This window comes from Bacteroides sp. CACC 737 (assembly GCF_013874375.1).
In the GTDB taxonomy this organism is placed as follows: Bacteria; Bacteroidota; Bacteroidia; order Bacteroidales; family Bacteroidaceae; genus Bacteroides; species Bacteroides uniformis.
Genome location: NZ_CP059408.1, coordinates 689,451 through 920,136 on the forward strand (window position 1 = coordinate 689,451; position 230,686 = coordinate 920,136).

184 protein-coding genes, 1 tRNA gene, 1 pseudogene and 1 riboswitch (2 of these 187 only partly in view) are annotated in these 230,686 nt (G+C 45.4%); of the genes and pseudogenes, 88 read left to right on the plus strand and 98 right to left on the minus strand.

Annotated features, from left to right (window positions below; genetic code table 11):
• Nucleotides 1-673, minus strand: partial view of a restriction endonuclease subunit S gene (locus H1A11_RS03005; protein WP_181757695.1) — the 5' portion only. It extends 407 nt beyond the left edge of the window; only the first 673 of its 1,080 coding nucleotides appear in the window; it begins with the start codon at nt 671-673; its stop codon lies beyond the left edge, outside the window.
• Between the two features lie 125 nt (nt 674-798).
• Here H1A11_RS03005 and H1A11_RS03010 point away from each other — a divergent pair, with 125 nt between their 5' ends.
• Together H1A11_RS03010 and H1A11_RS03015 are read left to right on the plus strand one after the other, a co-directional pair.
• The gene (locus H1A11_RS03010; protein WP_008768525.1) at nt 799-1,725 is read left to right on the plus strand and encodes a site-specific integrase; all 927 of its coding nucleotides are present in this window, start codon (nt 799-801) and stop codon (nt 1,723-1,725) included.
• Between the two features lie 502 nt (nt 1,726-2,227).
• On the plus strand, nt 2,228-2,503 hold the full coding sequence (locus H1A11_RS03015; protein WP_181757696.1) for a hypothetical protein: 276 nt from the start codon (nt 2,228-2,230) through the stop codon (nt 2,501-2,503).
• Nucleotides 2,504-2,553: 50 nt separating this feature from the next.
• Here H1A11_RS03015 and H1A11_RS03020 read toward each other — a convergent pair whose 3' ends face one another.
• From H1A11_RS03020 to H1A11_RS03065, 10 genes are all read right to left on the minus strand, one after another.
• Nucleotides 2,554-3,627, minus strand: coding sequence for an AAA family ATPase (locus H1A11_RS03020; RefSeq protein ID WP_181757697.1), 1,074 nt, complete (start codon nt 3,625-3,627; stop codon nt 2,554-2,556).
• A 2-nt stretch (nt 3,628-3,629) separates the two neighbouring features.
• A complete protein-coding gene (locus tag H1A11_RS03025; RefSeq protein ID WP_176931795.1) occupies nt 3,630-4,004 on the minus strand; it encodes a helix-turn-helix domain-containing protein in 375 nt (124 codons plus the stop codon).
• A gap of 100 nt (nt 4,005-4,104) precedes the next feature.
• Complete coding sequence (locus H1A11_RS03030) at nt 4,105-4,857, minus strand: hypothetical protein (protein WP_181757698.1); 753 nt, start codon at nt 4,855-4,857, stop codon at nt 4,105-4,107.
• A 167-nt stretch (nt 4,858-5,024) separates the two neighbouring features.
• Complete coding sequence (locus H1A11_RS03035) at nt 5,025-6,143, minus strand: site-specific integrase (protein WP_181757699.1); 1,119 nt, start codon at nt 6,141-6,143, stop codon at nt 5,025-5,027.
• 108 nt (nt 6,144-6,251) lie between these two features.
• Nucleotides 6,252-7,712: a helix-turn-helix domain-containing protein gene (locus H1A11_RS03040; protein WP_181757700.1), complete on the minus strand. Its 1,461-nt coding sequence runs from the start codon at nt 7,710-7,712 to the stop codon at nt 6,252-6,254.
• Between the two features lie 306 nt (nt 7,713-8,018).
• Nucleotides 8,019-9,413, minus strand: a complete 1,395-nt coding sequence (gene mnmE / locus H1A11_RS03045) for a tRNA uridine-5-carboxymethylaminomethyl(34) synthesis GTPase MnmE (RefSeq protein ID WP_117967084.1) — start codon at nt 9,411-9,413, stop codon at nt 8,019-8,021.
• Between the two features lie 262 nt (nt 9,414-9,675).
• Nucleotides 9,676-10,554: a nucleoside phosphorylase gene (locus H1A11_RS03050; protein WP_117600718.1), complete on the minus strand. Its 879-nt coding sequence runs from the start codon at nt 10,552-10,554 to the stop codon at nt 9,676-9,678.
• A 94-nt stretch (nt 10,555-10,648) separates the two neighbouring features.
• The gene (floA, locus tag H1A11_RS03055; protein ID WP_005826863.1) at nt 10,649-11,650 is read right to left on the minus strand and encodes a flotillin-like protein FloA; all 1,002 of its coding nucleotides are present in this window, start codon (nt 11,648-11,650) and stop codon (nt 10,649-10,651) included.
• A 48-nt stretch (nt 11,651-11,698) separates the two neighbouring features.
• Nucleotides 11,699-12,169 carry an NfeD family protein gene (locus H1A11_RS03060; protein ID WP_181757701.1) on the minus strand — a complete coding sequence of 157 codons (471 nt, stop codon included), beginning with the start codon at nt 12,167-12,169 and terminating at the stop codon, nt 11,699-11,701.
• An 8-nt stretch (nt 12,170-12,177) separates the two neighbouring features.
• Nucleotides 12,178-13,608, minus strand: coding sequence for a M48 family metallopeptidase (locus tag H1A11_RS03065; RefSeq protein ID WP_181757702.1), 1,431 nt, complete (start codon nt 13,606-13,608; stop codon nt 12,178-12,180).
• Between the two features lie 166 nt (nt 13,609-13,774).
• Between H1A11_RS03065 and H1A11_RS03070 the strand changes: the two genes are divergently transcribed.
• Nucleotides 13,775-14,524: an ATP-binding protein gene (locus H1A11_RS03070; RefSeq protein WP_057256378.1), complete on the plus strand. Its 750-nt coding sequence runs from the start codon at nt 13,775-13,777 to the stop codon at nt 14,522-14,524.
• Nucleotides 14,525-14,545: 21 nt separating this feature from the next.
• On the plus strand, nt 14,546-14,914 hold the full coding sequence (locus tag H1A11_RS03075) for a DMT family protein (RefSeq protein WP_005826856.1): 369 nt from the start codon (nt 14,546-14,548) through the stop codon (nt 14,912-14,914).
• Between the two features lie 21 nt (nt 14,915-14,935).
• Here H1A11_RS03075 and H1A11_RS03080 read toward each other — a convergent pair whose 3' ends face one another.
• The 7 genes from H1A11_RS03080 to H1A11_RS03110 form a co-directional block, all read right to left on the minus strand.
• Nucleotides 14,936-15,952 carry an FAD:protein FMN transferase gene (locus tag H1A11_RS03080; RefSeq protein ID WP_181757703.1) on the minus strand — a complete coding sequence of 339 codons (1,017 nt, stop codon included), beginning with the start codon at nt 15,950-15,952 and terminating at the stop codon, nt 14,936-14,938.
• Between the two features lie 26 nt (nt 15,953-15,978).
• Nucleotides 15,979-16,557, minus strand: a complete 579-nt coding sequence (locus tag H1A11_RS03085; RefSeq protein WP_005826852.1) for a manganese efflux pump MntP family protein — start codon at nt 16,555-16,557, stop codon at nt 15,979-15,981.
• Nucleotides 16,558-16,564: 7 nt separating this feature from the next.
• Nucleotides 16,565-17,332 (minus strand): DUF6048 family protein, encoded by a 768-nt coding sequence (locus H1A11_RS03090; RefSeq protein WP_117887531.1) that lies wholly within the window; start codon nt 17,330-17,332, stop codon nt 16,565-16,567.
• Nucleotides 17,301-17,786 (minus strand): DUF6452 family protein, encoded by a 486-nt coding sequence (locus tag H1A11_RS03095; protein ID WP_151875479.1) that lies wholly within the window; start codon nt 17,784-17,786, stop codon nt 17,301-17,303. The genes H1A11_RS03090 and H1A11_RS03095 overlap by 32 nt, the downstream gene beginning before the upstream one ends.
• Before the next feature lie 2 nt (nt 17,787-17,788).
• On the minus strand, nt 17,789-18,742 hold the full coding sequence (locus H1A11_RS03100; protein WP_120141409.1) for a glycosyltransferase family 2 protein: 954 nt from the start codon (nt 18,740-18,742) through the stop codon (nt 17,789-17,791).
• Between the two features lie 55 nt (nt 18,743-18,797).
• Nucleotides 18,798-19,343 (minus strand): DUF4199 domain-containing protein, encoded by a 546-nt coding sequence (locus H1A11_RS03105; RefSeq protein ID WP_181757704.1) that lies wholly within the window; start codon nt 19,341-19,343, stop codon nt 18,798-18,800.
• Nucleotides 19,344-19,488: 145 nt separating this feature from the next.
• Nucleotides 19,489-19,562: transfer RNA gene (locus tag H1A11_RS03110), tRNA-Thr, on the minus strand.
• Between the two features lie 538 nt (nt 19,563-20,100).
• Here H1A11_RS03110 and H1A11_RS03115 point away from each other — a divergent pair.
• From H1A11_RS03115 to bglX, 7 genes are all read left to right on the plus strand, one after another.
• Entirely contained in the window at nt 20,101-22,992 is a 2,892-nt protein-coding gene (locus H1A11_RS03115) for a triple tyrosine motif-containing protein (RefSeq protein WP_181757705.1), read from the plus strand.
• A 291-nt stretch (nt 22,993-23,283) separates the two neighbouring features.
• The gene (locus H1A11_RS03120) at nt 23,284-26,487 is read left to right on the plus strand and encodes a TonB-dependent receptor (RefSeq protein WP_117600725.1); all 3,204 of its coding nucleotides are present in this window, start codon (nt 23,284-23,286) and stop codon (nt 26,485-26,487) included.
• Between the two features lie 20 nt (nt 26,488-26,507).
• Nucleotides 26,508-28,097, plus strand: coding sequence for a RagB/SusD family nutrient uptake outer membrane protein (locus tag H1A11_RS03125; protein WP_181757706.1), 1,590 nt, complete (start codon nt 26,508-26,510; stop codon nt 28,095-28,097).
• A gap of 31 nt (nt 28,098-28,128) precedes the next feature.
• Nucleotides 28,129-29,502, plus strand: a complete 1,374-nt coding sequence (locus H1A11_RS03130; protein ID WP_181757707.1) for a hypothetical protein — start codon at nt 28,129-28,131, stop codon at nt 29,500-29,502.
• Between the two features lie 137 nt (nt 29,503-29,639).
• Entirely contained in the window at nt 29,640-31,001 is a 1,362-nt protein-coding gene (locus H1A11_RS03135; RefSeq protein ID WP_117600728.1) for a family 16 glycosylhydrolase, read from the plus strand.
• Nucleotides 31,002-31,089: 88 nt separating this feature from the next.
• On the plus strand, nt 31,090-32,379 hold the full coding sequence (locus tag H1A11_RS03140; protein WP_117965511.1) for a glycoside hydrolase family 2 TIM barrel-domain containing protein: 1,290 nt from the start codon (nt 31,090-31,092) through the stop codon (nt 32,377-32,379).
• A 2-nt stretch (nt 32,380-32,381) separates the two neighbouring features.
• Nucleotides 32,382-34,634: a beta-glucosidase BglX gene (bglX, locus tag H1A11_RS03145; protein ID WP_117600730.1), complete on the plus strand. Its 2,253-nt coding sequence runs from the start codon at nt 32,382-32,384 to the stop codon at nt 34,632-34,634.
• A gap of 119 nt (nt 34,635-34,753) precedes the next feature.
• Here the strand turns inward: bglX and eno are convergent, their stop codons facing one another.
• Together eno and crcB are read right to left on the minus strand one after the other, a co-directional pair.
• Nucleotides 34,754-36,043, minus strand: coding sequence for a phosphopyruvate hydratase (eno, locus tag H1A11_RS03150; RefSeq protein WP_117600731.1), 1,290 nt, complete (start codon nt 36,041-36,043; stop codon nt 34,754-34,756).
• Nucleotides 36,044-36,331: 288 nt separating this feature from the next.
• Nucleotides 36,332-36,709 carry a fluoride efflux transporter CrcB gene (gene crcB, locus H1A11_RS03155; RefSeq protein WP_117600732.1) on the minus strand — a complete coding sequence of 126 codons (378 nt, stop codon included), beginning with the start codon at nt 36,707-36,709 and terminating at the stop codon, nt 36,332-36,334.
• A gap of 340 nt (nt 36,710-37,049) precedes the next feature.
• On the opposite strand from crcB, the gene H1A11_RS03160 reads away from it, so the two are divergent.
• Entirely contained in the window at nt 37,050-39,212 is a 2,163-nt protein-coding gene (locus H1A11_RS03160) for a glycoside hydrolase family 97 protein (RefSeq protein WP_181757708.1), read from the plus strand.
• 205 nt (nt 39,213-39,417) lie between these two features.
• Nucleotides 39,418-40,365: an EFR1 family ferrodoxin gene (locus tag H1A11_RS03165; RefSeq protein ID WP_181757709.1), complete on the plus strand. Its 948-nt coding sequence runs from the start codon at nt 39,418-39,420 to the stop codon at nt 40,363-40,365.
• On the opposite strand, the gene H1A11_RS03170 is transcribed toward H1A11_RS03165, so the two are convergent.
• A complete protein-coding gene (locus H1A11_RS03170) occupies nt 40,362-41,168 on the minus strand; it encodes a helix-turn-helix domain-containing protein (RefSeq protein ID WP_138344816.1) in 807 nt (268 codons plus the stop codon). The two genes, H1A11_RS03165 and H1A11_RS03170, sit on opposite strands and share 4 nt — an antisense overlap.
• A gap of 158 nt (nt 41,169-41,326) precedes the next feature.
• Here H1A11_RS03170 and H1A11_RS03175 point away from each other — a divergent pair, with 158 nt between their 5' ends.
• The 3 genes from H1A11_RS03175 to gcvT all read left to right on the plus strand — a co-directional run bounded on the left by H1A11_RS03175 (nt 41,327) and on the right by gcvT (nt 45,279).
• Complete coding sequence (locus tag H1A11_RS03175) at nt 41,327-42,739, plus strand: amidophosphoribosyltransferase (RefSeq protein WP_138344818.1); 1,413 nt, start codon at nt 41,327-41,329, stop codon at nt 42,737-42,739.
• A 196-nt stretch (nt 42,740-42,935) separates the two neighbouring features.
• The gene (gene pepT, locus H1A11_RS03180) at nt 42,936-44,159 is read left to right on the plus strand and encodes a peptidase T (protein WP_181757710.1); all 1,224 of its coding nucleotides are present in this window, start codon (nt 42,936-42,938) and stop codon (nt 44,157-44,159) included.
• Between the two features lie 31 nt (nt 44,160-44,190).
• On the plus strand, nt 44,191-45,279 hold the full coding sequence (gcvT, locus tag H1A11_RS03185; protein ID WP_181757711.1) for a glycine cleavage system aminomethyltransferase GcvT: 1,089 nt from the start codon (nt 44,191-44,193) through the stop codon (nt 45,277-45,279).
• A 90-nt stretch (nt 45,280-45,369) separates the two neighbouring features.
• On the opposite strand, the gene H1A11_RS03190 is transcribed toward gcvT, so the two are convergent.
• Both H1A11_RS03190 and H1A11_RS03195 read right to left on the minus strand, forming a co-directional pair.
• Nucleotides 45,370-46,893 (minus strand): M48 family metallopeptidase, encoded by a 1,524-nt coding sequence (locus H1A11_RS03190; RefSeq protein WP_181757712.1) that lies wholly within the window; start codon nt 46,891-46,893, stop codon nt 45,370-45,372.
• Nucleotides 46,894-47,070: 177 nt separating this feature from the next.
• Complete coding sequence (locus tag H1A11_RS03195; RefSeq protein ID WP_005835945.1) at nt 47,071-47,322, minus strand: type B 50S ribosomal protein L31; 252 nt, start codon at nt 47,320-47,322, stop codon at nt 47,071-47,073.
• 188 nt (nt 47,323-47,510) lie between these two features.
• Between H1A11_RS03195 and H1A11_RS03200 the strand changes: the two genes are divergently transcribed.
• Complete coding sequence (locus H1A11_RS03200) at nt 47,511-48,518, plus strand: endonuclease (RefSeq protein WP_005835947.1); 1,008 nt, start codon at nt 47,511-47,513, stop codon at nt 48,516-48,518.
• Nucleotides 48,519-48,800: 282 nt separating this feature from the next.
• Nucleotides 48,801-49,811 carry a class II fructose-bisphosphate aldolase gene (locus tag H1A11_RS03205; protein ID WP_005826798.1) on the plus strand — a complete coding sequence of 337 codons (1,011 nt, stop codon included), beginning with the start codon at nt 48,801-48,803 and terminating at the stop codon, nt 49,809-49,811.
• Between the two features lie 470 nt (nt 49,812-50,281).
• On the opposite strand, the gene H1A11_RS03210 is transcribed toward H1A11_RS03205, so the two are convergent.
• From H1A11_RS03210 to mce, 8 genes are all read right to left on the minus strand, one after another.
• The gene (locus tag H1A11_RS03210; protein WP_181757713.1) at nt 50,282-52,132 is read right to left on the minus strand and encodes a glycoside hydrolase family 13 protein; all 1,851 of its coding nucleotides are present in this window, start codon (nt 52,130-52,132) and stop codon (nt 50,282-50,284) included.
• Nucleotides 52,133-52,242: 110 nt separating this feature from the next.
• Entirely contained in the window at nt 52,243-53,595 is a 1,353-nt protein-coding gene (locus tag H1A11_RS03215) for a lipopolysaccharide assembly protein LapB (protein WP_181757714.1), read from the minus strand.
• Between the two features lie 164 nt (nt 53,596-53,759).
• Complete coding sequence (locus H1A11_RS03220; protein ID WP_061411457.1) at nt 53,760-55,421, minus strand: IS1182 family transposase; 1,662 nt, start codon at nt 55,419-55,421, stop codon at nt 53,760-53,762.
• 165 nt (nt 55,422-55,586) lie between these two features.
• Entirely contained in the window at nt 55,587-56,747 is a 1,161-nt protein-coding gene (locus tag H1A11_RS03225) for a sodium ion-translocating decarboxylase subunit beta (RefSeq protein WP_005826789.1), read from the minus strand.
• A 1-nt stretch (nt 56,748) separates the two neighbouring features.
• Nucleotides 56,749-57,183: a biotin/lipoyl-containing protein gene (locus H1A11_RS03230; protein ID WP_005826788.1), complete on the minus strand. Its 435-nt coding sequence runs from the start codon at nt 57,181-57,183 to the stop codon at nt 56,749-56,751.
• Nucleotides 57,184-57,206: 23 nt separating this feature from the next.
• The gene (locus tag H1A11_RS03235) at nt 57,207-58,139 is read right to left on the minus strand and encodes an OadG family transporter subunit (protein ID WP_008663742.1); all 933 of its coding nucleotides are present in this window, start codon (nt 58,137-58,139) and stop codon (nt 57,207-57,209) included.
• Nucleotides 58,140-58,170: 31 nt separating this feature from the next.
• Nucleotides 58,171-59,724 carry an acyl-CoA carboxylase subunit beta gene (locus H1A11_RS03240; protein ID WP_005826784.1) on the minus strand — a complete coding sequence of 518 codons (1,554 nt, stop codon included), beginning with the start codon at nt 59,722-59,724 and terminating at the stop codon, nt 58,171-58,173.
• A gap of 58 nt (nt 59,725-59,782) precedes the next feature.
• Nucleotides 59,783-60,199, minus strand: coding sequence for a methylmalonyl-CoA epimerase (gene mce, locus H1A11_RS03245; protein ID WP_009036790.1), 417 nt, complete (start codon nt 60,197-60,199; stop codon nt 59,783-59,785).
• Between the two features lie 288 nt (nt 60,200-60,487).
• Between mce and H1A11_RS03250 the strand changes: the two genes are divergently transcribed.
• The 3 genes from H1A11_RS03250 to H1A11_RS03260 all read left to right on the plus strand — a co-directional run bounded on the left by H1A11_RS03250 (nt 60,488) and on the right by H1A11_RS03260 (nt 64,783).
• Nucleotides 60,488-61,975 carry a TolC family protein gene (locus H1A11_RS03250; RefSeq protein ID WP_005826781.1) on the plus strand — a complete coding sequence of 496 codons (1,488 nt, stop codon included), beginning with the start codon at nt 60,488-60,490 and terminating at the stop codon, nt 61,973-61,975.
• 142 nt (nt 61,976-62,117) lie between these two features.
• Nucleotides 62,118-63,479: a sigma-54 dependent transcriptional regulator gene (locus tag H1A11_RS03255; RefSeq protein WP_181757715.1), complete on the plus strand. Its 1,362-nt coding sequence runs from the start codon at nt 62,118-62,120 to the stop codon at nt 63,477-63,479.
• Nucleotides 63,470-64,783 carry a PAS domain-containing sensor histidine kinase gene (locus tag H1A11_RS03260; protein WP_181757716.1) on the plus strand — a complete coding sequence of 438 codons (1,314 nt, stop codon included), beginning with the start codon at nt 63,470-63,472 and terminating at the stop codon, nt 64,781-64,783. The genes H1A11_RS03255 and H1A11_RS03260 overlap by 10 nt, the downstream gene beginning before the upstream one ends.
• A gap of 33 nt (nt 64,784-64,816) precedes the next feature.
• Here H1A11_RS03260 and aspD read toward each other — a convergent pair whose 3' ends face one another.
• On the minus strand, nt 64,817-66,451 hold the full coding sequence (gene aspD / locus H1A11_RS03265) for an aspartate 4-decarboxylase (protein ID WP_181757717.1): 1,635 nt from the start codon (nt 66,449-66,451) through the stop codon (nt 64,817-64,819).
• A gap of 276 nt (nt 66,452-66,727) precedes the next feature.
• Nucleotides 66,728-68,422, minus strand: coding sequence for an aspartate-alanine antiporter (gene aspT, locus H1A11_RS03270; RefSeq protein ID WP_009036794.1), 1,695 nt, complete (start codon nt 68,420-68,422; stop codon nt 66,728-66,730).
• A gap of 188 nt (nt 68,423-68,610) precedes the next feature.
• Here aspT and H1A11_RS03275 point away from each other — a divergent pair, with 188 nt between their 5' ends.
• The 7 genes from H1A11_RS03275 (at nt 68,611) to H1A11_RS03305 (ending at nt 76,422) form a co-directional block, all read left to right on the plus strand.
• A complete protein-coding gene (locus H1A11_RS03275; protein ID WP_181757718.1) occupies nt 68,611-71,148 on the plus strand; it encodes a DUF5686 and carboxypeptidase-like regulatory domain-containing protein in 2,538 nt (845 codons plus the stop codon).
• Nucleotides 71,149-71,255: 107 nt separating this feature from the next.
• Nucleotides 71,256-72,545 (plus strand): inositol-3-phosphate synthase, encoded by a 1,290-nt coding sequence (locus H1A11_RS03280; RefSeq protein ID WP_117965522.1) that lies wholly within the window; start codon nt 71,256-71,258, stop codon nt 72,543-72,545.
• A 138-nt stretch (nt 72,546-72,683) separates the two neighbouring features.
• Nucleotides 72,684-73,157 (plus strand): phosphatidylglycerophosphatase A, encoded by a 474-nt coding sequence (locus tag H1A11_RS03285; RefSeq protein WP_138344839.1) that lies wholly within the window; start codon nt 72,684-72,686, stop codon nt 73,155-73,157.
• Complete coding sequence (locus H1A11_RS03290) at nt 73,142-73,669, plus strand: GtrA family protein (RefSeq protein ID WP_181757719.1); 528 nt, start codon at nt 73,142-73,144, stop codon at nt 73,667-73,669. The genes H1A11_RS03285 and H1A11_RS03290 overlap by 16 nt, the downstream gene beginning before the upstream one ends.
• The gene (locus H1A11_RS03295) at nt 73,659-74,312 is read left to right on the plus strand and encodes a CDP-alcohol phosphatidyltransferase family protein (protein WP_005826758.1); all 654 of its coding nucleotides are present in this window, start codon (nt 73,659-73,661) and stop codon (nt 74,310-74,312) included. The genes H1A11_RS03290 and H1A11_RS03295 overlap by 11 nt, the downstream gene beginning before the upstream one ends.
• A complete protein-coding gene (locus H1A11_RS03300) occupies nt 74,309-75,241 on the plus strand; it encodes a phosphatase PAP2 family protein (protein ID WP_009036795.1) in 933 nt (310 codons plus the stop codon). The genes H1A11_RS03295 and H1A11_RS03300 overlap by 4 nt, the downstream gene beginning before the upstream one ends.
• A gap of 8 nt (nt 75,242-75,249) precedes the next feature.
• Nucleotides 75,250-76,422: an iron-containing alcohol dehydrogenase gene (locus H1A11_RS03305; RefSeq protein WP_181757720.1), complete on the plus strand. Its 1,173-nt coding sequence runs from the start codon at nt 75,250-75,252 to the stop codon at nt 76,420-76,422.
• Nucleotides 76,423-76,502: 80 nt separating this feature from the next.
• Here H1A11_RS03305 and H1A11_RS03310 read toward each other — a convergent pair whose 3' ends face one another.
• Nucleotides 76,503-78,077, minus strand: coding sequence for an Rne/Rng family ribonuclease (locus tag H1A11_RS03310; RefSeq protein ID WP_005826752.1), 1,575 nt, complete (start codon nt 78,075-78,077; stop codon nt 76,503-76,505).
• Nucleotides 78,078-78,312: 235 nt separating this feature from the next.
• Complete coding sequence (locus H1A11_RS03315) at nt 78,313-78,588, minus strand: HU family DNA-binding protein (protein WP_005826750.1); 276 nt, start codon at nt 78,586-78,588, stop codon at nt 78,313-78,315.
• A 157-nt stretch (nt 78,589-78,745) separates the two neighbouring features.
• On the opposite strand from H1A11_RS03315, the gene mutY reads away from it, so the two are divergent.
• The 4 genes from mutY to H1A11_RS03335 all read left to right on the plus strand — a co-directional run bounded on the left by mutY (nt 78,746) and on the right by H1A11_RS03335 (nt 82,327).
• Nucleotides 78,746-79,786 carry an A/G-specific adenine glycosylase gene (gene mutY / locus H1A11_RS03320; RefSeq protein ID WP_117867022.1) on the plus strand — a complete coding sequence of 347 codons (1,041 nt, stop codon included), beginning with the start codon at nt 78,746-78,748 and terminating at the stop codon, nt 79,784-79,786.
• A gap of 72 nt (nt 79,787-79,858) precedes the next feature.
• The gene (locus tag H1A11_RS03325) at nt 79,859-80,317 is read left to right on the plus strand and encodes a single-stranded DNA-binding protein (RefSeq protein WP_117867008.1); all 459 of its coding nucleotides are present in this window, start codon (nt 79,859-79,861) and stop codon (nt 80,315-80,317) included.
• Nucleotides 80,318-80,340: 23 nt separating this feature from the next.
• Entirely contained in the window at nt 80,341-81,687 is a 1,347-nt protein-coding gene (gene gldE / locus H1A11_RS03330; protein ID WP_117962591.1) for a gliding motility-associated protein GldE, read from the plus strand.
• A 10-nt stretch (nt 81,688-81,697) separates the two neighbouring features.
• Nucleotides 81,698-82,327, plus strand: coding sequence for a 4'-phosphopantetheinyl transferase superfamily protein (locus tag H1A11_RS03335; protein ID WP_117962593.1), 630 nt, complete (start codon nt 81,698-81,700; stop codon nt 82,325-82,327).
• A gap of 5 nt (nt 82,328-82,332) precedes the next feature.
• On the opposite strand, the gene H1A11_RS03340 is transcribed toward H1A11_RS03335, so the two are convergent.
• The 3 genes from H1A11_RS03340 to H1A11_RS03350 all read right to left on the minus strand — a co-directional run bounded on the left by H1A11_RS03340 (nt 82,333) and on the right by H1A11_RS03350 (nt 86,965).
• Complete coding sequence (locus H1A11_RS03340) at nt 82,333-83,706, minus strand: tryptophanase (protein WP_117962595.1); 1,374 nt, start codon at nt 83,704-83,706, stop codon at nt 82,333-82,335.
• 272 nt (nt 83,707-83,978) lie between these two features.
• Nucleotides 83,979-84,180: riboswitch (cobalamin riboswitch) on the minus strand.
• A 327-nt stretch (nt 84,181-84,507) separates the two neighbouring features.
• Entirely contained in the window at nt 84,508-86,301 is a 1,794-nt protein-coding gene (locus H1A11_RS03345; RefSeq protein WP_117965482.1) for an ATP-binding protein, read from the minus strand.
• Nucleotides 86,276-86,965, minus strand: a complete 690-nt coding sequence (locus H1A11_RS03350; RefSeq protein ID WP_005826729.1) for a response regulator transcription factor — start codon at nt 86,963-86,965, stop codon at nt 86,276-86,278. Before H1A11_RS03350 ends, H1A11_RS03345 begins: the two co-directional genes overlap by 26 nt.
• A 287-nt stretch (nt 86,966-87,252) precedes the next feature.
• Here H1A11_RS03350 and H1A11_RS03355 point away from each other — a divergent pair, with 287 nt between their 5' ends.
• The 6 genes from H1A11_RS03355 (at nt 87,253) to H1A11_RS03380 (ending at nt 98,679) form a co-directional block, all read left to right on the plus strand.
• A complete protein-coding gene (locus tag H1A11_RS03355) occupies nt 87,253-88,449 on the plus strand; it encodes a hypothetical protein (protein WP_131225972.1) in 1,197 nt (398 codons plus the stop codon).
• Nucleotides 88,450-89,530: 1,081 nt separating this feature from the next.
• The gene (locus H1A11_RS03360) at nt 89,531-92,719 is read left to right on the plus strand and encodes a SusC/RagA family TonB-linked outer membrane protein (protein ID WP_181757721.1); all 3,189 of its coding nucleotides are present in this window, start codon (nt 89,531-89,533) and stop codon (nt 92,717-92,719) included.
• A gap of 31 nt (nt 92,720-92,750) precedes the next feature.
• Nucleotides 92,751-94,601, plus strand: a complete 1,851-nt coding sequence (locus H1A11_RS03365; RefSeq protein ID WP_119962029.1) for a SusD/RagB family nutrient-binding outer membrane lipoprotein — start codon at nt 92,751-92,753, stop codon at nt 94,599-94,601.
• A 430-nt stretch (nt 94,602-95,031) separates the two neighbouring features.
• Nucleotides 95,032-95,838: a DUF3805 domain-containing protein gene (locus H1A11_RS03370; RefSeq protein ID WP_117600746.1), complete on the plus strand. Its 807-nt coding sequence runs from the start codon at nt 95,032-95,034 to the stop codon at nt 95,836-95,838.
• A gap of 63 nt (nt 95,839-95,901) precedes the next feature.
• Nucleotides 95,902-97,791 carry an ABC-F family ATP-binding cassette domain-containing protein gene (locus H1A11_RS03375; protein WP_181757722.1) on the plus strand — a complete coding sequence of 630 codons (1,890 nt, stop codon included), beginning with the start codon at nt 95,902-95,904 and terminating at the stop codon, nt 97,789-97,791.
• A 45-nt stretch (nt 97,792-97,836) separates the two neighbouring features.
• The gene (locus H1A11_RS03380; protein ID WP_181757723.1) at nt 97,837-98,679 is read left to right on the plus strand and encodes a histidinol-phosphatase; all 843 of its coding nucleotides are present in this window, start codon (nt 97,837-97,839) and stop codon (nt 98,677-98,679) included.
• 72 nt (nt 98,680-98,751) lie between these two features.
• Here H1A11_RS03380 and H1A11_RS03385 read toward each other — a convergent pair whose 3' ends face one another.
• The 5 genes from H1A11_RS03385 to H1A11_RS03405 all read right to left on the minus strand — a co-directional run bounded on the left by H1A11_RS03385 (nt 98,752) and on the right by H1A11_RS03405 (nt 105,310).
• Nucleotides 98,752-99,180: a co-chaperone YbbN gene (locus H1A11_RS03385; protein ID WP_117965476.1), complete on the minus strand. Its 429-nt coding sequence runs from the start codon at nt 99,178-99,180 to the stop codon at nt 98,752-98,754.
• Between the two features lie 9 nt (nt 99,181-99,189).
• Complete coding sequence (gene trxA / locus H1A11_RS03390; RefSeq protein WP_131225980.1) at nt 99,190-99,486, minus strand: thioredoxin; 297 nt, start codon at nt 99,484-99,486, stop codon at nt 99,190-99,192.
• A 71-nt stretch (nt 99,487-99,557) separates the two neighbouring features.
• Nucleotides 99,558-101,717, minus strand: coding sequence for a S46 family peptidase (locus H1A11_RS03395; protein WP_117965474.1), 2,160 nt, complete (start codon nt 101,715-101,717; stop codon nt 99,558-99,560).
• A 139-nt stretch (nt 101,718-101,856) separates the two neighbouring features.
• Complete coding sequence (locus H1A11_RS03400) at nt 101,857-104,022, minus strand: S46 family peptidase (protein WP_117965472.1); 2,166 nt, start codon at nt 104,020-104,022, stop codon at nt 101,857-101,859.
• Between the two features lie 52 nt (nt 104,023-104,074).
• On the minus strand, nt 104,075-105,310 hold the full coding sequence (locus tag H1A11_RS03405; protein WP_117965517.1) for an anaerobic sulfatase-maturation protein: 1,236 nt from the start codon (nt 105,308-105,310) through the stop codon (nt 104,075-104,077).
• A 133-nt stretch (nt 105,311-105,443) separates the two neighbouring features.
• On the opposite strand from H1A11_RS03405, the gene H1A11_RS03410 reads away from it, so the two are divergent.
• Entirely contained in the window at nt 105,444-106,193 is a 750-nt protein-coding gene (locus H1A11_RS03410) for a DUF4369 domain-containing protein (protein WP_117600751.1), read from the plus strand.
• A gap of 83 nt (nt 106,194-106,276) precedes the next feature.
• Here the strand turns inward: H1A11_RS03410 and H1A11_RS03415 are convergent, their stop codons facing one another.
• From H1A11_RS03415 to H1A11_RS03450, 8 genes are all read right to left on the minus strand, one after another.
• Nucleotides 106,277-107,035 (minus strand): 1-acyl-sn-glycerol-3-phosphate acyltransferase, encoded by a 759-nt coding sequence (locus H1A11_RS03415; RefSeq protein ID WP_009036804.1) that lies wholly within the window; start codon nt 107,033-107,035, stop codon nt 106,277-106,279.
• 49 nt (nt 107,036-107,084) lie between these two features.
• Entirely contained in the window at nt 107,085-108,260 is a 1,176-nt protein-coding gene (locus H1A11_RS03420) for a metallophosphoesterase (RefSeq protein WP_181757724.1), read from the minus strand.
• The gene (locus tag H1A11_RS03425) at nt 108,248-108,874 is read right to left on the minus strand and encodes a hypothetical protein (RefSeq protein ID WP_005836003.1); all 627 of its coding nucleotides are present in this window, start codon (nt 108,872-108,874) and stop codon (nt 108,248-108,250) included. The genes H1A11_RS03420 and H1A11_RS03425 overlap by 13 nt, the downstream gene beginning before the upstream one ends.
• A gap of 4 nt (nt 108,875-108,878) precedes the next feature.
• Complete coding sequence (locus H1A11_RS03430; RefSeq protein ID WP_057088092.1) at nt 108,879-109,364, minus strand: RNA polymerase sigma factor; 486 nt, start codon at nt 109,362-109,364, stop codon at nt 108,879-108,881.
• A 213-nt stretch (nt 109,365-109,577) separates the two neighbouring features.
• Complete coding sequence (locus tag H1A11_RS03435) at nt 109,578-110,504, minus strand: vitamin B12 dependent-methionine synthase activation domain-containing protein (protein ID WP_117887543.1); 927 nt, start codon at nt 110,502-110,504, stop codon at nt 109,578-109,580.
• 33 nt (nt 110,505-110,537) lie between these two features.
• On the minus strand, nt 110,538-111,884 hold the full coding sequence (locus tag H1A11_RS03440; protein WP_117887544.1) for a dihydroorotase: 1,347 nt from the start codon (nt 111,882-111,884) through the stop codon (nt 110,538-110,540).
• Between the two features lie 44 nt (nt 111,885-111,928).
• A complete protein-coding gene (locus H1A11_RS03445; protein WP_138345741.1) occupies nt 111,929-112,684 on the minus strand; it encodes a polyprenol monophosphomannose synthase in 756 nt (251 codons plus the stop codon).
• A 226-nt stretch (nt 112,685-112,910) separates the two neighbouring features.
• Nucleotides 112,911-114,113, minus strand: coding sequence for an ROK family transcriptional regulator (locus H1A11_RS03450; RefSeq protein WP_117866658.1), 1,203 nt, complete (start codon nt 114,111-114,113; stop codon nt 112,911-112,913).
• Between the two features lie 323 nt (nt 114,114-114,436).
• Between H1A11_RS03450 and H1A11_RS03455 the strand changes: the two genes are divergently transcribed.
• The 16 genes from H1A11_RS03455 (at nt 114,437) to H1A11_RS03530 (ending at nt 138,890) form a co-directional block, all read left to right on the plus strand.
• On the plus strand, nt 114,437-115,516 hold the full coding sequence (locus tag H1A11_RS03455; RefSeq protein ID WP_131225988.1) for a DUF4434 domain-containing protein: 1,080 nt from the start codon (nt 114,437-114,439) through the stop codon (nt 115,514-115,516).
• A 1-nt stretch (nt 115,517) separates the two neighbouring features.
• The gene (locus H1A11_RS03460) at nt 115,518-116,939 is read left to right on the plus strand and encodes a calcineurin-like phosphoesterase family protein (RefSeq protein WP_131225990.1); all 1,422 of its coding nucleotides are present in this window, start codon (nt 115,518-115,520) and stop codon (nt 116,937-116,939) included.
• Between the two features lie 6 nt (nt 116,940-116,945).
• On the plus strand, nt 116,946-118,349 hold the full coding sequence (locus H1A11_RS03465) for a sugar porter family MFS transporter (protein WP_181758072.1): 1,404 nt from the start codon (nt 116,946-116,948) through the stop codon (nt 118,347-118,349).
• A 31-nt stretch (nt 118,350-118,380) separates the two neighbouring features.
• Nucleotides 118,381-119,553 carry an AGE family epimerase/isomerase gene (locus tag H1A11_RS03470; protein WP_117600975.1) on the plus strand — a complete coding sequence of 391 codons (1,173 nt, stop codon included), beginning with the start codon at nt 118,381-118,383 and terminating at the stop codon, nt 119,551-119,553.
• An 11-nt stretch (nt 119,554-119,564) separates the two neighbouring features.
• Nucleotides 119,565-120,479, plus strand: coding sequence for a ribokinase (rbsK, locus tag H1A11_RS03475; RefSeq protein ID WP_117600974.1), 915 nt, complete (start codon nt 119,565-119,567; stop codon nt 120,477-120,479).
• 20 nt (nt 120,480-120,499) lie between these two features.
• Nucleotides 120,500-121,564 carry a DUF4434 domain-containing protein gene (locus H1A11_RS03480; RefSeq protein WP_117600973.1) on the plus strand — a complete coding sequence of 355 codons (1,065 nt, stop codon included), beginning with the start codon at nt 120,500-120,502 and terminating at the stop codon, nt 121,562-121,564.
• Nucleotides 121,565-121,571: 7 nt separating this feature from the next.
• Complete coding sequence (locus H1A11_RS03485) at nt 121,572-122,981, plus strand: sialate O-acetylesterase (protein WP_119961987.1); 1,410 nt, start codon at nt 121,572-121,574, stop codon at nt 122,979-122,981.
• The gene (locus tag H1A11_RS03490; RefSeq protein WP_119961986.1) at nt 122,978-125,158 is read left to right on the plus strand and encodes a DUF4434 domain-containing protein; all 2,181 of its coding nucleotides are present in this window, start codon (nt 122,978-122,980) and stop codon (nt 125,156-125,158) included. The genes H1A11_RS03485 and H1A11_RS03490 overlap by 4 nt, the downstream gene beginning before the upstream one ends.
• Nucleotides 125,159-125,178: 20 nt before the next feature.
• Entirely contained in the window at nt 125,179-126,723 is a 1,545-nt protein-coding gene (locus H1A11_RS03495) for an ADP-ribosylglycohydrolase family protein (protein WP_117600983.1), read from the plus strand.
• A gap of 9 nt (nt 126,724-126,732) precedes the next feature.
• Nucleotides 126,733-127,743: a GRP family sugar transporter gene (locus H1A11_RS03500; RefSeq protein ID WP_181757725.1), complete on the plus strand. Its 1,011-nt coding sequence runs from the start codon at nt 126,733-126,735 to the stop codon at nt 127,741-127,743.
• 25 nt (nt 127,744-127,768) lie between these two features.
• A complete protein-coding gene (locus H1A11_RS03505) occupies nt 127,769-129,325 on the plus strand; it encodes a DUF4434 domain-containing protein (RefSeq protein WP_165491394.1) in 1,557 nt (518 codons plus the stop codon).
• Between the two features lie 214 nt (nt 129,326-129,539).
• On the plus strand, nt 129,540-132,782 hold the full coding sequence (locus tag H1A11_RS03510; protein WP_117600969.1) for a TonB-dependent receptor: 3,243 nt from the start codon (nt 129,540-129,542) through the stop codon (nt 132,780-132,782).
• 15 nt (nt 132,783-132,797) lie between these two features.
• Nucleotides 132,798-134,510 carry a RagB/SusD family nutrient uptake outer membrane protein gene (locus H1A11_RS03515; RefSeq protein ID WP_117600968.1) on the plus strand — a complete coding sequence of 571 codons (1,713 nt, stop codon included), beginning with the start codon at nt 132,798-132,800 and terminating at the stop codon, nt 134,508-134,510.
• 26 nt (nt 134,511-134,536) lie between these two features.
• The gene (locus H1A11_RS03520; RefSeq protein ID WP_117600981.1) at nt 134,537-135,685 is read left to right on the plus strand and encodes a glycan-binding surface protein; all 1,149 of its coding nucleotides are present in this window, start codon (nt 134,537-134,539) and stop codon (nt 135,683-135,685) included.
• A 108-nt stretch (nt 135,686-135,793) separates the two neighbouring features.
• Entirely contained in the window at nt 135,794-137,788 is a 1,995-nt protein-coding gene (locus H1A11_RS03525; RefSeq protein WP_117600967.1) for an NPCBM/NEW2 domain-containing protein, read from the plus strand.
• 22 nt (nt 137,789-137,810) lie between these two features.
• A complete protein-coding gene (locus tag H1A11_RS03530) occupies nt 137,811-138,890 on the plus strand; it encodes a CehA/McbA family metallohydrolase (RefSeq protein WP_117600966.1) in 1,080 nt (359 codons plus the stop codon).
• A 769-nt stretch (nt 138,891-139,659) separates the two neighbouring features.
• Here H1A11_RS03530 and H1A11_RS03535 read toward each other — a convergent pair.
• Nucleotides 139,660-139,899, minus strand: coding sequence for a hypothetical protein (locus tag H1A11_RS03535; RefSeq protein ID WP_119961984.1), 240 nt, complete (start codon nt 139,897-139,899; stop codon nt 139,660-139,662).
• Nucleotides 139,900-140,408: 509 nt separating this feature from the next.
• Here H1A11_RS03535 and H1A11_RS03540 point away from each other — a divergent pair.
• The 11 genes from H1A11_RS03540 (at nt 140,409) to mfd (ending at nt 156,215) form a co-directional block, all read left to right on the plus strand.
• Nucleotides 140,409-141,617 carry a glycoside hydrolase family 27 protein gene (locus tag H1A11_RS03540; protein WP_181757726.1) on the plus strand — a complete coding sequence of 403 codons (1,209 nt, stop codon included), beginning with the start codon at nt 140,409-140,411 and terminating at the stop codon, nt 141,615-141,617.
• Between the two features lie 9 nt (nt 141,618-141,626).
• The gene (locus H1A11_RS03545; protein ID WP_117600964.1) at nt 141,627-142,799 is read left to right on the plus strand and encodes an FN3 domain-containing metallophosphoesterase family protein; all 1,173 of its coding nucleotides are present in this window, start codon (nt 141,627-141,629) and stop codon (nt 142,797-142,799) included.
• Nucleotides 142,800-142,853: 54 nt separating this feature from the next.
• Complete coding sequence (locus H1A11_RS03550; protein ID WP_131225997.1) at nt 142,854-145,016, plus strand: glycoside hydrolase family 97 protein; 2,163 nt, start codon at nt 142,854-142,856, stop codon at nt 145,014-145,016.
• A 49-nt stretch (nt 145,017-145,065) separates the two neighbouring features.
• Entirely contained in the window at nt 145,066-145,995 is a 930-nt protein-coding gene (locus H1A11_RS03555) for a hypothetical protein (protein ID WP_181757727.1), read from the plus strand.
• A 29-nt stretch (nt 145,996-146,024) separates the two neighbouring features.
• The gene (locus H1A11_RS03560; RefSeq protein WP_181757728.1) at nt 146,025-146,534 is read left to right on the plus strand and encodes a hypothetical protein; all 510 of its coding nucleotides are present in this window, start codon (nt 146,025-146,027) and stop codon (nt 146,532-146,534) included.
• Nucleotides 146,535-146,542: 8 nt separating this feature from the next.
• Nucleotides 146,543-146,995 (plus strand): hypothetical protein, encoded by a 453-nt coding sequence (locus H1A11_RS03565; RefSeq protein ID WP_181757729.1) that lies wholly within the window; start codon nt 146,543-146,545, stop codon nt 146,993-146,995.
• Between the two features lie 220 nt (nt 146,996-147,215).
• Nucleotides 147,216-147,668, plus strand: coding sequence for a hypothetical protein (locus tag H1A11_RS03570; RefSeq protein WP_131226000.1), 453 nt, complete (start codon nt 147,216-147,218; stop codon nt 147,666-147,668).
• A gap of 302 nt (nt 147,669-147,970) precedes the next feature.
• Nucleotides 147,971-148,423, plus strand: a complete 453-nt coding sequence (locus tag H1A11_RS03575) for a hypothetical protein (protein WP_181757730.1) — start codon at nt 147,971-147,973, stop codon at nt 148,421-148,423.
• Between the two features lie 30 nt (nt 148,424-148,453).
• Nucleotides 148,454-150,067: an O-antigen ligase family protein gene (locus H1A11_RS03580; RefSeq protein ID WP_131226002.1), complete on the plus strand. Its 1,614-nt coding sequence runs from the start codon at nt 148,454-148,456 to the stop codon at nt 150,065-150,067.
• Nucleotides 150,068-150,069: 2 nt separating this feature from the next.
• Nucleotides 150,070-152,073 carry a hypothetical protein gene (locus H1A11_RS03585; protein WP_181757731.1) on the plus strand — a complete coding sequence of 668 codons (2,004 nt, stop codon included), beginning with the start codon at nt 150,070-150,072 and terminating at the stop codon, nt 152,071-152,073.
• A gap of 752 nt (nt 152,074-152,825) precedes the next feature.
• Nucleotides 152,826-156,215 carry a transcription-repair coupling factor gene (gene mfd / locus H1A11_RS03590; RefSeq protein WP_117600980.1) on the plus strand — a complete coding sequence of 1,130 codons (3,390 nt, stop codon included), beginning with the start codon at nt 152,826-152,828 and terminating at the stop codon, nt 156,213-156,215.
• Nucleotides 156,216-156,233: 18 nt separating this feature from the next.
• Here the strand turns inward: mfd and H1A11_RS03595 are convergent, their stop codons facing one another.
• From H1A11_RS03595 to H1A11_RS03615, 5 genes are all read right to left on the minus strand, one after another.
• Entirely contained in the window at nt 156,234-156,878 is a 645-nt protein-coding gene (locus tag H1A11_RS03595; RefSeq protein WP_119961977.1) for a hypothetical protein, read from the minus strand.
• Between the two features lie 35 nt (nt 156,879-156,913).
• The gene (locus H1A11_RS03600; RefSeq protein WP_138345731.1) at nt 156,914-158,749 is read right to left on the minus strand and encodes a YgiQ family radical SAM protein; all 1,836 of its coding nucleotides are present in this window, start codon (nt 158,747-158,749) and stop codon (nt 156,914-156,916) included.
• Entirely contained in the window at nt 158,749-158,964 is a 216-nt protein-coding gene (locus tag H1A11_RS03605) for a sulfurtransferase TusA family protein (RefSeq protein ID WP_117600952.1), read from the minus strand. The genes H1A11_RS03600 and H1A11_RS03605 overlap by 1 nt, the downstream gene beginning before the upstream one ends.
• Nucleotides 158,965-159,285, minus strand: coding sequence for a hypothetical protein (locus H1A11_RS03610; protein WP_117600951.1), 321 nt, complete (start codon nt 159,283-159,285; stop codon nt 158,965-158,967).
• Nucleotides 159,286-159,404: 119 nt separating this feature from the next.
• Nucleotides 159,405-162,326 (minus strand): xanthan lyase, encoded by a 2,922-nt coding sequence (locus tag H1A11_RS03615; RefSeq protein WP_181757732.1) that lies wholly within the window; start codon nt 162,324-162,326, stop codon nt 159,405-159,407.
• Between the two features lie 140 nt (nt 162,327-162,466).
• Here H1A11_RS03615 and H1A11_RS19000 point away from each other — a divergent pair, with 140 nt between their 5' ends.
• Both H1A11_RS19000 and H1A11_RS03620 read left to right on the plus strand, forming a co-directional pair.
• Entirely contained in the window at nt 162,467-162,688 is a 222-nt protein-coding gene (locus H1A11_RS19000) for a hypothetical protein (RefSeq protein WP_255461519.1), read from the plus strand.
• Nucleotides 162,663-164,276, plus strand: a complete 1,614-nt coding sequence (locus tag H1A11_RS03620) for a glycoside hydrolase family 2 protein (protein WP_255461520.1) — start codon at nt 162,663-162,665, stop codon at nt 164,274-164,276. The genes H1A11_RS19000 and H1A11_RS03620 overlap by 26 nt, the downstream gene beginning before the upstream one ends.
• 89 nt (nt 164,277-164,365) lie before the next feature.
• On the opposite strand, the gene H1A11_RS03625 is transcribed toward H1A11_RS03620, so the two are convergent.
• The gene (locus tag H1A11_RS03625; RefSeq protein ID WP_117600948.1) at nt 164,366-166,357 is read right to left on the minus strand and encodes a glucosamine-6-phosphate deaminase; all 1,992 of its coding nucleotides are present in this window, start codon (nt 166,355-166,357) and stop codon (nt 164,366-164,368) included.
• Nucleotides 166,358-166,855: 498 nt separating this feature from the next.
• Here H1A11_RS03625 and H1A11_RS03630 point away from each other — a divergent pair, with 498 nt between their 5' ends.
• Nucleotides 166,856-167,557 carry an SIMPL domain-containing protein gene (locus tag H1A11_RS03630; RefSeq protein ID WP_117600947.1) on the plus strand — a complete coding sequence of 234 codons (702 nt, stop codon included), beginning with the start codon at nt 166,856-166,858 and terminating at the stop codon, nt 167,555-167,557.
• Here the strand turns inward: H1A11_RS03630 and H1A11_RS03635 are convergent.
• From H1A11_RS03635 to H1A11_RS03645, 3 genes are read right to left on the minus strand one after another with little or no spacing between them, the layout of a single operon-like run.
• Nucleotides 167,529-168,335: an amidohydrolase gene (locus tag H1A11_RS03635; protein WP_117600946.1), complete on the minus strand. Its 807-nt coding sequence runs from the start codon at nt 168,333-168,335 to the stop codon at nt 167,529-167,531. The genes H1A11_RS03630 and H1A11_RS03635 overlap by 29 nt on opposite strands.
• A gap of 22 nt (nt 168,336-168,357) precedes the next feature.
• The gene (locus tag H1A11_RS03640; RefSeq protein WP_117965468.1) at nt 168,358-168,912 is read right to left on the minus strand and encodes a 1-acyl-sn-glycerol-3-phosphate acyltransferase; all 555 of its coding nucleotides are present in this window, start codon (nt 168,910-168,912) and stop codon (nt 168,358-168,360) included.
• Between the two features lie 4 nt (nt 168,913-168,916).
• A complete protein-coding gene (locus H1A11_RS03645; protein ID WP_117600944.1) occupies nt 168,917-169,186 on the minus strand; it encodes a hypothetical protein in 270 nt (89 codons plus the stop codon).
• A 303-nt stretch (nt 169,187-169,489) separates the two neighbouring features.
• Here H1A11_RS03645 and H1A11_RS03650 point away from each other — a divergent pair, with 303 nt between their 5' ends.
• From H1A11_RS03650 to H1A11_RS03660, 3 genes are read left to right on the plus strand one after another with little or no spacing between them, the layout of a single operon-like run.
• Nucleotides 169,490-170,764, plus strand: coding sequence for an efflux RND transporter periplasmic adaptor subunit (locus tag H1A11_RS03650; protein ID WP_117600943.1), 1,275 nt, complete (start codon nt 169,490-169,492; stop codon nt 170,762-170,764).
• Between the two features lie 7 nt (nt 170,765-170,771).
• Nucleotides 170,772-173,882, plus strand: coding sequence for an efflux RND transporter permease subunit (locus tag H1A11_RS03655; protein ID WP_181757733.1), 3,111 nt, complete (start codon nt 170,772-170,774; stop codon nt 173,880-173,882).
• A gap of 17 nt (nt 173,883-173,899) precedes the next feature.
• Complete coding sequence (locus H1A11_RS03660; RefSeq protein ID WP_117600941.1) at nt 173,900-175,276, plus strand: efflux transporter outer membrane subunit; 1,377 nt, start codon at nt 173,900-173,902, stop codon at nt 175,274-175,276.
• 81 nt (nt 175,277-175,357) lie between these two features.
• Here H1A11_RS03660 and H1A11_RS03665 read toward each other — a convergent pair whose 3' ends face one another.
• Both H1A11_RS03665 and H1A11_RS03670 read right to left on the minus strand, forming a co-directional pair.
• A complete protein-coding gene (locus H1A11_RS03665) occupies nt 175,358-175,864 on the minus strand; it encodes a cold-shock protein (protein ID WP_119961975.1) in 507 nt (168 codons plus the stop codon).
• 79 nt (nt 175,865-175,943) lie between these two features.
• Nucleotides 175,944-176,249 (minus strand): RNA-binding protein, encoded by a 306-nt coding sequence (locus H1A11_RS03670; RefSeq protein ID WP_117600939.1) that lies wholly within the window; start codon nt 176,247-176,249, stop codon nt 175,944-175,946.
• Between the two features lie 307 nt (nt 176,250-176,556).
• Here H1A11_RS03670 and H1A11_RS03675 point away from each other — a divergent pair, with 307 nt between their 5' ends.
• Together H1A11_RS03675 and H1A11_RS03680 are read left to right on the plus strand one after the other, a co-directional pair.
• Nucleotides 176,557-178,203, plus strand: coding sequence for a diphosphate--fructose-6-phosphate 1-phosphotransferase (locus H1A11_RS03675; protein ID WP_174646139.1), 1,647 nt, complete (start codon nt 176,557-176,559; stop codon nt 178,201-178,203).
• 69 nt (nt 178,204-178,272) lie between these two features.
• Nucleotides 178,273-179,145, plus strand: a complete 873-nt coding sequence (locus tag H1A11_RS03680) for a glycoside hydrolase family 25 protein (protein WP_181757734.1) — start codon at nt 178,273-178,275, stop codon at nt 179,143-179,145.
• Nucleotides 179,146-179,199: 54 nt separating this feature from the next.
• Here H1A11_RS03680 and prmA read toward each other — a convergent pair whose 3' ends face one another.
• Nucleotides 179,200-180,042 carry a 50S ribosomal protein L11 methyltransferase gene (gene prmA, locus H1A11_RS03685; protein WP_181757735.1) on the minus strand — a complete coding sequence of 281 codons (843 nt, stop codon included), beginning with the start codon at nt 180,040-180,042 and terminating at the stop codon, nt 179,200-179,202.
• Nucleotides 180,043-180,323: 281 nt separating this feature from the next.
• Here prmA and H1A11_RS03690 point away from each other — a divergent pair, with 281 nt between their 5' ends.
• Together H1A11_RS03690 and H1A11_RS03695 are read left to right on the plus strand one after the other, a co-directional pair.
• Complete coding sequence (locus H1A11_RS03690; RefSeq protein ID WP_181757736.1) at nt 180,324-181,700, plus strand: hypothetical protein; 1,377 nt, start codon at nt 180,324-180,326, stop codon at nt 181,698-181,700.
• Nucleotides 181,701-181,736: 36 nt separating this feature from the next.
• On the plus strand, nt 181,737-183,398 hold the full coding sequence (locus H1A11_RS03695) for an OmpP1/FadL family transporter (protein ID WP_181757737.1): 1,662 nt from the start codon (nt 181,737-181,739) through the stop codon (nt 183,396-183,398).
• 111 nt (nt 183,399-183,509) lie between these two features.
• On the opposite strand, the gene H1A11_RS03700 is transcribed toward H1A11_RS03695, so the two are convergent.
• The 6 genes from H1A11_RS03700 to H1A11_RS03725 form a co-directional block, all read right to left on the minus strand.
• Nucleotides 183,510-184,415 (minus strand): outer membrane beta-barrel protein, encoded by a 906-nt coding sequence (locus H1A11_RS03700; protein ID WP_181757738.1) that lies wholly within the window; start codon nt 184,413-184,415, stop codon nt 183,510-183,512.
• A 20-nt stretch (nt 184,416-184,435) separates the two neighbouring features.
• Nucleotides 184,436-184,906: a DUF4252 domain-containing protein gene (locus tag H1A11_RS03705; RefSeq protein WP_181757739.1), complete on the minus strand. Its 471-nt coding sequence runs from the start codon at nt 184,904-184,906 to the stop codon at nt 184,436-184,438.
• Nucleotides 184,907-184,918: 12 nt separating this feature from the next.
• On the minus strand, nt 184,919-185,377 hold the full coding sequence (locus H1A11_RS03710) for a hypothetical protein (RefSeq protein ID WP_181757740.1): 459 nt from the start codon (nt 185,375-185,377) through the stop codon (nt 184,919-184,921).
• Complete coding sequence (locus H1A11_RS03715; protein WP_181757741.1) at nt 185,374-185,898, minus strand: RNA polymerase sigma factor; 525 nt, start codon at nt 185,896-185,898, stop codon at nt 185,374-185,376. The genes H1A11_RS03710 and H1A11_RS03715 overlap by 4 nt, the downstream gene beginning before the upstream one ends.
• Before the next feature lie 124 nt (nt 185,899-186,022).
• Complete coding sequence (locus H1A11_RS03720) at nt 186,023-186,580, minus strand: NADH peroxidase (RefSeq protein WP_005826622.1); 558 nt, start codon at nt 186,578-186,580, stop codon at nt 186,023-186,025.
• 13 nt (nt 186,581-186,593) lie between these two features.
• The gene (locus H1A11_RS03725) at nt 186,594-187,031 is read right to left on the minus strand and encodes a Fur family transcriptional regulator (protein ID WP_117965455.1); all 438 of its coding nucleotides are present in this window, start codon (nt 187,029-187,031) and stop codon (nt 186,594-186,596) included.
• A 296-nt stretch (nt 187,032-187,327) separates the two neighbouring features.
• On the opposite strand from H1A11_RS03725, the gene H1A11_RS03730 reads away from it, so the two are divergent.
• Entirely contained in the window at nt 187,328-189,253 is a 1,926-nt protein-coding gene (locus tag H1A11_RS03730; RefSeq protein WP_174646133.1) for an NAD(+) synthase, read from the plus strand.
• Between the two features lie 273 nt (nt 189,254-189,526).
• Here H1A11_RS03730 and H1A11_RS03735 read toward each other — a convergent pair whose 3' ends face one another.
• The 20 genes from H1A11_RS03735 to H1A11_RS03830 all read right to left on the minus strand — a co-directional run bounded on the left by H1A11_RS03735 (nt 189,527) and on the right by H1A11_RS03830 (nt 211,944).
• Nucleotides 189,527-190,357, minus strand: coding sequence for a transporter substrate-binding domain-containing protein (locus H1A11_RS03735; RefSeq protein ID WP_174646132.1), 831 nt, complete (start codon nt 190,355-190,357; stop codon nt 189,527-189,529).
• Between the two features lie 11 nt (nt 190,358-190,368).
• Nucleotides 190,369-192,579: a putative porin gene (locus tag H1A11_RS03740; RefSeq protein WP_117878056.1), complete on the minus strand. Its 2,211-nt coding sequence runs from the start codon at nt 192,577-192,579 to the stop codon at nt 190,369-190,371.
• Between the two features lie 253 nt (nt 192,580-192,832).
• Nucleotides 192,833-193,378, minus strand: coding sequence for a 2-oxoacid:acceptor oxidoreductase family protein (locus tag H1A11_RS03745; RefSeq protein WP_005826606.1), 546 nt, complete (start codon nt 193,376-193,378; stop codon nt 192,833-192,835).
• A 22-nt stretch (nt 193,379-193,400) separates the two neighbouring features.
• Nucleotides 193,401-194,162: a thiamine pyrophosphate-dependent enzyme gene (locus H1A11_RS03750; protein ID WP_005826605.1), complete on the minus strand. Its 762-nt coding sequence runs from the start codon at nt 194,160-194,162 to the stop codon at nt 193,401-193,403.
• An 11-nt stretch (nt 194,163-194,173) separates the two neighbouring features.
• Nucleotides 194,174-194,347, minus strand: coding sequence for a hypothetical protein (locus tag H1A11_RS03755; RefSeq protein ID WP_005826603.1), 174 nt, complete (start codon nt 194,345-194,347; stop codon nt 194,174-194,176).
• Nucleotides 194,344-195,429 (minus strand): 3-methyl-2-oxobutanoate dehydrogenase subunit VorB, encoded by a 1,086-nt coding sequence (locus H1A11_RS03760; RefSeq protein ID WP_005826601.1) that lies wholly within the window; start codon nt 195,427-195,429, stop codon nt 194,344-194,346. The genes H1A11_RS03755 and H1A11_RS03760 overlap by 4 nt, the downstream gene beginning before the upstream one ends.
• Before the next feature lie 19 nt (nt 195,430-195,448).
• A complete protein-coding gene (locus tag H1A11_RS03765) occupies nt 195,449-195,676 on the minus strand; it encodes a ferredoxin family protein (RefSeq protein WP_005826600.1) in 228 nt (75 codons plus the stop codon).
• A gap of 16 nt (nt 195,677-195,692) precedes the next feature.
• Nucleotides 195,693-195,968, minus strand: a complete 276-nt coding sequence (locus H1A11_RS03770; protein ID WP_005826598.1) for a tetratricopeptide repeat protein — start codon at nt 195,966-195,968, stop codon at nt 195,693-195,695.
• A 175-nt stretch (nt 195,969-196,143) separates the two neighbouring features.
• On the minus strand, nt 196,144-196,581 hold the full coding sequence (rpiB, locus tag H1A11_RS03775; protein WP_117600925.1) for a ribose 5-phosphate isomerase B: 438 nt from the start codon (nt 196,579-196,581) through the stop codon (nt 196,144-196,146).
• A 90-nt stretch (nt 196,582-196,671) separates the two neighbouring features.
• The gene (locus tag H1A11_RS03780) at nt 196,672-198,681 is read right to left on the minus strand and encodes a transketolase (RefSeq protein ID WP_181757742.1); all 2,010 of its coding nucleotides are present in this window, start codon (nt 198,679-198,681) and stop codon (nt 196,672-196,674) included.
• A 190-nt stretch (nt 198,682-198,871) separates the two neighbouring features.
• Nucleotides 198,872-200,416 (minus strand): alpha-N-arabinofuranosidase, encoded by a 1,545-nt coding sequence (locus tag H1A11_RS03785; RefSeq protein WP_181757743.1) that lies wholly within the window; start codon nt 200,414-200,416, stop codon nt 198,872-198,874.
• A gap of 23 nt (nt 200,417-200,439) precedes the next feature.
• Nucleotides 200,440-202,038, minus strand: a complete 1,599-nt coding sequence (locus H1A11_RS03790; protein WP_119961967.1) for a xylulokinase — start codon at nt 202,036-202,038, stop codon at nt 200,440-200,442.
• Nucleotides 202,039-202,148: 110 nt separating this feature from the next.
• Nucleotides 202,149-203,657: an L-arabinose isomerase gene (gene araA / locus H1A11_RS03795; protein ID WP_117965442.1), complete on the minus strand. Its 1,509-nt coding sequence runs from the start codon at nt 203,655-203,657 to the stop codon at nt 202,149-202,151.
• A gap of 38 nt (nt 203,658-203,695) precedes the next feature.
• Nucleotides 203,696-204,382, minus strand: coding sequence for an L-ribulose-5-phosphate 4-epimerase (locus tag H1A11_RS03800; protein ID WP_005826585.1), 687 nt, complete (start codon nt 204,380-204,382; stop codon nt 203,696-203,698).
• A gap of 42 nt (nt 204,383-204,424) precedes the next feature.
• Complete coding sequence (locus H1A11_RS03805; RefSeq protein ID WP_117600921.1) at nt 204,425-205,102, minus strand: NUDIX domain-containing protein; 678 nt, start codon at nt 205,100-205,102, stop codon at nt 204,425-204,427.
• A 59-nt stretch (nt 205,103-205,161) separates the two neighbouring features.
• Nucleotides 205,162-206,856 (minus strand): sodium:solute symporter, encoded by a 1,695-nt coding sequence (locus H1A11_RS03810; RefSeq protein ID WP_119961965.1) that lies wholly within the window; start codon nt 206,854-206,856, stop codon nt 205,162-205,164.
• A 27-nt stretch (nt 206,857-206,883) separates the two neighbouring features.
• Nucleotides 206,884-208,023: an aldose epimerase family protein gene (locus tag H1A11_RS03815; protein ID WP_181757744.1), complete on the minus strand. Its 1,140-nt coding sequence runs from the start codon at nt 208,021-208,023 to the stop codon at nt 206,884-206,886.
• 266 nt (nt 208,024-208,289) lie between these two features.
• The gene (gene galK, locus H1A11_RS03820; protein ID WP_117600918.1) at nt 208,290-209,444 is read right to left on the minus strand and encodes a galactokinase; all 1,155 of its coding nucleotides are present in this window, start codon (nt 209,442-209,444) and stop codon (nt 208,290-208,292) included.
• 49 nt (nt 209,445-209,493) lie between these two features.
• Nucleotides 209,494-210,804 (minus strand): sugar MFS transporter, encoded by a 1,311-nt coding sequence (locus H1A11_RS03825; protein WP_005826573.1) that lies wholly within the window; start codon nt 210,802-210,804, stop codon nt 209,494-209,496.
• A 42-nt stretch (nt 210,805-210,846) separates the two neighbouring features.
• Nucleotides 210,847-211,944 carry an aldose epimerase family protein gene (locus tag H1A11_RS03830; RefSeq protein WP_117965515.1) on the minus strand — a complete coding sequence of 366 codons (1,098 nt, stop codon included), beginning with the start codon at nt 211,942-211,944 and terminating at the stop codon, nt 210,847-210,849.
• Nucleotides 211,945-212,141: 197 nt separating this feature from the next.
• Here H1A11_RS03830 and H1A11_RS03835 point away from each other — a divergent pair, with 197 nt between their 5' ends.
• On the plus strand, nt 212,142-213,113 hold the full coding sequence (locus tag H1A11_RS03835; protein ID WP_117600917.1) for a type I phosphomannose isomerase catalytic subunit: 972 nt from the start codon (nt 212,142-212,144) through the stop codon (nt 213,111-213,113).
• 75 nt (nt 213,114-213,188) lie between these two features.
• Here H1A11_RS03835 and H1A11_RS03840 read toward each other — a convergent pair whose 3' ends face one another.
• From H1A11_RS03840 to H1A11_RS03855, 4 genes are all read right to left on the minus strand, one after another.
• Nucleotides 213,189-213,449 (minus strand): hypothetical protein, encoded by a 261-nt coding sequence (locus H1A11_RS03840; protein ID WP_005826570.1) that lies wholly within the window; start codon nt 213,447-213,449, stop codon nt 213,189-213,191.
• Nucleotides 213,450-213,461: 12 nt separating this feature from the next.
• Entirely contained in the window at nt 213,462-213,815 is a 354-nt protein-coding gene (locus H1A11_RS03845; protein WP_005826569.1) for a phage holin family protein, read from the minus strand.
• Nucleotides 213,816-213,834: 19 nt separating this feature from the next.
• Complete coding sequence (locus H1A11_RS03850) at nt 213,835-214,044, minus strand: YtxH domain-containing protein (RefSeq protein ID WP_005826568.1); 210 nt, start codon at nt 214,042-214,044, stop codon at nt 213,835-213,837.
• 93 nt (nt 214,045-214,137) lie between these two features.
• Nucleotides 214,138-215,415, minus strand: coding sequence for a DEAD/DEAH box helicase (locus H1A11_RS03855; RefSeq protein ID WP_117600916.1), 1,278 nt, complete (start codon nt 215,413-215,415; stop codon nt 214,138-214,140).
• Nucleotides 215,416-215,589: 174 nt separating this feature from the next.
• Between H1A11_RS03855 and H1A11_RS03860 the strand changes: the two genes are divergently transcribed.
• The 9 genes from H1A11_RS03860 (at nt 215,590) to H1A11_RS03900 (ending at nt 224,664) form a co-directional block, all read left to right on the plus strand.
• Nucleotides 215,590-215,994: a lipocalin-like domain-containing protein gene (locus H1A11_RS03860; RefSeq protein WP_171030443.1), complete on the plus strand. Its 405-nt coding sequence runs from the start codon at nt 215,590-215,592 to the stop codon at nt 215,992-215,994.
• A 47-nt stretch (nt 215,995-216,041) separates the two neighbouring features.
• Nucleotides 216,042-216,542, plus strand: a complete 501-nt coding sequence (locus H1A11_RS03865) for an SPOR domain-containing protein (protein ID WP_117600914.1) — start codon at nt 216,042-216,044, stop codon at nt 216,540-216,542.
• 535 nt (nt 216,543-217,077) lie between these two features.
• Entirely contained in the window at nt 217,078-217,902 is an 825-nt protein-coding gene (gene cysQ, locus H1A11_RS03870) for a 3'(2'),5'-bisphosphate nucleotidase CysQ (RefSeq protein ID WP_117600913.1), read from the plus strand.
• A gap of 7 nt (nt 217,903-217,909) precedes the next feature.
• Nucleotides 217,910-219,463: an SLC13 family permease gene (locus tag H1A11_RS03875; RefSeq protein ID WP_117600912.1), complete on the plus strand. Its 1,554-nt coding sequence runs from the start codon at nt 217,910-217,912 to the stop codon at nt 219,461-219,463.
• 20 nt (nt 219,464-219,483) lie between these two features.
• Nucleotides 219,484-220,089 (plus strand): adenylyl-sulfate kinase, encoded by a 606-nt coding sequence (cysC, locus tag H1A11_RS03880; protein ID WP_117600911.1) that lies wholly within the window; start codon nt 219,484-219,486, stop codon nt 220,087-220,089.
• Between the two features lie 6 nt (nt 220,090-220,095).
• Nucleotides 220,096-221,007, plus strand: coding sequence for a sulfate adenylyltransferase subunit CysD (cysD, locus tag H1A11_RS03885; RefSeq protein WP_005826557.1), 912 nt, complete (start codon nt 220,096-220,098; stop codon nt 221,005-221,007).
• A 40-nt stretch (nt 221,008-221,047) separates the two neighbouring features.
• Complete coding sequence (gene cysN / locus H1A11_RS03890) at nt 221,048-222,511, plus strand: sulfate adenylyltransferase subunit CysN (RefSeq protein WP_117600910.1); 1,464 nt, start codon at nt 221,048-221,050, stop codon at nt 222,509-222,511.
• A 55-nt stretch (nt 222,512-222,566) separates the two neighbouring features.
• Nucleotides 222,567-223,673: a sulfotransferase gene (locus H1A11_RS03895; RefSeq protein WP_005826550.1), complete on the plus strand. Its 1,107-nt coding sequence runs from the start codon at nt 222,567-222,569 to the stop codon at nt 223,671-223,673.
• Nucleotides 223,674-223,698: 25 nt separating this feature from the next.
• On the plus strand, nt 223,699-224,664 hold the full coding sequence (locus H1A11_RS03900) for a PCMD domain-containing protein (protein ID WP_181757745.1): 966 nt from the start codon (nt 223,699-223,701) through the stop codon (nt 224,662-224,664).
• A gap of 74 nt (nt 224,665-224,738) precedes the next feature.
• On the opposite strand, the gene H1A11_RS03905 is transcribed toward H1A11_RS03900, so the two are convergent.
• From H1A11_RS03905 to H1A11_RS03920, 4 genes and pseudogenes are all read right to left on the minus strand, one after another.
• Nucleotides 224,739-225,491 carry a YjbH domain-containing protein gene (locus H1A11_RS03905; RefSeq protein ID WP_057256766.1) on the minus strand — a complete coding sequence of 251 codons (753 nt, stop codon included), beginning with the start codon at nt 225,489-225,491 and terminating at the stop codon, nt 224,739-224,741.
• 127 nt (nt 225,492-225,618) lie between these two features.
• Nucleotides 225,619-226,743 (minus strand): OmpA family protein, encoded by a 1,125-nt coding sequence (locus H1A11_RS03910; RefSeq protein ID WP_117589371.1) that lies wholly within the window; start codon nt 226,741-226,743, stop codon nt 225,619-225,621.
• 42 nt (nt 226,744-226,785) lie between these two features.
• Nucleotides 226,786-227,703 carry a DUF3869 domain-containing protein gene (locus H1A11_RS03915; RefSeq protein ID WP_005827850.1) on the minus strand — a complete coding sequence of 306 codons (918 nt, stop codon included), beginning with the start codon at nt 227,701-227,703 and terminating at the stop codon, nt 226,786-226,788.
• Nucleotides 227,704-227,716: 13 nt separating this feature from the next.
• Nucleotides 227,717-228,700 (minus strand): annotated as a pseudogene (locus H1A11_RS03920) (hypothetical protein); the annotation flags it as partial.
• A gap of 864 nt (nt 228,701-229,564) precedes the next feature.
• Between H1A11_RS03920 and H1A11_RS03925 the strand changes: the two are divergent.
• A protein-coding gene (locus tag H1A11_RS03925; RefSeq protein WP_005827858.1) for a site-specific integrase crosses the window boundary here: on the plus strand, nt 229,565-230,686 show its 5' portion. The gene runs 18 nt beyond the window's last position; the window shows 1,122 of its 1,140 coding nt (coding positions 1-1,122); the start codon lies at nt 229,565-229,567; the stop codon falls past the right edge of the window.

Here is a 230,686-nt window from a genome sequence, read left to right on the forward strand (position 1 = left end):
TTTTGTTGGTATGGCTTTCTATTTGAGATATGGTTTCTCCATAGGTCGTAAACAGCTCTCCATAAATAATACAGGGATTACCAGTTTCGGATAAATCATCCTTTGACAAATTACCAACATTGAAAGGTTCACCCAAATCCGCAATAAAGACTGTCTGTTTTTCGGTTTGGTTATAATGCCTTTCAATAATCGCAGACTTTAGTTTCTTCAAATCCTCAATGATTTTGTTTTGGGTGGTAATACGCTCATCAAGAAGCGACAGTAAATGACTTATCTTTTGCTGTTCTTCTTTTTGTGGATAACTCATTTTCAAGTTGCGCAAATCATCATTGTAAATTCTGATTATTGTTGTAGAATTTAATTTTCGCCAATCTACTTTACTCAAAAGATGAAATAAGAATCCATTGCTTATGTTTTGTGTAGGATTATCAATCCACACAATATTTGAATCTTGGAAATACGCATCTTCCCCATCATAGACGACACATTTCCCTACTGTTCCTGCACAAGTTATCATAACCTCTCCTTTGTGAGGATAGCTATACTTCACCTTATAGTCGTCAAATAATTCTTTCGATATATAGGCATCTGGAGTACTACCAATTGTTCCAATCTTATAAAAAGGAACGCCATCCTCTGTGTTTGTTTGAGAAGCTAAAATACGCTTGCACATTAATACATTACACAAATCCCCCAACTTGCACTTCTTCCACTCCTCCTGAAATTCCGGAAATCTCAAATGGGGAACATCAGTGATTTATTATTCTCTAATTATATGTACAATATAAATATACGATTATGGGACAAAAAACAATTAGAGAAATCTCGGTTGCATGGAAAGAGTACAAACAACCTTATGTGAAGCAGTCCACAATGGCTGCTTATGTGCTTATCTTGGAGAATCACATTCTTCCAAATTTTGGAGAAAGTTATGCACTCCATGAACAGGCTGTGCAAGACTTTGTTTTGCGGAAAATTGAGAATGGAATGAGTGTGAAATCCGTCAAGGACATTCTGATTGTCCTTAAAATGGTAATGAAATTCGGAGTTAAAAATGAATGGATGGACTATCAGGAGTGGGACATCAAATATCCGTCTCCTTCAATAACCAAAGAATTGGAAGTATTGTCAGTCGCTAATCACAAGAAAATACTCAGTCATATTCAAAGCCATTTCTCCTTTGCCGGGCTGGGTATCTACATCAGTCTTTGTACGGGACTGCGCATAGGGGAAGTCTGTGCTTTAAAGTGGAGTGACATCAATGTTTCTGAGGGCACGATTACTGTTAATCGTACAATTGAACGTATTTACATTATTAATGGGATGGAGAAACATACCGAATTAGTTATCAATACTCCCAAGACTCAAAACTCATGTCGGGAAATTCCCATTACAAAGGAGCTTCTTGCAATGGTAAAACCACTAAAGAAGGTCGTCAATGAAGAGTTCTATGTCTTGACTAATGATGAATATCCAACCGAACCTCGTACCTACCGTAATTATTACGGCAAATTAATGGCGAAGTTGGGTATTCCCAAATTAAAATACCATGGGCTTCGTCATAGTTTTGCCACTCGTTGTATAGAAGCTGGTTGTGACTACAAAACCGTTAGTGTATTGTTAGGGCATTCTAATATTTCAACAACTTTGGATTTATATGTTCATCCAAATATGGAACAGAAAAAGCGGTGTATTGCAAAAGTATTCAAGTCTCTTGGTAAATGACGAATAAAGAGTGGGAGGATGTTCAAATGCAATTCTCTCACTCTCTGTTCCAAAGTGATTGGCAATTTTTGAGTTCGTAACAGAACCATCTGAGGTTGGCAAAATCGACCTAAAGAATCTGGCAGATTCGTTTCGACTGATAGGCAAGAGTTCGGACAATAGTTCTGTGTTCATTATCGAGTATCGCATTTATGGTGGCTGACATTACTCTGGAATATCAACCTAACACCAGGAAAAGAGTTCACATAAGAGTTCATAAAAGAACCAGTAGGGTTCATAAAAGAGTTCGTAAAAGCATTATTGAAATGCGCTTATCCCTGCCAGCTATCAAACAGAGGATAGCCCAACCAAAACATGATTGCGTGGAGAGTTAAGGTATTCTATAATCGCAATAAAGCCATATTCTACTTGCCTTGGATTGACAACTTCTCACGAGCGCTTTATCGCTTGGAATATTGAGTTACCCTAACTCAATGGAGGTCGTATAATGAGCAGGCCCAGGGTGCAATTAAGTGTGCAAATTTCGCTTTTTGTCGAGAAAGATGAGGAAGAGGCTGGTGAAAAGAAAAAGTGCTTAAATAACGCTATTTTTCATCCAATCAGCTTGCTGGAAAATTGGCACTCTCAAACGACCGCTTGGTCGCTTGGGGTATTAGGCTCCCCATACAAGATAATGTCTGTACAACGGGCAAGCCCTTGGCTTAAAAAGATAGGTTTGGGAGATAAGACGGCAACGACCAGTTTCAAGAATTATCATGAAACCAGTCGTTGTACTTAACTTTGGCTTATACAAGAATATACGCTTTGAGAATAAAGTCAAGTGGAGAGTCAATAGTGGTAATCGGGCATGAAACGATAAATGCCGCGGTTTTCCTGAACCACCATCCGTTTGTTCGTGAGAAACTTAATTGTTTCCACAATCTTGTTGTGATTCAATTTTGTTCCTGCCAGTTCGTAGGCAGTGGTCAGTTCTTCTTCCAAAGCTTTATATCCCGAAATAGTCTCTTTCCCCTCAAAAGCCAGTTCGAGAGCCTTGCGATGGGTGGATTCGTGAATGTTCTTACCTGGGGAGAATGGTTCTTGCTTGGGACGACCAGCACTTTTCTTGGTCGGCACATAGTCCGGCAGAAGTTCGGGAAGCGATTGGTCATTGATGTAGAAAGCGAATGGCAGGAAGTCCTTTGAGCGGGTATGCACACTTTCCACTTTGCTGATTTTGCTGTCGTCCTTGTCTTTCTCGATTTGGATGACCGTTTCCGCTTTGTTGTTGATTTCCGTGCCAATGTGTCCACGGGCATTTTCATCACTTTTGTTCTGATGAAGAATGGTGTGAAGATGAATCTGGTATTCGTCAGTCCACTGCATAAGTTTGGATATTACACATGTGGCTTCACTCGGTGAATTGATGTCATAAACCAAGTCGCGGATTCCGTCAATCACGACAAAACCAAGCCCTTCAATCTGACTGATGGCATCGTCTATGATAGCCAAACGCTCCTTCGGATTGAACTTGCGTAGAGCGAGAAAATAGAAACGGGCGCAATCTTCATTAGCCGGCAACTCTGCCAGTTTCATGATACGTTGCATTACAATCATGCAATGATTCTGACTCTGTTCTGTGTCAATGTAAAGGATGCGGTTTTTCCCATCAGGAAAATCCGTTGTGTAGTTAAGGACTTTCTTTCCGGACAAAGCTGCTGCCACCATAGCCGACACGTTGAAGGTCTTTTTGCTTTTTGCCTTGCCAATGGATGCACTGAAATTTCCCAATGTCCCGATAGCCACTCCGCCTATACTCAGGACTTCCGGCTCCTGTTCGTACACCTTTTCCAGACTGAGCATAGTATCTTGCCATCTCGTAGTGATTTGAGCAAGCTCCTCAATGGGTGTTGCCGTTTCCATATTCACCAGTTTTTAGGATTAGGCTTGCGACGGTGTGAGGCATACATCGCTTCGTTTTCTTCCTCATAGGTGAGAGGTGCTGAAGTTTTGCGAGATGCCTCTAGCCATTTGTCGAGCTCGTCACGATAGATATAAAGGTGCTTTCCTTGTTTGATAACCGGAATGTTGTCCTTCTTTATCTTGTAATAAAAGGTGGAGACTGGCATTTTCAGATAGGCACAGGCTTCCTGCACTGTCATTGGTACGTGCAAATTCTCTTTTGGTTCGCTTTGGCGGTTAAGAGTGTCCCTAAGTAAATTTTCCATTCCTGCGATTTTCTCGCACAGTTCGCCTACCACTTTGGGCAGGTCGTTAAAAGTCAAATCTGTTGTGTTCATACCTTCAATAATTAGAATTAATATGCTGCAAACCAACAGAATGAAATTTTGCAGAAATCTGTCAGCCGGAACAATGATTACCGTCTGCACGATTTAATTTTCAAGTATTGTTGTGAAAGTGGAAATCTCCTTTGTCCGGCACGTCAATAGGAATGTCGCATGGGACATTGACGCGCAAATTGGCTTCCAGATATTCAATATCGGCGTTGCGCAATTCGTATGGGAAAGAAGATTTAATGAATATCGCTCTGTCGCGACGGGAGACTCCAAGCCGTTCACCGATATTCCAAGCTAAGTGTCTTAAAGAGGGAGAACTGATTTTTGCTTCTTTAGTTGAATGGATTGGCTGACAATCATTAACCCGGTTTTCGGCAATACACTCTATATTCTGGAATAGTGTGCTGATATTCTCTTTTGAGAGATATTTCGAGGTCTTTTCCACTACATATTCGCGGATAGCTATCATGATGTCCCTTTTCCGTTTCACCTCCTTCAGTTGCTCTTCCACAAGAATGCTCTCATATCTCTCCAAACTATCAGGTATCTGTTCCTCTTCGACTGGATCTTGATTAGCATTTTGATGGCTGCTTTCTTGCGAACATTCGCTTTGTACTTGCTTATTTGTAGTACTACTTGAGATTGTTGTAAAAAGCCCTGCCATTACTTTGCGGAATATGGCAAAGGTCAAAATAAGCATTACCAAAGAGATAATAAAAATGGTGGCATCAAACAGGATGTTGTGATTGAACTTTTCACCGATATTGTATGCGGTGAGTGCCGAGAGTGAAACGATGACCACTCCAGCCAAACTGCTGATATCAGCTGCTTTCTGAACTTGTATATTATTCTCCATATAGTTGTGATTGTTTACTGTTTTATGGCGTAAAGTTCAGCACTAATTTCCATATAACCATAAATACTAATGGTTATTGGACTGATATTTACAAATAATTTATGGTTAGAATATGAATCATACTCGAAAATCATACTCTAACCATATAAAAGAGGCAAAAATGACCGTTAATACTTACGGATCAAGGAAATTTTGTTGCTGGCTTTTCGCTTGTTGCTATCCACCACTTTCATGTATCGTTGGGTTGTGGTGATGCTCTTGTGTGCCATGATGCTTTGGATGGTTCGGATGTCTGTTCCGGCAGCAGCCTGTAAAGTGGCGAATGTCCTTCGATATGAATGGAAGGTGATGTTTTTGGTGATACCTGCGGCTCGAATCCACTCTTTCATGGGGTATTGCGTCCAGCATCTTTTCAATCCTTTGAATACCAGCCCTGTCTTTTCGGGAGAATAACCAATCAATTGCAAGGCTTCGTCACTAATGGGGATGATGTCTTCTGTTTTTGTCTTTTGAGTGACGGTGTGGACGCATTTTCCTCCGGCAGCAAAGTCCACGATTTCTTCCCATCGCAAAGTGAGAATATCGCTGATTCTCAGACTTGTAAGGCAAGAGAATAACGAGGCTGTTTTCAGAACCGGTATCTTGCAAGGTGTTTCTGCCAATCTGTACAGTTCATCTATGCTCAGGTAGTCTTTCACTACATCTTCCGGCTCTATCTTCTCCAAGAAATCATTTACATTGGAGTGAATCAACTTGTTGCGATAGAGTATTTTGAGAAATCCTCTGAATGTGGACCAGTAGCCCACAGCCGAATTGCGTGATATGGGACGCTCAGGACGTCTAAGTTGTTTTGCATTAAGCAGATACTCTCTGAACTTGTTGCATAAGTCCACATCAATTTCCTCGAACGAACATTTTCCACCCACGAAATTGAAGAAATGCAGATATACGAACTCCCATTTCTGGTCGTGCCTGCGGAGTGTCTTCTTATAATAGGCAAGAAAATCTCCTTTCATCTTGCTCTTGTCAAAGAAATCGTACCGCTCATTTACGATGGATTCAAAACGTCGGCATCGGATGGCTTCCGCTTTTTCCGACATGACGGCATTAAAGTTCTGTTCCCGTTGGTTCTTTGGTTCGGCGTAGATGTAGATACCCAAAGATTCATGACGGATTACCTTCATACTTTCTTTGTCGCGATAACCGGGATAATAATCCAGATAGAACGACAACATGTTTTTCTTTAGAGGTCTTGTCCTCAATGTTACAGTTTTACATTCGTGCATAATGATATGTTTTTATAATTGGTGATTAATTTGTTGCAAACCAATACAATGAAACAATGCTGATGACTGCCATTGCTGAAAATGATTCTTGTCTGTGCGGAATAATTCTCAGATACCGGATTTTTCAGCCATCACCTTGTCAAAATCCTCTTTCAACAGGAACATGGACTTTCCGTGATGCATCTTCCGTATCTTGTTATACCTCGCATAATTGTAGACATCATCCCTACGCAGGCTATATTTTTCCATTGCTTCGGTTACGCTGTAATACATTTCCCGTTGGTCGAAACCTCCGCTTTTGATGATGTCGATATGGTCTTTTGAATATTGGACTTTGCCATAAACAACACGGGACGGGATTTTATGGCGATGTACAAATGAGCATCTGGCATCTTTGCTCATACCATAGATTTCCTCCATTTGCTCCGCACTAATCCATTCCTTTATATTGTCTGCAGCCTTGTATTTGGCAAAGAATCTGTCAACTGACAGTTGCACGTAATAATTGAACCCACCATGACTGATTTTAGGAATGTCGTTTTCACGGCATAGCTTGCAAATGGTTTTTCTGTTCATCTGATAGGTTGCCGCAATTTGCTCGGATGAGTAATAACCTTCAGGGATTACAAAGGTCTCTTTCGGCAGGTCGCTTTTCTTTTCCCGTTTCTTGGGTGTATATGTTCCATCACAATGCTCTATATAGACTTTGTCAAACTCGGAACGTAGCACCATTGTTCGGCTTCCTTGCTTGAAGCGTTTGATGTCGTATTTGTTGACATAGTAGCTGATATTAATTTTGGTAAGTCCGTATTTCTCGGTGATTTCATCGTAGGTATAATAGTCAGGATTCAGCTTCTCCTGCTTTTCCTTAATCGCGTCTATATGGGCACGGGAATAATACACCTCGTGGTGGCGGTTGATTCGGGGGATATTGTGCCGCAGGGCAAAGGTGACAACGGCATTACGGCTCATACCGTACTTTTCCATGACCTGCTCCGGGGTATAATAACAGTCCGGATTAATTTCTTCGGCAAGGTCGGCAAAGTATTTGTCTATAAGGGTGCGGTTGTAGAACACACGATTGCCTTCTTCTACTTTTGGGATGTTGTATAATTTGCATCGACGATACAGTGTTTTCTTCTGAATTTGGTATTTCTCCAGAATCTCATTCGTGGTGTAATAGAGAACGGTCTGTTTCCGTCCATAGCTGCGTTTCTTGTAGTCGGGTGCATTGTCGAACATTTTTTCAATGTCGGCTTTGCGTATAATGGTGCGCCCGCGAAGTTGCAACGCCCGAATGATACCAGCAGCCATGTGTCGGTATATGGTGGCGCGACTGATGCCTAAAAGGGTTGCGGTTTCGGCAGGGGAGAGATACAGCTTGCTTCCTACGATACCGACTTCCTGCATGGGCTGCTCATTTTGCCGTTCCTCGTATTCCTGTAACCTCTGCTTCCGCTTCTTCTCTTTGTACGCTTTTTCATTGCACGATTTGCTGCAATAGCGTGTTACCATCGTGTGTGCTATAAATGGTTTGCCGCACCACTGGCATTTTCTTTGGATTTCCATATATTGGTCGCCTTTAATTTCGCCTATTCTGTCTCAATGCGTCTCACAATTTCTCACAGCGTCTCACACTGTGTCTTCTATAGCGGTTCCGCTCATTTTCATAGCGTCTCACATCGTGTCCAAGATGTCGCTATGATGAGTGCGAAGTGTCCGCTTAATTGTTCAGCGGTAGAATTATGGTACAAAATAATGCTGGAAATCCGCAACCAGTCAGATTTGACTGAAAACCATATAAAAAGAAAAGCCGCTGGTTATCAGCGACTTTCTTTTAATTGGCTATGGTTGCTTATGGCAGTTTCTAAGCTATCATTTGCCGATGCAAAAATGTTCAAAAATATTCCCAAGTACCATGTCGTTCGTAACTTCCCCCGCAATATCGCTTAGATGGAAAATACATTCGCGGATATCTTGTGAAACAAAATCTCCGGATAGATTTTCTGCTATCCCTTGTTGGACCCGGTGGATGGCTTCCAAGGCATGGGTCAAAGCCTCGTAGTGGCGTATATTCGTGACAATGACATCGTTTTGGGTAACCGTGGGCAGGTTAGCGGCAGAGATTAGCATTTGCTGAAGCTTGTCGAGGTTGGTACGCCCTTTGGCAGAGATGGAGATGCATTGCACATTAGTAGCGGCCAGGGTGAAACTGGGGGTGAGGATGGTTGAGGCATCCTGCACCAGATCGGCCTTGTTGAATACGAGAATGAGCCGTTTCCCTTCGCAACGGGGAAGTATCTGGGCAGTTAGTTGTGGTATCCGTGAGACGGCATTCGTGGCATCAACTACCCAGAGCACGATTTCCGCCTGCTCCAATTTCTGGAAGGTTCGCTCAATTCCTAGGCTCTCGATGGTGTCGCTCGTTTCGCGTATGCCTGCCGTATCAATAAACCGGAAAGTTATCCCGCCAAGATTGACTGTGTCTTCTATCACATCTCGGGTTGTCCCGTGTATGTCGCTTACAATGGCTCGTTCCTCGTTTAGTAGTGCATTCAGCAGGGTGGATTTACCAGCATTCGTTTCGCCGATGATGGCTACGGGCACACCGTTCTTGATGGCATTGCCTACACTGAAGGATTGCACTAGACGGGAAATTACCTGCTCTATGCCGTCTGCCAGGAGACATAGCTCGGAGCGGTCGGCAAATTCCAGTTCTTCATGGTCGCTGAAGTCCAGTTCCAGTTCTATAAGTGATGTGAAGTGCAACAATTGGTTGCGTAGTGAGGTCAGCTCTTTACTGAACCCGCCGCGCATCTGGCTCATGGCGAGGCGGTGAGTGGCGGCAGAGGTGGAGGCGATGAGGTCGGCCACGGCTTCGGCTTGGCTTAGGTCCATTTTGCCACCCAAGAAGGCTCGTTGCGTGTACTCACCGGGAGCGGCCAGGCGGCAACCATTGCCGATGAGCAGTTGCAACACCTTCTGAAGAATATAGCTCGAACCGTGGCACATGATTTCTGTGCTATCCTCGCCTGTATACGAGTGGGGGGCACGGAATAAGCTGACAAGTACTTCGTCTATGATGTTTTCTTCTTCATGGATATGACCGAAGGTAAGTGTATATGGCTTGGCATCCTTCAGCTTCTTCCCCTTCCGGGCAGGGGTAAATATGCGGGATGTTATCTCTATGGCATCCGGTCCGGAGACACGGATGCATCCTATGGCTCCCCCTTGGGCGGTGGCTATGGCACAAATGGTATCTTGGTTCATTTTATCCGGCTTATTTTTATTCAGCAAAGATAATGGTTTCTTTACAAAAAAGAGAGATGACGATTCAACTTATGGGCTTTTATTGTAACTTTGTACAAATCGATAATGGATAGATGCTTATAAAGCCTAATCCGTCTCTGTGCCCATTGTGGTCATAGCAGAACATTGCTGCTATACAGACCAGCAACGGGCACGTCAAGCAGGATGTGATGAAGTCTTTACTAAACCTTACTCCCTGGACTGGCTGAAAGAGAGGGTGAACTTAGATACGGTCGAGTACTGTTTTGATAAGAGTATCTATCGTATTCTTGTATCCCGTGTTCGCTTCTTTTATCAGGCGGTTGGCAATGACCATGCATACTGTCATGGCCTTGTGCCCCATCAGACGGCTCAAGCCTGCCAGGGCAGAACTTTCCATCTCGAAGTTGGTGATGCGGTAGCTGTTGTATTCAAATTTTTCAATCTTTTCATTCTGATGCGGGTCGGCAAGCGGCACGCGTAACTCGCGTCCTTGAGGTCCGAAGAAGCCCCCGGCGGCAATCGTTACGCCACGTACCATGTCGTCTTGTGCGATGCGGTCTATCAGTTCAGCACTTGCATCAATGACGTAGGGGGCAGGGGCACACATGTTGCCGGACCATCCCATATGGTTGAGGAAGGCACGTTCCATGGGCAGGTCGCACACGGAGTTGCGTCCTGCATAGAAGTTGAGCAGACCGTCGAAACCAATGGATTTTTCAGAACATACGAATGTACCCACCGGAGTGTAGGGTTGCAAGCCTCCGCAGGTGCCGATACGTACCAGCTCAAGGCTACGTAGGCAGGGCTTTTCTTCGCGCGTCTCGAAGTCGATGTTTGCCAGGGCATCCAGTTCATTCATCACGATATCGATGTTGTCACATCCGATACCGGTGGAAACCACCGTAATACGTTTCCCTCGGTAAGTACCGGTGATAGTCTTGAACTCGCGGCTTTCCACTTCACATTCCTTGTTCTCGAAATGGGAGGCAACCAGTGCCACCCGTCCGGGGTCGCCTACCAAGATGACTTTGTCTGCCAGCCATTCGGGCTTTACGTGAAGATGAAATACAGAACCGTCTTCATTGATGATCAGTTCGGAAGAGGCGAAATATTTTTTCATTTGATAGAGTTTTTAATCTTTTGTTTATAAATAGAAACGCCGGGAGCCGATTCTTGTTCACCGGTTTCGGCGTTTCTGTCAGTTACTTTTCGAGTTATTTGCTCAACGGCTGGCTGGTATTGCCCGTCGTCGGTTTGGCAATGTTTTCGCGCATGGAAGTGTCAGCTTCTATATTCTTCATCCGGTAATAGTCCATGATACCCAGATTGCCGTTGCGGAATGCTTCGGCCATGGCTTTGGGTACTTCCGCTTCTGCCTCGATAACTTTGGCACGGGCTTCCTGGGCCTTTGCCTTCATTTCCTGCTCTGTGGCTACGGCCATGGCGCGGCGTTCCTCTGCCTTGGCTTGAGCAATGTTCTTGTCGGCATTGGCTTGGTCTATCTGCAGGGCAGCACCGATATTCTTACCTATGTCAATATCAGCAATGTCAATGGACAGAATTTCGAATGCCGTTCCGGCATCCAACCCCTTGCGTAATACCAGTTTGGAGATAGAATCCGGATTCTCTAATACAGACTTATGGTTCTCTGACGAACCGATGGAGGAGACAATGCCTTCGCCTACACGGGCCAGAATCGTGTCTTCTCCGGCACCTCCCACCAATTGGCGGATATTGGCGCGCACCGTTACACGGGCTTTGGCAATCAGCTGGATACCGTCTTTGGCAACAGCTGTCACAGGAGGGGTGTCGATTACTTTGGGGTTAACGGACATCTGTACGGCTTCGAATACGTCACGACCGGCAAGGTCGATGGCGGTTGCCATCTGGAACGGCAACTCGATATTGGCTTTAGAGGCAGATACCAATGCGTGTACCACCCGTTCTACGTGGCCTCCGGCAAGGTAGTGCGCTTCCAGTTCGTCACGTGTGATGTTTTGCAATCCTGCTTTGTGAGCTTCAATCATGCCGGGCACAATGATATAAGGAGGAACATTACGGATGCGCATCAGGAAAAGTTGTACCAGCGAGATATTTACTCCCGATACTTTGGCGGACAGCCACAAGAAGAACGGTACATAATGGAAGAAAAGTACCAGGAAGATAATGCCTCCTATAATGAGGAAGGCGGTTAAATACATTGTGCTTGGATCCATGAGATTAAATATTAATTGTTAGTTATAAATAGGTTGATTTCAGAAATTTCACTGCTTGAGCCGCTCCACTAAGAGGACTCCGTCGGCAATACGCTCTACGATAATCGGAGTCTTTTCGTTCATGAAGCCATCTGATGACTTCACTTCCACGATGTCTCCGTTGATTTCGGCATAGCCGATAAGAGCCAGGCGAGTAGTGGTTACGCCTACATCGCCTACCTTGACTTTGTCCTCGGCACTACGGTCTACTTTGGAGGTGATGTTTTTTTTCAATGCAATTTTGTCGAGTGTCCTGGAGCGCATGAACCATACCAACGAGCCGATACAAGCCAGGGCAGATATGATAAGCGTAATGACACCTGCCGTGGTGCCCATATAGGCAAAGGCATAGTAGTTGGCAAAGATGATGCAACCTCCTGCCAGAAAACCGGCAACGCTGATGCCCGGAATTACGAATAATTCCACTAAGAACAAGATTACTGCTCCTATAATCAATGAGGCGATAATGAGTATATCCATAGTTGTCTTTATTTGGTGGCTTGTTTTTCCAGGTTGCGCACTTGAATGGCAGTTTGCTCCATCTCAGTGGACAATTGCCGTACACGTTGCTCCAGGTCGAGGATGGCGGCGGACATCTTGTCCTTTTCCTGCTTGTTGGCTCGGGAGTATTCCGAACGCATATCTTCCAGTTTCTCCTGCAGTTGCTTGTAGCTCTGCTCCAGCTGATTGTATTTGCCATACAAGGCTTTGGCCTGCGGGGAACGGAAATCGTCCAGCTGGTAGTAGGTGGAGTGGTCGTCAATGATGAATTGGAAATCGTGCTTCTTGGTGGTCCGCGGCTTTGCGTTGGCAGCGGTCCGTAGCCTTTCTCGGGCGGCCTCTACCGCATCGGTGTCCGTCCATGTGTCCTTGATAGAGTGAAGTTGCGCCAATGATATCATCTTGTCCGGGTCCATCCCTTCGTAGTTGTACACTTGCTTGGATGAGTTGGGAATGAATACATAGATGCACACTTTGCCTTCGGGCTGGTAGCGGTCGGAGGCAAACCATCCCAAGTCGTTGAATTCGTCAATGACGTACATATAGTCGTTGTAGGGCGAATTGAACGGCATGCCCACATTTTCCGGCATCAGATAAGAGTCGGTATTCGTATTATAACGGGTGACGAAAATGTCATATTCTCCCATCGAGCCAGGGCCATCCGAGGCATAGTAAATAGTGATACCGTCCGTAAGTACATAGGGATAGTCTGCATTCATGGCCTCGTTGATGCTTCCGGGCAACAAGCTGCCATCACTCCATTTGTCCAGCAACTTGTTGCGCGAAAGGATACTGAGGGTGCTGTCCGGTTGCATTTCGCTATAATATAGCTTATTGCCCAGCTCCGTTTCGTATACCGTTCCGCCTTCCTTACCGGAATCATTGAAGTAGGTGTCGTACATGAACAGCTTGCCCGATTCGGGGCTGATTTTGTATGCATCCAGGAATTTTTCCTTGTCTACCACAAAGCTGTCGATGAAGCAGACCTCTTCCACGCCTTTCAGCATGCGCAAGTTGGATTTGCTTTTTTCCAATAATTGTTCGGCCTCTTCGGTGGAGCGTTTTCTCTTTCTCAGGTCGGAAATGTAGGTCTCATAAGTCTCGATGGCTTCTTCGAACCGATATAAATCATTGTATGCCCGGGCCAAATAGAGTTGCCCGCTGGGGACGCGTCTCTTGACGGCGCTTTCCAGGTGTTTCAAGGCTTCTGCGGGTTCGCCGGTTTCCAGGCAACATACACCGTACCATAGGTTGTAATTTCCATTGCCAGATTGTGTCTTGACGAGTTTTTTGAAGGCGGGCTTGGCTTCTTCGTATTCTCCCTTCTCGTACAAGGCTTTGGCTTCTGCCAGGCTTTGTGCGGAAATTGTTATGCTCAAAAGGCCGAATAGAAAGAAAAGGATATATTTTTTATTCATATTGATACATGCTGATTTGTTCAGAAGGTCAAAAATACAAATTTATCGTGAATAAAGCTGGTTTCCGTAATTCTATTTTGTTAATTCTTCTTTAAATCGTTCTTTTGCCTTACTTTTGCAACCGGAAGAGCTATAATTCATAACTTATAACTCATAACTCGTATCAATGGCACAATTTACTGAAGAAGAAAAGATGTTGCGCCGCATAGACAAGCGGTTTAGCAAAGGTGTGGTGGAATATGGGCTGATAGAGGACGGCGATAAGATTCTTATCGGGCTTTCGGGAGGCAAGGACTCTTTGGCGCTGGTGGAATTGTTGGCACGGCGTGCCCGTGTCTATAAACCCCGTTTTTCCGTTGTCGCCGTACATGTAGTGATGAAGAATATACCTTATCAAAGCGATGTGGACTATCTGAGGGAGTACGTAGAGTCGTGGGGAGTGCCTTTTGTTCTCTTTGAAACGGAGTTTGATGCCACGACAGATACCCGCAAGTCTCCTTGTTTTCTTTGCTCTTGGAATAGGCGGAAGGCATTGTTTACCGTAGCCAAGGAGCAGGGATGCAATAAAATCGCGTTAGGCCATCACATGGATGATATTCTGGAGACCTTGCTGATGAATATCACCTATCAGGGAGCGTTCAGCTCTATGCCCCCCCGGCTGGTAATGAAGAAGTTTGATATGACGATTATCCGTCCGATGTGTCTGGTACATGAGGCGGATTTGATGGAGTTGGCGCAAGTGAGGGGGTATCGTAAGCAGGTGAAGAATTGTCCGTATGAGTCACAATCCAGCCGTAGTGCAATGAAAGGCATTCTGAAACAATTGGAGGAAATGAATCCTGAGGCACGCTATAGTCTATGGGGGAGTATGACGAATGTGCAAGAGGAATTGCTGCCTGCAATCATTAATCATTAATCACTAATCATTAATCACTATATGAAAGCATTTTATACCATTTTGCTATTGATTGTATCTAATATTTTCATGACGTTTGCCTGGTATGGGCATCTGAAGCTACAAGAGACAAAAGTCATCTCCAACTGGCCGTTGTATGCCGTGGTGCTGTTTTCCTGGGTAATAGCTTTGGCAGAGTATTCTTGCCAGGTTCCGGCCAATCGGATAGGCTTTTTAGGCAATGGAGGCCCGTTCTCATTGATGCAACTCAAAGTGATTCAGGAAGTAATCACTTTGATTATCTTTACGGTGTTCACAACGGTTCTTTTCAAGGGGGAAACGCTGCATTGGAATCATTTTGCCGCTTTTGTATGTCTGGTACTGGCGGTATATTTTGTATTTTATAAATGATGGGTTAATCGCATTTGCACATTATTTCATATACTTCTCCATTCCTCTTGTTAAGAACGTTTGAAGCTTTCCTTCTTCATCCGTATAAATGAAACAGGCGTCGATATCCGGATGTGCATCCGCCACGCGTTCTGCTTCTTCCAGCCCCATCACCATGAATGCCGTGGCATAGGCGTCTGCACTCATGCAATCTTTGGCGATGACGGTGGCTGACAAGATGCTGTGCTGTACCGGATAGCCGGTACGCGGGTCGATGGTATGCGCATATTTCTTTCCGTCTTTATAGTAGTAGTTGCGATAATTGCCCGATGTAGCCATGCCTAAATCCGTGACTAGCAGCACTGCTTGCAGTTCCTGGTTCACTGCCAGTGAGTCGTCTATCGGCTTGTTCAAACCGATGCGCCAAGGTCCATTTTGAGGGTTTTGCCCGTGAACAACCACTTCTCCGCCTATATCGACCATAAAGTTGCGGATACCCTTCTTCTTCAGAAGTTGGGCTATGACATCTACTGCATATCCTTTTGCCACAGCGCTGCACGAGAGCATTATACGCGGGTCTGTTTTCACCACTTTCCCTTCATCGGACAATTTTACTTTTTCGTATCCTGTCATTTCCAGCAGGCTGTCTATCATGGCAGAGTCGGGGAAGTTACCCTTCTTGAACCCAAATCCCCAGGCATTGGCAAGAGGGGCAACGGTGATATCGAAGGCACCATCGGTCTCCCGGGAGATTTCCATGCTACGTCGGAAGACGTTGGTAAAGAATGTGTCGGGCACAATGTCCTCGTTGCGGTTGATGCGCGTAATGGTCGCCGTGTCATTGAAAGGGGACAAGGAACCGTCGAAACGTTTGAGTTCCGCTTCTATCTCCGCCTTCAGATTCTGGTCACATTGATAAGTCACTTTATATACTGTACCGAATATCAGTCCGTTATCCGTCTGATAAGGAGTGACTTGGTTGTGGCGGGCAAGTATCCAGATGGTGCCCAGTACCAGTAGGGCAATCCATAAAAAATTCCGTTGTACTTTCTTTTCCATATCCTATCTGATTTTTTACTTTTTAATTAAAAGAAGAGATGCTCTACCAATATCTTGGTACCGATGATAACGAGGATAATCCCTCCCCAAAGTTCGGCGCGCAGTCTGCGGGCTATGCCACATCCGAAACGGATGCCGAACATCAGGCCGACCATCGACAAGGCGAATGATACAAAACCGATAATGCCGATGGGGGAAAGAATAGCCGAGAATTGCTTGATACCGAGGAATGCAAACGAAACACCTACCGCCAATGCATCGATGCTGGTTGCCACGGCCAGAGCGAGCACCACCTTCAGGCTGGTAGGGTCATACTCGTGCTTGCAATCTTCGTCCTTGAAGGATTCCATTATCATGCGTCCGCCCAGGAAGGCAAGGATACCGAATGCAATCCAATGGTCAATACTTTCTATCAGGTGGCTGAAAAAACTGGCGCCTATCCATCCCAGCAGAGGCATCAAAGCCTGGAAAAAGCCGAAGCTGATGGCCATCACCAGCATAGGGCGCAGCCGGGCGCGTTTCAATATAATTCCGCTGGCTATAGAAACGGCGAAACAATCCATCGCAAGTCCTACGGCCAGTAGCCAAATCTCTAACCCTGTCATAAGTCGCTTAAAGAGGTAGTTTATAAGTTATCGTATAGGTTACTCCCATCGTGTTGGAGCCATATTTCCCGAAACCGGGCACATACCACGGGTCACCGTATTCATCGGCCGAGGCAGACAATTTGAACTTGAAGCGTAGTGACCAGCCCATGTACAATGCCTTCCAGACGTGCGCCCGGATACCGACACAAAATTCCGCCCATTGCATGGAGCCTTTCATTCCTTTATGGTTATAGGGCAGGCTGCCTCCCCATATCTCGTCGTCCAGATTCGGATTGCCTACGATGCCACCATATATCGGGTCGTCCAGTCCCAAGGCGTCTACATCGTACTTGAAGCTGCTTACACCGTAACGCAAGCCTACGAGTAGCATGTGTCCGTGCTGCTTCTTGTATAGCGTGTTATAGTCCATTCCTATGCGGAAGTAGGGGGCGTTGCTTTTGTAGTGTATGCCTTTGTCACTCCAGGTGTCCGTGGAGCCATATCCCAGTTCGGCAATAGGGAAGAAGCGGTTCTTGAGGTTTACATCCACGGCCACTTCGGAACTCAGGAAATCTCCTCCAAATACGGAACTTCCGATTCCCCACAAGTCCAAGCCGACGGACATGCCGTTGTATAACGGATAGTGCACTTCTTCTTTCGCGTCCTTCTTCTCCTTCTTGGGAGGTGCTCCCTGGGGGGGAGCGGTAGGATTCCCGTTCTGCGCCCGTAGGGGGAGGAACATCAGCAGGCAGAGTGCCAGACTAATAGAATAACTTAAGATTTTCCTTTCCATAGATGCCTGCTTCATTGTCTTTGATGTATATCGAGTCCAGAGAGATGCGGGTGCACGTTACGTCTGTGATGGCCTGCTTCATCTGATAGCCGCAATCCATTGATAGGAAATAGGGGGTGTTGGTGTGGCGTATCACCATCGTGTCACTCTTGGTCCGGCTGTACTTGAATATCAGCTTGGTGGAATCCTCCGTATAGCGCAGTGGCAGGGAGATGTCGTGTACCTTCTTCTGGTTGTTGATGATGATGGAGTCGGTGCCGTATGCTGTCACGGTGAGCGAGTCGAGCGTGTCGTTCTCCACATATTGGGTTTCGGGGTCTACTCTATAAAGAATGCAATTCACCATGGGGCGTGCCGTCATGGAGCAATCTGCCTCCTCCGAGCAGGAGATAGCTATGCTTATTATCGGGCAAAGGATAGCTCCGAATATGACAAGTCTGACTAATTTTTTCATCGTTAAATGGTTTTCTCTATTTGATATTTGTTTCGTTCCGGGGCATTACGTGAAATCAGCTCTCCGAGGAATCCTGCCACGAACAGTTGCGTGCCGATAATCATGGAGGTCAACGAGAGGTAGAAGTAGGGAGAGTCCGTCACAAGGCGGTAAGGCATGCCATGGTGCATGTAGTACAACTTGCTGACACCCACTATGACCACGGCTATGAAGCCGAAGATGAACATCAGCGAACCCAGCAATCCGAAAAAATGCATGGGCTTGATGCCGAACCGGGAAAGGAACCAAAGGGAAAGCAAGTCCAGATACCCGTTTACAAAACGGTTCAGCCCGAACTTGGTCTTTCCATATTTGCGTGCCTGGTGGTGCACCACTTTCTCGCCGATTTTCTTGAAGCCGGCGTTCTTGGCCAGGTAGGGGATGTAGCGGTGCATTTCGCCGTATACCTCTATATTCTTGACCACCTCTTTGCGATATGCCTTCAGTCCGCAATTAAAGTCGTGCAGGTTTTTGATGCCCGATACTTTGCGGGCGGTGGCATTGAACAATTTGGTGGGGAGGGTCTTCGACAACGGGTCGTAACGTTTCTGCTTCCAGCCCGATACGAGGTCGTAGCCCTCTTTGGTAATCATGCGGTAGAGTTCGGGTATTTCGTCGGGACTGTCCTGCAGGTCGGCGTCCATGGTTATCACGACGTCGCCTTGTGCTTGTTCGAAACCACAGAACAATGCCGGCGACTTCCCGTAGTTGCGGCGGAACTTAATGCCCCGTACCTTGTCCGGAGCTTGTGCCTGCAATTGCTCGATTACCTGCCAGGAACGGTCGGTACTTCCGTCGTTAACGAAAATCACTTCGTATGAAAAGCCGTTGGCATTCATCACCCGCTCAATCCATGCGAACAATTCGGGGAGTGATTCTTCTTCATTATATAGTGGTACGACAACTGAAATATCCATTGATGTATGATTTTTCTATTTTACAATTGAAATAACATTTCTTTTTGCTGTTCCGTCACTTTGCCGGAGCGTCGTCTTTCTTGCGTCTCATCACGAACAAGGCGGTGGGGAAAGCCAGTATCGAACCCCAAAACACATTGGACGATATCATCTGTAGCGTAATGTCGATAGGGCTGAGCAGTCGGGCTGTTTCCAGAGCTTCCTGATAGGTGGCGATGTACGAATCCATTCCCGGCATGTTGCTTTGGGCAAGCGTGTCTACCATCGTTTCGCACGTGTTTATCACATATCCGTGGTCTATGAATCTGAAGTAGATGTAGTGTGCCACGGCGGCAAGCAGCGCGGCAAACATATACATGAAAACGGTGAATACCCATGCATGCAGGAAGCTGATGCCGCCTCCGCATACCTGATTACGATACATCCGTGCATAATAATATCCCATAAAAGGTACGCATAGCGTGAGTCCCATGAAAAGGAAAAGTAAAAAAGGAACCGACAGCCCCACAGGAAAGAGTATGAACTTCAATATCCAAAAACCTCCCATATAGGTACCGAACAGCATTGCGTATCGTTGCATGTAACCTCTATTTTCTGCCATCTTTCTTAGAAATAATATGCAAAGGTACAAATATAGTTGGATTCAAGGGCAAGCCGATGTGTAGATTTTAAATAAATTAGAGGATTCTTTGCGGGGCAAAAAGAAAAAAGCAGGTAACACTTTCGTATCATCTGCTTTTCTTTCGAGCCTCTTGTCGGATTCGAACCAACGACCCCGAGATTACAAATCACGTGCTCTGGCCAACTGAGCTAAAGAGGCGGGTGGGTAAGCTTGCTATATCGCGCCGCTACAACCAACTACCTTTGCTGCGATCAAGCCCTGGAGGATTCGAAGGGAGCTGGCCGTATAGGACTTACCCGTTTTCGTTTTGCGGTTGCAAAGGTAGGCATTATTTTGAAATCTGCAATAGCTTGCGGCGATTTTTTTATTTGTTTTTTTAGATTCTCTATTCTATCCCTCTTCACGGCCTCCTTATACAGACACTTTGGAGGGGAGGTACGGATTCTTTCCGGCATTACGATGGACAAATATTCCTTTTACTAAAAAGTATTCGTCCGACATATGTAACCTTATCGTCCGACAGTTGTTGAATTATCGTCCGACAGCTGTCGGACGATAATTCAACAACTGTCGGACGAATACTTCTTAGTATACCGGAATCTAAAGTATAGTGATGCAAAAGATTGCCATTCGAGAAGAAAATAATAGTCGGGGACGAAAAAACTGATAGGCTATTGTGCGCTACCTTGAAAATAAGCATTATTTTTGTACAACTAACTATATAGTCATTATACGCATGAACAAACACATATTGTCATTTTACCTTTTTTTCTGCCTTTTTCTTTTTCTCCCTTTGGTCGAAGCAATTGCCGGCTGGAATAGCTTTATCGTCAATTTTGATAAAAGTGTTTATGGCAAGGGGACCCAGACTTGGCAGATAGCACCCTATGATGACAAGTGGGTATATTTCGCCAACAAGAACGGTATGGTGCAATTTGATGGTAATGTCTGGAATGTGTTTCCATTGAACAATGCTTCCGATGTGCGTTCCGTTCTGGCTTCTGCTACCCAAAAAAGAATTTATGTGGGGGGCATCAATGAGTTCGGCTATTATGAACCGGATGCGGACGGTTCTTTGGCCTATCATTGCATGTCCGATACTTTGGAGAGTTCCGTTCGTTTTCTTGGAAACGTGTGGGGCATCCATGAGACTGACAATATCTTGTATTTCCAAGGGGACGGGTGCGTGGTGAAGTACCTGAACGGAAAATATACCGCCATTGAAATGAATGCCAAGATAGACTGTTCCAATATGGTCAATGGTATTCTTTACATCGGTACGGACAGAGGCGTATGGCTTTTGGTTGGAAACACTTTTTTCCCTCTTCAGGGTGCCGATGCGTTAGCTTCCAAGCGTATTCGTGGCATTATACCTTATAAGAAAGGTGTTCTGGTGGTGACTGCATACAACGGACTTTACTATTGTGACGGGCGTACGATGGAACCGTTTATCACCGGTGCCGAAGAGTTTATGCGTGAGAATGAAGTCTTTTGCGTGGCCAAAAAGGATGATAAGATTGCCTTGGGAACCATTCATAAAGGATTGGTACTGGTGGATTGCAGCACCATGCAACTAAAATATTTCAATGAGAACAACGGCTTGCGTAACAATACGGTGCTTTCTGTCTCCTTCGATACGACCGGAAACCTCTGGGCCGGTCTGGATAGCGGCATTGACTACGTCTGTCTGAGTTCTCCTTTTACGAATCTCTATTCCTATCCCTATTCCTACGGCACGGGATATACGGCGGCTGTAGAAGGCGGCTATCTTTATTTAGGTACCAATCGGGGTTTGTATTACACCTCTTATCCGGTACAGATGAACGGTGATTTGCCGGATATCCGTCCGATGCCCCAATCCAGCGGACAGGTCTGGAACCTTTGCCGTATAGGTGATGAACTCTTCTGTCTGCACGACCGTGGTATTTTCCTTATCAATGGCACTTCCGTAAAACGCGTGACGGATATTGCCGGCGCCTGGTGTTGCCAACTTGTGGCAGGACGTACGGACCTTATGTATGTCGGGGTATATAACGGTATTTATTTGGTTGGGAAAAAGAATGGAGAATGGCAGGTGGTTGGCAAGATTGAGGGTATGAACGATTCTTGCCGTCTTTTTGAGCAGGAAAGCGATAAGGTGATTTGGGTGTACAATACAGATCATGTTACCCGTGTGGATTTGGATAATGATTTGACAAAAGCTGTTCGTATAAAGGAATATAGCGCGAAGGATGGTTTTCCGGTAGGACGTGATATGTATATAGCGAAGATAGAAGACCGGGTGTATTTTGCCACTCCCCGGGGAATCTATAAGCATAATCCTCATAAAGATGTCATGGAGCCTTGTCCGGATATGAACAACCTTTTGAATGGCACCGCGGCCTATTCGCGTATCTTGGAGTATCACGATAAGTTGATTAGTTTGAGCTCTCACGAAATCTGTATTGCCAATCTGGGTACCTATAAGCGGGGGGCGAATACAAGCATTAATCCCATCCAGCAATCGCTGATTGAACTGGTACCCGGTTTTGAAACGATTATTCCTCTTTCAGATTCGCTGATGGTGGTTCCTAATGAAGGAGGTTTCGCTTTATTCAGCATCCCGGCCGTAAGAGAGCGTCAAGATCGTAGCCACTCCTTATATATAAGGAACATGTATCTGTCTTATCCCAAGGATTCATTGGTATATACCGCAAACTTTTTAGGAGAGAAGCCGGTTCCGGTGATAGCTTATTCCATGAATTCCGTTCGTTTTGACTATGCCCTTTCTTTTTTTTCGGTAGGGGATGATATCCATTTTCAATATCGTTTGAATAAGGGAGGCTGGTCCGATTTCACAACGGTACGCACCAAGGAGTATAGCAGCTTGTCGGAAGGGGAATATACGTTTGAAGTCAAGGCGGTCTTTCCTGACGGTACGACATCATCGGATACAATCGCCTTCCGTATACTTCCACCGTGGTATCGCAGTGCTGCTGCATACGTTTGTTATATCATCTTGGCTTTGCTTGCCTTATGGTATGTCTATCGCTGGGATGATGTCCGTGTGAAGCGGAAGAAACAGCAGGCGGTGGTCGAGAAGGACAAAGAGTTGCACGATATGGAAAGGGAGTACGAAGAGGAGAAAGCTCGTCAGGAAAAGCAGATTATGCAGCTGGAGAAAGAAAAATTGGAATACGATTTGCAACATAAGAGCCAGGAAATGGCCAATCTGATGATAAACTTTGTCCGTAAGAATGAAATGCTGACTGAAATCAAGTCGGAGATACTTAAAGTATCCGCCTTGCTGAAGGGTGAGGGGGCTCGTGAAGGGAAACAGCAACTTATACTTATCAATAATAAAATAGACGGTAATATACAGAGTGATGAGGTCTTGAAGCGTATTGAAGACCAGTTTGACTTGATACATAACAATTTTATGAAACGTCTTCATGCCAAGCATCCGGAACTTTCCCACAACGAACGCATGATGTGCGCTTATCTAAAGATGAATCTTTCCACGAAAGAAATAGCTCCTCTGTTGAATATTTCGGTTCGTGGAGTTGAAACAATCCGTTATCGTCTTCGTAAGAAGTTCGCTTTAGAGAGAGAGGATAGTTTGACGGATTATTTAAGCAATAAACTGTAGCCTTTAGATATTAACTTCCTTTAAAAGAAGGAAGTGCATGGAAGGGAGGAATGTTAAATTTCTCCCTTTTGTGTTCTATAACATGTTGTGACGTAATACTTGAAAGTATATATTAACTATTGATTATTAATAAGTTATTTATTAATGACGTATTGATAACGTATTTGAATTTTGTATTTGACGTATTTAAGAATGATTGTTTCTTGTTTGTTTTATTGCCTTTTACTCTATGTTTGCACTGTTCGATTGAGGACAAAACCGAGAAACGTTAATCTTAATTTAGTAAAACTTATGAAAAAGTTATTATCAGTTTTATTTCTGTTAAGCTTTACCTTGGCTTCTGTATATGCCCAAAATATACAGGTAAAAGGTACAGTGGTAAGCGGTTCGGATAATGAACCGTTGCCTGGAGTAAATGTGGTAGTTAAAGGTACTACCAATGGTGGAATTACTGATTTGGACGGTAATTTTACATTGTCGGTTCCTGCCGACGCAACACTTTCTATTACTTATATTGGTTTTAAGTCACAAGAAGTTGCGATAAATGGAAAAACTTCCTTGAAAATAGTTCTTCAGGAAGATTCAGAAACGCTGGACGAAGTAGTAGTGGTGGGATATGGTGTTCAGAAAAAAAGTGTGGTAACAGCATCTATTGCCAAAGTTAGTAGTGAGGATTTGGAAAACAAATCTCCGGTGCGTATGGATAATGCATTGAAAGGTTTGGCTGCAGGTGTGGATGTAACTTCTGCTTCTGGTCAGCCGGGTGATTCTCCTCGTGTACGTGTACGTGGTATTGGTACTATTAACAATAGTGATCCCCTTTACATTGTAGACGGTATGCCTATTGGTGGTGGTCTTGATTTTGTAAATCCTAATGATATCGAGTCTATCGAAGTCTTGAAAGATGCTGCTTCTGGTGCTATTTATGGTGCACGTGCTGCTAATGGCGTTATTCTAGTAACTACCAAGAAAGGTAAGATGGGTAAGGCACAGATTAATTACAATTTTTCTTATGGTTGGCAGAGCGCATGGAAGAAACGTGATGTAACTAGTGCGACAGACTATGCTATCCTTCAGAATGAAGCCAATGTGAATGGTGGTCAGGCTCCAATTTATGCAGATCCTTATAATTTGATTGATGCTAATGGAAATTCTATCAAAGGGTTTGGCACTGATTGGCAAGATCTTGTTTTCTATGACAATGCTCCGGTAGTGAATCATGATGTGACAGTTAGTGGTGCATCAGAAAAAGTAAATTATTATTTATCTTTGGGGTATTATTCACAAGATGGTATTGTTGGTGGTAATCACGGACATTCTAATTATGACCGTTTGACTGTTCGTTCCAATACTCAATATAATCTAATTGATGCATCTAAAGAACGCGGTTTCCTTAATAAATTGGATTTAGGTGTAAATTTGGCTTATATGCGTACGCATTCAACAGGTGTTGGCACTAACTCTGAATTCGGTTCAATTTTGGGTTCGGCTCTTTATCTGTCTCCTATTTTGACCCCTACATTGACTGGTGATGCAGCTGAAAAGATGATTGAAACTTATAAAGATTTTGATTTGCCTCGTGATGCAAATGGTGATCCTTATACAGTACCTGGCTACGGAGGAGCTTATCAAGAAATGAATAATCCGCTGGCTATGATGACGTTGACTCCTACAAAGAATTGGTCACATAAGTTTGTTCCAAAGTTTTCTATTGATCTCCAATTGTGGGATAATTTGAAGTATCACTTCAATTATAGTGCTGATATGGGATTTTGGGGTAATGAAGGGGCTACCAAGAGTAAGTATTATCTCTCTGCTAATAATAAGGCAACACATACTAGTGCATCTTCATTCAAGGCACAGAATGTGACATGGCAGATTGAAAATACATTGACTTATGATAAAACTATTGGCAAACATACATTTGGTGTTGTATTGGGACAGTCTGCCCTTAAATATAAAGGAGACCAACTTGGTGGTAACCGCTGGAATCTGGTGAATCCTAATAAACCTTCTATTGATTATGCTACAGGGAATGTTGAATATACAAAGGATGAAAATGGTAATATTACTGGTGCTACAGTTCAGTATGGCGTTTATGGAGGTCCTTATACAGAACATAGAATGTCATCTATGTTTGCTCGTTTGAGTTATAACTATAATGAACGCTATATGATTCAGGCTACAATCCGTCGTGATGGTTCAAGTCGTTTTGGTATTAATAATAAATATGGTACATTCCCTTCAGTATCTGTGGGATGGAATGTGACAAATGAAGAATTTATGGCTGATACGCGAGAATGGTTGTCTAACTTAAAGGTTCGTGCTAGTTGGGGTAAGAATGGTAATGATAACATAGCCGAATTTGGTTATACTTCATTGACAGCCATGGGTAATAATGTTCTTTTGGGTAAAGATGCCATCAAATGGAATGGTTCTAAAGCACAACGTTTGGCAAATCCTGATTTGAAATGGGAAGAGAGTGAGCAAACTGACTTAGGTATTGATTTGGGATTCTTTAATAATGCTTTAACGTTCAGTGCCGACTATTACATAAAGAAAACCAATGGTATGATTATTACGATGCCTATCCCGAGTTATGTAGGTGAAACTAAACCTCTTGGTAACGTAGGTGATATGGAAAATAGTGGCTTTGAGTTTGAACTTGGCTATAAATGGAATATTGCTGATGCTAAATTTGCAGTAAAGGGAAATGCTACTTATCTTAAAAATGAATTGAAGAATTTGGGTAATGATACTGGCTATATGGATTTAGATGGTATTCAAGGATTCTCTGGCGGCGGTACACGCGGCTCTAACGGACAACCTTTCCCCTATTTCTATGGTTACAAGACTGACGGTGTTTTCCAGAATATGGATGAAGTTCGTGCTTATGTCAATAAAGATGGTAAAATGATTATGCCGGATGCGGTTCCTGGTGATACACGTTTTGTGGATGTAAATGGTGATGGCAGCATCTCGGCAGATGACCGTACTAACATTGGTAATGGTACTCCGGATTGGACTTATGGTTTGAATCTCAATGCTGATTGGAAAGGCTTTGATTTTAATATTTTCTTCCAAGGTGTGGCTGGTGCTGATGTGTTTGATGGCACTTATCGTACAGATGTTGCTTCTGGTAACTATCCTTCTTGGATGTTGGGACGTTGGACTGGTGAAGGTACTTCTAATAAGTATCCTCGTCTGGCTGTCGGTAATGCAACGAACTGGATGGTATCTGATCTTTATGTTTGTGATGGTTCATATCTTCGTCTTAAGAATATTACTTTGGGATATACATTGCCTAAGACTCTTACTCGCAAACTCACTATTGAACGTCTGCGCGTATATGTACAAGCTGAAAATCTTGTGACTTGGACCAAATATTGGGGATTTGACCCTGAAATTTCTTCAGGTGCAACTTCTCTTGGTGTTGACCGTGGTATTTATCCGCAGGCTCGTACATATACAGTAGGTGTAAATGTTTCTTTCTAATTTAAAAACATAAGAATTATATGAAAACAAATAAAATATTAGCAATAGGCTTACTTGCTGCCGCTACAGTGTTGATTACCAGTTGCAGTGACAGTTTTCTTGAGGTGGAAAATCCGACAGGTGAACCATTGGAAGATTATTATACTACGGACGAGCATATTCAGGAAGCTCTGATTGCCGCCTATGACCCTCTCCATTGGCCAGATTGGGGATTGGGACAGTACAATGCCTTGAATATTGACGGTGAAATTATGGGCGATAATTTTTGGGTAGGTGGTGCAACCAAGACCGATATGCAGAATTGGCATATGTTATTTAATTATGAAGCTAATGAAAATAATACACTTGGCTCTCTTTGGACTGTGGATTATTCTGGCATCAAACGTTGTAATGACTTACTGAAATATCTTGATTGGGGTACTGATGTTACTGAGGCCAATCGTAAACTCTATGAGATGCAAGCCCGTTTACTACGTGTTTTCTATTATAATATGTTGTGGCATTATTTTGGTAATGTACCTTTCTATTTGGAGAATCTTTCCGAACCTCCTTATACGGCTCCGCAATATACTGCCGATCAGGTTTATGCTGAGTTGATTGTGGAACTTGAAGCTGTAATTGACTCTAAGGTGCTACCTTTGAAATATTATAAAACAATCAAAGATGGTAAAGAAGTTGATGACGAAGGTCAGTTGGGACGTGTCACTCAAGCTATGGCTTATATGATATATGCTGAAATGGTAATGTATCAGAATGATGAAAGTCGTTTTTCAAAAGCTTTAGGTTATATGAAGGAGCTTATTGATAGTCCTAGCTTTAGATTGAATCCTAGTTTTGCCAACATCTGGGAAACGGAAGGTGAATGGTGTGACGAATCTATCTGGGAAATTAATTATGAGCAAACTAATAACGAACGTGGCTGGGGAAGTCCGTTAGCTGTTGGTGGCACAGTGCTTCCTACTTTGATTTCTCCTAACTCTTTCCCTGGTGATGATGGTTGGTCAAAGGGTAATGATGGTTGGGGATTTATGCCCATGCGTCTTGAAACTTATCAAATGTTTAGTGAACAAGACAAACGTCGTGATGCAACTTGCTGGGTGATTGCCGAAGATGTAGAATATACGAAACGTTATCAAGATACTCATATTTGGTTGCAAAAATATCGTCCGTATGATAAGAACTTCAAGCAGTCTTCCGGTGACCAGAATTTGAACTATAATAACAACTATCGTTATTATCGTTATGCTGAAACATTGCTCAATGCTGCAGAACTTTCTCTTCGTACAGGTGGAAGTAGTACTGGGGAGGCTAAGACATGGTTGAACGAAGTTCGTACCCGTGCCGGTTTGGCTGAACTTGCGAGTGTCACAGTTGACGATGTCCTCACAGAGCGTCATTTGGAATTTGTTGGCGAAGGTAAACGCTATTTTGATTTGGTACGTGCTGAAGGAATTAGTGGAGCATCATCTAAAAACAAGGCTACTACTGCACTTGTCCCAGATGAATATGGCTACCGTACCAATTCTTGGACTGCCAAGAAGAAATACATTCCTATTGCACAAAGTGAGTTGGATTCTGACCCTGCTTTGGTTCAGAATGCTTATAAATAGTTTACCATAACTCCATTAACAAATAATTGATATGAAAAATATATTTAAATATATAGCAGGCGTGTTGGTTGCTGGTTTTGCAATGACTTCATGTTCGCCTGAAGATTTTACGGGAGCCAATGGCAATATCCCACAAGCATCGGATTATACTGATAACTTTAAAGTTACTGTAGATCAGACAACCAATTATGCAAACTTTGAATTTACTTCTGCTCCTGGAGTGTCTCCGATTTGGATAATTGACGGCGCTTATCAAGCCTCATATGGCTTTTCTAAATATTATCGTAAAAAAGGTTCATATACAGTAGAATGTAAAGTAAAGAACGCAAATGGCATCAGTGATGGTTCGATAACTAAAACCTTTGAAATAGAGAAGACTATTATGAACGGTTTTGGTGGTTTTGTGGAAGATAGTGAATTTAACATGTTTAAGGGAGTAACTTTCAATGTGGCATCTTTCTACTATGCTCCAGGATGGGGGCAGATTGCAGATCCAAAATATACTTATCAGAATGGTGCATTTGTTGTTTCCTTACCGGAAGCTACTACCGATCAGTGGCAAGCTCAGATGCATGTGGAATTGGATAAGGCAATTGCTTTGTCTGTGGATAAAACCTATGATTTTTCAGTGATAATTACTTCTACTACCAAACATCCGGGCGTGACGGTTAAAGTACAGCAGAAGGGGGATGACAATACGTTTATCAATATGCAGCGTGTGGCTTTAGATGCTAATGAGCCCAAATGTATATGGTTCAGTAACGTACCCGGTGTGAATATTACCGACTTGAAGTTTGCACTTGATTTTGGTGGTAATGAAGCTAATACGGATATTACTTTGGAAAGCTTTGTCTTGAAAGACCATGCTAATGATGACGGTACGGAAATTCCTGAAGTACAAGAGCCTGAACCTTCTTGGGTAAAGGTGGATAGTGAAGACAATCTTTGGAACGGGGCAACCTTTACCAATACTTTCTTCTATGTAAACCCGGATTGGAGTGCTAGACCTAATCCTGATTTGGTGGTGGATGGAAATGCTTATACACTCACTTTCCCTGATGCTACTGAAGCACAATGGCAGAACCAGTTCTCGTTTGTTACAGATTTGTCAGCCGATACAGAAACTGCCTATGATTTCTGTGTCACTCTAAATCCTAGTACTGATTTGAAGGGAGTGACAGTAAAACTGGTTCAGACTGATGAACCTGATGTCAAACATGATGACAATTTCTTCTTTGCAGAACAGACGGATTTGTTGGGTAATGAAGATAATAAATTTTGGGTTGCAAATAAAAAGGCGCCTAAAGATATGCATGCTATATCTTTAGTCTTGGATTTTGGTGGAAATCCTGTTGACACAAAAGTGACTATTAAGGATATTATTTTCCAGACTCATAGAGATTGAAGACTAGTATTGGATAGGATATTGGTCTACTAAAAAACAGTGAATTATAAAAGGGGGGGAAGGATGTGTGTTATCTTGGCAATTGCTGGAATTTCATCCTTTCCCTTTTTCTCTACTTATGTTATAAAGAAATATATATGAAATACTATTGTCTATTATCTATTCTTTTGTTTTCGTTGATTGCTTGTGGCAGTAACGATGACAAGGAACCGCAATCCGAGGATGTTACCATTAAATGTTCTCCTGAAAAGATAGAGGCTGTTGCACAAGCTAGCCAATATGTGGTGAATGTGGTTTGTTCCGGTAAAGAGTGGACAGCTTTTGCCTCTGATGATTGCAGTTCATGGGTCAAAGTAAATGTAATAGGTTCTTCTTCTAGCCAAGGCACAGCGACAGTTATAGTCAGTGCTCATACGGGTACTACTTCTCGTACTGGTACAGTGGTGGTTAAATCTGGTGCTACTCGTGTATCTATTCCTCTTACGCAAGCGGCTCCTTTATCAGTGTCACAGACTGAGTTGTATTCTAATTCTGTAGGAGAAAATTTTGTCTTATCTGTTATTGCTTCTGGCGAATGGAATGTGAAATCCAATGATAGTTGGATTAGCGCAGAAAAAAACGGTGAGGAGATTGTTGTGACCACTTTAGCTAATGATGCAAAGATTTCCCGTACGGGTACAGTTGAGGTTGTGGCTGGTGCAGAGAAAGTAACGGTAACAGTTATTCAAGAATCGGCTGAAGATCTGGATATCAATATTCCTGAGGGGTATCGGTTAGTTTGGCATGATGAATTTAATGAGGGTATATCTCTCGGCAATGACTGGACACACGAAGTTCAAGGAGCAGGGTGGGTAAACAATGAACTTCAGAATTACGTTAATGGTTCCGCTGACGGAAAGCGTGTGACAGAACTTGTGGACGGTAAGTTGAATATAAATTGTTTCAAAGGCTCCGATGGTAAAATTTACTCTGGTCGTGTGTATGCTAAAGTGAATACTGGTTGGAAATACGGTTACTTTGAAGCACGTATCATGTTGCCTGAAGGCAAGGGGACGTGGCCGGCTTTTTGGATGATGCCAGTTGATAATGACTGGAATACTAATCCATGGCCCATGTGTGGTGAAATAGACATTATGGAGGAAGTGGGAGTCGTGCCCAACGAAGTCTCTTCGTCTATCCATACGCAAGATTATAATCATACTATAGGTACGCAGAAAACACATGCCATGACTATAGAACAGGCAGAAGGAGAATTTCATCTCTATGCTTTAGAGTGGACAGAAGATGCCATCACTACATACGTGGATGGCAAGGTACAGTTGGCTGTTACCAAGCAACAATTGGGAGCTGGTCATAATCAATGGCCTTTCCATTATGCTTTCTATCCCATTCTGAATCTGGCTTGGGGCGGTGATTGGGGTGGAATGAACGGTGTGGATGAGTCTGCTCTTCCTGTAACGATGAAGGTGGATTATGTACGTGTATTTCAGAAGAAGTAGAACTGTTTTTTTATGAAGTTTGAAAATGAAGGTTAAATGCTTTTTTTATTTATAACATAGCATACCTTATGCTTTAGAACAATTGATAATGAAAAAAGAAAAAATATTTATTTTTATCTGTTTAGTTTTGTTGTCTGCCTGTTCTTCTTCTTCTTTAGACGGCATTGTAATAGAGAAAGCGGCAGACGGTTATAAACTTTCCATTGACGGAAGAGAAACCTATATTAAAGGCGTAGGCGGCACATATCGGTTAGACATTGCCGCCCAGAGTGGTGCCAATGCCTTCAGAACCTGGGGAGGTAATGTGGAGGAGATAAAGAAAAACCTGGCATTGGCTTCAGAGCACAACATGTACGTAATGCAGGGAATAGGCATGACCAAAGACTCCATACGCTATTACGATGATGAATATAAGAACAAGATGCGCGAAGAAGTCCGCTTGTTGGCAGAAACGTTCAAGAATGATACGAGTTTGCTGGCTTGGGGTATTGGCAATGAAATTGAGTTGGGAAATGCCAATATAGCTGCCGCATGGAATTTTGTGGAAGAACTGGCACAGCTGATTAAGTCGATAGACAAGCGTCATCTGGTTTCGACAGTGATTTCCTACAATCCGTCGGCATTGGACTCTGTGGCAAAGTATGCTCCGTCTCTCGATTATGTGGGCATCAATGTATATGGTCCGATGGGAGAGGTGCAGGCTGTTGTTGACCGGTCGGACTACAAGGGTGCATTTATGATTACCGAGTGGGGACCGACCGGTTGGTGGGAAACAGCGTCAACCGAGTGGAAGGCACCCATAGAGCAGACCAGTGAAGAAAAACGACAGGTATACGAAGAGCGTTATACGCAATATATTTCTGCCAATACCCGTTGCTTGGGCTCTTTTGTATTCTTGTGGGGACAAAAAGAAGAACGTACGCCTACTTGGTTCAGTATGTTTGTAGAAGACACGGTGGATATGCTGCCTCTGAAAGGAGAAAAGACTCCTATGGTGGAGGCTATGCAAAGAGTGTGGACCGGCAAGGAATTGGATGAAACGGCTCCGATAGTTCGGGGCATGACTATCAATGGTAAAAGTGCCATTGATAATGTCCGTATCAAAGCAGGTACTTTATTTAAAGCGGAGGTTTCCGTCACAGATAAGGAGAATGATTCTTTGACTTATGTGTGGGAAGTACTGAAAGAGGCTACAGTCTTGGGTTTTGGAGGTTCTTATGAACCACGTCCGGAAAGAATGGGTGACGTGGCCGTGTCAGACAAGAATGTGTATGAGACTATGATTAAAGTTCCCGGGGAATATCGTTTGTACGTATATATACTTGATAATACGGGTTTTGTCTCTACAGCAAATGTTCCATTTCAAGTAATAGATTAAAGATGAAAACAATGAAAATGCTCTCTGCTTGTTTATTGCTGCTTCCTTTTATATCTTGTACTCAAGTGCAGGATACAAAAAATGACGCAGTCATCGAGCAGAAAATAGAAGCGCTGTTGTCCCGTATGACATTGGAAGAAAAAATTGGGCAGATGAACCAGATTTCTTCTTATGGTAACATAGAGGATATGAGCGGATTGATAAAGAAAGGTGAAGTCGGGTCTATCCTGAATGAAGTAGATCCGGTGCGTGTCAATGCCTTGCAGCGTGTGGCAATGGAGGAGTCCCGCTTGGGCATCCCCTTGCTGATGGCGCGTGATGTGATCCATGGTTTCAAGACCATATTTCCTATTCCCTTGGGACAAGCGGCATCTTTCAACCCGCAGGTGGCTAAGGATGGTGCACGGGTAGCGGCTGTGGAGGCTTCTGCCGTGGGTATCCGCTGGACATTTGCACCGATGATAGATGTGGCTCGCGATCCCCGTTGGGGGCGTATGGCCGAAGGATGTGGCGAAGATACTTATTTGACTTCAGTGATGGGTGTTGCTATGGTCGAAGGTTTCCAGGGAGATTCGCTGAACAGTCCGACTTCCATAGCCGCATGTCCTAAACATTTTGTAGGTTATGGTGCTGCCGAGGGCGGGCGTGATTATAATTCCACTTTCATTCCGGAGCGTCGTTTGAGGGATGTATACCTTCCTCCTTTTGAAGCTGTAGCCAAGGCAGGAGCAGCTACTTTCATGACTTCGTTCAATGACAATGATGGAGCACCGTCTACCGGAAACACTTTTATTTTGAAAGATGTGCTTCGTGGTGAATGGGGATTTGATGGAATAGTAGTGTCAGACTGGGCTTCGGTAGCCGAAATGATGGCACATGGCTTTGCTGCCGATTTTAAAGAGGCAGCAATGAAGGCGGTGAATGCCGGTGTGGATATGGAGATGGTCAGCTATACGTTTGTCAAGGAACTGCCGGAGTTGATAAAAGAAGGAAAAGTCAAGGAATCTGCTATAGATGATGCAGTGCGGAATATTCTGCGCGTCAAGTACCGTTTAGGATTGTTTGATAACCCTTATGTAGATGAGAAACGTATAGAGGAACTTTATGCTCCTTCTCATCTGGAGGCTGCCAAGAAAGCTGCTGTGGAATCGGCCATCTTGCTGAAGAACGAAAAGGAGACATTGCCTCTGCAATCTTCGGTAAAGACGGTTGCTGTGGTAGGTCCGATGGCAAATGCACCTTATGACCAATTGGGTACCTGGATATTTGATGGTGACAAGACAAAAACCGTGACACCGTTGAAGGCTATCAAGGAACTGGTGGGGGACAAAGTGCAGGTGATATACGAGCCCGGTCTGACTTATAGCCGTGACAAGAATATGGCAGGTGTTGCCAAAGCCGCTGCTGCCGCTGCACGTGCTGATGTTATTTTGGCGTTTGTAGGCGAAGAGGCTATTCTTTCAGGAGAGGCGCATTGTCTGGCCGACTTGAACCTGCAAGGTGCGCAAAGCGAACTGATTGCCGCTTTGGCGAAAACAGGAAAACCGGTGGTTACTGTCGTAATGGCAGGGCGTCCGTTGACCATAGGAAAGGAAGTCGAACTCTCGTCTGCTGTACTTTATTCGTTCCATCCCGGAACTATGGGAGGACCGGCATTGGCCGACTTGTTGTGGGGCAAGGCTGTGCCAAGTGGCAAGACTCCGGTGACGTTCCCGAAGATGGTAGGACAAATACCGGTTTATTATGCTCATAACAGTTCCGGACGTCCGGCTACGCGGAATGAGGTTTTGCTGAATGACATTCCGTTGGAAGCGGGGCAGACTTCGTTGGGATGTACCTCTTTCTATATGGATGCTGGTTTCGATCCGCTGTATCCTTTTGGCTACGGTCTGTCGTATACGACGTTCAAATATGATAATGTGAAACTCTCGTCAGCCAATCTGAAGAAGGAAGATGTGCTGACTGTGACTTTCGACCTTGAGAATACCGGAAAGTATGAAGGTACTGAGGTAGCCCAGCTTTACGTGCAGGACAAGTTCGCTTCGGTGACCCGTCCGGTGAGGGAGCTGAAACGCTTTGCTCGCATCACATTGAAGCCGGGCGAGAAGAAAAATGTATCGTTTGAACTTCCGATAAGTGAACTTGCTTTCTGGAATATAGATATGGTGAAGACGGTGGAAGTCGGAGACTTTGCTCTTTGGGTGGCACCGGATAGCCAAAGTGGAGAAGCAGTTTTCTTTAAGGTAGTAGATTGATTGTTGATTTAAGGTTAAAAAGAGAAGGGGCGGACTGTGACGGTTCGCCCCTTCTTACATTTAATAAATGCTTTTTTCTTTATAAGCTCTGTCTTCCGGTAAAGAAAGACACCGGCAAATCACTCATCACCTATCACTTTCTTATATCCATACACCGCATTGCTTCCCAGCTCTTCTTCGATACGAAGAAGTTGGTTGTATTTTGCCATACGGTCTGAACGGCTCAGTGAACCGGTCTTGATTTGTCCACTGTTGGTAGCTACGGCTATGTCTGCGATAGTCGAATCTTCCGTTTCACCGGAACGATGGGAAGTTACGGTAGTATATCCGTGGCGGTGTGCCATTTCGATGGCGTTCAGTGTTTCGGTCAACGAACCTATCTGGTTTACTTTAATCAATATGGAGTTGGCGCAACCTTTTTCGATACCCATTGCAAGGAAGTCCACATTGGTGACGAACAAATCGTCTCCTACCAACTGGCAACGGTTACCGATACGGTCGGTCAGTTTTTTCCAGCCGTCCCAGTCGTTTTCGCTCATGCCGTCTTCGATAGAGTCGATGGGATACTTGTTGATTAACTCTTCCAGATAGTCAATCTGTTCGTCGGCTGTACGCTTCTTTCCTTTTTCGCCTTCGAATTTAGTATAATCGTAGATGCCGTCATGGTAGAACTCGGAAGAAGCGCAGTCCATGGCAATCATTACATCTTTGCCCGGTTCGTATCCGGCAGCCTTGATGGCGGCAATGATGGAGTTCAAGGCATCTTCTGTACCCTCCAGATTAGGAGCAAAACCTCCTTCATCGCCTACTGCTGTGCTGAGGCCACGGTCTTTCAGGACTTTCTTCAGTGCATGGAACACTTCGGCACCCATACGCAGACCTTCGCGGAAGGAAGTGGCACCTACGGGGCGTATCATGAATTCCTGGAAAGCAATGGGAGCGTCACTGTGCGAACCGCCGTTGATGATGTTCATCATCGGTACGGGCATCACATAGGTATTTGTACCACCGATATATCGGTAGAGTGGGATGTCGAGGTAAGCGGCGGCAGCCTTGGCCACGGCAAGAGATACGCCGAGGATGGCATTGGCACCCAGATTGGCTTTCGTTTTGGTTCCGTCCAGTGCAAGCATGGCATGGTCGATACCCATCTGGTCGAGGGCGGACATACCGATGAGCTTGGGAGCAATGATATTATTGATATTGTTCACGGCTTTCAGGACACCTTTGCCTCCGTAACGTTTTTTGTCACCGTCACGCAGTTCCAATGCTTCGTGTTCTCCCGTGGATGCTCCTGACGGGACAGATGCACGGCCTATGAAGCCGGATTCCAAGGTTACGTCTACTTCTACAGTTGGGTTACCTCTTGAATCGAGGATTTCACGTCCGATAATCTTCTCTATTTTCATATTCAGTCAATTTTAATTATAAACTATCTTACTAACAATTGAAAATAGGGAATTGTTTTTCGTTTTTAATCCTTTATTGTAATGCTGAGAAGTGCAGTCAGGTCCATGGTTTGGGAAGTATTGGCGATGGTTCCCCGTATGTCAAGTAGATTAAGGCGTATACCTCTTATGTGAGAGTCGCTTAGGTCGATACCTCTTAGGGGGCTTTTGTCCCTCTAAGGTAGGAGGAATGATGCGTACGGGAGGCATGACAAAAGGTTTACTGGGTTTCATAGGGGGTGTTTGGAGTTATATACAGCGTCCGAAGGTACCGCCGGCGAAAGCAGCAAGGACTCCTAATGTGATACTTAACAAGGTATATAAGGCAAACATTCCGTAGAATCCTTGCTTTATCAGAATCAGTCCGTCATTGCTGAAAGTGGAGAAGGTGGTGAATCCTCCGCACAGACCTGTAGTCAGCAACAGCCGTATTTCGGTAGAAAGGTTGAAACGGGCAGATAAGGTATAAAATAGCCCGATGAGGAAACTTCCGAGGATATTGACTGTGAACGTAGCCCATGGGAAAGAGTAGGGGACGATGCGCTCGTGGAGCATCATCTGTACGCAGTAGCGCAGTACGCTGCCGGTACCGCCGCCAAGGAATATAGCTATCAGTATTTTGTCCATAGGATGTATAGGTATGGTTTTTGATTGCAAAGGTAATCACTTTTTGTATGCCAGGCTATATGGTAAAGTCTGTCTTTTGTATCTATGGCACCGAAATTTGTTGTTCGCGTTCTATATCTTGCATCTTGAAATATGGGTGGGCTGGAGGCAACCCGGAAAATTCAGGAGTTCAATGGTGTTATTTCGGTTGTAGCGCTTACGGCTAATGTTTTTGTTCAAGGGAAACTGGCTTTCATGCAAACGTTTGCCGACAAATCATCATAATTTTAATTTAATTGCGTCAGAGCGTATTTCTTTCCTGCTTATATTTGCATTTGGAACATAATTTTATAAATATAGCATGAGAAACATGAAAGCAATCTGTACAAAATTAGCCTGCTTCCTGCTCGTTTTGTTGGTGAGCGGCGTAGCAATGGCAGAGAGTATTACCTCTCCCAACGGACAACTTCAATTGAATTTTTCGGTAAATGCGCAAGGCGAACCCGTTTACGAACTTTCTTACAAAGGAAAGCCGGTGATTAACCCTTCTAAATTAGGACTCGAACTGAAGAACGACCCCGGTCTGATGAATGGCTTCACGATGGCGGATGCAAAGACTTCCACTTTCGACGAGACTTGGGAACCGGTATGGGGGGAAGTAAAGCAAATCCGTAACCACTACAATGAGCTGGCTGTGACGCTCAACCAAAAGGCGCAGGATAGGAACATCATTATCCGCTTCCGTTTGTTCGACGATGGTATGGGCTTCCGCTATGAATTCCCTTTGCAGAAGAATCTGAACTATTTCGTGATTAAGGAGGAGCGTACTCAGTTTGCCATGACTGGCGACCACACAGCCTTCTGGATTCCGGGCGACTACGATACGCAGGAATATGATTACACAGAATCCAAACTTTCTGAAATTCGCGGGTTGATGAAAGGGGCCATTACGCCTAACTCTTCACAAACCCCGTTTTCGCCCACCGGTGTTCAGACTTCTTTGCAGATGAAGACTGCTGATGGCTTGTACATCAACTTGCACGAAGCTGCTTTGGTGGATTACTCTTGCATGCACTTGAACCTGGATGATAAGAATTTTGTTTTTGAATCTTGGCTTACTCCCGATGCAGTAGGCGATAAAGGTTATCTGCAAGCTCCCTGCACGTCACCGTGGCGTACGGTTATCGTAAGCGACGATGCTCGTGACATCCTTGCCTCTAAAATCACGCTGAACTTGAACGAACCTTGTGCTTACGAGGACGTTTCCTGGATTAAGCCCGTGAAATACGTAGGTGTATGGTGGGAAATGATTGCAGGTAAGAGCACCTGGGCATATACAGACGACCTTCCCTCCATCAAACTGGGTGAAGTGGACTACTCCAAAATGAAGCCCAATGGCCGTCACGGTGCCACTAACGAAAATGTAAAAAAGTACATCGACTTCGCAGCCGAGCACGGTCTGGACCAAGTATTGGTAGAAGGCTGGAATGAAGGCTGGGAAGACTGGTTTGGCAAATCCAAGGATTATGTATTCGACTTCGTAACTCCTTATCCCGATTTCGACGTGAAGATGCTGAATGAATATGCCAAGAGCAAAGGCGTGAAGTTGATGATGCATCATGAGACATCCGGTTCGGTGCGCAACTACGAACGTCACATGGACAAGGCCTATCAGTTTATGGTGGATAATGGCTACAATGCCGTGAAGAGCGGATATGTAGGTAATATGATTCCCCGTGGTGAACATCATTATGGGCAATGGCTGAACAACCACTACCTCTATGCCGTGAAGAAGGCAGCCGACTACAAAATTTGTGTAAATGCGCACGAAGCTGTACGCCCTACCGGTTTGTGCCGTACTTATCCTAACTTGATTGGCAACGAATCTGCACGAGGAACTGAATATGAGGCATTCGGCGGCAGCAAACCGTTCCATACCACATTGCTTCCATTCAACCGCTTGATTGGTGGTCCGATGGATTATACACCGGGTATCTTCGATACCAAACTTGACTTTATGGGCGATTTGCCCCACGGACAAGTGCAGACTACATTTGCCAAGCAACTCGCTCTGTATGTAACTTTATACAGCCCGTTGCAGATGGCTGCCGACTTGGTTGAGAACTACGAAAAGCACATGGATGCTTTCCAATTCATCAAGGATGTGGCAGTAGACTGGGACGACAGCAAGTACATTGAAGCAGAACCGGGTGATTACATTACCGTGGCCCGTAAGGCAAAAGGAACCGGCAACTGGTTTGTTGGAGGTATTACAGACGAGAATGCACGTACAGCCAACTTTATGCTCGACTTCCTTGAACCGGGCAAGCAATACGTAGCCACTCTCTATGCCGACGGTAAAGATGCTGATTACAAGGAGAATCCTACTTCTTATCAGATAAAGAAGGGTATCGTAACCAGCAAGACCAAAATGTCCGTGAAGGAAGCGCGTAGCGGTGGTTTTGCATTGAGCTTGATTGAAGCGACTCTGGCTGACAAGAAAGCTGTGAAGAAGTGGAGATAATTTAGGGTAGAAAGAGTTTTTATTAGGCATTAGTGAGGCCCCGCAGAAGTCCAATCTTTGCGGGGCTTTTTTTGTGTTAGGGTAAGCTCATTCTTATACCGTAAAAATAGCATCAAGACCCGAGTTTTTGGTAAGTCTGTTCTTTGGGGAAACCTTTATTTTTGCACTCAGATAACAGATTGCATAATCATTAAAAATCAGAGATATGAATACGGATAAGAAAATCAGTCGTCGGGAGGCTTTAAAGCGTATGGGATTTGCCGTGATGAGCGGTGCTATCACATCTTCCGGCCTACTCTCGTTGGCATCCTGCGAAACAAAGAGGAGTAAGCGTATCATCTTTTATTTTACCGGAACGGGTAACAGTCTTTACATCGCCCGTCAATTAGCTGGAGAGAACGCAGAATTGTTGAGTATCCCTCAGATGGTGAAACGGGGGAAATATGAATTTGAGGCAGATGAAATCGGCATCGTTTATCCCATCTACGGTCATATGCCTCCCTATATGGTACGGCAGTTCATTCAAAAAGCAAAACTGAAGGCAGAATACAAGTTTGCTGTCCTCACCTATGGTGCAAGGAAGTGCAATGCGGTAGAGATTTGGGACCGTATATCCTGTAAAGCCGACAATGCGTTTGACTATATCAACACTATCATCATGGTGGATAACTGGCTACCCAACTTCGACATGAACGAGCAACTCAAGATAGACAAGCACATTCCTGAGAACTTACAGAAGATAACGGCAGATATCAACAGTCGGCAGCATTGGCACGAACCGGTGACGGAGGAGGAACGGCAACAGCACCAAGGTTTTATGCAGCGGAGTGGACTCGACCCCGAGGTGGGCTTCCTGATGAAAAGCGAGAAGTTCTTTACCGTGACCGATGTTTGTATTGACTGTGGCATTTGTACCTACGTTTGTCCGCGCGGCAACTATGAGTTGACGTCGAGAGGAGTGAAGACGTCCGGTGACTGCGAGTTCTGTTTTGCTTGCATACAGAATTGTCCGCAGAAGGCTATTCAGTTCATAAAGCAGGAAGATGGCTCTTTTCCTGACGGAACGGAGAAGAACCCCAATGCCCGCTATCGTAATGAGCATATTTCGCTAATAGATCTGAAACGGGCAAACAATCAAAACTATAATCATTAACTTCTGTATTCTGTCGGATTTACACCCAGATGTTGTTGTACGTAACGGCTAAAATAAGCAGGAGAGGAAAAACCGAACATATCGGAAATACGGACGAACGTTAGTGATTTGTCGCGCAGCAAACGCGAGATGTCGAGTGTGGTATAGCGGTTTATCCAGTAGTTTGCTGTATAACCGCTTACTTTCTTGGAAACTTCCGAAAGATATTTGGAAGTGACACATAGGCAGTCGGCATAATAGGTCACTTCACGATGCTCGCGGAAAGTTCCGTTTTCCAGCATGTTGAGGAAACGGTTCATGATGGAAGCATTTTGTACAGAGATATTGTTCTCGCCATATAGATGGGAGTGGAAATCGAAGAAGTCGAGTATCAACATCTGTGTGGAGGCGATAAGCATATCGCGATGGAAATGATGGTCTGTATTCCGGAGTCTGTATTCCACTTGTTCAAAATCCCGGAGACATAGCTCTTGCTGTTCGGTAGTCAGGGACATGATAGGATTGAGAAATAGGGAAAGTTGCCCTTTCATGCCGTAGTTGTTCTGCGGTGTACTCAGCACCACAAAGCCCGATGCGATATAGATGACCTTTACACGAAAATCTTCTGAAGGTTGAATTTTCTCTACCAGTTTTCCTTTGCGGACAATCATCAGATCGCCGGCACGTAACTCGCGCTCCTCTCCATTGTACTTCAACCGGCAGATTCCTGACAGACAGAGGGCATGTGCAAGATAGCCACTGTATGCGTCCGTCCCCAGACCTTGAATAGTATCGGCTATTATAATATTTGCGGTTTCTCCCATTATACAGTTGTTTGGTTTCAATCACAAAAGTATATGTTTCCAATAATATAAACTTCTATATGGGGCAAGTTTTATTCATTTCAAATCTGCCTGAATTTCGCAAATTCTTCATACCTTTGCATCCATTAATTTTAGAAACCAATAATAAAACAGAACTTATGGGAGGTTTTTTCGGAACAGTCGCCAAGGCAACAAGTTGTGTGGCGGATTTGTTTTACGGCACGGATTATAATTCACATTTAGGGACAAAACGTGGTGGGTTGGCTACATACGATGCAGAAACGGCGCAGTTTACCCGTTCCATCCACAATCTGGAAAGCACCTATTTCCGCACGAAGTTTGAAGATGAATTGGACAAGTTCAAGGGAAATTCCGGAATAGGAATCATCAGCGACACAGACCCTCAACCCCTTATCCTCAACTCCCACCTTGGCCGCTTTGCCCTTGTAACGGTAGCCAAAATCGTGAATCTGCAAGAACTGGAAGCAGAACTGTTGGCTCAGAACATGCACTTCGCCGAACTTAGTTCGGGCAAGACCAATCAGACGGAACTTATCGCCCTCCTCATTATACAAGGAAAGACATTTGTCGAAGGAATTGAAAATGTGTATAAGCATATCAAAGGTTCCTGCTCCATGCTGCTTCTTACAGAGGATGGTATCATCGCTGCTCGTGACCGGTGGGGACGTACTCCGATTGTTATCGGAAAAAAGGATGGGGCGTATGCAGCGACAAGCGAGTCGAGCAGCTTCCCGAATCTCGGTTATGAGATAGACCGTTATTTGGGACCCGGAGAAATTGTTCGCCTGCGTGCCGATGGGGTGGAACAGATGCGCAAGCCTGATGAGGGAATGCAGATTTGTTCCTTCCTATGGGTATATTACGGTTTCCCCACTTCCTGCTACGAAGGTAAGAATGTGGAGGAAGTGCGTTTTGCCTCCGGTTTCAAGATGGCACAGACAGATAAGTCAGAGGTGGATTGTGCCTGCGGCATTCCTGATTCGGGTGTAGGTATGGCGCTTGGGTATGCCGAAGGTAAAGGAGTTCCTTATCATCGTGCCATTTCCAAATATACTCCGACTTGGCCTCGTAGTTTTACTCCCAGCAAGCAAGAATTGCGTTCGCTGGTGGCAAAGATGAAGCTGATTCCCAATCGTGCCATGCTCGAGGGCAAGCGCTTGCTGTTCTGTGATGATTCTATTGTCCGGGGTACCCAGTTGCACGACAATGTGAAGGTGCTGTATGAGTATGGTGCCAAGGAGGTGCATATCCGGATTGCTTGTCCTCCATTGATATATAGCTGCCCGTTTGTAGGATTCACGGCTTCCAAAAGCGACATGGAGCTGATTACCCGTCGTGTCATCAAGGAGCTGGAGGGTGATGAGAATAAGAATCTCGATAAGTATGCCACTACCGGTTCACCCGAATATGAAAAGATGGTGGACGTTATCCGTGAGCGTTTCGGACTTTCATCCTTGAAGTTCAATACGTTGGAAACTCTGGTTGAGGCTATCGGATTGCCTAAATGTAAGATATGTACGCACTGTTTCGATGGTAGCAGCCATTTTTGATTGACAATTTGTCCTTAAGGAATAAAAAAGGGGCGTGAATTGCTTGGCAGTTCACGCCCCTTTTTTTATCTTTACAGCACAAAATAGTGATTAATGATTAGTGATTAATGATTAATGCCATTCGGATAATGCTTTTCGCCAATTACTAATCACTGACCATTAATCACTAACCATTAATCACTAATCATTATTCATCATGACTTTAGTAGAACGTTTTTTAAAGTACGTAAGCTTCGATACTCAGTCCAGTGAAGAGACTGGGGATACTCCGAGTACTCCGGGACAAATGGTGTTTGCCCGGTATCTGAAAGAAGAATTGGAAACTTTGGGTCTGGAAGAAATCACGTTGGACGAAAATGGTTATCTGTTCGCCACTCTTCCTGCCAATACAGACAAGCCGTTGCCCGTCATCGGCTTTATTGCCCACATGGATACAAGCTCCGATATGAGTGGCAAGAACGTTTCTCCGCGTATCGTGCAGAATTATGACGGTAAGGACATCGTTCTTTGCGCCGAAGAGAATGTGGTTCTTTCTCCTGCCCGGTTCCCCGAACTGCTCGACCATCAAGGGGAAGATTTGATTGTGACCGACGGCAAGACCTTGCTTGGTGCCGATGATAAAGCCGGTATTGCCGAAATTGTATCGGCGGTAGTATATCTGAAGGAGCACCCCGAAATCAAGCACGGTAAAATTCGTATCGGCTTTAATCCGGATGAGGAAATCGGTTTGGGTGCCCATAAGTTCAATGTAGCGCAGTTCGGCTGCGAATGGGCCTATACCATGGATGGTGGAGAAGTGGGTGAACTTGAATTCGAGAACTTCAATGCGGCCTCTGCCAAGATAAGCTTCAAGGGACGGAATGTGCATCCGGGCTATGCCAAGAATAAGATGATTAACTCTATCCGCGTTGCCAACCGTTTCATGTCCATGCTTCCGGCTGACGAGGCTCCGGAGCATACCGAAGGTTACGAAGGTTTCTATCATCTGATAGGCATTACCGGCGAGGTGGAGCAGACAACAGTCTCTTACATTATCCGTGACCACGACCGCGCCCGCTTCGAAGAGCGCAAGAAGGAGATGGAACGTCTTGTGGCAAGAATCAATGAAGAATACGGTCCGGGTACCGCCACTCTGGAACTTCGCGACCAATACTACAATATGCGTGAACAGATTGAACCGGTGATGCATATCATCGACACCGCTTTTGCCGCCATGAAGGCAGTAGGTGTAGAGCCTCGTGTAAAAGCCATTCGCGGAGGTACGGACGGCGCCCAGCTCTCTTTCAAGGGCCTGCCTTGTCCCAATATCTTTGCCGGTGGCTTGAACTTCCACGGCCGCTATGAGTTCGTGCCTATCCAGAACATGGAGAAAGCCATGAACGTCATCGTCAAGATTGCCGAGCTCGTAGCCAGCAAATAAATAATTCATAACTCATAACTCTAATAGTTCCATGAAAACCACTCCGTTTACCGAAAAACACATCTCGCTGGGTGCCAAGATGCACGAGTTTGCGGGATATAATATGCCTATCGAGTATTCCGGCATCATTGACGAGCATCTTACAGTATGTCAGGGTGTCGGTGTATTCGACGTCTCACACATGGGAGAATTCTGGGTGAAAGGTCCCCATGCTTTGGACTTTCTGCAGAAAGTGACTTCCAATAACGTAGCTGCCCTCACACCTGGGAAAGTACAGTATACCTGCTTCCCCAATGACAACGGAGGCATTGTAGACGACCTTCTGGTCTATCATTATGAGCCGGAGAAATACCTGCTTGTCGTGAATGCGTCGAACATTGAGAAAGACTGGAACTGGTGTGTGTCTCATAACACGGAAGGCGCAGAATTGGAAAATGCTTCCGAGCACATGGCACAGCTTGCTGTGCAAGGACCGAAGGCTATTCAGGCTTTGCAGAAGCTGACTTCCATTAATCTTTCCGACCTTCCTTACTATACTTTTACCCACGGTGAGTTTGCCGGAGAAAAGGATGTCATTATCTCCAATACCGGATATACCGGTGCGGGTGGTTTTGAGCTTTACTTCTATCCGGAGGCTGCCATGAAGATTTGGGATGCCGTGTTCGAGGCAGGCGCGGAGTTCGGCATTAAGCCAGTTGGTCTGGGTGCGCGCGATACGCTTCGTCTGGAAATGGGATTCTGTTTGTATGGCAATGATTTGGATGACACCACCTCGCCCATTGAAGCGGGTTTAGGGTGGATTACCAAGTTTGTGGAGGGAAAGAACTTCACCAATCGCCCGATGCTGGAAAAACAGAAAGCGGAAGGCACTACCCGTAAGTTGGTGGGATTTGAAATGATAGACCGCGGTATCCCCCGTCATGGTTACGAGCTGTATAGTACAGACGGTACTGCCATCGGTGTGGTTACCTCCGGAACTATGTCGCCTACCCGCAAGATTGGTATCGGAATGGGGTATATCAAACCCGAGTACAGCAAAGTCGGTACGGAAATCTGCATTGACATGCGGGGACGTAAGCTGAAAGCTGTGGTTGTGAAGCCGCCGTTCCGCAAACAGTAATTTGAATAAATAGTTGAGAATGAAGAATTTGGCTGCGCGATGATGCCGCATGACAAATTCTTCATTCTTTATTCTTAGTTATTCCTTTCTCTATATTCTGCTTATCCTATCCAGCATTTGGTTTGCCCAACCTATCTCTTTATTAGTCCATTCCTTTTCGGTTCCTTCTATGCCTTGGCCTTCGTAGTCCGAAAGCAAGGTGATATATTCTTTCAGTATATCGGCGGCTTGGGCTTGTTTGTTCATGCGCATCAATAATAGTATTTTTTGTTTATATATGTCCAGATTGGGGCTTGTTCCTGCCATCTCCTGGGCTTTATCAAGCATGGCGAGGCAGCGGTTGTTCACTTCTTCCGTATTAGACAGTGCCATTTCCGCTTTTACCAGGATGATGTAGTCATTGTCCGTGGCTAGTCTGTTGTCAATGTTCTTGCGTATCAGCCGGGCGGCTTCCTTATAGCGCTTGTTGGCGTAGTTCATACTTGCGTTGAAAGAAACGACATCGCTGGTGGTCCGTAGGTAGGGGCGGGCACTCAGGCTATGGGATTCACCGGCCTTTTCTATACGCTTTTGCAGGTTGCCGATGCTGCCGTAGCGAGGAATGTCCTTGTTGCGTTGGTGCAGGTTGTAATACCCTATAATTTTACTGAGAGCCGATGCGATTCCGTCGGGATTATAGCCCTTGAATGCCAGAAGTTGGCGCGCAAGGCGGTCTGAAGAGATTTCCTGGGAAGTTTTGTATTTCATTCCCAACCGGTCCGTTGCCGGAATGCTCAAAAGGGAAGCGATGGCTCCGATATCTGCCACCAGACTGACGGCATAAGCATCTTCATTATCGTCCCAGTAGGCCACATCGAGGGCTGCGCTGGCGGTAGTGGCAAAGACATCTGCCCAAAAAGCCGCACGCTTGGCACGCCGCTCGGCACGGTAAATGTTGTTTACCTGGTGGTCGAGGACGAAATGCCCTAGCTCACATGCGATGACGGCAGCCAGTTCGTCTTCGGAATCAAGAGTGCAGAGGAGGCCCGTACTGATAACCATGGAGCCGTTGGGAAGCATGAAGGCATCTGGTTCGGGCGACTGGATGATACGTATGTTCAGGCTCTCTCCACGATTGCTGTCAATGGTGGTGGCATTCAGTTTGGAGAATATTCCTTGCACGTACGAGGTTATGTAGTCGTCCTGATAGGCTATCTCGTTCAGTTTATCAAGATAGTCCAGGCATTCTTCGTCGATTTCCTGGCGCAGTTTGTGCTTGTAGCCGCGGTCGTTGAAATATTCGTAAAGATGATTCTTCAGGTATATTTGCTGCCAGAATTCCCGGTCCGTTTCCGGAGCGGATATGGCAATGATACCCATCTCATCCGAAGGAATGGTCTCTTGTATGCCGTTCACTTCGACGGCATAGTAAATGTTGTCGCTGTTTTCACCGGGATTGTTCATTTTGACAACCCGGCGGATAATGACCGGGGTACCGGCGGGAGATTGCTGGTACTCTTTTGTCAATTCTCCTTTGATGGCGATATTTCCGCTTAAGTCCTTGTGCTTGGATTTGGCAAATCCTGCCGTTGTGGCAAGGATTGTCAGGATGAATAGGGTGGCGAGTCGTTTCATGATTATGGTATGTTTTCGGTTTCGATGATACAAAAATAGGAAAGTGTTTTTCCCCTTTCTTGTTTTTTCCCCTATTCTGTGATAGGAGATTCCCTATTTATCGCTCAGCGGGAGGCGGAAACAAAAAAGGGAACCTTTCAGTGAAAGATTCCCTTTTTTCAGTTTGCTTGAAACTGATTATTTCTTACGGTTACCGTAGCGGCTCATGAACTTATCAACACGACCGGCGGTGTCAACCAGCTTAGACTTACCTGTGTAGAACGGGTGAGAGGTGCTGGAGATTTCCAGCTTTACCAGCGGATAAGTTTCACCTTCGAATTCGATAGTCTCTTTCGTGTTGCAAGTGGAACGAGACAAGAATACATCACCATTTGACATATCTTTAAATACTACCGGACGGTAATTTTCAGGATGAATACCTTTTTTCATTTTGATATTTTCTTTTAAAAATTTATATTCTGTTACTATTTTGGTAATAAATAGTGTAATGGTCTTCTTTTCAGAGCGCAAAGATAGTGCAAGTTGGAGACTCTACAAAATAAATTCAGATTTATTTTTATTTAGTAGGTTTATCGCATTTTATTTCTGATTTTTGCAGGACTTAATCTTGTGAATTTATGAGGAAACTACTTGTCTTATGCTCTTTCTGGCTGTGCGTGGCAACGCTGGGGGCACAAAATGCGGAACGGAAACTGTATAGTGTTGCGTTCTACAATCTTGAGAACTTATTTGATACGATTCATGATGCAGGTAAGAATGACTATGAGTTCCTGCCTGACGGCAGTTACCAGTGGACGGCAAAGAAGTATGAGTCCAAGCTGCAGAACCTTTCCAAAGTGTTGGGGTCCCTTTCGCGTGATTTAGTGCCGGAAGGTCCGGCATTCATCGGTGTGGCAGAGGCAGAGAACAGCCGGGTGCTGGAAGACCTCGTGAAGCAGCCGGCCATTTCCAATTATGAGTTCGTGCATTATGAAGGACCGGACAGACGGGGTATAGACTGTGCCTTGCTGTACGACCCGAAGCAGTTCAGCGTTACCCACTCGAAGTTGGTGCTTTCTACTCCTTTTGAGGGGGATACGGTGCACTTGACGCGCGGTTTCCTGATTGTGGACGGACAACTGGCGGGAGAGCGTGTCTGCGTGATAGTGAACCACTGGCCCTCCCGTGGGGCGAAGTCACCGGTGCGTGTGCATGCAGCCAGGCAAGTAAAGGCCTTGAAGGACTCTCTGATGCGTAGCGACAAGAAGCTGAAGCTCATCGTGATGGGGGATATGAATGACGACCCGATGGATGAAAGCATGGAGGTGCTGGGTGCACGCAAATATCCGAAGCAGGTGAAGAAAGGCGAATTCTACAATCCCTGGTGGGAGACACTGGAAGACAAGGGAGTGGGGACATTGCTCTATCGGGGCAAGTGGAACTTGTTTGACCAGATTGTCATTTCGAAACCGTTGCTGAAGGCTAAGAAAGGGTTGCGCTATGATCACAATGAAGTTTTCATCCGCGATTATCTGATTCAGCAGGATGGCAAATACAAAGGTTCCCCCTTGCGTACGCATGGAGGCAGGACTTGGCTGAACGGTTACAGTGACCATTTGCCGACCATCATCTATCTGAAAAATTAGTATTACATAATAATGTGTAAACAGATGCCGGAGAGCAAACATGTTCTCCGGCTTTTTTGTTGATAGAAGTATAGATGGCAAAAGTATGGCTGGCAGAGATAAATGCAAAGAGTTTGTAATATAGAGATTACAATAATCTGTTAAATGAAGCCAATAGCTTTAAAATAGAATGGATTTGGTAGGATGAGCCGGATATTTTATTCCTCTCAAGTTCTTTACTTTAAAGGATAATGATTACTTTTGCGTAGAATTTTAATTCACTAACAATAAAATTTAAACAAAATGGTTAATTACAAAGATTTAGGACTGGTAAACACAAGAGAGATGTTTGCTAAGGCTATCAAAGGTGGATATGCTATTCCGGCATTCAACTTCAACAATATGGAACAGATGCAGGCTATCATCAAGGCTGCAGTTGAAACAAAGTCTCCGGTTATTCTTCAGGTATCTAAGGGTGCCCGTCAGTATGCCAACGCTACGCTGTTGCGTTACATGGCTCAGGGTGCTGTTGAGTACGCTAAGGAATTGGGTTGCAAACATCCTGAAATTGTTCTTCACCTCGACCACGGAGATACATTCGAAACTTGCAAGAGCTGTATCGACTCTGGTTTCTCTTCAGTAATGATTGACGGTTCACACCTTCCGTACGAAGAAAACGTTGCACTGACTAAGAAGGTAGTTGATTATGCTCATCAGTTCGACGTAACTGTAGAAGGCGAACTCGGTGTATTGGCCGGTGTAGAAGATGAAGTTTCTGCAGAACACCATACATATACTAATCCTGAAGAAGTTATTGACTTCGCTACCCGTACAGGTTGCGATTCACTGGCTATCTCAATCGGTACTTCTCATGGTGCATACAAGTTCAAACCCGAACAATGCCACGTTGACCCTGCTACCGGTCGTCTGGTTCCTCCTCCTCTGGAATTTGCCGTTCTGGATGCTGTAATGGAGAAACTTCCGGGATTCCCCATCGTTCTTCACGGTTCTTCTTCTGTTCCTCAGGAAGAAGTTGATACTATCAACAAGTATGGTGGTAAGCTGGAAGCTGCTATCGGTATCCCCGAAGAGCAGTTGCGTAAGGCTGCCAAGTCTGCTGTTTGCAAAATCAACATCGACTCTGACTCACGTCTGGCTATGACAGCTGCTATCCGCAAGACATTTGCTGAAAAACCGGCAGAATTCGACCCGCGTAAGTATCTGGGCCCGGCTCGTGACAATATGGAAAAACTGTACAAGCATAAAATCATCAACGTGCTTGGTTCAGAGAACAAATTGGCTCAACTGGACTAATCGAAAGATAATCCGAATATAGCGTCAGCCCTTGCAATATTGATGTTGCAAGGGCTGACTTGTTGTATATAGGCCGGTGTTGTGGGATGGTTAAGTTCGCCGGTTATTTCAGAAGCGGATGTTTCAACGTGTACAACAGTCTGTTTCCTTTAACAAAACAGTCTGTTTCCCTTAACTGAACAGTTTGTTTCAATAAAGAGAACACTTTGTTCCAATATGCAAAAACACTTCGTTCCAATACGTAAGAACACTTTGTTTCTACATATCCGAACACTTTGTTTCTCTATACTGGAACAAAGTGTTCACCGTTATGAACTAACAGATTAGCTATATTTGAGACCGGTGAAAAGCATATCCCCGTGACACCTATTCCATACTAAAAATCCCTTGCAGATGGCTGGCAGGAGAAGTGTCTGCCAGCTATCTGCAAGGGAGATTTGCAAGAATGAGCTCTCTGTGTGGAGTACGCGTTATAATTCTATCACTAATGATTCTCTGGGGCCCATCTTCAGCTCTTCACCGAAGGTGATGGCCTTGCCGCTAAGAATATCTTTTCCCTGCTTGCTGTTTTTCAGGATTTCCTTGTAGAATTTCAAAGGAACGGTGGTCTCTGCATCTGTACCGTTCAGCATCACGAATATCGTCTTGCCTTCGTACTGGCGTGCGTAGGCATAAACACCATTCTGTACCATGAACTGCACCATGCTGCCTTTGGCAATCACATCGTTTCCTTTGCGCCAGTTCAGGATGGTCTTGTAGAAGTCGTAGCACTCGTTCTGTATCTTGGTACGTCCGGCTGGGGTCAGTGCGTTTGTTGCGTCACCGGTCCATCCGCCGGGGAAGTCCTTGCGGACATAGCCGTCGCTCTTGCTCTTCACGCCATTCATCATGACTTCCGTTCCGTAGTAGAGTTGCGGAATGCGGCGGGTGGTAAGCAGCAGGGTAGAGGCTTGCTTCAGCATCGGAAGGTTGTCGCCTTCGCCCAGGAAGCGGTCGGTGTCGTGGTTTTCGATGAATGCCAGTACGGAAGCGGGGTTGGGGTAGAGGAAGTCGTATACGAAGTTATTGTATATGCGGTCCAGTCCCTTGAACCAAGTCTCGGTCTGTTCATTCTTGGCGGTGTTTATCTTGTCAAAGAAGCTGAAGTCCATGACGGTCTTGAGGTTACTGTTCTTGGGGGCTGATAGCTTGGAATCCTTTTGCCACCAGGCGGTGTAGGCGGGTTCGGTAACCCAGGTCTCGCCCACGGTGTTGTAGTTGGGATATTCTTCGTTTAGCTCTTTCATCCAGTTGCTCATGGCATCATAGTCGGCATACGGGTAAGTGTCCATGCGGATGCCGTCGATGTTGGCGAATTCAATCCACCAGAAACTGTTCTGTACCAGGTAGCGGTAAACGTGAGGGTTCTTCTGGTTGAGGTCGGGCATGGAAGGTACGAACCAGCCGTCGTTCATCTGGTCGGCATCGTACTGGGAAGTATAAGGGTCTACGTGCGGGGTCAGTTTGAAGGAAGTCTGCACGAAGTTGTTTTCGTGGTCGGGGTTGTTGAACCAGTCTTTGGAGGGCATGTCCTTAATCCATACATGCTCTACACCGCAGTGGTTGAAAATCATGTCCATTACGATTTTGATGTCGCGTGCATGGGCTTTTTCAATCAGTTGCTTGTATTCTTCGTTGGTACCGAAGCGCGGGTCTACCTTGTAGTAGTCTGTGGTGGCATAGCCGTGATAGGAACCGCCGGTCATGTTGTTTTCCAGTACCGGAGTAAACCAGAGAGCTGTGACGCCGAGGTCGGAGAAGTAGTCGAGGTGCTGTTCAATACCGGCAAGGTCACCGCCGTGGCGGGCGTTGGGATCGTTACGGTCTACCTTGTATTCGGCCATGCCTGCAATCTGGTCATTGTCCGGGTTCCCGTTGGCAAAACGGTCGGGCATCAGCAGGTACAGTGCGTCGGAGGCGTCGAAACCTTTATGTTCGCAACCTTTCTTGTTGCGTGCCTTCAGTTCATATTCCTTTACGAGTTTCTTTTTTCCTTCAGTGAAGGTGAGGTTGAATTTGCCGGGTTTTACATCCTTGTCCAGTTTCAGATAGACCAGGAGGTAGTTGTTGCTTTCCAGCTTGACGGTGCTGCTCAATGAGACGCCGGGATAATTGACGGATACTGCCGCGTTGCCGATGCCTTCGCCATAGACCATCAGCTGGAGTTCCGGGTTCTGCATGCCGGTGTACCAAAACGGAGGGTCGATTTTGTTCACATTCATAGCTGCATACGTACTGAGGGAGAGTAAGAGTGTTCCCAAGATTAAGAATACTTTTTTCATGATAGTAACTTTACGGTTAATTTTTGCGCTAATTTAAAACAAATAACGGAGAAAGTTAATCTTTCTCCGTTACTGTACCTTATTATATTATGCAAACGTTTTCATTGGGGCTATTTGATGGGGGTTACGCTGGCGGTATCGATCTTTCCCTTGAAGAAGTCCTCTTTCTTGCGCTTTTCTCTGATGTCCTTCAGCCAGTTTTCGGCGGCATTGTATCGGTTGTCTTCTCCGATGATGGGAACTCCGTCCGCATCTACTTCCTGCACTTTGTCCTTGCTGTTTTTCGGACGGGTTTTCAGGTAGGCCGTTAGGTATCTCTCTGCTTTGGACGCATCTTTCAGATAGTAATAATAGACAAAGGCTGCGTCGTAGAGCAGTTTGTGTTTCTGTCGGTCGTATTTTTCGTATTGCGTCAGAAGGGTATTTGCCTGGTCGGTGTATTGAAATGCCATCTTGTAGCAGTCCGCAAGCCCCACATATAGGCGGGACATGACACTGTCGCTGGGCATGGCGAGGCTTACGGCAGTTTCCAGATAAGTCACTCCATCCTCTTTCCATGATGTTTTGGAGCAGGCGCGTCCCAGATAATAGAGAACGTTGATGTTGGTATTGTCATCTTTGAGAGCTCTTTCCAGCAGGTCGTGTGCAGGGTAGAAGTCTTCGAGGGCATAGTAGCTGATTCCGGCGTAGAAGCAGGTTTGGAAGGAGCTGTCCTTTTCCTGCAACAGTTGTTCATATCTCTCTATTGCTTTGGGGTAATCTTTGTTCAGGCAATAGGCTTGGGCATTGATGCGGTTCACAAGGACGTTGGTGGAGTCTATGGAACGGTATTTCTCCGTTATGTTTATGGCGTCTTCATACTGATGGCCTGCTACATAGATGTTGCCGAGTTTGGCAGCAGACAGGTAATCATTGGGATACCTTTTCTGTATGTCCAGGTAGGCATCTATCACATGCATGATTTCTGTGTTGTCATAGACTTGCCCCATACTTTCGGCTCTAAGGTGTAGTACATAGGCGGAACTGTCCCTTTCTGCCAGCAGGTTGCTTTCCTTTAGAGACTCACGGTATCTCTTCATGTTCATCAGCAGACTGATATACTGGATGCGTGCGTATTTATTGTCCGGGTTTATGTGGAGCGCATTCTGGTAGTAATCCAGCGCCTCGCTATATTTGGCAAGTGATTTACAGCATTCGGCAGCTTCAATGTATGCCCGGGGATTGAGAGAATCCTGAGCTACGACTTCCTGAAATACGCTCAGAGCTTCAAGGTTATTGCCCAGCCCTTTCAGCGCTTTCCCTTTTTGGTAGAGTAGGGGGACGGTCGGGGTTTCTTGATCGATCAGCATCAAGGCTGTTTCATAATCGTAGTTGGCCATCGCCTCTTGAATGGGATTTGTGGTCTGTGCCGCCAGAAGCGAACAGCATGCACTGAAACATAAGGAGATAAAAAGCTTTCGCATACAGTATATCATTTATATGAGGTTAAACTGACTGCAAGTTACTAAAAAGAATGTATTTACGAAATAATCGTAATCTGTTTTAGATAGATTAACGAAAAAGAGGTTGTGTCAAAACGTTGGCACAACCTCTTTTATATTTTAAGTTCTGCTATATTTTCTTTTGGCTATGCTACTTTTTCCTCATGCATTTGGCAGCAAGTTGCTATATTCCAATTATATCGGGTTATAAATAGTCCCATAAACAAATATTTGGCAACTGTAATGAGCCCCTTTCCTTCTTTTATCAGTTTAGCGCACATTTTTTTGATATTAAAGGCTATAGCAAAGAAAGCAAAGTCCATTGTAACCTTGTCTTCTCCCACATGTCGGAATCTTCTGTATGCCATGTTGTATTTCATTTGTCCAAACACAGCTTCTGGTTCTATACACCTCCTGCCTCTATGCTTGATACCTTCTTCTGAGAGCAACCTTTCCCGTGCCTGCCGTTTGTATTGATTTAATCGGTGGTTGACTTCTATAATACGGTTCCCCCGAGCTTTAAAACAACTGCCACGCAAAGGGCAACCTTCGCATCTTTTTGCTTTATACCGGGCACTTTCGGTGATGTATCCGCTCGCTGTCTTGTCACGTTTGGTTCCTATACGGTTCATGTGCTGTCCCATAGGACAAACGTAATAATCCTCTTGGGCATTGTAATGGAGACTTTCGGCATGGAACGGGTTGGGAGTATAACGGGGACGCTGTTCTTTATGGAAGTAATTGTACTTGATGAAGGCTTCTATCCCATTCTCCTGCATGAACCGGTAATTTTCTTCCGAACCGTAACCGGAGTCTGCCACGCAGATATTCGGTAAACGGTTATAGCGGTACTGGAAAGAGTGGAAAAAAGGTATGAGGGTCAGTGTATCGGTAGGGTTGGGAAACAGACGGAAGTCTGTGATAAATTGGTTTTCAGTACCTATTTGCAGATTATATCCGGGTTTGGTCTGCCCGTTCTTCATGGCATCTTCTTTCATGCGCATGAATGTGGCACCAGGATCGGTCTTGGAATAGGAGTTACGTTCTCCAAGGGTATCAAGGTGATTGTCATATTCTATCAGCTTGTCACGATACCCTTCAAGTTCCCTGACCTGCTTCTTCTTTTTGCGCAGGGCTTTCTTTTCTTCCTTATCCTTTGTTGCAGGCTGGCGTTCCAGGGCTTCTTTAAGTTCATCCACTATGTCAGAGAGCCTGCAGGAAGTAAACTCCACGGATGTGTCTTTTATAGAGTTCTCCTGTGCAATGGTTTCATCCACCTGCTCCAAGAGAATACGGATTTTATCCATTAGTCTCGTACGGTTCCGTTCGACTGTCTTGCGCCAGACAAAAGTATATTTGTTGGCTTTGGATTCAATCTTGGTGCCGTCAATATACTCCACATCAAGGCTGATGAAACCTTTATCGGCAAGGACAAAAATCAACTGGGTAAATACATTATTTATTTCCTCCTTTACACGGTTACGAAAACGGTTGATCGTGATAAAATCCGGATGCTCATTACCGGCAAGCCAAATATAATGAATGTCACGAAGGAGGTGCTTCTCTATTTTACGGCAAGAATAGATATTATTCATGTAGGCGTAGATTATCACCTTAAGCATCATTTTAGGATGATAAGGACAACGGCCCGTTTCCTTATAAAGCTTCTTGAAACTCTCAAGATTGAGGTTGTCAATAACAGCATTCACGATGCGGACCGGGTCGTTCGCAGCTATGTTTTCATCAATTCTTTGTGGAAAAAGAACGGTTTGGTTGGGAATGTAAGGACGAAAATGTAACTTTGCCATAACGAAAAACTTTATGCCTAAAGATACGAAAACTTTGGGTAATAACAAAGCCCGGGCTTGAGAAAGTCTGGGCTTTGCGCATAAAAAAAGGCTGTGTCAGCATTTTGACACAACCTCTCTAAAATAGTTCAGAATTCAAGCCGGATAACGGAATGAATAAATGTATTACATTAAGAATCCCAGCAGGATACCTGCTGCTACAGCGGAACCGATTACACCGGCAACGTTCGGGCCCATGGCATGCATCAGCAGATAGTTGGTAGGATCGTATTCCAGACCTACTACTTGGGAGATACGTGCAGAGTCGGGTACGGCAGATACACCGGCATTACCGATCAACGGATTAATCTTGTTGCCTTTCTTCAGGAAGAGGTTGAAAATCTTCACGAAGATGACACCGGATGCTGTGGCAATGACAAATGATAAGGCGCCCAGACCGAATATCTTGATTGAATCAAGGGTTAAGAACTCGGATGCTTGCGTAGAAGCACCTACTGTCAAACCAAGCAGAATAGTAATGGTATCAATCAGCGGACCACTGGCTGTGTTTGCCAGACGACGTGTAACTCCACTTTCTTTCAGTAAATTACCGAAGAACAGCATACCCAGCAAAGGCAGACCGGATGGTACAAGGAATGTGGTTAGTAACAAACCGATAATCGGGAACATTACTTTTTCCGTATGTGAAACCACACGGGGAGGTTTCATACGGATAAGACGTTCATTTTTACTGGTCAGCCAACGCATAATAGGCGGCTGTATCACCGGTACTAATGCCATATATGAATAGGCTGATACCGCAATGGCACCCATTAAGTTAGGAGCCAGTTTGGAAGAGAGGAAGATGGCAGTCGGACCATCGGCACCACCAATGATACCGATTGCACCAGCCTGCATTGGGTCAAATCCTATGGCAAGGGCAATCATATAAGCACCGAATATACCGAATTGGGCTGCTGCACCAACCAACATTAATTTGGGGTTCGATATCAAAGCAGAGAAATCCGTCATGGCACCGATACCCAGGAATATGAGTGGCGGGTACCAACCGGAGGTTACTCCCTGGTACAGAATATTAAGTACGGAACCTTCTTCATAGATACCGACTTTCAATCCGGCTTCCATATTGAAAGGTATATTACCAATCAGCATACCGAAACCGATAGGAATTAATAGCATCGGCTCAAATTCCTTGGCTACAGCCAAGTATATGAAAAACAAACCTACCAGAAGCATTACCACATGTCCTACCGTTGCATTGGCAAAACCTGTATAAGTCCAGAAGTCGGCAAGGTTGTTTCCTAAAAATGTGATAAATTCTCCCATATTATTCAATAATTACGAGGTCAGTACCTTCGAGAACAGAGTCCCCTTTGTTTACATTGATGGCTGTAATCTTACCGTCTTTATCAGCATTGATATTGTTTTCCATCTTCATGGCTTCCAGAATGATGATAACTTGTCCCTTCTTTACTGTATCGCCGACATTTACTTTGATATCGAGGATTACACCGGGAAGCGGAGATTTTACACCTGACTTGCCGGTAGAAGCAGCGGCCGGTTTTACTACCGGAGTAGCAGGAGCAGCAGGAGCGGATGTGGCTGCCGGACGTGCTACCGGTTTAACGACTACCTTCGGTGCTTTTTCCATTTCAACTTTGTAGGGAGTACCGTTCACTTCTACGTGAGCGATGTTGTCTTCAATATCTCCAATGGCAACTTTATATACGTTACCGTTAATTTTATATTTATATTCTTTCATCGTTTTATTTTATTATGGGTGACTTACTTTTTGTGAGGAGTCTCACGCAACGTATAAATCTTTGAACTCCACGGTGAGTAACTGCGTTTTACACGGGTAATGGTAAGTATCGTGTCTTCCACATCGTGTACATCGCTTTGGAATTCGTGCATGGCCATTGAAATGGCAGCAAAAACTTCTCCCGGAGCCTGCCCCAGTTGTTTCTCTTTTGCTTCTTGTTTATCAGTAATACCTTTAGCTTTCATGGCATTGCGTTTGCTGAGGTTAACTGATATTTTACCTATAATCTTGAAGGAGATGTAGAGTAATATCAGCCCGCAGAATACAACGCTCATGGCAGAAATAGCCATACCGATACCTACGCTGTCATGCTCTTCGAATTTTTCCATTTTGGCATTGCTGTCGATAGTCTTGTTGTTGGTACTCGGAGTGACATATTTATCTTCGCTTCCACCCTTTACTTCCCATTGGTCGGCTGCATCACTGACACGGGCATAGGATTGGTTGGCTTTTAAAGTACCGGCAGGCACTATGACTTGATCAAGCAATTTCTTGCCAGAATCATACAACCCAATCCAGTTGGCATTTGTGGCATCCAGTTTGAAGTTCGTATGAAATGTACCGCGTCTTGGCTCTCCATCAGCCCAGAAAAGTGCATGCTGACGTGGTTTTATGAGTGTCAGAACGTCACCTTTGGGAATGAAATAACTGGCAGTATCACCCGGCTGGCTGCTGAATTTCAGATAGCAACCTGCAAGGTCGGCGCTGCCGTATGATCTGTTGAATATTTCAATCCATGCGCTGTGCACACCGTAGTCATCCTGATAGTTGCTCTCGTTGTTGACCAGCACTTCATTCAGTAACAGTTTGTTGTTCGATTTCTGTTCTTTGCAAGAAGAGCAAAAGCCCAACACCAGCATCAATGAAAGGAATATTCCGATTTTTGTTTTATTCATAATCGTTCTTGTTTTAGTGTGAAAAGCTTGATTACAAGGGAATATTACCATGCTTCTTAGCCGGGTTAGTCAATTTCTTGGTTTGCAACTGTTGCAGGGCACGGATGATGCGGAAACGTGTGTTACGCGGTTCGATAACATCATCGATGTAACCATATTTAGCTGCATTATAAGGATTGGCAAACAACTTGGTGTATTCAGCCTCTTTTTCAGCCAGGAATTGAGCCGGATTTTCCTGCTCTTTGGCTTCGCGAGCATATAATACTTCTACAGCACCTGCACCACCCATTACAGCGATTTCAGCAGTAGGCCAAGCATAATTCATGTCGCCACGCAGCTGCTTACAGCTCATCACGATGTGCGAACCACCGTAGGATTTACGCAGTGTAATGGTAACCTTGGGTACAGTAGCTTCACCGTATGCATACAGCAGTTTGGCACCGTGCAGGATGACGCCGTTGTACTCCTGGCCGGTTCCCGGAAGGAATCCCGGTACGTCTACCAATGATACGATAGGAATATTGAAGGCGTCGCAGAAACGGACGAAGCGTGCGCCCTTGCGGGATGCGTTGCTGTCGAGCACACCTGCCAGATACTTCGGCTGGTTGGCAACGATACCTACGGACTGTCCGTTGAAACGTGCGAAACCGATAATGATATTCTTTGAATAATCTTTTTGGATTTCGAGGAACTCACCATTATCTATGATAGCGCCAATTACCTCGTACATATCGTACGGTTTGTTCGGGTTATCAGGAATGATGTCGTTCAGGGAATCTTCCAGACGGTCGATAGGGTCTGTGCAGTCTACATAAGGAGCTTCTTCCAGATTGTTCTGTGGAATGTAGCTCAACAGTTTGCGGATAAGAGCCAAGCCTTCTTCTTCAGTCTGTGCAGTGAAATGAGTAACACCTGATTTGGTGGAGTGAACGCTCGCGCCACCCAGGTTTTCCTGGCTTACGTCTTCTCCGGTTACAGTCTTTACTACCTTCGGACCGGTAAGGAACATGTAGGATGTACCTTCCATCATCAGCGTAAAGTCAGTCAATGCAGGAGAGTAAACGGCACCACCGGCACAAGGACCGAAAATACCGGAAATCTGCGGAATGACACCCGAAGCAAGGATGTTACGTTGGAAGATTTCAGCGTAGCCAGCCAAGGCATTGATACCTTCCTGAATACGTGCACCGCCCGAGTCGTTGATACCGATACACGGAGCACCCATTTTCATGGCTTGGTCCATAATCTTACAGATTTTCAGAGACATGGTTTCGGACAGTGAACCGGCGGAAACAGTGAAGTCTTGTGCAAAGATATAAACCAGACGGCCCTCGATTGTACCGCAACCGGTTACCACACCGTCACCGGGGTAGTGTTTCTTTTCCATGCCGAAGTTCGTACATCTATGTTCTACGAACATGTCCATTTCTTCGAAACTGCCTTCGTCAAGAAGCATGGCTATACGCTCACGAGCTGTATATTTACCCTTCTCGTGTTGCTTTGCAATCGCTTTTTCACCACCACCGAGACGTGCTGCAGCGCGGCGGTCTATAAGCTCTTTAATCTTTTCAAGTTGATTACTCATGAATTTATATTCTTTAAGTGTTTATACAATTTATGATTTGATGATTTTACAGTCTTGCTTATTCCGGTTTCTCGCAAAGCTCGGTCAGGACACCGAGAGTTGACTTCGGATGCAGGAATGCAATGTTCAGACCTTCTGCACCTTTGCGGGGAGCTTTGTCTATAAGGCGGATACCTTTTTCTTCGACTTCTGCAAGCGCACCGGCCACTCCGTCTTCAACGGCAAATGCCAGATGATGCATGCCGCCGTTGCCGTTGTTCTTCTCAATGAATTTGGCAATTGTGCTTTCGGGAGAAGTAGGTTCCAACAATTCGATCTTTACATCGCCCACTTTCAGGAAAGCGGTTCTAACTTTCTGATCTTCCACGGTTTCGATGTTGTAGCATTTCAAACCTAAAACGTTTTCGTAGTACGGAAGGGCTTCTTCAATGCTCTTAACGGCAATGCCCAGATGCTCAATGTGTGAAATCTTCATAACTATATAAATTAATGTTAGTATTGTATCCTTTTAATAAAGGTATAAAGCAGCACAAAGAAAGAGAATTCTTCCTTAATAAAGAAATTTTTCATCAATTAATTCATGGATAATTGAACTTTAGAAGGATTTTTTCAGACTTTAGATAGAGACCGGTTGTTTTCCTGATATCGTCCGCTAACGGACATCCCCACTGTCCGAAAATGAACACTTACCCCTCTATGAAACCTTTCCGGCCACTTGGCACACTCTTTGCTTTTCTGTTTGCGACAATTTTAAAGATTGAACATGAAAAAGAATATTTTACTTGCAGTTTGTTTTTTGATGCCGTTGGCAACCATGGCGCAGAATGATACTTTGGGACATGAACGCAATATTACGCTGTCGGAGGCCATTGTACTGGCCCGTACGCAGTCTGTGGATGCTGCTGTGGCATTGAATGAATTGAAAACCGCGTATTGGGAATACCGTACATTCCGTGCGGACTTGTTGCCGGAAGTGAATTTTACCGGTACACTGCCCAACTATAACAAGTCCTACAGTACCTACCAGAATTCCGACGGCTCCTATAGCTTTGTCCGCAACAATACACTGGGGCTGTCCGGCCAGCTTTCGGTAGACCAGAACATTTGGTTTACGGGGGGTAAGCTGTCACTGACTTCTTCGCTGGATTATCTCAAACAACTGGGTTCCGGAGGAGCGAAGCAGTTCATGTCAGTCCCCGTGAGTTTGGAGTTGACGCAACCGGTCTTCGGAGTGAATACCTTGAAGTGGAACCGCCGTATAGAGCCCGTACGCTATGCCGAGGCAAAGGCCGAGTTCATTTCAGCTACGGAAGAGGTGACGATGAAAACCATCACTTATTTCTTTGAGTTGCTGCTGGCCAAAGAATCGCTCGCTACCGCCATGCAGAACAAGACGAATGCCGACCGCCTTTATGAAGTGGCCATAGCCAAACGTAAGATGGGACAGATATCCGAGAATGATTTGCTGCAGCTTAAACTGAATTCATTGCAGGGTAAGGCGGACGTGACTGAGGCAGAGAGCAACCTGAATGCAAAAATGTTCCAGCTCCGTTCTTTCCTCGGGGTGTCCGAGCAGGAAAGCTTGAACCCGGTGTTGCCCGCCACTGTTCCCGATATAAAGATGGAGTATGACCGTGTGCTGAACAAGGCACTGGAACGCAACTCCTTTGCACAGAACATCCGCCGCCGCCAGCTCGAAGCTGATTATGAAGTGGCAACGGCACGCGGAAACCTGCGCAGCATCGACCTCTTTGCCAGTGTGGGCTATACGGGGCAGAACCATGAATTCTCTTCAGCCTACCGGGATTTGCTTGACAATCAGATTGTGCAGGTGGGCGTCAAGATTCCTATCCTTGACTGGGGCAAGCGCCGTGGTAAGGTAAGGGTGGCAAAGAGCAACCGTGAAGTGGTCTTGTCCAGAATCCGTCAGGAACAGATGGACTTTAACCAGGACATCTTTTTGCTGGTGGCTAACTTCAACAACCAGGCGCAACAGCTGGACATAGCCGAAGAGGCGGATGTCATTGCTGAGAAGCGTTACAAGACCAGTGTAGAGACCTTTATGATAGGTAAAATCAGCACACTGGACCTGAATGATGCACAGAACTCTAAAGACGAAGCCCGTCAAAAGCATATTTCAGAGCTGTATTACTATTGGTATTACTTCTATCAGCTTCGCAGCTTGACCCTTTGGGATTTTGAACGCGATACGGAATTGGAAGCTGATTTTGAAGAGGTGGTAAGAGGATAAGCCGACGGGTTGCAAGTGATAAGTTATGAGTTATTCGCCGGTAAAAGTGCCGTATATGCGATATTATTGGTAAATAACTTATAACTTATCATTCATAACTCTGCTTTTTTACTTATTTTTGTGGAAAATAAACTGCAATTTTATGATACTGATAATAGATGACGATAGTGCTGTGCGCTCTTCCCTCAGCTTTATGCTGAAGCGTGCCGGATATGAGGTGAAAACGGCTCCAAGTCCTCGCGAAGCTATGGACATAGTGAGGGCCGAAGCTCCCGCTTTGATTTTGATGGATATGAACTTCACTCTTTCCACTACCGGAGAAGAGGGACTCACCTTATTGAAGCAGGTAAAGGTGTTCCGTCCCGATGTGCCCGTTATTTTGATGACGGCATGGGGAAGTATCCAGCTTGCCGTGCAGGGGATGCAGGCCGGCGCATTCGATTTCATAACCAAGCCTTGGAACAATGCTGCTCTTTTGCAGCGCATCGAGACGGCCCTTGAGCTTACGGCCGCCCCGAAAGAGGTGCCGGAAGAACAGACTACCGCATTGAATCGCAGCCATATTATAGGTAAGTCCAAAGGGCTGATGGAAGTGTTGAACACAGTGGCCCGCATAGCCCGTACCAATGCTTCGGTGCTGATTACGGGCGAAAGCGGAACGGGCAAGGAGCTGATTGCCGAAGCCATCCATATCAACAGCCAACGTGTGAAGCAGCCTTTTGTCAAGGTGAATCTCGGCGGCATCTCGCAGAGCTTGTTCGAGAGTGAGATGTTCGGCCATAAGAAAGGGGCGTTTACCGATGCCAGCGCTGACCGTATAGGGCGTTTCGAAATGGCAAACAAGGGAACCATCTTCCTCGACGAGATTGGTGACCTCGACCCTTCCTGCCAGGTGAAACTGCTGCGTGTGCTTCAGGACCAGACATTCGAAGTGCTGGGCGATAGCCGTCCCCGCAAAGTCGATGTACGCGTCGTGTCCGCTACTAATGCAGACCTCCGTAAGATGGTGTCCGAACGTACTTTCCGCGAAGATCTTTTTTACCGTATCAACCTGATTACCGTAAAACTGCCTTCTTTGCGGGAGCGCCGTGAAGATATTCCTTTGCTGGCACGTCACTTTGCCGACCGTCAGGCAGAGGTGAACGGCTTGCCGCGTACGGATTTCTCGGCCGACGCTCTGAATTTCCTTTCCCGCCTGCCTTATCCGGGCAACATTCGTGAGTTGAAGAATCTGGTGGAGCGTACCATTCTGGTCAGCGGCAAGCCGGTGCTGGATGCTGCGGATTTCGATGCCCAATATCTGCGTCACGACGAACCGGCCAAAGCTGCCGAAGGTAGTTCTTTTGCAGGTATGACCTTGGATGAAATAGAGCGGCAGACTATCTTGCAGGCGTTGGAACAGCATAAAGGGAATCTCAGTCAAGTGGCAGTGTCATTAGGCATCAGCCGCGCTGCGCTTTACAGACGTTTAGAAAAATATAATATTCAAGTCCCGTGCGCATAAAATTCTTTTTCTTCATACTTGTCCTTTTTCTGCTCGGTCTGGGTGGAATGCTGGTATATTTGCTGAGTGGGAAGCCGCTTTTGTATCTGTACGTATTGGAGGGGATCATCGGGTTTATCCTTATCTATCTGATAGTATTCTATAATAAGATAGTGAAGCCGATGAACACCATAGGCAGCGGTATGGAGTTGCTGCGCGAGCAGGATTTCAGTAGTCGTCTCAGCCGGGTAGGGCAGTACGAAGCAGACCGCATTGTGAATATCTTTAACCGAATGATGGAGCAGCTCAAGAATGAACGGTTGCGCATGCGCGAGCAGAATCACTTCTTGGATTTGTTGATTCAGGCATCTCCAATGGGGGTTGTTATCCTGACAATGGACGATGAAGTGTCGCAACTGAATCCGATGGCGGTAAAGATGCTCGGTGTCCGTATGGAGGAGGCGATGGCAAAGCGGCTGGACCAGATGGACTCCCCGTTGGCTGCCGAACTTTCGTCCATTCCCAAAGACGAGACGGCAGTGGTCCGTCTCAATGACGCGAATATTTATAAATGCACCCATTCTTCTTTTATTGACAGAGGGTTCAAACATCCTTTTTTCTTGATAGAGCGTATGACGGAAGAAGTGATGCGTGCCGAGAAGCGTGCCTATGAAAAGGTAATCCGCATGATAGCTCATGAAGTGAACAATACCACTGCGGGCATCACTTCCACACTCGATACAGTGGAGCAGGCACTTTCTACAGAAGATGATATGGAGGACATCTGCGACGTGATGCGCGTCTGTACGGAGCGTTGTTTCTCGATGAGCCGTTTCATTACCCGTTTTGCAGATGTGGTAAAGATACCTGAACCTACCCTGGTGCCCGTCCAACTGAATGAGTTGGTGTCCATGTGCAAGCGTTTTATGGAAGGAATGTGCAATGACCGCAATATAGAGCTACGTCTGGAATGCGACCCGGAGGTGGGAATGGTGCGTATGGATGCTTCTCTTTTTGAGCAGGTGCTTGTGAATATCATCAAGAATGCCGCCGAAAGTATAGAGGGGGACGCCGGAGAAAACGGACAGCAAGGTGAGATAATAGTAAGGACCACTGCCCCCGCTTCTGTCGAAGTCGTTGACAATGGTCCGGGGATAAGTAAAGAGACCGAAGCTAAACTCTTCAGTCCCTTCTTTTCCACCAAGCCGAACGGGCAGGGAATTGGCCTGGTGTTTATCCGGGAAGTTTTGAGCCGTCATGGTTGCACGTTCTCCCTACGTACCTACAACGATGGATTGACCCGCTTCCGTATACTATTTAATTGAAATTTGAAAGTTTTACCTTTCACCTTTCAATTTTCAATTTTTACCTTTCGCCTTTCCATTTTTAAAGAATTCTTTTGCATACTCCTCCAGTATCTTTTTAATGCCTCGGCCGATGGTCGCATAGTCTTTCTCGTCCAGATTGGCGAGTGAGGCGCGCACGCTCCATTCGGGGCCGTCAAAACCACCGCCGTTCAGCAGCACCAGAGAGGTTTCTTTGGCAAGGCGGAAGACTACGTTCAGCGGGCTGTAGGTGCGTTTCAGATATTCTACAAAGTCGTCCCCATAGAACTTCTTTGCCCAAACCAGCATGTCGATTTCTGTATAATAACCTACGCGCAACGGGTCTTCCGTCAGCGTGAAACCGGTATTCTCCCAAAGGGCATGCAATCGGCGGTGGATAATCTCCTGCATCTTTTGCTTGTATTTGTTTTCCTTGTCCAGCAGGGCAAAGGCGGCGAAAAGGCCCATCTGCATCTGTTGTGGCAATGACAGTCCGGCGGTATGGTTCAGTGCCACCTGACGGCTGTCGGCAACCATACGGTCGATAAACTTCAGTTTTTCAGGTTCCAGAGTGAGGGTGGAGTAGCGGTGGTGCAGAATCTCCCGTTTCTCTTTCGGCAGTTTGGCTATCAGCTTGTCGAACAGGTTGAATTCGTGCAGGGTAATGACCGCATTGCGCCATCCGGTGGCACCGAAGTATTTGGAGAATGAATAGACGCAAAGCGTATTGTAGGGAATTTCTGCCATGAACGAACGGAAATGTGGACTGAATGTACCGTATACGTCGTCTGTAATAATCATCAGATTAGGGTTGTCATTCCTGACGATGCTCACGATGCGCGCCATTGTATCCGGACTGAGTGTGTAGCTGGGCGGATTACTGGGATTGGTGACAAAGAGGGCCTTGATTTTAGGGCTTTTCAAGCGGTCTATGTCTTCGTCGCTGTACTGCCAGAGGTGCATCCCTTCGTTATTCATGCGGTTGGCATGTATTTTGGTCACTCGAAACTGGTAGCGGCTGAGTTGTGGGATTTCAATATAGGGGGTAAAGGCAGGAACCATGAGGACGATGCCGTCCCCTTTGTTCAGCAGGAAGTTTTCCTGCAGGGAGTCGAAGATGTAGCACATGGCGGCTGTTCCACCTTCGGTGGCAAACAGGTCATAGGCACCCCGGGGAGGACGGTTGTCGCACATCTCTTGCGAAAGGTAATCTTGCACAAGGATTTCCGTAAAATGAAGGATGCGGTCGGGCACGGGATACTGGTCGCCTACAATGCTTTCGGCCCATTCGTGTACAAGGCTGTCGGGGTCGGCGGCATGCTGCATCAGCAGGTAGTTGTAGGTTTGTTCCAGCAATTTGACGCCCGGTACGTTATTGTTCTTTTTCAGGAAGGCTTCGAAGCGAGAGGCAATGCCTTTTTTTTCGGGGATGCCTGCAATTCCCTCGGGCAAATCCATGATGCGGCGGCACTCTTCCAGGCCGAAGCTTCCCAATAGGAAGAAGGCTTCGCGTGGAGCGGTTGCAATCCAGTTGGGGTTGCCGCGCCCTGCGTTCAGCATGGTACGGGCGGTTTTCTTCAGACTCTCGTCTGCCATGTCTATTAGGCGGTTCTTCAGTTCGAAAGGACTGATAGATTCCATTTTCTTTTCTAAAAGTTTTGTATCCATAAGCTCAAGTTTAGGTTCGTTATTTATTGTTTTCAGTCATTCGGTGAATAATCTCTGTTCATGCGGTATACTATTTCTTTCCTTGCTTGAAATTAATCGTCCGATATATGTTTCCTTTTCGTCCGACAGTTGTTGAATCATCGTCCGACAGCTGTTGAATTATCGTCCGACAGCTGTCGGACGAATAGCTATTAGTGAATGGGTATATAGTCGCTTGCATTTCCGGCAATAATTCTTTGAATGATTTGGATTAGTAAGTATTGGCACAGAATCGTCTTATATTAGCAAAACGATGACTACACCCCATATTATTAATAAGGTATTGCCCACGGCATAGGTCACGGTGTATCCCAGAGCAGGTGTCTCACTCTCAACGGCATCCTGCACCGCGCCTAAAGCGGCCGTAGTGGTACGTGCCCCTGCGCAGACGCCCAAAGCCAGTGCCGGATGGAACTTGAAAACATACCTTGCCAGCAGCAAGCCGATAATCAGCGGCAGGGCGGTGGCGGCTGCTCCCACCAGAAACAGACTGATACCTACGTCGTGGAAGCCCTGCACGAAACTGGGACCTGCCGAAATGCCCACTACCGCAATGAACATGTTCAGACCGACATTGTTCAACACCCATTGCGAAGGTTCGGGAATGCGCCCGAAGGTGGGGTGCTTACTGCGGAGCCAGCCGAAGAACAAGCCCGCAATCAATGCGCCGCCGCTTGTGCTCAAGCTGATGGGGATGCCGCCGATATGGACGGAAAGTGCTCCGAACAAACCTCCGACAAGGATACCCAGGCCTACGAATATCATATCCGTCTGGTTGGTAGGACGGTCTATATACCCCAGACGTTTGGCTGCTGCTTCCACTTCCTGCCTGGTACCTACCACTTCGATGACGTCGCCGGCATCTACTACCGTTTGTGCCAGTACAGGAATGGATATTCCGGCGCGCTTGATGCTCCGGATACTGACACCGTGCATGAACTTTTCCCTTCGGATAACTGCAACCGTCTTGCCGGCAACCGTCTTGCGTGTGATTGTAACCGGTAACTTTTCGGCAGGAAAATCCAGGAGCTGGGCATCTTGTACTTCCGGCCCTATCCAGCTTTCTTCGCCTATGATGTATTCGCGGCGTCCGCTTAGCACTACTTCGTCTCCCGGCTCTATCTGTATGTTCATGCTGACTTCCACCACAACTCCGGATTTGCGGAGGCGTTCCACAAATAGACGTTTGTCGTGCTGCCGGAAGTAGACTTCCAGGTCAATCACCCGCTTTCCATTCTTGAACCATTCGTTTTCGACCCGGTAGGCACGGAAAGTGACGGGGCGTGCCGCCGGCATGAATCCCGGTTCGTCAGCCAGAGAGCTGCCCATCTTCGCCTCCAGTTCCTTGCAGGCGGCTTTCACCTTTTCCAGCCCGCCCAGCATCTTGGGACCGATGGATGATAGGACCCATGCCGAGCCTGCCGTACCGAAAATGTAGGTGACGGCGTAGGATACGGGAATGATGTTGACGTAACTTTGTCGTTGGGCCTCGTCCAGTCCCATATTGGCCATGGTGTCTTCTGCCACTCCGATGACGGCAGAGATGGTTTGCGAACCGGCCAGCAGTCCGGCAGCTTCACCGGCATTGTAGCCCATCATCAGGGCCAGCAGCCAGGTCACTAACAGTACGGATACACACATCAGTACGGCAAAGCCCACTTGGGGCAATCCGTCCTTTTTCAGTCCGCGGAAGAACTGGGGACCCACTTTATAGCCCACGGCAAAAAGGAAAAGCAGAAAAAATACCGACTTTATCGGACCCGGTACGGCTATGTTCAGTTGCCCTACCAGTACGCCTACAAGCAGTACACTGGTCACTGTGCCCAGCGTAAACTTACCGATACGCAGTTTCCCCAGCCAGAATCCCAGGAATATAGTGAGGAAAATGGCAAGTTCGGGGCGTTCCCTGAGCTGGTTGAAAATCCATTCCATAATCAAGTTGTTTAGGTTATATATTGGTTGTTCCGATGCTTTCTGGAGCGTCGTTTCGCTATACAACGGCTTTTAACGGGAAGTGTTTTATACAAAAGGAGTTTTTTAGAACATTTATTCCGTAAAACCGAACTTTAAGAAAAAGTTTTCTTCCGTACCTTTGCCATCCAAATTAGGTAAAACAAGGTATGAAGTTGTTTTTTAGGGTATTTCTGCTTATCCAGCTGGTTACTCTTCCATTGAGAGCACAATATATGGTGCAAGGCGTTGTCACCGATTCGTTGACGAAGGAGCCATTGCCTTATACGTCAGTTTATCTGAAAGGAACTACGGAGGGAGGGATGACGGACAATAACGGCCGTTTTTCCTTCAAGACCTATCGCCCGGAGGCCACGCTGGTCATTTCGGCCGTGGGATATAATGAATATGTCCGGTTGATTCATCCAGCAAAGTCTTCTAAGTTCAATATTGCCCTTTCGCCAGCCACTTATGCACTGGATGAGGTGGTGGTGAAGCCGAAACGTGAACGGTATAAGAAAAAGGATAATCCCGCAGTGGAGTTTGTACGCAAGATGATAGAGCATCGGGATGACTACTCGCCCGACGAACGCGACTTCTGGAAACGTGACCGCTATGAAAAGATGACTTTTGCCATCAATAACTTCGACAGCCTGAAGCAACAGAAGTGGCTTTACCGTAAGTTCAAGTTTCTGACGGATTATGTCGATACCTCTGCCGTTACCGGCAGGCCGGTATTGGCCATCTCCAACCGTGAGTTGCTTGCCACAGACTATTACCGCAAGTCTCCGCATAGCCGGAAACAGTGGGTCACCGCCCGCAGGCAGGCAGGAGTGGACGAAATGCTTTCCCAGCAGGGTATGGAGCAGGCTATCAGTGTCACCATGACCGATGTGGACCTTTATGAGAACAACATCACCTTGTTCACCAATAAGTTTGTCAGTCCGCTTTCCTCCCTTGGGCCGTCTTTCTACAAATATTATCTGATGGATACGCTTACCGTTGCCGGAAAGCCTTGTGTTGACTTGACATTTGTCCCTTTCAACTCCGAGTCGTTCGGTTTTACGGGACATTTATACGTCATGCTGGACAGTACCTATTTTGTAAAGCGTGCCGTCATGAACTTTCCTCAGAAAATAAATCTGAACTTTGTGGACTACATGAAGATTGAACAGAATTTTGACCGCGCGGAGGACGGTACGAGGCAGTTGCTCAATGAGAGTATCACTACGGAGTTCAAGTTGGTGGACAATAGTGACGGTATTTATGCCAAGCGGGATGTGTATTACAGAAATTATCAGTATGAACCGGATGACAAGGCTCTGCAGGCTTTCCGAAAAGCGGAAAAGGTGATTGAAGAGACATCGGCTTCCGGCTATTCGGAAGCATATTGGGATGCCAACCGCCAGGTGGAGGTCAGCAAGAAAGAGACTTCGGTGGACAAGATGATGGCCCAGTTGCGCAGCTATCCCGTTTATTTCTGGACGGAGAAAGTGTTGAAGGTGCTGTTCACGGGGTATATTCCCGCTCCGAAGGAAAAAGAACCTTTGTTCTATATCGGTATGATGAATACCACTATCAGCGGAAATACACTGGAAGGGGTGCGCTTGCGTGCCGGCGGTATGACGACGGCATGGCTCAATCCGCATTTGTTCGGCAGGGGCTATATGGCATACGGTTTTCGCGACCATCGTGTAAAGGGACTCGCCGAACTGGAATATTCTTTTCATAGGAAGAAGGAATATGCCAATGAATTTCCTATACATTCGTTGAAGCTCCGTTACTTGTCAGACGTCAATCAATATGGACAACACTATCTTTATACCAGTCAGGATAATGTTTTTCTTGCCTTGAAACGTCAGAAGGATGACCGTATCGGTTATCAGCGGAAGGCGGAACTGACCTATACCAATGAGTTCCATTCCGGCTTTTCCGTGCAGATGACGACGCGTCTGCGTAAAGATGAATCATCCCGTCTGATTCCTTTCGTCAAGCAGGACGACCATAATACGTATGTAAAAAGTATTTCGACCAGTGAACTGGAATTGAAGCTGCGCTATGCTCCCAACGAGAAATTCTTCCAGACCCAATGGAACCGTTTCCCCGTTTCGCTGGATGCTCCGGTCTTTTCGCTTACACATACCATGGCTGCCAAAGGGGTACTGGGAGGAGACTATACCTATCACTATACGGAAGCGGGTTTTCAAAAGCGTTTCTGGTTCTCGGCATTCGGTTATACGGACGTTATCCTGAAAGCCGGAAAAGTCTGGAATAAGGTTCCTTTTCCTCTGCTTATCATTCCCAATGCGAACCTGTCCTATACCATACAGCCCGAGTCCTATTCACTGATGAATGCCATGGAATTCATGAACGATGAATACGCTTCCTGGGATGTGACCTATTACTTGAACGGCTGGCTCTTCAACCGTATTCCTTTGTTGAAAAAGTTGAAATGGCGTGAAGTGCTTTCCTGCCGCGGCTTGTATGGGAATTTGAGTGATAAGAATAATCCGGCTTTTCAGCAGGATTTGTTCCGTTTTCCTGCTGGAAGTACCACCATGGGACATACGCCATACGTAGAGGCAGGTGTAGGCATTGAAAATATTTTCAAGGTGTTGCGTGTCGATTATGTATGGCGTCTGACTTACCGAAATTTACCGGATGTAGACAAATCCGGGCTCAGAATCAGTCTACACATGACATTTTAACTTAAATCTTACTAATAGGACATTAAATCGGATAAAATGACTAATCCCAATTGAGTAAAATACCCTAAATTTGAGCAATTTTTTAAACTCTAAATAATACAATGGCAATGAAAGAAAACATTAAGCCGGCAACCGGACGCTTGGGCGTGCTGGTAGTCGGAGTAGGTGGTGCGGTTGCAACCACCATGATTACCGGTACATTAGCTGCTCGCAAGGGCTTGGCAAAAGCTATAGGCTCAATCACACAAATGGCTGCTATGCGCATGCAGGATGGCAAAGAAAAACTTATCAAAGACATAGTGCCTTTGGCTGATTTGAATGATATCGTTTTCGGAGGTTGGGATATTTTCCCGGACAACGCCTACGAAGCTGCTATGTATGCTGAGGTTTTGAAAGAGAAGGACTTGAATCTGGTAAAAGATGAACTGCAAGCCATCAAGCCGATGCCTGCTGCATTCGACCACAATTTCGCAAAACGTTTGAACGGTACGCACATTAAGAAGGCAGCTACCCGCTGGGAAATGACAGAGCAGTTGCGCGAGGATATCCGTAACTTCAAGGCAGCCAATAACTGCGAGCGTATTGTTGTGCTGTGGGCTGCAAGTACCGAAATATATATTCCGCTGTCCAAGGAGCACGAATCTCTCGCTGCTTTGGAACAGGCAATGAAGGAAAACAATACTGAAGTAATCTCTCCGAGTATGTGCTATGCATACGCTGCCATTGCAGAAGGCGCTCCGTTTATTATGGGTGCTCCTAATCTGTGTGTGGATACTCCGGCTATGTGGGAATTCTCCAAGAAAATGAATGTGCCCATTTCCGGTAAGGACTTCAAGAGTGGCCAGACTTTGATGAAGACGGTGCTTGCTCCGATGTTCAAGACCCGTATGTTGGGTGTAAGTGGCTGGTTCTCTACGAATATTCTGGGTAACCGTGACGGCGAGGTACTCGACCAACCGGAGAACTTCAAGACAAAAGAGGTCAGCAAGCTGTCTGTTATCGACAATATCTTCGAGCCGGAGAAATATCCTGACTTGTACGGTGATGTTTATCATAAGGTACGCATCAACTACTATCCTCCCCGTAAGGATAACAAGGAAGCATGGGACAACATCGATATTTTCGGCTGGATGGGCTATCCGATGGAAATCAAGGTCAACTTCTTGTGCCGTGACTCCATTCTTGCTGCTCCCATCGCGCTCGACTTGGTTATTTTCAGTGATTTGGCATTGCGTGCAGGCATGTGCGGCATTCAGACGTGGCTGTCCTTCTTCTGCAAGAGCCCGATGCACGATTTCGAGCATGAGCCGGTACACGATTTGTTCCAGCAATGGCGCATGGTGAAAGAGACTCTCCGCAATATGGTGGGTGAGACAGCACCGAGTTATCTGGACTAAAAAAACAGTGATAAGGTGATAAAAATAAGGTGGTAAGGTGATAGAGTGATAGCACTTTACCACTTTATCACTTTTATTACTTTATTGCATTTATCATTTTACCGTTTTTATCGCATTTATCACCTCATTACTTTTTTGATGAAGAAACCCTCCCTCCTCCCAGTTATTATCGGTACGGGCTTTGGCTCGGGCTTTTCTCCTTTTGCACCCGGCACTGCGGGAGCTTTGCTGGCTACGCTTATCTGGTTCGGGTTGTCTTATCTGGTTTCAAGTGTCTGCCTTTTGTGGCTGACAGTAGCATTGATTTTGGTATTTACGCTTGCCGGTATCTGGGCTGCCAACCGCCTGGAGGCATCTTGGGGCGAAGACCCTTCGCGCGTGGTGGTCGATGAAATGGTCGGCGTGTGGATTGCCTTGCTTGCGGCGCCCGCCGGACATGTATGGTATACATTGGGAGCATTTGTCTTGTTCCGTTTGTTTGATATATTCAAGCCCTTGGGCATCCGCCGTATGGAAAGTCTGCCGGGTGGAATCGGGGTAATGATGGACGATATTCTGTCCGGAGTCTACGGATTTATAATTTTGATTGTGGCAAGATGGATAATCAGTTGAAATCAAATGGCAAAGGTGTGTCGTGGCGCCATTCTGTCTGGATCTTCTTCAAGGCCCAGATTTCTGCGCAATTCGCAAGCTTTGTCGATTTTCTGGTGACTATCCTTCTGGTGAAGGCTTTTGCTGTTTTTTATCTTTATGCCACATTCACGGGTTCCGTAGTAGGAGGCATTGTAAACTGTGCCATTAATTACGGATGGGTGTTCCATGCCGAAGACTGCAAGAAAACGCATGTTGCCGTCAAGTACCTCTTTGTCTGGGGAGGCAGCATTATACTGAATACTTGGGGTACTTTTGCACTGACCGAGTGGCTTACCCGCATGACATGGGTCAATGGATTGTTGGGATATTATATAGACAATGTATTTATTCTGTCAAAGATAATTGTAGCAGTGCTGGTAGCTTTTTTTTGGAACTACCATCTGCAACGTTTTTTCGTTTATCGTAATCACAATATAAAAGGCTTTCTGAAACATTATTTAGAGAACAAAAAAGACGAATATGAATTATAGAGATTGGTTGCAGCAGGTGATATACAAGATTATCAACCCTGTGGTGCATGGTATGATTAGAATTGGCATTACGCCTAACTTTATTACGACTACGGGGCTGGTACTGAATATCGTGGCGGCTGCCTTGTTTGTGTATGCCGGGGTGTACAAAAGTGGTGAACTGGCCTATGTGGGCTGGGGAGGCGGTATTGTGCTCTTTGCCGGGTTGTTTGACATGATGGACGGACGTGTGGCACGCGTGGGTAAAATGAGTTCTACTTTCGGTGCGCTCTACGACTCCGTACTCGACCGTTACAGCGAGCTCGTGACATTGTTCGGCATCTTCTATTACTTGATGCTGCAAGGCTATTTGTGGGGCTCCATCATTACATTCATTGCGCTGATAGGTTCGCTGATGGTGAGTTACGTGCGTGCCCGTGCCGAAGGTTTGGGGCTGGAGTGTAAAGTCGGTTTCATGCAGCGCCCCGAACGCGTTGTGCTGACTGCCCTCGGTGCCATGTTCTGCGGTATCTTTGGTGATTGTACTTTATTCGACCCGATGCTGATACTGATTGTGCCTATGGCAGTGATTGCAATATTGGCGAATTTGACGGCATTTGCCCGCTTGGCGCATTGCTATAAACTACTGAAAGACAAGGAATGAAAAATAGTTTGTTTCCCTCTGTGAGAGAGGCGGTGCTGGTGATTGTCATCACAGCGTTTTTCCTGATTCTGACAGCGGTCTGTATCGGGCTTCGTCCGGAACATTTCCTGATGGCGGGTGTATTTTTGGTATTGTTCTTTGCCGGACAGATAACCCGTAAGTTGGCAGTGGCGCTGTTGCCGTTTTTCATATTCGGCATTTCGTATGACTGGATGCGCGTATATCCCAATTACCAGGTGAATCCCATTGATGTAAAAGGACTTTATGAGGCAGAAAAATCCCTTTTTGGCTTGTCTGTAGACGGTGCTGTCCTTATCCCTTGTGAGTATTTTGCTTTGAACCATTGTCCTGTTGCCGATTTCTTTGCCGGGATATTCTACCTCTGTTGGGTACCGGTTCCCATTGCATTCGGGTTGTGGCTCTATCTGAAGGGTGACCGTAAGGTATATCTTCGTTTTGCGATGGTGTTCCTGCTGGTTAATCTCATCGGTTTTGCCGGCTATTACATCCATCCCGCTGCTCCGCCCTGGTATGCCATGAATTATGGTTTCGAGCCGATACTCGACACTCCGGGCAATGTGGCAGGCTTAGGGCGCTTTGACGAATTGCTGGGATGTTCCATCTTCAACTCCATTTACGGAAGGAATGCCAATGTATTTGCAGCAGTGCCCTCGCTCCATGCCGCCTATATGGTGGTGGCTTTGGCTTACGCGGTTATGGACCGCAGCAAAAAGTGGTTGATAGCGTTGTTTGCGGTGATTATGGTCGGTATCTGGTGGACGGCTGTCTATTCGGGACACCATTATCTGATTGATGTGATGCTGGGCATCTCTTGTGCATTGCTGGGTATTTTTGTTTTTGAGAAAGGACTGATGAAGTGGGGAGCGTTCGGACGCTTCTTTGAAAGATACAGTCGATACATTAAATAAGGTATACAATGAATAATTTTGTTTTTTATAGTCCTACAGAGTTTGTCTTTGGCAAGAATACTGAAGTGCAAGTCGGTGCATTGGCGCGTAAGTATGGTGCACAAAAAGTGATGATAGTATATGGAGGCGGTTCTGTTGTACGGAGTGGTCTGCTGGATAGAGTGAAGCAATCCTTGCAGGAAGCCGGTGTGGCTTATTGCGAAATGGGAGGTGTCCAGCCCAATCCCATTGACGGGAAGGTATACGAAGGTATTCAGCTTTGCTGTCGTGAGCAGGTGGATATGATGCTTCCTGTGGGAGGTGGTTCGGTCATAGATACGGCAAAGGCCATTGCTGCCGGAGCCCTCTATGATGGTGACTTTTGGGATTTCTTTATCGGTCGTGCCAAGGTGGAGAAAGCGTTGAAAGTAGCCGTGGTGCTGACTATCCCGGCTGCCGGAAGCGAAGGTTCGGGCAATACGGTAATTACCAAGACAGAGACACTCCAAAAACTGGGGCTCTGTGCCCCCGAGCATTTGCGTCCCGTATTTTCCATCATGAATCCTGAACTGACCTACACTCTCCCAGCTTATCAGACGGCTTGTGGTATTGCCGACATGATGGCTCACATCATGGAGCGTTATTTCACAAATACACCGGATGTGGAAATCAGCGACCGGCTTTGCGAAGGCACCTTGACAGCTATCATTAAAGAAGCTTACCGGGTGAAACAGCAACCGGACAACTATGCCGCGCGTGCCAACATTATGTGGTGTGGCACTGTGGCGCATAACGGAACTTGTGGGGTAGGGCGTGAGGAAGACTGGGCATCCCATGCACTGGAACATGAAATCAGTGCTATCTATGATGTAGCCCACGGTGCCGGCTTAGCTGTAATCTTCCCTGCCTGGATGGCTTTTATGGCAGAACATAATCCGGCAAAGATAGCCCAGTTTGCCCACCGCGTTTTTGATATACCCAAGTCCGAAGATTTGGAAGAGATGGCTTTGGCTGGTACCGCCCGCCTGAAACACTTTTTCCGTTACATGGGCTTGCCGGTTAGCTTTAAGGAGTTGGGCATCGAGCATCCCGATATAGACCGTATGCTCGTCAGTCTGCAGCGCAATAAAGGCGAACTGCTTGGCAACTACGTGAAGCTGACCATGACTGATTGCAGGGAAATCTATCGTTTGGCTTTATAGCGGAAGGCATGTTTGGGGAGAGCTCCCCCAAAGCAAGAGATAAAAAAGACGGCGAAGATAAATACCCTTCGCCGTCTTTTTTATTTGATTTCGATTTCTTCCTTCATGTCTATCTCTTCCCCTTGCAGGTCGTAGAATACATATTCCAGGAATGCTAATTTCTGGTTTGGAATAATCTTGATACCGAATCCGTACTTCATCTGCCACTTCCGTTTCAGGGAGACGAGTCCCTGATTGACGTAGGCTGCGATGTACGGGTGGATGTGTAACGAGAATTTCTTTATCTTCAATTTGTTGACCAGGTAGTCAATCTTACTCTCTAAGGTGTCCGTAAAGAGGATGGACGATTTGATGGTGCCTTTACCGAAGCAGGTGGGGCAGGTTTCCGTCGTATTTACATCCATAGCCGGGCGTACACGCTGGCGTGTAATCTGCATCAGTCCGAATTTACTGAGCGGCAGGATGTTGTGACGTGCTCTGTCTTTCTGCATGTTGGCACACATACGTTCGTAAAGCTTCTGTCGGTTTTCGGCTTCATTCATGTCGATGAAGTCCACCACGATGATACCACCCATATCCCTTAGTCTGAGCTGGCGTGCCAGTTCGTCGGCTGCACCCAGATTCACTTCCAGTGCGTTGGCCTCCTGCCCGTTGGCATTCTTGGTGCGGTTACCGCTGTTCACGTCTACTACGTGAAGCGCCTCAGTATGCTCAATAATCAGGTAGGCACCACTTTTGTATGAAATGGTCTTGCCGAATGACGACTTGATTTGTTTGGTGATACCAAAATTGTCGTAAATGGGGAGTTGACCTTTGTACAGCTTCACGATTCCTGCCCGTTCAGGGGCGATGAGGGTTACGTAATCCTTGATTTCGTGGTACACAGCCTCGTTGTTCACGTGGATGTTTTCGAAGGAAGGATTGAACAAGTCGCGCAACAGTCCTACGGCACGGCTGGTTTCTTCGTAAATCAGTGTCGGAAATTTGGTGGCCTTCTGTACTTTTGTAATGGCATCTTCCCAATGTTTCAGTAATACTTTAAGCTCTCCGTCGAGTTCGGCAACACGTTTTCCTTCGGCTACGGTGCGGACGATGACGCCGAAGTTTTTCGGCTTGATACTCATCAGCAGTTGCTTGAGGCGTGCGCGCTCTTCGCTCGATTTAATTTTTTGTGATACGGAAACCTTGTCATTGAAGGGAATCAGCACGAGGTATCTTCCGGCAAAGGAAAGTTCGGAAGTCAGTCGCGGCCCTTTGGTAGAGATAGGTTCCTTGACAATTTGCACCACTACTTCTTGTCCCACCTTGAGTGTGTTGGAAACCGTTCCGTCCTTTTCAAGGTCGGGAAGTATGGTTGCTTTGGTAATGGGATTCAGCTTCTTCTTGTCGCTTAAAGTTTGCTTTACGTACTTCTCTAACGAGTTAAATTGAGGACCTAGGTCCAGATAATGAAGAAAAGCATCTTTCTCGTAACCCACGTCCACGAAGCAGGCATTCAGGCCGGGCATCAATTTTTTGACGCGTCCCAAATACATGTTGCCCACCGAGAAGGAGATGTTTCTTCCTTCGCTCTGGAGTTCCACCAGCTGCTTGTCTTCAAGCAGTGCAATGGATACCTCTTTGGGCTGTACGTCTACAACGAGTTCGCTTGTCACAATAATTGGCTTTTAAATGATTCTATTTACTACTTAAACAAAGAACAAACCCGCGAGACATTTTGCTTCACAAGTTTGTTCTTTATTTTGTCCTTCAGACTAAAAATTACTTTTTGCTTTTATGTCTGTTCTTTCTTAGTCTTTTTTTACGCTTGTGCGTAGACATTTTATGTCTTTTTTTCTTCTTTCCGCTTGGCATAGCTTCAAAATTTTTATGGGTTAATACTATTGTTTATTATTTCTTCACTGAGAGGGTGAACGTTTTTGCAGGCTTAAATGCCGGAATGTTATGTTCCGGAATGATTATTGTAGTGTTCTTGGAGATGTTGCGTGCAGTTTTCTGAGCTCTTTTCTTCACTACAAAACTACCAAACCCGCGGAGGTAAACATTTTCATCTTTGGATAAAGATGCCTTTACTGCGTCCATGAATGCTTCAACGGTTGTAAGTACGGTTGTCTTATCAATTCCGGTGTTCTTTGTAATTTCGTTTACAATATCAGCTTTAGTCATTTTTCTTTAAAAAAAATATTATTACTATAGTTTTCCTAATTTTTTGGACTGCAAATATATAGCTTTTCCGTGGCTCTAAAAAATATATTTCGGACAATTTTCTAAAAAAGTCTTGGCATTAAGCTTTGTTAGGCTGAAAATGAAGTATTTTTGCAGCATGAATATTTTTAGCGGAACATTGTTGGATTGGTATGCGGAGAACAAACGCGACCTTCCGTGGCGAAATACCACGGACCCTTATCTGATATGGATTTCTGAAATCATCTTACAACAGACAAGAGTGGCGCAGGGTTATGAGTACTTTTTGCGTTTCATAAAACGCTTCCCGGATGTGGCGTCGCTGGCTGCTGCGTCCGAGGACGAAGTGATGAAATATTGGCAGGGCCTGGGGTACTATTCCCGTGCCCGCAACCTGCATGCCGCAGCCAAAAGCATGAAGGGTACATTTCCAAAAAACTATGCAGAGGTGCGTGCTTTGAAGGGGGTAGGGGATTATACGGCAGCGGCCATCTGTTCTTTTGCCTATGACATGCCTTATGCGGTGGTAGACGGGAATGTATATCGGGTGCTTTCCCGCTATTTCGGCATTGATATTCCCATTGATTCTACCGAAGGGAAAAAAACTTTTACTGCTTTGGCGAGAGAGATGCTCGATAAATCCCGACCGGCAGATTATAACCAAGCGATTATGGACTTCGGAGCCGTGCAGTGTATGCCGCAGTCGCCCAACTGTCTGTTCTGTCCTTTGTCTGGTAGCTGCAGAGCCTTGTTGGAAGGCAAAGTGCAGCAACTGCCCGTGAAGCAGCACAGAACAAAGACTACCAACCGCTATTTTAATTATATATATGTACGTATGGGTGCGCATACTTTGATACATAAGAGGACGGAGAACGATATCTGGAAAAATCTCTTTGAATTGCCTCTAATCGAAACGGAAAAAGATTTATCCGAAGAGGAGTTCCTGGCATGTCCGCAGTTTCATGCACTGTTTGCAGAGGGAGAGGTGCGGATGGTCCGTACACTACTTCGGGGAGTGAAGCATGTATTGTCCCACAGAGTGATTTATACCAATTTCTATGAGGTCACTCTACCCGATAATTCGGGTTCTTTTTCAGGTTACCAGCAGGTTGCGGTCGAAGATTTGGACCGTTATGCGGTGCCTCGGCTGATACATGCTTTCTTGGAGAAATATATATAAAAGTTGTCTGTATTCTTGCATGGTGTGGATATTCTCGTTAATTTTGGCAGCAAATTAATAAAATAGAAGCTTATGTCAGTAAACAAGGTGATATTGTTAGGAAATGTGGGCAGAGACCCGGAAGTGAGATACCTTGACAGTGGGGTGGCGGTAGCTACTTTTTCTTTGGCTACTACAGAAAGAGGATACACTTTGCAGAATGGAACCCAGGTTCCCGACCGCACTGAGTGGCATAATATTGTGCTTTGGCGTGGACTGGCAGAAACTGCCGAAAAATATGTGCATAAAGGAGATAAACTTTACATTGAAGGCAAAATTCGCACTCGCTCGTATGATGACCAGACAGGAGCTAAGCGCTATGTGACTGAAGTTTTTGCAGATACAATGGAAATGTTGACACCTAAAAGTGCATCGGTATCGGGCAATGCGCCGTTTGCGCCGCAAGCCGGAGCGACAGCCCAGCCGCAACAACCGGTACAACCGCAGGCTGCCCCTGCACAAGATAACCCGACGGACGATCTACCGTTCTGATTGTTTAACTAAAACCAAAATCTTTGGACCCAGACGCTTATTTATGCCAGTTGGCAGATGTTTTTAACGGTATATCCGTACAGACTCCTTCTATTTCGGCCATTGTAGCCATTGTGTTGGCAGGTTTGCTTTTGCTCGTTTCCGGCTTTGCATCAGCTTCCGAAATAGCCTTTTTTTCTCTTTCTCCGTCAGACTTAAATGTAATAGCGGAGAGAAAGCATCCTTCGGATGAGAAAATCAGTAATTTGCTGGATAACAGTGAACGTTTGTTGGCGACGATTCTGATTACAAACAACTTCGTGAATGTAACCATAATCATGCTCTGTAACTTCTTTTTTATGAATGTGTTCCAATTTCATTCTCCCATTGCAGAGTTCCTCATTCTGACAGTAGTCCTTACGTTTTTGCTGTTGCTTTTCGGTGAAATCATGCCTAAGATATATTCGGCTCAGAAAACGCTGGTTTTCTGCCGTTTTGCTGCTCCCGGCATCACGTTTTGCCGTTCCGTATTCTATCCGATGGCATCTATGCTGGTACGTTCCACTTCTTTCCTGAACAAGCATGTGGTCCGCAAGAACCATAATATATCGGTCGATGAACTTTCACATGCACTAGAATTGACCGATAAGGCGGAACTTTCGGAGGAGAACAATATTCTGGAAGGTATCATCCGCTTTGGTGGAGAGACAGCCAAGGAGGTTATGACTTCCCGCCTCGATGTGGTGGATCTGGATATTCGTACCCCTTTCAAGGATGTGGTGAAGTGCATTGTAGAGAATGTCTACTCCCGTATTCCCATCTATGCGGATAACCGTGACAATATCAAGGGGGTGCTTTATATCAAGGATTTGCTTCCCCATCTGAACAAAGGGGATAATTTCCGCTGGCAGTCGCTTATCCGGCCCGCCTATTTTGTGCCCGAAACCAAGATGATTGATGATTTGCTGCGCGATTTTCAGGCAAACAAGATTCATATAGCCATTGTGGTCGATGAGTTCGGCGGTACGTCGGGCATTGTCACCATGGAGGACATTATTGAGGAGATTGTGGGCGAAATTCATGACGAATACGATGATGAAGAACGTACATATGCCGTACTGAATGACCACACTTGGGTATTTGAAGCCAAGACCCAGCTGACCGATTTCTATAAAATAACGAAGATAGACGAGGAAACGTTCGATGAGGTGGCAGGGGATGCCGATACGCTTGCCGGACTTCTGCTGGAGCTGAAGGGGGAATTTCCTGCTCTCCATGAAAAGGTGACCTACGGCCGTTATGAGTTTGAGGTGCTGGAGATGGACAACCGCCGTATCCTGAAAGTGAAGTTTACAGTAAATGCCTCAACTCCTCTAATCCCTAATCCTTAATCCTTGCCTCATGCCCCTCTTCTTACAACATACCGCTCTTCCCTGCCGATGGGGAATTTGGAAAACGGAGGAATCTCCGGAGGAATTGCTGGCCATGCTTCCTCATCAGGAAGTATACCGGGAAGGTATGCGGCGTTTCACCGCAGCACACCGCCGTCTGGAGTGGCTGGCTGTCCGTGTATTGCTTTACACGCTGTCGGGAGAAGAGAAAGAGATTGCCTATCATCCCAGTGGGAAACCTTATTTGGCAGATGCTTCCGCCTCTCTCAGTATTTCGCATACGAAAGGTTATGTGGCTGTTGTTTTGGGATTGCCGGGTCGGGAAGTGGGCATTGACATTGAGCAGTATGGTGAACGGGTAAGGAAGGTGGCGCATAAATTCATGCGCGAAGATGAACAGCCATCCGTGTTTCGCGGAACCGACACTTGGTCACTGTTGCTGCACTGGTCGGCCAAGGAGACCATGTTTAAATGCCTGAATGCTTCCGAGGTTGATTTTCGTGGGCACATGCGCATTCTGCCTTTTGCTGTAAATGAAAGCGGCGTATTCTCCGCCGAAGAGTATCGTACGGTGGAGAAACGCCGGTTCACTATTCATTATTATTTGTTTCCGGATTTTGTCTTGACATTGAGTCTGTAAATTTCTTACAGCCTTTCCAGTTGTACCGTAAAATGTCTCATCAACGGAGCTTCCCAAGTGATGCGAACTCCGCGGGTAATACTTTCCCGCTTGTCATATACATTTTTTAAAGCGGCTGCTACCACATCCATGTGGTTGTCGGTGTACACGCGGCGAGGGATGGCAAGCCGGAGCAAATCCAAGCCGTTGAAGCGGTTTTCGCGGGTCACCGGGTCGCGGTCTGCCAGCAGATAGCCGATTTCACAACCGCGTATGCCTGCTTCTAGATAGAGTTCGGCGGTCAGTGTCTGTGCCGGAAACTCTTCTTTGGGCACGTGTGTCAGCACTTTGGGGGCATCCACAAATATGGCATGGCCGCCTGCGGGACGTTGGTAAGGTATCCCGTACTCATCCAGTTTCATGGCTAGATAGCCCACCTGGTGAATGCGGGTTTCCAGATTGTCAAATTCAGTATTTTCATCCAGGCCGATGGCAAGGGCGTTCATGTCACGTCCGTTCATGCCGCCGTAAGTGAGGTAGCCTTCGAATTGCACGCAGAAGCCTTTGGCACCTTCATACCAGTCTTTCCGGCGGGTGGCTATGAATCCGCCCATGTTGACAATACCGTCTTTTTTGGCACTCATCGTCATGCCGTCGGCAAGGTCAAACATCTCGCGGGTAATTTCCTTTATGCTCTTGTTGCGGTAACCTTCTTCTCTCATTTTGATGAAGTAGGCATTTTCCGCAAAGCGTGCCGAGTCAAAGAGAACGGGCTTGCCGTACTTGTCGGCAATGGCGCGGACTTCGCGCAGGTTCTGCATGGAAACCGGCTGGCCGCCTGCGGTGTTGTTGGTTATGGTGACGATGACGAACGGTATCCGTTCGCTATGTTCCTGTAATGCTTTTTCCAGTTTTTTAGGGTCTACATTGCCTTTGAAGGGAATTTCCAGCTGTGTCTGTTTGGCTTCGTCTATGGTGCAGTCCAGAGCCAGTGCCCGGCGTCCCTCGATATGTCCTTTGGTGGTGTCGAAATGGGAGTTTCCCGGCACAATGTCGCCCTCGTGCACCAGGTAGGAGAAGAGTACATTTTCGGCAGCGCGTCCCTGGTGGGTGGGGATAATGTATCCAAATCCGGTGAGGCGGGTGATGACTTCCTTCAGTCTGAAGAATGAGGTGGCTCCGGCATAGCTTTCGTCGCCCAGCATCATGCCTGCCCATTGGCGGTCGCTCATGGCGCCGGTGCCCGAGTCGGTGATGAGGTCGATATAAACTTGTTCCGATTTGAGTTGGAATACGTTGTAGTGGGCTTCTTTCAGCCATTGTTCGCGTTCCTGGCGGGTACTTTTACGGATAGGTTCCACCATTTTTATTTTCCATGCTTCGGCAAATGGTAATTCCATAGACTCTGTATCTTTAATAATTTGACAATAGGTTAACGGATAAACCGATTATTTCGGTTTAATGTGCCGAATTTAGGTAAAATCTATGTAATAATCAATTTAAATATGACTTTTTGTAATGTAAATGTCCGGACGAAATCACTTCGGCCGGACATCATCAAATAAACTTGGCAGAGTTTATTACCTTCTTTACTTTCTCTGAATTAGGTTTGATGAATGAAATGATGGACGGTTTGTCCGGCTCATTAGACTCAACGCTTTTTCCTCGAAAGCAATGATAAAGTATGCATGGCAGGTCTTCTGACTTGTTTCTGTTGCAGGCGCCTTCCCGGAAGAATATTCCAGTGGCATAGAGTAATTGTCTGCAACGTTGCACGAAACTTACAGCAGCGGGACTGTCCAGGATTTACACCTGATTCCCTTTTAATCGCTTTCCCAGAAGAGGGGGAGCGAACCAATGCATGACAAAGATACGGATTCTTTTTGAGAAAACAATTCTATGAGTGATAAATTTTCTTCCCCGCTCTCTTTCTTTTTGCCGACAAATTGGCAAGGTTTTGCCATCCTCTTGGCAAGACTTTGTCACCGCGTTGGCAAAACTTTGCCATAGGCATGGCAAAAGTTTGCCAAAAACATGGCAATAGGTTGGCAAAATTACTCTCTGATTGATAGTGACTTAAGGCGATTTAAGCAATCCGTCATGTCGGTAAGGTGAAAAGATACCAATACAAGCCACACTTGCCACAAGAACCTTCTCCAGAGGTATGCAAAGCATTTTGTTTGGTGTGGTAAAACGGGCTGTTATCTCTCTTTTGCCAGTGTGAATACAAACTCCAGCCCTCCGCCTTGGTTGTTTTTGGCAGAGATGGTGCCTCCGTGAATAAGGACTGCATTCTTCACTATGGCGAGCCCCAAGCCGGTGCCGCCCAACTTGCGCGAGCGTCCTTTGTCTACACGGTAGAAGCGTTCGAACAAACGGTTCAGATGTTCGGGAGAAACGCCGATGCCGGTATCGGCAAAACTGAAATAGTAGTAATTCTCGTCTTCGCGGAAACAACTGATGTTGATGTGTATGTTGGTGCCGGCATAAGCGATGGCGTTGTCCATGAGATTGCGGAAGATGGAGTAGAGTAGAGAGTAGTTGCCCCGCAACTGTATCTTCGATTTTAGGGAATTGACAACGGTGATTTGCTTCTGTTCCAGTTCCAGGGACACTTCGTTGACGATGTTTGAAACCAGCATGCTGATGTCCACCTTTTCCATATCGATCATGTTGGCGGCTTCGTCCATGCGGGTCAGTACGGATATGTCGCGCAGCAGGCGGCTCAGGCGGTTGCTTTGCGCGTAGCAGCGTTCCATGAAGATTTGCATCTTTTCGGGCGCGATGTTCTCGTTGTTCACGATGGTTTCCAGATAGCCTTGTATGCTGCTTACGGGGGTTTTCAGCTCATGGGCGATGTTTTGGGTCAATTGCCGTTTTAGCTGTATCTGCTCCTCTTCCTGGGTGATGTCGTTGATGGAAATCTCAAAGCTGAGGTCTTGGAAGATGATGCACTCCACGATGAAGATGCGTCCGTTCTTGTTGATGTGAACGGACATTCTTCGTTCTTCGTTATAGGAAGGGCGTTTCTGTGCCTTGTTGATGAAATCTGTTATCTTCTGGAATTCGCAGATGGAGAATATTTCTTCGGTAGTCTGCAGGTTGGAGTCTGAAATCAGATTGCCGTATTGGGTGAACAGATTGTTTACCAGTATCTCCTTTTTGTCTCTGTTGAATACGCCCAGTCCTTCGCGGGAGGTCTGCAAATGGGTGATGAGTTTTTCGCGCTCAATGTAAAGCGCCTCTTTGGTTTCGCGCAGGCGCTTATATATTTGTATGATGTGCTGCGAAATCTCTCCAAGTTCATTGTGCGGGAAGGCGGTTTGTATGTCCATGTCTATGGGTTCGTTCTTGTCGGCTCTTTTGGCAAACTCACGCAGGTGGTTGATGGCACTGCCAAGTTTGGAGGTGAATTTATAAAAGATGAATATCAGCAGCAGTGATACAATGACCGTGAACCAGATGTAATGTGGGTCGGCAGCCAGATTGTTCATCAGGTTGACGTTGTAGGGGAGAGCTGAGCGGATGATGCAGTCTTTGTAGACGGTGGCAGAATAGAAATAGGTTCTGCCGGTGGTTTCGGAGATGCGCCGCAGGTCGTAGCCTTTGCCGGCTTTCAGTGCCTTCTGCACTTCGGGGCGCTTGATGTGGTTGTCCAGTTCATGGCTGCCGTTCTGGGAACTGTCGAACAATACGTTACCTTGAAGGTCTACCACGGTGACGCGCAGTTCCTTGTTTACATGCTTGGAGATATAGCTGTCCAGCATGGAAGTCCATAGGCTGTCGGGGAGATAACGAAGTTCCTGGTGTAGTCTGTCATTATAGTCTTGCAGCTGCGTGTCCAGTAGCTCCACTTTATATTCCTTTTCCCGCTGATACTGGTAGGCGATGAAGCATGCGGCGAATATGAGGAACAGTGAAATGACCGAAAGGAAAAGCTTCCGGCTGAAGGACAGAAAGTGTCTGTCGTTATTCGGCTTCGAAACAATATCCATATCCCAAGCGTGTTACGATGCATTTGCCATAAACTCCGATTTTCTTGCGTAGGCGTGTGATGTTTACGTCGATGGTACGGTCCAGCACATATACTTCATCACTCCAGATGCGGTTCAGTATATCCTCGCGCGAGAATACGCGTCCTTTATTCTGCAAAAGCAGCAATAAGATTTCAAACTCTTTTTTGGTGAGCGGTGCCTCTTCACCGTCAATGCAGACTTTCTTCTTGATGACGTTCAGCACCAGCGTCTTGTAGACAATCTGTTCCGGTGCATGCTCTGTCTCTCCTTGCTGGGTGCGTCTCAGTACGGCTTTGACACGTGCCGCTACTTCGCGCAGCGAGAAGGGTTTGGATATATAGTCGTCCGCTCCCAGGTTGAAGCCAGTCACGGTGTCATTTTCCGTATCTTTGGCGGTAATGAAGATGATGGGTATCTGGGCCGTCTTCTTGTCCTTCTTCAGCATACTTGCCATTTTGAAGCCGGAAATTTCTCCCATCATCACGTCCAGCAGTAGTAGGTTGTAGCTGCCAATGTCCATTCTCAGAGCTTCTTCGGCAGAGTTCGCCGTGTCCACTTCGTAGCCTTCGTTTTCGAGGTTGAACTTCAGAATTTCACATAAGTCTTCTTCATCGTCCACTACTAAAATCCGGTAATTGTTCATTGCTTTGTTGTTTATGTATGACAGGAATAAAACAATTTTCTTGTCACAAAGTTAAACTTTATTTCTTTTTATCGGCAAAAATAGTGCAAACCGAATGCAGAATTTTCATGTTTACATGAAAAGTTGTGCCGAGATGCAGGCCATTTCTGCTTTCTGGGTACAAAAGTGAGGCTAATTTGTTACGGAATGATGAAACAAGTGTTACATTTGGGTTACATTAAATTCCCGTTTATCTAAAAGCCCCGTCACATTAAAATATTATCTTTGCTTCGTAAATACTGAATTGTATGAAAGAACTTATGTATATCAGGAGTTTCTCTAAGAGACATTTGTCGGTTATTATGGGAACTCTACTTTTAGTGATAATCGGCTCTGTCTGGCTGAATACGGCTCCTTTCCGCTCGGGATTTGAGATTACGGATGAACTGGGCGGTAATATATTCCCTTCCAGTATCCTTTCGGTGGCTACTACCGATGCTCAGGTCATAGTGCCGGTAGACTCCATGTATGTAGGTAATCCGAAGTCCTGCATCGCTGTCCGTGTCCGTTCGAGGAATGCTTATAGCCGGGTGCGGGTAGAGGTTGCAGAGACTCCGTTCTTTTCCCGTTCCGTGTCGGAGTTTGTGCTGGCAAAACCGCGTACGGAGTATATTATCTATCCTGATATCATATGGAATTACGAGGCTCTGAAGAATAACAACCAAGCGGAACCCATCAGTGTGGCCGTTATGGTAGAGATGAACGGCAAGGATTTGGGGCAGAGGGTGCGTACTTTTTCCGTTCGCAGCATTAATGAATGTCTGTTGGGGTATGTCACGAATGGTACAAAGTTCCATGATACCGGCATCTTTTTTGCAGCTTATGTGAATGAGGAGAATCCTATGATTGACAAGCTGTTGCGTGAAGCGCTGGATACGCGTATCGTCAACCGGTTTTTGGGTTATCAGGGAGGTGCCGAAGTGGTGGACAAGCAGGTTTATGCCTTGTGGAATGTGTTGCAAAAGCGCAAGTTCCGTTATAGTTCGGTGTCCAATACGAGCCTTTCCAGCAACGTGGTTTTTTCACAGCGTGTGCGCACGTTCGATGATGCTTTGGAGTCCTCGCAAATCAACTGTGTGGATGGGAGTGTCCTTTTTGCTTCTTTACTCCGTGCCATAAATATAGAACCTATATTGGTACGCACTCCAGGACATATGTTTGTAGGATACTACACAGATTCTAGTCATAAAGACATGAATTTCCTTGAAACGACCATGATTGGTGATGTGAATTTGGATGATTTCTTTCCGGACGAACAGTTGGATTCGACAATGGTGGGAAAGTCGCAGAACCAGATGTCGCGCATTACCTTTGATAAGTCCAAGGAGTATGCCAATAAGAAGTATACCCAAAATAAAGAAGGTATTCATTCCGGTAAACTGAACTATATGTTTCTGGAAATATCCAAAGAGGTGAGGAGGAGAATACAACCGATAGGGAAATGAGGCGTAGAGTAGAATACAAACAGCTGATTCTCACGAACCGGCTGTTCCAATCATCGTCTATGAATGAAGACCGTTAAGAGTCTTCGATGTGCCTTAAGTTCTTCTTCTTCTTCGATGTCCCACCATACCGGTACAGAGGCCATATGTCATCAAACATTGCCTTGGGATTTGAAGCTTCCAGATTCTTAGCGTTGAAATTTACCTCATGCTAACGATGGGCCATGCGACGCCACCAATAGTGCTCGCTCGTTTTTGATGCACCGGGGAACTTTTGGATTATGTCTGTCACAGTACTGGTACCTTTTACCAGCACACTGGCACCGATGATTGGTTCGTCCGCTGCATCTAAAACTTTACCTGTGATTTTCTTGGCTTGCTGAGTACTTTGGGAACTAAGTTTTATACTTAATATTACTATCTCTCACTAGTAAATTACCTTTCTTGCTAATTATAAATTGTTGAAAATAAGAATGATAAATATGTACACAACCTTTTTACATATAACTTGCACATAATAAAGCTTATGTCGAATGGCTATTTTCCAAAACATTGTTTCAAGCTACTCTTTCAAATGAATACTGACCAACAGCAACTTTCGCTATTTACAATTTATATATATTAGCATTATGCTAAAAAGAAAAATGTTAATATAACTTACAAGTAAAACTTGCTGCTATTAATAGTCTAACACTATTTTTTGATGAACTTATGAATCATTTTACTTTTTTTGCTTTTGAAATCTTTGTTCATGTTGGTATTTCCACATAATCAAGTTTTTTTTAGTGAAAATAATTACACATATACTTTAATGTGTAAATCAAATATCTTATAACATTAGTATATATTATTAATTCGTACACTATATTCTTTATTTTAATATTGTTAAGTTGTATTATTTGTAAATATAGCATCAATATGATTTAAAGTTAATACAATTAATAAATATCAAATAAATACTTAAAACTTTGCAAAACTATAAATGCAAGCGTTTTAATATTAATTTAATAATTTTTAATTTGATTGATAGTAGAATTCCTAAATTAATTCATATGTTTGCAAATAAATCCAAATAATAGAGCTTATGAAAAGAAATTATTGCTTATCATTAGTGTTGCTTGCATTGTTTGGGACAGCTATGCCTTTTGCAGCCAACGCAGCTGTTGAAAGTGTACTTAGTTCCCAAAGTACTCAGCAAGCCAAGAAAATCACAGGTAAAGTTTTAGATGCAGCGGGCGAACCAATCATCGGTGCCAGCGTGCTGGTAAAAGGTTCTGGTACCGGTGCGGTGACGGACGTTGACGGAAAATTCTCTGTAGAAGCGCCGGCGGGTAGCACATTGGAGATATCCTTTATTGGATATAAAACTGCTATGCTTAAAGTGACAAATGCTTCTTCGTATTCAGTGACTTTGCAAGATGATTCGCAAACATTGGATGAAGTGGTAGTGACAGCTATGGGTATTAAGAAAGACCGGAAATCTTTGGGATATGCCATTGATGATGTAGATGCGGAAGAGCTTATGAAAAATAAAAGTGTGAATCCGATTAACTCTTTGGCTGGTAAAATTGCTGGTGTTAATATTACGCAAGGAGGTGGTGCTGCCGGTGCCGGTTCTCAAATCATTCTTCGTGGTGGGACTTCGCTTGAACGTGACAATCAACCAGTATTTGTTGTTGATGGTGTAATCTATGATAACTCTACTACAGTAGTTGGTAACTCTGCTTTTGATGGTAGTTTATCGACAGCTTCTACCAATTCTAATCGTGTAATGGATATAAACCCTGAGGATATTGAAAACATGTCAGTTCTTAAAGGTCCGGCTGCTGCTGCTCTTTACGGTTCACGTGCTGCTGCAGGTGTTGTAATTATTACAACCAAAAAAGGAAAGGAGGGAGCCGTTGAGGTGAATTTCTCCACTAAGTATATCACGCAATGGGCTACTTCTCTTCCTAAAACACAACGGAAATATGGAAGAGGGTTTGCTGAAGATCAGTACACCGATGGAAAATATACTGGAACGACTTATAATGATTTTAGTTATAATTCATGGGGAGCACCTATTGACAATGAGGCAGCAACCTATGATAATATAGATGACTTTTTTCAACAAGGTGGTGCATGGGATACCAATATAAGCGTGGCTGGTGGTTCTAAAAATAGTAATTTTTATCTTTCAGGCTCTTATTATAATCAAGATGGTATAATTCCTAATACTGGTTATGAGAAAGCAACGTTCCGTTTTAATGGTGAACAAAAGTGGAGAATGCTCACATTCGGTGCAAATGTAGCATATTCTCAAGCAAACACTGATAAAACATTGACCTCTGCTGGGTTATATGGTTCAAGTGGTTCTGGTACCATGACGGGGGTATACCGTTGGTCTCCTACTGATGATATGAAACACTACTTGAATGAAGACGGTACTCGCTATCGTATGTTTGGAGATCGTCTTGATGTTGTTGATGAACGCGATAATCCATACTGGATTCTTAATAAGAATAAGTTGAAAGATAATACTGAGCGTTTCACGGGTAATTTTAGTATCAAGGCTGATATTGCAGATTGGTGGTGGATTAGTTATCGTATGGGCATTGACTCTTACACTACAGATGATTCAAAGACTCTTGCTGCTGGTGGAGTATATAAATTGGCATGGCAAAAAGGTATGTATAGCGAAAATTCTTATCGGTATAAATATCTTTCTACGAATTTAATGATGAATTTCAATAAACAGTTTGGAGACTTTAACTTTAACTTGATGCTTGGTACATCTACTGACGATACTCGGACTTGGACTAACTATAGAATGGCTTGGAACTTTGAAATTCCTGATTTTTACGCATTTGACAATGCAACGAATGATAACCGTGATTTTTCAAGTTCACGTTCTCAAAAACGCCTTATTGGTACATTTGGTGAATTCCGTGCTGATTGGAAGAATACAGTGTTTTTGACAGTATCAGGACGTAACGATTGGTCTTCTACATTGCCAATTGAGAATCGTTCTTATTTTTATCCTTCGGTAAGTGGCAGTATTGTGTTTACAGAATTTCTTCCTAAAATAGATTGGTTATCATTCGGCAAAGTACGTGCGAGCTGGGCGCGTGTAGGCAAAGATACGAGTCCGTATTCGTTGGAAACAGCATTGTGGCCCAGTCAGTCATTCCTTGGTGGCCTTACTGGGGTAAGTAATTATTGGACTGCTGGTAATGCTGCATTAAAACCCGAGATTACGGAATCTACTGAATTGGGTATTGAATTGCGCTTTTTTAATAATCGTCTGAAGTTGGATTACGCCTACTATACCAATAATTCGTATAATCAGATTATGTCACCTCGTCTGTCAAATGCAACTGGTTATATTCTCCGTTCTGTTAATGCAGGTGACGTTTATAATAAAGGCATGGAGTTAAGTATTGGCGGTACACCTATTCAAACTAAGGATTGGACATGGGAATCAACTATTAATGTCAGTGGTAATCGTGGTACAGTGAAAAATCTGCTTGAAGGTGTAGAAATTCTTTATGTGACTGATGTACAAGTTGGCAATGCTAAAGCGGCTTCTTTCCCTAATGGTAATTTTATGGCAATTTCCGGTAGTGAATGGAAACGTGATGACCAAGGTCGAGTTGTATTAGACAAGAATGGGCTTCCGACTAAAGGAACTAATGCCAATCTTGAAATAGGTAATCGTGAACCTACATTCTCTGGTGGATGGAATAATACTATTACTTATCAAGGGGTGTCATTGAATATGTTGTGGGATTTTCGTGTAGGTGGGCATGTTTATAATGGAACGGAATATGCTATGACGCTTGCGGGTGTGAGTGAGTTCTCTGCCAACCGGGAAAAAATAGAGGTTTCAGGTGTAAATACAAATGGTGAATTTGTAACGAATACTTTCGAAGCTAATAAAACATATACTTATAATGGTAAAGAAACCAGCGGTAAAACAATTATAGCTAATTATTATCAGGATATTTATCCTAATGAAACAGCAAACTTCATGACAAAGGTGAATGCACTTCGTCTTCGTACTATTTCACTCTCATATAATTTGCCAAAAACGTTACTTGCCAAAACAAAAGTTATAAAACGTGCCTCAATTACGGCAACGGCTAATAATCTTCTTCTTTTCACTAATTATAACGGTGATCCGGAAGTTGCAGCAGCTGGATCGGGTGCAGTAGGCTCATCCTCAGTAGGTATTGATTATTGTGGAGTTCCTGCGACAGCAAGTTTTGCTTTTGGTGTTAATCTGACTTTCTAAATATTGTTTAACTGTATGAAAATTGAATAATATGAAACTATACAAGAAAATAATTCTCGGAGTTGCAGCTTGTGTCGCGCTCTCCGCATGTGATGACTGGTTGGATGTCAACACCAATCCAAATACTCCTATATCTACTGATGCTGAGTTCCATCAGCGTTTACCTTGGATGCAATTTTATATGGAACATATTTACCATATTGTAGCCTCGAATACTAGTTTTTATTGTGGTCATTTCTATCGTAACAATGCACGCGAAGGAGGGGCGGCTAAATGGCAACTTGATTCTTCAACTCGTGCTGCTAATGCGCAACAGTGGTTTTTTACTCAGGTAGGTGTGAATTGTAATGATTTATATAATCAGGCAATGGAGGCTGGTGCTTATCACTATGCAGGTGCAGCCAAATTTTTTCGTGCTTATGGTTTTATGATGCTTACTGATTTATTTGGAGAAATCCCTTATAATGATGCATTTGGAGAAAATCCTTCTCCTGTTTATGATAATGGTAAAACAATATTCCTTGGTTGTATAACTGATATTGATGAAGCTATTGAGTTGTTTTCTAGACAACAAGAGGCAATAAATAATGTTACACCAGTGGATTTGGTAGAAGGCGATTCTTGGAATGGTGGTGATGCAGATAAATGGCTGAAAATGTGTTATCTTCTTAAAGCACGCTGGCTGAATCATTTAGTCAAGAAAGAGGCTGGAAATTATAAAGATGGCAAATATGATGCTCCGGAAATTCTGAATTGTTTAGCTAAAGCTCAACAAAGTAATGCTGATAATACTGTTATAAAACATACGGATACTAATACACCTTCTCATGATGTATTGGGCTGGAATGAGCCGATAGATTATTCTGCTCTCTATTCTTGTATTGGTATGAATAGTAATATTTATATAACTAAATGCTATTATGATAATTTGACTAACTTTGATGGAAAGGGAATAGAAGATCCACGTGCTGATAAGTTTATCCCTTGGACTCGTTCTATGAAAGGTCCTGCAACCCCTATTGATATAAAATGGTCAGAGGACGGTTTGTGGCGTCGTTCTATGGGGGTTGATATGCAAACTGATATTTTAAGTCAATCAGGTCCATATGCTTTGTCATTTGATGTAACTACCCAGAGTTGGTATTGTGATAGCCCAACTCGTAAAGGAGATACTATTTATGTGTGGACAACTTGTGGTGGTACGGGATACGCAGGCGGTGTAGATATCCTTTATCGTCGTAATAAATCTTATGACACTTCTGCGCTGAGCGGAGTGTTTTATGCCCGTCCAACAAGTCCATCCCTTATGGCATCGTATTCCGAAGCTTGTTTTATCAAAGCAGAGACGCTTTTCCGTCAAGGCGATAAATCGGGAGCATTTATTGCCTATAAAGAAGGTGTTAAAGCAAGTATTGATTTTGTTAATGATCAGATTGGCGTGTGGACTTCAGAGGATGGAAAATTGGAGTCTTGCCCCTCGTTTACTCATATTGAACAAACTGATATTGATAATTTCTTGAATAATGCACTAGGAAATTCTTCAGATATTACTCTCGGTAAAATTTTGACTCAGAAGATGTTGGCAATGCCATATTCTAATGAGAATTGGAATGATATGCGTCGTTGTGATTATGATACGAATATATTCATGAATTGGGATAAATCGTATTATTATAGGAATACTCCAGCAGGATTTACTTACTGCCCGGAAGATAAGTCGCCTCGTCGTTGGAAGCAAGCTTCTTATGAGCTGACATATAATACCACTAATCTAGCAGCCATTGGTGCCCAAGTTCCAGGAGCTGCTGAGCTTGGTGAAGGATGGTATAATAATAATCTTATTTGTACATTGCCTGTGTGGTGGGATTCAAATCAGGAATAAAAAGAAAGTTCAATTACGGTTGGCATTATCGGGATGGCAAACCTATTCAGCCATCTATTTATAGAATGTTAATTTAATATTCTTAAAATCTTAGGATTGTATGTATTCCATTGATTATCTTTGCATCCGAATTGGAAATTTAATGGGTTTCATTTTGACTTTAGTTTAATTGAATAAAGATATTGAAGGCTCTAATGGTCTTCATTCATAGATGATGATTGGAACAGCCGGTTCGTGAGAATCGGCTGTTTTTTGTTTCGTTTGTTTGCATATCAACGGCGGTAATGTTACTTTTGCTCTAAAAGCGAAGATAGGCTGCACCTCAGCATAAAAAATGAACAAGTTCATTTTATTTTGCATTCGGTTTACACTATCTTTGCGAAAAATAGCTAAGATGGTATGAACTGTCTTTGCAAAGATTAGTCTATATATGGAACAAAGCAAGAAATTTATCTCTCCGGGAGCATGGTTTTCCATGACTTACCCGGCAGACTGGAATGAATTCGAAGATGGGGAAGGTTCTTTCCTTTTCTATAATCCCAATGAGTGGACCGGTAATTTTCGCATTTCGGCTTTCAAAGGGAATGCTACATATGGCAAGGACTCCGTGAAGCAAGAGTTGCGGGAAAACTCCGCTGCCACTCCGGTCAGGATAGGCCGGATGGAATGTGCATATAGTAAGGAGATGTTCGAGGAAGAAGGTGCGTACTATACTTCTCATTTATGGATAACGGGTGCGGATGAAGTTGCCTTTGAATGTTCGTTTACGGTGAAGAAGGGAGAGTCGGTTGCAGAAGCGGAGAAGATTATCGCTTCGCTGGAAACGCGTAAGGATGGGATGAAGTATCCGGCGGAGATAATTCCGGTGCGGCTTTCGGAAATCTATCAGATTAACGAAGCATACGAGTGGGTGGATACTACTGTAAAGGAGTTACTGAAGAAGGATTTTCAAGGAGCGGAGGAAGACATTGCCAAGATGCAGCAGATGATGGAAGAAAGCAACATCAGCCCTAAAAAGAAAGATGCGTGGCTGGCTTTTGGCATTGTGCTTTGTGTTATTTTCGCCAATGAAGTGGATGGTATGGAATGGCGTACCTTGGTGGATGGAAACCGGGAAGCGCCCATATTGCTGAATACGTCTACCGGTGAATGGATAGACCCCATGAAGCTGGTTTGGAGCAAAGTAAAGGCAGGAGGTAAAGTGAATCTGCCGGAGGTATACAGCTCCTTGTTCTAAGGTCCGGTCATCTTGGTACTGTGAGTTTCAACTTTCAATTTTCATTTTTCAACTATTAAAGCATTGGCAGCAGTAAATTCAATTCTTCAGGTGGAAAACCTGACCAAGTCGTTCGGTGACTTGGTACTATTCGAAAATATCTCTTTGGGCTTGTCCGAGGGACAGCGTGTCGGACTGATAGCCAAGAACGGCAGTGGCAAGACAACGTTGCTCAATATCCTTTCTGGCAAGGAAGGGTATGACAGTGGCACCATTTCCTTCCGTCGTGACTTGCGTGTGGGTTATCTGGAACAAGATCCGCAGTACCCAGAAGAGCTGACCGTGCTCGAAGCGTGCTTTCATCATGGCAACAGTACTGTCGAGTTAATCAAGGAGTATGAACGTTGCATGGAGACGGAGGGGCATCCCGGTTTGGACGAAATTCTGGTGCGTATGGACCATGAAAAGGCTTGGGAGTACGAACAGAAGGCAAAGCAGATTCTATCCCAACTCAAGATACGTGATTTCAGTCAGCACGTAAAATACCTGTCCGGTGGGCAGTTGAAGCGTGTGGCACTTGCCAATACTCTTATCACTGAACCCGATTTGTTGATATTGGACGAGCCTACCAACCACCTCGACCTCGATATGACGGAGTGGTTGGAGGAATATCTCCGCCGGAACAACCTCAGCTTGCTGATGGTGACGCATGACCGTTATTTCCTCGACCGTGTATGTTCCGAAATCGTAGAGATAGACAACCGGCAGATTTATCAGTATAAAGGCAATTACAGCTATTATCTGGAGAAGCGCCAAGAGCGTATCGAGGCAAAGACTGTGGAGATAGAGCGTGCCAACAACCTCTACCGCACAGAGTTGGAATGGATGCGCCGCATGCCGCAAGCCCGCGGACACAAGGCGCGTTATCGGGAGGATGCCTTTTACGAGTTGGAGAAGGTGGCTAAGCAGTGTTTCAACAACGACAACGTCAAACTGGATGTCAAGGCTTCTTACATAGGCAGCAAGATATTCGAAGCAGACCATCTGTACAAATCCTTTGGTGGCTTGAAGATTCTGGATGATTTCTCCTACATCTTCTCCCGTTACGAAAAAATGGGTATCGTTGGGAACAATGGTACGGGCAAGTCGACCTTCATCAAGATACTGATGGGGTTGGAGCAGGCAGACAGCGGCACGCTGGATATTGGCGAGACAGTCCGTTTCGGTTACTACTCGCAGGACGGCTTGCAGTTTGACGAACAGATGAAAGTGATTGATGTAGTGCAGGACATTGCCGAAGTCATAGAACTGGGTAACGGCAAGAAGCTGACGGCATCGCAATTCTTGCAACATTTCCTATTTACTCCCGAGACACAGCACAGCTATGTCTACAAGTTGAGTGGGGGAGAACGCCGCCGCCTCTATCTGTGTACGGTCCTGATGCGCAATCCCAACTTTCTGGTGCTGGATGAGCCGACCAATGACCTTGATATTGTGACACTGAATGTGCTGGAGGAGTATTTGCAGAACTTCAAAGGGTGTGTGATGGTGGTGAGCCACGACCGCTATTTCATGGATAAAGTGGTAGACCATCTGTTGGTGTTCAACGGACAAGGAGACATCCGGGACTTCCCTGGCAACTATACACAATACCGCGACTGGAAAGATGCGAAAGCTCATCAGGAGAAGGAGAAAGAGAAGGAAGTTACCAGGGCTCAGGAGGATAAGACGGCGAAGGTGCGTCTGAACGATAAGCGTCGTATGTCTTTCAAGGAAAAGCGCGAGTTTGAGCAATTGGAACAGGAGATAGCCGATCTGGAAACTGAAAAGAAAGTGATTGAAGAAGCTCTGTGCAGCGGCACCTTGTCTGTGGACGAACTGACGGAGAAGTCGAAGCGTTTGCCGGAACTGTCGGACTTGATTGACGAAAAGACATTGCGCTGGCTGGAGTTGAGCGAGATAGAATCGAACTGAAGTCCGGAATTAAAAATTAAGAATTGAAATTATAGAATTAGGAAAGTGGAAAATCTGACGAACTATCATAGCCATAGCCTTTTTTGTGACGGACGTGCCGGCATGGAGGACTTTGTGCGTTTTGCATTGAGTGAAGGTTTTACATCTTATGGCTTTTCATCGCATGCTCCATTGCCTTTTTCTACGGCATGGACTATGGAGTGGGATAGGATGGACGATTATCTGTCTGAATTCCACCGTCTGAAGGAGAAGTATGCCGGACGTATCGAACTGTATATCGGTTTGGAGATTGATTATCTGAATGAAGCGAGCAATCCGTCCATCGCCCGTTTCAGGGAGTTGCCGTTGGACTACCGTATCGGTTCTGTACATCTTCTCTACAATGACAAAGGGGAAGTGGTGGATGTAGATGTATCTGCGGATACCTTTAAGACCATTGTAGACGGACATTTTTGCGGTGATTTGGAGCATGTGGTCCGTCTCTATTACGGCCGGTTGACGAGGATGCTCGAGCTGGGAGGTTTCGATATTGTGGGCCATGCCGATAAGATGCACTACAATGCAGCATGCTATCGCCCGGGATTGCTGGACGAGCCTTGGTATGATGAGCTGGTTAGGGCGTATTTCGCAGATATTGCCCGTCGCGGCTATCAGGTAGAGGTCAATACCAAAGCCTATCATGACTTGGGCACTTTCTATCCCAATGAGCGGTGTTTCTCCTACCTGCATGATTTGGGTGTACGTGTGCAGGTGAACAGTGATTCACACTATCCGGAACGGATAAGCAACGGACGTCCCGAAGCTTTGCGTGCCTTGAGGAAAGCTGGATATGAATCGGTGATGGAACTACACGGAGGAGAATGGAAAGAGATGCCTATCGTGTTTTGAGTGAATAGGATACAAAAACTCCTGACTTGCCTTTTTGTAAAGATAGTCAGGAGTTTTTCTTTCTATTATGAACTATTCTGTTTTCAGTAAAAAGTCATCAATCGCCTTTTTGTAGGTAGCCTTATCGGCTGCTCCGCGGAAGAGCTGAGGCTCTCCATTCATAGGGATGAATACAAAAAGGGGGATGCTTGTTGCATTGAACAACGCTGCCAATTCTTTTTCTTTATCCACATTGACTTTGTAGACAACGATTTTATCGGCATACTCTTTGGCCAGTTCCTTCATAATGGGAGCCACCATGCGGCAAGGTCCGCACCAGTCGGCATATAAGTCTATGATGGCAGGCTTGCTTCCCTTGTATTTCCAGTCCTGGGATTTCTCATAGTCGAACACATTCTTGATAAACATGGCTTTGTTCATGACGACAACCTCTCCGCTTGTTTGAGCGTAGGCCAGCATGCTGGAAAACACAAGGACAACTATTGTTATAATCTTCTTCATTTCTTCTTGTTAAGAGTTTTGTTCTATAACGGCTTTCAAATCCTTACCGCTGATGACACCCGAGTGGCGCCATACGGCTTCGCCTTTCTTAAATACGATAAATGTCGGTACTGCTTGTATACGGTAGCGGGCAGCAAGTTCTTCGTGCTGGTCTACATCTATTTTGGCGATACGGGCAGCATCTCCTATTTCGTTTTTGAGTTCTTCCAGTACCGGATGCATGGCCTTGCACGGGCCACACCAGGTTGCAAAGAAATCAACTAAAATGGGCTTTTCTGATTGTATCAATTCTTCAAACTTTTCCATAATTTTTTCCTTTCTGTTTTTATTTATTTGTAATGATAACAAAATAGGAGGAGGATTTGTTCGCTAAATCATTATTTAATCGTCATCTCTTCAATGAGATGCGAAGCTCCCGCGTATTTGTCGATGATGAACAAGGTGTAGCGGATGTCTACACATGCTGCTCGTTGGGAGGACGGACGGAAGGCAATGTCGCCAGTCAGACCTTCGTAATTGCGGTCAAAGCCGGTACCTATCAGTTCTCCTTTGGCATTGAACACGGGGCTGCCGGAGTTTCCACCGGTATTGTCTGTGTTGACAATGAAGCAGATGGGCATTTCGCCGTTCGGCATGGCATAACGTCCGAAATCCTTTGCCTGGTACAGCTGTTTCAGTTTGGCGGGGACTACAAACTCCCAATTGTCGGGGTCTTCCTTCTCCATGGCTCCTTTCAGAGTGGTGTAGTAATCATATTTCACACCGTCTGCCGGAGCGTAGGGGAGTACTTGACCGTAGGTCAGGCGCAAGGTGGAGTTGGCATCCGGATAGATGGGCTGACCATTGGCAAGTTTCATGTCCATCATGCCCTTTACCCATACCTTGTGGGCGGCATTGTAGTTTTTATTGGCATCCATCATGGCAATGGAGGTCTGAAGCAGGCCGTCCGTGATGGAATATTTCAGCAAGACCATCCAGTCTGTATTAATCTTGTAGAGGCTGGGCTTGCGGATGAACTTGGCAAAGTTCTCCTTGTTGCCGAAGATGGAATGTTCGAAGCAGGCGTCGATGAAAGCGTCGCTGTTGCCCTTGAAACGCTTGTCTATGATTTGGAAAATACCAATGCGTTGTTCGGCAGGGATATACTTCATGTAGGTTTTTAGCATTTCCTTGCCAACGATACGTTCCACTTCGGGGAAGGGGACAGAGGCGAAGTAGCGGTCGGCTGCCTTCTGAAGGCTGTCTTTAGCTGCTGCAATCTGTTTCTTGTCCTTGTTCTTCAAGGCAGACACCAGTCTTGCGGTACTGGGGATACGCATGAAATCGAGTCCCGTCACCAGTGCTTCCTGAATGGCTTGCTGGTGGTAGAGGGCTGGACGGCGTTGCTTTACGATGGCGCGTATCTGGTCGAATGCCTGCTGATAGCTATTGTCGTTCAGCGAGCGTCCGCGTGCCAGGAGTGCCTCTTGCTGTGCACGTTTGGTGTCCAATACTTTCAGACGGACGAGGCCTTCGTTCATACCGATGGCATTTTTCCAGTAGTTGGCAGAAGATGCATACTTGCTGGCATAGTGGATGCGTACGGCATCGTCTTGCAGCATCTGCTTCATCAGAGCTTTCTGGCGTACGTCACGCACGTGGTGGCGCATGAAGTTGGTGGTTTGCATGCGTTCCTCTACTTCGTCGGAAATCATGTAGCGCCAGTTGCGTCCGGGGAAGCCCATGACGAAGGTAAAGTCGCCCTCGCGATAGCCGTCGAGGCTGATGGTGAGGTGTTTCTTCACTTTCAGGGGGACGTTGTCTTTGCTGTAAGCGGCGGGTTTCCCGTCTTTGTCGGCATAGATGCGGAAGATGGAGAAATCTCCCGTGTGGCGGGGCCACATCCAGTTGTCGGTGTCTGCACCGAACTTGCCGATGGAGGAGGGGGGAGCGCCTACCATGCGGATGTCGCTATAAGTGGTTTTTACGAATAGATAGTATCTGTTGCCACCGTAGAAGGCTTTCAGTTCCAGTTTGCGGCCGGGTGTCAGGGTGATGCCTTCGGACTTGGCGAAGCGGTCGGCTACTGTTTTCAGGTATTTGGGAGACAGATAATTGGTGCCGTTCGGGTCGTCGTCGGTTTTCAGTTGTTCGTTTACGTAGTCTGTCACGTCCAGTATCCGGTCGACGTAGGTGACGGTGAGTCCCTTGCAGGGAAGCTCCTCTTCGCGGGACATGGCCCAGAAACCGTCGGTCAGGTAGTCATGTTCCACCGAGCTATGTTGCTGTATGGCGCTATAGCCGCAGTGGTGGTTGGTCAGTACCAGGCCTTCGGCAGAGATGACTTCGCCGGTACAGCCGCCGCCAAAATGTACCACGGCATCCTTCAGGGCAATGCCGTCGGGATTGTAGATTTGGTTGGCGGGGATGAGCAGGCCGAGTTCCGTCATGGCTACTTCGTTCTGCTTTTGTAGGTCGGTGAGCATCCACATACCTTCGTCGGCGTGTGCGGCAAGGACAGAAGATGTAATGAATAATGATAATAGGATTCTTTTCATGGTGATGTGCGTTAGAAGAGCATCTGAGAGGGGGGCTATTCAGTATACGACTGAATAGGGTTAAGTATGCGACTGAATGGCATTCAGTCGTATACTGAATGCCATTCAGTATGGGAGGTAATCTCTCAGAGGCTTTTATTTATTCTACGATGTGCATTTCGTTTATCAAATGTCCGCAGTTGCCCAGCTTGTCGAGGATGAAGAGCACGTAGCGGATGTCCAGTGCAATGCAACGCTGCAGGTCATTGTTGAAGTTGATGTCACCGCTCAGAGACTCCCAGTTGCCGTCGAAAGCAGTACCGATGAGCTGTCCTTCGCCATTGATGACGGGGCTGCCGGAGTTGCCGCCGGTGATGTCGTTCGTCGTGAGGAAGCAAACCGGCATGGTGCCGTCTGCCATGGCGTAGCGTCCGAAGTCTTTCTTCTGAATCAGTTCTTTCAGCTTGGCGGGTACTACGAATTCACGGTCTTCGGGATTCTCTTTTTCAAGGATACCGTCGGTAGTGGTATAGTAGTCGTAGTGTACAGCATCGCGCGGGCTGTATGATTTTACATTACCATAGGTCAGACGCATGGTGAAGTTGGCATCCGGATAGGAGGGGACGGGCTGTTTCATTTCACCCAAGCCACGGATGTAGGCCTTGTGGAGCAGTTCCATTCCGCTTTCCAGTTCCATGTATTGCTTTCCGAGTTCCTGCAGCTTTTCGTTCTTGGAGCGCGAGTAAGCCGTAGCAGGGTCTTTCTCAATGGCTTTCACGGTGGGCTTTGCCAGGAATTTATCCAGGTTCTTGCGGTTGGAGAGGATGGAGTTGTCGTAAATGTTGTCTACGTATGCGTCGTAGTCGCCCTTGAACTCTCCGTTGATGGTTTGGTAGAAGGAGGGCAGCTCGTTGGCGTTCAGTGCCTTGGCAAGGGCGGGCAGGATGGCTTTGGCTACGGCGCGGTCCACTTCGTGGTCGTAGTCTTTATTGTGGATGCCATCGTAGGCATTTTCCAACTGCTTCTTCGAAGCTTGCAGCAATGAGTCGTTCTTCTCTTCGAGCGCTTTCTTTATGTTATCCATAATAAGGTAGGTACTGCCGAATTCGATAGCACCGCGCAATGCTTCGTTGGTATAGTAGAGCTGGCGCAGCGTGGGGGTGCTTTTCTCGATGATGGCATCAATTTTCTCTACCACACCCTCGTATTCGGGTTTTCCTTGGGCAAAGGCGGCATACTTTTTCTCGATTTCGGCTTTGGCGCTCAACACGTCATTGTCGATGATTGCCTTGTTCATACCAATGGAGTTTTTCCAGTAGTTACTGCTTCCGGCAAACTTGCTGGCATACTGGATGCGGGTCTTGTCACTGGCATCCATATACTTGCGCAGCACTTCGAGGCGTACGCCGCGCATGTCAATCATTGCCTGGTTCACGGCGTTCATGCGTTGCTTCACTTCGCTCTGGGTGAGGTAACGTTCTGTGCTGCCGGGAAAGCCCATAATCATGGCGTAGTCACCCTCGTTCAGGCCTTTGATGGAGATGGGCAAGAACTTCGGCGTTTTCAGGGGTACATTGCTTTCACTGTATTCTGCAGGCTCTCCGTTGGCATCGGCATAGATGCGGAACATGGAGAAGTCGCCCGTGTGGCGCGGCCACATCCAGTTGTCGGTTTCACCGCCAAACTTACCTACCGAGGAGGGAGGAGCGGCAACCATACGCACGTCGCTGTATACCTTATAATAGAACATATAGAATTTGTTTCCTGCATAGAAGGGGAGTGCGCGCACTTCAATGCCCGGTTTACCCTTCAAATCGCTCTTTTCCAGTTCTTCCTTTGCCAGTTTGCTGAGGAACGGGGAAGTCAGTGCATCGATTTCCGTCACTTCGCCTGCCTTTATTTTAGCGTTGACAAGGTCGGTGATGTCTACAATGCGGTGCACGAAACGGAATTTCAATCCCGGGGTGGGCAGTTCTTCACTACGGTTCATGGCCCAGAAACCATCTGTCAGATAATCGTGTTCCACGCTGCTGTGCTGCTGTATGGCACCGTATCCGCAATGGTGATTGGTCAGAATCAGTCCTTCCGGAGAGATGATTTCGCCGGTACAGCCGCCGCCAAAGATACCTACGGCATCTTTCAGTGATACGCCGTTGGGATTGTAGAGGTCGTCAGCCTCCAGCTTCAGTCCTTGTTTCTTCATCATGTCGATGGAGTTCTGCTGTTTCATCAGTTGCAGTAACCACATTCCTTCGTCTGCACGCGCAGAGCAGACTGTCAGTGCGGCAATGGCCGCAAGCAAACCTTTCTTAAATGTAATCTTCATATAATCAATTATTAAGTAATGTCTTTGAATTTCATTGTTATCGCTTGTGGGCTTATGGCTTGATGGCATTGTTTCTTATTGCTTCCATAATGTTTGCAGGCGGACGCTGGTTCATCAGTTCGTTCTTCATAAAGTCCATGTATGGGGCTGCGTGACTGAAGAACTTATGATATCCTGCACAAAGGTAATTCAGTCCCGGCTCCCCGTCGGCTGTACATACAAAACGGTTCTTTGGGCATTCGCCGTTGCAGGCAAACAGCCATTCACACTCCCTGCATTGGGTGGGGAGCGATTGTTGCTTCATCAGTCCGAAGGCTTGTTGCCGTTCGCCGTACATCATCTCCACCAGTGTATTCTGATGGATGTTGCCCAGTTTATATTCGGGGAAAACAAAATGGTCGCAGGTATATACGTCTCCGTTGAACTCCATAACACCTGCATGGCCGCACGTCTTTGCCATGGAACATACACCCGGCTGTTCGCCTATCCAGTTGGCAAGGGTAGAGTCGAACAGCTGTATGTAGTAAGTCCCCACGTCCTGCTTTACCCATTCGTCGAACAAGGCGCATAGGAAGTCTCCCCATTGTTCCGGCGTGACGGAGAAGTCTGCCAGCTGCGTGCTCTTTTCTTTGTCTGCCAGGGAGGCAAGATGGCGTCCGTCCCCATGAGGGGCAATGCGCTCCACGATGGGGGCAAACTGGATGTAATGGCATCCTATCTCCTTGAAAAAATTATAGAAGTCCAGCGGATAGTCGGCGTTGTAGTCATTGACCACTGCCATTCCGTTCCATTCCACACCGTGCTTTTTCAGCAGGTTGATGCCCTGCATCACCTTGACAAAAGAGGGCTTGCCCTGCTTGTTCTTCCGGTATTCGTCATGGAACTCTTGCGGTCCGTCTATGGAGACGCCCACCAACCAGTTGTTTTCTTTGAAAAACCGGCACCATTCATCGGTGAGCAACGTGCCGTTGGTCTGTATGCAGTTGTCGATGGTGCGTCCGTTGGCATATTTCCTTTGCAGCTCCATGGCCCGTTTGTAGAAAGACAGCGGACGCATCAGTGTCTCTCCGCCATGCCAGGTGAACAGAACCTGGGGCATGGTCTGTGAGTTGATGTACTCCTCGATAAACTTTTCCAGAAGTTCATCACTCATTACATGCTTGGGGTTGTCTCTATATAGTTTGGATTTCTCCAGATAATAGCAATAATCGCATGCCAGATTGCATACCGCACCTACCGGTTTCAGCATTACATAGAGCGGTTTGGCAAAAGGTGCATAGGTTGACATGTATATTTTCTCTATTTTTATCATTTATAATTGTGCAAAAATACGTAAACCGAATGAAAAATCCTTTCTTTCTATCCGGTTTATAAGGAATATTAATACCTTTGCTGGGTGTAATTCAAAAATCGTTTCTTGCATGATTAGAATGAGTGTGAACCGCATTTTACCCTTTTTGCTCCTGCTTGTGCTCTTTACTTCTTGCAACCGCAAGTATAAGATAGAGGGCAGTTCTTCGGTAACCAGCCTTGACGGAAAGATGTTGTTTCTCAAGACGCTTCGGAACGGGCAATGGGTGAATGTTGACTCGGCAGAGGTTATCCATGGGCATTTCAAGATGAAAGGCCGGACCGATTCCGTGATGATGGTGACTCTTTATATGGATCAAGAGGGTATTATGCCTTTGGTGCTGGAAGATGGTAAAATCGTAGTTTCCATCTCCAATACTCAGTTGATTGCCAAAGGAACCTCTTTGAATGACAAGTTGTACGAGTTTATAGACAAACGCAATTCCCTAGAGGTAAAGATAGAGGAGCTGGAACGCAAAGAGGCGCGTATGGTGCTGGACGGTGCCAATCTGGATGATGTGCATGGACAGTTGGCAAAGGAAGGCGAAACACTTGTGAAGGAGATGAACGACTACGTCCGTCAGTTCATTGTAGATAACTTTGAGAACGTGCTGGGTCCCAGTGTATTCATGATGATGTGCAGCACACTGCCCTATCCGGTGATGACTCCGCAGATTGAGGACATCATGAGAACTGCTCCCTTGTCTTTTAAAGAGAATACTTTGGTGAAAGATTTCCTTACAAAGGCGAAGGAGAACATGCAGCTGATTGAAGAGCAGAAGCGCATGAAGCAAAATGCTTCTGTAGGAGGACAGAAATAAATAGGAATGAGTTGATAATGATAAACGGGAATGCCTGAATATCTTGATAGGATATTCAGGCATTCCCGTTTATCATTATGTTTTTATCTGTCTTGGTCTTCGTTCTTCACCATCCCTTTATACTTTTCCGGCAATGCACTCTCCACTGCCGCATAAGCCTCGTTCATACTTGCTTTGATGTTTTCTGCCCCTTTCCCTTTGGGAGGAATAGGTTCATGGATGGTCAGTATCATCCGGTGGCGGTGTATCCACTTTCCGGTGCGTGGAAGAATCTCGAACGAGCCGTCTATCGTGACGGGTACTACTTCCAGTTGCAGTTCATCCGCCAGCTGGAAAGCACCTCTCTTGAAGTAGCCCATGTGTCCCGTGAAGGTACGTGCTCCTTCGGGAAATACTACCAGTGATACGCCGTCTTTCAAAGATGATTCTGCCTGCCGCATGGTGGCAAGCACCTTCTTGGGACTGGAACGGTCGACGAAGATATGTCCTGCGCTTTCGCATGCCTTACCGACAAACGGGATTTTGCGCAGGCTCTTCTTCATCATCCATTTGAAGTTCCGTCCCAGGAATCCGTATATCAGGAATATGTCGAAGGCGCCTTGGTGATTGGGCACAAACACGTAAGAAGTACGTTTGTGTATTTTCTCCCTTCCATGCACCTCCACCGGAATAAGCAGTATATAGCAGATGAGCTGTGACCAGATTTTACCGGGATAGTACCCCCAGGTATGCGCCCCCCCTATCAGCGAACCGATAATGGTGACCAATGCTGTAAGGATAGTCAGTACCAATAAAATAGGCAACGCAAAGCAAACCTGATAAGTGATATAAAGTATCTTCATAGGTGTCGGATTTTTTATTGCTACAAAGATATACCTTTTTCTTATTTCGTCACTCTTTCTCTCTTACTAATTTTAGTACTGTAATTTCCGGCCATGCCCCGAACCGGAACGGCAGTCCCACATAGCCGATGCCAATATTTACGTACAAAGCCCTTTTGCCTTCGTAGTACATTCCTCTCCATTCCGGATAGATAAGTTCGGCAAGGGAGTGTCCGAACAAGATGCCTTGCATGGCGTGGGTATGTCCTGCAAGCATCAGTGAAATATCCGATTGGGGCAGTACCTCGCGCCTCCAGTGGGTAGGGTTATGGCTGAGCAATATTTGGAACATCCCTTCCGTACCCTGCATGGCTTGCGGTAAGTCTGCAAATTGGGAGAAAGGAGGCTCGCCATCGTTTTCCACACCGATGAGGGCTATGCTGTCACCTTTGTGATAAAGGATGTCATGCTCATTGTTCAGCAGTTTCCATCCCATTGCTTTCTGCTGCCGGATTAAATAGTCCAGATTGGCGATTTCTGCTTTCGGGCTTTGCCAGTGATAGTATGAGCCATAGTCATGGTTACCGAGGATGGAGTATACTCCGTCCGGTGCGTACAGTTGGGAGAGTATTTCTTGGAAACCATCCAGTTCATGGCTCTGCTGGTTCACGAGGTCACCGGTGAAGACAATCAGGTCCGGCTTCTGTCCGTTGACTGAATCGACCAATTGTTTGATGGGTTCCGGATTGCCCTGCCAACTGCCGATGTGTATGTCCGATATCTGCACGATGCGGTAGCCGTCGAAACCTTCCGGAATATCGGCAGAACGATATTCTACTTCTTTCGTATCGAAACGGGTGATGCCTGCAAAAGTTCCGTAGAGGATATTGAAGAAGCTGACGACAGCTAAAACCAGTCCTATAGCGGTGAACGGGCTGCGGGGACAACGACGGATGATGAAGTGCGCCAGTACTCCCACCAGAGAGCAAAGCATGAATATGGTTTTTGGAAAGACAAACAGCATGATGGTAATTGCCAGTCTGCCTATAGCCTGCGTATGGTTTGACATCGCATTGTCGCCCGTAAGGAACATGAAGTAAACATAGCCTGCCGCCAGCAATAAGGTGGGAAGCCAATAGAGGCTGCGTAGAAATGTCTTTCTGGTTTTTCTTACTACATAAACCAAGTAAATGTAAAGGTCGGGGATGAGAAGGAAAAGGATGAAAACAAGAGTTACTCGGTGCATATATCTTTCAATTCTTCAATGTTCTTTTTAATATTGTCCAGATGTTTATAAATCACTTTTTTGTAGAGAATATAGATAATCAACGCATCAAATACTACAAAGAGGGTAATCAGTATGGCTTGCACGCCAACGGACATCAGATGATATTCCATCACCCAATAATTGAGGATATTGAAAAGGATAATCCAGATGGAGATGCCCATCACCTCATATTTGGTCCATTGGCGGAAAGTGGTCATACGGCGGCTGACTTCGGCAACACTCATTTCTTCAATATGTGTATTCTTATTCCAACGGTATGTTTTCCAGTCCCACCACATGCCTGCGAGAATGCTGATGGCAATGAACCCTAAAAAGGGAACAATCTTTTCTTGTAGTTGTTCGTTGAAACCGAAGGTGGGCAGTAGCAGCCATATAAGAAGAAGGGTAGCCAGACATATCGTTCCTATTCCGATAGAGAAGCGTTGTATGACTACGAGGCGTCCCAGACTTTTGCGGGTATTTGCCTTGTAGCCGGCAATCAGTTCTGTAATCTGCTGTTCATCAGCAATCGGTTCTTTCTGCAACTGTTCATTCAGTGCGTTCCATGATTTCTTCAGTTCATCCAGTTCCATATATCTATTCCTCCTTATTCATTCTTTTCAATTTGTCTTTGATGCGGCTGAGCTTGGTGGCAACGTTTGTCAAAGTCAGCCCGGTGATTTCGGCAATTTCTTCGTAGCTTTTCTCTTCCAGATAGAGCAGGATGATGGATTTTTCCAATTGTCCCAGCCGGTTTATCATCCGGTAGAGTTGCCGTAGCATGGCTTGTGTCTCGTCGGTTTCTTCAGTCCGGTCGGCTTCTTGGTTGAGGGTAACGATTTCGGGGATGTTCTTTTCTTTGCGGATAAAGCTGATGCACGTGTTCAGTGCGATGCGGTAAATCCATGTTGAAATCTTGCACTCCCGCCGGAACTTGGGAAATGCTTTCCATAAGTTGAGTACCACTTCCTGATATAAGTCGTTGAGGGTAGCGTTGGGCGTGGTGTACAGATAGCACACCTTATATATCACGCGCTCATACTCTCGTACCACGGATACAAACTCTTGTTCTGCATTTTCCATCTTTTTGCTTCTTTCGAGTTGCTTTGCACTGTTAGTCGCGGAAAGGGGCGATAAATCACAGTTCAAAAGGATTATTTTTTATGGCACATAGGTGACACAGATTAAACAGATGACCACAGATGAGAAATTCATGATGAACAAAATTATCAGTGAAAATCTGTTTAATCTGTGTCGTCTGTGTAACTCCTTTTTTAATGTACCGAATTATCAGCATTATGATACGCTTTCTATATTTCCTGCCAGAAACTTCCGCATATTCCCTATTGGCATTCCCCGGCGGCGGGCGTAGTCTTCCAGCTGGTCCTCTCCAATCTTGCCCACTGCAAAGTATCGGGATGCGGGATGTGCCAGCATCATGCCGCAGACGGAGGAGTGAGGGTGCATGGCTCCATGTTCAGTCAGCGTGATGCCTATCTGTTTCATGCCGAGCAGTTCGTCCAGCAAGAAATTCACGGATTGGTCGGGTAGGGAGGGGTATCCCACAGCGGGGCGGATGCCTTGGTACTTCTCGACCAGCAAATCCGGAATGGACAAGGATTCGTCGGGGGCATAGCCCCAAGCCTCCTTGCGGACATATTCGTGCATCTTTTCTGTGGCGGCTTCGGCGAGGCGGTCGTTCAAGGTTTGTACAAGGAGATGTTTGTAAGGGTCGTTCTTGTAAGTCTCTTCGGCCTCTTCACTGATGGTAGAGGCGAAAAGCCCTACGATGTCGGGTGTGTCCGAAGAGAGGGGACGTACAAAATCACTCAGACAGAGAAATGGACCGCCATCGGGTTGTGGTGTCTGCTGTCGGAGCAGAGGGAAGGTTGTTCCTTCTATCAAGAGGTTATCTCCATCTGCATTTGCCTGGCAAAGCCTGAAGATGCAATGGATGGAGATTGTTTCGTCCAGTCGGTCGAGCATTCTATTGGCTTCCTTGAAGAGCTGCATGGCTTCGGAAGCTTTGGTACGTTCCTCCTCGGGAAAGGTCGTCAGCCAAAGTGCACGGCAGGAATCGCAGCCATGGATGTTGGCAATAGCCGCAAAGCGAGGCTGGAAGCCCCAGGCATGGAAGAAATAAATCCAGTTGATGTAAGGGGTTACTTCATGAATCCGATACGAAAGCAATTCATGCCCCGGTGCCAGTATTGTCCTTTTCATCCCATTTAATCCCTAATCCTTAATTCCTAGCCTTCACTCCCCAAATCTCAGTTCCTCGCCACGATAAGCGTCGTCCACCATACCGTCAGTATAAACGGGATGTCCGTTGGCAAAAGTCCTTTCCACTTTCCAGTTGAAGGTATGTCCTTCCAATGGGCTCCAGCCGCATTTGCTCAAAACTTTGTCGGCTGTCACTTCCCACGGGGTATCGGGGCGTACCAGCACAAGGTCTGCCCGGTAACCTTCACGGATATAGCCGCGCTCGTTGATGTGGTAGATTTGTGCGGGAGCATGGCACATTTTTTCAACGATGGTCTCGAGAGTGAATATTCCCTCATCTACCAGTTGCAGCATGCTGACAAGCGAAAACTGTATCATCGGCATGCCGGACATGGCTTTCAAAGCACCCCCTTCTTTCTCGGCGAGCAGATGGGGGGCATGGTCGGTGGCTATTACGTCTATCAGGCCGGAGTTGACGGCTGCACGCAGGGCATCGCGGTCGGCTTGCTTCTTAATGGCAGGATTACACTTGATACGTGTACCCAACGTGCGATAGTCACTGAGCGTGAAGAGGAGATGGGCAACGCATGCTTCGGCGGTGATATGCTTCTCGGAAAGTGAATAGTCATTGAATAATTGCAGTTCCTTAGCTGTGGACACATGCAGGATATGCAACCGTGCTCCGGCAATTCTTGCCAGCCGTACTGCCAGTTCAGAGGATGCATAGCATGCTGCCGAAGAGCGGATGTAGGGATGCTTGCCTATGGGAATATCATTCTCTCCGGCAAACATTTCCTTATACTTGGCAATATTGTTCTTGATGGTTTCCTGGTCTTCGCAGTGGGCGGCAATCAGCATGTCTGTACCATTGAAAATATTTAGCAGGCTGTTCATCTTGTCTACCAGCATGTTTCCGGTACTGGAACCCATGAATAGCTTGATACCGCAGACACGGTGCTTGTCCAGCTTGCCGAATTCGCTGTAGTTGTTGTTTGTTGCACCGAAGTAGCAGGAATGGTTTACGATACACTTTTCGTTCAGTAAATCGAGCTTGGCGTTCAAAGCATCCAGTGTAGTGGTCACTGGATTTGTATTGGGCATATCCATGATGGAGGTCACACCACCTGCGGCAGCCGCACGGCTTTCGGTGAGGATGTCCGCTTTGTGGGTTAGCCCGGGATCGCGAAAATGTACATGGTCATCGATGATGCCCGGCAACAGATAGCATCCGGTGGCATCTATGGTTTCATCACAAGGGGCAGAGAGAGGTTTCCAGTTGGTCAGTACCTCTGCAATGCGCCCGTCTTCTATCACTACGGAACCTTTCACGGATTGTCCTTCGTTGACAATCGTAGCGTTATGTATCAATGTTCTTTTCATATCTTCCTAATATTTATAGTAAACCCCTATCACTCTATCACCCATCACTTCATCTCCTTATCTACAGTAGGATATTTATGAAACCAACTGTTCCATTTCAACCGAATCACTCCGAATACGGCTTCACCAAAAATACTGCTGTTCATTTTGGAAGTGCCCAGTTCGCGATTGATGAAGATGACAGGCACTTCCTTTACCTTGAAGCCGCATTTGTAGGCGGTGAATTTCATTTCTATCTGGAAGGCGTATCCTTTGAAGCGGATACCGTCCAGATTGATAGTCTCCAATACCCGGCGGCGGTAACATACAAATCCGGCTGTAGTATCGTGGATGGGCAGCCCCGTGATGAAGCGTACATATTTGGAGGCAAAATAAGACATCAGTACACGTCCCATGGGCCAGTTCACTACGTTCACACCACTCACATAACGTGAACCGATGGCTACATCGGCACCCTCTTCGGAGCAGGCCCGGTAGAGACGGGGCAGGTCTTGGGGATTGTGGCTGAAGTCGGCATCCATTTCGAATACATACTCATAGTCTCGTTGCAATGCCCACTTAAAGCCGGCTATATAGGCTGTTCCCAATCCCAGCTTTCCTTTGCGCTCCACCATGAAGAGGCGTTTGGGGAACTCTTTCTGTAAGGTTCTGACGAGATCTGCCGTTCCGTCGGGCGAACCGTCTTCAATGACAAGGATGTGAAAACCATGTTCCAGAGCAAAAACGGCACGGATGATATTTTCTATATTCTCCCGTTCGTTGTAGGTGGGGATGATGACAATGCTGTCTGATATTTGCATACTTATAGGTAATGGGGGTTATAACTGGGAACAAATGTAATACATTTGTTCGAAAGTGAAAAGTTTTATTCCAGTATATTCTCAGAGGGCTATGAATTAGTCCGCTTCGTCACTTTGTGCTTTTATCAGTAACCAACTACTGACTTGCTTTTTCAATATTTTTGCATATGATAGTTGTGTTCTTGGTATGCTCTTTGTCAATCCCATTATGCTGGCAATGGCCGTCTTAAATTTCGAACATTCTGCTCCGTGCCAGCATGCAGGCCCCAACTACTCCAGCCTTGTCTTTTAGCTTGGAAACAGTCACCGTGGCGTCTTTGTTGACCAGATTCAATGAGTATTTCCTTATTGCCGTTTTGATTGGCTGCACTATATAGTCTCCTGTTGATGATAATGTACCCCCGATTATTACTAGTTCCGGATTGAATATGCTTATTAATCCAGCTATTTGCCTTCCCAGTTTTTGGCCTATTTCTTCCACTATCTCAATGCATAGCAAGTCCTCTTTATTGACTGCGGTGATGATTTCATCCAAGGTGGGCGGATTTTCTGCAGTCCGTTTTGATAGTATGGAACTTTCTCCGCTACCGATTCTTTCCAACAGGATGCGGTGCAGTGCCGATCCTGAGGCTTCCGTTTCTAGGCATCCTTTTTTGCCGCAGTGGCACAGTATTTCATTGTCGAAAACATTGACGTGCCCGAATTCTCCGGAAAATCCAGATTTTCCCGTGTATACCTTCCCGTCTATGATGATGCCGATTCCGAGTCCCCAGCTTATGTTGACAAAAATGATGTCTTTTTCCCCTTTGACGCATCCTTGCATATGCTCTCCATAGGTCATGGCCCTTGTGTCGTTGTCTATGCAGACCGGGTACCCTATTTTTTCATTCAATACATCCGCCAAAGGACGCTCTGAAAAGTTGAACATGCTGAAACTATATCCTGATTCCGGATTTACCCTTCCGGAGATGTTGATGCAGATGTTCATTATCTTCTTGTCGTTGATTTCTGTTCCCTTTATGAAGTTTCGGATGAGTGCACACAGTTCTTCCAAAGCTTCCTGTGTATTTTCGAACTTGTATGGTATGTTCATCCTGATTTCCACCATATCCCCCTTGAAATTGATCAGTCCGATGTTTATGGCAAATTTCTTAATGTCCACTCCGATGAAGTATCCTGATTCCGGATTGAGTCCATATAGGCTTGGATGGCGGCCGCTACTGGTCTCCAGTTTCCCATAGTCGTTTATATAGTTGTCCTCACACATTTCATTGATGAATTTGGTGGTTGTGGGCACACTCAGATCGAGTTCCTTGGCCAAGTCGGTAATAGTGGAGCTCCCATTATATATATAATGTGTGATGATCCTTTTTTTTAAGAGTGCATTCTTGCTCCCGGTTTCCATTTCTTTTAATAAATTCTGTTTCATAGGTATGTATTTTTATGTTATTTGCTCTATTTTGTTTATTATATTAATATATACGGGTTTGTTATTCGGAAATATTATGTATTTAATTTGTTATTATGTAAATTATTTGGTAATTGCGTGTTAACGTATATTAATTGTAGGTTATATATTAATTAAATACTTTATTAACTCTTGCAAAGATAATAAATATATCTATATTTGCAGCGTAGTAATTGAATAATAACGATTAATATCTAAACAATGAAAAACATAATTGATTTTTTATCTTAAAAAATCTGTTCGATAGGTTTAATATATAATGGTTGATCTTAATTTTATTAATAATGAAAACACGCAGGGATTTTTTAAAGAGGACTGCTTTGTTCGGTGCGTCTGCATTCATGGCCCCTTCATTGTTGGGGCGGGAGAGTGATGGGGATTACTTCTTTTCTCAAGAGTCTGCCTCTTCCATGCTGGTCCCCATGGGCGATGCGCTTAAAATTACCGGCACGTTCTTGGATGAGATATCCCATGATATTCCCCATCAGAATTGGGGGGAAAGGGAATGGGATCAGGATTTCCGGTATATGCAGAGTATTGGAATTGACACGGTCATAATGATCCGGTCGGGTTATCGCAAATTCATTACTTATCCTTCGGCGCATTTGCTGGGTAAAGGGTGTTATATGCCTTCTGTCGATTTGTTGGACATGTTCCTTCGTCTGGCGGGGAAATATCACATGAAGTTCTATTTTGGTTTATATGATTCGGGCAAGTACTGGGATACCGGTGACCTTTCGTGGGAGGTTGAGGATAACAAGTATGTGATTGATGAGGTGTGGAGCAGGTACGGTGAGAAGTACAAGAGTTTCGGCGGATGGTATATCAGTGGTGAGATAAGCCGTAAGACGAAGGGTGTCATTGATGCCTTTCATGCGATGGGCAAACAATGCAAGGATGTCTCCGGCGGTTTGCCGACTTTTATTTCTCCGTGGATTGACGGGAAAAAGGCCGTGATGGGTACAGATAAGTTGACAAAGGAGGATGCGGTTTCTGTTCAGGAGCATGAAAGGGAGTGGAATGAAATTTTCGATGGCATTCATGATGTGGTTGACGCCTGTGCTTTTCAGGACGGACATATCGATTACGATGAACTGGATGCTTTCTTTACGGTGAACAAAAAACTGGCTGATAAGTATGGCATGAAATGTTGGACAAACGCTGAAACCTTTGATCGTGACATGCCCATTGACTTTTTACCTATCAAGTTTGACAAGTTACGGATGAAGTTGGAGGCTGCCAAGCGAGCCGGTTATGACAAGGCCATCACTTTTGAGTTTTCTCATTTTATGAGTCCTCAATCAGCATATTTACAGGCAGGACACTTGTATAATAGATATAAAGATTTTTTTAATCTAAAGTAATATGGAGATCATGACAAGACTGTTATTTGTATTTTTTATTTCTGTTGTTCACTTGAATATGATGGCACAGAATCCACTTGCTATAACCGGACAAGTGAAATGTCAGGGGTATGGGGTCGCGAATGTGGTAGTAACGAACGGTTTCGATTGTGTCTTGACCGATGCTTCCGGCAAGTATACCATTCCTTACCATCGTGACGCCCGTTTTGTATATGTCACTACTCCTGCAGGCTATTTGCCTCAACGGGACGGTAGCCTTCCTTTATTCTATCAGCATATTATAGAAGGGACCTTTATATATGATTTTTCTTTGGTCAAGAATCAAAGGAATGATGATAGACATCTTTTCTTGGTTCAGGCTGATGTCCAGCTGGGAAAAGGCGAGGATGTTGCGGCTTATGCGGAGTACCTGAAGGATATGAGGGAGTTTATAAACAGACATTCAGAATATGATTTGTTTGTGTTGGACTGTGGTGATATTGTAGGCAATGCCTTGTCGCTTTTTCCTTCATATAAACAGACATCGGACGTGTTGGATGTCCCCATGTACCGTGTGATTGGAAATCATGATATGGAATATGGGGTCCGTTCCTACGAACATTCGTATAAGACCTATGAAGAGTGTTTCGGTCCTATCTATTATTCCTTTAATCGTGGAAAAGCCCATTATATCGTGCTTGATAACTGTTACTATATCAATAGGAATTATCGCTATATAGGTTATATTGATGAGCGTACTTTGCAATGGATTGAGAAGGATTTGGCTTTTGTTCCGAAAGACCATTTGGTGTTTGTTTCCATGCATATCCCCTCCAGTTCTACCAAGGAGTTGGAATTTAATGCTCTGCTTCCTGATGAAACCAGCAATGCTTCAAGTTTGTATGATCTTTTGAAAGGATACGAGGCGCATTTGCTTACTGGCCATACCCATAACAACGGTAATGTTGTATTCAATGACAGTCTGATGGAGCATAATACTGCGGCTGTATGTGGTACTTTTTGGAAAGCTGATATCTGTACCGATGGCACTCCCAGCGGTTATGGTGTATATGAAGTTGACGGAAACAAGCTGACTTGGCGTTATAAGAGTGCGGGGTATCCTATCGAACATCAGTTCAGGGCTTATCCGGTGGGGGCTTCAAGGGATTATCCTGAGTATATTCTTGCGAATGTCTGGAATTGGGATGAAGAGTGGAAGGTGGAATGGTATGAGGACGGGAAATATATGGGTGAAATGGAGCATTTCACAGGTTTTGACCCGGAAGCGAAGGCCATTTGCTCGGACAAGAAACGTGTAGAGTATGATTGGATTTCTCCGATAAGGACAGAACACATGTTCCGTGCTCTTCCTAAGAATCGTGAGGCTTTAATAGAAGTGTGTGTGACAGATCGTTTTGGTAATGTATATAAAGTTAAGCTATAGACAATGATGAAGACAAATGTAAATATCGGATATCTGGTGTTCCTTTCCTTTGTTGCAGCCTTGGGAGGTTTCCTTTTCGGCTATGATACTGCTGTGATTTCAGGAACCATTGCCCAGGTGACCGCACTTTTTCACTTGGATGCGTTGCAGCAAGGCTGGTATGTCGGTTGCGCATTGATAGGATCTATTGCTGGTGTGCTTTTGGCCGGTGTGTTGAGTGATCGGTTTGGCCGTAAACTGACGATGATTCTTTCCGCTGTGCTGTTTTCCACTTCAGCTATAGGTTGTGCTGTTTGTACGGATTTTGATGAGTTGGTTCTGTACCGTATTATTGGTGGTGTGGGTATTGGTGTTGTCTCTATCATCTCTCCCTTATATATATCGGAAGTCTCCGTGGCTCAATACAGAGGCCGTTTGGTCTCTTTGTATCAATTGGCTGTCACGGTAGGTTTTTTGGGCGCCTATCTGGTGAATTTCCAATTGCTTGGGTACTCGGAAAGTCATGTGGCTTCTGGCACGGGGCTGTTTGAGAAGCTCTTTATTTCTGAGGTGTGGAGGGGCATGTTGGGTATGGAGACATTGCCGGCACTTTTGTTCTTTGCCGTTATTTTCTTCATTCCCGAAAGTCCCCGTTGGTTGATCTTGAAGGGCAGGGAAGAACGCGGCCTCCGTATATTGCAACGAATCTACAACTCGGGCGAGGAGGCTATGATCCAGATGAACGAGACCAAATCGGTGATTGTATCAGAGGTCAGGTCTGAATGGGTGTTGTTGTTGCAGCCCGGTATTCTGAAGGCTGTAATAATCGGTGTTGCCATTGCCATGCTGGGACAGTTCATGGGTGTGAATGCGGTCTTGTATTACGGTCCTTCTATATTTGAAGGGGCTGGCCTTTCGGGTGGTGATTCCTTGTTATATCAAGTGTTGGTGGGGCTGGTCAATACCTTGACTACTGTGCTGGCTCTTGTCATTATTGATAGAGTAGGCCGTAAGAAGCTGGTGTATTATGGCGTTTCAGGTATGATCCTTTCATTGGTATTGATAGGCTTCTATTTTATTGCTGGAAAATCATGGGGCATTTCGAGCCTGTTCCTGCTTGTTTTCTTTTTGTCTTATGTGTTTTGTTGTGCCGTGTCTATTTGTGCAGTGATATTTGTGCTTCTTTCAGAAATGTATCCTACCAAAGTACGTGGTTTGGCTATGTCCATGGCTGGATTTTCTCTTTGGATTGGAACATACTTGATTGGACAGTTGACTCCTTGGATGCTCCAGAATCTTACCCCCGCTGGAACATTTTTCTTGTTTGCTGCAATGTGTGTGCCTTATATGCTCATTGTATGGAAACTTGTACCGGAAACGACTGGCAAATCTTTGGAAGAGATAGAACGGTATTGGACACGTATGAAATAAATTGACCTTATGAACTAAAATATAAAAAATTATGGACTTTAAAAAATTAGCAACACAGTATAAGGATGAACTGATGAATCATATTCTTCCTTTTTGGCTTGAATGTTCTCAAGATCATGAATATGGTGGATATTTTACATGCTTGGATCGTCAAGGTAATGTATTTGATACGGATAAATTTATTTGGTTGCAGGGACGCGAGGTGTGGATGTTTTCGATGCTTTATAATAAGGTCGAGAAGCGTCAAGAGTGGTTAGATTGCGCCATTCAAGGAGGAGAATTCTTGAAAAAGTATGGTCACGATGGTAACTATAACTGGTATTTCTCATTGGACAGACAAGGAAATCCATTGGTCGATCCTTATAATATTTTTTCATATACGTTTGCTACGATGGCATTTGGACAGTTAAGCTTGGCTACAGGCAATGAAGAGTATGCGGAGATTGCCAAGAAAACGTTTGATATAATCTTGTCGAAGGTTGATAATCCTAAAGGGCACTGGAATAAGTTGCATACAGGTACGCGTGACTTGAAGAACTTTGCATTGCCGATGATTTTATGCAATTTGGCTTTGGAGATAGAACATTTGCTGGATGCGGATTATCTGGAAAAGACCATGGAAGTCTGTATCCATGAGGTTATGGAAGAATTTTATCGTCCGGAATTGGGGGGGCTTATTGTTGAAAATATACAAATGGACGGACAGCTTTCCGATTCGTTCGAGGGAAGGCAGGTTACTCCCGGGCATGCAATTGAAGCCATGTGGTTTATCATGGATTTAGGGAAACGTTTGGGGCGTTTGGACTTGATAGAAAAGGCGAAAAATACCACTTTAACTATGCTCGATTATGGATGGGATAAAGAGTTCGGGGGCATTTATTATTTTATGGATCGTAAAGGTTGTCCTCCTCAGCAATTGGAATGGGATCAGAAGCTTTGGTGGGTACATATCGAGACTCTGATTTCTCTATTGAAAGGGTATCATTTGACGGGCGACCGGCAATGTCTGGAGTGGTTTAATAAAGTGCATGATTATACATGGACTCATTTTAAAGATACCGAATATCCTGAATGGTTTGGATACCTGAATAGAAGAGGTGAAGTTTTGCTTCCGCTGAAAGGTGGAAAATGGAAAGGATGTTTCCATGTTCCCAGAGGATTGTATCAGTGTTGGACCGTTTTAGAGGAAATAGCAAATTCATAAATAGAATCTGTATGAGCAAAATCATAGTAGTAGGCAGTTCGAATACAGATATGGTAGTGCATACCTCTCATTTGCCAGTACCGGGAGAGACTATCCTTGGTGGTAAGTTTCTTATGAATCAGGGGGGTAAAGGAGCAAATCAAGCGGTTGCAGTGAAGCGGTTGGGTGGTGACTTGTTATTTGTAGCGAAATTGGGTGATGATATTTTGGGACAGCAGGCCTTGCGTGTTTTTCAAAATGAAGGCATAGCAACAAACTATATTGCTTTGGATAAGGAGACCCCATCCGGAGTTGCGTTGATAAGCGTGGACCAGCATGCGGAAAATTGTATTGTTGTGGCTTCAGGAGCTAATATGTCACTTGGACAAGGAGACATTGACAGTATGGAGAAGGAGATGCTGACTGGAGATGTATTATTGATGCAACTGGAAATTCCCCTTCCAACTGTAGAATATGCTGCACAGAAGGCTTATGAAAAGGGAGTGAAAGTTGTATTGAATCCTGCTCCTGCTTGTTCTTTGCCGGAATCTTTGTTCCAACATCTATATATGATAACTCCCAATCGGATAGAGGCTGAAATGCTGACCGGAGTCAAGATAAACAGCAAAAAAGACGTGGCTGTGGCGGCCGATGTTTTGTATCGGAAAGGTGTGAAAAATATAATAATAACCTTAGGTGGCGAAGGAAGCTTTGTAAGAGAAGGAGAAAAAACTTGTTATATAGATGCTTGCAAAGTGGTTCCGGTTGATACTACGGCTGCAGGAGACACTTTCAATGGAGCTGTTTGCGTGGGTGTTTCCGAAGGGATGAGTTTGGAGCAAGCTGTATTGTTTGCATCAAAAGCTTCTTCTATTTCTGTTACAAGAATGGGCGCTCAATCATCTATCCCTTATCGGAAAGAGTTGGATATAAATAATTTAGTTTAATCTGTTAAAAGAGGAATATTGTGGATAGACGTCATTTTTTGTCAATGTTAGGTTTGGGAGCAGTTGGTTTGGCTCTGCCGGGAGTAGCTCAAGCGGATATTTTAAAGCAAGCGGCTGCCAATCCGAATATAAAGCCTATTTCCGGCTCTTGGTTTGAATTTCAGCATCCGGGAGGCAAAGAAGGAGTATATTGGGACAAAGATTTAAGACAGTTTACTGCTGCCCAATGGAGGGAAAAGATTCGTGAAATCAGTGAGACCGGTATGGAATATTTGGTGATGATGAATGTAGCTGCTCACGGCAAAGCCTTTTTTGATACGAAATTGGCTCCCAAGTTTGAAATGGGTTGTGAGGATCCTATTGAAACAGTGCTTTCAGCGGCAGATGAGTTTGGTGTGAAGTTCTTCGTGAGCAATGATTATTGGGGGCCAGATCTTGATGCTCATCGGATGATGACAGATAGAGAACTGGGTAAGAAAAGGAATCAATCGATGGAAGAAATCTATAAGAAATATGGGCATCACCAGAGTTTTTATGGGTGGTATTTTCCTAATGAGTCATGGTTGGATCCCTATTTTTGCGATTTTGTGATACCTTATGTCAATGAGTGCGCGCAAGTGGCCAAGTCATTGAATGCTAACTGTGTGAATATAATTGCTCCATACAATATAAAGAAAGAAAAATGTGATGATTATTTTGTGAGGCAGCTTGAACAACTTAATGTGGAAATCGTGGCCTATCAGGATGGAGTGGGAGTCGGTTCAACCAGGTTGGAAGACTCTGCCCGTTATTACGAGAATTTGTCGAGAGCGCATCAAAAGGCAGGACGTTCCAGAATATGGGCTGACATGGAGTTGTTTTACTTTGAACAGACCACTCATGGCAGTTTGCTTCCGGCAGACTTTGACAATAGGATCATCCATCAAATGGAAGCTATTTCACCTTTCGTGGACAAAATTTTGGTTTACCAGTATCTTGGGATCATGAATAAGCCCGGATCTAAGGCTCATGCCGGCTTGAGAGGAGAGACGGTAAGGTTATATAATCAATATATGGATTGGTATAACAGGCAAAATTTTAAATGAATAGGATATGAAAAGAATTGTATATTTTTTAGTTTCTCTGTTGGGATTTACCAAATTGGCGGCACAAGATCCTGCTGATTTTGTCCTTCCATCTATAATAAGTGATCATGCGGTGATGCAACGCGATGCCGAAGTGAAGCTTTGGGGATGGTGCCCCAGTGTTTGGGATTTGAAGATTGTGTGCAGCTGGGCTCCCAATGACACGGTTCATGTATCTTCTGATAAATATAAATATTGGGAAACTTATGTAAACACCCCCAAGGCTGAAGGACCGTACACCATTCAGTTTTATGGTTGGGAAGGTAAACTTTGTGCAGAGGTGAAAGACATTCTGATGGGAGAGACTTGGCTTTGTTCCGGTCAGTCAAATATGGAGTATTGCTTTAAGTGGCGTGTGGATGACATCACCGATAGAAGTACACTGTTTGACAATAAAAAGATTCGTTTTTTCAAGGTGGCTAAGTCATCCTCCGCATATCCGGTTGAGAGAATTCAGGGAAAGTGGGAAATCTGTTCCCCCGAAACTGCAGAAGACTTTAGCGTAGTGGCTTTTTGCTTTGGGAAAAAGTTGAATGAAGGGTTGGGCAATCTTCCTGTCGGGTTGATAGGGTCTTATTGGGGTGGCACTGCCATCGAGCCTTGGATTGACGAATTTACGTTGCGCCATGAGAAACTGGAAGAAAAGACTAAAGCATTGACTGCCGGATGGGCACCGACTGCTAATTCTTCTCTTTACAATGCGATGATCCATCCCATTATAAACTACACTATTGCCGGGGTTATATGGTATCAGGGAGAAGCTAACAATGAAAGGCATCAGGATTATGGAGTAATGTTTGATGCTATGATTAGGGGCTGGCGTAATGCTTTCCATCATTATCTGCCTTTCTATTTTGTCCAGATAGCTCCCTGGAGTGGCTATGCAGATAAAAATGCTGCGTATTTGCGTGAACAACAAGCCGATGTGGCTGCTACATTAAGAAATACCGGCATGGTTGTGGTGGGGGATTTGGTAAACGACCTGACAGATATTCATCCGAGTCTGAAGAGACAAGTAGGAGAACGATTGGCTGATATGGCTTTGAAAAATAGTTATCATAAAGAGGATATACAACCGTATTCGCCTATGCTAAAATCCTTTAGAGTAGATGGTCGTAAAGTAATTGTAACAACGACTGCTATTGGCAAACTTGCTTGCAGGGATAAGGCCATTCGCCATTTTGAGGTCGTGGATAAAGAGGGCAATTTGCATCCGGCTAAGGCTTCTATATTAAAGAATGGAGATATAAGTGTCATTGCCGATAAGGTGAAGGAACCGGTAGGAGTACGTTATTGTTTTTCCAATGATGCTATGCCTGATTTATTTGATAGTAACGGATTGCCTTTGGCTCCATTTAGAACAGATCGTAAAAAATGAAAAAATCTTTATTATATTTAGTTTGTTGTTTTATTTGCCTCTCTGCTTTTTCTCAAGCTTCTGATTTGAAGTTTCGTGACGGGAAGTTCAAGATTGTTCAGTTGACAGACCTGCATTGGGTAGAGAGTGATTCTTATAAATTGAAGAATGACAGCACTTGTCATTTGATTCGTGAAGTTATTCGTATAGAAGATCCGGATTTGGTTGTTCTTACAGGTGATGTAGTAGTTTCTTGGAATGCTAAGAAAGGATGGGAGAAATTGACCAAAATATTTTGGGAAACCCAAACTCCTTTTGTCGTGACCTTTGGCAATCATGATGAAGAAACGGATATGAACAATGCCCAGATATTGGACTATCTGTGTACACGGCCTTATAACCTGACTTATGATGCTGAAAAAGGACTTTCTGGCTCTGGCAACTGCATGTTGACCGTCCGTTCTTCTGATGCTGCATCCGAAAAATGGGTACTCTATTTCTTCGATTCTCACAATAATACCAAAGATCGTTCTTTTGGCTATTATGATTGGATTAAGCATGACCAGATAGAGTGGTATAGAAAAAGTAGCAGTCTGGTTACTGCTCGTAACAAGCGCATATTGCCTTCCTTGGCTTTCTTCCATATTCCTCTGCCTGAGCATGAAACGGCAAGGTGGACATGCCGGGAGTTTGGCGAGAAGCAGGAGGGTGTTTGTGCTCCAAGTGTGAATACCGGGTTGTACTCCTCATTTATAGAAAAGAGGGATGTTATTGGGGTGTTTGTAGGTCATGACCATAATAATGACTATATGGTTGATTTAGACGGCAACATAACTTTGGCCTATGGCCGGAAGACAGGTTATCCTTCCGCCTATAATGAAACGCTTAGCCGGGGGGTACGTGTCATTAATTTGCATGAAAATGAATCTGTTTTTGATACTTATATAAGAGATTTGAAAGGGACCTATTTTCATTATCAATTTGAGCAGAAAAACAAGGGCAGTAATATTCCTCGTTTCAGTGGTTCCTTTGTGCAAGAGTTTTTGGTGACAAATTGGGACGACGAACGTTGGAATCAGGAAATGGATATGCTGAAAGAAGCTGGCATGAAGTACCTGATTTATGCACCTGCATTGCTGGTGGATGAAAAAGGGAAAACAACTACAAATTATCCGTCTGCTCTGACGAAGAAGAAGCAAGGCAGCAGAACGCTTGAAAAGTGTTTGCAAAGTGCACAAAAAAATGGCATTAAAGTATTTGTAGGATTAAACTTTAATGAACGCTGGTGGAAAGTGGATTATGATGCTCACTGGTTGCTGGAACAAATGGAAGTGGGTAATAAGGTGGCAGATGAGCTTGTTGCCTTGTATAAAGAAAAGTATCCGGATGCCATGCATGGCTGGTATTGGGTTTGGGAGGTGGACAACTTGAATTGTATGACTTCTGAACGTCAATCAATTTTAGCAGAGGCATTGAATATGAATTTGAACCATCTTTCCGAGATTGCTCCGGGAATGCCTCTTATGTTGTCTCCGTTTATGAATTACAAGGTGGGTGGAAATGCTGAAGAATATGGCAAGATGTGGACGAACGTCTTTGCGCAAACCGACTTCCGTCCGGGAGATATATTCGCTCCTCAGGATTGTGTGGGTGCAGGTGGACTGAATTTGGATAATTTGTGGGAATGGTTCTCTAGTTTGAAGAAGGCTGTCAACACTAAACCTGGACTGAAGTTTTGGGGAAATGTAGAGACATTCGATCAGCGCTTTTGGACTAGTGCTCCTTTGGAAAGGGTTCAAAAACAGCTGGAGATTGTAAATGGTTATGTCGGCAACCTGATTTGTTTTGCATACAATCATTACAATAGCCCGTTTGTAGTCAATCCGGCGTATCATCAGGCATATCTTCAATATTGCCGGACGGGATGTTTGCCTATAATGGATATTCCTGAGAGAGTGAAGAGTGCCGCTGTACGAAAGGTGGCTAAGGGAATCGAAGTCAGTTGGATACCTGATGAGGTGAAAGCGGTTGACGGATACAGTATCTATCGTGATGGTCAGTTGATTATGAAATTGCAAATACGTGACGGACAACTTCCGAGGACTTTTGTTGATGCAGAAGGAACAATAGATAATGCTTATGAAGTGGCTGTTTATAATGTGATTGGCAAAGAATCCGCTAAAGTAAAGGCTGAATGACAACTATAAAATTGATAAATATGAAGAATGTAACTTTTATTATTTGGATTTTCGTTGTACTATGTGCAGGCTGCGGTTCTTCCACTTCAGTTGTGCAGGATGAAGTCTCTATGACTAAAAAACAATTGGCTGATAAAGTGAAAGGTGGTTGGGCGGCAAAAACTATTGGCTGTACTTATGGAGGACCGGTTGAATTCTTGCATAATGGTACTATGATTCAAGACTATACTCCCATAAAATGGTCCAAAGATAGGGTGAAATATTATTATGATACATTTCCGGGATTGTATGATGATATATATGTGGATATTGTATTTGTGAATGTGTTCGACCGTTTGGGCTTAGAGGCACCGGCCGATTCTTTTGCCGTTTCGTTTGCTGATGCTGGATTTCCTTTGTGGCATGCCAACCAAGTTGCGAAGTATAATATTAAGCAAGGCATTATGCCCCCCATGTCCGGACACTGGTTGAATAATCCTCATGCAGATGATATTGACTATCAGATAGAAGCCGATTTTGCAGGTCTAATGTCACCGGGCATGCCTAATACCGCTTCTGAAATTTCAGATAAAATCGGCCATATCTTTACGTATGGCGACGGCTGGTATGGTGGTGTGTATGTAGGAGCTCTGTATTCCATGGCTTTTGTTTCAGACGATATGGAGTATGTGGTAGAAGAGGCATTGAATACAATTCCCGAGCAAAGTGATTTTTATGCTTGTATAAAAGATGTGATTGGTTGGTATCGGAAATACCCTGATGACTGGAAACAGACTTGGTTTGAATGTCAGAAGAAGTGGACTTCGGAAGTGGGTTGCCCCGATGGTGTTTTTGTTCCGTTTGATATTGATGCAAAGATAAATAGTGCCTATGTGACCATAGGGCTGCTTTATGGCAAGAAAGATTTTTATCGGACAATTGATGTTTCGGCACGTTGCGGACAAGATTCTGATTGCAATGCGGCTACTGCTGCCGGCATATTGGGTACAATGCTTGGATATAGTAATATTCCGGAATTATGGAAAGAAAGTCTTTATGAAGTAGAGGACACCCCATTTGCCTATACGGAAGTTTCGCTGAATAAGCTTTATGAGTTAAGTTTGAAACTGGCTTTGGAGGTGATAGAGCAGGAAGGAGGCTCTATTCAGGGAGAGCAGGTTGTTATTAAAACGCAACAGCCGGTTGCTGTAAAGTATGAGAAAGCTTTTGAAGGCCATTATCCGGTAGAGAAGAAGGCTGTTAACTTTTTGTTGCAGGATTCTTCAGAGTTCATGTTTGATGGTAACGGATTTGTTTTGAAAGGATATGTGAAATGTTCTGATGAATCGTATATTGCGAGTGTTGCGATGTATGTGGATGGTTCTTTGGTAGAAACAGCCAACCTTCCCGTTGCAAAATCTACTTCTATAGACGATAGGAGGGTTGATTTGTTTCATAGATACCAGTTGCCTGATGCGGCGCACACGGTTGTTTTAAAATGGTTGAATCCTCGTAAAGACGCACAAGTTTATTTAGGTGAGGCGGTAATTTATTCCGGCCAGCCCAATCAATTAACCTATAAATAATCAGTCGTAATGTATATAGTTGAAAATTATGGATTGGCAGTAGCTCTTTGTTGGGTTACAATGCTTTGCTGGGGCTCTTGGGGAAATACCCAAAAGCTGGCAGCGAAAACCTGGCGATATGAACTTTTTTATTGGGATTATGTTGTTGGTATTCTTCTTTTCTCTTTGATATGGGGATTTACTTTGGGGAGTACGGGGGATGCCGGTAGAGCTTTTGTTAATGATATGCTTCAGGTTGATGCTTCAAACTTCTGGAGTGCGTTTCTGGGAGGTGTCATTTTTAATGCATCCAATATCTTGCTGTCTTCTTCCATGTCATTGGCCGGTATGTCTGTCGCTTTCCCCGTAGGCGTTGGGTTAGCTCTGGTATTAGGAGTATTTATAAATTACTTTAGCGTCCCTAAAGGCGATGCAACTGTGTTGTTTTCTGGAGTATTTCTGATTGTGCTTGCTATTATTTTTAATGGTATGGCTTCCGGTAAAGTTGCTAAAGGAGGAACAGACCAGGCAATGAGGAAAAAGGGGATTATCATAGCCGTGTGTGCAGGCATATTGATGGCATTTTTCTATCGTTTTGTAGCGGCTGCTATGGATTTAGAAAACCTGGAAGCACCGACTGCGGGTATGATGACTCCTTATTCAGCATTGTTTGTATTTGCAGTGGGTATTTTTGTCAGCAACTTCTTCTTCAATACATTAGTCATGAAGAACCCCTTTGTCGGCAAACCGATGGCGTATAGTGACTATTTCAGTGGAAATATGAAGACGCATCTGGTTGGAATTCTGGGAGGGGCTATCTGGGCATTGGGGACTGCTTGTAGTTATATTGCTGCGGGAAAAGCTGGTGCGGCTGTCTCCTATGCTTTGGGACAAGGTGCCACTATGGTTGCTGCCTTATGGGGGATTTTTATCTGGAAAGAATTCAAGGGCGCATCTAAGCCAATAAATTTGCTGCTTGCGTTTATGCTGGTACTTTTCCTTTCAGGCTTGGGGTTGATAATTGTATCTGGTGGTAATTAAATTTTTTATTTTTAAATAATATACTATGAGACAAAAAAAACAAATGAAAATGTGGGGGCTGTTGGGATTGTTGGCTGCATTACCAATAATTTCTGTATGGGCAGGAAATAATGGCTCTGACGAATCTCGAAAAGAAAAAATGGTCAAATCGGTTTCTGTGATACAGCCTATTACAGGTACGTGGATTAATTTGGCCTACAAGGACGTACGGAATAAGTATACTAATCCACAACATTTTGATAATACGGATCCTAAATTATGGACTGCTAAAGTGCGTGAATTGGCCAATATGGGGATTGAATATTTGGTGTTTATGGAGGTTGCCAATGAAGGGAAAGCGTATTATCCGTCAAAGTTGATGCCGTGGGTATATAATGATAAATTGCAAAGCCCCGTTGACGCGATTCTTGACGAGGCGGCCAGACATGATATGAAGGTATTCATGAGTACGGGTTGGGCAAAAGACCAGGATGACAACCTGCTTGATCCGGCAATAAGGGAGCGCCAGCTTCAGATTATGGAAGAACTTGCGTCTCTCTATAAAAATCATAAGGCTTTCTATGGCTGGTATCTTCCGGTTGAAGATTGTATTTGCCCCATTTTTGCAGAGCATGCTGTGCAGTCAGTAAATACACTGACAGAGAAGGCTAAGTCCTTGACTCCCGGAAAGAAGACCTTGATATCTCCGTACGGGATTGGCTTGTCTGAATTCGACCATCCTGATTTTGAGAAGCAGATGGCAAAGTTGAAAGTGGATATCATTGCCTATCAAGATGAGGTGGGATGTGTGCGTGACAAGTTTACCCTTCCTCGTTTGAAAAAGAACTGGCAAAGGATGCGCGATATACACAACCGTCTGAATATTGAGATGTGGGCTAACTGCGAGACCTTTACTTGGGAGGAAGGAACCAATGACCGCCAGTCTGCTTTGATTCCGGCTGCTTATCCCCGTTTGCTGTCACAGCAGGCAGCGGCTTCTGCAGCCGGTGTTGATAGGATTATTTCGTTCATGTTCGGTGGAATTATTGAAGATCCGAAGTCCTCCTACCAATTGGGGCATCCGGTTTGGTCTAATGATTTGTACAACAATTATATGGCATGGAAAGAAGGGGACATTTTTTGGAAATTGTTTGAAGCGGCTTTGCTTGAGGCATTGGGCAATTCTGCTACCCCCGAAATGATTGGCAAGGCTGACATGAAGGCACTGGCAGATGGTCGGGTAGCCGAAGAGGATAGTGGAGACAGCCGTTGGGTAAGGTTTGAAAAAGGTCATCATGAGGTAGTGATTGATTTGCAAAAGAATACTTCGCTTCGAAAGGTGCTGGTACGTACTTTGAACTATAATCAGGAAAAGATAGGTGCTCCTTTGAAGGTTTATGTTTACACTTCTCAAGATGGCCAGACTTATAATCTGGCTTCAATAAAGGATGCTCCGTATTTTCCTAACAACAAGCATGATGCTTGGATTGACGGGGTGTTCTTCGAGAATCTGGATGAAAGGGCGCGCTATGTGAAGATTGCTTTTGATGCTTTGGAAAATGTATATATGGATGAGATATTTATTAATCCAGTAATCAGATAGAGGATATTGCAATGGGATTATTACGTGGGGATCATAGGGGAGTGAAGCCGCCCAAGCGTGAGTTCGTACCATCGTATTAATGTGTTTGTCCGTCTTTAAAGTAGTTTAGGGCTGTTAGAGTTTAGTTTATATGGAGCCGTATCCTTGACAGATGGGAATCGGACATTGAATGCATTGAAAAACTTCATTTAATTATTTAATCAATAGAAAATCTATGAAAAGATTACACACATCAATGAAATGTATTGTTGGCATACTGTTGGTTGTCCTGATGGTTGTGCCGAACGGGCTGAAGGCCGAAACCACAGAGGTGTTCCAGGCTTCTAAAGTAACAGGAGTTGTTCTGGACGAACTGGGCGAACCGGTTATCGGTGTTACCGTGCGTGTCAAGAATGACAAGAGGAACGGTACTATCACGAATGCCGATGGACGCTATGTGATCAGTGTCTCAAAAAATGCGACATTGATATTCTCTTATATAGGTTACAGGACACAGGAGGTCGCAGTGAAGGGCAGAAATACGGTCAACGTGACATTGTCGGAGGACAGCCAGATGCTGGAAGAAACAGTAGTCATTGGTTATGGCAGTGTGAAAAAACGTGACCTTACAGGTGCTGTATCATCCTTGAAAAGTGAGGACTTGCTAAAAACCAACCCTGTGAGCATAAACCAGGGTCTGCAAGGAAAAATGGCAGGTGTAAATGTGTCTCAATCAGACGGTGCTCCTGGTGCGGGTATCAATATCCAGATCCGTGGTGCGAATTCATTTACTACCAGTACGGAACCTTTGTATGTGGTTGACGGCATGCCGTATTCCATGGGAGAAGGGCGTTCTACAGACTTTGGCATGAAGCAAAGTAATAACCCCTTGAGTACCATCAGTCCGCAGGACATTCTCTCCATTGAGGTTTTGAAGGACGCTTCGGCTACTGCCATTTATGGTTCCCGTGCAGCCAATGGGGTTGTTTTGATTACTACCAAATCAGGTTCTGAGGGAAAGACTAAAGTTCAACTCTCTGCCAATCTCAGTATTTCCAATCCCGTTAAGAGAATAGATGTGCTTGACGCATGTGACTATGCCTTATATCGTAATGAACGAATCACGAACGGGCTGTTGTATGACGGTTATTCGGAGGCTGACAGTTCTTTGGAATATCCATTGCAGGGATATTGGTCTGAAATAAAGGAACCCGATCCCATCACAGGTGAGATGGTGGTAGTAGGTAAGGAATATAAGCCCAGCCCTTGGGATTACCGCAATGGTTTTGATTATAAAGGAAAGATGTTCTATGGAACCAACTGGCAAGACCAGATCTTTCAGACTGCAATTAGCCAGGATTACAATGTTACCGTATCAGGTGGTGATAAGAAAGGCAGCTACATGTATTCTGGCGGGTATACAGATCAGCAAGGTGTAATTGTGAATTCTTACTATAGGCGTTATACGGCAAGAGCTAACAATAACCGTAAAATCAATGATTTTTTAGAGTTAGGTACTAATATCAGTTTCGCAACAGCGGATAATCGTTTTGCCCGTACTAATAGTGAAACTTATGGTGTGATTCCTGCTGCCATTTCATTCAACCCGACCCGTCCTGTGTTTGATCCGGATAAAGACTCAGGCTTCTCAGAAGATTTTTCTACCGGTTTAGCCAATCCCTATCTGACTGTACACACGGAAAAGAACATTCAGGAGACACTTAATGTTTTTATTTCCAGTTTTGGTGAACTGAAGTTTACTGACTGGCTGAGATATCGTCAAAAATTTGGTTATGGTTACAGTTACTATGAACGTAATACCTATAATAATCGTTGGACCGGTTCCGGAATCTCTCCTACTAATGGATATGCGACGAAATCCGATGACGCCTATGAAAGTATCACGACAGAGTCTCTATTGACTTTTGATAAAAAAATTGGAATCCATGCTGTTAATGCCATGTTTGGTATGACTTATGAAAAATATATGTGGCACAGTAAATGGATGGCGGCATCCAATTTCCCTAATGACATGAATGAAGACAATGTGATTCAAGCCGGTATTAAAGATCGCCGGATTGAGAGCAGTAGAGGGAAATCTCAGTTGATGTCCTATTTGTTTAGGGCTAATTATAATTTATTGGACCGTTATTTGTTTACATTTTCAATGCGCCGTGACGGATCTAGCAAACTGTCGGAATCACATCGTTGGGATAATTTCTATTCTGGTGCCATTGCGTGGCGTCTTTCTGATGAAGCTTTTCTGAAAAGGTTGAATTTTTTTGATAATTTAAAGCTGCGTGTCAGTGCCGGTCAGACAGGAGGGCAAGGTGTCAGTGCATATGCTACCCGTTCTCGCTTTGTAACTTCTGATTATGGCATGGGCGGTTCTTTACAGAGCGGTATGGCTGAGGACCGTTGGGGCGGTCCGGCTGCAACTCTTTTGAAGTGGGAGACGACCAACCAGTTCGATGTGGGTTTAGATATTGCTTTCTTGAATAGTCGTGTAAACTTGACGGTCGACGCTTATTATAAGAAAACAAAGGATTTGTTGCTTGACAAGCTTATCCCCATGAGTTCCGGGTTCAGTCGTATACAGGCCAATTATGGGAATGTGACGAATAAAGGTCTGGAAATTTCCGGACATTTTATTCCTGTCAAAGTACGCAATTTTTTGTGGAGCATTGATGCTAACATATCTTTTAACCGCAATAAAGTAGGTGGCTTGGATTCAGATCAATACTCGGATGTTGCTTGGGGGATTGAAAATATGTTTTTGGTACGTAATGGTGAGCCTATTGGTACGTTGTATGGTTATGTTGAAGATGGATTTTATGATAATGAGGCTGAGGTACGTGCGGATCCTTATTATAGGAATGAAACGGATTCTAAGGTAAAGAGCATGGTAGGGGAGGTCAAATATAAGAATTTTGATGAGGATCCTGTGATTGACAACCGTGATCGCCAGATAATTGGTGACACCAATCCCGATTTCCAATATGGTATAACCAATACATTGGAATGGAAAAACTGGACATTCAGTTTCTTTTTGCAGGGAACACAAGGTAATGATATTCTTAATGTCAATCTTAAGAAGTTTGATATGGCCAGTGTGGATAATATGCCTTATTTTATTTACAATAATCGTTGGACCGCAGAGAATAGGGCAAATGCTAAATGGCCACGAGCCAGTAGAACCAGCACACGTGCAATGAAGGCCTCTGACCGTTACATTGAGGACGGTTCTTATCTACGTTGTAAGAATGTCAGCTTAAGTTATCGTTTCCGCCATCCTATCAAATTTGTGGAAAGTATCAATCTGGCAGTCAGTGTCTCAAATTTGTTCACTATCTCTGGTTATAGTTGGATGGATCCTGATGTGAACTCTTTTGGTAGTGACCCTAAACGTAGAGGTGTGGATATGGCTTCCTATCCGAGTGCTCGCACATTCAACTTTGGTATTCAAATTGGATTTTAAATAATTGATGTTAGTATGAAAATCAAGAATATTTTAATGACATTGGGCTTGGGTTCCATGTTGATGACTTCTTGTTCATTGGATGAAGAAGTATATACATTTATTTCAGGTGAGGATCTTGCTGCTGACGGTGAATATGAACTGCTGGTGAATGGTGCTTATCAGCCATTGGCTTGGTTGTTTGAGTGGGGTAGTTATGACTCTGCGGTTAATTATGATAATGATTATCAGACAGGTCCTGGTTGGGCTTTTAAGGAAACCGGAACTGGTAACTTTTATAACAATGGTAGTATTAATAACCTTTTTGAATATTATTCGACTGCCATTCATCGTGCTAACTATCATTACTATTTGATAAGTACGATGACTAATGTGGCTGAAAAGGAGAAGAATAATGCTCTTGGTGAACTTCGGTTCCTTAAAGCGTGGGCCGAATTTGAGCTGGTACGTCGCTTTGGTCCTATTCCAATATTTAAAACGTCTATTAATGAGGGAAATGATACTTACCAGCCTAGAGCTTCTGTTAAGGAGGTATATGAAGATATTATTGCAAATCTAAAAGAAGCCGAAACTTTGCTTATGCCTCGTACGGATGCCAATTATCAGAAAGGGCATGTTTTTCGTGCCTCTGCTAAATCACTGTTGGCTTTAGTGTATGCGACGATTGGTTCTGCTTCAATGGAGAGTGGCAGGGTTATGGTCAAAGGTGGTCCCGGCAAAGTGACTAATCCTGATGGTACAGAGTCTGCTCTAATGCCTCAGGAAATTTGGCATGATAAGATTCGTCTTCCTGGTTATGAGGAGTTTGATTCACAAGAATATTATAGATTGGCGAAAGAAAAGGCGGGTGAGGTAATAACAGAAGGTGAGTGTACATTGGCTGCCAGCCAGAAAGACTTGTGGGCTCTTTCCAATAAGAATGGTCCAGAATTCTTGTTCTGTCTTCAGACTTATCCTGATGGAGACAATTTGTCTGGAAATTATTTAAGTGAATCTTATTATGGGTATTGGGATGATGATGGCACGATGGGTAAAGGGTATTATACCTACCGTGACCATTGGCTACAAATGTTTGATGATTGGGATGATGAACGCATTACCTGGGGAATCCTACACCGTTATCCTGGTTCTTACAATTCAGAAACTGGAGTTTATACTTGGTATTACTATCCGTTAAGAGATAGTGTCTATGTGAATCGTGAAGAAGCACCATATGAAGGCATCGAGCCTTATCAGAAAACAGACCAGCCTGCTTATGGCGCATATTTTGGCTCTCGTTTCACTAAATTTACGGCTGTAACGGGCACAATTGATGGTACACGTAAAGACTATAATTGGCCGTTTTTGCGTTATGCTGAAGTGTTGCTCCTTTATGCAGAAGCTGATAATGAATTGAACGGCCCTACTCAAGATGCATTCTCCAAGATGGAAATGTTGAATAGGCGCAATAATAGTACATTGGTGAGTGAACGTCATAAGAAAAAGCCGTTTGATAAGGAAACTTTCCGTTCGTTTATCCTCGAAGAGCGTGCTAAAGAGTTTGCGGTGGAGGGCAATCGCCGTACAGATTTGATCCGCTGGGGTATTTATCTGCCTGTAATGAACGCCATTGGAATGGATGAGAATGGTAATTTGAAGAGACGTGAAGAAAAACACTGGCTTATGCCTCTTCCACCCGATGAAATTAACGGTAATCCTTATATTGAGAAAAATAATCCTGGATGGTAATTGTTTAATTATTAATGGAGAATACAATGAAAAAGATAATAAGTTTAAAGGAGATGTACTTTGTTTGTGCCCTTCTTATAGGAATGTCTTGGACTTCTTGTTCTGATGACGATGAAACGGCTATTCCTATAAAATTGGCCAGTATAACTACCATTGCAGATTTAGATAAAGTGATTGTTGAAGCTGCTTTGGGTGATTTTATAGCTGTCCATGGAACAGGTTTGGACACCCATAATATTGATTCTATTTTGATTGATGATGTCAAGGTTGATATGCAGGAGGTATATACCGAGAATAGCATTCTGTTCATGAAAATTCCTGTGAAATTGGCGACTAATAAGACCAATAAAATCTATATTTATAATTCAACGGGCTGTTTTGAACTTCCTTTCAAGACTTTGGCTCCCGATTTGAAACTGACGCGTATGTTCAATGAGTATACCAAACCGGGCGATACTATTATGATTTATGGAGATTTTTTCAATTTGTATGAAATCGATTCACTGAATGCGGTTGTTGATTTCAATGGAAAGGTTTCCCCTGTTATACGGTCTGCTAATAATTATTTGACAGCCAAGGTGCCGGTTGATGTGGACAAGAATATCCGTGTCAAGGTCAAGGGATTGAAGCACAATGTAGAGGCGGTCTGTCCGGGACGTTATTATGACCGTGAATTCATGATCATGGATTTTGATGAACTGTTGCCAAGCGATGTAGCCAATGTTGTGACCGATGAGAAGGATCCGCAGCGTTTGAGCGGAAATTTTTTGAGAATTGATGAAAATTCTGTATATGTAGATCCTTGGTGGTGGTATATTGCAGAAAGGGGTGGCATTGAATATACGGAGGATATGCTGGGACTTGAGTCATGCAAGGATTATGTGGTGAAATGTGAGTTCCGTACATCCAATCAGTTCATCAAGGATAAAATAAGTTTCAGTATTTATCATTATTGGGCGGCAGCTCCTTGTGATTGGATTGCAACAGATTTCAATGTCCAGAACTTTAATCGGTGGGAGACCATTACATTACCGTGGAATGTATTCCAATCTGTGGATTATCCAGACTATTATCCGGGTTCATACACTAATTTTAATATGCTTCTGAAAATAGATCCTGAAATAGCCCGCAATTTTGCTTTCGATAATATTCGTATTTGCAAAAAAGGGGATTGATCTGTATTTTGTAGTGAGGACGGTAATTAGGTAATATATATTGCTGTCCTCATTTATATTTTGATATAATTTGTTTTGTAATACTATTTACTAAATCTGATAAACAATATGAATTTGAAAGGATGTATGGCTGTGTGGGCTGTTTTAGCCATAGGAGGATATGCCCTGCAGTCTTGTAATACTGCTCCGGTCAAAGAGGTGTGGCTGGATGAACTTGGCCAAGACTCATGCTATGTGCAGGATTGGGGAACTGTTGAGATAAACCGTTCGGTCGTGCTTACACCATTGACAGTCAATGGTATCGTTTATGAGCGCGGTTTGGGGGCACATTCTATCAGTCGTATACTGTATGACTTGAAGAGTGAGGCTGTGTCTATTTCCGGACTTGCTGGTGCCGACGATAACAATAGGTTTGCCGGCAAGCTTCAATTTAAAATAGTCGGTGATCAAAAGGAACTTTGGAAAAGTGGGGTCATGAAGAAAGGGGATCCCGTTAAAGAATTCAATGTGAGTCTGAAGGGGGTCGATAAAGTCTTGCTTCTTGTAGAGGAGTGTGGTGATGGTATCATGTATGACCATGCGGACTGGCTGAATGTTAAGATAGAAACTCGCGGTGATGTGAAGCCTGTTCGTGCTTGGGCAAAACCCATCGCTAAAGAAAAGTATATTTTGACTCCGCCGGCTCCTGAGGTTCCGGTTATCAATAACCCGCTGGTTTTTGGTGTACGTCCGGGCAGTCCTTTCTTGTGGTCCATAATGGCTACAGGTGACCGTCCGATGATCTTTGAGGCAAAGGGGCTTCCGGAAGGAGTCAGACTGGACGAGAAGACAGGCCGTTTTACGGGTAAGGCAATGAAGGAAGGTGATTATAATGTTTTACTGAAGGCAACCAACAGCAAGGGAACTGCCGAAAAGGAAGTGACGGTCAAGGTGGGCGGTGAGATAGCCTTGACCCCTTCGATGGGATGGAACAGTTGGAATTGCTGGGGACTTTCCGTGGATGACCAAAAAGTGAGGGATGCTGCCCGCATGATGAGTGAGAAATTGCACGCGTACGGTTGGGAATATATAAACATTGATGACGGATGGGAAGCACCGGAACGTACCAAAGGCGGTGAAATCCTTTCTAATGACAAATTCCCGGATTTCAAGGCTCTGACCGATTATATCCACGGATTAGGACTGAAATTCGGTATTTATTCTTCTCCGGGTGCTACCACATGCGGTGGTCATGTAGGCAGTTATCAGCATGAGGAAATTGATGCCAGGACTTGGGAACGCTGGGGAGTGGATTACTTGAAGTATGACTATTGCGGTTATCTGGATATTGAAAAGGATTCGAAAGAAGAGACCATTCAGGAACCTTATATCGTTATGCGAAATGCTTTGGATAAGGTAAAACGTGATATTGTATTTTGTGTAGGTTATGGCGCTCCCAATGTCTGGAATTGGGCGGCTGAAGCAGGAGGTAATCAGTGGCGTACTACACGTGATATTACTGACGAATGGAATGTGGTGACTGCGATTGGGACCTTCCAGGATGTGTGTGCAGATGCCACGGCACCAGGTAGAAACAATGATCCGGACATGCTGGTGGTTGGCAAATTGGGGCAAGGCTGGGGAAGCAAGGTGCATGATTCTTACTTGACAGCTGATGAGCAATATTCCCACATCTCTTTGTGGTGCATTCTTTCTGCCCCTTTGTTGATCGGTTGTGATATGGCAAATATGGATGACTTCACACTGAATCTTCTGACAAACAATGAAGTGATAGCGGTCAGTCAGGATCCGATGGTGGCTCCGGCTAGAAAGATGCTTGTCAAGAACGGACAGATCTGGTCTAAGAAATTGTATGACGGTTCTTATGCGGTAGGGTTCTTCCATGTGGATCCTTATTTTATTCTTTGGGATCAAGATGATGCTGAATCCATGCAGATGCGTGACTATGAATTCGACTTTGATTTGAACCTGCTAGGTATTGAGGGGAAGGCGATGGTCCGTGATTTATGGAGGCAGAAGGACTTGGGAGAAGTGGACGGCAGTTTCCAGACTAAAGTGCCTTATCATGGTGTCACTTTCGTAAAAATAACCCCAATAAAATGAATTCTGTCAAATTTGGAGAAGAATGAAGAAATTATATTTATCCATCGCTTTTTTGCTGACTTTTACTTTCCAGGTCCCTGCGCAACTGCAGGGACTGGATGTGGTGAAAGTTCCGGAGGCACAGCAGCCATATTCCGGAGAGTACATATATATACCTGATGTGGACGGCTATAAGGCTCTGAAATGTGATTTTCATGTACATACTATTTTTTCCGACGGGGATTTGAAACCGGAAAACCGCGTATGGGAAGGGGCGATTCGTGGGTTGGATGTCATAGCTATCACGGATCATATTGAATATCGTCCGAACAGTTACATCAAAGCCGACCACAACGAATCTTATAGAAGGGCCAAGACTATTGAGGCAAGTTCTAAGGTTATAGTTATTCAAGGAGCGGAAATCACCCGCTCCAAACCGATAGGGCACATCAATGCCCTTTTCTTGAGCGATGCCAATGCGCTGGATGTGGATGACCCTTTGACTGCAATAGACAATGCTCTGGCCCAAGGAGCCTTTATCATGTGGAATCATCCGGGCTGGCCCAATGACACAAGCACTATCTATAAGGTACATGAAGAGCTTATCAGGCAGAAGAAAATTCATGGGATTGAACTGGTAAATGGCTTCGAGTACTACCCAAAGGCTTTTAATTACTGTAAGGATTACGGTTTGACATATATGGGAAACACTGATATACATGGCGTCTATAGGCAGACGTATCGTACGGATATACAAAGCGGTCCTATGACAGTTGTTTTTGCCAAGGAGCGTTCGGAGGAAGGGGTAAAGGAGGCATTGTTTGCCGGACGTTCTGTTGTGAAGTTTGGAGATATTCTGATTGGTTCTGAGAAGAATCTGACGGCCTTGGTAAAGGCCTGTCTGACATATGAGGTGAAGAATACGCATGATAACCAGGCGCTGGTGAAAGTCATGAATAAATCTACACTGAACTTTGAAATCCTGTTGGATAATAAGTCAGTTACCATATTAGGCAATGCAACCACTGAATTTAAGGTCCGCTTGAATGACAAGGCGAAGTTCACTAACACTTATATTACGGATAACAGCCAGCTGGTGATTGATGTGTCGTCTTTACGGTAGGGCTTGTCATAAACCTTTAATTAATTCGTATACTATGAAGAAAATTTTGATTATACTTTTAGCTTTTCTATCTCCTCCTTTTTTTATGGTGATAATGGGGGGATGGATTCATTGAGGCAAGAAAAGGTTTATGTTCATATGGACAAGCCTTTTTATCTGGTGGGTGATACCATTTGGATGAAGGGGTATCTGGTTGATGCGCGGACGCATAGGAACAGGATGTCCGGAGCCGTTTTCTGTATGTGGAATTGATCAGTGACAGAAATAAAGTGCTGCTCCGTAAGAAGATAATGGAGGAGAAGAGTATATTCCGTAATTTTTTTCTTGGAGGAAGATATTCCAGAAGGGGCGGTATAGGCTTCGTGCTTACACCAATCTTATGCGCAATGCAGATGAATCCTTTTTTATACGCGACAGTTTGCTGTCTATAAGGATACGGAATCCTTGCTTATGTTGAAGGTGAGGTATGAGAAGGAGAAGGAAAATAGGTACCTCATGCTACTTTGTTACGTCGTGATGGAGAACCATACTCCAAGAAAAGCGTAGAGTATATGGTCTGTACCAAGGATTCTAATAATAAAGTCTGTGTCGGAAGAACAAATTTGGCAGGTGATATACTGGCCACTTTTCAAAGCGAGCATGAGGGCATTGGCTACTTTTTATTATCTGCAACAGATGGCAATTCACTATACGGTTGCGTCTGACAGTTCAGACCAGGAAAAGCGCTTTAAATTGCTGCTAGCTGTATCCGATCGGGTTGCCTTGTCTGTCACTTAGGATGATTCTTTGATATACTATAGGATGTGTGTCCCTTTCTGTCTGCATGCTGGAAGAGAAGTTGGTATTGTTGCCCCACGTATGTGGGCAGGTCGTACATCGTAGTCATATCTCTACGATGGAACTGAGGTCTCATTTCCAAGAGGGAAATGCCGGAGGTGATTGTACACTTCACTGCATTCAATGCGGTGAAGAAGCTTTGACGGAACGCCTTGTCTTTGTCCGTCAGCATGCCTCTCTTTTTCAGATGTCAGTGTTGGGCTCTCCGACAAAGAGCAGGGCTTTTCTGCATCCGGCGTTGTCTGGGAATTCCTTATGGCAACCTGAATGGGCATAAGTTATTAGTGGCCATCGCTAAAGATAGATAGGGCAATTTCTGCATAACCCACGATTTCCCTGATATGAGGGGATTCATAATTACCCCTTTCTGGAAAAAGGCACAACACTATAAGATCCGGCTGAAGGAGGACACTTATCCATCAGTCCCCCGGCTTTTATGGAGGTCTATGGTCAGGGCTAAGGCTGCCGATATTTGTACGAAGTGAACAATAAGACTGTCAACGGGATGAAGGTGTATCAGCTTCCTGAGGTGACGATACAAGGAGAGTACACTGGTCCTGATTACTTTTATCAGTCCTTTTAAGGGCGATCACTGTTTGGGGGCATGAGTGTCTACCGATAAGTCTTGGTATAATTATGAATATATGAATAATAAATGTATAATAATAAAAAACGAGTATTATGAAAGGACGGATTTTGTGTTTTGTGATTGTAGTGTGTAGTTTTCTTGTTGCTCATGCTGATGGAGCTGACTCATTGGCGCTGACCCCTCCCATGGGATGGAACAGCTGGAACTGTTTCAGTTGTGATGTGAACGAACGGCAGATACGCGAGATGGCCGACCTGATTGTGGCAAACGGGATGCGGGATGCGGGTTATACTTATGTGAATGTGGATGATTGCTGGCAGGTGGGACGTGATGCGGATGGGAATATTGTGGTTGATTCGGTGCGTTTCCCTTCCGGTATAAAAGCTTTGGCAGACTATATACATTCCAAGGGATTGAAGTTCGGCATTTATTCCTGCGCTGGTTCACTGACTTGTGCCGGGCGTCCGGGGAGCCGTGGATATCAGTTCCAGGATGCTCGCACTTATGCGGAATGGGGTGTGGATTTTTTGAAGTATGACTGGTGCTTTGATGAGGGGCAGAGTCCTCAGGGAGCTTACCGTACCATGCATGATGCCTTGAAGGCTAGCGGTCGTCCGGTGGTGTTCTCTATCTGTGAGTGGGGGAGCAGCAAGCCGTGGACATGGGCCAAAGGTATCGGCCACTTGTGGAGGACTACGGGGGATATTATCAATGCCTTTAAAGGTACAGTACATTGGGGCGGATGCAGTGTTGTGGATATCATCGATAAGAATGCGGATTTGTGGCCTTATGCTGGTCCTGGGCATTGGAATGACCCGGACATGCTGCAAGTCGGCAACGGAGTGCTGACTGCTGAGGAGAACCGTTCACATTTTACCATGTGGTGTATGCTGGCCGCACCGCTGTTGGCGGGAAATGACCTGAGGACTATGGACAGGGAGACGCTGTCCATTCTGACGAATAAGGATGTGATTGCTATAAATCAGGACAAGCTGGGCATACAGGGTCGTCGTTACATGAAAATAGAACAGCATGAGATATGGGTTAAGCAGTTGTCTGACGGGGAAGCCGCTGTATGCTTCTTCAATCGTGACGAACAGCCGTGGACATTCGAGTATCAGTTTGGGAAAGACAAATCCCATCTCCACTTTGCGGATATCCGGTTTTGGGAATTGGAGTATGATGTTTATGATATTTGGGACGGGAATAGGCATCTTGGCACCTCCAACGACAATCTGAGTTTCAAAGTCCCTGCGCACGGTGTTGTCTTGGTAAGACTTTCCCCTAAAAACAAAAAATAATAATTTGTCATGGTAAAACTACTTTTCAGTGTAATGTGTATACTCATGTCTGTTTCCGGCTTTGCCCAGGAGCAGATCAAGATCAAGCACGGCCCTTATCTCCAGAACCTAAAGGAAACGGAAGTGACAATAGTCTGGCTTTCGGATAAGCCTTCTATAGGTTGGGTGGAGATTGCTCCGGATGATGGTACGAGTTATTACCGTACTGAGCGTATCAAGTTTTTTGATACGGTCAATGGCGTGAAGAATGTTTCGGAATTGCATGCGGTACGTGCCACGGGCCTTGCTCCCGGTACTAGCTACCGTTACCGTGTCTATGCCAGGGAGGTGCTTTCCCGCAGGGGGGAGGAGGTCATATATGGCAATGCTACGGCTCCGAGTATCTATGACCGCCGAGGATTGAAATTTACCACCAATGACAGTAGCAAGTCCGTGGCCTCTTTTGTCATGCTGAATGATATTCATGGCAATACGGACTATATACCTAAATTGCTGGCCGCTGCGGACTTCAAGAAAACAGACATGGTCATCTATAACGGTGACATGCTCAATAACCTACTGGATGAGGAGGAGTTGTTTAAAGGCTTCATGGACATCTCCATAGATATGTTCGCTACCTGCAAACCGTTGTATTATGCCCGTGGAAACCATGAGACACGTGGCTCATTTGCCACTTCCTTTCATCGTTTTTTCTCTCCGAAGGAACCCCATCTGTATTTTTTGATACGGCAGGGACCTGCTTGCTTCATTTTCTTGGATACCGGTGAGGACAAGCCTGACTCTGATATTGAATATCATGGTATCACCGACTATGACAATTACCGTACACAACAGGCGGAGTGGCTTGCAGAAGCCGTTAAATCCAGAGAATTCCAGGATGCGTCTTTCAGGATAGTGATCGCCCATATGCCTCCTTTGCCTGAAACTGACATCTGGCACGGGCAGGCCGAGGTCTTGGACAAGTTCGTTCCGATACTGAACGAGGCTGGAGCTGACGTGATGCTGTGTGGGCATTTGCATGAATATTTTAATAACAAGCCCACGGACAAAGTGCATTTTCCGGTAATAGACAATTCCTCCAATACAGTTTTAAAAGGTGTCATAAAGAGGGATAGGCTGGATATTGAGATAAGGGATATGAGTGGCGGGATAGTGGATACAATTTCTATAATGGCCCGATAGTTTTGTTATTTGTTGTTTTGGAACTTGGAATAATAATATTTGATTTGAAATAATATGAGAAACATGCATGATGTAACTGTGAAATGGATTTTTTTTCTGCTTTTGGTTATGGCGGGAAAAGCTGCAATGGCTGAAGGCATTACCTCACCGGATGGAAACCTCCGGCTTGATTTTGTGGTGAACTCTTCCGGTGAGCCTGTGTATCGATTGTCTTATAAGAACAAAGCCGTGGTGAATCCATCGAAGCTGGGGTTGGAATTGCAGGACGATCCGGGCCTGATGGATGGTTTTACACTTGTGGAGGCCAAGACCTCAACATTTGATGAAACCTGGAAACCCGTGTGGGGCGAAGTGGCACAAATACGGAATCATTACAACGAGCTGGCTGTGAGGTTGGAACAGAAGGAACAGGACCGTCATATCGTCATCCGTTTCCGCCTTTATGATGACGGTTTGGGATTCCGTTATGAGTTCCCTTTGCAAAGAGGTCTGCACTGTTTTACGGTCAAAGAGGAGCATACCCAGTTTGCTATGACAGGGGACCATACCGCTTTCTGGATTCCCGGTGACTATGACACTCAGGAGTACGACTATACTGAGTCCCGTTTGTCCGAAATCCGCGGCTTGATGGATAAGGCGGTGACGGTGAATGCCTCCCAGTTTGTTTTCTCGCCTACGGGTGTGCAGACCTCCTTGCAGATGAGGACGGACGATGGTCTGTACATCAATCTGCATGAAGCGGCTTTGGTGGACTATTCCTGTATGCATCTCAACCTGGATGACAAAAAACTCGTTTTTGAATCGTGGTTGACGCCGGATGTTTTGGGAAATAAGGCCTATATGCAGGCTCCCTGCAAAACCCCGTGGCGTACTGTCATGGTGAGCGATGATGCCCGTGATATTTTGGCCTCCAAGCTTACCCTGAATCTGAACGATCCTTGTGCATATGAAGACGTCTCATGGATTAAGCCGGTGAAGTATGTAGGCGTGTGGTGGGAGATGATTACCGGCCAGAAGTCATGGAGCTATACGGATGAACTGATTGCCATGCGTTTTGGAGAAAACGACTATACTAAAATCAAACCGAACGGCCGGCATGGCGCCACTAATGAAAGAGTGAGACGCTATATAGACTTTGCCGCCGAACATGGTTTCGACCAAGTATTGGTGGAAGGCTGGAACGAAGGATGGGAAAGTTGGGGAGGGAGCTCTCGTGACTTCGTGTTCGACTTTGTGACGGCCTATCCCGACTTTGACGTGAAGATGCTGAATGCTTATGCACACAGCAGAGGGGTCAGGCTGATGATGCATCATGAGTCTTCGGCTTCGGTACGCAATTATGAACGCCATCTGGACAAGGCCTATCAGTTCATGGCGGATAATGGCTATAACTCTGTAAAGAGTGGCTATGTAGGCGATATAATCCCCCGTGGAGAACATCACTGCGGACAATGGATGAACAACCACTACCTCTATGCCATACAAAAAGCTGCCGAATATAAGATTTGTGTGAATGCGCACGAAGCAGTACGTCCTACCGGTTTGTGCCGCACCTATCCCAACCTGATTGGCAATGAATCGGCCCGTGGTACGGAATTTGAGCCTTACGACGGCAATAAGCCCTTCCATACCACCGTGCTTCCTTTCACCCGTCTGATTGGTGGTCCGATGGATTATACCCCGGGCATCTTTGACATTTACCTGAATTTTATGAATCATGACAATCACGGGCAGATTCATTCCACGCTGGCAAAGCAACTGGCATTATACGTCACCCTCTACAGTCCGTTGCAGATGGCTGCCGATTTGCCGGAGAATTATGAATCTCATTTGGACGCTTTCCAGTTCATCAAGGACGTGGCGGTAGACTGGGATGAGAGCAAGTATCTCGAAGCGGAGCCGGGAGACTATATCACCGTGGCCCGTAAAGCCAAGGGTACGGAGAACTGGTTTGTGGGAGGCATTACCGATGAGCACGCACGTACTTCAGCTTTTGTTCTTGACTTTCTGGAACCGGGCAGGCAATACGTAGCTACGCTTTATGCCGATGCCGAAGATGCTGATTTTGAAAAGAATGCTACAGCTTACCGGATTAGGAAAGGTATTGTGACGAACAAGAGCAAGATGAATGTGAAGCTGGCGCGCAGCGGTGGATTTGCCCTGAGCTTGACAGAGGCCACACCGGAAAATATGAAAGGAGTAAAGAAATGGAAATAGGTTGACCGTTAGATGCCATTTTTATTAATTAATTGAAACAATAATGCCTATGAAAACACTGAAACAGAAGATGCTCTCTGTACTCTTTGTGGGGTTGGCGATAGCATCGTGTACTCATGATTTCTCGGAGGGATTCCGTCCTCCAGAGATGAAGCTGACGGTATCGGAAGCCCGTACGGCATTTGAACGTGAAGCGGACGCTTTGGACATCGTTCCGTTTGGTGCGGGTGCTGTCACGCGTTCTTTGGATGATGACATTGTCATTACGCCTCTTTGGAATGAGGCTGTCAGTTTTTCCGATGCAGAGGGCGCTTATGTTGTTGTCCCTTTCAATCTGCCTTTAGGCAAGATTTTTGCAAGAAAGCAATTTGATGAGGAAATTCCCGAAGATGAGAAGTTTGCCAATACGGATATTCGCTTGTTTATAGAAAAGAAACATGAAAATGAGTATCTTTACAGCATAATCCATTTAACCGGTAATTATTCTTATGTCATGGAGGAAAGTAATGACATGGCCTCGTTGCGATTGGATGATCTGGCATCTTTCTCCGGCTCTATCCGTCATTACAGTCTGCAAGGTGAAATGATGTGGGGGGATATTTATCATCATGGGCGGATTGTGGGAAAAATTTCTGCTATACCTGAGCCAAGCAGAGAAGAGCTGGATTCTCTGAGAGACAACCGCGGCTCGGTCCGTCCTCGTGGTTATGTGACCCGCTGTGACCCTCATTTGGTGGAATATGAGATTTGTTATCATACGGGTTATCCTACGGCTGAAGGTATTGTAGAGACTCATGTAGAATGTCATTTTGAGTATCGTTGGGAGGAGTATTGTTATCAGATATGGGTTGAAGACGGTACGGACAATTATCGTTGTCCTAATTGTGGTGATCCTAATTGCAACGGTAGTTGCCGGCCTACCCCTCCAGATCCAGATGGAGGGGTAGGCCGGTCTTATCTCAAAAGGCTCAGGCTATAAAGAAAAAGCTTGATGTCACATTTGCAGGTTTGATAGATAATATCAAGAAAGTGGTGAGAATGAAAGAGGGCAAGACCGGTGACGGCAATCTGGCTGAGGGCGTTTCAGACAAGGCAACCATTTCTGAAATATTATATAAGAATGTACCTTTGACTCTGACTTTCAACAGTTCGCTTACGGAATTGCAACTAATGATCGTGATGGCGCATGAATATACACATCTCGAATTGCTTGAGAAATCCAGAACCGCTGGCAGCAGCAATGAATTTGCACTTAAAGAGCCTGAATTGTTGTCAGCAATCAACAATTCGTCCGAGCCAACGGATTGGGGGAAGATAAATGACGGGCACCATGAATATATGGGCAGCCATGTGGACAAGATGGAAGAACGTTTACGAAGTGCTTTCCCCGGTCAGAGTGAGGACTTCTATAAGTATGGAAAATGGGGAGGAGGGGCTACGAGTTCTGATGCGTTTCTGAAATTGACGAAATCGGAGAGAGATAAAATTATCGAATATTTGACAAATAATAATTTATAATAATGCTTATGAAAAAGTTTATCTTGTTATATTTATTTACACTGTGTACTGTACTGTGTGCGTATTCTCAATCTGCTGTCTATGTGATTTTTACTCCTATAGAATCAGATACCAAATGTGTAGAGCATTCCGTTTTTAATATTCATAATTTGGGCGGAGGTGTAGTTCATATTTTCACTATATTTGAACTTGCGAAAAATACTCGTAAAAAATTGTATTTTTATAGATTTGAGTATGATAATCGGAAGGACAACGTTGATAATCCATTCCAAGTTAAGTCCAAAGACTTTTTAAACTCTGTCAATCTTGTAGATTGGGATTTGGTAGAAGGTAAGACCAATGTCGAGTCTAAATTTAAATATATAATGTCTCATGATAAAATATATTTTATAGACCGGAATGAGTCTACGAATGATTCTGTGAAAATATATCCTGTAAAACGATGGGTTCCTAAGTATTAATGTTGTAGAAGCCGGTTGATAGCTTATAATTTATTTATCTAACGGTCGCTTATTCATAATATGGCTTTTAGCCGGCTTTTATCTTTAGTATATTGTATTTCTGCCATATAAGGTACTTTGTAAATATGCTGAGGGCATAAACGAACTCTCATTGATAAAGTCAATGTCTGTTGGTTTGTAACCACCAAGTAGACATGTTGTTAGCTAAAAAATAACGCTTATGAAGAAACTTATCCTATTACATCTATTTACACTATGTACTGTGCTGTGTACGTATTCCCAATCTGCTGTCTATGTGATTTTCACTTCTACGAACTCGGATGATAAAGGTGTTAATAATCTTATTTTTGATGTTCAGGATTGGGATAGGGATGCAGGGCATCTATTTAGTATATTTGAACGTGCTAAAGATACTCGTAAACAATTGTATTTTTATGATTTTATATATAAAAACCATAAGGACAACGTTGACAATCCATTTCAGGTTAAGTCCAAAGACTTTTTAAACTCTGTCAATCTTGTAGATTGGGATTTGGTAGAAGGTAAGACCAATGCCGAGTCTAAATATAAATATATAATGTCTCATGATAAAATATATTTTATAGACCGGAATGAGTCAACGAATGATTCTGTGAAAATATATCCTGTAAAACGGCGTGTTCCTAAGTATTAATGTAACAGAAGCTGGTTAATGGCTTATAATTTATCTAACGGTTGATTATTCATATCAATAATTCATCTGAGGTGATGGATTGGGGAAGATAAATGACGGGCACCATGAATATATAGGCAGTCATGTGGACAAGATGGAAGAACGTTTACAAAGTGCTTTCCCCGGTCAGAGTGAGGACTTTTATAAGTATGGAAAATGGGGGGAGGAGCTACGAGTTCTGATGCATTTGAAAATTTGACACAATCAGAGAAAGAAAAAATTAATGAGTATTTAATAAAGAACAATTTGTAACAATAGCGATTATGAAAAAAATAATTTTCTTGCATTTATTTGTACTGTGTAATATATTATATGTATATTCTCAATCAAGTGCTTATGTGATTTTCACTTCTACAAAATTAGATATTAAAGGTGTGAGTAAACAAGTTTTTGAGATTAGAGATTGGGATAGAGATGCTGTTCACATATTTAGTATATTTGAACGTGCTAAAGATACTCGTAAACAATTGTATTTTTATGATTTTATATATGAAAATTTGAAGGACAACGTTGACAATCCATTTCAGGTTAAGTCCAAAGACTTTTTAAACTCTGCCAATCTTGTAGATTGGGATTTGGTAGAAGGTAAGACCAATGCCGAGTCTAAATATAAATATATAATGTCTCATGATAAAATATATTTTATAGACCGGAATGAGTCTATGAATGATTCTGTGAAAATATATCCTGTAAAACGGCGTGTCCCTAAGTTCTAATGATAAATAAAATCTGTATATTCCAACGCAATGAAAAAGCTCTATCTTAGTAAAGAACTTTTATTGGGTGGGGCAATAATTGCAGCACCGTTGTGCAGCTTGGTGATGACGGGCGTATTCCAAAATGATATGCCATTGTTCCCACTCTTGATTATTTGCCTGCTGACGCTTTTCTTCCGACTGCTATTGTTTTTGAAGACTGGCAGAAAGATAAAAGAAGTCCGTCTGACAGCTTGTGACATAGCCGTTGCTCTGTTTATAAGCTATATCTTCCTGCGATGGCTACTGCAAAGGGAAGATGTTGCGGAGCTTTCAATATTCAGATGGTTTCTGTTTGCAGTGGTTTATATTTTGGCGCGAACGGTGAATCATAAAGAAACGCTTTTTTCAGCGTTGATATTATCTGCATCATTACAAGCGGTTGTGGCCCTTTTGCAAAAAGTGGGTTGTTTGTCGAGTCTCCATCCTCTGTTTGATGTGACGGGCACTTTCAACAATCCGGGACCGCTGGGCGGGTATCTTGCTGTGGGATTGGTTGTTGCCGTTTTATTGTATGCTTCCTCTTTTCGGCATTGGAGTACGAGAACTGTCTTGAAAGTAGCTTCGATAGGTGTTATGGGAACTGCATTTTATTGGGCTGATTCACGCGCCGGTTTGCTGGCAGTTGCGGCAGGATTGCTGATGGCTTATGGGGGGAAGATGAAATTTTTCGGATGGCGTGGACGTGCGTGGTGTGTGTGTCTGTCGGTGGCGGCTGTTGCATTTGTTTGTATCCTGTTGTTTGCCTATCGCCCGTTGTCGGCCAATGCCAGGTTGCTGATATGGCGGGTCTCATCGGATATGGTGATGGACAAGCCCTTATTGGGACACGGTGTAGGGGCGTTTGAAAAGAAATACATGTTCTATCAGGCGGATTATTTCAGAAATCATCCTCAATCCGATTTTCTGAATGTAGCCGACAACGTGACTTATCCCTATAATGAACTGTTGCATATTGCAGTGGAAACCGGAATGTGCGGGCTTGTTTTGTTCCTGCTGGTGGCGGTGTCACCGTTTGTCTTTTCTGATGAAAGGACATTGAAGGCCGTATTGGCTGCTTGGCTGATATTCGCCATGTTTTCATATCCGGTCAATGTGGTGCCACTTATGATGAACTTTGCATTGTTCACAGGATTGTGTCGTGGCAAAACTGTGTCTGTTCTGGGTGTAAACAGAATTTTTTGTGGAATTGCTGTTGTTCCTCTTATGGGGTTATTGGCGGTGTGTGGCCATGTAATGTTGTTTTTCTGTGAAAGTTCAACATTGTTGATTGACGTGCTTGGCAGGAAGGTTAGGAATGTGGAGCAGGTGGATTTGTTACAAAAGCTGCCGCTTTCTTGCGAAACATATTGTATGCGCGGTGATATATATCTGGAACGGAAAAGCTATGGGCAGGCCGAGGAGTCTTATAAAGTTGCTGCAGAAATGATTCCTACACGTATACGCCCCAACTATAAACTGTGGAATCTGTATCTGTTGCAACAAGATACTGTGAATGCCCGAAAGATGGCTTTGCATATTCTGGCGCAACGGGTAAAAGTGGAGAATACATTTTCCATTAAGGTGAGGGGGAGGATGAAACAGTTTCTTGATGAAATAGATTAAAAATGATGGCGGGATTTATATTGCGGAAATATTTTAGGAATGGAGGCTTCAACGTGATTTCAGGGCTTGTTGCGGTCTTGCTTGCCTGTTCCTCCTGCTTTTCTGATTTGAAATTGGAACGGGCTCTTGTGGCTGCTGAAGAGAACAGGTCCGAGCTGGAAAAGGTGTTGAAGCACTACTCTTTGGACAGTCCTGACCGCCAGAAATATAAGGCGGCGGTTTATTTGATAAGGAATATGATGGACTGCTATTCCTTGGATTATGTGTATGGGGATGAGTACGTGCGTGTGATAGATTCTCTGAGCAATATAAACGGGACTCCCGTGCAGGAGGATTTTATGCGGGATGTTGACAGTATAAGCCGGTGCTTGAACAGAAAGATACTTCAAAGCGGTTCGGTGATAAAATGTGATTTGAGACATCTTACTGCCGGGCAGTTGATAAGACACATTGACATGAGCTTCGAGTCGCTGCGTTATCCTTGGACGAAGGAACTGGATTTTTCGGATTTTTGCGAATATGTACTGCCGCATAGGATAGGGCATGAAAGACTGGAAGAGTGGATGACAGACTATAGGAACAGCATGAAGGTCGCTCTTGACTCGTTTGCAAGGACCGCTATGGCCGATTCCTGCATTTGCAGTTATTATCTCCGCAAATATGCGGAAAGGGATTTCTTTTATACGACGATTGTACCGGAGCTTTCTCCATCGTCACTGCTTTATTCTACGATTGGCTTGGGAAACTGCAAGGAGTTACAGGCGTTGACTGTCTATTCGTTAAGAAGCCTTGGCATTCCTGTTGCCATTGATTTCACTCCCCAATGGGGAAAAAGGAGTTTGGGCCACAGCTGGTGTACACTGATCGGCAAAGGTTATCAGCTTCCGTTTCTTTTTTACGACAAAGTACCTTTGGGTGAACACCTTGCGGATATGCGGAAGCGTGACGGGCTGGCAAAGGTATACAGAAGGATGTATAGCGAACAAGAGGGCACATTGGCAAGCCTTTTGCCGCAGGAGGAGATTCCCCCACTGTTTGAGGACAAGCATTTGAAAGATGTCTCCGAGCTCTATTTCACTCCGGTGGCGGCAACGGTAAACTTGTCGTTCTCGCCTCCTGAAAAGAAGGAGTATGCTTATTTGTCTGTGTTCAATAATAAGGGATGGATTCCCATAGACTGGGGCCGTATCAAGAATGGAAAAGTTGAATTCAAGAAGGTCGCAAAGGGTAATGCTTACCTGGCCACTTATTACCATCGGGGCAAGACGTACCCGGCATCGAATCCCTTTATTGTGGAGGAGAACGGTGATACAAGGTTATTGGCCCCTGATGTCAACTCCTTTACTTCTGTTTTTTTAAGGCGGAAATATCCCGACAAGAAGCATGTCTATGAATTGTCAAGGAGTCGGACGGTAGGAGGCCGTTTTCAGATAATGGCTGATGTCTCCGAGCGATTTACCGATGTATGTACGATAGATGAATTCCCGGAAACACTGGCTCCGGTTTCGATTGTATTTGATACTCCTGTGGAGGCAACGGCACTCAGATACCTGTCTGCTCCTGACTCGAATGTCTTTCTGGCAGAGCTGGAATTGTATGACGAGCAGGATAACTTGGTTGAGGGGGAGATAATCGGTACGGATGGTAGTTGGTATGGCAATGGCCGTGACAAATATAAAGTGTTTGACCATGATATGTTGACCTACTTTGATGCGCCTGTATCCTCTGGTGGTTGGGTAGGACTGTCATTCGGTCGCGTCCGGAAAATAAAGGGGATAGTATATGCTCCTTACAATGATGATAATGGGATAAACAAGGGGGAGCTGTATGAATTGTTCTATTTTGATGCGGGCTGGGTTTCGCTGGGAGAGAAGTATGGTGACAGTTCGTATACAATGAACTATGACAGGGTGCCTCGGAATGCCTTGCTTCTGTTGAGGAACAAGACGAAAGGACAGGAGGTGCGTATATTTACACAGGAGGATGGAAAGCATGAATGGTGGTGAATCTGATATGAATCATGAAATGAATGATACGGTTTCCTTATTGTTGATGGTGACGATGTTCCAGTCTGTAGCCAGCCTGCTAATAGGGATATTCGGCTATAGCAGAAACTTTGCCGTTTTCGGTGTTGCTTTCCTTATGGTCGGATTTGTAATGCGGTGGGCCGCTCAATTTTTAATGATAAGTTTTCATTGGTGTTTTATTAAAATTGAGCCACTAATGTAGCTCCTTCTAACTCCTGACTATAAGGAATGCAGGTTAAATCAAAGAACCGTATGCTTGACTTTGAACTTTAGCCTCAATCTTTAGCTATTCCCGTTTCAATCATTAACAGAAAACATTCAAACTATTAAAGAAAAACTTTCGAAGTATAAAGGATAAAGTGGGTAGATATAGGGAGAAAAAGTGCTCTTCAGTCTTGGTCTGTCTATCCCAAGCCTTGGGATAGACAGACCAACCCCTGGGATACATGTCCGCAGGCTGGGGATAAACTTTGTGTAACATAACTCCTGAATAGGGATTGTGCAGGCTGTGTTATTCATAATTGGAGGAAAAGAAGTTTCATTGCCTTCCCCGATAAATAGGGCGATACAGAAAAAAGGTGAAGGATGTGCAGGCTGACAGCAGAAAGATTATTTCAGAGAACATAGTTGCCGACAGGTCAAAGCTAAAGATTATTTGTGTATTTTTGCACCGAATTTATTTCGGTAGGATACCTTATGAGAGGCAATACCGGGGGAAAAAGCGCAAAGCAATGAATATAACTGAACTGCAACAATCTTATGCTTCCCATCCCAATGTAGAGGGGGTGTGCAGGCTTCTGAAAGATAACTCTGTCCGTCACCTATATTGCGGAGGTTTATATGCCTCTGCCGCTTCTTTGTTTTCGTCTGTATTGGTTCAGCGGGCTACTTGTCCGCTCGTTTTCATTCTGGGCGATATGGAGGAAGCCGGTTATTTCTATCATGATTTGACGCAGATATTGGGGACAGAGCAGGTATTGTTTTTTCCTTCTTCATTTCGCCGCGCCATCAAGTACGGGCAGAAGGATGCGGCAAACGAAATACTCCGTACAGAAGTGCTGAGTCGCCTGCAAAAAGGAGAAGAGGGGCTTTGCGTGGTGACCTATCCGGATGCGCTGGCCGAAAAGGTGGTCTCTCGTAAGGAACTGGGGGAGAATACACTGAAACTGCATGCAGGCGAGAGGGGGGATATGGACTTTGTGACGGACGTATTGCGCAGCTACGGTTTCGAATATGTGGATTACGTTTACGAGCCGGGGCAGTATGCCGTTCGTGGCAGTATTATCGACGTCTTTTCCTTCTCTTCCGAATATCCCTTCCGTATAGACTTCTTCGGCGATGAGGTGGAAAGCATCCGTACCTTCGAGGTGGAAACACAGCTCTCGAAGGAGAGGAAAGAAAGCATCGTGATAGTTCCCGACTTGAGCCATAGCCTGGAAAAAAGGGGAAGCGGCGGCATGGTGTCGTTCCTCGATTTCCTTCCGTCGGACAGCTTGCTTGCCATGCGCGATTTCCTCTGGCTACGCGAACGCATCCAGACCGTGCACGACGAATCGCTCACCCCACAGGCCATCGCTGCCCGTGAGTCGGAGGAGAATGGAGCCATCACGCTGGAAGGCAAGCTGATTGATGGTGGCGAGTTCACCCTGCGCGCCCTCGATTTCCGCCGGATGGAGTTTGGCAACAAGCCCACCGGAACACCGGATGCCACCGTCTCGTTCCATACTACGGTACAGCCTATCTTCCATAAAAACTTCGACATGGTGGCGGAGAGTTTCCGTGAATACCTCTCCCGTCACTACACCATCTACATATGCAGCGACAGCCTGAAACAGACCGACCGCATCCGTGCCATCTTTGAGGACCGTGGAGACAACATATCCTTTACCGCCGTAGAACGGACACTGCACGAAGGCTTTGCCGACGACACTTTACGTATCTGTATCTTTACCGATCATCAGCTGTTCGACCGCTTTCACAAGTATAACTTGAAGAGCGACAAGGCACGCAGCGGCAAGGTGGCCTTGAGCCTGAAGGAGCTGAACCAATTCACCCCCGGCGACTATGTGGTGCATACCGACCACGGTGTGGGGCGTTTTGCCGGACTGGTACGTATCCCCAACGGTGACACCACGCAGGAGGTGATGAAGATTGTCTATCAGAACGAAGATGTGGTGTTTGTCTCCATCCACTCTCTGCACAAGGTTTCCAAGTACAAGGGAAAGGAGGGTGAAGCGCCCCGCCTCAACAAGCTCGGCACCGGAGCCTGGGAGAAGCTGAAAGACCGCACCAAGACGAAGATAAAGGATATTGCCCGCGACTTGATAAAACTCTACTCGCAACGCCGCGAGGAGAAGGGGTTCCAATACAGTCCCGACAGCTTCCTGCAACGGGAGTTGGAAGCCTCCTTCATCTATGAGGATACCCCCGACCAAAGTAAGGCTACTTCCGACGTGAAGGCCGACATGGAGAGTGCCCGTCCGATGGACCGCCTGGTGTGCGGTGACGTGGGCTTCGGCAAGACGGAGGTGGCTGTTCGTGCCGCTTTCAAGGCTGTGGCGGACAATAAGCAAGTGGCTGTACTGGTGCCCACTACCGTACTTGCCTATCAGCATTTCCAGACCTTCAAGGAGCGATTGAAAGGCTTGCCTTGCCGGGTGGAGTATCTGAGTCGTGCCCGCACCGCTGCTCAGGCAAAGGCTGTAGTGAAAGGGCTTGCCGAAGGGGAAGTGAATATTCTTATCGGTACCCACCGTATCCTGGGAAAAGACGTTAAGTTCAAAGACCTTGGTTTGTTGATTATTGATGAGGAGCAGAAGTTCGGCGTCTCCGTCAAGGAGAAACTTCGCCAATTGAAGGTGAATGTGGATACGCTGACCATGACGGCTACACCCATTCCCCGTACCTTGCAGTTTTCGCTGATGGGTGCGCGCGACTTGAGCGTCATCCAGACACCGCCGCCTAACCGCTATCCCATCCAGACGGAAGTGCACACCTTCAACGAGGAAATCATTGCCGACGCCGTCAATTTCGAGATGAGCCGTAACGGGCAGGTATTCTTCGTGAATAACCGTATTTCCAATCTGTTTGAGTTGAAGACCATGATAGAGCGGCACATTCCCGATTGCCGTGTCTGTATCGGACACGGACAGATGGAGCCTGCCGAACTGGAGAAGATAATCTTTGATTTCGTCAATTACGATTACGATGTGCTGCTTGCCACTACCATCATCGAAAGTGGCATCGACATACCCAATGCCAATACCATTATCATCAACCAGGCGCAGAACTTCGGCCTCAGTGATTTGCACCAGATGCGCGGACGTGTGGGGCGGAGCAATAAAAAAGCTTTCTGTTACCTGCTGGCACCACCTTTGTCCTCCCTTACTCCCGAAGCAAAGCGGCGTCTGCAAGCCATCGAAAACTTCTCCGACCTGGGCAGTGGCATCCACATTGCCATGCAAGACCTTGACATCCGTGGTGCAGGCAATATGCTCGGTGCCGAACAGAGCGGTTTCATTGCTGACTTGGGCTACGAGACTTATCAAAAGATTCTCTCCGAAGCTGTGCATGAACTGAAGACCGACGAGTTTGCCGACCTTTATGCCGAAGAACTGAAAGCAGACGGAGGCGTCATCAGTGGAGAACAGTTTGTCGACGAATGCCAGGTGGAAAGCGACCTTGAACTTCTGTTGCCTGCCGATTACGTGACTGGCAGCAGCGAGCGTATGTTGCTCTATCGCGAGTTGGACGGATTGACACTCGACAAGGATGTGGATGCTTTCCGTTCCCGCCTCGAAGACCGCTTCGGCCCGATTCCTCCCGAAACGGAAGAACTGCTGCGCATCGTTCCCTTGCGACGCCTGGCTGCCCGCCTCGGCGTGGAGAAAGTCTTTCTGAAAGGTGGGCGCATGTCCCTGTTCTTCGTCTCCAATCCGGACAGCCCGTACTATCAGAGCCAGGCTTTCGGTAAGGTCATTGCCTACATGATGAAATATACCCGTCGTTGCGACCTGCGCGAGCAGAACAACAAACGGAGTATGCTGGTGAAGGATGTCAGGACGGTGGAAGAAGCTGTCTGTGTGTTGCAGGAGGTAGTGGCAATGCAGGTGGAGGAGTAACTGTTGCCACTCCTGCCACTAACGTCCGAACTGCAAGGAGAATCCCAAATTGAAGAAAGTGATGTTGTTTTTGAACCAGCTATGATCTACTCCGTCATCATAGCCGTCCGTGTTGTAAAGTCGTGCATCGGGGTTGGCAAACCAGTCTGCTGTTAGGAAATCACAGCGAATCATACCCGAGAGTTTACAGCTGATGCGGAACTCATAGCCTGCAGCGAAAGTTATTCCACAATATCCTTTATGGAAAAGGTGTCCGTTCCGTTCACCGCGTTTATATGTCCGTTCTTGATAGTTCATATACCCGATGCCGAATGATAGGAACAGTCCTTGATTACCGTTGCTCCACAAGGGACGGTATGTGATGTTGGGGCGTATGCAGTGCAGATGTGCCTTATCCGGCAGGCGGGCCATGCGCAGATAGTCATATTGAAGTCCCACGGCAAATAGGGGCGTGATGTAGTAGCGGCCTTCTGTCATGAGGTCATATCCCACCCGGTTGCCGTTCTTGCTGAAGAAGTCGTTGCGGTTTCCTTCTACATGGGGCAAGGAAACACCGCCACCAAGGATGATGCTGTAATTTTGCGGTAGGCATTCGCTTTGTGCCAGCATCCCTGTCACTCCGATGGAGAGTAGGGATAGGCAGAGGAGGAGGAATCGTTTCATGCAGTTGCTGTGAGTTTCTTGGAAATATCGTATTTTTATCGTTTCCCGTATAGCTTGTCTATCAAATCCGTCCGTCCTATCCGGCGCAGTTCGTTTATGATGTTCCTGCGCTCTTCGGGTTTGTACCAGAAGAAGAATTGGCGTTGAGCCAGTTTCTCGCGCTGCGTTTTGGCACTGAATACCGGTTCCAACGTATAAGGATGGAAGCCCGTGTACCATGCTTCGGTGGCAACGGTCATGGGAGTAGGGGTAAAGTCTTGCACTTGCTCCAGATGGAAGTCCAGTCGCTTGGTGATGACGGCAAGTTCTGCCATATCTTCCTCCTTGCATCCGGGATGGCTGCTGATGAAATAAGGAATAAGCTGCTGGCGTAGTCCTTCTTCACGGTTAATTCTGTCGAATATCTTCTTGAACTCACCGAACTGGCTGAACGGAGGCTTGCGCATGATGTTGAGCACGCGGTCTGACGTATGCTCCGGTGCTACCTTCAGGCGACCGCTGACATGGCGGGCAATGAGCTCGCGGGTATATTCCTGCGTACTTTTGTTAGTGTTCGGGTCCTTGCTCTGGTGCAGCAGCAGGTCATAGCGTACACCGCTGCCAATGAAGGACTTCTTGATGCCGGGCAGGGCATCTACGGCATGATAGATGTCGAGTAGCGGTCGATGGTCCGTATTCAGGTTGGGACATACTTTGGGGTAGATGCACGACGGGCGTTTGCATTTCCTGCAAACAGCCTCATCCCGTCCCTTCATCCGGTACATATTGGCCGACGGGCCTCCCAAGTCACTTAAGTAACCCTTAAAGTCGGGCAGCTCCATGATAGCTTTCACCTCTTTCAGAACGCTTTCCTTGCTACGGCTTACGATGAACTTGCCCTGATGCGCGGAGATGGTGCAGAAGGCACACCCTCCGAAACATCCGCGATGCAGGTTGACGGAGAACTTTATCATGTCGTATGCCGGAATACGTTTTCCCTTGTACTTGGGGTGGGGCAGGCGCGTATAAGGCAAGTCGAAAGAATGGTCGAGCTCTGCCTCCGTCAGGGGAGGATAGGGGGGATTGACTACCACTGTCTGTTTGCCGACCTTTTGTAACATGCGGGATGCTGTATACTTGTTGCTTTCCTCCTCGATATGACGGAAGTTGGCAGCTTCTTTCTTTTTATCCTTCAGACATTCTTCGTGGGAAAAGAGGGTGATATCCCCTTCTTCTGCCGCTACCTCCTTGTCGAGATAGACCATTTGCGGAATATCGGCAATGAGCTGTTTGAAGCCTTTGGTGTCCATTATTTGTTGGCATTTCAGCCTATTCGCAAGTTCCACCACCGGTTTCTCTCCCATGCCGTAGATGAGTGAATCGGCACCGCTGTCGAGGAGGATACTGGGGCGTACACGGTCTTGCCAATAGTCGTAGTGTGTCAAACGGCGCATACTTGCCTCGATACCACCCAGTATGACGGGGACATCGGGAAATAGTTGTTTCAATATCCGGGTATATACAATGGAAGGATATTCGGGGCGCATATCCGGACGTGCGTCCGGTGTATATGCGTCATCACTGCGCAAGCGTTTGTTGGCAGTGTATTTATTGACCATCGAATCCATGCAGCCGGGACTGATGCCGAAAAATAGACGGGGGCGTCCCAGTTTCTTGAAGTCGCGTAAGTCGTCGCGCCAGTTAGGTTGGGGGACAATGGCTACGCGTAATCCTTCAGCTTCGAGGATACGACCTATGACGGCGGCTCCAAAAGACGGATGGTCCACGTAGGCATCACCGCTGAAAAGTATTACATCTAATTCGTCCCAACCACGCAGTTCCACTTCTTTCTTGGTGGTGGGAAGCCAGTCTGTAAGGCGATATTCTTTCATTAATACATTGTAAACTGTAATGTCATTCGTTCTCCGTCGTAAATCTCACGGAAACCTATCTGCTGCTCGGAAAGATACTCTTTCATGTCATTGAAGGCAGTGGCGTTGTCCATGATGATTTCCAGCTTCTCGCCTTTCCCGGCCTTGCACATGGCTTTTATGGCAGGGATTAGAGGGCTGTAATGCTGTTGTCCGCAGGTATCGATGGTTTTCATTTATTCTTCTTCTATTTCTATAGTGCCTTGTTGGGAAAGCCATTGCAGATAGAGCTTAATGAGTTGCTGCAGTCCGAAGGCCTTCATGTTGTTGTGATAGATAACGTCGATGCAGAGGTCGAGTAGGTCTTTGCTATCTTCCTCTTGTGCGGCGATGAGGGAGCGAATGTTCAGTTTCAACTTGTCGAGCACTGTTTCGTCTACAATGCCGTTGCTGTCGATGAGATGGCGGAAGAGTCCGTACTTCTCAATGGTGGCAAGGTTTTCTTCTGAAACTTCTAAGCTGCGGGTTCCGCTGGGGTTGGCTTGTATGGTGTACATGATGTTTAATGTTTAGTGTTTAATGATTAATAGAAGCAAAGATAGTTTTTTCACCACAGATTACACAGATTTCTACAGATTATTTATAGGGATTGCTGTTTTTCTCTGTGTTGCTCTGCCTAATCTGTGGTGAGAAAGCGAAGTATCGAGGCCATAATTGCATTTCTGGACGTTTCTTCCCTGATACTTTCAAAAGGGAATCCCATGATGAAGGTGCGGTAATCGCTGCCTTGATAGGCCACGGCGGCAGATGCGTTGCCGGTGGCATAGGTCATGACTGGAAAAGCGGGAGACATGGGCAGGATGCAATCAGGGGAAGTGACCGGATAGTCCTGCTCATTCGGCAGTCGGGGAAGGGTGAAAGTACGCCCCAGCCCTTGGACAGCGATTTTATCCCCGTCTGTTTTCAAGGAATTTCCATACCGGTACTTCAGAATATTCTGGATAAAATCCCTATTACCCTGCGAATTGTCCATGTCGCTGCCCACGTAGGCACCGCTGACTAGGAGATTGCCTCCCGACCGGCAATACGAAGCCAATATGCGCTGCATGGATGAGGAGAATGTTTTGTAGTATGTATTGCGTGCCGGATTGCTGGAATTGTCTTCTTTTTCCAGCCCGAGGATATAGTCTACTATCGGATAGTCCTCTAAAGAGAGGATGCCTTTTTCCACAGCCTCATCGCTGCATGAGACGAAGCTGTAGTTACCGGCGGCTTGTATGGCCTTGCCGTGTATAAAGGGGTAATCGAAAGTATTTCCGATAATTTTCATACCTTCGTATTCCTCTCTACTCTCTCCCAGGCGTTTTCCCGCTTCCTTCCGGTTGAAGTTCTGCTGGGTACCGCAGAGGGAGATGTCATAGAGATAGGGAACGCCGGGATCTTGCGATAGGTCGAAACCTACAGTCTCGGGAGTGTCTATGACGGCCGGCCCACTGATACGGTCGAATCCGTTGACGATAAGTATCTGTCCTTTTTCCCGTTTGGCTTTATAGGCAGCAAGGATTTCCGAAGGGAAGCTTTCGCCGCCCCGATTCACGGCGGTTACTTTGAAGGAATAGACGATGCCCGGTTCTATTTTTACGGTATGGAACGGAGAACTGACACGTACGCCATTGTCAAATCCTCCACGTCCGATACGTGTATATACAATGTATTCGCGTGGTTTGGCAGTCGGTTCCAACGGGTCTTCCTTGCCTTGCCAGGAGAGCTCTAAAGTATTTTTCTTTTTACCGAAGCGGATGGCAAAGTGGCTGACGGGAAGCGGCTGGACCATGTACTCTTTCCCGTGCTGGTTGCATATATATTGCAGAATGGCTTTATAGAGTGCACGTCCGACGGTGAACTTGAAGTTGGGGTCATGCCCCAGACGCATATCTGCGAAGTTCTGGTGAGACAACAGTTCTACGATGGTGGAAGGAACGGCGGGCAGGCGCGTTTCACTATAGTTGCGGTTCCATAGGCTGCGACGTGTCCAGTCTACGTTGAAGGTGGAGCGGATGTCACGCTGCAACTGCGTCAGTAGGACGTCCGAGAGGTCGCGGGAGGCATGGCGGTCTGTACCGGCATTCAGCCTGCCGTTGTTGAAGTTGGTGGTATAAATGCCTAGAGTGCCTATAATCTCATTTTCCTTGCTGAAACCGGCATCGCTGTGCAGGGCCATACTCATTTCAAAGGGGATGCCCAAGCCTTCTTCTGCCGGGTTGAATACTGATTTTCCGGCAAGATAATTCACCGTACGGGAACGTGCGTTGATGTCATCGTTCATATCATTCTTCCCCTCGTAGCCTCCATAAACAAAGTAAGGCATGCCTGCCCATTGGGCAGAGTAGCGTGCGCCTTCCAGGTATCTGGGCAAGCCACTGGTTTGTCCTCCGCGGGCAATGTTGCCCATGCCTCCTCCAAAGCGGACGGCATCGGCACAGACCACGCCTTTCTCCTTGCTTTCGTTGCTCAATACCACCATGCCATAGTCATTCCGGCCTTTGTCGAAAGTGAATGTGCCGAGGTACACCCATGTGCCGCCTCCTATTTGCTGGTTCACCTTGAATTCTGTGACGCCTCCGTTGTGGAATACAAGGTATTTGGCATCGCTTACGCTGCCCGGCAGAGTCTGATAAGATACGTATACGGCATATTCTCCCGTTTCCGGAATATCGGGCACCCATTCGGCAAAAGCCTTGTCTTTCTTCTTTTCAGTTTTGGCAAAGCGTGCCGTACCGGTGAGGAAAGGGTTCTCATTGTCCTGATAGATTCGTTTCCGTTGGGCAAATCCGGGTTGGGAGGTCTGTTCCCAACGTGCTTTCCGGCTTTTCACGTCCAGATAGAGGGAACCTTGTCCTCCATCTCTGCTTAGGCTACCGTCATTGTCTACGATGACTTCCCGCTTTTGTGTGTCCCTTTCGCGGGGAGTGAATACATTGGCTCCTGCATTCTCCAGCATGGGCAGGAGGTAGGGCAGGATGAACGACTGGGTGAACTGGTCTTCCGTGGTGCAGAACAGCCTCGGGCGTTGCCATCCCCATTTGTTCTTGTCATTGATGTAATATTTCCCGTGGCTTTGCCAAAGGGCAATGTGATTTCCTTCCAGTCCTCGGGTGATTTCGTAGGGGCGTGAAGTACGGGTTACCCAAGGTATACCTTTGTATTCCAAGTGACTGAACATACGTGCCTTGTCTTTCTTCCCTTTCCGGTAGAGGTTGGGGATAAGCTCTTCAATGTTTTTCCCATCAGCAAAGACGGTGAGGTCGAAGTTGTTTACTGGTCCTGGTAGGATTTGTCCCAGATGGCGGTAAATGGCATCGACGGTTTCAGGCCGTAGAGGCTGGTAGGCAAAGCGCTCGTTTGCATAGACAAGTAATTTCTTCTTCCGGAAGTCAATGCGGAAACTGTCTAGCTTGCAGGTACCGATGTTGGTCGTATGGGTGGTGTATTCCTTAAAGAATGTCTGGAGGCGTTCTTCCACATTCTGCTCTAGTTCTTGTGCCGGAAGGAGGATTCCATATAAGAGCCATATGCCGGTTAGGATAAGTTTTTTCATATTGATGAAATAATGAAGTTGTCAATATCTGCTTTTATCAGACAGTGATGCGTGCAAAAGTACATAAAAGAAAGCTTCGTTGACGATTGCGGTTATTTTCTTTTTATTATTTTTGCAGACATATATAATATGTAAACCTTATGAAGACACTTTTGAAAAGCAGTATTGCCTTCCTTTTGCTTCTGGTACCGGTTTTGGCCTTCGGGCAGCAGGTTCTCCAAATCATGAATGTCGGTGCACGCCAGACAACGTCCCTTGACGGACAATGGAAAACGATTGTAGATCCCTTTGAAAACGGTTATTATGACTATCGTTTGAAGCCTTATGACGGCGGTTATGCCCAAGACAAGACTTATTCATAAGACCCAACTTCAAGAGTATGATTTTGAAACGGATAAACTGCTGTTTGTTCCCGGTGACTGGAATACACAACGGCCTCAGTTGTACTATTATGAAGGCACTGTGTGGTATCGAAAGCATTTTGAATACTCCCTGCAACCGGGCAAACGTCTTTTCCTCAACTTTGGAGCTGTTAATTATGAAGCCATTGTATGGCTGAACGGCAAACGTCTGGGCAGGCATATCGGTGGCTTTACTCCTTTTAATTTTGAAATTACCGGCCTTTTGAGGGAAGGTACCAATAGCCTCGTGGTGAAAGTCGATAACAAACGCCATCCCGAAGCTGTGCCTACGGTCAATGCCGACTGGTGGAATTTCGGTGGCATCACCCGGCCGGTTACCTTGATTGAAACGCCTTCGACTTACATAGGTGATTATTACGTACAATTGAAGAAGAATGATAAAGATACGGTTGAAGGCTGGGTACAACTGGATGGTTCTGCCAAAGAGCAAAAGATAGTGCTGGATATTCCGGAACTGAAAGTGAAGAAAGAGGTTGTAACGGACTCCAACGGTTATGCTTCGTTCCAGGTAAAGGCCAAACCGGTCTTGTGGACTCCGGAAAAACCTAAGCTGTATGTGGTGAATCTGTCTTCCGAAACAGATAAAGTCTCTGATGAGATCGGCTTCCGGACTATCCGTACAGAGGGAACTAAAATACTGTTGAACGATGAAGAGATATTCTGCAGAGGTATCAGTATCCACGAGGAGACTCCCTACTATAGCGGGCGTGCCTATTCAAGAGACCATGCCCGTACTTTACTGAGTTGGGCAAAGGAGCTTGGATGCAATTTTGTCCGCCTGGCCCATTATCCCCACAATGAAGAGATGGTGCGTGAGGCAGAGCGCATGGGATTTCTGGTATGGTCGGAGATTCCGGTGTATTGGACTATTCATTGGGAGAATAAGGATACCTATCAGAATGCGGAACAGCAGTTGTGTGATATGATTGCACGTGACAAGAATCGATGTAACGTTATCATCTGGTCTATAGCCAATGAAACGCCTCTTAGTGAACCGCGCCTGGCATTCCTTACCAAGCTGGCAAACAAGGTCAGGAGTTTGGATAATGTCCGCTTGGTTGGTGCGGCGATGGAGAAGGAAGAAGTTCGTCCGGGCGTTATGACTGTGAATGACCCGTTGGGAGAACTCCTTGACATTATCAGCTTTAATGAATATGTGGGTTGGTATGACGGCGATTCGGAAAAATGTGACCGTGTGAACTGGGTGTTCGATGCCCGGAAACCGGTCTTTATCAGCGAACTTGGAGGAGGTGCTTTGTATGGACGGCACGGTTCCAGGAAAGAACGGTTTACGGAGGAGTATCAGGAAGATTTGTATATCCGCCACGTGAATATGTTGAAGCGTATTCCGGGACTGGCCGGTACTACACCGTGGATACTGAAGGATTTCCGCTCTCCGAGGCGTCATGTACCCGAAATACAAGATGATTTTAATCGCAAAGGGCTGGTGTCTGATAAAGGACAGAAGAAAAAAGCTTTCTTTGTTTTGCAGAAATGGTACAGAGAATTGGAAGAGAGTTATAAATAGGATTTGTCCGATACATATTAAAAAAAGAGGCTGTCTCCATAATGAAAATTTGGAGACAGTCTCTTTTTATTTTTTTATATTTCATCCGTTTATAGCGGAATGTATTCCACGAAGGCCTCCATCGCTTCATAGGAAGCAAGTCCGAGGCTGTCGTACAAGGCGGCTGTTCCGCGGTTGCGGTCTTCACTGCGTTGCCAGAACAGACGTTCGTCATTGCCCAGGAACGGTGCACTTTCCATTTGTGACTGATGCTTCAGGATAGAGTTACGCTTGGCACGCAGTTCCTCCGGGCTGATGGGCACAGCCATTTCGATATTTTCGATTTCCCATTCTGCCCATGCACCGCGGTACATCCAGATGCGGCATTCCTTCAACCATTTGGCACCTTCTTCTTTTTCCAGGTCGATGGCGGCAAATACGGCGTCCGTACAAACACGGTGTGTTCCGTGCGGGTCGGCCAGGTCACCGGCAACGAAAATCTGATGGGGTTTCACTTCACGCAACAAGTTGCGTACGATTTCCACGTCTGCTTCGCTGATAGGATTCTTCTGTATCTTGCCCGTTTCGTAGAACGGCAGGTCGAGGAAGTGGCAGTGATCCAAAGGTATGTTATTGTATGTACATGCGGTACGTGCTTCGCCACGACGAATCAGCCCCTTGATGGTCAGGATGTCGCGTGTATCCATGTCACCGTCTTTCTTCTCCTTCAGATACTTGCGGATTTCGGCATATTTGTCGTTGATAACCTGGTCCTCGCTGTTGTTGAAGATTTGGTTGAACCCGTTGATGAAGTGCAGGAAACGGATAACTTCTTCATCGCCTACGGCAATGTTACCGGAAGTTTCGTAAGCCACATGCACGTCATGTTTCTGTTCTACCAGACGACGGATGGTACCTCCCATAGAGATAACGTCGTCATCGGGATGCGGAGAGAATACGACCACGCGTTTGGGATAGGGCTTTGCACGTTCGGGGCGATAGGTGTCGTCTGCGTTCGGCTTGCCGCCCGGCCATCCGGTGATGGTATGCTGCAGGTCATTGAATATCTTGATGTTCACGTTATAGGCTGAACCGAACAATGCCAGCAATTCACTCAAACCGTTTTCGTTGTAGTCCTTGTTGGTCAGCTTCAGAATGGGTTTTCCGGTGAGTTGGCATAGCCAGACGATGGCGCTGCGGATGAGCTTGTCGTTCCATTCGCAGGAAGTTACCAGCCAGGGGCGTTGGATACGTGTCAAGTTGGCGGCGGCAGACAAGTCGATAGCTACATGTGCATTGTTGTGGGTCTGTAGATAAGATGCAGGGATAGTATCTGTTACCGGACCTTCAACGCATTCTTTCACCTTTTGTGCTTTCTCCTCACCCCATGCCAGTAGATATATTTTCTTTGCCGAGAGGATGGTGGCTACTCCCATGGTGATGGAGCTGATGGGGGTATTTTCAATGCTACCGAACATTTTGGAAGCTTCATTGCGGGAATCGCTGTCCAGCAATATCAGACGGGTGGTAGAGTTCTGGCGTGAACCCGGTTCGTTGAAACCGATGTTACCTACACGACCAATGCCCAGCAAAGCGATATCTAAGCCACCGAAACTTTCAATGCGCTGCTCGTAAAGACGGCAATATTCAAAGATGGTGTCTTTGGCGATGGTGCTGTCGGGGGTGAAAACATTCTGTTTGTCAATGTCCACATGGTCTATCAGCATTTCCTTCAATGCGTTGAAGTTACTGTTGATGGCATTGGGAGCTAATGGATAATATTCGTAGAGGTTGAATATGACTACGTTGCGGAAACTTAATCCCTCTTCCTGGTGCATACGTACCAAGTTTGCATATACATTGCGCGGAGAGTTACCGCCTGCCAGTGCCAAGACACAGAAACGTCCCGCCTTTTGCTTGTCACGGATTAACTGTGCAATGTCAAGGGCAATTTGGTTGGCGCCTTCTTCTGCAGACTCATAAATATCTGTAGGGATTTTTTCCAGTCGGGTCAATACCGACCGTTCAAATGCATTCTCAGGTCTGTAGTACCTGGGGGAGACTCTGTTGAGAGTGATTTGAGAGCTTAGATTGGTTTTCATAAAATTTATTATTAATAAATGATTAAGTATTGTACTGTTCTTTCAATCAACAAATATACGAAAAACAATGTTCATCCGCATATTGCTGAAGATTAATTAAGAAATACTGTTCGTCCCATATCTCATATGGGGTTTGACAGCCGTACGGAAAGTGTCTTCGGTACATTCCATAAAGTCATGGCCAATCGCCACCGTGAGTATGGATTTTACGTTGGGTCAACATAGGATTTAGGGGTTAGAATTATTAAATTAATCATGTTGTCGCTTTGACATTGTTTCGAAGGACAAAAATAGGTACTTTTTGGAGAAGATGTACTCTTTCTTTGGGGTATTTTCATTAAATACTCTAAAAAAGCGGATTGGGTGCATTTTGTATAATGTCTCGTTCGTTTGGGGTATAAGTGAGGATAATCATATAAAAATAGACCATTCATTGCACTTTTTGTCGTTTGGGTTTGTTATATTTGTGTGTGTTTATAAACTCTAAAATATTAATGTATGAAAAGCTGGAAAGTAGAAGCAGCCATCATAGCTGTGGGGTTGCTTTTGTTGGGAATCATGGTAAAAGGCGGTATCAACAATTTTGTGAATAAGGATCGTGTAGTCAGTGTGAAAGGGTTGGCTGAGATGGAAGTACCTGCCGACAAAGTAGTCTGGCCTCTTGTCTACAAAGACATAGGTAATGATCCTGCACTGCTTTATGCCAATATGGAGAAGAAAAACGCTGCCATCGTGGGTTTCCTTGAAAACAACGGCATTGAGAAGGAGGAAATAAGTATTGCACCACCCGAAGTGATTGACATGCAGGCCGAACGTTATGTTGACCGCAACGTGGCTTATCGTTATAATGCCACGTCTGTCATCACTGTCACTTCCAAGAATGTGGATAGGGTACGTAAACTCATGTCCGGGCAAGCAGAACTCTTGAAGCAGGGCATTGCCATCACGGGAGGGGATTATAAATATAACGTGTCTTATGAATTTACCGGTCTCAATGAAGTGAAACCCAAAATGATAGAAGAAGCTACCAAAAATGCCCGTGCCGCAGCCGAGAAATTTGCTAAGGATTCGGACAGTGAACTGGGAAAAATCCGCAATGCCTCGCAAGGGCAGTTTTCCATCAGTGACCGCGATGCTTATACTCCTTATATAAAAAGCGTACGTGTAGTGACTACTGTGAACTATTATTTGAAGAAATAACGAACTCGTCCGCATCTTTCCAAGCGGGAAACTTTAACCTGAACTCCTGCAGGGAGGAAAGGCTGAGGGAGGCGGTGGCAGTTGTCTCTTCGTTGTCGGGTACAGTGGCAAGCACTTCCCCCTTCGGAGAGTAGACCACACTGCCTCCGCTGTGTGGAATGTCTCTGCCGTCTCTGCCGATACGGTTGACACCGCAGACATAACTGATATTTTCCAAAGCACGTGCTTGCAACAGAATGTCCCAGACTTTCCGGCGGGAAACGGGCCAGTTGGCAACATAAATAAGAAGGTCGTATTCGCTGTGCTTATTGCGGCTCCAAACTGGGAAGCGGAGGTCATAACATACAAGCAACAGTATGTTCCAGCCGCGATACTGGATAATGGGACGTTGGCAGCCGGAAGTGAAATGCTCTGTTTCGTGTCCCATCCGGAAGAGGTGTCGTTTGTCGTAATAGTAGGCATTGCCTTCGGGCGTAAGGAAGAATGCACGGTTGTAGTAGGAGGGATTTCCTCCTTTCGAGGCTGTTTCGCAGGCAATATAGCTGCCTGTAAGAGCGAGTTGGTATTCTTCAGACCATCGGCGCAGAGTCGTGATGGTTTCTCCCGTTGTAGGTTCGGCCAAGCTGCTGGTGTCCATACTGAAGCCAGTGGAGAATGTTTCCGGTAAAACAACAATCTCCGTTGTTCCACGAAGAGTTTCTAACTTCTCGCGGAGACGACGGAGATTTTCTTGTTTATTTTCCCAGACAATGTCTGTTTGCAGAATGCTTATTCGCATGGCATTAATGCTTAATACCTGATTAGATATTTCCTAAATCAAAATTTTCGGGATTTTTTCCTTTAAAGTTCTTGAAGTACAGTTTTATCTCGCGCATATCCTTTTCTATGTCTCCGGTAGGCATGACAGCTTTGGTAGAGGAGATGGTCTTGGAAGGATAATCAATCCCGATAAGCATAATGGGTACTTGTGCTTTCAGTGCTATGTAATAAAAGCCTTTCTTCCAGTTTGGATTGGCTTTACGGGTTCCTTCGGGAGTGATGGCCAGATGGAAATGCTTACTGGCGGCAAACCTTTCTGTCATTTGGTCTACCAAGGAAGACTTGCGCCCCCGGTTCACCGGAATGCCGCCAACGGCTTTGAATATCACTCCAAGAGGAAAAAAGAACCATTCCTTTTTCATCATGAAGCTGGTTTTACGGCCGATGGCACCATAAAACAATTTACCGATAAATAAGTCCCAATTGGAAGTATGGGGTGCCGCACAAATTACACATTTGTCGTAGTTGGGCACCGTCACATTTGTCTTCCAGCCCAGCAGACGATAATAAATGAAGCTATAAAAGGCTTTCTTCATCTTATTATTTCAGTTTGCCCATTGCATTAATAATCTCGTCTACTTTTGCATTGAAGTCAGTACGAAGTTTTTTGTAGAAACCTTTTACATTTCCTGGTTCGGTATGGCTGATGCGGCTTATGAATTCATCTTGCATTTTTAGAATTTCAGCCATCAGTGTATCGGCTTTTTGTTTGTCTGTTCCAGGTACATATAAGCTATTTACAAGACACTCTGTGAATAATTCACCCGCAATATAGTTTATATTCTTTTTTAGTTCTTTTCTACTTGCCATAATCTTTACGTTTAAAATGAATAATCTGAGTTATTTTCGGTAAAGATAATGTTTTTCTTTGTTAGTGTAGAGGAAAAAAGGGTTTTTATGTGTTTTTAATTTATTACTTTTGTGGAATAATTCTACAAACTGTGGATGTATTCCACAAGGTAAAATGGAAGATGCCCCCATGAATAAAGAATTACTATCTTATCTTCTGTCTGATATATAGCTTATTAGATGTAACTGATAAGATAGTGGTGGATTGGCATCGAATTTGCTTTGATAGAAGGAAATAGGGTTAAATTTAATAGACAAACAAGCATGAAACAGTTTTTTACGAAAAAAGAATTAAAGCTGAAGAAGAAGAGGCTACTGATGATGGTTGCCTGCATGACGGTATTGTTGGCTGGTTATTTTATTCTGACTTGGCCTAAGAAGGTTGAACCGGAAGCTCCTACCGTAATCGTAGAATCTGCAGAAAAAGGAGATGTAGAGATATATGGTGAGTACGTGGGACGTATTCGTGCCCAGCAGTTTGTAGAGGTACGTGCGCGTGTGGAAGGGTATTTGGAGAATATGCTTTTTGCAGAAGGAACATATGTCACCAAGAACCAGGTGCTTTTTGTAATAAACCAGGACCAGTATAGGGCAAAGGCTGACAAAGTCCGTGCACAGTTAAAGAAGGATGAAGCGCAGGCATTGAAGGCAAAACGTGATTTGGAGCGTATCCGCCCCCTTTATGCGCAGAACGCTGCCAGCCAGCTGGATTTAGACAATGCCCAGGCTGCTTATGAGACTGCAGAAGCCTCGGTAGCGATGAGCCAGGCCGATTTGGATCAAGCTGAATTGGAATTGGGGTATACATTGGTCCGTTCTCCGCTATCGGGACATATCAGTGAAAGAAATGTGGATTTGGGAACATTGGTCGGACCGGGAGGTAAGTCCTTGCTGGCTACGATTGTGAAAAGCGATACAGTGCTGGTAGACTTCAGTATGACGGCATTGGATTACCTGAAAAGCAAGGAACGGAATATCGATATAGGGCGTCAGGACTCGACGCGTTCCTGGCAGCCGAACATTACGATTACTTTGGCGGATAATACTATTTATCCTTATAAGGGGTATGTGGACTTTGCCGAACCTCAGGTGGACCCGCAGACGGGAACATTCTCCGTACGTGCAGAAATGCCGAATCCTGACAGAGTGTTGTTGCCGGGGCAGTTTACAAAGGTGAAGCTGTTGCTGGATGTACGTGAGGGTGCTGTCGCCGTTCCTCAAAAGGCAGTTACCATTGAGAAAGGTGGTGCATATATTTTTGTGATGCGCCGGGACTCTACGGTTGAAAAGCGTTTCATTGAGTTGGGACCTGAATTTGGCAACAATTGGGTGGTTGAACGTGGTCTGGCTGCCGGAGAACAAATTGTGACGGAAGGTTTCCACAAGCTGACTCCGGGTATGAAAGTACGTGCCCAGGTTGCCGTTCCTAAAAAGGAGGAAGAACAGACGAGTGATTCTCTGAACAAGCAGGTTGTTTCCGAAACGAAGCAGACTACTCCGACTGAGAATAAATCAAAGGACAACAACCCTTCAAAGTAATGATGTTATGAAAGTAAGTTTCTTTATAGACCGCCCGGTATTCTCGGCGGTGATATCGATTGTGATTGTAATTGTCGGTATCATTGGCCTGACCATGCTGCCGGTAGACCAATATCCACAGATAACGCCTCCAGTAGTGAAAATCAGTGCTTCCTATCCGGGAGCTAGTGCATTGACTGTTTCGCAGGCGGTGGCAACCCCTATCGAGCAGGAGATAAACGGTACTCCCGGTATGCTATATATGGAGTCCAACAGTTCCAATTCTGGAGGATTTTCGGCTACGGTCACTTTCGACGTGTCTGCCGATCCGGATTTGGCTGCCGTAGAAATACAGAATCGTGTGAAACTGGCGGAGAGCCGTTTGCCGGCCGAAGTGATTCAAAACGGTATTTCTGTGGAAAAGCAGGCTCCCAGCCAGTTGATGACCATCTGTCTGACTTCCAGTGACCCGAAGTTCGACGAAATTTATTTGAGTAACTTTGCTACTATCAATGTACTCGACTTGTTGCGCCGTATCCCCGGTGTTGGACGTGTTTCCAACATTGGCAGTCGCTACTATGCCATGCAGATATGGGCGTTGCCCGACAAACTTGCCAACTTCGGACTGACGGTGCAGGATTTGCAGAATGCCCTGAAGGACCAGAACCGTGAGTCTGCTGCGGGTGTTTTGGGACAACAGCCGGTGAATGGGCTCGACATTACTATCCCTATCACTACCCAGGGACGCTTAAGTTCGGTAAAGCAGTTTGAGGATATTGTGGTCCGTGCCAATGCCAACGGTTCCATTATTCGTCTGCGCGATGTGGCTCGTGTTTCATTGGAAGCATCTTCATATAGTACGGAGAGTGGAATCAACGGTGAGAATGCTGCTGTTCTCGGTATTTATATGCTTCCCGGGGCCAATGCAATGGAAGTTGCAAAAAGCGTGAAGGCTGCTATGGGGGAAATCAGTGCAAATTTCCCTGAGGGGATGAGTTATGAGATTCCCTTCGACATGACGACTTATATTTCCGAATCCATTCACGAGGTATACAAGACGTTGTTCGAAGCGCTGATTCTGGTGGTACTGGTCGTATTTCTTTCCTTGCAAAGTTGGCGTGCGACGGTGATACCGATTGTTGCGGTACCTATTTCCCTGATTGGTACCTTCGGTTTCATGCTTATTTTCGGTTTCTCTCTGAACATACTGACTTTGCTTGGATTGATTCTCGCTATCGGTATTGTGGTGGATGATGCCATTGTGGTGGTGGAGAACGTAGAGCATCTTATGGAGACGGAGAAATTGAGCCCGTATGAAGCTACCAAAAAGGCGATGAACGGATTGGCAAGTGCCTTGATTGCTACATCATTGGTGCTCTGTGCCGTATTTGTACCGGTAAGTTTCTTGAGTGGAATCACCGGACAGTTATACCGTCAGTTTACCATTACTATCGCCGTTTCTGTGTTGCTTTCTACGGTAGTGGCCCTGACACTTAGTCCCGTCATGTGCTCGCTCATATTGAAACCCGACAATGGAAAGAAAAAGAACATAGTTTTCCGCAAAATCAATGAATGGCTGAACTTGGGCAATCACAAATATGTGGCTGTCATTAATCGGGTCATCAAGAATCCCCGCCGCTTAATGAGTGCGTTCGGGCTGGTACTGGTTGCTATTTTCATTATCCACCGGTTGGTGCCTACCAGCTTCCTGCCGGTAGAAGACCAGGGCTATTTTAAGATAGAGTTGGAGTTGCCGGAAGGTGCTACTTTGGAGCGAACCCGTGTGGTGACGGATCGTGCTGTGCAATACTTGGAGAAGAATCCCTATGTGGCCTATGTGCAGAACGTGACAGGTAGCAGTCCCCGTGTGGGTAGTAACCAGGCGCGCAGTGAGCTGACGGTTATCCTGAAACCGTGGGAAGAACGTAAGGGAATTTCCATCGATAAGATAATGGAGAATGTGGAGAAGGATTTGAAGGAATATCCCGAATGCAGGGTTTATCTTTCCACGCCTCCGGTCATTCCGGGATTGGGTACTTCGGGAGGTTTCGAAATGCAGCTTGAGGCGCGTGGAGAAGCAACGTTTGACAACCTGGTGCAGGCGGCAGATACACTGATGTATTATGCCCAGAAACATAAGGAGCTGACGGGGCTTTCATCATCCTTGCAGTCTGAAATACCGCAGCTTTATTTTGATGTGGACCGTGATAAGGTGAAAATGCTGGGTGTGCCCCTGGCGGATGTATTCTCTACCATGAAGGCTTATACCGGTTCTGTATATGTGAATGACTTCAATATGTTCAACCGTATATATAAGGTGTATATTCAGGCTGAGGCTCCTTATCGTGAGCATAAGGATAATATCAACTTGTTCTTTGTAAAGGCAAAGGACGGAGCGATGGTGCCGCTTACTTCCTTGGGAAATGCCTCTTATACCACCGGTCCGGGCAGTATCAAGCGTTTCAATATGTTTACTACTGCCGTCATCCGCGGTTCTGCGGCACAAGGTTACAGTTCCGGTCAGGCAATGGAGATTATGGAGCAGATTGCGCGTGACCACTTGCCAGACAATATTGGTCTGGAGTGGAGTGGCCTTTCCTATCAGGAAAAGAAAGCGGGAGGACAGACGGGCCTTGTGCTTACGCTGGTATTCCTTTTCGTATTCCTCTTTTTGGCTGCGCAATATGAAAGTTGGACGGTGCCTATCGCTGTATTGCTTTCACTGCCGGTTGCCGCTTTGGGTGCCTATCTGGGCGTTGTGATATGCGGATTGGAGAATGATATTTATTTTCAGATTGGCTTGGTGATGCTGGTGGGACTTGCGGCAAAGAATGCCATTTTGATTGTGGAGTTTGCCAAGGTGCAGGTCGACAAGGGAGGAGACTTGATACAGTCTGCCATCCATGCTGCCCAACTCCGTTTCCGCCCTATTCTGATGACTTCCCTCGCTTTTGTATTGGGAATGCTTCCTATGGTATTGGCAAGCGGACCTGGCTCGGCAAGCCGTCAGGCCATCGGTACGGGTGTTTTCTTCGGAATGATATTTGCCATTGTATTCGGTATTGTGCTTGTACCGTTCTTCTTTGTCCTGGTATACAAGACAAAAGCAAAAGTGCAGCATAAGATTAAGAAAGACTGATTTTAAAGACAACATTTATGAAAAGAAAGAACATATATATTATTTTGTTGCTGAGTATGTTTGCCCTTACCTCATGCAAGGTGGGCAAGAGCTATGTGCGTCCGGAGATGGCATTGCCAGATAGCCTGGCACAGCAGCAGGATAGCATGAGCATAGCCGATGAACAGTGGCAGGCGGTTTATACGGACAGCACGCTGCGTGGTTTGATAGACCGTGCTCTGGAATATAACAAAGACATGCTGATCGCAGCTTCCCGTGTCAAGGAGATGGCTGCCCAAAAACGTATCAGTGTTGCCAACCTTCTGCCGCAGCTCACCGGAAAAGTGGAGGCTGAGCGTGAGGTGGAGAATTACGGTGGTCATAGCCGTGATGTAGGCAATTCTTACGAAGCCAAGGCATTGCTCTCTTGGGAACTGGACCTTTGGGGAAACTTGAGATGGAAGAAGGTGGCTGCTGTGGCCGAATATCTGCAAAGTGTGGAGGCGCAGCGTGCGTTGCGCATGACTATCGTTGCGGAAGTGGCGCAGGCGTATTATGAGCTGGTAGCCCTTGATACGGAACTGGAGATTGTACGCCAGACACAAAAGGCGCGCGAAGAGGGAGTGCGCTTGGCCCGTATTCGTTTTGAAGGCGGGCTGACCTCGGAGACCTCTTATCAGCAGGCTCAAGTGGAGTTAGCCCGTACGGCTACGCTTGTTCCGGATTTGGAGCGCCGTATCTCTCTGAAAGAAAATGATATCTCTTTCCTTGTGGGGGAATTTCCTACCCGTATCAAGCGTGTCAATTTTCTGCAGGAACTGGATGTGCCGGAGTCCTTACCGGTAGGTCTGCCTTCGGATTTGTTGGAACGTCGCCCCGATGTCCGTGCGGCAGAGCAGCAGTTGAAGGCTGAACATGCCAAAGTGAAAGTTGCTTATACCAATATGTTCCCCCGTCTGGCCCTGACCGGACAATTTGGATTGGAAAGTGATGTGTTGTCCAATTTTCTGGAATCCCCCTATTCCTTATTGAATGGGGCGGTCTTGGCACCGCTTTTCGGTTGGGGAAAGAACCGTGCTGCACTGAAAGCGCAGAAGGCTTCTTTTGAAGCCGAAGTGCATAGTTATGAAAAGACTGTGCTGAATGCTTTTAAGGAAGCGAAGAATGCCATTGTGGATTTCAATAAGATAAAGGAGGTCTACCAACTGCGTGCCAAACTTGAACGCTCTGCCAAGGGATATGTGGATTTGGCACAGTTGCAATACATCAACGGCGTCATCAATTATATGGATGTGCTCGACGCCCAGCGTGGTTATTTTGATGCCCAAATAGGGGTAAGCAATGCCATCCGCGACGAACTTATTGCCATGGTAAATGTCTATAAGGCATTGGGGGGCGGCTGGCAAACCGAATGACGTGTGATTAAAGAAAACTGTAAGGGCGTGTATATACTATCAAATATTTCGGTACATACACGCCCTTTTTCTATAATTGGCTTATTTCATCTGGGATTCTGTATTTAGAGTCTCCTTGTCTTCTTTCTTTTTCTTTGCCTTTTCTACTTCAAGAGCTACGTTTACGGCATTCATGCCTTTAAGGCCACGTTCAAGGTCGAACGTCACAATATTGCCTTCTGTTATATCTGTCAGCACATTATTAATGTGGAAAAAGTATTTTTCGACTCCGGATAAGTCCTTGATGAAGCCGAAGCCTTTCGATTCATTGAAAAATTCGATACGTCCTCTGCGGATGACCGGTTCTTCCTTGTCTTTTTTGGGAGTTGATATGACGATTTCTTCCAGCTTTATTTCTTCTTTAGGAGTGTTTTCTGCCGGAGGAGTAGAGGTTATCATGCCGTTTTCGTCAACATAGGCAATCATATCTTCAAAGCTGCTCGCTTTGTTGGATAGCTTTTTTTCTTCTTTCTTTTTCTGTTTTTCAGCCCGTCGGGCGAGTCTTTTCTTCTCATTTTCACGCTTGTCTGCGGAGATGGATTTGGCCATGTATTTTTATTTTTTTAGTTATAAAAAAAGCAGGGGGCATTGCTACAACACCTCCTGCTTCTGTCAGTAGTTAAGAATATTAATATCTTCTAGAGTTGTAACCGCCTCTTCTGTCGCGATTGCCGCCATTGGAAGGTCTTTCTTCGCGGGGGCGTGCCACGTTTACCGAGATTTGTTTGTGGTCAAATTCAGCACCGTTCAATTCGTCAATGGCTTTCTGGCCTGCTGTATCGTCCGGCATTTCTACGAAACCAAAACCTCTGGATCTTCTTGTTTCTCTGTCTGTAATGATTCTTGCAGAAGAAACTTCTCCGTACTCTGAAAATAAATCGTTTAAGTCAGCGTCTGTTGTGCTGAAATTTAAACCTGAAATGTAAATGTTCATTTGAAATTTTAATTAATTGTAATTATTAAATTGGAGTATGGAGAATAATTATGGAAGAGACCGCCTAATAATAGTTGTATATTAAAAGAAGAACAATGCGATAACGACTCGTAACTCAAACTTTGCGACAAAGATAACACAATAAATCAGTTAATTGCTTTCTTCTCCTTTTTATTTTAGGATAAAAAACGATAAATGTCATTTTATACATTATTTCGGCTTCTCGTTTGCATATCTTACGAAAAAAAGCGAAATTTGCGACGCTTTTAAACGGAACTTTACTAACACCTTTAAATAATTAAGAGAAATGACTAAAAGTGCATTGCAAATTGCAAGGGCTGCCTATCAGCCCAAACTTCCGAAAGCGCTGAAAGGAACTGTTAAGGCTGCAGAAGGCGCAGCTACTCAGTCTGTTGCTGACCAGGAAGAAATCAAGAAATTGTTCCCCAACACGTACGGAATGCCTTTGATTAAGTTTGAAACTACCGATGAGGCGGTTAACTTCCCCGCAATGAACGTGGGTGTTATCCTTTCCGGTGGACAGGCTCCCGGCGGCCACAATGTGATTTCCGGTATTTTCGACGGTATCAAGAAGCTGAACAAAGACAGCAAATTGTATGGCTTTATTCTGGGTCCTGGCGGCTTGGTTGACCATAATTATATGGAACTGACTGCTGACATCATTGATGAATACCGCAATACGGGTGGTTTTGACATCATCGGTTCGGGCCGTACAAAGCTGGAAAAGGAAGAACAGTTTGAGAAAGGTTATGAAATCCTGAAGGAACTCGGCATCAAGGCACTGGTAATCATCGGTGGCGATGACTCCAACACCAATGCTTGCGTACTGGCTGAATACTATGCTGCCAAGAATTATGGTGTGCAGGTAATCGGTTGTCCCAAGACCATCGACGGTGACTTGAAGAATGATATGATTGAAACTTCTTTCGGTTTCGATACAGCTTGCAAGACTTACTCTGAAGTAATCGGCAACATCCAACGTGACTGTAATTCTGCCCGTAAATACTGGCACTTTATCAAGTTGATGGGACGTTCTGCTTCTCATATTGCTTTGGAATGTGCATTGCAGGTACAGCCCAATATGTGTATCATCTCTGAAGAGGTTGAAGCGAAGGATATGTCTTTGGACGATATTGTGACCAACATTGCCAAGGTCGTTGCCGAACGTGCAGCCCAGGGTAACAACTTCGGTACGGTTCTTATCCCCGAAGGATTGGTTGAATTCATCCCGGCCATGAAGCGTCTGATTGCTGAGTTGAACGACTTCCTTGCTGCCAATGCAGAAGAGTTTGCTCAAATTAAGAAATCTCACCAACGCGATTATATCATCCGTAAACTTTCTCCGGAGAATGCGGCCATCTACGCAAGCTTGCCCGAAGGCGTGGCTCGCCAGTTGTCTCTGGACCGCGACCCGCACGGAAACGTACAGGTATCTCTGATTGAAACAGAAAAGTTGCTGTCCGAAATGGTTGGCACTAAGCTGGCTCAGTGGAAAGAAGAGGGCAAGTTCGTAGGCAAGTTTGCTGCACAGCACCACTTCTTCGGTTACGAAGGACGTTGCGCTGCTCCGTCTAACTTCGACGCTGACTACTGCTACTCTTTGGGTTATGCAGCATCTGCATTGATTGCTAACGGAAAGACCGGTTACATGTCTTCTGTACGCAACACGACTGCTCCTGCCGAAGAATGGATTGCAGGCGGTGTGCCCATCACTATGATGATGAACATGGAACGTCGCCACGGTGAAATGAAGCCGGTTATCCAGAAGGCTCTGGTGAAGCTGGACGGTGCTCCGTTCAAGGCATTCGCGGCTCAGCGCGACCGTTGGGCTATGGAAACAGACTATGTTTATCCGGGTCCTATCCAGTACTTCGGTCCGACAGAAGTTTGCGACCAGGCTACGAAAACTTTGCAGCTGGAGCAGGCTAAATAAGTTGACGCATCAACAAGTTGACAATAAAACGGAGGGGCGGTTCATTCCGCCCTTTCTTTTCATTTACTCATGGCAACCAAGACCTCCACAAATACCCGGCGTAAAACTACTGCCGCACGTCGTTCTTCCTCTCCGCGGAGCAAGAAGAAAACGCAGCCGCGTACCATGCCCGTATGGTTGCGCAATCTTTTGGCGGTCTGTATCATTCTTGTTTTTTCTACCGGCTTTTACTGGTTTTTCATTCGTCCTTATGCTTATCGCTGGAAGCCTTGTTATGGCCAGAAAGGTTACGGTGTATGTATGCCTTGCAACTATGAGGTGCATGGCATAGACATATCCCACTATCAGGGAAAGATAGATTGGGAACTCTTGACACATAATAGAGAAGCCAAATTTCCCATTCACTTTATTTTTCTGAAAGCTACCGAAGGCGGCGATCATGGTGACGATACGTTTACGCAGAACTTCGGTCAAGCGCGTAAATACGGTTTTATCCGTGGTGCCTATCATTATTTTATCCCTAAGACCGATGCCCACAAGCAAGCCGATTTCTTTATCCGTACCGTGCAGCTGGCAAAGGGAGACCTGCCTCCCGTACTCGATGTGGAGACTACCGGCAAGCAGTCACCGCAGGAACTTAAAGCGGCAGTCAAGACTTGGCTGGATAGGGTAGAAGCGCATTACGGCGTAAAGCCCATTCTTTATACTTCCTATAAATTCAAGAAACGCTATCTCAGCGATTCCATTTTCAATGCTTATCCTTATTGGATAGCCCATTATTATGTAGATTCCGTGCGCTATGAGGGCAAGTGGCACTTTTGGCAGCACACCGATGTAGGCACTGTGCCCGGTATCGAAGAAGAGGTGGATTTGAACGTCTTTAATGGTACGATGGAGGAACTTTTGGAGCTTACGTTGAAAACTCCTTGTATAGAACGCTAAAGGTCAACTTTAGCTTCCTGATATTGACCTTTAGCTTCTTAGTATAGACCTTTATTATTTCTGGAATTTCACCGCTGCCCATCGGTTCTTCTCACGGTGGTGGACAAAGTGCAGCCCGTTGCGTTCGGCTTCTTCGCGGATGACGGGAATGTCATCTATGTAGAAACCGCTCATCAACAGCTCCGCACCGGGATTCATGCGGGCTATGTAGTGCTTCATATCTGCCAGGAGGATATTACGGTTGATGTTGGCGATAACCATATCAAACGGACCTTTGCTTTCCAGAAAGGAGGCATCACCTTGGGATACTGTAATGTTATCCACTCCATTCAATTCTATATTTTCGAGGGAGTTGCGCACGCACCATTCATCTATGTCGATAGCTGTACAAGGAGAGGCTCCACGCATGCGTGCCAGTATGGCAAGGATGGAAGTTCCGCAACCCATATCGAGCAGTGATTTGCCTTGCAGGTCACTGTCCAGCAGTTCGCCGATGATGAGGCTGGTGGTCTCGTGGTGTCCCGTGCCGAATGCCATCTGCGGATTGATGACGATGTCATATTCAGCTTGGGGAACATCATTGTGGAAAGTGCTGTGGATGACACAGCGGTCTCCGATGACGATGGGCTGGAAGAAGTTCTTTTCCCATTCTTCGTTCCAGTCTTTATCTTCGGCTTCCACATAACTGTATTCTATTTGTGTGTCGGGCAGGGGAAAGTCGGCAAGTGCCTCTTTGAGGACGGTTTCGCTATAAAGTTCTTTCTGTATGTAAGCGGTGATGCCGTGGGCCTGCTCGACAAAACTTTCAAAGCCGGCTTCGCCCAAGACGCCGGAAAGTACATCGTTGACTATTTCTGTACACGGAACGGTGCGGAATGTAAATTCTAAATATTTCATCGGAATATGATTGTTTGTTAAATACAGAATATGATTCTTAGAAGCAAACCTGTTTCTGCGTATATTTGTTTATCTTTTTGCAAAGATAATGCAAACCGGGGGTAGAATAAAACGAACGTGCTCTTTTTTTATCCGGCAGGGCCTTTGATTTATTGAATGATAGGGTATTTAGGGAATTCCCTATAAATCTTTGGGGAAAATCTGCTGTATGGGATAAAATCCGGCGTTATCTTTGTGACGTGAAGAAATAGATAAACGTAAAATCCATAAACCAAACTAATATGAAAAAGATTGTTTTTTTATCGCTTTTTGCCTTGTGCCTCCCATGGACACTGGTGGCACAAAGTATAGATGACGACCTGTACTACACTCCTTCCAAGAATAAGGAAGAGAAAAAAGAAGAAGTGAAGCGGGAGAAGAAAGTAGCTGCTCCCGTAGAAGAGATTGTAGTAAAGTCGAATGCGCCGACCACTATTTATTCATCGCCGGGAAGCACTACTGTTGTAGTAAAAGACCGTAAGGGGAAAATCCGCGATGTGGACGAATATAACCGTCGTTACGATTCCCGCGACAATGATTTCGTGATGGAGAACGATACCCTTTACATCAATGAAAAAGAAGATGACGGCCTGGACGGCGAATGGGTGAACGGTGAGTTCGAGGGTTCGCAGGATGATTACGAGTATGCTACCCGTATTATCCGTTTCCGCAATCCCCGTTATGCCATCAGCATCAGCAGCCCACTGTATTGGGATGTGGTCTATGGTTTGAATTCCTGGGATTGGAACGTGTACACCGATGGTCTGTATGCATACGCTTTCCCGACATTTACCAATCGTTTGTGGTGGGACTGGCGCTATAACTCTTATGGTTGGGGCGGCTATCCTTACTATGGCTGGGGATGGAACAGCTGGTACGGTCCGAGTTGGAGTTTCAGCTGGGGCGGCTGGTACGGCGGTGGTTGGTGGGGACACCATCATCATTACCACCACCACCACTATTATCCTGGATGGTATCATGGAGGCAGTGGCCATTGGGGAAATGCATATACCAATAGACGTTCTTATGGTTCGAGCCGTTCCTCTTATGCCGGAAACAGAGTATCGTCCTCTACTTCCCGCCGTTCTTCTGCTGTAAATGGAGGGCAGGCTGTACGTCGTAGCAGTACTGCTTCCGGTCAAGTGAGACGTAGCAGTACCGGTACGTCAACCCGTCGGGTGGTAGGTACAAGAAGTTCGTCTACAGTTCGTTCAAGTTCTTCTGCAACTCGCTCAAGTGTAAACCGTTCGAGTGCGGCTTCTACCCGCCGTTCCACTTACACCCGTCCAAGCAGTACGCGTAGTAGCTCATATAATAGTAGCGTAGAAGGAGTTCGTAGCAGTCGTTCTTCCGGTGTACGCTCTTCTGTTGGAACTTCCACTCGTAGCAGGACTTCATCGACTTATAACAGAGGTTCAAGCGCCGCACCGGCACGCAGCTACTCCAATGACAACAATCGTAGTAGCAGTCGTTCGTATTCTGCTCCAGTACGTTCATCCAGTAGCACCCGTTCTTCTTCCAGCTTCTCTTCAGGCAGTAGCTCACGTTCCAGTTACTCCAGTGGTGGTGGCGGTGGTGCCAGTCGTTCCAGTGGCGGCGGTGGTTCCAGAAGACGGTAAGTATAAGTATGTTTTAATCTAACAAGACTAAGAATTATGAAGAAGATAACCATGATAGCCCTTGCTATGTTTACAGCTGTAGGCGCAGGGGCACAGACAATATATGATGCAACGAATATTGCACAGAAGGAATTGAATGGAACCGCCCGTTTTGTCGGAATGGGCGGAGCTATGGGAGCATTGGGTGGTGATATTTCTACCATAGGAACCAATCCTGCCGGTATCGGTATTTATCGTAGCAATGATGCTATGCTTACCTTTGGCTATTCAATGACGGGTACAGAAAGCAATTATGTAGGCAATAAATTTGAAATGAATAAAAGTCGCTGGAGTTTTGATAATGCCGGCTTTGTGATAGCTTCGAAGATAGGTAATCATACTCCTTTGCGATATGTGAATTTCGGTTTCAATTATCATAAGTCGAAGTCGTTCTATAAGAATATGACGATGCAGGGGTTGATGGGAAGCATAGATAATCAATATGTATCTCAAGTGCGTAGTATGGCACAACAGGCTACGGATGCAGCTTATGCGTTCTATCATCGTCCTCAATATGATTATCCGGATCAAGGAGATTATTTGGACTATGGTCGCAAGGATATTTATCAACATAATTATGCTGGATGGCTGGGGACTATGGGGTATCAAGGTGCACTTGTTCTTGAAGATATAGAAAGTGAGGACTATAATACTTATCTTCCTTATATTCCTTCCGAAGCGGATGCTTATTTCTTGTCTCGTGAGCGTGGCGGTGTTGACCAGTATGACTTCAATGTTTCATTCAATGTAAATGACCGCTTCTACTTTGGCGTTACTCTTGGAGCCTATGATGTGGATTACAACAAATATTCTCTCTATGATGAAATGTATGCCTATACATTGGAAGGAGACACACATGTTTATGATGACGAAGGTTATTCCTTGGAGAGCTTTAATCGTATACATGGTTCGGGTTTCGACTTTAAATTCGGCGCCATTTTCCGGCCAATTGAAGATTCTCCGCTTCGTATAGGTTTAGCTGTGCATACTCCTATCTATTACAAACTGACTTATACTACGGGGGCATTGCTGACTTCGGATTTGTATTTGCCTGATAATGCAGGGAATGAACATCTTACCCGTACAACTGTAGATACTTATTCTGCATTGGGCGGTAGAGACATGGATCGTGATTTTAAGCTGCAAACTCCGTGGGTGTTTAACGCCAGTTTGGGCTATACGGTAGGTAATTATCTGGCTTTAGGAGCTGAATACGAATATGAGGATTACTCAAGCATGAAGTTCAAATATCCTGAAGGTGATGAGATGGCATGGGAAACGGGTGAGGCTGACCTCTGCATGAAGGGGGTAAGTACGCTTCGTTTAGGAGCAGAATACAAGCCGATACCTGCTTTCTCTTTGCGTGCCGGTTACAATTACAGTACTGCAGCCTATAAAAAGGATGCTATTAAGGCATTGCCTTCCAATTCTATAAATACAGATACGGATTTTGCCAATAGCAAATCGATGAATACTTTCACTTTAGGTATCGGTTATCGCTTTTCTTCGTTTTATGCGGATTTGGCTTATAAATTCGATACTTATAAATCTGATTTCTATCCGTTTTATAATGATATAAATGGCTTGGTAACACCGCCAACAACGGAAGTTACCAACACTCGCAGTAAAGTGCTATTTACATTGGGCATGCGTTTTTAGAAGAACAATTTTCATTGCAGATAACCTTTCATTGTCAATACCTTAGGGTATAAAAGAACTCCCCGGAATGTACAAATACATTTCGGGGAGTCTTGTGTTATAGAGGAGGGGTTACAGATACCATGCCACGCCAAATGAATAGGGAGATACTTCCGGTCCCTTGTCTTTCTGGAATAATCCGTATGTGGAGTAGCGCAGGTAAATGCCGATATTACCATAACCGGCTTGTGCCAGCAGGTTTATGCCGACGGGCTGCACATACATACCTTTGCCTACGGTTTTCTTCTTGCCTCCATTGATGTGTGAGAATGATTTTACACCGTGGCGTATCTCAAATTCGGGACCGGCATTGAAGAACACTTTGTTTCTTCCCACTCTTTGCTGCCATTCCATCAATAAGGGTACGCGGAAGAAGAAATGGCGCAGACGGCTTTTGCTGTAGCTGGTCTCTTCATTTCCTGCGGTGAAAATACTGGTTCCATTTTCCTTTAGTAAAGCATAGTTACCGTCGATATTGAAAGAACGGTATCCCCAGCTGACTCCCAGGTTGATTCCCCAATGCGGATTCTTCTTGAAGTTGTGATATACGGAGAGGATGTTGAAGCCGAATTCCCATGACTTGGATAAGTCGAGTCCCATCTTGTCGCTTGCTCCGAAGGAGAGGAAGTCGTCAGCCAGCCGGCTGTAGCCGATGAATAGACCGGAACAGTGCGGTTCGTAAGCATTGTACCTTCTCTTTTGGGGGATGAATGGCAGGGCATCGAGGAAAGTACGCTTGTCTGCATCCACCTTCTCGAGATAGACTCCTTCGTAGATTTGCACTTCTTTTTTCTCGCCGTCTTCCAACTGCTCTTCGTACACCTTGATGCGCATGTCTCCTTTTCCTTTCCGGATGATGATGGAGTCTCCTTGTGTCTGTACTGTAGCTTTCTGTTCAGGGTCAGTCTGTTGTTGTGCTGCCATGCGGCCGGCCGGCACAGCAAGCAGGCAGGCCAAAATCATAATTCTGGTTTTCATATCGTATAGTGTTTTTAGTGTTATTCCGATTTGTAGAGCATATCCATCATTTCCTTTTCACTGAGCAGTCCCTCTATGTAAATCAAAGTGCCCATGGAGTCTTTTCCTATCTTGAAAATGATGTAGCGGTTCAGCTTCTTTCCATTGCGTTCCACCTCTTTCAGTTGGTAATAAGCGCTGCGCAGCACACCGCTTTCCATTACCTCCTGCGCCTTCTTTGCGTTATCTTGCTTGTCGTGTACAATGGCCTGCTGAATTTCCCGGCGATAGGGGGATACATTCTTGAACACAAGGCTCTTGTAGGTAGTCATGCGGTAAGATTTCAGGATACTGCCGTTCAGTTCTACCCTGGTCACGTCCTTTTGCTCGCCATACTTGCTGAATAGGTCGGCTATTTGCAGTCTCTCTTGTGCATGTACAAAGGCTGGCAGGCAAATCAGCAGGGAAAAGAGGCACAGACTACGTATGCAAATCAGTATAGATATTTTCATAACCTTGTTATATTAGTGTTGAAACAGTAAGTTGCTTAAATCTTCATCTGTGAAGCTGGCATTCTGCAGGGCTTCCAGTGCTTTGGCTTCCACCAGTTTCTCGTCTGTATACCGCTGGCCGTCGATGACGACATAATTTTCGGGAACACCGGAAAGCGGAAATATAATCTTGGCTACCCCAAGAAGCAGGAGCAATCCGGCGGCAATGCCGCTGACAGCATAGAATGTGCGATAGAGACGGGAAGGCTTCCGCTGTGTGGGTACTTCCTTTGCCGATTCTGTTGTTACGGATTTTTCCTCTGTCGGTTCCGCCATTGAAGTTGCTTCCCGGTTCAGATAAGCGAATAGGGGGCGGTACATTTGCAGGTGCTCCGGCACTTCCTCTTCTGTAAAGAAACGGCGCAGTTCACGTTCTTCTTCGCAGGAGGTTTCCCCTTCGAAATATTTATCCAGCAGTTCATCTATCTTCATGGTTCCTTTCTCCTTTCTTTTCTTTTTTGTATGGTTCGCAGGTAAACGTCTCTCACTTTCTTCCGGGCTCTTGACAGATTGCTGCGGATGGCTTCCGGTCCGCATCCCGTGATTTCGGCGATTTCGTCCGTTTCGTATCCTTCGATGTCCTTCATCTGCATGATGGTGCGTTGAAGATTGGGCAGCGAGTGGATGATTTCGTGCATCAAGCGGATTTCATCTTTGATTTCCAACAGCCGTTCCGGTGTTCCGGTGGGGGATGCCGCCTGCACAATGTCGAGAGATAGGTTGTCGTTGCGTTTGCAGCGCCACATATCTATACAGATGTTGTGCGTCAACGTCATGGCAAATGCTTCGATGTTCCGGTATTGCTCCAATTCAAGCCTTTTGTTCCATAGCCTGAGCAGCACCTCCTGGACAGCATCTTCTGCATCCTCCGGTTCGTCGGTCAACTTCCGTGCGTAGTTCAGTAGCTTGGCACGGAGGGGAAGAACGGTTATTTTGAATTCTTTGAGTTCCATTTACACAGATAAGACGAATGGGAAATACAAACGTGACATTGAAAAGTGAAAAAAGTTAGAATAAAAAAAGGGACTTACTAAAATTAGCAGTCCCTTTTCATCACATTACTATAAAAGTATCGGATTATTTCTTGAAATAGCGGTTGTACAGACCTTCGAAACCTTTACCATGACGAGCCTCGTCCTTAGCCATTTCGTGAACGGTATCATGGATAGCGTCGAGGTTCAAAGCCTTAGCGCGAGTGGCGATACGCTTCTTGTCTTCGCAAGCACCAGATTCAGCGTTCATTCTTTTCTCGAGGTTTGTCTTGGTATCCCATACACAGTCACCCAGCAGTTCGGCAAACTTGGAAGCGTGTTCTGCTTCTTCCCAAGCGTAACGCTTGAAAGCTTCTGCAACTTCGGGATAACCTTCACGGTCTGCCTGGCGGCTCATTGCCAAATACATACCAACTTCTGTACATTCGCCCATGAAGTGGTTGTTCAGGTCCTTAATCATTTCGTCATCGCAACCTTTGGCTACACCGATTACGTGTTCGTCGGCAAATACCAAGGGGCCGTCAGCTGTTGCTTCTTCAACTTCTACGAACTTGCTTGCAGGAGCTTTACACAATGGGCACTTTTCGGGAGCTGCATCTCCTTCGTATACGTAACCGCATACAGTACATCTAAACTTTTTCATTTTCTCTCAGATTTTAATTAGTTGAATTAGTTATTCTTAAATGTTCTTTTTCCATGCAATGTTTACAGATTCCTTTGTAATAGTAGTGAATTTCCTGTACATCATGTCCGTCCATATCCATGTCGACTACCTTCTTGATGCTATTATTGCACATCAAGTCATAAATCTTTCCACAACGTTTACACAAAAAGTGACCGTGCGGACTGGTATCGGCGTCATAACACGTATTGCGCTCGTCAATGGTCAGAGTCAGTGCGGCACCTTGCTCGCTTAGTAGTTTCAAGGTATTGTATACCGTTGTCTTCGACAGTGTCGGTATGGAGGGAGACAATGCCGTATATATTTCATCCACCGTGGGATGCGTACGATGCTCCATCAGGTAGTTCATAATGGCTATGCGCTGCACTGAAGGCTTAATGTTATGATTCTGCAATCGTTTTACTACATCCATGCCAACTTGATATTCAAACTTGTAATTATTACATTTTTAATTCTTTTGCAAAGGTAAGAAGTTCCTATAATTCTCCAAAAGATTTCCGGAAAATTTTTAGTTGCGGTCATTAAAATTGTTTATATGTGTTCCTCTTCTTGTAGGTAGGTTGCCGTATTTTTGTCATAAAAGCGAAGATAGGATGCACCCGGCTTTAGTCAGTTTCTCGTGCCGATATAGAGAAAACGTTTTTCTCTTATCTCTCTTAATCAGAATTTTGCCGTATCTTTGCATCGAATAAATAATATAACATCCTTATGAATTACGGATATGTAAAAGTAGCGGCGGCTGTGCCCCGTGTCAAGGTGGCTGACTGTAAGTTCAATGCCTCAGAGATTGAAAAAGAGATTATTATAGCCGACGGGAAAGGTGTGCAAATCATAGCTTTTCCGGAGTTATGCATTACCGGATATACCTGTGGCGACCTCTTTGCCCAGCAACTTCTGCTCGAAGAGGCGGAAATGGGGCTGATACAGATTCTGAACAATACGCGCCAGATGGATATTATTTCGATATTGGGCATGCCCGTTGCACTGAACGGTGTGTTGCTGAATGCGGCGGTTGTCATTCAGAAGGGGAAAGTGCTGGGCATTGTTCCGAAGACTTATCTTCCCAATTATAAGGAATTTTATGAGAAACGTTGGTTTACTTCCGCTTGTGATGTGGCGGAAAACAGTGTGCGCCTTTGCGGGCAGATTGTTCCGATGGGGAGAAACCTGCTGTTCGAAACAGCGGATACCACTTTCGGAGTGGAGATATGCGAGGATTTGTGGGCGCCCATACCGCCTAGCTCGACGCTGGCACTGCAAGGTGCGGAAATCTTGTTCAATCTTTCGGCTGACAATGAAGGCATTGGCAAGCACAATTATTTGCGCTCGCTCATCAGCCAGCAGTCAGCACGTTGCATTGCCGGTTATGTGTTCAGCTCATGCGGTTTCGGAGAATCCACTACGGATGTGGTGTTTGCCGGTAACGGGTTGATTTATGAGAACGGGACTCTGCTGGCGGCAAACGAACGTTTTTCTTTCGACGGGCAGGTGGTTGTCAGCGAAATTGACGTGGAACACTTGCGCATGGAGCGCCGGGTGAATACGACTTTTGCCGCCTGCCATGCAAATTGTGCTTCGGAGCTTCCGGTACGAATCTCTACGGAGTATGTCAACAGCAAGGATTTGAATCTGACGCGTACTTTTGAACCGCATCCGTTTGTCCCACAGGGGGCGGCGCTGGACGAGCGTTGTGAAGAGATATTTTCCATTCAGGTGTCCGGACTGGCGCAGCGGCTGGTGCATACCAAGGCGAAGAGTGCCGTTATCGGCATCTCGGGCGGACTGGACTCTACGCTGGCGTTGCTGGTTTGCGTAAAGACTTTCGATAAGTTGGGATGGTCCCGCCAGGGCATCATCGGCATCACTATGCCGGGCTTCGGGACGACCGACCGCACTCATACGAATGCCATTGACTTGATGAATTCCCTCGGTGTGACCGTCCGCGAAGTCAGTATCAAGGAGGCCTGCGTACAGCATTTCAAGGATATAGACCATGACATCCATGTGCACGACGTGGTTTACGAGAACGCGCAGGCACGGGAGCGTACCCAAATCCTGATGGATATTGCCAACCAGACCTGGGGAATGGTTGTCGGTACGGGCGACCTTTCGGAACTTGCTTTAGGATGGGCCACTTACAACGGCGATCACATGTCGATGTACGGTGTGAATGCCAGCGTCCCCAAGACTCTGGTGAAGCACTTGGTGAAATGGGTGGCGGAGCATGATATGGACGATGCTTCACGTGCTACCTTACTCGACATTGTGGATACTCCCATCAGCCCGGAACTGATTCCGGCAGATGAGAACGGTAATATCCAGCAGATTACCGAGGACTTGGTGGGTCCGTATGAGCTTCACGACTTCTTCCTTTATTACTTCCTGCGTTGCGGTTTCCGTCCTTCCAAGATATTTTTCCTGGCAGCACGCACATTCAAGGGGATGTATGATGAAGAAACCATCAAAAAATGGTTGCAGACTTTCTGCCGTCGTTTCTTCAACCAGCAGTTCAAGCGCTCCTGCTTGCCGGATGGTCCGAAGGTGGGCAGTATCTCTCTGAGCCCGCGCGGCGATTGGAGAATGCCGAGCGATGCTTCGTCGGAGATGTGGCTAAGGGAGGTGGAAGGACTCTAATTCTTTACTTCGGGTATGCCGTAATATCGATATGGGTATTTGATGACTGCATCTTGTTTGCATTCTTGCTGCATGTGTTTTGCAGTGCGACTGCAAACGTGTTGCAGTATCACTGCATAACTGTTGCAGTCGTACTGCATATCGGTGTGCAGCGCCACTGCAACGGCTTTGCAGTATCACTGCAAAATGTATGCAGAATTTTGCAGTAATAAGCTGTTGATTAATAAGTAGTTGTAAAAGTAGGGATATGCTGCGTGTATGGAAAAGTGCAGCTTAGTTTCGTTTCCCGTAGTATCGTTTGTAGATTTTCTTGTATTCCTTTCCCTTTTTGAAACTATCCAGCCATGTGTTGAGGCTGTCCAGCAGGATAGGGGACTGTTTGCTTACCCCCCAGGAATAGAATTGCGTGAAGCTGATGGCGGTATTGATGTCTATTTGAGGAATACTGTCGGCTGCGGTACGGGCAATGCTTTCGTCGCATACGGCATAGTCGATGTCTCCGTGGGCTACCAAGGCAATCAGTTGTTCGGGACCGTACTTTTCTATCTCCTCAACGTAGATGGTGTCGCCTATTTCATTTCCCAGGTTGCGGATGCGTAGTATGGAAGGGGAGCCTTTCACTACGTGCAGTGTCTTGCCCGCCAGGTCCAGTTGGCTTTTGATGAACAGTGATGAGTCGGGAACATTCTCGAGCTTGCGCTGCACCAGCACTTGCTTGTTCAATACGATGGGGGTGGTAAGCAGTAAGGAGTCTTTCAGCTCGCTGGTGGCAAGGATGCCGTAGGCAATCACGTCATATTTCCCATCGGCCAGGCCTTCCAGCCGCTTGTTGAAGCTCATTTCCGGTGATATGGCAGCCTGCAGTCCGTGGTCGCGTGCAAAAGCTTCTATCAGCTCGTAGTGGAAACCGGACAAGGTGTCATCATCCACATAGAAGCTGATGGAGTTGTATTCCGTCGAAGCATGTATGATGCCTTCGGCAGCTATTTCGGCATAGTCGCGCGGATGACCTTTCGGCTTTTCTTCTTTCTTGATGAGATAGTGGGCTATGAGAGCCGCTGTAATCCCCAGAAATGCGTATTTGAGCAGTCTGCTTTTCGTCATACGCCCATCTGTTAGTCATAGAAGTTCCATGAGACACCAATCTTGAACAGGCGCGGATTGATGGGGTAGTGCGGCACCAGGAAGGAATTGGCACTTCCCATACCTGCGTTGACATGATACATCATGGCAAAGATACGCGTCCGCTTCAAGTGCAGGTTGGCATATACGTTTACGATGGGGTAACCGCCTATTTCCACCAAGTCGTCCGTAGGTTGCAGATGGAATTGCTGGACGCCGGGTGCATAGGCGGGTGCGTTGTACTTGGTGAAGTAACGGACATCGGCACCCAACTGAACGGTCAGCACCTTCTTGGCGAGTTTGGCCAGTATGTAGAAGTTATGGTAGAGCGAGAGTTGGGGCAATGGAAGTACTGTTTCATTGCTCGTCTTCTGCCAGGTCACTTCGTTGTCCAGGTGGAAGATACCGAGGCGGAAGTCTTGTTTCAGCGTAGCAGACAGCACTTGTATGTTGCCTCCGTTCTGTTCGGGCAGGGCGCTTTGGTTGAAGTAGGTGTAGTTCTTGATATTCTCTACACCGGCACGGAGATTGGTTCCCCAACGAGAAATGTTCAGTTCGCCTTCCACACGCGTGCGGAATTCTTTGTCCATGTTGTCATTGTCCCAGTTGTAGTGGTTGGAGTGATAATGGCGCATATAGAAGGAAGGAAGCGTGTTGCTCACATAACCGCGGGCGTAGAAGTTCACCGTATCTTTCCATAGACGGAAGTTCAGGTCCAGATTGGCGTTGACACGGAACTGCCCGATGGCTTTGTCTACCAAGCCCACTTCACCGTTTACGTTGTAGTGTAGCAGTTTGCCTTCGCGCTTGGCGAGTTCGCCACCCAGAAAGATTTCCTGCTCGGTGTAGCGGATGCGGCGCATGTCGGTAAGCGTGTCCGTGTTCATCAGGTCGTACCGGCTAAACTTGTGGGAGATATAAGCCGTAAGTCCGGCTTTGGCATATTTGTTGAAGCCCTCCAGCAAGGCTATTCCGAACACGTTCTTTACACTGAATGCAGTGGTAGAGTCGTTACTGTAATTCTTGTAAAGTTTGTAGTCTTCCGGGAAGAATCCTTCGGGCTCGCTTCCCGAACGGAATTGGTGCCGCGACCGTTCTACTTTCAGGGTATGGATAAAGCTGGTGACGGGGACGAACTCTTCTTCGAAAAGTGAGTCGTTGTCTGCGGTAGAAACAGACGGCAAGCTGTCATTGACGGCTGCAAGTGTGCCGACCGATTTTGATGCTATGCTGTCGTTTGGCAATGCTATGTCGTTGTTCGAAGCGGATATTTTGGCTTCGGAGGACGGGGAGGAAGAAGCTTGGGGTGCGGATTCCGTCGGTTTGCCTTCCTGTGTGCTCCGTACTTTCCGCGTAAAACCAAGACGATAGCGCTGTGTCAGATAGATATAAAAATCCTTGTTGCGGTTGGAACTCCGTTCCAATTTGACCGGTATAGTGGTGGATTCATACTCTTTCTTTCCTCCAGACATGTTTTCGGGACGGGTGATATATTGGTCGTCTGCAATACCGCCGTTTTCGTTCATTTTCAGGAAGAAATTGTTGTAGACTGCTTGTACCTGATATTTTTCACCGATATAGCTACCGAACAGACCTGCATTGAAGTGCGAGGTGGACTGGTTCTGGTAATAACCGCGCCCGTACAGATAGTCGATGTTAAAGCCAAATGCCAGCTGTTTGTTGACGTTGACGGAGAAGTAGGACTTGAAGCGTTCTTCACCGTTCACTTTGTTGCCGGCCTTGTAGTAGGTAAGATTGGTGTAAGGCACGTTGCTGTTAGTGAAAAGCACCTGGTCGGGACGTATGAAAAAACTCGAAAAGGGAGCCATGAAGATGGTGGGTTCGCTTTCCTCTCGTTCGAAGAACAGACGTGAGAGGCGTGGAGAACCTAAATTCCCCAAGTAATTGTAGTGGCCGAACATTCCTTCCACCAGATTGGTGCTCTGGAAGTTGAGGCTGGCTGTATCGGCAGGTATGATGGTACGGTTGCCTAGTGTCTCACTTAGTTTCCACATGTAAAGCTTTGGCGGAAGACTTTGAATCTCAGTATTGGTACTGTCTTCCAGATTGTCCGGCTGGGTATTCGGGTCAATCTGGTTACCGAACCGGTCGCGATTGTTCATTGGGTTTAAGGTGTTTTGCGCCATAGCCCCCCATATCCCTATAACGGACAGAAATATATATGTCAGTACAATTCGTCTCATAATTAGGCGCAAAGATACAATAAAAAATTATTTGCTTACTGAATTCAGCCTTTTTTGCTTCTTTTAAAATGTCTTGTTTTCTGTTTTGCCCTATACTGCTTCCGGTTCTCTGCCCTTGAATTCATGCTTTGGGGGCTTGAAATGAAATAAGCCCTTGCAATAAATCAATATCACAAGGGCTTATCCGTTTTCCTTTATCTCTTATTCTGGCGTAAAGTTCCTCCTCTTATGGGGAGTGGCTTTACATAGCCTTTCATTTCATTTCCTGAATAAGTTCCATTCCTTTCTTGATAGCTTCTTCGTTCATCGGTATCAAGTGGTGGTGGCGTTCGGGCAGTGTCTTCTTCAATCCTCTGAGTACACTGTCCAGTGTAACCATCGGCTTGATTTTCAATAATCCACCCAATACAATCATGTTGAATGCCTTGGCGTTGTTCATTTCATTGGCGGCATCCATGGCGTTGATGCGGTAAACGTGGATGTCCTTACGCGTCGGCGGGTTGATGATGCCGTAACCGTCGTAGATAAGTACGCCTCCGGGTTTTACCTTGCTTTCGAATTTCTCCAATGACGGCTGGTTCAGGATGATGGCGGCATCGTACTTGCTTAAGATGGGTGAGGATATTTTCTCGTCACTTACGATGACTGTTACGTTGGCTGTACCACCACGTTGTTCCGGTCCGTAAGCCGGCATCCAAGTCACCTCTTTGCCTTCCATCAATCCGGAATATGCCAAAATCTTTCCCATGGACAATACACCTTGTCCACCGAAGCCTGCTATAATGATTTCTTCTTTCATTGTTCTTCTGTCTTTAGCATGATTATTTATCTTTCAGGTCGCCCAGCGGATAGAAGGGGAACATGTTCTCTACCATCCATTCATTGGATTTCGCAGGAGACATCTTCCAGCCGGAGTTACAGGTGGAAACGATTTCCACAAGGTTGGAACCTTTGCCTGCCATAGAGTTCTCGAATGCTTTGCGGATAGCCTTTTTCGCTTTGCGGATGGCGGGAACGGACTGTACGCTTTGGCGTGTCACGTAAGCGGTTCCTTCCAATTGTGCAGCAATATCGGCCATCTTCAGCGGATAGCCGTGCAGATGCACGTCACGTCCGTAAGGGCTGGTCGATGTCTTCATGCCTACAAGGGTAGTGGGAGCCATTTGTCCCCCGGTCATACCATAGATGGCATTGTTGATGAAGATGATGGTGATGTTTTCGCCGCGGTTCAAGGCGTGGATGGTTTCGGCAGTACCGATACAAGCCAGGTCGCCGTCTCCTTGGTAAGTGAACACCAGGCGGTCTGGCCAAAGGCGCTTGATGGCAGTGGCAAGTGCGGGCGCACGTCCATGGGCGGCTTCCTGCCAGTCGATGTCTATATAATTATAGATGAACACGGCACATCCCACGGGGGAGATGCCTATTGCTTTGTCTTCCAGTCCCATTTCTTCGATAACTTCGGCTACGAGTTTATGAACTACGCCGTGACTGCATCCCGGGCAGTAGTGCATGGGATTGTCGTTCATCAGAGTCGGTTTCTTGGCAACCAGATTCTCGGGCTTTATAATATCTTCTTTTGTCATAATCACTTCTCCTATCTGTTGGTGAACCGTATGAAAAACTCCATCAACTTGACGAATATCGCCGCGCCGCAGACGTAGATGAACAGCTTGAAGTCATCTTTTGCAGCAAAATATATAATGATAGCTGCCAGGGCAAGTACCATGAAGAGAATGTTCAGTACGTTTCTTATTTTATCAGGATTCATTTCTTAATCAGTTTTTCTTTCAATGCATCTACTATCTCATCCGGATCGGGAACAATGCCGCCGAGGCGTCCGAAATGTTCCACTTTCACTTTACCGTTCACGGCAAGGCGGACATCTTCCACCATCTGTCCGGCATTCAATTCTGTAACGAGCATACCTTTCACCTTGTCGGCATACGCGGCAATGACTTTGGTCGGGAACGGCCACAACGTGATGGGGCGGAGCATACCTACCTTTATTCCTTCTTCGCGTGCCAGCTCCATTGCTTTCTGTCCGATGCGTGCCATAGAGCCGAAGGCTACAATCAGGTAGTCGGCATCATCGCAATGAATTTCCTCGAAGCGAACCTCATTCTCTTCTATCTGCTTGTATTTGGCCTGGAAACGGATGTTGTTCTTTTCCATTTCTTCCGGTTTCAGTTCCAATGAGGTGATGACGTTGGGTTTGCGGCCATTGGTTCTGCCGGTAGTGGCCCATGGGCATTGTTCGATGACTTCCGCATCGGTGCGGCGTGGCTTTTGTACCGGGAGCACCACTTTTTCCATCATCTGGCCGATGACACCGTCGGCAAGGATGATTGCCGGATTACGGTATTTGAAGGCAAGTTCGAATGCCAGTCCTACGAAATCTGCCATTTCTTGTACGGAAGCCGGAGCAAGGGCAATCAGACGATAGTCACCGTGGCCGCCTCCTTTTACTGTCTGGAAATAGTCGGCCTGGCTCGGTTGGATGGTTCCCAGACCGGGACCGCCGCGCATAACGTTTACAATCAAGCAAGGCAGCTCGGCACCTGCCAGATAAGAGATACCTTCCTGCTTTAGGCTGACACCGGGGCTGGAGGAGGAGGTCATGACCATTTTACCACTTCCGGCACCGCCGTACACCATATTGATAGCTGCCACTTCACTTTCTGCCTGAAGAACCACCATGCCGGTCGTCTCCCAGGGTTTCAGTTCGGCAAGAGTTTCCAATACCTCCGATTGCGGAGTAATGGGATATCCGAAGTAACCGTCTGCACCGCAACGGATGGCTGCGTGGGCGATGGCTTCGTTTCCTTTCATTAATACAACTTCTTCTGCCATATTCTACTGATTTACAGATTTATTCTACTTTTATTTTATATACTGAGATACATCCGTCCGGACATACTGTGGCGCACGAGGCGCAGCCGTTACAAGTATCTTCCAATATTTGGTGGGCATAGTTATACCCTTTCACATTCACCTCCTTGGTGAGGGCTATTACGTTGAGCGGACACGCTACCACACACAAGTTGCAGCCTTTGCAACGTTCGGTGTCTACTACGATTGCTCCTTTGATTTTTGCCATAATTTACGTTCTTTATTTATTGATTGTACATATCCTTGTTGTAGAAGTTCAGGATGTCCATAGCCATTTGATAGGCATGTTGTGCCGGGCTTTCGGGGTTCAGGTCGATGGCATACTGATAGTTGTTCAGTGCTTGTTGCCAGTTGCCTTGTTTCCGATAGGCATTTCCCCGCAGGTAGTAAGCTTCGTCTTTGCCGGGAAAGTCTGTTTGCAGTATTTCGTCAAGCTGCTGGATGGCTTGCTCTACATTTCCCTGGTTGATAAGCTCTTTTATGGTATTCAGTCGTTCCATATCTAAAAAATATCCGGGTTATCGAACCACAAAGATAGTTTTTATTTGAAGATAATGAGCATCTTCATTGTGAAAAATAAGAAAAAGGGGCAAATAAAAAGCCCGAAGTTTCTCACGATTCTATCAGAATGTCAGAACTTCGGGCAGATATCATAAAGAATATGGTTCTACTGCTTTACAAGTGTACCGGTATCTTGTCCACTCTTCGTTGGTGGCGTCCGCCTTCGAATGGTGTACTGAAGAATTCCTTCATAATCATGTCGGCTTCTTCGGTACTGATGAATCGCCCTGGCATGACGAGTACATTGGCATCGTTGTGCTGGCGTGCCAAATGGGCTATTTCTGCCGTCCAGCAGAGAGCGGCGCGGATACCCTGATGCTTGTTCAGCGTCATACTGATACCTTCACCGCTTCCGCAGATGGCAATTCCCGGATAGCACTCTCCGGCTTCAACGGCCAGTGCCAACGGATGTGCAAAGTCGGGATAGTCGCAACTCTCGGTTGAGTAGGTCCCGAAGTCCTTGTAAGCCCAGCCTTTGGCTTCCAACCAGCCGCGGACATATTCCTTCAATTCGAAGCCTGCATGGTCGGAACAGATTCCTATTGTTTTCATGATGGTCAGTTAATATACCGATGTGCCAATGTGCTGATGCCTGCAGTTGTGGGGCGCGGGCAATCAGCACATCAGCACATCGGATAATGATTATAACATTGCTTTTACTTGTTTGTAAACGTTCTCTGCGGTGAAACCGAGCTTTTCGTCCAGCACTTTATAAGGTGCCGAGAATCCGAATGATTCCAATCCCCATACTTTACCGCGGGGACCTACCAGCCCTTGCAGTGTGACGGGCAGACCGGCTGTCAGGCCGAATACCTTGGCACCACACGGGATAATGCCTTCCTGATATCCCGGAGCTTGGCTACGGAACAGGCCTTCGGAAGGGACGGACACGATACGCACCTTGATGCCATCCTTGCGCAGCAATTCAGCGCCGGCTACCAATGTGGCAACTTCCGAGCCTGAAGCAACGAGGATTACATTCGGATTTTCATCGGAGCCGGCTACGATATAAGCGCCTTTGGCAGCTTGTTCGTAATCGTTGCCTTCGGGCAGGTTGGCGATGTTCTGGCGGGAGAAAATCAAACCGGTTGGGGTTTTGGTATTTTCCATTGCCAGCTTCCATGCTACAGTTGTTTCTTCTGCATCTGCCGGGCGGAGCACCAACATGGAATTGTGTCCCTTGTGGTTTTTCAGCTTTTCCATCAGGCGGATTTGAGCTTCCTGTTCTACCGGTTCGTGGGTAGGCCCGTCTTCACCTACACGGAAGGCATCGTGCGTCCAGATGAACTTCACGGGAACTTCCATCAGGGCTGCCATACGTATGGCAGGTTTCATGTAGTCTGAGAATACGAAGAATGTTCCGCAAGCGGGGATTACACCGCCGTGCAGTGCCATACCGATACAGCAGCAAGCCATAGTCAGCTCGGCAACACCGGCCTGGAAGAATGCACCGCTGAAGTCACCTTTCTTGAAGGCATGTGTTTTCTTGAGGAATCCGTCTGTCTTGTCGGAATTGGAAAGGTCGGCAGAAGCAACAATCATATTTTCTACTTGAGTGGCGAGAGCACCGAGTACAGTGGCGGATGCTGCGCGGGTGGCAACGCCTGCTTTCTGTTCGATGGCGGCCCAATTCACTTCGGGAGTCTTGCCGGAGAAGAACATTTCCAGTTTGGCAGCCTTTTCCGGATTGGCTTTTGCCCATGCGGCTTTGGCTGCATATTTTTCAGTCATGATTTTCTTCAGCTCAGCTGCACGCTTGGCATATAGTTCGGCCACTTCGGGGAAGATGACAAACGGATTTGTCGGGTCACCACCTAAATTCTTGATGGTGTTTACATAAGCGTCGCCGCCCAGAGGAGCACCGTGTGTGGCACAATCGGCCTCGTAGCTGCTGCCGTCTGCCTTGCGGGCACCTTTACCCATTACGGTATGGCCGATAATCAGCGTCGGACGCTCTTTCTCAGCTTTGGCTTCGTTCAGTGCACCGCGGATGGCATCGGGATCGTTACCATTGATTTTAATGACTTTCCAGCCCCAAGCTTCGTATTTCTTGCCGGTATCTTCGATGGTCACATCCTTTGTTTCGGTAGAAAGCTGAATGTCGTTAGCATCATAGAACATGATGAGATTATCCAACCCTAATGCTCCGGCGATACGGCCTGAGCCTTGGGAGATTTCTTCCTGGATGCCACCGTCCGAGATGTAGGCGTAGATGGTCTGTGGCATCACTTCCTCGAAACGTGCCTTCATGAACTTGGCTGCAATGGCTGCACCGACAGCAAAGGTGTGTCCCTGGCCGAGCGGACCGGAAGTGTTTTCGATGCCGCGCATGATGTCACGTTCGGGATGTCCCGGAGTGGGGCTTCCCCATTGGCGGAACTCTTTCAGTTCGTCCAGCGTGAACTTGCCGGTCAGGGCCAATGTAGAGTAAAGCATCGGTGACATGTGTCCCGGGTCAAGGAAGAAACGGTCACGACCTTCCCAAGCCGGATTTTCAGGGTCATATACCAGGAACTCTGAGAAGAGTACATTTACAAAGTCAGCACCACCCATGGCACCGCCCGGATGCCCGGAGTTGGCTTTCTCAACCATGGATGCAGCAAGGATACGGATATTGTCCGCCGCACGGTTCATAAGTTTGTTGTCGTTCATATTGAATCTAATTAATTTTGAATATTATCAATGGGTTATTGGGGCCTTGTAGGTTTTCCAAGGGCAAAGATAACTCTTTATGCGTAATTCACAACACTCGAAGAGTGTCTTTTTTATCAGTATTACTGCCTTTTTGCTGCTAAAATGATACTAAACGTATTTAGCTGATTTTGTGCGGTGCACGGTAGTTTTACTGTAATTCAATAGTAACGATTGATTTGGCCGGAAGTTTAATCTTGAGAATATCTTTATTAATTTTTACCTCTTTGAACGGAACGGGTTTCACATTGTCGGGATTTTCAAATGAATTGTAGTCCGTCAGATTGGTGGAAGTCAATATTTCACCAACTGCTTTCTTGGCTTTCGTTCCAGACAGATTGATGGTCACTTCCTGTGCATTGTCTGCATCTACGTTGGACATGGAAATGTGTATCTTGCCGTTTTGGTCTTTGGAGGCGGTAGCACTGACCATTGGTATTCTGCGGTTGTCGCGTACATCCATCATGTCGCAGTTCAGCTCAAGAGGAATGTAGGTAGCATCCTGGTGTACATTGTACATTTTGAATACATAATAAGTGGGGGTGAGTACCATGTTTTTTCCGCTGGTCAGAATCATGGATTGCAATACATTGACGATTTGGGCAATGTTTGCCATTTTCAGACGGTCGGTATATTTATGGAAGATGTCGAAACTGAGGGAGGCGACAAAAGCATCACGCAATGTATTCTGCTGGTACAGATGTCCGGGATTGGTACCCGGTTCAGTATCCCACCAGGTTCCCCATTCGTCAAGCATAAGAGCCACGTTCTTTTGAGGGTCGTATTCATCCATAATGGTGCAATGCTTCTTGATGACATCTTCTATTTCGCGGCATTTGCCCAGTGTCCAGTAATAGTCGTCTTTACTGAATCGGGTGGCGGCGCCTTTACTGCCGTTCCATCCGCTGACGGTATAGTAGTGCAAGGAAAGACCGTGCATACGGCCGCCTACGCAGTCCATCAGCACTTTGGTCCAGTTATAGTCGTAGTCGCTGGCACCGCTGGCTATCTTGAAAAGACTATTACCGTCATAGTTGCGGCAGTAGGTGGAATAGCGGCGGTAGAGGTCGGCATAATATTCGGGACGCATGCTTCCACCGCAACCCCAGCTTTCGTTACCCACGCCGAGGTATTTTACTTTCCAGGCTTTGTCGCGACCGTTCTGGCGGCGCAGGCGTGCCATGGGGGAGTCTCCTTCGGAGGTCATGTATTCCACCCATTTGGCAAGTTCTTCTACGGTACCACTGCCTACGTTTCCACTGATATAGGGTTCACATCCCAGCATTTCGCAGAGATTGAGGAACTCATGGGTTCCGAAACTGTTGTCTTCGATAGTGCCTCCCCAGTTGTTGTTCACCATTTTGGGGCGGTTTTCTTTAGGGCCGATACCGTCCATCCAGTGGTATTCATCGGCAAAGCAGCCTCCTGGCCAGCGAAGGACGGGTACACGGAGCTCCTTTAGTGCATTGAATACGTCGGTGCGATAACCGTTGATGTTGGGAATATCGGAGTTTTCACCTACCCAAAGTCCACCATAGATACAAGTTCCCAAATGCTCTGCAAATTGGCCGTAGATTTCTTTGGGAATGATTTGCTCGCTCTGGTCTGTGTGTAAAGTAATAGTGGCACTTTTCTGTGCGAAGAGTGACAACGAGGTGGAGAGAAATATGCTACTGATAAATAACTTTGTGTTCATAGTTTTTTAGTGTTATTAAATACTTAGTTCTTGAATCTTACTGCTGCTTCTTCGATGGGCAAACCAGCTTTATAGCTTTCGATGTAGGTGTTGAATCCGCTTACATCTTCGGCTGTCGGTGAGATTTCAATACCGGCATTTCCGGTGAATACATGCTTGTCCAGGAAGTCGGCAAGGGATTGGTCGTTTCCGTTGTTTGCAAGGTAGGAAGCGAGGAGGGCAATACCCCAGGCACCACCTTCGCCGGCTGTTTCCATAACGGAAATGGGTGAATTGATGGCAGCTGCCAGTATTCTCTGGCCTACTCCTTTGGTTTTGAAGAGTCCTCCGTGACCGGTGATTCTGTCTACTCTGATTTTCTCTTCATTGAAAAGGATGTCGTTGCCGATTTTGAGAACTCCCACTGAAGCATACAGATGGGTGCGCATGAAGTTGGCAAGGTTGAACTTGTCGTTTGCCGAACGTACAAACAGTGGACGTCCGTCTGCCAGTCCCGTTATAGGTTCGCCTGATATGTAGTTGTATGAGATGAGGCCTCCGCAGTCTGCATTGCCTATCAGAGCGTGGTTATAGAGCTTTCCGTAGATTTCGTCCATATCTACGGGGATACCCATCAGTTCCTGGTATTCTTTGAAAATATTGATCCAGGCATTGAGGTCGGAAGTGCAGTTGTTGCAATGCACCATAGCTACGAGGCTTCCGTCGGGGGTGGTTACCATGTCAATCATTTCGTAGGGCTTGGACAATTCTTTCTCCAATACAATCATTGAGAAAGAGGAGGTGCCTGCCGATACGTTTCCAGTGCGCTGCTTTACGGCGTTGGTGGCAACCATGCCGGTTCCAGCGTCACCTTCGGGCGGACAGACGGGAATTCCTGCTTTCAGATGTCCCGATACGTCGAGGCGACTGGCTCCTTCGGGAGTAAGGAAGCCTGCGTTTTCACCGGCCGACAATACCTTCGGCAGAATATCCCGAAGCTTCCAGTCGTATCCTTTCGGAGCAATAAGTCTGTCGAACTTATCCACCATTTCAGAAGAATAGTTTTTGGTGATGGGATCGATAGGGAGCATACCGGAGGCATCTCCTATGCCCAGTACCTTTTGACCGGTTATTTGCCAGTGGACAAAACCTGCAAGGGTGGTCAGGTAATTGATGGATGGAACGTGTTCTTCATTATCCAGGATGGCTTGGTAGAGGTGGGAAATGCTCCAACGCAGAGGGATGTTGTAGGCAAATAGTTCGGATAGGGCTGCGGCAGCCTGGCCGGTATTGGTATTTCTCCAGGTACGAAAGGGTACAAGGATTTCTTCTTTTTCGTTGAATGCCATATAGCCGTGCATCATAGCACTGACACCGATGGCTGCCAGGGTTTCTATCTCTGTATCGTGAAGGCTCTTTACATTAGCACGAAGGTCTGCGTAGCAATCCTGCAACCCATACCAGACAGCTTCGACGCTATATGTCCACAGTCCGTCGACTAACTGATTCTCCCAAGTATGGCTTCCCTGGGCGATGGGTTTGTTTTCCTGGTCAATCAAAACCGCCTTGATTCGTGTGGAACCGAGTTCTATGCCAAGGATGGCCTTACCTGCCTCAATGGTTGATTTTGCATCTAATTTCATGGTATTAATGATAAATTACGGATTTATAGTACGATTATAAACTACGGATTACTGATTGCAAACTACTGGTTACGTTTGTGGTACGCGTAATTAGTAATCCGTAATGATTATCAGCAAAGTGCCTTGTTCAGCATATAGTAGACTTCATTCATGCGCAGTTCTTTTTTGAACTCGCTGATGGTGGTATTTTCATCGATGACCACCATTTCGATGCCGGTCATTTCGGCAAAGTCTTCCCAATATTCCACCGTCAGGTCGTAGGAGAAGCTGGTATGATGTGTACCTCCGGCCAGAATCCAGGCTGCAGCGCCCACCTCGAGGTTGGGCATTGGAATCCACAGTGCGCTGGCAACGGGCAACTTGGGCAGAGGCTTGCTCTTGATGCATTCTACTTTGTTCACAATGAGGCGGAAGCGATTGCCCAGGTCTACGATGGTAGCGGCTACACCTTCACCTTGCTTGCTGGTAAATACCAGGCGGGCTGTTTCGCTGTCGATACCGATGCTCAGACGGTGCACTTCCAGTTTCGGCTTCTGTTCGGCAATCAGTGGACAAACTTCCAACATGTGTGCCTGCAGGATGGCGCTCTTTTCTCCGTCGAAGTTCAGTGTATAGTCTTCGAGGAAGGAGCACCCCTTCGGCATGCCTTGACTCATCACCCAAGTGGTACGGTACAGTGCCGCAGTTTTCCAGTCGCCTTCGGCACCGAAGCCGTAACCTTCCGCCATCAGTCGCTGTGAGGCCAGTCCGGGGATTTGGTCAAAGTCACCCAAATCGTTGAAGTTGGTGGTGAAGCCTTTGGCACCCGTGTCTTTCAGCACGCGACGAATGGCGATTTCGGCCTTGGCGGAGTTCCATACTTTGGTGTAGGCTTCCGTACGTGCGTCTTCCAGTTCGGGAGCGTGGTCGTAGAGCTTGAAGTATTCTGCTACGAGTGCCTTCACGTCCTCGTCGCTGACAGCATTGTAGTATGCCATCACATCATTGATGGGATAGTAGTCCACATGATAGCCCAATACTTGTTCGGCGCTGACCTTGTCACCGTCTGTCACAGCCACGTTGTTCATCTGGTCGCCGAAGCGGATGATGAGCATATCCTGCGCATCAGCCCATGCGGCAGCTACGCGCATCCATGCGGCAATCTGGTTTTGGGCTTTTTCGTCCTGCCAGTGGCCTACTACCACTTTGCGGTTCTTTCGCATGCGTGTCACGATGTGTCCGAACTCGCGGTCGCCGTGAGCCGATTGGTTCAGGTTCATAAAATCCATGTCCATCGTCTCCCAGGGAATTTCCTTGTTGAACTGTGTATGGAAGTGTAGTAATGGCTTCTTCAGTTCCTGCAAACCGTGAATCCACATTTTGGCAGGAGAGAAGGTGTGCATCCAGGTGATGACTCCGATACACTTATCGTCGTTGTTGGCGGCTTTGAAGGTAGCGGTTACTTCTTTGGATGAATTGACCGTACCTTTATATACTACCTTTACGGGCAGTTTCCCGGAATCATTCAGACCTTTCACCATTTCATTACTATGTGCGTCTACTGCGATAACTGCGTCACCTCCGTACAAGAGCTGTGCTCCGGTTACGAACCATACTTCATATTGTTCAAATGCGTTCATACGATTTATTTTTATAGTTTATATTTAAAGAATGATAGTTATTTCTGTCCATAATAAGCGTTAGGACCGTGCTTGCGGCTGAAATGTTTTTCTATCAGCAGCGGATTCATGGTCAGATTGGGGTTCACGGCATAGGCTATACTTGCCATTTTTGCCACCTGTTCCATCACTACGGCATTATGTACCGCCTCGTGTGCGTCTTTTCCCCACGAGAAAGGACCGTGGTTCTTTACCAATACTCCGGGAGTATGTACCGGGTTCAGCCCCTCAAAGCGTTTTACGATAACATTTCCCGTTTCCAGTTCATATGCTCCTTCCACTTCCTCCTTCGTCATGTCTGCTGTGCAGGGTATGGCGTCGTGGAAGTAATCGGCATGTGTAGTCCCGATATTCGGTATGTCACATCCGGCTTGTGCCCAGGCTGTGGCGTAAGTAGAGTGCGTGTGCACCACACCGCCGATTTCGGGGAATGCTTTATAGAGAACCAGGTGGGTCGGCGTGTCTGAAGAGGGCTTTAACCGTCCTTCCACGACCTTGCCGTCAAGATTCACTACCACCATATCCTCTGCCTTCATTTCATCGTAACTCACCCCACTGGGCTTGATAACTACCAGACCGGATTCGCGGTCAATGCCCGATACATTGCCCCATGTGAAGATAACCAATCCGTGCTTCACCAGTTCAAGGTTAGCATGGAATACTTTGTCTTTCAGTGCTTCCAGCATATTATTTAAATTACTAATTACAAGTTGTTGAATATTAGGTTTTCAGAGCTTAAATTTCGGAGCTTTGCGGTATGCCTTCTCATTAAACTGATATAAAGCAGCTCCACGTTTGGACCCCGTTTTGTCTATTTTGTCAGTTTTTTCTATATAGTCCATTTCTGCTATGCGTTTTCGGAAGTTTCGTTTGTCAATGCTCTCGCCGTATATAGCTTCGTATAAGCTTTGCAGTTGTGACAGCGTGAACAGTTTAGGTAGTAGATTAAAGCCGATTGGTTCGGTGGACGCTTTTTGTTGCATCAACTTCCGAGCTTTCTCCACCATTTGCGGATGATCAAAGATTAGCGCTGGCAGTTCATTGATATTTACCCAGAAAGCATTGTGTTGCTGTACGGATTCTTTGTCGTATTCGTTGATGTTGATGAGCGCATAGTAAGCAATGGAGACTACGCGTTCTCCTGGGTCACGATCTATGGCTCCGAAAGCTTGGACTTGTTCCATATATACATCTTCCAGTCCGGTTAGTTCATTCAGGACTCGTTTGGCTGCATCATCCACGCTTTCGTCTTCCTGCACGAATCCACCCATCAGCGACCATTCGCCCATTGCCGGTTCAAAGTTACGCTTCAGCAACAGCAGGTTCAATTCTCCTTCATTGAAACCGAAAATAATGCAGTCGATACTTACATAAAGTTTCGGATTTGAACTATAGTAATTACTCATATCTTAATTTTTGTTTAAGGGGTATGCTGCATGGATATATATCATGGCAACATACCGATTTACCAGAAATACCAATAAAAAGCAGCAGTAATACCCAGGATGATAAGGGTATGAATGATATCCCATTTATTCCAACTCGCACGTGTAGCTGCTTTTTGTTCGGGAGTTGAAGTTCCGAATACCAGCCCTTGAATCTTTTCAGCGCTTGGGGCAGCTGTAAACATGCTGACTGCGATAACCACTACGATGCAGAACAAGAACATCCATCCGCAGAAAAACAGCCAGTTCATATCATAGAACAGATACTTGAAGGTACTGCTTGACACATCTCCTACATTGCTGTAATATACTTTTGCCCCCAGACGGGTTAAACCGATAATCATTCCGGCAATCAGTCCCCACATACCGCCTTGTGCAGAGGTGCGTTTCCAGCAGATCCCCAAGAGGAAGGCTGCGGCAATGCCTGGTGCTAATACAGATTGTACATCTTGTAAGTAGGTGTAAAGGACATCGCCTACACTGCGCATAATGGGAATCCAGAGTATACCCAATATCACAATCGCAACAGTTGCCATCTGTCCAATTCCTACCAGCTTTTTCTCAGAAGTGTTCGGCTTGAAACGTTTGTAGAAGTCAATGGTGAAAAGCATAGCAGATGAGTTGAACAAAGATGCGAGAGAACTCATCAATGCTGCAAGAATACCGCAAACAACCAAACCTTTGACTCCTGCAGGAAGTAATTTTGCTACTAGAGTTGGGAAAGCAGCATCTGCATTGGCATTTCCGTTTGCCAGCATAGGTAGAAAACCTTCTCCCCCGGTTCCGAGATATTTTTGGTGTAATGCGAAAGCAATCATGCCTGGGATAAGGAATAAGAATACGGGCAATAATTTCAGGTAAGCTCCGAAGATGGTACCGCGCCGTGCTTCCTTTTCATTCTTTCCGGAAAGTACGCGTTGCACGATGAACTGGTCTGTACACCAATACCAGAATCCGATAATGGCTGAACCAATCAGTGCACCCAACCAAGGGAAGTTAGGGTCGTTATTACTGCGTATAAGTTCTGTCATTGTGTTGCCATAATCGTTCACTGTGGCTGCACCGCAGATTCTCATCATCTCATCCCAGCCTCCCAATTCTTTGAAGCCGAGTACCAGGATTATCAGTGAACCTAACAGCAAGATGGGGGTCTGCAGGATGGAGGTATAAAGTACCGACTTCATTCCTCCGAAGATTGTGTAGAGCGCAGTCAGTATAACCAGACCGATGGCGGCAATCCAAAAGAAGTCGATCCCCCAAAGTTCTTTTATACCGAATACTTGTTGGAATACCAATCCTCCTGCATAAACCGTCACGGCAACTTTTGTCAGTACATAGCTGATTAAAGATATTACAGACAATATTGTACGTGATTGTGGATTATAGCGGCGTTCTAGGAATTCAGGCATCGTGAATACCATGCTTCGCGAATAGAACGGTACGAATACCCAGCCTAAGATAAGGATCATCCAACCTTGTATTTCCCAATGTGCCATCGCCATACCGCTGGAAGCACCGGCACCGGCTAGTCCGATTAAATGTTCGGAACCGATGTTGGATGCAAAGATAGATGCACCGATAGCAAGCCATGTGGCATCACGACCGCCTAAAAAATAGTCTGCTGAGTCATTCTGTTTCTGTTTGACAACCCAGACAATAATTCCAATTAAAGCCAGGAAAAAGATTCCAATGACTAGCCAATCTAATGTTTCCACGATAATAAATGATTTATAAGGTTACTGTTATTTTTCTACGGAAAATTTGAAGACACATTCACTGTTGTAAATTTGTCCGGGTTCCAGTACGACAGAAGGCCATTGGGCTTTGTTGGGGCTATCCGGATAATGTTGTGTCTCGAGGCATACGGAAGCGCGTTGGTTGTAAGTAATGCCTTTTTTACCTTTTACGGTGCCGTCCAGGAAATTCCCGGTATATACTTGTATGCCTGGCTCATTGGTATAAACTTCCAGAGTGATGCCGCTTATAGGCGATGTCAGTTTAGCTGCCACTTGGGATAGGTCACCTTTAGTATTCAGTACCCAATTATGGTCATATCCGTTTCCGTTCTTTATTTGTTCAAAGTCCGTCCGGTTGATGTCTTGTGCTACACTCTTGGGAGTGGTAAAGTCCATTGGTGTTTCTTTGACGGAGATGATGTCACCCGTTGTCATGAAAGTACTGTCTACCGGAGTATAGTTGTCTGCATTGATGTATAAGATGTGGTCTGTTGCTGCCTTTGAAGGATCACCAGATAAATTGAAGTAAGAATGGTTAGTCATATTGATGATCGTCTTTTGGTCTGTTGTTGCACTGTATTTTATATCAATGGCATTGTCATCCGTTAACTCGAAAAGTACTTTTGCCGTAACGTTGCCCGGGAAATTCTCGTCTCCATCCGGTGAAATGCGGGTAAGCTCCAGAGTTGTGCTGTCAATGGGATTGGCATTGTATACTTGGTACTGCCATCCTTTGGGACCACCGTGCAGGCAATGTCCGAAATTGTTCTGTGCTAACTGTATGGTATCTCCGTCAAGAACGATTTTCCCTTGATTAATCCGGTTGGCGTAGCGGCCGATAGAAGCACCAAAGTCACTTGGAATGTTGATGTAATCGGCAATGCTGTCAAAGCCCAATACTACATCTTGCATAGTTCCGTTTTTGTCGGGCACCATAATGGATACAATACGTCCTCCAAAGTTTGTGATGCATACTTCCATGCCCGCTTTATTCTTCAGCGTATAAAGATGTGTTTGGGCGTCATTGACCGTTGTTTGGAATTTTACTGGATCAAGACCGGACAGCGTAAGCGTTGTTTCTGTCTTTTGATTGCACGCAGCTAGCATCATTGCGGCAATTCCTGCAAGTAGAACATGTCTTTTCATGGTTTTGTATTTAATGTAAATGAGATGATTATCTTCTTTTGGTGTAAAAATAACACTTTTCTTTAGTGTAGGCTGTACACTTTTATATGTTATGCAACATAAGTGTCAAAAACATATCTGTGTCAACTGGCTGTATAGATAGGCACGTCCGGAATAAACTTCTCGGATGATCTTGTTTTTTTAGAGTGGAAAACGGTGGAATAGGGGGGAAGAAAAAGGCGCTTCCCATTGCTGGGAAACGCCTTTTATTTGAATACTGATGTCTGTTATTCTAATCTGCGGGCACCGTCGCTGATGACTACATCATATACTTTCGGGCTTCTGCCGAACTTCTTCTTGAATTCATCTTTTGCTTTTTCGATGAATGTGCTGTACAATTCATCCTTTACCAGATTGATTGTACATCCACCGAATCCACCGCCCATGACACGTGAACCGGTAACTCCACAATCGAATGCAAGGTCATTCAGAAAATCGAGTTCTTCGCAGCTTACTTCGTACAACTTACTCATGCCCTGATGTGTTTCATACATCTTTTGGCCTACAGTTTCATAGTCGCCTTTTTCCAGGGCATCGCAAACGTCAAGTACGCGTTGAATCTCTTCGATGACATATTCTGCACGCATATAGTCTTCTGCGCTGATGTCGGCTTTGGCTTCTTCCAGCATGCCCATGGTAACGTCGCGCAGGAACTCTACGTGTGGATGCTTCTTCTGGACAGCAGCAACAGCGGCTTCGCAGCTTTGACGGCGTTTGTTGTATGCTGAAGATGCAAGTTCGTGTTTCACTACAGAATCTACAAGAACCAGACGATAGCCTTGCGGGTCGAATGGGAAATACTGATATTCCAGTGAACGGCAATCCAGGCGGATGAGGCTTCCTTTCTTTCCGAATACGGAAGCAAATTGGTCCATAATACCACAGTTTACGCCACAATAGTTGTGTTCTGTAGATTGTCCCACTTTTGCCAATTCAAATTTGTCTATTTTGTTGTCACCGAACAAGTCGTTCAAAGCATAGGCATAGGTACTTTCCAAAGCTGCTGAAGAGGACATTCCTGCACCTAGGGGCACATCGCCTGCAAAAGCAGTATTGAAGCCTTTTACATCTACACCGCGTTTCATCATTTCCCGGCACACGCCAAAGATATATCTTGCCCAGCTTGCGCGGGGTGCATCTTCTTCATTCAAACCAAATTCCACATAATCTTTCAGGTCGATGGAATAAGCTTTTACTGTGTTTGTGCCGTTGGGTTTTATTTCTGCAATCATTCCTTTGTCGATTGCTCCGGGGAATACAAAACCACCGTTATAGTCTGTATGCTCACCGATAAGGTTGATGCGACCCGGAGAAGCATAAACAGCTCCCGTTGTTCCGTCAAAGTGCTTGATGAAACGGCTTCTTACGTATTCTATATCCATGATATTTATATTTTATAAGGTGAATAAATAAATTACCTATATTTTCTTGTTAATCAACCTTGATGTCCTTATTAACATTTTTGCAGCCTACCAAACCGTAGAACAACAGATAGCCAAGGGCTGCGATGATAACCCAGTAACTCGGCATGAAACCTGCAATGTCGGCCACCAAACCTTGGATAACGGGCAAGATACCGCCGCCGCATACCAATACCATGAACAGACCGGAAGCGGCTGCCAGATATTTACCCAATCCTTCTACGGCCAGATTAAAGATGCCACCCCACATGATGGAAGTACACAGACCTACCAGTACCAGATACATTGCATTGATAGGTACTTCTGCAAATCCGAAAGAGAGACCTCCCGTAGCGCTTTGTTGGAGTACTGGCAGATTGACAAGCGAACCGGTAGATGAGAAGATGGCAAGGAATACCAAAAGTAAACCTAATGCGGAAGTAAAGGTAAGCATTGCCTTACTGGAGATTTTTGCACCCAATGAAGCACCGGCCAGACGTCCAATCAGCATGAGGAACCAATATGTACCTACAACAAAACCGGAAATAGTGGAAGAAATGCCGGCTCCTCCCTTTTCAATAGGGTCGGTTAAGAACAAATTCAAGGTGCCCGGTACACCAACTTCAACACCTACATATACAAAGATTGCTATAGCTCCCAAAATGAAGTGGCGGAATTTTAAAGCGCCTGACATCAACTTACCGATAGGTTCTGTTGAAGTTGCAGCATTGGGTTCCGGTATGGGCACAATCAGAAGAACGAAGAACGCGATGGCAAATACAGCCATTGCCGTGTACATTACAGGGAATATCTGAGAGATGGTAGCTTTTTCAATGGAACCGGCAATCAGGATACCTACGAACATCGGAGTAATGGTGGCCATTACGGAGTTGAAAGAGCCGCCCACTTGGATAAGCTGGTTTCCTTTGTTACCTTCACCGCCGAGCTTGTTCAGCATCGGGTTGACCACTGTATTAAGCAAACACATGGAGAAACCGGCGATGAAAGCGCCAATCAAATATACGGCAAAAGCCATATCAGGGCTTGAATGACCGGATAAATATTGGATACCTACACCGATAAAGCCTACAGCTACTGCTATCAATGCCGTTTTTTTATACCCTACCCGTTGTAGTAAGATGCCGCTTGGTATTCCCATCACTGCATATGCAATAAAGTTACCAAAGTTACCCAACATTCCTAAAGCGTTGGATACTGAAAACTGATTTTTCAGTACGATTCCCATAGGGGCAGCAAGGTTGGTAACAAATGAAATCATACCAAAAAGGAAGATCATCGTGATAATTGCGATGAGTTTACCATTCTGTTTTTGTTGTGTCATGGTTTTGTAAAATTAATAAGTTTATAAATTGGATTAGTTATTTCATTCTTGTACACCAAACTTGTAGATTGTCACTTGCTGGTACTCATCACCCGGTAGCAATACTGCCGACGGAAAATGGGGCTTGTTGGGTGTATCGGGAAAACACTGGGCCTCAAAGCAGACTGCACTTCTTGCAGGGAAAGTGGCTCCATGGGCACCTTCAAAGCCTCCGAGCCAGTTTCCAGTGTAGAGCTGGACGCCATTTTCAGTGGTATATACTTCCATGGTTCGTCCGCTGTTGGGCTCCATGCAGGTGGCTGCAAGGCTCAACTCTCCACTTTCAGTCTTGTTCAGTACATAGCAATGGTCATATCCTGCGCCATTCACAATTTGTGTATGCTTCTCATCAATTCGTTCACCAAGAGTATGGGGAGTACGGAAATCCATTGGAGTACCTTCTACTTTCAATATCTCTCCGGTAGGAATGGATACTTCATTGATGGGTACATAAAAATCTGCGTTGATGGTAACGATATTGTTTAAGACTGTAGGAGAGGGATTGGCTATACCGGCAAGATTGAAGAATCCGTGATTGGTCAGATTGACGATGGTGGCTTTATCGGTAGTAGCCCGGTATTCGATGACCAGAGCATTGGTCTCATCCTCCAGGCGATAAGTCATTTCTACTTCGAGATTTCCGGGGAAGCCCTCTTCGCCGTCAGCGGATGTGTAGTTGAAGATGACTGTTGATTGCTCTGGCTGGACGGCATCCCATACACGGGTATGGAAGCCAGTCGGACCGCCGTGCAGTGAGTTGGGACCATTGTTGATTGCCAATTGGTGCTCTTCGCCGTATAAAGTAAACTTTCCTTTGGCTATCCGGTTGCCGTAGCGTCCGATGGTAGTGTTTAGAAAAGGTTCCGGACTGTTGATTACATGTTCAATACTGTCGTGTCCTAATACAACATTGGCATATTTGCCATTTTTGTCGGGTACCATGATGGAAAGTATTGCACAACCGTAATTAGTAACTGCAACTTCCATTCCCTGGGCATTCTTCAGGATAAACAAATCTGTCTTTTTGTTATTTATATCCTTTTGAAAGTCTTTTGGGCTTAAACCGGACAAATTACTTTCTGTTGGAGTAGTGTTTATCATATCCATGGTATTAATTAAATTTCTTGCAAATAAAAAGAAATTCTTTTGTTCCCCCAAGCAATTGGAAGGAAATGTGGAGAACATTTTAGGAAAGTTTAGCGTTTAACAAATGGAATACAAATTGATATTTTTTGTATGTTTGCTCCCGAAATCTAAAAAATCACATCATTAACAGAAAGTTCTAATAAAAACAACGAATGTATCCTCTAAAATTTGAGCCTATTCTGAAGCAGACGCTTTGGGGAGGCGACAAGATTATTCCATTCAAACATTTGAATGATACCCTTGCTAATGTAGGCGAGAGTTGGGAAGTGTCGGCAGTAGAAGGTAGTGAGTCTATAGTGGCCAATGGTGCTGACAAAGGATTAACGCTGCCGGATATGGTCAGAAAGTATAAGGAAGACCTGGTAGGAGAAGCTAACTATGCACGTTTCGGAAATAAGTTTCCTTTGTTGATAAAGTTTATTGATGCCAAGTTGGACTTGTCGATTCAGGTACACCCGGGTGACGAGTTGGCTAAGAAACGTCATAACAGTTTTGGTAAAAATGAAATGTGGTATGTTATTGCTGCTGACCAGGGTGCCAAGCTGATTTCCGGTTTTGCAGAGCAGATTACTCCGAAAGAATATAAGGAACGAGTGTATAATGGTACGTTTGCGGATGTTCTGCAGACTTGTGCCATCAAACCGGGCGATGTGTTTTATGTGCCTGCAGGTCGTGTACATGGAATCGGTGCGGGAGCTTTTGTAGCAGAAATACAGCAAACGTCGGATATCACTTACCGTATTTTTGATTACAATCGTAAGGATAAGGACGGTAAATCAAGAGAACTGCATACAAGCCAGGCTATTGATGCCATTAATTTTGCAGATGTGCAGGACGATTTTCGTACGGAATACGATCAGGTGCAGAATGAACCGGTAGAAATGGTGGCAAGCCCGTATTTCACGACTTCAATCTATGACATGACGGAAGAAATCACTTGTGACTATTCTGAACTGGATTCTTTTGTTATCTTTATTTGTGTGGAGGGCTCTTGCCGTATTATTGATAATGAGAAGAATGAAGTTTCTGTACAGGCGGGCGAAACAATCCTGCTGCCGGCTGCAACCCAAGAAGTGACGATTGTGCCTGAAGGAGCAGTGAAGTTGCTTGAGACGTACGTATAAAAGTGCTTAGACTATATCGGATAAAAAAAGAGGGGATGACTGTTATGGTCATCCCCTCTTTTTTTATCCGATATTCTATCTCTTTCTTCCAAATATTTTTCTGAATTTCTTCATTACCTTTACCCCCAATACTATACCGTCAAAAACAGCCATACCGGTGTTGAATGCTCTCATCATGGCATTTGCCTTGTTGGTAGCTGGTTCCAGCGGAGCAAAAATTTCTTGTGTAAGCCCAGTCATGATTTCTTTCTGGAGTCGTATTTCTTGTAGCAGCATGGCTTTTTTCTGGGCGATGCTTTCTAAAGTGACGGGAGTGGTATTGGTCGTATTATCCATGAATATTTCGAATTAATTGTCTAAGAATAATTCTGCGATAAGTTTTACTGTCGGATCAATAATGAGTTTTTTGCGGAATAGGACAAGCAGAACGATGAGTAGGATATGGAAGCACGTGATAAGTGCAAAACTCATCATTAGCCCACCTACCAGCGGAGCTAAGATATAGACCAGCGTAAACGACAGATGAAACAGAACCACTACGCCGAGTATAACGACCAATAGCACCAATAAAAGCGTAGAAAGCAGTTTGGACAGTTTTTCGGTGACTTCCAGTTTGGTGTATTCTTTTTGCAGCTCCAGGTATTTCTTGAATTCAATGAAGAGCTGCTGCATATTTTCTATACTTTTGTCGTCTGCAAACATAGTGGTTCTGCTTTTTACCTTATTCCGTTACCTCGCCTTTGATTTCCGCAGCAATTTCATCTACCAAGTCTTCCATTTCGCTTCGGTTCAAACGAATCCCTTTCTTACGGAGAATTTCTGCGATTTTGTTACGGGTGTCTTCTCCTTTTTCAGGAGCAAATAAGATACCGAGGGCTGCACCTACTGCGGCGCCACCCAGGAAAGCTGCTAAAACATTTAATCCTTTCATAATGATATTCCTTTCTTTTTTGAGGTTCGTACGACAAAACTAACAATTTTTTTTGAAACTTTGTTCGGAATATCAGTTTTTTTATGATTGTCCTTATCTTCCAACTCCTTTTTGGGTGTTGTTTTGCGAGGTTTGCTTTTTTCTTCTCCAAAAGTCTCCATTCGTACGGCTCCCGCGATAGATTTTGTTTTCCTTGGTTTTAGCTTTAATTTCTTCAGTCTTGATTTCTTGGGCTTTTAAGCCATCGGCGGTGACAAAAGGGTGTTCTTTTATTACTGGGATGCTTTTCCCTATCAATTTTTGGATATCTTTCAGGTAAGGCAGTTCTTCCGATTCGCAAAAAGAGAGAGCAATACCGTCGTGGCCGGCACGTCCGGTTCGTCCGATACGGTGTACGTATGTTTCCGGAATGTTGGGCAACTCGTAGTTGATGACGTGTGATAGTTGGTCCACGTCGATGCCTCGTGCTGCAATATCGGTTGCTATCAGTACGCGCAGTTCATGGTTCTTAAAGCCGGTCAGTGCTCGCTGTCGGGCATTCTGCGACTTGTTTCCATGTATGGCTTCGGCTCTTATTCCGGACTTGCTGAGGATACGTGCAAGTTTGTCTGCTCCATATTTAGTTCTGGTGAAGATAAGTACGGATTCGATAGCCGGATTCTTCAGCAGATGAATGAGTAAGTCTTTTTTCTCTTTTTTCTCAACGAAATAGACTGATTGGGAGATTGTGTCAACCGTAGACGATGCAGGGGTGACTTCCACTTTCTCGGGGTGCGTCAGCATGGAGTTTGCCAAGGTCTCTATTTCCGGAGGCATTGTGGCCGAAAAGAAGAGAGTCTGCCGTTTTGCGGGCAATAACTTTAATATGCGCCGGATATCATGTATGAATCCCATGTCCAGCATCCGGTCTGCTTCGTCCAATACGAAGAACTCGAGCGCTTTTAGGTTAATGAAACCTTGGTTGACCAGGTCTTGCAGTCGTCCGGGAGTTGCAACCAGTATTTGTACTCCACGTTTCAGTTCATCTGTCTGTGGCTTTTGTCCTACACCGCCGAAGATGACGGCATGTCTCAATCCGGTATACTTACCATATGCACTGAAGCATTCTCCTATCTGTATGGCCAGCTCGCGGGTCGGCGTCAGAATGAGTGCTTTGATACTTTTGCGGTTATCCGTTTTATATAACTTTTGCAAGATAGGGATGGAAAATGCGGCGGTTTTGCCTGTTCCGGTTTGAGCACATCCTAATAAGTCTTTTCCTTGAAGTAATATAGGGATCGATTTTTCCTGGATTGGGGTAGGGGTGGAATACCCCTCTTCTTGAAGAGCCTTCAATATAGGTTCTATCAAATTCAAATTTTCAAATGTCATGTAATCAATTAAGTGAGCCTCATGCTCTGTTTATATTTGGCAAATATACGTCAAGTCTTCCGGGAAATCTCTTTTTATGGAGTGGTTTAATTATATTTAACTAAGGATGCTGAGGTATAATCGCATGTTATGGTGTACTTTTGTTCCATATTTAGATAGTGGCATGGAAAAATGATGAAATTGCATTTAAAATACCTTTGGATTGTATTGGTGACTTGTACCTTGACTGCTTGCATGAATGGTGGGGGTGACTTGGCGGGTAAGTGGCAGTTGCGTCAGTACCAATATGCCGACGGTACATCAGAGAAAGTGGACAGTGTATTTTATAATTTTCAAAAAGGAAGTTTTTCTGCCATATGTTTGTTGAAAGATGGGGGGGCGACTACGTTTTTTGGAAATTATTCTTTGAAAGGTGCTGAAATTTCCATTATTTTGTTGCCTGAAAGTGTTAACGATAAAAACTATGATACTTATTTCGGGTGGCCGGAAGGAAAACGTATCTTTAAAGTAGAAGATTTATCCTACTCTTCATTGCGTTTGGAATATGAGGGTACGAAATCTGTATTTCGGAAATTTTGAGATAAAGATAAGAATAGACGATTTTACTAATAAAAACAATAGAAAAGATGAAAAAATTAGCCGTATTGGGAATGGGAGTATGTATAGCTCTGGCATTCTCTTCTTGTAAATCAAGTGAAAGTGCTTATAAGAAAGCATATGAAAAGGCAAAACAGCAGGAATTGGCCGAGCCGCAGACAACTGCCCCTGTTGAAGAGGTGGCTCCAGTAGTTACCGCTCCGGTAGAAGTAAAGGTAGTGGAAAGTGCACCTGCCGACATGCGTCAGGAAAAGGTGACTGTGGTATCAGGTGGTACCAGCTTGAAAACCTTTAGTGTAGTTTGCGGAGCTTATAGCGTGAAAGCTAATGCGGAAGGTGTGAAGCAGACATTGGTGAATGAAGGTTATACTGCAATGGTGGTTTACAATGCAGAAAGAAATCTGTATCGTGTAGTTATCGGTACATTCGATGACAGAGCATCCGCCGAGAATCTGCGTGACTCTTTCAAAGCTAAACATCCTTCGAATGATGACTTCCAGAAGGCATGGTTGCTGTACAGCATCAATTAATAGAATTCTTTTTGGTAATTCATAACAGAAAGGAATGTATGTTTCCTTTCAAGATGAGGCAGTAACTGCGAAGTTACTGCCTTTTTCATGATATGCCGAAAGAATGTGAAGGCTGGCGCTGTCATGTGTTTGGTTTGGCAAAACAAAGTGTTTCCTTTAACGGAACAGTTTGTTTCATTAAAGAGAACACTTTGTTTCTCTTAACAAAACATCTCGTCCTATTGCATAAAAACAAAATGTTTTTATATACTGAAACAACTTGTTTTCCTATGCTGAAACAAAGTGTTCAGTGCTGTGAACTAATGAACTAACTGAGGAAAGGCTCTGATAAACTCATGTTGTCACAGTTTCTTTATTTCCTTCTCCTTCGTGAATACTTCACTCTATTTTTCTGTTCCGGATTGATTTTCCTGATTGTGAAAAGTGCTTATAATATTCTCTCTTTCGTTTAAAAGAAGTTATAAAACAAGAGGTGGAAACTTTTGGACCTAAAAAAGTTTTTAATTTTGTGCTTTATCTTTGAGAAGAATATAGTATGGAACGACGATATATACTGAATGCGATTGATGCCGCTTTGCAGGCTGGCGAGAAAATTCTTTCCATTTACGATGATCCGGCATCGGATTTTCAGGTAGAAAAAAAAGCGGATAATTCTCCTCTTACTATTGCCGACCGTAAAGCTCATGAAACTATCTGCCGTTTTTTGGCTGATACACCTTTCCCTCTGCTAAGCGAGGAAGGTAAACATTTGCCTTTTTCAGAGCGTAGAAATTGGGAAACCTTATGGATTGTAGACCCTTTGGACGGTACGAAGGAGTTCATCAAGAGGAACGGTGAGTTTACGGTGAATATAGCTTTGGTGCATCACTCGGTACCGGTAATGGGAGTTATTTATGTGCCGGTAAAAAAGGAGCTCTATTTTGGAGTGCATGATTCGGGTGCTTATAAGCTATCCGGTATTACTGCGCGTAATGGAATGTCCTGGGATGAATTGATTGCGAAAGCTGTCCGGCTGCCGGAAACAGGTATGCACGAACGATTTGTCATTGTGGCTTCCCGTTCGCATCTGACGCCCGAGACAGAAGATTATATCGAGAAGATGAAATGCAGCCATGCGGAAGTTGAGCTTATATCAAGTGGAAGTTCCATCAAGATTTGTCTGGTAGCTGAAGGTAAGGCTGATGTATATCCTCGTTTTGCCCCTACGATGGAATGGGATACGGCGGCTGGGCATGCTATTGCACGTGCTGCCGGAATGGAAATTTATCAGGTGGGGAAGGAAGAACCTTTGCAATATAATAAGGAGGATTTGCTGAATCCGTGGTTTATCGTAGAGCCCAAGCATACTGAAATAAAATAACGACTGTATGACATTTGAGATATTGTTTGTACTATTGGCATTGTTGGGTATGGTGATTGCCTTGGTTCTGGATAAAATGCGTCCGGGCATGGTGCTCTTTTCTGTCGTAGTATTGTTCTTGTGTGCAGGCATCCTTACTCCTAAGGAGATGTTGGAAGGGTTCAGTAATAAGGGGATGATGACTGTTGCCATGCTGTTTCTTGTCAGTGAAGGCATCAGGCAGTCGGGTGCTTTGGGGCAAATAATCAAGAAGCTGCTTCCGCAGGGTAAGACTACAGTCTTTAAAGCGCAGTTCCGCATGTTGCCCACCATTGCCTTCATTTCAGCTTTTCTAAACAATACTCCGGTGGTTGTTATCTTTGCTCCCATTATCAAGCGTTGGGCTGAATCGGTAAAATTGCCTGCTACCAAGTTTCTTATACCTCTTTCATACGTTACAATACTTGGTGGTATCTGTACATTAATAGGCACATCAACCAATCTGGTGGTGCATGGCATGATATTGGAAGCCGGATATGAAGGTTTCACTATGTTCGAGTTGGGCAAAGTAGGAATTTTCGTCGCGATTGCGGGTATCCTTTATCTGTTCGCTTTCTCCTCAAGGCTTTTGCCGGATGTTCGTACGGATGCGGTAAAGCTGGATGAGGAGCCGGAGGAGCATGGAGATTTGCATCGGGTGGAGGCTGTACTCGGCGCCCGTTTTCCCGGTATCAACAAGAAACTTGGTGATTTTAACTTCAAGCGGCATTATGGGGCCGAAGTGAAGGAGATTAAGCGTAGCGGTCAGAGCATTGCCGGAAATCTGGAAAATGAATATCTCCGCGAAGGAGACACGCTGGTGGTGATGGCTGATGACTCTTTTATAAAGACCTGGGGGGAATCTTCGGTGTTCGTGTTGCTGGCCAATGGCAAGGATACGGAGCCGGTGCCCGGAAAGGGAAAGCGCTGGTTTGCCTTGGCTTTGCTGATATTGATGATAGTGGGGGCAACGGTCGGTGAACTTCCGGCTGTCAAGGAAGCTTTCCCGGAAATCAAGCTGGATATGTTTTTCTTCGTTTCCATTACTACTATCATTATGGCCTGGACAAAGATATTCCCGGCCCGCAAGTATACCAAATATATATCTTGGGATATTCTGATAACGATTGCTTGTGCTTTTGCTATCAGCAAGGCGATGGTGAATTCCGGAGTGGCAGACGCTGTGGCGCATTTCATTATAGGGATGAGCCATCATTATGGCCCCCACGTGTTACTGGCTGCTATGTTTATCATAACGAACCTGTTTACGGAACTGATTACGAATAATGCGGCTGCGGCACTCGCTTTTCCATTGGCACTTTCCATCTCTTCACAGATGGGAGTCAGCCCGATGCCTTTCTTCGTTGTAATTTGTATGGCGGCTTCCGCCAGTTTCTCTACTCCTATAGGGTATCAGACTAATTTGATTGTACAAGGTATCGGTAACTATAAGTTCACGGATTTTGTACGCATCGGGTTACCTTTGAATATCATTACTTTCCTGATATCCATTTTCTTGATTCCTTTAATTTGGCCATTTTAAAAAAGAAGAAATAATAACATATGGAAGAAAACAACCACATATATCCGATATTCGACAGAATGCTGATGCGGAAGGACAAAGAAGACTTGTTGAAGCAGCACGGCGTGATGATTTGGTTTACCGGCTTGAGCGGCTCCGGCAAAAGTACGATAGCCATTGCCTTGGAGCGCGAACTTCATAAAAGGGGATTGCTTTGCCGTATCCTGGATGGTGACAACATCCGCAGTGGCATCAACAGTAACCTCGGCTTTACGGAGGCCGACCGTGTGGAGAATATCCGGCGTATAGCCGAAGTTTCCAAACTCTTTCTTGATACGGGGGTTATAACAATCGCGGCTTTTATCAGTCCTAATAACGATATTCGTGAAATGGCAGCTGATATTATCGGACAAGACGATTTTCTGGAAGTTTATGTCAGCACCCCGCTTGAAGAGTGTGAGCGCCGTGACGTGAAGGGGCTTTATGCCAAGGCACGTAAGGGAGAAATTAAAAATTTTACGGGCATTTCCGCTCCTTTTGAGGAACCGGCTCATCCGGCTCTGACGTTGGACACCTCTGTTCTCAGCCTGGAAGAATCGGTCAATAAATTGTTGGAACTCATTTTACCAAGAATTCAGAAGAAATAAGATATAATGAAAGAAGAATATAAATTGAGCCATTTGAAGGAACTCGAAGCAGAGTCCATTCATATTATCCGTGAAGTGGCAGCGGAGTTTGAGAATCCGGTGATGCTGTATAGTATCGGCAAGGATTCTTCGGTTATGGTGCGCTTGGCCGAAAAGGCGTTTGCTCCCGGCAAAGTGCCGTTCCCGTTGATGCACATCGATTCCAAGTGGAAGTTTAAGGAGATGATACAGTTCCGTGACGAGTATGCCAAGAAGTATGGTTGGAACCTGATAGTGGAAAGCAATATGGAAGCTTTCAATGCAGGTGTCGGACCTTTTACGCATGGCAGCAAGGTGCATACGGACCTGATGAAAACGCAGGCTTTGCTCCACGCATTGGATAAGTATAAGTTTGATGCGGCATTCGGTGGCGCTCGCCGCGACGAGGAGAAGTCACGCGCCAAAGAGCGTATTTTCTCCTTCCGTGACAAGTTCCATCAATGGGACCCCAAAAACCAGCGTCCCGAATTGTGGGATATTTATAATGCCCGGGTACATAAAGGAGAGAGTATCCGAGTATTTCCGTTAAGTAATTGGACGGAGCTGGACATCTGGCAATATATACGTTTGGAAAATATTCCTATTGTGCCGTTGTATTTTGCCAAGGAACGTCCTTGTGTGGAGATTGACGGAAATCTGATAATGGCGGATGACGACCGCTTGCCTGAACAGTACCGCGACCAGATAAAGATGCGTATGGTGCGTTTCCGTACGCTGGGTTGCTGGCCGTTGACCGGTGCTGTGGAAAGCGATGCCGATACCATCGAGAAGATTGTCGAGGAAATGATGACCACCACCAAGAGTGAACGGACGACCCGTGTCATTGACTTCGACCAAGACGCAAGCATGGAGCAGAAGAAGCGCGAGGGATACTTCTAAAGGAATTAAAAATTAAGAATTAAAAATTAAATCATTAAGGATGAACGATTCTACACTTGATATAAAGGCTTTTCTTGATAAGGATGAGCAGAAAGACTTATTGCGCTTACTGACTGCCGGTTCTGTGGATGACGGAAAATCCACATTGATAGGCCGTCTGTTGTTCGACAGCAAGAAACTATATGAGGATCAGCTGGACGCACTGGAACGCGACAGCAAGCGCATGGGAAATGCCGGCGACCACATTGACTACGCCCTTTTGCTGGACGGCTTGAAGGCAGAGCGCGAACAAGGCATCACCATCGACGTGGCATACCGCTACTTCTCGACCAACAACCGTAAGTTTATCATTGCCGACACTCCGGGACACGAGCAGTACACACGCAACATGATTACCGGAGGCTCTACGGCTAACCTGGCAATTATTCTGGTGGATGCACGTATGGGTGTCATTACGCAGACGCGCCGGCATACTTTCCTGGTGTCGTTGCTTGGCATCAAGCATGTGGTGCTTGCTGTCAATAAGATGGACCTGGTGGATTTCTCCGAAGAACGTTTTAATGAGATAGTCGATGAATATCGGAAGTTTATAGCTCCATTGGGTATTCCTGACGTAAACTGCATTCCGCTGTCAGCTTTGGACGGGGACAATGTAGTGGAGAAATCGGAACGTACTCCTTGGTATGAGGGTATTTCACTTCTTGACTTCCTGGAGACGGTACATATTGACAACGATCATAATTTGAAGGATTTTCGTTTCCCGGTTCAATACGTCTTGCGCCCCAATCTTGATTTCCGTGGTTTTTGCGGCAAGGTGGCTTCGGGTATTGTTCGTAAGGGAGATGAAGTGATGGCATTGCCTTCCGGTAAGAAGTCGCATATCAAGAGTATAGTTACATACGACGGTGAATTGGATTACGCCTTTCCGCCCCAGTCCGTCACCTTGACTTTGGAGGACGAAATAGATGTGTCGAGAGGGGAAATGCTGGTACATCCGGATAACCTGCCCGTCATGGACCGCAATTTTGAAACGATGCTGGTTTGGATGGATGAAGAGCCGATGGATATCAACAAATCATTCTTCATCAAACAGACCACCAATATAAGCCGCACCCGCATCGACAGCATCAAGTATAAAGTGGATGTCAATACGATGGAGCATCTTTCCATTGACAACGGAAAGTTGAGCAAGGAAACATTGCCGATGCAGCTCAATCAGATTGCGCGCGTGGTGCTGACCACTGCCAAAGAGCTTTTCTTTGACCCTTATCGGCAGAATAAGGCTACCGGTTCGTTCATCCTGATAGACCCGATAACCAACAATACCAGTGCTGTAGGTATGATTATCGATAGGGTGGAGGATAAGGAGATGCACTTGTCCGAAGACCTGCCTATACTGAATTTGTCTAAGCTGGGTATAGCTCCCGAACATTACGAAGCCATAGAAAAGGCTGTGAAGGAGTTGGAGCGCCAAGGCATTGCAGTGGTTGTGGAAAAAGAATAAACAGCTTTTTGATAGAGTGGGAGAGAAACTGTAATATATTAATATATAGACTATAATGGGACTATTAGAATTCAACAAGCTTCCTATAAACACATTGGTAGGCGCAGATTGGAAAACATTCAAGGATATAACGGGCGGTCGTGACATCGGTGCTGCCTACAAAGGCAAGTATCGGCTGACAAAAGCTGTCTGCCGCCTGCTGTCCACTTTGGCTCCTCTGCAGGACAGACGTTATGAAAAGCTCCTGGCAGATAAGCCCCTGGAGCATGATCCGGTATTCATTTTGGGACATTGGCGTAGCGGGACTACGTTTGTGCATAATGTTTTCTCCTGTGACAAGCATTTCGGCTACAACACGACATACCAGACTGTATTTCCGCATCTCATGATGTGGGGGCAGCCTTTCTTTAAGAAGAACATGAGCTGGCTGATGCCGGACAAACGCCCCACGGACAATATGGAGCTTGCCGTCGACCTTCCGCAAGAAGAGGAGTTTGCTTTGGCAAATATGATGCCCTACACCTATTATAATTTCTGGTTCCTGCCCGAATATCAGCAAGAGTATGCCGATAAATATCTGCTGTTTGATGATATTACAGAGAAAGAACTGAAAGTGTTTGAGGAGACTTTCGTCAAATTGATAAAAATCTCTCTTTGGAATACGAAGGGAACTCAGTTTCTTAGTAAGAATCCGCCTCATACGGGACGTGTGAAAGAGCTTGTCAAGATGTTCCCCAATGCTAAGTTTATCTATCTGATGCGTAATCCTTATACTGTTTTCGAAAGCACACGTAGTTTCTTTACTAACACCATTCAGCCGTTGAAGTTGCAGGATATCAGTAATGAGGAGCTTGAGAAGAATATTTTGTCCATTTATGCCAAACTGTATCATAAGTACGAAGCGGACAAGACATGCATTCCTAAAGGAAACTTGATAGAGGTGAAGTTTGAAGACTTCGAAGCGGATGCAATGGGAATGACTGAACATATCTACAAGGCTTTGTCCATTCCGGGCTTTGCAGAGGCACGTGCCGATATTGAAAAGTATGTAGGCGGAAAGAAAGGATATAAGAAGAATAAATACAAGTATGATGAGCGTACAGTGCAGTTGGTTCAGGATAACTGGAATTTTGCGCTGGAACAGTGGAAGTACGATTTATAATGATTGTCAATTATTAATGAGAGAAATGATTCAAAAGAAAGTTCGTATATTGGGAGTGCTGTCTGCCATGCTCTGTTGCGGAGCAGTTTCTGCACAGCAGCACGAGGTAGAGATGATTCCTTTCGGAAATATGGATCAATGGATTGACCGCCAAATCAAGGAATCCGGTATTATTGGCGGTGCCACGAAGAATGTATATGCCATCGGGCCTACTGCTACTGTCACCGAGACCAAGGCATACAAGAATATGGGAGGTTCGCCCTGGGCGACATCCAATGTGATGGCCCGGGTAGCCGGTATCACGAAAACCAATACTTCTGTTTTCCCGGAAAAGCGAGGAGATGGTTTCTGTGCCCGTATGGACACCCGTATGGAGAGTGTGAAGGTTTTTGGAATAGTGGATATCACGGTGCTGGCTGCCGGCTCCATGTTTCTGGGTGAGGTGCACGAACCTATCAAAGGGACCAAGAATCCGCAGAAAATGCTGAATTCCGGCATACCGTTTACAAAGAAACCTATCGCCATACAGTTTGATTATAAAGTAAAGATGTCCGACCGCGAGAAGCGTATCCGTGCAACGGGCTTTAGCCGTATCACAGATGTTGAGGGAAAGGACTTCCCGGAAGTGAATCTGTTTCTGCAAAAGCGTTGGGAAGATGAGAAGGGGAATATCTATGCCAAGCGTGTAGGAACGATGGTCGTACGATATTATACTACTACCGATTGGCATAATAATGCCACTTATTCCATCATGTACGGTGATATCACCGGTGACCCTGCATACAAGGCCCACATGATGCGTCTTCAGGTTGAAGAACGCTATGCAGTTAACAGTAAAGGAGAGAGTGTGCCTATTAAGGAGGTTGCCTGGGGGACGAAGGACGATGTGCCCACTCATTTGCTGTTGCAATTCACCTCTAGTCATGGTGGTGCTTATATAGGTTCTCCTGGCAATTCGCTATGGATTGACAATGTAAAATTGGTCTATTAGAATAAAAGCAGTTAAAGTTGATGTCATACTTTAGCTGCTTTTTTTATGGAGTCAACGAGACTTTGACTTACTTCTTATTTCAAATGAATTTTGTATGTCAGCCCTCCCGTGAAATATTTCATCCTCTGCATTTCGACCTGCACATGCAGATGCTTGAACAGCAGATAAGTGGCTCCCAAAGCAAAGTCCTTGGAGTCGTACTCCGCTATCACCCTCAACTGCGGATGGAAGGTGGGATTGTAGGTGACACCCAGTGCAAAGCCATTCAGTTTGTACTCCTTGCGGTTGTTGTAAAGGTAGGAAAGATGGACACCGATCTCCTCCTTACCCACAACGGGTATATGCTTGGAGGCGGCAATATAGAAACGGCTGTAATAGCCGTTACCTTCCGTGGTGCCTACCTGGCCGCCGCCGGAAGAAGTGAACGGGTCGGACGTCCCCAGCACGACAGCCGGCATGTATTTCCAGAACTGCCCCTCCTTCAACACACGCAGACGGGCGGAAAAGTAGCGGTCCTGGTTCGTGAATCCGCTGTACCCGTATGGCTTCAATCCCAACGCCTCCGCCTTGAAGAGCGTACACGTGTAGGCCACTTCCAGAAAGGGGAAGATGGTGACGTTCAGGAAATAGTTGTAGGTATGATAGTACCAGGTGGGCGGTGTGAGCTCCTTGTTCAGGAAGTTGCCGCCGACCATGAAAGTCTTGTCGCGCTGCATCTCCGCAGAGGGCGCATGCAACAGCCCGGTTGTACCATACGTCAACTGGGAAAAGGCCGAAAGGGAAAGGCTGCAAAACAGAACAATAAAGAATAGCTTAAACTTCATCATCACATATAAATTCAGTCGCTGATAAAAAATGGGTTGCTTTATAACATGCATCGGACATAGTACCAAAAAAAGGCGTCTGAGTCCCAGACGCCTTCATTTTTAGAGTCTATTTGTCACTTGGAGTGTATTATTCCAGGATAACTACGCGGTTCAGGAAGTTCTTACCGAACATGTTTTCAGTACCACCGAATCCTACGAGTTCGAGCTGGTCCTTGTCAACACCTTGAGCAATCAAAGCGTCGTAAACAACCTGGGCACGCTTTTCGGACAGCTTCTGGTTCCAAGAAGCGCTACCGGTAGCCTTGTCAGCATAACCTGCAACTTTGTACTTCTTGTCCGGATTAGCCTTCAGAATCTTGGCAGCCAGTTCGATGTTAACCTTGCCATAGTCGTCCAGACGGGCGCTGCCAATCTTGAAGAAGATGGCACGCGGACCGGCAACTTCAACTTCCTTGGTCACTTCCTTAACTTCAGGTTTAGCGTTGGCCAGTGCATTCTTGCAGTTAGCCAGGTCAGCCTGAGCCTGAGCCAGTTCACTTCTATATCTGTTGATTTCCGCATTGACTGCGTCTTCGTCAATCTTAGAAACCGGAACGAACTTCTTACCGCCGAAGATGTAGCTAACACCTGCGGTCAGCATACCTGTACCTTCAGCCTTGCGATGGCTGCTGATATTACCGAAAATGGACGGAGCGATGGCACCGCGAGCTTCTACGTCAATGGTCCACTTGGTGTTGATATTGAACTTCAAGCCCAAACCGGCAGAAGCGCCTACACGTGCTCTAGCCTTTTCATCTCCATCAGGAATCATTGTTCCATCGTTTTGAATCAGCACATTTGCTGACTTTGCAACAGTTACTTGAGGACCCAAGAATCCATAAACTTCAAAGAAACGGTTAGGATTAACGCCTGCGAACAATGTAGAAAGATTGATCATTGCATCAATGTTACCACCAAAGTACGTCTTATTGTGTTCCCAATATGAGTTATCCAGACACAAGTGCTGAGTAACGCCATTGAACTGGGCACGTACACCCCATGTCGGAGTAATCAACTTACCAACTGATACGCTGAAATGCGGAGCCAATTTATTGAAACCATCATTGTTGATAGCGTGGACACCACCACCTACACTCACGAAAATATTATCGCTCCATTTCGGAGTGTAGTAGTTCGTTTTTTCTTGTGCATTCAGATTTGCTGCACAAGCGCCTGCTAATAATAAGGAGGCTATTACTAATTTACTTTTCATTATTCCTTTAGTTTAAAATTAAAATAATAACTAAAACTATTATTATTCAGCAGCACCGTCACCACCACCGGCATTGTTACCATTGCCATGACCGTGACCATGACCATGTTCAGTTGAAGTAAAGACTGGATCTACAACAGTCTTAACTACCTTCTTAATCTTTACATTAGGAATAGTGTACAGTTTGCCATCCACCACTGTAGAGATTGTATTATCAGAAGTTTCGTATTCTGTAGTAGTCTTCAAAGTTACAATAGTATAAGCAGGAACTGTTACTTTCTTAGTATAAGTTACATCTGTGATACCCGGGCTATATGATTTAACCAATGCTTTCAACACCTTTTTTACTTCATCATCAGACAATCCTCTAGTTATAGGCATAGCATCAATCGATGCATTTACAGCAGCAATATTAGTAACTTCTTGTCCAACTTTTGCTGTATATGGCAGATCCATTTCTTTTTCTTTACTACTTGTATTTTCACCACCTTTTTGTTCTCCTCCAACTTCACTAGGGGTAATAGTTTCCTCATCCTGATCAACAACAACATCTTCAGCAGCATTCAGTTCTTGTTGCAAGAAAATACTTACCGGAATCAAAGCAAATTGTCCTTTATTCAAAGCAGGAACAGTAGCTTGGCCTTCTCCAGACAGATACTCGTCTTTTGTAGCTGCAAAAGTTCTTGTTGCAGCAGCAATCTTTCCATCTGAACCAGCTTCAATTACGAAAGGATTGCTAGTAATAGCAGCACCATTTTCTGTAATGCTTGCACCATTTATGATAGAACCATCTGATAAATCATATACAGTAATAGCAACAGTAGCACTTGCAGGGTCCAATTCTACAGGCGCAACATTGAATTCTTCTTTTTCGCAGCTTGTGAACATCACACTTGTCAAAGCCACTGCCGCCAATGCTAATTTAGCATTTACGCCACTTAAAAAAATTTTCTTTTTCATCTCAATTAATTAATTAAAAATTTAACAATTCTGACTTAATAAAATATGGGTTAAAACTATTTCTTTCCATTATATTATCACTTGCTTCTGCCTTATAGTCCTTATAATAATACCTTTCATTACCCGCATTATAAGCAATGCCCATGTTAGTAGAAGTATTCACACGTGGGATATGCCCCCTTCTTTTATATTTGTATGGAGGCAATGCCACTTGAAACCGAAATCCTCCATTTGCTTTGGCATGCTCCGCCTTCATCGCATAAAAGCCTATCGAACAATAGCGGAAATGACGGATCATTTCAAACCGAACCCCCTTTTCCTTCAACAAATACTGTTCAGCCTTCAGTGTGAACAGTGTATTAAATCGTGGCCAATAGAAATTTCCACCCAAAGACCACGTCATACGCCATAATGAAGGATCATATTGGAACCTAAATCCGTCCCAACGTCCAGCTCCCGTATATCCTATTCTTGCCAACAAAGAAAAACGTTCATCTTTAAAGGGGCGAAAGAAATCTACATCAGCACCATATCGGTTACCACTAAAATAGCCTACAGAGAATTTACCAAAAACATTATAAGGCAACCTGAAACGTTGTGAAAGAGTTAGGAAACCCGGATGAACCTTTCCTTCCCGAGCTCCATATCCATCATTATAAACCGGTATCTTCACTTGTGCTGTGGCTTTCATCCCCTTCCATAACGAAATTTCTATTGCAGGGCTCAAATCAAATAGAATTTGATAAATCTGCGTAATAATCACGTTCTTGAAAGAGAATTCCGGATACACCAATATATCAATCTTGAACAAAGAACTATTTTTCAACTTTATTTTTCGTGCATTTTTCCAAGTATCACCCAATTCATAGCTTACATTCCAGTCATCACGTTCTGCTTGGAGCACCGAATCTCCCTTTATGGGATGATAATAAAGAGAAATCTGGGGTACATTATTATCCAGAACTATTATGCGGCATGACTTTTCTTCCGGTACACCTGCTAATAAATGGGCTTTCTATCTAAAACACAGACAATCCTTGGCTTCTCTCTCTTTGTTTGTCTGCTGTTGCATAGGGGATTAATGACGCCTAATGGCCATGAACAACTCTGCTAATGGTCGTCAAGCGATTGCTTTATGGCCGTAAGCAGGGTTGTTCATGACTGTTAGGCGTCACTAACCCCAAGACTTTTCGGATGAAGTACGTAGCCTACATCTATTGTGGATAGGGCGCAAATGTATTGTACAACAACTTAAAGGACATTAGACGGCATTATTCATAGCCATGAGTTAGAAATCATCCGCTTGAATGGCTCACTCTACCGGTACCTTTCATAGTCCCTGCGGAATGATGCGTCCTACCGCCCAACTCGATATCCACCGATTTCGTAGAAGAGCAAGCTCGAAAATGCAGGAAAAACGAACTGATTGATTTATGTAGCTCTTACGTAATATTATGCTAGTAAACAGGTGGTTACTGCAAAACCTCGGCGTTTCAGGCAGGTGGAAGCAAAATTTGCTTCCACCTTTTCGGCTTGCTTCCACCGCAGGGCAAATGCCGATGGATAGGGGAATGCAGAAGGTGGGTGGAAGTGTAGAAGCAAAGTGATGGAAAATAAATTTCCAGAGAAAGTTTCCGCCGCCATAGCAATAGCCACACTCTTGATAGTTTAATTGTTACTGGCTTATTATTATATTTGTTCTTTCAGTAACGCTGTGCCCTATACTGTAAATATTTGATAGTTAATAAGGTAATTATAAAAAAAGACAAGAGTGATAGAACATGAAAGCAATTTGTAGGATTGATTTTTGTTACTGCTTTGTTACTACTAATAATAAACTGTATGTTTTTATTTAAAGAATATGAAAAAGCAATTGAATTTAAAAGAGCCAATAAAGGTGAGAACAAAAAAATTGGTTAATGGATGCCAATCCATATATCTGGATATTTATATGAATGGAAGGCGGCAATACGAATTCTTAAAGTTGTATATTATCCCTGAACATAATCAAGCTGATAAAAAAAGAAATGTCGAGACGCTAAATCTGGCAAATGCGATAAAGGCTCAGAAGATTTTGGAAATATATAATCAAACTTACGGATTTAATCATAACAGATTGTCCAATATGAAGCTGACTGGCTATATGAAATTAATAGCAGAACAAAGTGTGAACAATAGAGTACGGAAAAGTGCCATACATGCCGTTGTATGCCATTTGGAAAGATATACTCCGAATGGAATATTGCTAAGGAAGGTGGACAAGACTTATTTGTTGGGTTTTATAGATTACTTGAAGAAAACAAAACAAGAACATTGTAAGAAGGAAAAGACATTGCATGTTAACACCCAATTCTATTATTTGAAAACGCTGCGCTACTGCTTGAATAGGGCCGTCTCTGAAGATTATATAACTGTTAATCCGATGAATAAGATAAAGAACGAGGACAAACCAAAACGTAATCGAACAGAAAGGGATTATCTTACTATAAAGGAATTGACCAGATTGGTTCATACTCCTTTTTATAATACCTTATTAAGGAAAGCATTTTTATTCAGCTGTTTTTGTGGGTTGAGGCATTGTGATATTATTGCATTGAGATGGGAAGATATACGCTATGATGAAAATGGCAATGCACTATTGAGTATTATTCAGAAGAAGACGAAAGAAGCCATATCGCTTCCACTCTGTTCGGAAGCCATAAAACATCTGCCAGACAGAGGAAATGCACCAGAAACGGAAAAGGTGTTTGCCGGATTGGTCTCACTGGGGAGAAGTAATGTAATTTTACACAAATGGGTTGAACAAGCTGGGATATCAAAGCATGTAACATTTCATACAGCGCGCCACACACATGCAACAATGATGCTGACACTGGGAGTAGATTTATATACGGTCTCCAAACTATTGGGACATACCAATATACAAACAACACAAATTTATGCAAAGCTTGTAGATGAAAGTAAAAAGAAAGCTATTGATTTA

What these genes read in the sequence shown, in the direction of transcription:
- H1A11_RS03190 (WP_181757712.1), bottom strand. Translation starts at nt 46,893, where the DNA reads ATGAAACGACTCGCCACCCTATTCATCCTGACAATCCTTGCCACAACG.
- cysD (WP_005826557.1), top strand. Translation starts at nt 220,096, where the DNA reads ATGAAAGAAGAATATAAATTGAGCCATTTGAAGGAACTCGAAGCAGAG.
- H1A11_RS03340 (WP_117962595.1), bottom strand. Translation starts at nt 83,706, where the DNA reads ATGGAATTACCATTTGCCGAAGCATGGAAAATAAAAATGGTGGAACCT.
- H1A11_RS03200 (WP_005835947.1), top strand. Translation starts at nt 47,511, where the DNA reads ATGAGGAAACTACTTGTCTTATGCTCTTTCTGGCTGTGCGTGGCAACG.
- H1A11_RS03855 (WP_117600916.1), bottom strand. Translation starts at nt 215,415, where the DNA reads ATGACATTTGAAAATTTGAATTTGATAGAACCTATATTGAAGGCTCTT.
- H1A11_RS03050 (WP_117600718.1), bottom strand. Translation starts at nt 10,554, where the DNA reads ATGAAAAAATATTTCGCCTCTTCCGAACTGATCATCAATGAAGACGGT.
- H1A11_RS03280 (WP_117965522.1), top strand. Translation starts at nt 71,256, where the DNA reads ATGAAAGAAAACATTAAGCCGGCAACCGGACGCTTGGGCGTGCTGGTA.
- H1A11_RS03500 (WP_181757725.1), top strand. Translation starts at nt 126,733, where the DNA reads ATGTATATAGTTGAAAATTATGGATTGGCAGTAGCTCTTTGTTGGGTT.
- H1A11_RS03705 (WP_181757739.1), bottom strand. Translation starts at nt 184,906, where the DNA reads ATGAAAATATCTATACTGATTTGCATACGTAGTCTGTGCCTCTTTTCC.
- H1A11_RS03315 (WP_005826750.1), bottom strand. Translation starts at nt 78,588, where the DNA reads ATGACTAAAGCTGATATTGTAAACGAAATTACAAAGAACACCGGAATT.
- H1A11_RS03205 (WP_005826798.1), top strand. Translation starts at nt 48,801, where the DNA reads ATGGTTAATTACAAAGATTTAGGACTGGTAAACACAAGAGAGATGTTT.
- H1A11_RS03490 (WP_119961986.1), top strand. Translation starts at nt 122,978, where the DNA reads ATGAAAAAATCTTTATTATATTTAGTTTGTTGTTTTATTTGCCTCTCT.
- H1A11_RS03750 (WP_005826605.1), bottom strand. Translation starts at nt 194,162, where the DNA reads ATGACAAAAGAAGATATTATAAAGCCCGAGAATCTGGTTGCCAAGAAA.
- H1A11_RS03835 (WP_117600917.1), top strand. Translation starts at nt 212,142, where the DNA reads ATGTATCCTCTAAAATTTGAGCCTATTCTGAAGCAGACGCTTTGGGGA.
- H1A11_RS03235 (WP_008663742.1), bottom strand. Translation starts at nt 58,139, where the DNA reads ATGAATAAAACAAAAATCGGAATATTCCTTTCATTGATGCTGGTGTTG.
- H1A11_RS03595 (WP_119961977.1), bottom strand. Translation starts at nt 156,878, where the DNA reads ATGAAACGATTCCTCCTCCTCTGCCTATCCCTACTCTCCATCGGAGTG.
- H1A11_RS03745 (WP_005826606.1), bottom strand. Translation starts at nt 193,378, where the DNA reads ATGAAAGAAGAAATCATTATAGCAGGCTTCGGTGGACAAGGTGTATTG.
- H1A11_RS03605 (WP_117600952.1), bottom strand. Translation starts at nt 158,964, where the DNA reads ATGAAAACCATCGATACCTGCGGACAACAGCATTACAGCCCTCTAATC.
- floA (WP_005826863.1), bottom strand. Translation starts at nt 11,650, where the DNA reads ATGGATCCAAGCACAATGTATTTAACCGCCTTCCTCATTATAGGAGGC.
- H1A11_RS03865 (WP_117600914.1), top strand. Translation starts at nt 216,042, where the DNA reads ATGAAAAAATTAGCCGTATTGGGAATGGGAGTATGTATAGCTCTGGCA.
- H1A11_RS03845 (WP_005826569.1), bottom strand. Translation starts at nt 213,815, where the DNA reads ATGTTTGCAGACGACAAAAGTATAGAAAATATGCAGCAGCTCTTCATT.
- H1A11_RS03080 (WP_181757703.1), bottom strand. Translation starts at nt 15,952, where the DNA reads ATGGAAAAGAAAGTACAACGGAATTTTTTATGGATTGCCCTACTGGTA.
- H1A11_RS03645 (WP_117600944.1), bottom strand. Translation starts at nt 169,186, where the DNA reads ATGGCAAGTAGAAAAGAACTAAAAAAGAATATAAACTATATTGCGGGT.
- H1A11_RS03695 (WP_181757737.1), top strand. Translation starts at nt 181,737, where the DNA reads ATGAAGAAGATAACCATGATAGCCCTTGCTATGTTTACAGCTGTAGGC.
- H1A11_RS03505 (WP_165491394.1), top strand. Translation starts at nt 127,769, where the DNA reads ATGAGACAAAAAAAACAAATGAAAATGTGGGGGCTGTTGGGATTGTTG.
- aspD (WP_181757717.1), bottom strand. Translation starts at nt 66,451, where the DNA reads ATGGATACAAAACTTTTAGAAAAGAAAATGGAATCTATCAGTCCTTTC.
- H1A11_RS03815 (WP_181757744.1), bottom strand. Translation starts at nt 208,023, where the DNA reads ATGAAAAGACATGTTCTACTTGCAGGAATTGCCGCAATGATGCTAGCT.
- H1A11_RS03620 (WP_255461520.1), top strand. Translation starts at nt 162,663, where the DNA reads ATGCCCAAGACAAGACTTATTCATAAGACCCAACTTCAAGAGTATGAT.
- H1A11_RS03580 (WP_131226002.1), top strand. Translation starts at nt 148,454, where the DNA reads ATGAAAAAGCTCTATCTTAGTAAAGAACTTTTATTGGGTGGGGCAATA.
- H1A11_RS03700 (WP_181757738.1), bottom strand. Translation starts at nt 184,415, where the DNA reads ATGAAAACCAGAATTATGATTTTGGCCTGCCTGCTTGCTGTGCCGGCC.
- H1A11_RS03345 (WP_117965482.1), bottom strand. Translation starts at nt 86,301, where the DNA reads ATGGATATTGTTTCGAAGCCGAATAACGACAGACACTTTCTGTCCTTC.
- H1A11_RS03385 (WP_117965476.1), bottom strand. Translation starts at nt 99,180, where the DNA reads ATGAAGAAGATTATAACAATAGTTGTCCTTGTGTTTTCCAGCATGCTG.
- H1A11_RS03300 (WP_009036795.1), top strand. Translation starts at nt 74,309, where the DNA reads ATGAAAAATAGTTTGTTTCCCTCTGTGAGAGAGGCGGTGCTGGTGATT.
- H1A11_RS03105 (WP_181757704.1), bottom strand. Translation starts at nt 19,343, where the DNA reads ATGGCAGAAAATAGAGGTTACATGCAACGATACGCAATGCTGTTCGGT.
- H1A11_RS03740 (WP_117878056.1), bottom strand. Translation starts at nt 192,579, where the DNA reads ATGAGACGAATTGTACTGACATATATATTTCTGTCCGTTATAGGGATA.
- H1A11_RS03585 (WP_181757731.1), top strand. Translation starts at nt 150,070, where the DNA reads ATGATGGCGGGATTTATATTGCGGAAATATTTTAGGAATGGAGGCTTC.
- trxA (WP_131225980.1), bottom strand. Translation starts at nt 99,486, where the DNA reads ATGGAAAAGTTTGAAGAATTGATACAATCAGAAAAGCCCATTTTAGTT.
- H1A11_RS03455 (WP_131225988.1), top strand. Translation starts at nt 114,437, where the DNA reads ATGAAAACACGCAGGGATTTTTTAAAGAGGACTGCTTTGTTCGGTGCG.
- H1A11_RS03485 (WP_119961987.1), top strand. Translation starts at nt 121,572, where the DNA reads ATGAAAAGAATTGTATATTTTTTAGTTTCTCTGTTGGGATTTACCAAA.
- H1A11_RS03680 (WP_181757734.1), top strand. Translation starts at nt 178,273, where the DNA reads ATGGCAACCAAGACCTCCACAAATACCCGGCGTAAAACTACTGCCGCA.
- H1A11_RS03060 (WP_181757701.1), bottom strand. Translation starts at nt 12,169, where the DNA reads ATGGATATACTCATTATCGCCTCATTGATTATAGGAGCAGTAATCTTG.
- H1A11_RS03510 (WP_117600969.1), top strand. Translation starts at nt 129,540, where the DNA reads ATGAAAAGATTACACACATCAATGAAATGTATTGTTGGCATACTGTTG.
- H1A11_RS03570 (WP_131226000.1), top strand. Translation starts at nt 147,216, where the DNA reads ATGAAGAAACTTATCCTATTACATCTATTTACACTATGTACTGTGCTG.
- H1A11_RS03825 (WP_005826573.1), bottom strand. Translation starts at nt 210,804, where the DNA reads ATGACACAACAAAAACAGAATGGTAAACTCATCGCAATTATCACGATG.
- H1A11_RS03160 (WP_181757708.1), top strand. Translation starts at nt 37,050, where the DNA reads ATGAGAAACATGAAAGCAATCTGTACAAAATTAGCCTGCTTCCTGCTC.
- H1A11_RS03460 (WP_131225990.1), top strand. Translation starts at nt 115,518, where the DNA reads ATGGAGATCATGACAAGACTGTTATTTGTATTTTTTATTTCTGTTGTT.
- H1A11_RS03545 (WP_117600964.1), top strand. Translation starts at nt 141,627, where the DNA reads ATGGTAAAACTACTTTTCAGTGTAATGTGTATACTCATGTCTGTTTCC.
- H1A11_RS03065 (WP_181757702.1), bottom strand. Translation starts at nt 13,608, where the DNA reads ATGAATAAAAAATATATCCTTTTCTTTCTATTCGGCCTTTTGAGCATA.
- H1A11_RS03805 (WP_117600921.1), bottom strand. Translation starts at nt 205,102, where the DNA reads ATGAGTAATTACTATAGTTCAAATCCGAAACTTTATGTAAGTATCGAC.
- H1A11_RS03655 (WP_181757733.1), top strand. Translation starts at nt 170,772, where the DNA reads ATGAAAGTAAGTTTCTTTATAGACCGCCCGGTATTCTCGGCGGTGATA.
- H1A11_RS03710 (WP_181757740.1), bottom strand. Translation starts at nt 185,377, where the DNA reads ATGAAGATAGATGAACTGCTGGATAAATATTTCGAAGGGGAAACCTCC.
- H1A11_RS03360 (WP_181757721.1), top strand. Translation starts at nt 89,531, where the DNA reads ATGAAAAGAAATTATTGCTTATCATTAGTGTTGCTTGCATTGTTTGGG.
- H1A11_RS03290 (WP_181757719.1), top strand. Translation starts at nt 73,142, where the DNA reads ATGGATAATCAGTTGAAATCAAATGGCAAAGGTGTGTCGTGGCGCCAT.
- H1A11_RS03040 (WP_181757700.1), bottom strand. Translation starts at nt 7,712, where the DNA reads ATGGAAATCCAAAGAAAATGCCAGTGGTGCGGCAAACCATTTATAGCA.
- H1A11_RS03730 (WP_174646133.1), top strand. Translation starts at nt 187,328, where the DNA reads ATGAATTACGGATATGTAAAAGTAGCGGCGGCTGTGCCCCGTGTCAAG.
- H1A11_RS03370 (WP_117600746.1), top strand. Translation starts at nt 95,032, where the DNA reads ATGGAACAAAGCAAGAAATTTATCTCTCCGGGAGCATGGTTTTCCATG.
- mutY (WP_117867022.1), top strand. Translation starts at nt 78,746, where the DNA reads ATGAATATTTTTAGCGGAACATTGTTGGATTGGTATGCGGAGAACAAA.
- H1A11_RS03915 (WP_005827850.1), bottom strand. Translation starts at nt 227,703, where the DNA reads ATGAAAAAGAAAATTTTTTTAAGTGGCGTAAATGCTAAATTAGCATTG.
- H1A11_RS03675 (WP_174646139.1), top strand. Translation starts at nt 176,557, where the DNA reads ATGACTAAAAGTGCATTGCAAATTGCAAGGGCTGCCTATCAGCCCAAA.
- H1A11_RS03875 (WP_117600912.1), top strand. Translation starts at nt 217,910, where the DNA reads ATGACATTTGAGATATTGTTTGTACTATTGGCATTGTTGGGTATGGTG.
- H1A11_RS03670 (WP_117600939.1), bottom strand. Translation starts at nt 176,249, where the DNA reads ATGAACATTTACATTTCAGGTTTAAATTTCAGCACAACAGACGCTGAC.
- H1A11_RS03175 (WP_138344818.1), top strand. Translation starts at nt 41,327, where the DNA reads ATGGGAGGTTTTTTCGGAACAGTCGCCAAGGCAACAAGTTGTGTGGCG.
- H1A11_RS03550 (WP_131225997.1), top strand. Translation starts at nt 142,854, where the DNA reads ATGAGAAACATGCATGATGTAACTGTGAAATGGATTTTTTTTCTGCTT.
- H1A11_RS03555 (WP_181757727.1), top strand. Translation starts at nt 145,066, where the DNA reads ATGAAAACACTGAAACAGAAGATGCTCTCTGTACTCTTTGTGGGGTTG.
- H1A11_RS03565 (WP_181757729.1), top strand. Translation starts at nt 146,543, where the DNA reads ATGAAAAAGTTTATCTTGTTATATTTATTTACACTGTGTACTGTACTG.
- H1A11_RS03100 (WP_120141409.1), bottom strand. Translation starts at nt 18,742, where the DNA reads ATGGATATTTCAGTTGTCGTACCACTATATAATGAAGAAGAATCACTC.
- H1A11_RS03630 (WP_117600947.1), top strand. Translation starts at nt 166,856, where the DNA reads ATGAAAAGCTGGAAAGTAGAAGCAGCCATCATAGCTGTGGGGTTGCTT.
- rbsK (WP_117600974.1), top strand. Translation starts at nt 119,565, where the DNA reads ATGAGCAAAATCATAGTAGTAGGCAGTTCGAATACAGATATGGTAGTG.
- H1A11_RS03840 (WP_005826570.1), bottom strand. Translation starts at nt 213,449, where the DNA reads ATGGATAATACGACCAATACCACTCCCGTCACTTTAGAAAGCATCGCC.
- galK (WP_117600918.1), bottom strand. Translation starts at nt 209,444, where the DNA reads ATGGATATAGAATACGTAAGAAGCCGTTTCATCAAGCACTTTGACGGA.
- H1A11_RS03715 (WP_181757741.1), bottom strand. Translation starts at nt 185,898, where the DNA reads ATGGAACTCAAAGAATTCAAAATAACCGTTCTTCCCCTCCGTGCCAAG.
- H1A11_RS03170 (WP_138344816.1), bottom strand. Translation starts at nt 41,168, where the DNA reads ATGGGAGAAACCGCAAATATTATAATAGCCGATACTATTCAAGGTCTG.
- H1A11_RS03085 (WP_005826852.1), bottom strand. Translation starts at nt 16,557, where the DNA reads ATGACAGGGTTAGAGATTTGGCTACTGGCCGTAGGACTTGCGATGGAT.
- pepT (WP_181757710.1), top strand. Translation starts at nt 42,936, where the DNA reads ATGACTTTAGTAGAACGTTTTTTAAAGTACGTAAGCTTCGATACTCAG.
- H1A11_RS03770 (WP_005826598.1), bottom strand. Translation starts at nt 195,968, where the DNA reads ATGGAACGACTGAATACCATAAAAGAGCTTATCAACCAGGGAAATGTA.
- H1A11_RS03220 (WP_061411457.1), bottom strand. Translation starts at nt 55,421, where the DNA reads ATGGCAAAGTTACATTTTCGTCCTTACATTCCCAACCAAACCGTTCTT.
- araA (WP_117965442.1), bottom strand. Translation starts at nt 203,657, where the DNA reads ATGAACGCATTTGAACAATATGAAGTATGGTTCGTAACCGGAGCACAG.
- H1A11_RS03285 (WP_138344839.1), top strand. Translation starts at nt 72,684, where the DNA reads ATGAAGAAACCCTCCCTCCTCCCAGTTATTATCGGTACGGGCTTTGGC.
- H1A11_RS03540 (WP_181757726.1), top strand. Translation starts at nt 140,409, where the DNA reads ATGAAAGGACGGATTTTGTGTTTTGTGATTGTAGTGTGTAGTTTTCTT.
- H1A11_RS03530 (WP_117600966.1), top strand. Translation starts at nt 137,811, where the DNA reads ATGAAGAAATTATATTTATCCATCGCTTTTTTGCTGACTTTTACTTTC.
- mfd (WP_117600980.1), top strand. Translation starts at nt 152,826, where the DNA reads ATGAATATAACTGAACTGCAACAATCTTATGCTTCCCATCCCAATGTA.
- H1A11_RS03615 (WP_181757732.1), bottom strand. Translation starts at nt 162,326, where the DNA reads ATGAAAAAACTTATCCTAACCGGCATATGGCTCTTATATGGAATCCTC.
- H1A11_RS03095 (WP_151875479.1), bottom strand. Translation starts at nt 17,786, where the DNA reads ATGAAAAAATTAGTCAGACTTGTCATATTCGGAGCTATCCTTTGCCCG.
- H1A11_RS03140 (WP_117965511.1), top strand. Translation starts at nt 31,090, where the DNA reads ATGAAAAAAGAAAAAATATTTATTTTTATCTGTTTAGTTTTGTTGTCT.
- H1A11_RS03425 (WP_005836003.1), bottom strand. Translation starts at nt 108,874, where the DNA reads ATGGAACTGGATGAACTGAAGAAATCATGGAACGCACTGAATGAACAG.
- H1A11_RS03350 (WP_005826729.1), bottom strand. Translation starts at nt 86,965, where the DNA reads ATGAACAATTACCGGATTTTAGTAGTGGACGATGAAGAAGACTTATGT.
- H1A11_RS03195 (WP_005835945.1), bottom strand. Translation starts at nt 47,322, where the DNA reads ATGAAAAAAGGTATTCATCCTGAAAATTACCGTCCGGTAGTATTTAAA.
- H1A11_RS03115 (WP_181757705.1), top strand. Translation starts at nt 20,101, where the DNA reads ATGAACAAACACATATTGTCATTTTACCTTTTTTTCTGCCTTTTTCTT.
- gcvT (WP_181757711.1), top strand. Translation starts at nt 44,191, where the DNA reads ATGAAAACCACTCCGTTTACCGAAAAACACATCTCGCTGGGTGCCAAG.
- H1A11_RS03625 (WP_117600948.1), bottom strand. Translation starts at nt 166,357, where the DNA reads ATGAAAACCAATCTAAGCTCTCAAATCACTCTCAACAGAGTCTCCCCC.
- H1A11_RS03355 (WP_131225972.1), top strand. Translation starts at nt 87,253, where the DNA reads ATGAAAGAACTTATGTATATCAGGAGTTTCTCTAAGAGACATTTGTCG.
- H1A11_RS03135 (WP_117600728.1), top strand. Translation starts at nt 29,640, where the DNA reads ATGAAATACTATTGTCTATTATCTATTCTTTTGTTTTCGTTGATTGCT.
- H1A11_RS03240 (WP_005826784.1), bottom strand. Translation starts at nt 59,724, where the DNA reads ATGAGTAATCAACTTGAAAAGATTAAAGAGCTTATAGACCGCCGCGCT.
- H1A11_RS03165 (WP_181757709.1), top strand. Translation starts at nt 39,418, where the DNA reads ATGAATACGGATAAGAAAATCAGTCGTCGGGAGGCTTTAAAGCGTATG.
- rpiB (WP_117600925.1), bottom strand. Translation starts at nt 196,581, where the DNA reads ATGAAAACAATAGGAATCTGTTCCGACCATGCAGGCTTCGAATTGAAG.
- H1A11_RS03435 (WP_117887543.1), bottom strand. Translation starts at nt 110,504, where the DNA reads ATGAAAAGGACAATACTGGCACCGGGGCATGAATTGCTTTCGTATCGG.
- H1A11_RS03760 (WP_005826601.1), bottom strand. Translation starts at nt 195,429, where the DNA reads ATGGCAGAAGAAGTTGTATTAATGAAAGGAAACGAAGCCATCGCCCAC.
- H1A11_RS03830 (WP_117965515.1), bottom strand. Translation starts at nt 211,944, where the DNA reads ATGATAAACACTACTCCAACAGAAAGTAATTTGTCCGGTTTAAGCCCA.
- H1A11_RS03470 (WP_117600975.1), top strand. Translation starts at nt 118,381, where the DNA reads ATGGACTTTAAAAAATTAGCAACACAGTATAAGGATGAACTGATGAAT.
- H1A11_RS03635 (WP_117600946.1), bottom strand. Translation starts at nt 168,335, where the DNA reads ATGCGAATAAGCATTCTGCAAACAGACATTGTCTGGGAAAATAAACAA.
- H1A11_RS03305 (WP_181757720.1), top strand. Translation starts at nt 75,250, where the DNA reads ATGAATAATTTTGTTTTTTATAGTCCTACAGAGTTTGTCTTTGGCAAG.
- H1A11_RS03030 (WP_181757698.1), bottom strand. Translation starts at nt 4,857, where the DNA reads ATGGAGAATAATATACAAGTTCAGAAAGCAGCTGATATCAGCAGTTTG.
- H1A11_RS03415 (WP_009036804.1), bottom strand. Translation starts at nt 107,035, where the DNA reads ATGAAGATACTTTATATCACTTATCAGGTTTGCTTTGCGTTGCCTATT.
- H1A11_RS03735 (WP_174646132.1), bottom strand. Translation starts at nt 190,357, where the DNA reads ATGACGAAAAGCAGACTGCTCAAATACGCATTTCTGGGGATTACAGCG.
- H1A11_RS03535 (WP_119961984.1), bottom strand. Translation starts at nt 139,899, where the DNA reads ATGCTGACGGACAAAGACAAGGCGTTCCGTCAAAGCTTCTTCACCGCA.
- H1A11_RS03895 (WP_005826550.1), top strand. Translation starts at nt 222,567, where the DNA reads ATGGGACTATTAGAATTCAACAAGCTTCCTATAAACACATTGGTAGGC.
- H1A11_RS03515 (WP_117600968.1), top strand. Translation starts at nt 132,798, where the DNA reads ATGAAAATCAAGAATATTTTAATGACATTGGGCTTGGGTTCCATGTTG.
- H1A11_RS03650 (WP_117600943.1), top strand. Translation starts at nt 169,490, where the DNA reads ATGAAACAGTTTTTTACGAAAAAAGAATTAAAGCTGAAGAAGAAGAGG.
- H1A11_RS03410 (WP_117600751.1), top strand. Translation starts at nt 105,444, where the DNA reads ATGATTAGAATGAGTGTGAACCGCATTTTACCCTTTTTGCTCCTGCTT.
- cysN (WP_117600910.1), top strand. Translation starts at nt 221,048, where the DNA reads ATGAACGATTCTACACTTGATATAAAGGCTTTTCTTGATAAGGATGAG.
- H1A11_RS03690 (WP_181757736.1), top strand. Translation starts at nt 180,324, where the DNA reads ATGAAAAAGATTGTTTTTTTATCGCTTTTTGCCTTGTGCCTCCCATGG.
- H1A11_RS03465 (WP_181758072.1), top strand. Translation starts at nt 116,946, where the DNA reads ATGAAGACAAATGTAAATATCGGATATCTGGTGTTCCTTTCCTTTGTT.
- H1A11_RS03450 (WP_117866658.1), bottom strand. Translation starts at nt 114,113, where the DNA reads ATGAAACAGAATTTATTAAAAGAAATGGAAACCGGGAGCAAGAATGCA.
- H1A11_RS03230 (WP_005826788.1), bottom strand. Translation starts at nt 57,183, where the DNA reads ATGAAAGAATATAAATATAAAATTAACGGTAACGTATATAAAGTTGCC.
- H1A11_RS03600 (WP_138345731.1), bottom strand. Translation starts at nt 158,749, where the DNA reads ATGAAAGAATATCGCCTTACAGACTGGCTTCCCACCACCAAGAAAGAA.
- H1A11_RS03495 (WP_117600983.1), top strand. Translation starts at nt 125,179, where the DNA reads ATGAAGAATGTAACTTTTATTATTTGGATTTTCGTTGTACTATGTGCA.
- H1A11_RS03785 (WP_181757743.1), bottom strand. Translation starts at nt 200,416, where the DNA reads ATGAACACAAAGTTATTTATCAGTAGCATATTTCTCTCCACCTCGTTG.
- aspT (WP_009036794.1), bottom strand. Translation starts at nt 68,422, where the DNA reads ATGGAATGGATTTTCAACCAGCTCAGGGAACGCCCCGAACTTGCCATT.
- H1A11_RS03610 (WP_117600951.1), bottom strand. Translation starts at nt 159,285, where the DNA reads ATGTACACCATACAAGCCAACCCCAGCGGAACCCGCAGCTTAGAAGTT.
- mnmE (WP_117967084.1), bottom strand. Translation starts at nt 9,413, where the DNA reads ATGAACCAAGATACCATTTGTGCCATAGCCACCGCCCAAGGGGGAGCC.
- H1A11_RS03335 (WP_117962593.1), top strand. Translation starts at nt 81,698, where the DNA reads ATGCCCCTCTTCTTACAACATACCGCTCTTCCCTGCCGATGGGGAATT.
- bglX (WP_117600730.1), top strand. Translation starts at nt 32,382, where the DNA reads ATGAAAACAATGAAAATGCTCTCTGCTTGTTTATTGCTGCTTCCTTTT.
- H1A11_RS03090 (WP_117887531.1), bottom strand. Translation starts at nt 17,332, where the DNA reads ATGGAAAGGAAAATCTTAAGTTATTCTATTAGTCTGGCACTCTGCCTG.
- H1A11_RS03400 (WP_117965472.1), bottom strand. Translation starts at nt 104,022, where the DNA reads ATGAAGATTACATTTAAGAAAGGTTTGCTTGCGGCCATTGCCGCACTG.
- H1A11_RS03395 (WP_117965474.1), bottom strand. Translation starts at nt 101,717, where the DNA reads ATGAAAAGAATCCTATTATCATTATTCATTACATCTTCTGTCCTTGCC.
- H1A11_RS03025 (WP_176931795.1), bottom strand. Translation starts at nt 4,004, where the DNA reads ATGAACACAACAGATTTGACTTTTAACGACCTGCCCAAAGTGGTAGGC.
- H1A11_RS03725 (WP_117965455.1), bottom strand. Translation starts at nt 187,031, where the DNA reads ATGGATGTAGTAAAACGATTGCAGAATCATAACATTAAGCCTTCAGTG.
- mce (WP_009036790.1), bottom strand. Translation starts at nt 60,199, where the DNA reads ATGAAGATTTCACACATTGAGCATCTGGGCATTGCCGTTAAGAGCATT.
- H1A11_RS03780 (WP_181757742.1), bottom strand. Translation starts at nt 198,681, where the DNA reads ATGAACGACAACAAACTTATGAACCGTGCGGCGGACAATATCCGTATC.
- H1A11_RS03420 (WP_181757724.1), bottom strand. Translation starts at nt 108,260, where the DNA reads ATGCACCGAGTAACTCTTGTTTTCATCCTTTTCCTTCTCATCCCCGAC.
- H1A11_RS03660 (WP_117600941.1), top strand. Translation starts at nt 173,900, where the DNA reads ATGAAAAGAAAGAACATATATATTATTTTGTTGCTGAGTATGTTTGCC.
- H1A11_RS03255 (WP_181757715.1), top strand. Translation starts at nt 62,118, where the DNA reads ATGATACTGATAATAGATGACGATAGTGCTGTGCGCTCTTCCCTCAGC.
- prmA (WP_181757735.1), bottom strand. Translation starts at nt 180,042, where the DNA reads ATGAAATATTTAGAATTTACATTCCGCACCGTTCCGTGTACAGAAATA.
- H1A11_RS03755 (WP_005826603.1), bottom strand. Translation starts at nt 194,347, where the DNA reads ATGAATCCTGATAAAATAAGAAACGTACTGAACATTCTCTTCATGGTA.
- H1A11_RS03850 (WP_005826568.1), bottom strand. Translation starts at nt 214,044, where the DNA reads ATGAAAGGATTAAATGTTTTAGCAGCTTTCCTGGGTGGCGCCGCAGTA.
- crcB (WP_117600732.1), bottom strand. Translation starts at nt 36,709, where the DNA reads ATGGACAAAATACTGATAGCTATATTCCTTGGCGGCGGTACCGGCAGC.
- H1A11_RS03445 (WP_138345741.1), bottom strand. Translation starts at nt 112,684, where the DNA reads ATGCAAATATCAGACAGCATTGTCATCATCCCCACCTACAACGAACGG.
- H1A11_RS03125 (WP_181757706.1), top strand. Translation starts at nt 26,508, where the DNA reads ATGAAAACAAATAAAATATTAGCAATAGGCTTACTTGCTGCCGCTACA.
- H1A11_RS03210 (WP_181757713.1), bottom strand. Translation starts at nt 52,132, where the DNA reads ATGAAAAAAGTATTCTTAATCTTGGGAACACTCTTACTCTCCCTCAGT.
- H1A11_RS03020 (WP_181757697.1), bottom strand. Translation starts at nt 3,627, where the DNA reads ATGGAAACGGCAACACCCATTGAGGAGCTTGCTCAAATCACTACGAGA.
- H1A11_RS03440 (WP_117887544.1), bottom strand. Translation starts at nt 111,884, where the DNA reads ATGAAAAGAACATTGATACATAACGCTACGATTGTCAACGAAGGACAA.
- H1A11_RS03520 (WP_117600981.1), top strand. Translation starts at nt 134,537, where the DNA reads ATGAAAAAGATAATAAGTTTAAAGGAGATGTACTTTGTTTGTGCCCTT.
- H1A11_RS03250 (WP_005826781.1), top strand. Translation starts at nt 60,488, where the DNA reads ATGAAAAAGAATATTTTACTTGCAGTTTGTTTTTTGATGCCGTTGGCA.
- H1A11_RS03800 (WP_005826585.1), bottom strand. Translation starts at nt 204,382, where the DNA reads ATGCTGGAAGCACTGAAAGACAAAGTATTCCATGCTAACCTTGAACTG.
- H1A11_RS03765 (WP_005826600.1), bottom strand. Translation starts at nt 195,676, where the DNA reads ATGGCAAAAATCAAAGGAGCAATCGTAGTAGACACCGAACGTTGCAAA.
- cysC (WP_117600911.1), top strand. Translation starts at nt 219,484, where the DNA reads ATGGAAGAAAACAACCACATATATCCGATATTCGACAGAATGCTGATG.
- H1A11_RS03575 (WP_181757730.1), top strand. Translation starts at nt 147,971, where the DNA reads ATGAAAAAAATAATTTTCTTGCATTTATTTGTACTGTGTAATATATTA.
- eno (WP_117600731.1), bottom strand. Translation starts at nt 36,043, where the DNA reads ATGAAAATAGAGAAGATTATCGGACGTGAAATCCTCGATTCAAGAGGT.
- H1A11_RS03010 (WP_008768525.1), top strand. Translation starts at nt 799, where the DNA reads ATGGGACAAAAAACAATTAGAGAAATCTCGGTTGCATGGAAAGAGTAC.
- H1A11_RS03405 (WP_117965517.1), bottom strand. Translation starts at nt 105,310, where the DNA reads ATGTCAACCTATGCACCTTTTGCCAAACCGCTCTATGTAATGCTGAAA.
- H1A11_RS03430 (WP_057088092.1), bottom strand. Translation starts at nt 109,364, where the DNA reads ATGGAAAATGCAGAACAAGAGTTTGTATCCGTGGTACGAGAGTATGAG.
- H1A11_RS03275 (WP_181757718.1), top strand. Translation starts at nt 68,611, where the DNA reads ATGAAGTTGTTTTTTAGGGTATTTCTGCTTATCCAGCTGGTTACTCTT.
- H1A11_RS03525 (WP_117600967.1), top strand. Translation starts at nt 135,794, where the DNA reads ATGAATTTGAAAGGATGTATGGCTGTGTGGGCTGTTTTAGCCATAGGA.
- H1A11_RS03295 (WP_005826758.1), top strand. Translation starts at nt 73,659, where the DNA reads ATGAATTATAGAGATTGGTTGCAGCAGGTGATATACAAGATTATCAAC.
- H1A11_RS03225 (WP_005826789.1), bottom strand. Translation starts at nt 56,747, where the DNA reads ATGGGAGAATTTATCACATTTTTAGGAAACAACCTTGCCGACTTCTGG.
- H1A11_RS03665 (WP_119961975.1), bottom strand. Translation starts at nt 175,864, where the DNA reads ATGGCCAAATCCATCTCCGCAGACAAGCGTGAAAATGAGAAGAAAAGA.
- H1A11_RS03075 (WP_005826856.1), top strand. Translation starts at nt 14,546, where the DNA reads ATGAAAGCATTTTATACCATTTTGCTATTGATTGTATCTAATATTTTC.
- H1A11_RS03325 (WP_117867008.1), top strand. Translation starts at nt 79,859, where the DNA reads ATGTCAGTAAACAAGGTGATATTGTTAGGAAATGTGGGCAGAGACCCG.
- H1A11_RS03900 (WP_181757745.1), top strand. Translation starts at nt 223,699, where the DNA reads ATGATTCAAAAGAAAGTTCGTATATTGGGAGTGCTGTCTGCCATGCTC.
- H1A11_RS19000 (WP_255461519.1), top strand. Translation starts at nt 162,467, where the DNA reads ATGAAGACACTTTTGAAAAGCAGTATTGCCTTCCTTTTGCTTCTGGTA.
- H1A11_RS03905 (WP_057256766.1), bottom strand. Translation starts at nt 225,491, where the DNA reads ATGATGAAGTTTAAGCTATTCTTTATTGTTCTGTTTTGCAGCCTTTCC.
- H1A11_RS03070 (WP_057256378.1), top strand. Translation starts at nt 13,775, where the DNA reads ATGGCACAATTTACTGAAGAAGAAAAGATGTTGCGCCGCATAGACAAG.
- H1A11_RS03720 (WP_005826622.1), bottom strand. Translation starts at nt 186,580, where the DNA reads ATGAAAAAGTTTAGATGTACTGTATGCGGTTACGTATACGAAGGAGAT.
- H1A11_RS03120 (WP_117600725.1), top strand. Translation starts at nt 23,284, where the DNA reads ATGAAAAAGTTATTATCAGTTTTATTTCTGTTAAGCTTTACCTTGGCT.
- cysQ (WP_117600913.1), top strand. Translation starts at nt 217,078, where the DNA reads ATGGAACGACGATATATACTGAATGCGATTGATGCCGCTTTGCAGGCT.
- H1A11_RS03640 (WP_117965468.1), bottom strand. Translation starts at nt 168,912, where the DNA reads ATGAAGAAAGCCTTTTATAGCTTCATTTATTATCGTCTGCTGGGCTGG.
- H1A11_RS03215 (WP_181757714.1), bottom strand. Translation starts at nt 53,595, where the DNA reads ATGCGAAAGCTTTTTATCTCCTTATGTTTCAGTGCATGCTGTTCGCTT.
- H1A11_RS03035 (WP_181757699.1), bottom strand. Translation starts at nt 6,143, where the DNA reads ATGCACGAATGTAAAACTGTAACATTGAGGACAAGACCTCTAAAGAAA.
- H1A11_RS03365 (WP_119962029.1), top strand. Translation starts at nt 92,751, where the DNA reads ATGAAACTATACAAGAAAATAATTCTCGGAGTTGCAGCTTGTGTCGCG.
- H1A11_RS03790 (WP_119961967.1), bottom strand. Translation starts at nt 202,038, where the DNA reads ATGAAATTAGATGCAAAATCAACCATTGAGGCAGGTAAGGCCATCCTT.
- H1A11_RS03910 (WP_117589371.1), bottom strand. Translation starts at nt 226,743, where the DNA reads ATGAAAAGTAAATTAGTAATAGCCTCCTTATTATTAGCAGGCGCTTGT.
- H1A11_RS03860 (WP_171030443.1), top strand. Translation starts at nt 215,590, where the DNA reads ATGAAATTGCATTTAAAATACCTTTGGATTGTATTGGTGACTTGTACC.
- H1A11_RS03130 (WP_181757707.1), top strand. Translation starts at nt 28,129, where the DNA reads ATGAAAAATATATTTAAATATATAGCAGGCGTGTTGGTTGCTGGTTTT.